This is a genomic window from Gimesia aquarii (genome assembly GCF_007748175.1).
In the GTDB taxonomy this organism is placed as follows: domain Bacteria; phylum Planctomycetota; class Planctomycetia; order Planctomycetales; family Planctomycetaceae; genus Gimesia; species Gimesia aquarii_A.
In genome coordinates this window covers 5,225,733-5,456,418 of the sequence record NZ_CP037422.1, presented here as the reverse complement: position 1 = coordinate 5,456,418, position 230,686 = coordinate 5,225,733, and the positions used below count along the sequence as shown (strand labels likewise).

The 230,686-nt window shown below is 45.0% G+C and carries 157 protein-coding genes, 1 tRNA gene and 2 pseudogenes (2 of these 160 only partly in view); 100 read left to right on the top strand and 60 right to left on the bottom strand.

Annotated elements, in window-relative coordinates; translation table 11 throughout:
• The 8 genes from V202x_RS20690 to V202x_RS20655 form a co-directional block, all read right to left on the bottom strand.
• Positions 1–114, bottom strand: the start of a protein-coding gene (locus tag V202x_RS20690) for a hypothetical protein (protein WP_145178759.1). The gene continues 468 nt to the left of window position 1, outside the view; 114 of the gene's 582 nt are visible here — the first part of the coding sequence; the start codon lies at positions 112–114; the stop codon falls past the left edge of the window.
• A 76-nt stretch (positions 115–190) separates the two neighbouring features.
• Positions 191–1,141, bottom strand: a complete 951-nt coding sequence (locus V202x_RS20685; RefSeq protein WP_145178758.1) for an N-6 DNA methylase — start codon at positions 1,139–1,141, stop codon at positions 191–193.
• A 60-nt stretch (positions 1,142–1,201) separates the two neighbouring features.
• Entirely contained in the window at positions 1,202–1,519 is a 318-nt protein-coding gene (locus V202x_RS20680; protein ID WP_145178757.1) for a type II toxin-antitoxin system RelE/ParE family toxin, read from the bottom strand.
• The gene (locus V202x_RS20675; RefSeq protein ID WP_145178756.1) at positions 1,516–1,800 is read right to left on the bottom strand and encodes a hypothetical protein; all 285 of its coding nucleotides are present in this window, start codon (positions 1,798–1,800) and stop codon (positions 1,516–1,518) included. Before V202x_RS20675 ends, V202x_RS20680 begins: the two co-directional genes overlap by 4 nt.
• Positions 1,801–1,823: 23 nt before the next feature.
• Complete coding sequence (locus V202x_RS20670) at positions 1,824–3,395, bottom strand: type IV secretory system conjugative DNA transfer family protein (RefSeq protein WP_145178755.1); 1,572 nt, start codon at positions 3,393–3,395, stop codon at positions 1,824–1,826.
• Positions 3,396–3,775: 380 nt separating this feature from the next.
• A complete protein-coding gene (locus tag V202x_RS20665) occupies positions 3,776–4,189 on the bottom strand; it encodes a hypothetical protein (RefSeq protein ID WP_145178754.1) in 414 nt (137 codons plus the stop codon).
• Between the two features lie 13 nt (positions 4,190–4,202).
• Complete coding sequence (locus tag V202x_RS20660) at positions 4,203–4,412, bottom strand: hypothetical protein (RefSeq protein ID WP_145178753.1); 210 nt, start codon at positions 4,410–4,412, stop codon at positions 4,203–4,205.
• Positions 4,413–4,491: 79 nt separating this feature from the next.
• Positions 4,492–5,376 (bottom strand): replication-relaxation family protein, encoded by an 885-nt coding sequence (locus V202x_RS20655; protein ID WP_145178752.1) that lies wholly within the window; start codon positions 5,374–5,376, stop codon positions 4,492–4,494.
• 55 nt (positions 5,377–5,431) lie between these two features.
• Here V202x_RS20655 and V202x_RS20650 point away from each other — a divergent pair, with 55 nt between their 5' ends.
• Positions 5,432–6,646, top strand: coding sequence for a toprim domain-containing protein (locus V202x_RS20650; RefSeq protein WP_145178751.1), 1,215 nt, complete (start codon positions 5,432–5,434; stop codon positions 6,644–6,646).
• 720 nt (positions 6,647–7,366) lie between these two features.
• On the opposite strand, the gene V202x_RS20640 is transcribed toward V202x_RS20650, so the two are convergent.
• The 7 genes and pseudogenes from V202x_RS20640 to V202x_RS20610 form a co-directional block, all read right to left on the bottom strand.
• Complete coding sequence (locus V202x_RS20640) at positions 7,367–7,822, bottom strand: response regulator (protein WP_145178750.1); 456 nt, start codon at positions 7,820–7,822, stop codon at positions 7,367–7,369.
• A gap of 16 nt (positions 7,823–7,838) precedes the next feature.
• A complete protein-coding gene (locus tag V202x_RS20635; protein WP_197993004.1) occupies positions 7,839–10,574 on the bottom strand; it encodes a PAS domain S-box protein in 2,736 nt (911 codons plus the stop codon).
• A gap of 312 nt (positions 10,575–10,886) precedes the next feature.
• A pseudogene (locus V202x_RS28160) lies at positions 10,887–10,961 on the bottom strand (DUF1559 domain-containing protein); the annotation flags it as partial.
• Between the two features lie 709 nt (positions 10,962–11,670).
• Positions 11,671–13,011 (bottom strand): replicative DNA helicase, encoded by a 1,341-nt coding sequence (gene dnaB, locus V202x_RS20625; protein WP_145178748.1) that lies wholly within the window; start codon positions 13,009–13,011, stop codon positions 11,671–11,673.
• A 24-nt stretch (positions 13,012–13,035) separates the two neighbouring features.
• Positions 13,036–14,454 carry a replication initiator protein A gene (locus V202x_RS20620; RefSeq protein ID WP_145178747.1) on the bottom strand — a complete coding sequence of 473 codons (1,419 nt, stop codon included), beginning with the start codon at positions 14,452–14,454 and terminating at the stop codon, positions 13,036–13,038.
• Between the two features lie 280 nt (positions 14,455–14,734).
• Positions 14,735–15,673, bottom strand: coding sequence for a hypothetical protein (locus tag V202x_RS20615; protein ID WP_145178746.1), 939 nt, complete (start codon positions 15,671–15,673; stop codon positions 14,735–14,737).
• 472 nt (positions 15,674–16,145) lie between these two features.
• Positions 16,146–16,928, bottom strand: coding sequence for a hypothetical protein (locus tag V202x_RS20610; RefSeq protein WP_232098604.1), 783 nt, complete (start codon positions 16,926–16,928; stop codon positions 16,146–16,148).
• Between the two features lie 801 nt (positions 16,929–17,729).
• On the opposite strand from V202x_RS20610, the gene V202x_RS20600 reads away from it, so the two are divergent.
• The 4 genes from V202x_RS20600 to V202x_RS20585 all read left to right on the top strand — a co-directional run bounded on the left by V202x_RS20600 (position 17,730) and on the right by V202x_RS20585 (position 26,264).
• On the top strand, positions 17,730–20,972 hold the full coding sequence (locus tag V202x_RS20600) for a chemotaxis protein CheB (protein ID WP_145178743.1): 3,243 nt from the start codon (positions 17,730–17,732) through the stop codon (positions 20,970–20,972).
• Between the two features lie 33 nt (positions 20,973–21,005).
• Entirely contained in the window at positions 21,006–23,528 is a 2,523-nt protein-coding gene (locus V202x_RS20595) for a chemotaxis protein CheB (RefSeq protein ID WP_145178742.1), read from the top strand.
• Between the two features lie 264 nt (positions 23,529–23,792).
• Positions 23,793–25,826, top strand: coding sequence for an ATP-binding protein (locus V202x_RS20590; protein WP_145178741.1), 2,034 nt, complete (start codon positions 23,793–23,795; stop codon positions 25,824–25,826).
• A 3-nt stretch (positions 25,827–25,829) separates the two neighbouring features.
• Positions 25,830–26,264, top strand: coding sequence for a response regulator (locus V202x_RS20585; RefSeq protein WP_145178740.1), 435 nt, complete (start codon positions 25,830–25,832; stop codon positions 26,262–26,264).
• 302 nt (positions 26,265–26,566) lie between these two features.
• On the opposite strand, the gene V202x_RS20580 is transcribed toward V202x_RS20585, so the two are convergent.
• Positions 26,567–27,346 (bottom strand): response regulator, encoded by a 780-nt coding sequence (locus tag V202x_RS20580; protein ID WP_145178739.1) that lies wholly within the window; start codon positions 27,344–27,346, stop codon positions 26,567–26,569.
• A 598-nt stretch (positions 27,347–27,944) separates the two neighbouring features.
• Between V202x_RS20580 and V202x_RS20575 the strand changes: the two genes are divergently transcribed.
• Complete coding sequence (locus tag V202x_RS20575) at positions 27,945–32,003, top strand: chemotaxis protein CheB (RefSeq protein ID WP_145178738.1); 4,059 nt, start codon at positions 27,945–27,947, stop codon at positions 32,001–32,003.
• A 187-nt stretch (positions 32,004–32,190) separates the two neighbouring features.
• Here V202x_RS20575 and V202x_RS20570 read toward each other — a convergent pair whose 3' ends face one another.
• The 5 genes from V202x_RS20570 to V202x_RS20550 all read right to left on the bottom strand — a co-directional run bounded on the left by V202x_RS20570 (position 32,191) and on the right by V202x_RS20550 (position 35,772).
• Entirely contained in the window at positions 32,191–32,601 is a 411-nt protein-coding gene (locus V202x_RS20570) for a response regulator (RefSeq protein WP_145178737.1), read from the bottom strand.
• Between the two features lie 90 nt (positions 32,602–32,691).
• Entirely contained in the window at positions 32,692–33,138 is a 447-nt protein-coding gene (locus tag V202x_RS20565; protein ID WP_145178736.1) for a PleD family two-component system response regulator, read from the bottom strand.
• Complete coding sequence (locus V202x_RS20560) at positions 33,135–33,572, bottom strand: response regulator transcription factor (RefSeq protein ID WP_145178735.1); 438 nt, start codon at positions 33,570–33,572, stop codon at positions 33,135–33,137. The genes V202x_RS20565 and V202x_RS20560 overlap by 4 nt, the downstream gene beginning before the upstream one ends.
• A gap of 119 nt (positions 33,573–33,691) precedes the next feature.
• Complete coding sequence (locus V202x_RS20555; protein ID WP_145178734.1) at positions 33,692–35,275, bottom strand: ATP-binding protein; 1,584 nt, start codon at positions 35,273–35,275, stop codon at positions 33,692–33,694.
• 35 nt (positions 35,276–35,310) lie between these two features.
• Positions 35,311–35,772: a two-component system response regulator gene (locus V202x_RS20550; RefSeq protein ID WP_197993003.1), complete on the bottom strand. Its 462-nt coding sequence runs from the start codon at positions 35,770–35,772 to the stop codon at positions 35,311–35,313.
• Positions 35,773–36,257: 485 nt separating this feature from the next.
• On the opposite strand from V202x_RS20550, the gene V202x_RS20545 reads away from it, so the two are divergent.
• From V202x_RS20545 to V202x_RS20520, 6 genes are all read left to right on the top strand, one after another.
• Complete coding sequence (locus V202x_RS20545; RefSeq protein WP_145178732.1) at positions 36,258–38,609, top strand: PAS domain S-box protein; 2,352 nt, start codon at positions 36,258–36,260, stop codon at positions 38,607–38,609.
• Positions 38,590–39,045 (top strand): response regulator, encoded by a 456-nt coding sequence (locus tag V202x_RS20540; RefSeq protein WP_232098602.1) that lies wholly within the window; start codon positions 38,590–38,592, stop codon positions 39,043–39,045. The genes V202x_RS20545 and V202x_RS20540 overlap by 20 nt, the downstream gene beginning before the upstream one ends.
• Before the next feature lie 332 nt (positions 39,046–39,377).
• On the top strand, positions 39,378–39,851 hold the full coding sequence (locus V202x_RS20535; protein WP_145178731.1) for a response regulator: 474 nt from the start codon (positions 39,378–39,380) through the stop codon (positions 39,849–39,851).
• Between the two features lie 500 nt (positions 39,852–40,351).
• A complete protein-coding gene (locus V202x_RS20530; protein WP_197993002.1) occupies positions 40,352–40,777 on the top strand; it encodes a response regulator in 426 nt (141 codons plus the stop codon).
• Between the two features lie 355 nt (positions 40,778–41,132).
• A complete protein-coding gene (locus V202x_RS20525) occupies positions 41,133–43,571 on the top strand; it encodes a response regulator (protein ID WP_197993001.1) in 2,439 nt (812 codons plus the stop codon).
• A 126-nt stretch (positions 43,572–43,697) separates the two neighbouring features.
• The gene (locus V202x_RS20520) at positions 43,698–45,437 is read left to right on the top strand and encodes an HDOD domain-containing protein (protein WP_145178728.1); all 1,740 of its coding nucleotides are present in this window, start codon (positions 43,698–43,700) and stop codon (positions 45,435–45,437) included.
• Positions 45,438–45,958: 521 nt separating this feature from the next.
• Here the strand turns inward: V202x_RS20520 and V202x_RS20515 are convergent.
• From V202x_RS20515 to V202x_RS20505, 3 genes are all read right to left on the bottom strand, one after another.
• A complete protein-coding gene (locus tag V202x_RS20515) occupies positions 45,959–47,329 on the bottom strand; it encodes a Gfo/Idh/MocA family protein (protein WP_145178727.1) in 1,371 nt (456 codons plus the stop codon).
• A 693-nt stretch (positions 47,330–48,022) separates the two neighbouring features.
• Entirely contained in the window at positions 48,023–48,997 is a 975-nt protein-coding gene (locus V202x_RS20510; protein WP_145178726.1) for a DUF1559 domain-containing protein, read from the bottom strand.
• Between the two features lie 64 nt (positions 48,998–49,061).
• Positions 49,062–49,472 carry a hypothetical protein gene (locus tag V202x_RS20505; protein ID WP_145178725.1) on the bottom strand — a complete coding sequence of 137 codons (411 nt, stop codon included), beginning with the start codon at positions 49,470–49,472 and terminating at the stop codon, positions 49,062–49,064.
• An 887-nt stretch (positions 49,473–50,359) separates the two neighbouring features.
• Here V202x_RS20505 and V202x_RS20500 point away from each other — a divergent pair.
• The 3 genes from V202x_RS20500 to V202x_RS20490 all read left to right on the top strand — a co-directional run bounded on the left by V202x_RS20500 (position 50,360) and on the right by V202x_RS20490 (position 67,756).
• Complete coding sequence (locus V202x_RS20500) at positions 50,360–59,995, top strand: Calx-beta domain-containing protein (RefSeq protein ID WP_145178724.1); 9,636 nt, start codon at positions 50,360–50,362, stop codon at positions 59,993–59,995.
• 172 nt (positions 59,996–60,167) lie between these two features.
• Positions 60,168–65,204 (top strand): choice-of-anchor Q domain-containing protein, encoded by a 5,037-nt coding sequence (locus V202x_RS20495; RefSeq protein ID WP_145178723.1) that lies wholly within the window; start codon positions 60,168–60,170, stop codon positions 65,202–65,204.
• Positions 65,205–65,416: 212 nt separating this feature from the next.
• On the top strand, positions 65,417–67,756 hold the full coding sequence (locus V202x_RS20490; protein WP_145178722.1) for a choice-of-anchor Q domain-containing protein: 2,340 nt from the start codon (positions 65,417–65,419) through the stop codon (positions 67,754–67,756).
• Between the two features lie 294 nt (positions 67,757–68,050).
• On the opposite strand, the gene V202x_RS20485 is transcribed toward V202x_RS20490, so the two are convergent.
• The 3 genes from V202x_RS20485 to V202x_RS20475 form a co-directional block, all read right to left on the bottom strand.
• Complete coding sequence (locus V202x_RS20485) at positions 68,051–68,461, bottom strand: hypothetical protein (protein ID WP_145178721.1); 411 nt, start codon at positions 68,459–68,461, stop codon at positions 68,051–68,053.
• A gap of 120 nt (positions 68,462–68,581) precedes the next feature.
• The gene (locus V202x_RS20480) at positions 68,582–72,493 is read right to left on the bottom strand and encodes a serine/threonine protein kinase (RefSeq protein WP_145178720.1); all 3,912 of its coding nucleotides are present in this window, start codon (positions 72,491–72,493) and stop codon (positions 68,582–68,584) included.
• 187 nt (positions 72,494–72,680) lie between these two features.
• Complete coding sequence (locus tag V202x_RS20475) at positions 72,681–73,253, bottom strand: ECF-type sigma factor (protein WP_145180697.1); 573 nt, start codon at positions 73,251–73,253, stop codon at positions 72,681–72,683.
• 1,101 nt (positions 73,254–74,354) lie between these two features.
• Here V202x_RS20475 and V202x_RS20470 point away from each other — a divergent pair.
• A complete protein-coding gene (locus tag V202x_RS20470) occupies positions 74,355–74,804 on the top strand; it encodes a hypothetical protein (RefSeq protein WP_145178719.1) in 450 nt (149 codons plus the stop codon).
• A gap of 780 nt (positions 74,805–75,584) precedes the next feature.
• Here V202x_RS20470 and V202x_RS20465 read toward each other — a convergent pair.
• Positions 75,585–76,484, bottom strand: coding sequence for an SMP-30/gluconolactonase/LRE family protein (locus tag V202x_RS20465; protein ID WP_145178718.1), 900 nt, complete (start codon positions 76,482–76,484; stop codon positions 75,585–75,587).
• A gap of 1,293 nt (positions 76,485–77,777) precedes the next feature.
• On the opposite strand from V202x_RS20465, the gene V202x_RS20460 reads away from it, so the two are divergent.
• Positions 77,778–78,785 carry a hypothetical protein gene (locus V202x_RS20460; RefSeq protein ID WP_145178717.1) on the top strand — a complete coding sequence of 336 codons (1,008 nt, stop codon included), beginning with the start codon at positions 77,778–77,780 and terminating at the stop codon, positions 78,783–78,785.
• A gap of 94 nt (positions 78,786–78,879) precedes the next feature.
• On the opposite strand, the gene V202x_RS20455 is transcribed toward V202x_RS20460, so the two are convergent.
• Positions 78,880–80,490, bottom strand: coding sequence for an arylsulfatase (locus V202x_RS20455; protein WP_145178716.1), 1,611 nt, complete (start codon positions 80,488–80,490; stop codon positions 78,880–78,882).
• Between the two features lie 241 nt (positions 80,491–80,731).
• Between V202x_RS20455 and V202x_RS20450 the strand changes: the two genes are divergently transcribed.
• Together V202x_RS20450 and V202x_RS20445 are read left to right on the top strand one after the other, a co-directional pair.
• A complete protein-coding gene (locus V202x_RS20450) occupies positions 80,732–81,829 on the top strand; it encodes a twin-arginine translocation signal domain-containing protein (RefSeq protein ID WP_145178715.1) in 1,098 nt (365 codons plus the stop codon).
• Positions 81,830–81,912: 83 nt separating this feature from the next.
• The gene (locus V202x_RS20445) at positions 81,913–83,847 is read left to right on the top strand and encodes an exo-alpha-sialidase (protein ID WP_232098597.1); all 1,935 of its coding nucleotides are present in this window, start codon (positions 81,913–81,915) and stop codon (positions 83,845–83,847) included.
• Positions 83,848–83,858: 11 nt separating this feature from the next.
• On the opposite strand, the gene V202x_RS20440 is transcribed toward V202x_RS20445, so the two are convergent.
• Positions 83,859–85,139, bottom strand: coding sequence for a PQQ-binding-like beta-propeller repeat protein (locus tag V202x_RS20440; protein WP_145178714.1), 1,281 nt, complete (start codon positions 85,137–85,139; stop codon positions 83,859–83,861).
• Positions 85,140–85,380: 241 nt separating this feature from the next.
• Here V202x_RS20440 and V202x_RS20435 point away from each other — a divergent pair, with 241 nt between their 5' ends.
• The 4 genes from V202x_RS20435 to V202x_RS20420 all read left to right on the top strand — a co-directional run bounded on the left by V202x_RS20435 (position 85,381) and on the right by V202x_RS20420 (position 90,478).
• Complete coding sequence (locus V202x_RS20435) at positions 85,381–86,646, top strand: exo-alpha-sialidase (RefSeq protein ID WP_197993000.1); 1,266 nt, start codon at positions 85,381–85,383, stop codon at positions 86,644–86,646.
• Positions 86,647–86,817: 171 nt separating this feature from the next.
• Entirely contained in the window at positions 86,818–87,930 is a 1,113-nt protein-coding gene (locus V202x_RS20430) for a hypothetical protein (RefSeq protein WP_145178713.1), read from the top strand.
• A gap of 164 nt (positions 87,931–88,094) precedes the next feature.
• Positions 88,095–89,381: a Gfo/Idh/MocA family protein gene (locus V202x_RS20425; protein ID WP_145178712.1), complete on the top strand. Its 1,287-nt coding sequence runs from the start codon at positions 88,095–88,097 to the stop codon at positions 89,379–89,381.
• 56 nt (positions 89,382–89,437) lie between these two features.
• On the top strand, positions 89,438–90,478 hold the full coding sequence (locus V202x_RS20420; RefSeq protein ID WP_145178711.1) for a Gfo/Idh/MocA family protein: 1,041 nt from the start codon (positions 89,438–89,440) through the stop codon (positions 90,476–90,478).
• Between the two features lie 21 nt (positions 90,479–90,499).
• Here the strand turns inward: V202x_RS20420 and V202x_RS20415 are convergent, their stop codons facing one another.
• The 4 genes from V202x_RS20415 to V202x_RS20400 form a co-directional block, all read right to left on the bottom strand.
• Positions 90,500–91,948: a sulfatase gene (locus tag V202x_RS20415; RefSeq protein WP_145180693.1), complete on the bottom strand. Its 1,449-nt coding sequence runs from the start codon at positions 91,946–91,948 to the stop codon at positions 90,500–90,502.
• Between the two features lie 219 nt (positions 91,949–92,167).
• Positions 92,168–93,457, bottom strand: coding sequence for a hypothetical protein (locus tag V202x_RS20410; RefSeq protein WP_145178710.1), 1,290 nt, complete (start codon positions 93,455–93,457; stop codon positions 92,168–92,170).
• Positions 93,444–94,007, bottom strand: coding sequence for a sigma-70 family RNA polymerase sigma factor (locus tag V202x_RS20405; protein ID WP_145178709.1), 564 nt, complete (start codon positions 94,005–94,007; stop codon positions 93,444–93,446). The genes V202x_RS20410 and V202x_RS20405 overlap by 14 nt, the downstream gene beginning before the upstream one ends.
• 532 nt (positions 94,008–94,539) lie before the next feature.
• Complete coding sequence (locus V202x_RS20400) at positions 94,540–94,818, bottom strand: hypothetical protein (RefSeq protein WP_145178708.1); 279 nt, start codon at positions 94,816–94,818, stop codon at positions 94,540–94,542.
• A gap of 427 nt (positions 94,819–95,245) precedes the next feature.
• Here V202x_RS20400 and V202x_RS20395 point away from each other — a divergent pair, with 427 nt between their 5' ends.
• The 17 genes from V202x_RS20395 to V202x_RS20315 all read left to right on the top strand — a co-directional run bounded on the left by V202x_RS20395 (position 95,246) and on the right by V202x_RS20315 (position 118,237).
• Positions 95,246–96,658 carry a DUF1501 domain-containing protein gene (locus tag V202x_RS20395; protein ID WP_145178707.1) on the top strand — a complete coding sequence of 471 codons (1,413 nt, stop codon included), beginning with the start codon at positions 95,246–95,248 and terminating at the stop codon, positions 96,656–96,658.
• A 173-nt stretch (positions 96,659–96,831) separates the two neighbouring features.
• Positions 96,832–97,524, top strand: a complete 693-nt coding sequence (locus V202x_RS20390) for a DUF1080 domain-containing protein (RefSeq protein WP_409996686.1) — start codon at positions 96,832–96,834, stop codon at positions 97,522–97,524.
• Positions 97,525–97,815: 291 nt separating this feature from the next.
• Complete coding sequence (locus V202x_RS20385) at positions 97,816–98,877, top strand: DUF1559 domain-containing protein (protein WP_145178705.1); 1,062 nt, start codon at positions 97,816–97,818, stop codon at positions 98,875–98,877.
• A gap of 204 nt (positions 98,878–99,081) precedes the next feature.
• Positions 99,082–99,915 (top strand): DUF6795 domain-containing protein, encoded by an 834-nt coding sequence (locus V202x_RS20380; RefSeq protein WP_145178704.1) that lies wholly within the window; start codon positions 99,082–99,084, stop codon positions 99,913–99,915.
• Between the two features lie 246 nt (positions 99,916–100,161).
• Positions 100,162–102,471 carry a DUF1592 domain-containing protein gene (locus V202x_RS20375; RefSeq protein WP_145178703.1) on the top strand — a complete coding sequence of 770 codons (2,310 nt, stop codon included), beginning with the start codon at positions 100,162–100,164 and terminating at the stop codon, positions 102,469–102,471.
• 14 nt (positions 102,472–102,485) lie between these two features.
• Positions 102,486–103,805 (top strand): DUF1552 domain-containing protein, encoded by a 1,320-nt coding sequence (locus tag V202x_RS20370; protein WP_145178702.1) that lies wholly within the window; start codon positions 102,486–102,488, stop codon positions 103,803–103,805.
• 129 nt (positions 103,806–103,934) lie between these two features.
• The gene (locus tag V202x_RS20365) at positions 103,935–104,306 is read left to right on the top strand and encodes a cupin domain-containing protein (protein ID WP_144985622.1); all 372 of its coding nucleotides are present in this window, start codon (positions 103,935–103,937) and stop codon (positions 104,304–104,306) included.
• 364 nt (positions 104,307–104,670) lie between these two features.
• Complete coding sequence (locus tag V202x_RS20360; protein WP_145178701.1) at positions 104,671–106,800, top strand: LamG-like jellyroll fold domain-containing protein; 2,130 nt, start codon at positions 104,671–104,673, stop codon at positions 106,798–106,800.
• 311 nt (positions 106,801–107,111) lie between these two features.
• A complete protein-coding gene (locus tag V202x_RS20355; protein ID WP_197992998.1) occupies positions 107,112–107,639 on the top strand; it encodes a sigma-70 family RNA polymerase sigma factor in 528 nt (175 codons plus the stop codon).
• Between the two features lie 6 nt (positions 107,640–107,645).
• Positions 107,646–109,016 carry a FecR domain-containing protein gene (locus V202x_RS20350; RefSeq protein ID WP_145178700.1) on the top strand — a complete coding sequence of 457 codons (1,371 nt, stop codon included), beginning with the start codon at positions 107,646–107,648 and terminating at the stop codon, positions 109,014–109,016.
• 58 nt (positions 109,017–109,074) lie between these two features.
• Positions 109,075–110,064, top strand: coding sequence for a DUF1559 domain-containing protein (locus V202x_RS20345; RefSeq protein ID WP_145178699.1), 990 nt, complete (start codon positions 109,075–109,077; stop codon positions 110,062–110,064).
• A 97-nt stretch (positions 110,065–110,161) separates the two neighbouring features.
• The gene (locus V202x_RS20340) at positions 110,162–110,611 is read left to right on the top strand and encodes a carboxypeptidase-like regulatory domain-containing protein (RefSeq protein ID WP_145178698.1); all 450 of its coding nucleotides are present in this window, start codon (positions 110,162–110,164) and stop codon (positions 110,609–110,611) included.
• A gap of 67 nt (positions 110,612–110,678) precedes the next feature.
• Positions 110,679–112,022 carry an arylsulfatase gene (locus V202x_RS20335; RefSeq protein ID WP_145178697.1) on the top strand — a complete coding sequence of 448 codons (1,344 nt, stop codon included), beginning with the start codon at positions 110,679–110,681 and terminating at the stop codon, positions 112,020–112,022.
• A gap of 41 nt (positions 112,023–112,063) precedes the next feature.
• A complete protein-coding gene (locus V202x_RS20330; protein ID WP_145178696.1) occupies positions 112,064–113,515 on the top strand; it encodes a sulfatase in 1,452 nt (483 codons plus the stop codon).
• 361 nt (positions 113,516–113,876) lie between these two features.
• Entirely contained in the window at positions 113,877–116,018 is a 2,142-nt protein-coding gene (locus V202x_RS20325; protein ID WP_145178695.1) for a tetratricopeptide repeat protein, read from the top strand.
• Positions 116,015–117,190 carry a multiheme c-type cytochrome gene (locus V202x_RS20320; protein ID WP_145178694.1) on the top strand — a complete coding sequence of 392 codons (1,176 nt, stop codon included), beginning with the start codon at positions 116,015–116,017 and terminating at the stop codon, positions 117,188–117,190. Before V202x_RS20325 ends, V202x_RS20320 begins: the two co-directional genes overlap by 4 nt.
• A gap of 255 nt (positions 117,191–117,445) precedes the next feature.
• Complete coding sequence (locus tag V202x_RS20315; RefSeq protein WP_145178693.1) at positions 117,446–118,237, top strand: hypothetical protein; 792 nt, start codon at positions 117,446–117,448, stop codon at positions 118,235–118,237.
• A gap of 459 nt (positions 118,238–118,696) precedes the next feature.
• Here the strand turns inward: V202x_RS20315 and V202x_RS20310 are convergent, their stop codons facing one another.
• On the bottom strand, positions 118,697–118,885 hold the full coding sequence (locus tag V202x_RS20310; RefSeq protein ID WP_145178692.1) for a hypothetical protein: 189 nt from the start codon (positions 118,883–118,885) through the stop codon (positions 118,697–118,699).
• Positions 118,886–118,901: 16 nt separating this feature from the next.
• Here V202x_RS20310 and V202x_RS20305 point away from each other — a divergent pair, with 16 nt between their 5' ends.
• The 5 genes from V202x_RS20305 to V202x_RS20285 are packed head-to-tail and all read left to right on the top strand — an operon-like array spanning position 118,902 to position 124,099.
• Positions 118,902–120,071 (top strand): ABC transporter permease, encoded by a 1,170-nt coding sequence (locus V202x_RS20305; protein WP_145178691.1) that lies wholly within the window; start codon positions 118,902–118,904, stop codon positions 120,069–120,071.
• Between the two features lie 54 nt (positions 120,072–120,125).
• Complete coding sequence (locus V202x_RS20300) at positions 120,126–120,671, top strand: hypothetical protein (RefSeq protein WP_145178690.1); 546 nt, start codon at positions 120,126–120,128, stop codon at positions 120,669–120,671.
• 3 nt (positions 120,672–120,674) lie between these two features.
• Positions 120,675–122,228, top strand: a complete 1,554-nt coding sequence (locus V202x_RS20295; protein WP_145178689.1) for an HlyD family secretion protein — start codon at positions 120,675–120,677, stop codon at positions 122,226–122,228.
• Positions 122,229–122,230: 2 nt separating this feature from the next.
• Positions 122,231–122,956, top strand: a complete 726-nt coding sequence (locus V202x_RS20290; RefSeq protein ID WP_145178688.1) for an ABC transporter ATP-binding protein — start codon at positions 122,231–122,233, stop codon at positions 122,954–122,956.
• A gap of 3 nt (positions 122,957–122,959) precedes the next feature.
• Positions 122,960–124,099, top strand: a complete 1,140-nt coding sequence (locus V202x_RS20285) for an ABC transporter permease (RefSeq protein ID WP_145178687.1) — start codon at positions 122,960–122,962, stop codon at positions 124,097–124,099.
• A gap of 6 nt (positions 124,100–124,105) precedes the next feature.
• On the opposite strand, the gene V202x_RS20280 is transcribed toward V202x_RS20285, so the two are convergent.
• Positions 124,106–125,551 (bottom strand): DUF1501 domain-containing protein, encoded by a 1,446-nt coding sequence (locus tag V202x_RS20280; protein WP_145178686.1) that lies wholly within the window; start codon positions 125,549–125,551, stop codon positions 124,106–124,108.
• 474 nt (positions 125,552–126,025) lie between these two features.
• Between V202x_RS20280 and V202x_RS20275 the strand changes: the two genes are divergently transcribed.
• From V202x_RS20275 to V202x_RS20245, 7 genes are all read left to right on the top strand, one after another.
• A complete protein-coding gene (locus V202x_RS20275) occupies positions 126,026–126,313 on the top strand; it encodes a hypothetical protein (protein WP_197992997.1) in 288 nt (95 codons plus the stop codon).
• A gap of 170 nt (positions 126,314–126,483) precedes the next feature.
• Positions 126,484–127,830 (top strand): DUF1501 domain-containing protein, encoded by a 1,347-nt coding sequence (locus V202x_RS20270; RefSeq protein ID WP_145178684.1) that lies wholly within the window; start codon positions 126,484–126,486, stop codon positions 127,828–127,830.
• 332 nt (positions 127,831–128,162) lie between these two features.
• On the top strand, positions 128,163–129,845 hold the full coding sequence (locus V202x_RS20265) for an ATP-binding protein (protein WP_145178683.1): 1,683 nt from the start codon (positions 128,163–128,165) through the stop codon (positions 129,843–129,845).
• Entirely contained in the window at positions 129,842–130,639 is a 798-nt protein-coding gene (locus tag V202x_RS20260; protein WP_145178682.1) for a response regulator, read from the top strand. The genes V202x_RS20265 and V202x_RS20260 overlap by 4 nt, the downstream gene beginning before the upstream one ends.
• Entirely contained in the window at positions 130,636–131,862 is a 1,227-nt protein-coding gene (locus tag V202x_RS20255; RefSeq protein WP_197992996.1) for an HDOD domain-containing protein, read from the top strand. Before V202x_RS20260 ends, V202x_RS20255 begins: the two co-directional genes overlap by 4 nt.
• Positions 131,859–133,331: an HD domain-containing phosphohydrolase gene (locus V202x_RS20250; protein ID WP_145178680.1), complete on the top strand. Its 1,473-nt coding sequence runs from the start codon at positions 131,859–131,861 to the stop codon at positions 133,329–133,331. The genes V202x_RS20255 and V202x_RS20250 overlap by 4 nt, the downstream gene beginning before the upstream one ends.
• Positions 133,332–133,397: 66 nt before the next feature.
• On the top strand, positions 133,398–133,868 hold the full coding sequence (locus V202x_RS20245) for a response regulator (RefSeq protein ID WP_145178679.1): 471 nt from the start codon (positions 133,398–133,400) through the stop codon (positions 133,866–133,868).
• A 7-nt stretch (positions 133,869–133,875) separates the two neighbouring features.
• Here V202x_RS20245 and V202x_RS20240 read toward each other — a convergent pair whose 3' ends face one another.
• The gene (locus V202x_RS20240) at positions 133,876–135,117 is read right to left on the bottom strand and encodes a pentapeptide repeat-containing protein (RefSeq protein ID WP_145178678.1); all 1,242 of its coding nucleotides are present in this window, start codon (positions 135,115–135,117) and stop codon (positions 133,876–133,878) included.
• Between the two features lie 732 nt (positions 135,118–135,849).
• Here V202x_RS20240 and V202x_RS20235 point away from each other — a divergent pair.
• Positions 135,850–137,181, top strand: a complete 1,332-nt coding sequence (locus V202x_RS20235; protein ID WP_145178677.1) for a PQQ-binding-like beta-propeller repeat protein — start codon at positions 135,850–135,852, stop codon at positions 137,179–137,181.
• Positions 137,182–137,307: 126 nt separating this feature from the next.
• Here V202x_RS20235 and V202x_RS20230 read toward each other — a convergent pair whose 3' ends face one another.
• The 10 genes from V202x_RS20230 to V202x_RS20185 form a co-directional block, all read right to left on the bottom strand.
• The gene (locus tag V202x_RS20230; protein ID WP_145178676.1) at positions 137,308–138,480 is read right to left on the bottom strand and encodes a DUF3179 domain-containing protein; all 1,173 of its coding nucleotides are present in this window, start codon (positions 138,478–138,480) and stop codon (positions 137,308–137,310) included.
• Between the two features lie 210 nt (positions 138,481–138,690).
• The gene (locus V202x_RS20225) at positions 138,691–139,755 is read right to left on the bottom strand and encodes a sialidase family protein (RefSeq protein ID WP_145178675.1); all 1,065 of its coding nucleotides are present in this window, start codon (positions 139,753–139,755) and stop codon (positions 138,691–138,693) included.
• Between the two features lie 219 nt (positions 139,756–139,974).
• Positions 139,975–143,154: an efflux RND transporter permease subunit gene (locus V202x_RS20220; RefSeq protein WP_145178674.1), complete on the bottom strand. Its 3,180-nt coding sequence runs from the start codon at positions 143,152–143,154 to the stop codon at positions 139,975–139,977.
• Between the two features lie 104 nt (positions 143,155–143,258).
• The gene (locus V202x_RS20215; RefSeq protein WP_197992995.1) at positions 143,259–144,614 is read right to left on the bottom strand and encodes an efflux RND transporter periplasmic adaptor subunit; all 1,356 of its coding nucleotides are present in this window, start codon (positions 144,612–144,614) and stop codon (positions 143,259–143,261) included.
• On the bottom strand, positions 144,589–145,317 hold the full coding sequence (locus V202x_RS20210; protein WP_145178672.1) for a TetR/AcrR family transcriptional regulator: 729 nt from the start codon (positions 145,315–145,317) through the stop codon (positions 144,589–144,591). The genes V202x_RS20215 and V202x_RS20210 overlap by 26 nt, the downstream gene beginning before the upstream one ends.
• A 664-nt stretch (positions 145,318–145,981) precedes the next feature.
• Positions 145,982–147,415 (bottom strand): sigma-54-dependent transcriptional regulator, encoded by a 1,434-nt coding sequence (locus tag V202x_RS20205; RefSeq protein WP_145178671.1) that lies wholly within the window; start codon positions 147,413–147,415, stop codon positions 145,982–145,984.
• A 156-nt stretch (positions 147,416–147,571) separates the two neighbouring features.
• Complete coding sequence (locus tag V202x_RS20200; protein WP_144985586.1) at positions 147,572–148,288, bottom strand: sensor histidine kinase; 717 nt, start codon at positions 148,286–148,288, stop codon at positions 147,572–147,574.
• A gap of 179 nt (positions 148,289–148,467) precedes the next feature.
• The gene (pnp, locus tag V202x_RS20195; RefSeq protein WP_145178670.1) at positions 148,468–150,600 is read right to left on the bottom strand and encodes a polyribonucleotide nucleotidyltransferase; all 2,133 of its coding nucleotides are present in this window, start codon (positions 150,598–150,600) and stop codon (positions 148,468–148,470) included.
• A gap of 55 nt (positions 150,601–150,655) precedes the next feature.
• Positions 150,656–150,925 carry a 30S ribosomal protein S15 gene (gene rpsO, locus V202x_RS20190; protein ID WP_144985584.1) on the bottom strand — a complete coding sequence of 90 codons (270 nt, stop codon included), beginning with the start codon at positions 150,923–150,925 and terminating at the stop codon, positions 150,656–150,658.
• Between the two features lie 330 nt (positions 150,926–151,255).
• Positions 151,256–153,550 carry an NfeD family protein gene (locus V202x_RS20185; RefSeq protein WP_145178669.1) on the bottom strand — a complete coding sequence of 765 codons (2,295 nt, stop codon included), beginning with the start codon at positions 153,548–153,550 and terminating at the stop codon, positions 151,256–151,258.
• Between the two features lie 476 nt (positions 153,551–154,026).
• Here V202x_RS20185 and V202x_RS20180 point away from each other — a divergent pair, with 476 nt between their 5' ends.
• The 12 genes from V202x_RS20180 to csrA all read left to right on the top strand — a co-directional run bounded on the left by V202x_RS20180 (position 154,027) and on the right by csrA (position 175,681).
• Complete coding sequence (locus V202x_RS20180; RefSeq protein ID WP_145178668.1) at positions 154,027–158,625, top strand: DEAD/DEAH box helicase; 4,599 nt, start codon at positions 154,027–154,029, stop codon at positions 158,623–158,625.
• Between the two features lie 55 nt (positions 158,626–158,680).
• A complete protein-coding gene (locus V202x_RS20175; RefSeq protein ID WP_145178667.1) occupies positions 158,681–161,641 on the top strand; it encodes a tetratricopeptide repeat protein in 2,961 nt (986 codons plus the stop codon).
• A 176-nt stretch (positions 161,642–161,817) separates the two neighbouring features.
• Complete coding sequence (locus V202x_RS20170) at positions 161,818–162,084, top strand: MazG nucleotide pyrophosphohydrolase domain-containing protein (protein WP_144990871.1); 267 nt, start codon at positions 161,818–161,820, stop codon at positions 162,082–162,084.
• A 145-nt stretch (positions 162,085–162,229) separates the two neighbouring features.
• On the top strand, positions 162,230–164,011 hold the full coding sequence (locus V202x_RS20165) for a HEAT repeat domain-containing protein (protein ID WP_232098592.1): 1,782 nt from the start codon (positions 162,230–162,232) through the stop codon (positions 164,009–164,011).
• An 82-nt stretch (positions 164,012–164,093) separates the two neighbouring features.
• Positions 164,094–164,948 (top strand): hypothetical protein, encoded by an 855-nt coding sequence (locus tag V202x_RS20160; protein ID WP_232098590.1) that lies wholly within the window; start codon positions 164,094–164,096, stop codon positions 164,946–164,948.
• 20 nt (positions 164,949–164,968) lie between these two features.
• Positions 164,969–165,625 carry a MotA/TolQ/ExbB proton channel family protein gene (locus V202x_RS20155; protein WP_144985578.1) on the top strand — a complete coding sequence of 219 codons (657 nt, stop codon included), beginning with the start codon at positions 164,969–164,971 and terminating at the stop codon, positions 165,623–165,625.
• Positions 165,626–165,644: 19 nt separating this feature from the next.
• Positions 165,645–166,124, top strand: a complete 480-nt coding sequence (locus tag V202x_RS20150; RefSeq protein WP_197992994.1) for an ExbD/TolR family protein — start codon at positions 165,645–165,647, stop codon at positions 166,122–166,124.
• Between the two features lie 70 nt (positions 166,125–166,194).
• Positions 166,195–167,211 (top strand): ExbD/TolR family protein, encoded by a 1,017-nt coding sequence (locus tag V202x_RS20145; RefSeq protein WP_145178663.1) that lies wholly within the window; start codon positions 166,195–166,197, stop codon positions 167,209–167,211.
• Positions 167,212–167,279: 68 nt separating this feature from the next.
• On the top strand, positions 167,280–170,957 hold the full coding sequence (locus tag V202x_RS20140; RefSeq protein WP_145178662.1) for a PQQ-binding-like beta-propeller repeat protein: 3,678 nt from the start codon (positions 167,280–167,282) through the stop codon (positions 170,955–170,957).
• The gene (locus V202x_RS20135) at positions 170,954–173,488 is read left to right on the top strand and encodes an ABC transporter substrate-binding protein (RefSeq protein ID WP_145178661.1); all 2,535 of its coding nucleotides are present in this window, start codon (positions 170,954–170,956) and stop codon (positions 173,486–173,488) included. The genes V202x_RS20140 and V202x_RS20135 overlap by 4 nt, the downstream gene beginning before the upstream one ends.
• A 41-nt stretch (positions 173,489–173,529) precedes the next feature.
• Entirely contained in the window at positions 173,530–175,128 is a 1,599-nt protein-coding gene (locus tag V202x_RS20130) for a hypothetical protein (protein ID WP_145178660.1), read from the top strand.
• A gap of 355 nt (positions 175,129–175,483) precedes the next feature.
• Entirely contained in the window at positions 175,484–175,681 is a 198-nt protein-coding gene (gene csrA, locus V202x_RS20125) for a carbon storage regulator CsrA (RefSeq protein WP_144985572.1), read from the top strand.
• A gap of 48 nt (positions 175,682–175,729) precedes the next feature.
• Here csrA and V202x_RS20120 read toward each other — a convergent pair whose 3' ends face one another.
• On the bottom strand, positions 175,730–176,623 hold the full coding sequence (locus V202x_RS20120; protein WP_145178659.1) for a TIM barrel protein: 894 nt from the start codon (positions 176,621–176,623) through the stop codon (positions 175,730–175,732).
• Positions 176,624–177,020: 397 nt separating this feature from the next.
• Between V202x_RS20120 and htpG the strand changes: the two genes are divergently transcribed.
• A complete protein-coding gene (gene htpG / locus V202x_RS20115) occupies positions 177,021–178,928 on the top strand; it encodes a molecular chaperone HtpG (protein ID WP_145178658.1) in 1,908 nt (635 codons plus the stop codon).
• Positions 178,929–178,955: 27 nt separating this feature from the next.
• Here the strand turns inward: htpG and V202x_RS20110 are convergent, their stop codons facing one another.
• Entirely contained in the window at positions 178,956–180,452 is a 1,497-nt protein-coding gene (locus V202x_RS20110) for an NAD(P)/FAD-dependent oxidoreductase (protein ID WP_232099030.1), read from the bottom strand.
• A gap of 96 nt (positions 180,453–180,548) precedes the next feature.
• Here V202x_RS20110 and V202x_RS20105 point away from each other — a divergent pair, with 96 nt between their 5' ends.
• On the top strand, positions 180,549–182,132 hold the full coding sequence (locus V202x_RS20105; protein WP_145178656.1) for an aldehyde dehydrogenase (NADP(+)): 1,584 nt from the start codon (positions 180,549–180,551) through the stop codon (positions 182,130–182,132).
• 283 nt (positions 182,133–182,415) lie between these two features.
• Positions 182,416–182,488, top strand: a tRNA-Lys gene (locus V202x_RS20100).
• Positions 182,489–182,630: 142 nt separating this feature from the next.
• Here V202x_RS20100 and V202x_RS27595 read toward each other — a convergent pair.
• Positions 182,631–182,807: a hypothetical protein gene (locus V202x_RS27595; RefSeq protein ID WP_197992993.1), complete on the bottom strand. Its 177-nt coding sequence runs from the start codon at positions 182,805–182,807 to the stop codon at positions 182,631–182,633.
• A 458-nt stretch (positions 182,808–183,265) separates the two neighbouring features.
• On the opposite strand from V202x_RS27595, the pseudogene V202x_RS28155 reads away from it, so the two are divergent.
• The 29 genes and pseudogenes from V202x_RS28155 to hypE all read left to right on the top strand — a co-directional run bounded on the left by V202x_RS28155 (position 183,266) and on the right by hypE (position 219,550).
• A pseudogene (locus tag V202x_RS28155) lies at positions 183,266–183,674 on the top strand (DUF6876 family protein).
• A gap of 1,092 nt (positions 183,675–184,766) precedes the next feature.
• Positions 184,767–185,252, top strand: coding sequence for a hypothetical protein (locus V202x_RS20095; RefSeq protein ID WP_145178655.1), 486 nt, complete (start codon positions 184,767–184,769; stop codon positions 185,250–185,252).
• 364 nt (positions 185,253–185,616) lie between these two features.
• Complete coding sequence (locus tag V202x_RS20090; protein ID WP_145178654.1) at positions 185,617–187,881, top strand: glycosyltransferase family 4 protein; 2,265 nt, start codon at positions 185,617–185,619, stop codon at positions 187,879–187,881.
• Complete coding sequence (locus V202x_RS20085) at positions 187,826–188,422, top strand: class I SAM-dependent methyltransferase (protein WP_145178653.1); 597 nt, start codon at positions 187,826–187,828, stop codon at positions 188,420–188,422. The genes V202x_RS20090 and V202x_RS20085 overlap by 56 nt, the downstream gene beginning before the upstream one ends.
• Before the next feature lie 20 nt (positions 188,423–188,442).
• Positions 188,443–193,137 carry a glycosyltransferase gene (locus V202x_RS20080; RefSeq protein WP_145178652.1) on the top strand — a complete coding sequence of 1,565 codons (4,695 nt, stop codon included), beginning with the start codon at positions 188,443–188,445 and terminating at the stop codon, positions 193,135–193,137.
• A gap of 781 nt (positions 193,138–193,918) precedes the next feature.
• Positions 193,919–194,122, top strand: coding sequence for a hypothetical protein (locus V202x_RS20075; RefSeq protein ID WP_145178651.1), 204 nt, complete (start codon positions 193,919–193,921; stop codon positions 194,120–194,122).
• 359 nt (positions 194,123–194,481) lie between these two features.
• A complete protein-coding gene (locus V202x_RS20070; protein ID WP_145178650.1) occupies positions 194,482–194,817 on the top strand; it encodes a hypothetical protein in 336 nt (111 codons plus the stop codon).
• 248 nt (positions 194,818–195,065) lie between these two features.
• Positions 195,066–195,413 carry a hypothetical protein gene (locus V202x_RS20065; RefSeq protein WP_145178649.1) on the top strand — a complete coding sequence of 116 codons (348 nt, stop codon included), beginning with the start codon at positions 195,066–195,068 and terminating at the stop codon, positions 195,411–195,413.
• A gap of 34 nt (positions 195,414–195,447) precedes the next feature.
• Positions 195,448–197,478 carry a glycosyltransferase gene (locus tag V202x_RS20060; RefSeq protein ID WP_145178648.1) on the top strand — a complete coding sequence of 677 codons (2,031 nt, stop codon included), beginning with the start codon at positions 195,448–195,450 and terminating at the stop codon, positions 197,476–197,478.
• Positions 197,479–197,542: 64 nt separating this feature from the next.
• On the top strand, positions 197,543–202,861 hold the full coding sequence (locus V202x_RS20055) for an RHS repeat-associated core domain-containing protein (protein ID WP_197992991.1): 5,319 nt from the start codon (positions 197,543–197,545) through the stop codon (positions 202,859–202,861).
• Between the two features lie 69 nt (positions 202,862–202,930).
• On the top strand, positions 202,931–203,596 hold the full coding sequence (locus tag V202x_RS20050) for a hypothetical protein (protein ID WP_145178646.1): 666 nt from the start codon (positions 202,931–202,933) through the stop codon (positions 203,594–203,596).
• Between the two features lie 529 nt (positions 203,597–204,125).
• Positions 204,126–204,470, top strand: coding sequence for a hypothetical protein (locus V202x_RS20045; protein WP_145178645.1), 345 nt, complete (start codon positions 204,126–204,128; stop codon positions 204,468–204,470).
• A gap of 89 nt (positions 204,471–204,559) precedes the next feature.
• Complete coding sequence (locus V202x_RS20040; protein WP_145178644.1) at positions 204,560–204,895, top strand: hypothetical protein; 336 nt, start codon at positions 204,560–204,562, stop codon at positions 204,893–204,895.
• A gap of 176 nt (positions 204,896–205,071) precedes the next feature.
• Entirely contained in the window at positions 205,072–205,677 is a 606-nt protein-coding gene (locus V202x_RS20035) for a hypothetical protein (RefSeq protein ID WP_145178643.1), read from the top strand.
• Between the two features lie 105 nt (positions 205,678–205,782).
• Entirely contained in the window at positions 205,783–206,442 is a 660-nt protein-coding gene (locus V202x_RS20030) for a class I SAM-dependent methyltransferase (RefSeq protein WP_197992990.1), read from the top strand.
• A 107-nt stretch (positions 206,443–206,549) separates the two neighbouring features.
• Positions 206,550–207,356 carry a hypothetical protein gene (locus V202x_RS20025; RefSeq protein WP_145178640.1) on the top strand — a complete coding sequence of 269 codons (807 nt, stop codon included), beginning with the start codon at positions 206,550–206,552 and terminating at the stop codon, positions 207,354–207,356.
• Between the two features lie 249 nt (positions 207,357–207,605).
• Positions 207,606–207,923: a hypothetical protein gene (locus V202x_RS20020; protein ID WP_145178638.1), complete on the top strand. Its 318-nt coding sequence runs from the start codon at positions 207,606–207,608 to the stop codon at positions 207,921–207,923.
• Positions 207,924–208,649: 726 nt separating this feature from the next.
• Positions 208,650–209,165 (top strand): cyclic nucleotide-binding domain-containing protein, encoded by a 516-nt coding sequence (locus V202x_RS20015; protein WP_145178636.1) that lies wholly within the window; start codon positions 208,650–208,652, stop codon positions 209,163–209,165.
• Positions 209,162–210,286, top strand: a complete 1,125-nt coding sequence (locus V202x_RS20010; RefSeq protein ID WP_145178634.1) for a 4Fe-4S dicluster domain-containing protein — start codon at positions 209,162–209,164, stop codon at positions 210,284–210,286. Before V202x_RS20015 ends, V202x_RS20010 begins: the two co-directional genes overlap by 4 nt.
• Positions 210,283–211,158, top strand: a complete 876-nt coding sequence (locus tag V202x_RS20005) for an FAD/NAD(P)-binding protein (RefSeq protein WP_145178632.1) — start codon at positions 210,283–210,285, stop codon at positions 211,156–211,158. The genes V202x_RS20010 and V202x_RS20005 overlap by 4 nt, the downstream gene beginning before the upstream one ends.
• A gap of 2 nt (positions 211,159–211,160) precedes the next feature.
• Entirely contained in the window at positions 211,161–211,949 is a 789-nt protein-coding gene (locus V202x_RS20000; RefSeq protein WP_197992989.1) for an oxidoreductase, read from the top strand.
• Positions 211,949–213,244, top strand: coding sequence for a Ni/Fe hydrogenase subunit alpha (locus tag V202x_RS19995; protein WP_145178627.1), 1,296 nt, complete (start codon positions 211,949–211,951; stop codon positions 213,242–213,244). The genes V202x_RS20000 and V202x_RS19995 overlap by 1 nt, the downstream gene beginning before the upstream one ends.
• 25 nt (positions 213,245–213,269) lie before the next feature.
• Positions 213,270–213,752 (top strand): hydrogenase maturation protease, encoded by a 483-nt coding sequence (locus V202x_RS19990; protein WP_145178625.1) that lies wholly within the window; start codon positions 213,270–213,272, stop codon positions 213,750–213,752.
• The gene (locus V202x_RS19985) at positions 213,745–214,116 is read left to right on the top strand and encodes a hydrogenase maturation nickel metallochaperone HypA (RefSeq protein WP_145178623.1); all 372 of its coding nucleotides are present in this window, start codon (positions 213,745–213,747) and stop codon (positions 214,114–214,116) included. The genes V202x_RS19990 and V202x_RS19985 overlap by 8 nt, the downstream gene beginning before the upstream one ends.
• Positions 214,113–214,802 carry a hydrogenase nickel incorporation protein HypB gene (gene hypB / locus V202x_RS19980; protein ID WP_145178621.1) on the top strand — a complete coding sequence of 230 codons (690 nt, stop codon included), beginning with the start codon at positions 214,113–214,115 and terminating at the stop codon, positions 214,800–214,802. The genes V202x_RS19985 and hypB overlap by 4 nt, the downstream gene beginning before the upstream one ends.
• Positions 214,780–217,077 carry a carbamoyltransferase HypF gene (gene hypF / locus V202x_RS19975; RefSeq protein ID WP_197992988.1) on the top strand — a complete coding sequence of 766 codons (2,298 nt, stop codon included), beginning with the start codon at positions 214,780–214,782 and terminating at the stop codon, positions 217,075–217,077. The genes hypB and hypF overlap by 23 nt, the downstream gene beginning before the upstream one ends.
• Positions 217,068–217,343, top strand: a complete 276-nt coding sequence (locus tag V202x_RS19970) for a HypC/HybG/HupF family hydrogenase formation chaperone (RefSeq protein ID WP_145178617.1) — start codon at positions 217,068–217,070, stop codon at positions 217,341–217,343. The genes hypF and V202x_RS19970 overlap by 10 nt, the downstream gene beginning before the upstream one ends.
• A complete protein-coding gene (gene hypD / locus V202x_RS19965) occupies positions 217,340–218,434 on the top strand; it encodes a hydrogenase formation protein HypD (protein WP_145178615.1) in 1,095 nt (364 codons plus the stop codon). The genes V202x_RS19970 and hypD overlap by 4 nt, the downstream gene beginning before the upstream one ends.
• A 45-nt stretch (positions 218,435–218,479) precedes the next feature.
• On the top strand, positions 218,480–219,550 hold the full coding sequence (gene hypE, locus V202x_RS19960; RefSeq protein WP_145178613.1) for a hydrogenase expression/formation protein HypE: 1,071 nt from the start codon (positions 218,480–218,482) through the stop codon (positions 219,548–219,550).
• Positions 219,551–219,593: 43 nt separating this feature from the next.
• On the opposite strand, the gene V202x_RS19955 is transcribed toward hypE, so the two are convergent.
• The 10 genes from V202x_RS19955 to atpD form a co-directional block, all read right to left on the bottom strand.
• Positions 219,594–220,100 carry a CBS domain-containing protein gene (locus V202x_RS19955; RefSeq protein ID WP_145178611.1) on the bottom strand — a complete coding sequence of 169 codons (507 nt, stop codon included), beginning with the start codon at positions 220,098–220,100 and terminating at the stop codon, positions 219,594–219,596.
• A 78-nt stretch (positions 220,101–220,178) separates the two neighbouring features.
• Positions 220,179–221,063 carry a F0F1 ATP synthase subunit gamma gene (locus tag V202x_RS19950; RefSeq protein WP_145178609.1) on the bottom strand — a complete coding sequence of 295 codons (885 nt, stop codon included), beginning with the start codon at positions 221,061–221,063 and terminating at the stop codon, positions 220,179–220,181.
• Between the two features lie 23 nt (positions 221,064–221,086).
• Entirely contained in the window at positions 221,087–222,613 is a 1,527-nt protein-coding gene (locus tag V202x_RS19945; protein WP_145178607.1) for an alternate F1F0 ATPase, F1 subunit alpha, read from the bottom strand.
• A 52-nt stretch (positions 222,614–222,665) separates the two neighbouring features.
• Complete coding sequence (locus V202x_RS19940) at positions 222,666–223,463, bottom strand: F0F1 ATP synthase subunit delta (protein ID WP_145178606.1); 798 nt, start codon at positions 223,461–223,463, stop codon at positions 222,666–222,668.
• Positions 223,464–223,493: 30 nt separating this feature from the next.
• On the bottom strand, positions 223,494–223,772 hold the full coding sequence (locus V202x_RS19935) for a F0F1 ATP synthase subunit C (protein WP_144985542.1): 279 nt from the start codon (positions 223,770–223,772) through the stop codon (positions 223,494–223,496).
• Positions 223,773–223,788: 16 nt separating this feature from the next.
• Positions 223,789–224,517: a F0F1 ATP synthase subunit A gene (locus tag V202x_RS19930; RefSeq protein WP_145178604.1), complete on the bottom strand. Its 729-nt coding sequence runs from the start codon at positions 224,515–224,517 to the stop codon at positions 223,789–223,791.
• Entirely contained in the window at positions 224,514–224,834 is a 321-nt protein-coding gene (locus V202x_RS19925; RefSeq protein ID WP_145178602.1) for an ATP synthase subunit I, read from the bottom strand. Before V202x_RS19925 ends, V202x_RS19930 begins: the two co-directional genes overlap by 4 nt.
• The gene (locus V202x_RS19920) at positions 224,834–225,187 is read right to left on the bottom strand and encodes an AtpZ/AtpI family protein (protein WP_197992987.1); all 354 of its coding nucleotides are present in this window, start codon (positions 225,185–225,187) and stop codon (positions 224,834–224,836) included. The genes V202x_RS19925 and V202x_RS19920 overlap by 1 nt, the downstream gene beginning before the upstream one ends.
• Complete coding sequence (locus V202x_RS19915; RefSeq protein ID WP_145178600.1) at positions 225,180–225,575, bottom strand: F0F1 ATP synthase subunit epsilon; 396 nt, start codon at positions 225,573–225,575, stop codon at positions 225,180–225,182. The genes V202x_RS19920 and V202x_RS19915 overlap by 8 nt, the downstream gene beginning before the upstream one ends.
• Complete coding sequence (gene atpD, locus V202x_RS19910) at positions 225,575–226,981, bottom strand: F0F1 ATP synthase subunit beta (protein ID WP_145178598.1); 1,407 nt, start codon at positions 226,979–226,981, stop codon at positions 225,575–225,577. The genes V202x_RS19915 and atpD overlap by 1 nt, the downstream gene beginning before the upstream one ends.
• 435 nt (positions 226,982–227,416) lie before the next feature.
• Between atpD and ppsA the strand changes: the two genes are divergently transcribed.
• The 3 genes from ppsA to V202x_RS19895 all read left to right on the top strand — a co-directional run.
• Complete coding sequence (gene ppsA / locus V202x_RS19905) at positions 227,417–229,861, top strand: phosphoenolpyruvate synthase (RefSeq protein ID WP_145178596.1); 2,445 nt, start codon at positions 227,417–227,419, stop codon at positions 229,859–229,861.
• A gap of 36 nt (positions 229,862–229,897) precedes the next feature.
• Positions 229,898–230,347 (top strand): hemerythrin domain-containing protein, encoded by a 450-nt coding sequence (locus V202x_RS19900; RefSeq protein ID WP_145178594.1) that lies wholly within the window; start codon positions 229,898–229,900, stop codon positions 230,345–230,347.
• Between the two features lie 279 nt (positions 230,348–230,626).
• A protein-coding gene (locus tag V202x_RS19895) for a serine hydrolase domain-containing protein (protein ID WP_145178592.1) crosses the window boundary here: on the top strand, positions 230,627–230,686 show its 5' end (the start). Its footprint extends 1,191 nt past the window's final position; the window shows 60 of its 1,251 coding nt (coding positions 1–60); the start codon lies at positions 230,627–230,629; the stop codon falls past the right edge of the window.

Below are 230,686 nucleotides of genomic sequence, written 5' to 3'. Positions count from 1 at the left end.
GCCAATCCAAGACTGAACCGTAGTGGAAAAGTAGCTGATTCCCCATAGGGTAGTAAAACCGGGAACGAGATAAGCAATTAGAAATCCAAAGTTGTTGATGGAAACCGTCTGCATTTCGCAATCAGTTTAGCATGCCCTCGTAGAGATGGAAATTAATATCTGAATACTGAAATTTTTCCTTAAAAACCACTTAAAACAATTTCTTCTGCGTTTTAACTCTGTCGTTATCAGGTACTGATTTAGTGTTTGTCGATTCTTCTTTCTCAACTTGAATTGACTGATCTGAATCATTCCCAGACTCCACATTGTCCATTCGCTGTTCCAGACGGAATAACCACTGCGGAACCTCCATGATCGTTTGGGAGATTTTCTGTGCTTGATCTGGTTCGTGTGAATCAGCTTCCTGCTGAGCAAACAAACCCTGTGTTGCTGTTCGTGTTGTGTCAGTGACAAAGGGCACCGGAGTCTGTTCCAATGGAATTTCCCGAATCACGCCGCGACGTCTGCCATTCGGTAATTCGTGGTAGAAGCTGCCAACCCGGTAGGCAAATTTTGATTCCAGTGTCAGTGAATTGCCACAAACAACATAGCCATATTTGCCTCGCAAGCTGAGATTCAAAGCCGTCATTCGAACACAGCGCGCATCAATATCTTGGCCACATAATTCTGCCTGCGGATTGATCTCCCCCGCTTTCAGGAGCATTCGCCCGGTTCCGCAACAGGGGTCGTTGATGACCTGTGTTTTCTTTTCAGCTGTTTTTTCTGCGGCATCGATGGTCAAATTTGCCATAAGTTCTGAAACGGATTCCGGTGTCAAAAACTGCCCCTTCTCGCCATACGAAATACTCCCCTCAAACAGATCTCCCAACAAATCTTGATCCTGCTCTGACATGCTCTCGATCAACTGCGCCAGAAACTTCGGAAACAGATCCACGCCCCGTTTTCCTGGAGAGCCCTCTGTGTGCGCTTGGATCGCCTCAAAATAAGCGGGTTCCATCGTTTCCGCGGCGAGAGCGGCGACACACGCTTGCAGCAGATCTTCAAAGGCCTTACCGCGGCTGACTCCGGACCTCTGGGAAATATTTTCTAAGGTAGTAAATAGCTGCCGCGTTTGGGAATAAAAAAACTGCTCTTTGGCCATGGCCGCGTAGCCTGCCTCAGAATCCAACGTGAGGCAAGGGATTTCGCAACAAAGAAACAGCTAGTTGATTTTATCTAATTCATCATGCGACATAGAAAGTCGGGCCGCATGGCGCACGGTGAGTACAAACACGATTTCCTCCCGAATCGTAAACACAATCCGAAACGAACCGTACAGGGCCTGACGGATTTCCGCTTTGACAAACTCATTTTCGGGAGCCAAACCGCAGGCTTCGGGAAAGGTTTCAAGACCAGTCAGTTTTTGCTCGAGACCGGCCTTCCAAGCTTTGGGATCTGCTGGTCCCTGTTTGCGGATATAAGCATAGGCACGTTTAATATCCGCTTCGGCCCGCTGTGAGAGTTCTACCCGAAATGTCATGCGTCGTCGAGTTCGGCCAGAACATCACGGAAGGGACGGGTGCGGCCCGCATCCACGTCAGCCAGACCTGCTTCTAATGCTTTGAGAGAAGCCGTCAGTTCTTCGTCCGTACCGACTCCCAGCATGTCGCGATAGATTTCAATTGACATGAGAATGTACTTGCGCCCTTCCTCATCCACTTCGATCAGTCCGTGGTGTTGGTCCAGGGCATTCCGCTGTTCTTCGGTGAGGCGTGGTTTTAACATGGGGCTATTATAGACGATGAGGGGCGCAGTTGTCACTCAGAAAACCTGGTAATGGGGGATCAGCAAAATCCCAGACCATGATATCCCATCGGAAATAAGTTGGGATCAACGTAATCGGGCAGCATCATCCAGGCCGAGGAAAATGCCTTTTGAATCCGTGTCTGCACGGTTTCGAGGGGTTGCGCGTATTGACGCCGTGATTGCGCGCGTACAATCGCGGCCCGATGCAAATCGGTAATTTCTGTGGGTTTGATGGTTTCCATGGTAAACGCGGGGCGGGACATGCCGTCAATCATGAGGCGGATACAGGCACGGTATTTGGGAAGTGCGATTAAATCGGCGGCCGTGACGTGGCCTGTCAGTTGGTCTGCCAGGATCTCCGCATCATTGGGCCCCACCGCAAACACCAGCAGGCTGCCAACATTGCCGAAGACTGCCTGCAGGGTCTCTGGATCGACTTGATCGAGGAACTGGGTCGCCAGACAGAGACCGAGTTTGTACTTACGGGCTTCGGACAGGAACGTCGCAAAACTGGAAGTCGCCACATTCTGAAACTCATCGACGTAAAGATAAAACGGCCTGCGTCCCTGCTCCGGGATGGTGGCCCTAGTCATCGTAGCCAGCTGCAGTTGGGTCACGAACAGGGAACCCAGAAATGAAGACGTTCGTTCCCCCAGCTTTCCCTTGGAGAGATTGAGAATGAGAATCTTGCCACTGTCCATTGCCGCCCGGAAGTCAATTCTGCTCTGTGGTTGCGAGACCATGTTGCGGATCACGGAATTGGTGAGTAGCTGACGCAGTTTGTTTTCCACCGAGGCAAATGGATCTTCTCCTTTCAGCGAACGCAGTTTCGGAAAGGTCGCCATCCACCAGTTGCGTACCACGGGATCAGTCACCCGCGCCAGAATCTGTCTGCGTAAACGGTCATCGACATCAAACATCCGCAGCATATCCAGAATCGTCGCATCCCCTGCCAGCATTAGTGCCAGGACGGTATTCCACAAAATGTCTTCCAGGCGAGGTGTGTGCGTCCCGGTTCCGAACACCTTGCGAAAGGTACTGACCACGCCATCGCAGGCGACATCAGCCATGGCAGCATTCACATCGAGTGGATTGAAGCCAACCGGATAGTGGAGATCACTCGGATCAATCAGAATCACATCATTGGTACGCTGACTGGGGACAGACGCCAGCACGGCTTCGGCCAGATCTCCGTGCGGATCAACGACCGCCAAGCCCTCCCCTGCCCGCATGTCTGACAAAATCGCATTTTGCAGCACCGTTGATTTGCCGTTTCCGGTTTTGCCCACAATGAACAGGTGCCGAAACCGGTCTGCAGTCCGCAGTCCGAAACGCTCGTTCTGGTCCTGAAAGGAAACTCGTCCCAGCTCGCAAATTCTGGAACCCAAAATTTCCCTTTTTTTGAGGGGTAACTCTACCGGCGGTTCCAACCGCCGGGAATGTGTTACCTGATGGGAAACATCCCGCACCGAACTGGTCGGCAGATGCCAGAGCGTGGCCAGTTCCTCATCAGAAAGGAGAAAACCACAACGATGTGGGGGCCTCTTGTTCCGGGAAACGCCTGAAGACTGAAACAGGCCCAACCGTGGTTCCGTAAACTTATTGAGCACCGCAGCCATCTCCTGTAATTTGCTGATCGCAGCCTGCCTTTGGCCAGCGGGTGCATAGACCGTCAAACGCAGCTGCGCTTCAAACAGATGTTGTCCCAGTTTGACCGAAGCCGCTTGCAAGTCTTTTTCGTTGTCGTGCATCCGGGAAGCGGTTTTGTTGAGCTCCTCGTCCGCGCTAAATCGCGCTTCATGTTGTCGAGCAAACAAGATCGAAAACAAGGGCGCCCACATTCGCTGCCAGCGCTTCGGGCTGCTGGCCGCCAGCGCATATTTGCGGGCCAGACTCCGGTGTTTGCGAAAGAAAGGACGGGCCAAGCGTTCCACCGCGGCTTGTGCCTGCTGACAACGGCGGGGGCTGGCAGGATTTACCGTCAATTCAATCATCGCCTGAATGTCACTGTTGTCCGGAGCCATCGCCTGCAGCATGCCCCCATCGGATCATCGACTTCATCATGAATCACCTCTTCAAATTGTTGGTATCGCAAAATCGGAAACAGATCGGGTCGCAGATGCAACGTGATCGTCCAGGTTTCAAAGTCTGCAGAACAATCGAGTGCATCCTCTTCCAGTAATTCAATCGTACAATCGGGATACTTGGCGTGAAACTGCCCTCGAACCAATCCATGCAGCAGACCGGGAAACCGACAATACAAGCCGACCTGTCGTGCATGGCGTCCGATGAGGAACGAAATCGGTAATGTTTTCGATGAAGCATGGTGAATCGCTGCCAGAATCGACCGCATGTGGCGCGGTCCTCGTTCGTTGGTCGGTGTGTCGCTGACGGAAACTAACATGTGAGGCGACAGCCTACAGCAGCAGAGCCGAATTGTCAGTGTTAAGCAAAGCTGACTCTTCGACAGTCATCAGTTCTTGAACGTTCAGAACCAAGACGCCATGCGTCACCAAGAACCCGCGTCTGAAGTTGCCTGTTTCATCGGCGGGTTCTTTTTCTTTTGTCCCGTTGTGGCTTACAATCTGCTCGGGAGTGACTGACCAGTCCAGGGGGACGTAGTCCATAGGAGTGGCGAGGATGATTTTGAAAAACGACCCTCTGCACCGTCGGAGCAACGAGCCTGCCAACAGGAGCCGCACCCTATCACACGAAAGCCGGTCTGGCCAGCAAAGCAGAGCGAACTTGAAACTGTCGTGCCTGGGAACGCAACAGAGAAATGTTTTTGTTCTGTGGTGCATGAAAACAGGGACGGAAGAACGCATCGGGGTGGGCGAGATAGTCATCCAGCAACACCACATAAAACGGGGAAAACGAGCGTCCGTCCGTCAAGTTTCTGGCGAGATCGACGATATGTTGTAATCGATCTGCTGAACCGGTGACGGGAAACAGCACACGGTAGGACTGAGGTGCGGCCACCAGATCAATGAGATAGCGTTGCATTTTACTCAGGATGCTGTCGGTACTCTTGTGCGAGAGTACGGATTCGGTGCTGTTATCGAGTTCTACGCAATATGAAAACTGGCTCTCATTCGGCAACATCAGCGTAAACCGCGCGTCAGGCCACAGCGGTCGTTCTCCGCAATCAATGCGGAACGTGTTTTCGGGATGAAAATCAGTGACCTTGATTCCACGAACATGAGCGGCCAGATAGGTCTGTACGATGAATTGTGATAAGGCCCGCTGATGCCGATGTCGGCCCGGACTGATTTCGTGAAAGAAACGTTTGGTAGGCGGTTTGATCTGATCGTCCTGCATTACCGTGCGATAACCGGTCAGTGTCAGCTTGTAGTACAGCCGGGCACCCCCCTGACCTGTCGTGGCATACCGCCACGCCTGCAACTGGCCTGCGGCGCTTAAATCTTGCATTCGCTCCTGGACTCGCCGCAAACTGGTAAAGGGTTGCGACCAGGTCTGGCTCAGTTTGAACATTTCTTCTGCCGTCAACGGGCACCGCGTCAAAGCCGCCAGGATTTCATCATCGCGGGACGTCTTTTGCCAACGTGTTTTTATGAGGGATCGTGTTGCCATACGTTGGCAAGGAACGTAGCATGTCTTCCCTGATTTTGCTCATACTCTCACTTGCATGCTCCAGAAAAAACGTGGCTACATTGACGTTGATACCCTGCAACGCGAACTGGTTGCTGCCGGTGATGTCGTGGAACGCATCGCCAGTTTCTACAACGTCCCACTACCGGAACTACACAAAACGCAAAATGAAACCCGCATGGCATGTATTTTTGCCTGTGGCAAAGACCAGGAAACCGGCGACCGGACGATCTCCCTCAAAACCAAACAGGACGGTGCCGTATTTCGCTGTTTTCAGTATGGCTGCACGGTGCGGGGCAATTTGCTGAATCTGATGTTCCTGATGAAACATGACCGCGAACCGGTTGGTGGAAAACTAAAGGGAGCCGAGTTCAAAGAAATTGCCACTGATCTGAAAGCGATAGTTGAAGGACACTCACGGGAACCAGCAGCGGAGGAACCATCAACGGACGAGTTACCGCAATCAATATCTGATGAATCCCCTCTCGAAAATATTCCAATCAAAGACTCCGAGAACGAACGGGCTCGTGAGCTGGTTCATCTCGACGAGCGTTTCGTGACCGATGTAGCGGAAATGTCCCCGAAAGCCGCTGCTTATGTGCGACAACGTCCTTACATGATTCCGGAGGTCATGCAACAATTTCGTTGTGGTTATCTGCCCCATGATGCGGGGAGTCTGTTGCGTGGTCATTTTGTCTATGGCTATCCCGATGCAGAAGAAAACATTCTGACTTGGTTTGGTCGTAATCTTAACTATGAAGCGCAATATAAAAAATGGCAACGTTCCGGTGACAGTTCCAAAGAACCGCACAAATTCAAATTTGTGAAAGGCTTCCATCGCGGACAAGAACTCTTTGGCGAACCACAGTTTCATGAACTCGCTACCCGCGAACAAATGCAACAAACCGGTATCATCCTCGTTGAAGGGCCCAATGATGTCATTAATCTTCACACCCTTGGTATTCCCGCTTTGGCAGTCTGCAGTAACACCATCACTGAAACCCAGGCAGACAAGTTGGCAACGCTGGCAAATCAAATTCCCGGCGGTCATGTCTCGGTGATGTTTGATCTTGATCAGGAGGGCGAGAATGGCGCGAAACAAACGGTGCTGGAATTGGCAAAGCGCTGTTGTGTGCGTCTTGCCTGGACGGCAAATCATGCAAAGGGAAATTTCAAAGGCAGACAACCGGAGTCTGTGACCTCCGAAGATTGGAATACGGCGATTCTTCCGGCCCTGATGCATGTGTCGTAAACAACCGATCGCACGGCAATCCCGTATTTTGATTTCGTTGATGGCAATTTAGGAGTCACTTCAAACATTTTAGTGTCGATGTCTTCTGAACCAAGGCTTTCCGCGAAAACCAATGTATTTCAGGACAGTTGGACGCGGCACTATCGGCGATTGAGGGGCACGCTTCCGGTATGGAAACGCCGTCCGATCTCGGTCTGATAACGTCCGAGCTAACCCGGCGGGAATGGCGCCGAGCAACATAAATCTCGTCATAGAGCCCGACCGCCATTCCGCTCGGGTTCAGCGTTTGGTTAGGCCCTGCCTCCGTTGAGTCAAATCAAAATCCTTCCGGAATTTCCAGCCCAACTGATTTGGCACGATGCCGGAGCCAGATTGATTTTAGTACAATTTTGGCGGCTGTTTCAGTGTCACCAACCGTCTAAAGGGTCACGTAACTCGCTGCTACCACAGATCGCTCAATCCTTAAAGAATGATTGCGTGAACTGTGTTGTCGGCGTGGAAACCCTCTTACTCGTGTGGGGCCAGAACACGAACAACTTGCACAGCCTTAACGAACGCTTTGCCCTCGAAGCCTTCCGCCAGGAAACATTAGCCAGTGCCCTGCTCTGGCATGAACTGGCGGGTGTTACTGTTTAAAGTGATGACTGCCATGAACTCGATTCGTCTGAATTTTCATAGACCATGATGACAGGATCGTCTCTGTATTCACAGTTACCAAACCTACCGATTGTCGTCAGTTGGGGGCAGGGTGACTATACAGAACCAATACTTGCTGAGTCCAGTCAATACATCACGGAATTGAACTAAATCGATCGGTTTCGTCACATAGCTATTAGCCTTGTATTTATAGCTGGCCAGTATATCTTGTTCATCGTCAGAACTGGTAAAGATAACAATGGGAATCGTGTCCATCGACTCGTCTTCACGACATTGCCTCAACACTTCACGGCCATCCATCCGCGGCATGTTTAGATCCAGCAAAATCAGATCTGGTCGAATCGCATCAGTAAACTCTCCCTGTTTTCGCAAGTATTCCATCGCCATGATGCCATCGCTCACGTGTGTGAAAGTATTCACAATACGGTCGCGTTTAAGAGATCTCTTAATCAATTCAACGTCGTCTTCATCATCCTCAATGAGCAAGATGTTTATTGGTCGAGCATGTTCTGGTACCATTTTAAGATTCTCGTACTTAGTCATTATTAATTGTAAAGTAGAATGTAGTTCCTTTACCGATTTCAGATTCCATCCAAATATCACCGCCAAATCGTTCAATGATTCGTTTGCAGATCGCCAGCCCAATTCCTGTTCCTCCTCCACATGCATATCGGCCATGCAGACGTTGGAAGATCTCAAATATTTTTTTAGAGTATTGAGGCTCAATTCCAATTCCATTATCTTGAACATAAAATTTGTGAACTGAATTGATACTGTGAACACCAATATGGATTTTTACTTTTTCATCAGATCGATATTTTATAGCGTTACTGACGAGGTTTTGAAATAGCATTGTTAACTGATTTGCATCAACAAGCACAACTGGTAACTCGTCGGAGGTGATTTGGGCATCATTTTCTTGAATTGCAAATTCTAAATTATTAAGAGCATAATCCAGACATTTCTTTGCATTCACGGGAGCAAATTCTTTACCTCGACTTGAGATTCTGGAGAACGTCAGCAAATCGCTCACTAACTGTTTTAATCTCTTAGCGCTCTCAATCACGGTTTCCAGATATTTTTGACTCTCTTCAGCTAATTGCTCACCAGATTCTTCTTTGACAAGTTCAGAAAACGCCATAATTTTGCGGAGAGGCTCTTGAAGATCATGCGAAGCAACGTATGCAAATTCCTGAAGGTCTTTGTTACTAACTGCAAGCGCCTCTTTTTCTCTCTCAAGTGCCAGTTGAGCCTCTCTCTGGTCATGGATATCAATACTGAATCCTGTAAAACCATTAAAATACCCTTTACGGTCACGACTTACTGATCCTCGCGCTCTAAACACTCGATAGTGACCATCGTAGCGACGCAAGCGATATTCCAACTCAAAATTCTGTTGGTTCTGAACCGCTTCCAAATAGATTGTCTTAGTCTGATCAACATCATCAGGATGCACAGCATCTAACCATCCAAATCCTAATTGTTCCTCTAAGGTTTGCCCGGTGTAATCGATCCATTGCTGGTTTAACCATGTGCAGTTAGAATCAATTTCTGTGATCCAACAAGGTGTGTTGAGGTTCGCCAATTGCTTGAAGCGCTCTTCACTTTCTTCGATGGCTTCTCGTGATTTTTTCGCCTCGGTAATATCATTGGTCGATCCAACAAGTCGGACTGGGTTTCCCGCAGAATCGAAACGGGGCATTCCACGGGCTCGCACCCAGATATAGCTCTTGTCTTTTGTCCTGAGGCGAAACTCGTGTTCGAACGGCTTGATAATGGAAGTGATTTTACTTTGATGATGTTCTTGGCTTTCTTTATGCTTTTCAGCCAGTTTTTTATCATTAACCTCCTGTGAGACACCGGTTATGGAATCAAAGCTTTCCTGTACTGTAGCCCAGACTCCTTTTATATCATCAGGATGAATTCGGGAATCAAATGCCTCTAACGTATTCGGTATGCCCTTGATGTCGTCTCCGGCATATCCAAGCATCTTCCGCCAACCAGGTGCATACCAGACTTCTCCCGTATCAACCTTCCAGTCCCAAACACCATCGGTAACAGAAAGTAGTTCAATCATAGTTTGATTCAGTTCATGCAACTCTTTCAGTTTCAGATGTGCCTGATTGATTTCCGTAAGATCTCGCACAAAGGAACAGGCAAATTTCTCCTCACTGAATTCGATTAGATGAGTTGTCATTTCAGCAGGAAAAGTACTACCGTCTTTTCTTTGAAAAGTGAATTGAAAAACCATTCCTTTTTGGGCTTCGAGACTCGGCCATATTTCACTCTTAAACAGCTCAGCAGATTCAATATCGGGAGTGATATCAGCAACATTCATCTCCAGGATTTCATCTCGTGTATAATCCAAGCGGTTATGAGCGATGTCATTGACGTAGATAATTTTACCGTCCGTTTGTAACCAAAGAATCACATCAGTAGCTGTATCGAGTGCTGCTTGCGTTTTCTGAAGAGCCATTTGAGTGTATTTTGCGTCGGTAATGTCGCGTGCGGTGCCAACAATAAATTCTTCGTCATAGTACTCATAAAAATGGACTTCCATTGACGCAAATCGAAACTCACCACTTGCGGTACGATGTTTTGTTTCCAAGCTCATAAACCGCTTTTGCTTCATGTTCGACCAGTGTTTTTTCCAAACATCCATCGGATATTTGGGGTCGATGTCAACAACCCCCATACTCAGTAACTGCTCCCGAGAATACCCCAGCATCTTACAAGCAGAGTTATTGACGTAAAAAAAACTGCTATCCTCGCGGACCCAATAGACTGCGTCTGTCGTGTTGTCAGTTGCAAACTTGTAACGCTCTAACTCATAGATAGAATGTTTATGTTCTGATGTATCCAGAATGGTCAACTCTAAACACTCTTGACCCATAAATTGGGTAAGCTGAATTTGGATTTCAACGTTAGATTGAGTCCCATCTCTTCGCTGCAGTAAGGCCTCAATCACAATTTTAGGAATCAGCTTATCGACCAATGGGGAAACTAGCAGACGAAACTGCTCATCGTTCATTTGAGGTAAGATGTGTATTGGAGTTAACAGACTGGCTTCTTCGATTGAGTAACCAGACTTCGTGATTGCCCTTTTATTTAGACAGACAAAGTTCAGGTCAATTGTATCAATGACATAGACTTCATTTAGTGAGTTAGCAAAGTTATCTCCTACCTCCCCACTATGAGTATGAAGTATCGAATGACTGGATTTATTCTCAGATTTTTCCTGCTCTTTTTTTGGTTGTTGTCTGGATTTCATCTTCAGTTCATTTTCCATTGAATTATGAAGCTCTTGTCAGCACCTTTGCTTAGAATCGTAAAGGGTCTTGAGAATAATCGATCCCTTTTATATCAGGCGGTTTATGAATTAAAAAGTGTCTTAAAATATTTTAGCAAAGTGAAGTCGCGTAACTTACCTAAACGATGAATTCACGTGAGTGATTTACCTCACTTCTAGTTTTATAGAGTTCAGTAACTCTCATAGCTGTAAGGCGCTGGTCTTAGACTTCAACAGCCCATATATGAGTGCCGCCAAAACGGCGATTGAGCAATTGTTCGGCGCGGCTCCCATGTCATGATAATTATGTAGAGTTAATCCCAGTTGTTTCAGTTTGTTTTTGCACGTACTTCATCGAGCCGCTTCCCTCAGTGTTTTCGATACAGACATTCCGATCACTCTGAACATGTATGGGGCGCCGATTATCGACATCTCGGGACGTGTGGTTGGCATCGCTATTGCGTGCCGCACTCGCGGACAAACGTTCGTCATACCTGCCAGATTCTTAGAGAATTTGTTGAACGGTATATCATCAAAAAAACCAGCCGACAAATCGAAGGAGCCAAAGTAGTGTCTGGCTCAATGTTCAAGTAGCTTGAAGCGAAGGGAGGGAGTCAATCGCAAGACTCATCTGTTATGAAAGTGAGTTTACAGACGCCAGCATTGTTCTTGATGCGTGTTTGTTGCCCAAAGCTGTTTCGTTAATTTATCAGACTTCTAGTCTTTTAATTTTCTGAAAAATTTTTTGCTTGCGCGTGTTGTGTCTGAAGCCGATAGGCTTTGTGGTTTATCCCGCTTCGCGGCCGTTCCCTGCCCAGGGAGTCGTGCGTGACCTACGAGGGGCAACCGAAGGGAGACGCGAGGCCGAGGATGGAGCCATTGCGTCCCTGGAATGTGTCGGAAGTCTCGGCCTCGCGGGTTCCCGCCCGCGAGTGGTGTCACCTCATAGGAGATGTTTCTTCGCTTCGCCAAGCCCCCTTTGGTCGATTTTCAATCGCCAAAGGAAGGGTTTAGCTCCCGCACCTCCCCGCGGGGTTAAACGCGGGGGAAAGTGCGGCCTTCAATGAGGGCGGAACGACTACCGATGTGTCTGATTGAAACTCATTTTTTCTTTGTCAAAGATGAGTTCGATATGACCGGTGGGACCGTGGCGATTTTTGCGGATGTAGAGGTCGGTCAATTGGGGGTGTTCGGTCGCTTCGTTGTAGTAGCCTTCACGGTAGAGCATTAACACCCGGTCGGCATCCTGCTCGATGGAACCGGAGTCGCGCAAGTCTGAAAGCTGCGGGCGTTTGTCAGGACGACGTTCGCATTCGCGGGAGAGTTGCGACAAAGCCAGCACGGGACAGTGCAGTTCACGGGCCAGTTGTTTCAGGTTTTCAGAAATGTGACTCATTTCCCGCGTCCGGTTCTCTCGGGCAAAACGGTCCGTGATCTGGATCAGTTGCATGTAGTCGATAATCAAGAGATCAAGCCCGTGTTCCATTTGCAATCGGCGGGCTTTGCTGCGGATGTTGAGCAATGTGCGATCCGGATCATCGTCCACGTAGATTTGATGATCGGTTAATTGGTCCAGCACCGGTCCCATTTGCATGAATTCGTCATCAGAAAGATGCCCTTTTGTCAGTTTCCAGGGTGAAATGCTGGAGAGGCTTCCGAACATCCGATCAAAGATTTCTTCCTTTGTCATTTCGAGGGAGAAGATACCAACCGACTTCTGTTGTTGCAGGCCGACGTTCCGGGCGATATCGAGCGCAAGTGCTGTCTTTCCCATACTGGGGCGGGCCGCCAACACAATGAAGTGTCCAGGGGCCATCGCCGTTAAGAGATGATCAATATCACTGAACCCAGTCCGTATCCCGAAATGTTCGGCGGGGTCATCCGCTTCATGCAGCATGGTGTAACGGTCGTAACGTTCCGTTCGCATCTCTGACAATGAAACCGGTTTGTGCAGGGTTGTCTGATGCGAAAGCTGCAAAAACTCCTGTTCCGCCTGTTCGAGTAATTCTGAGGCGGACTGCGTTTTTTCATGGGCCAGACTGGTGATTTTGGTCCCCAGCCTGGCAAGCTGCCTGCGTCTGCTCTGTTCCAGCACAATGTCCGCATACTTTTCAATATGGGAAGCTGTCGGCACCTTGCTGGACAGATCTGCCAGAAAAGCAGAGCCCCCCAGCTGCTGAATTTTGCTGTGATCTTTCAGCTTGTCTGCCACAGTCACAAAATCGATCCCACTCCCCTCTTCAGTCAATTGCATGATCGCTTGATAGATACTTCCCAACACCGGATCATGGAAATCATGTCCACATAAGCGAGAAAGAATTTTGAAAATCGCATCCGAATCAAGTAGTAACGCTCCAATCACCGTTCGTTCCGCTTCCAGATTGCTGGGTTCTGTGTTGATAAGAGAGGGTGAAGGCATATCAGGAGATGAAAAGTCAAAAAATCAGGCTGAATCCCCTGCCGGAGTATTTTGTTTGGTTACCAACAGAGCCAGAACTTCCGTCGCAGGATGCTGATCAGCTTTACCTCGTACCAGCCTTGCCCGCACAGCGGCACTGGTTGCCTGCTGAATCGCCTCTTCATAAAGTTTTGATTTTTGGGCCTCCGTCAGTTCATCCCAGATCGCCAGGCGCTTGCCACGGAGTTGACGTTTCTGTTCCTGCTCCTCATGGAATGCAGCCTGCTTTTGAGTGTCTGCCTGCACATCCACCTCTGTTCGCTCTATCTTTTGCTGTCTGGCAGAAAATGACTGCAGTGCCTCGTCAAAATATTTTCGCGCGCCCCCAAAACTTTTGGCATTCGGGAACTCTGTTTTCATGGTAGAAACCACGTTGGGTAACACTTGACGAATTGTCGTTTCTGGATGTAAATCAAGAAGTTCACGCGCATGGGCTAATTCCCCATCGAAGATCCGTGGAGGGACTTCACCCGCCCATAACTTGTAAAACTGCTGTACCAGTGCAACCGGTGCAGGCACAACCGGTGATACGGCCTGAAAATCAAAGCGCACACGCCAGACACCGGGTCGTACCTTGATGTACTGCACGGAATCGGGAGAAAGATAGTTCACGTCGATCAGTTCCTGCACGGAACGATGAAAATTACGTTTCAAGTCCTTGCAGTCCTGCATTCCCAGATGACCGCAGGCGAGTTCTTTCAAGTCACGCTCATACGTGGCATACTTTCGTGTTCCATAGCGACGTTTATTGAGATGCCGATGGAGTTGACGGCTTCCCGGCAGTTTCAACGAAAAGTGCAGATCCAGGTCAATTGTTGCCAGATTTCCTTGCTTCATGCTCTGAAACAGGCTGTCCACCCATTGAAAATAACTCTCCGGCCGGCTCCCCTGCTGTGGACGTCCCCGACGAAAAACTAGCTTGGTTTCCGCCAGTACTCCGGTGAAAAACGCGGGAGCCACTGCCTGTGTTTTTCGGTCATACCAGATATCGGTGTATGTCACAGAAACCTTGACCAATCGCTCAAAAGAATCTTTCAAACGTTGCCGGTAATGGTTATTGGCAGGGCAATTCATGATTTTGAGCAGTTCATTCGGCTCAAAATGAATCACATCTGCATTAAAACCCTCCCGGTAGGTCAAATATTCCAAAGCCAGCAATAGATCGTCATCCGCGGCCGTTGGCAGACCCACACTGGAAGGGGCTTCCCGTATTACCTGCTGGCAGGTTCCATCACTCCGCGAAATGACGGTCGTGTGTCGATCCACTTTTTTTCCCTCATCCGTCACCGGTTGCTGATAGGTGGCCACACCGATCTTCCAGTCCGCCAGATTCAGTTCATCTTTGCCAAATCGTCGTGTTGAATTTTCAACATTGCCGTTGATGGCCGGAGAGATCAAATTCATGCTGCAAAAGAAAAGACACACATCAAACTATCACTGGGAGTGTGGGATAAAATTCTGTTTACACATTCCCCTTGTTTAAGGGAATTTTCGTATTGCTTGGAAAAGGGCTGGTTGCAGCGAAAAGCGAGTGTGGCAGAGAAACCGTTTTTCGCCCCACCTGTCCGATTTCCTTTCGCCTCACCTGTCCAGAAAAAAAGGGACAGCCGATGCGAAAACCGGGAGTCAAAAAGGGACACCTTGGGCGAAGTTTTGAGTCCGTTGGGGAATGGTACGTATGGGATCATGAGGAGCGGGAGAGGAGTCGTTTCAGCGTGGGAGTTTCATACCACTTGGGCTGCCTGGCTTGGGATTTGGCAGATCGTTTTGATTTCGGAGTGACGGAACGTTTTGATTTGGTGGCTGTGGTTGATTTCTGAGGAGTACGTTTCTTGGTCCCCTGTTTTGCAGAAGTTTTCTGCTTTGGTTCTTTCACCACGACTGCGTCGACAGTGGATCGGTTTCCGAGATCAGTAGATTCTTTCTGTTTCGGGTGTGGTTCACCACTTTTGGTCTGATCATGGGAGGCTCCTTGCTGAGAACTGAGTAAATTGACGTCCGCCAGTTTTCCCATCACCTGATGCACCTCTTTCAAAAGAACCTTCGTATCGGTATGATCTTCCTTCAATGTATCGAACATGTCTTTAAGCATTTTGAGCTGTTCTATAAATGCTTCCTTATCCTGTTGATGTTCCTGGGAGCGTCGATCATTCTCCAACTCCAGTCGGCTGATCTGCGCTTTCAAAGTGGAGACCAGTTCGTTGTCTGTCGCGTTAGAGTTCGGCCTCTCTTCTGGCGTTGATTTGTCTTGCTGCTCAGATTGTTTTTTCTGTTTTTTAGCAGACTCTGTTCCGTAATATTCCTGGACCCATTCACGCCGGGCATACCAGGTCGGTGAGAGCCCCTGATTGGAGAGTTGCTGAATCTGTTCCAGCGTCACTGTGGTCCCCTCAAACTCCTTACCATCTTCGGTCCTGAGTTTGAGGTTCCGGAGAATCTTCGAGTCCCCTACCCTGACTGCCTGACTGAAGTCGCGGGTCAACGAACGATGGGAGCGCTGGAACGCTTCTTCGATCTCTTTTTTGGTGAGATAATCGGCGAGGGGCGAGGCTGACATGGTGCTGACGGGATGACAAAATAAGGCTGCTTCAGGATAGCGCGAAAGCTGACAGGATGCCAACATTTTCTGTCACCCTGCTTTTCAGGGTGTCAGACTCCCTGTCAGCTGTCAGAGGGGGGTGACACTCCATAGATTTCGCTGGCTCAAGCGAAAAAGCAAAATATTCAATTTCCGTGTCATACCGTCATTTTGGTGTTGTCAGCCCCCCGTCAGGCTGTCAGTCATGGTGTCAGACGGGGAGTCGTGTCAGCCCGTCATTCACCTCTGAAACAGGATGACGACCGGGGTGACAATAGTAGGGGAGTCGGTCTGCCCTCGTTTTGTGAGCAATAAAAAAAGCCCCGCTCAACGAGGCTTCTTTATATGAAAATTACTTGACATGGCAGTGACAATCGGCCCAGGGAAGATGGCAACCCGGGCAGTTGCCTGCCTGAGTATTGGCTTGAGTCACCACCGCGTCAACGGCCTCTTGTAGGAGGGGATTGTGGTCCATAGAAAACGAGGGAAAAAGATAATAAAAAAGTAACACGAAATACTATTTCTGCTGCTTTACAATCAGGCAGATATCGTGCAGACCGGGGATAAATGTCGATTTGTATGTTTTGCTGGATGAGGAGTTGCCATGTTGGAATCGCACAATGTCTGTGCAATCCTGAATCAAACCGGCGTTAAAACAGAGTCGCTTGGTGTGATAGGTCAAGGGGACAAAGCCGATTTCCCGGTCATGATAATCTCCCATCAATATGGCGAGATGGCCCCCCGGAGCAAGAACATGTTTGCAGTTCACAATCACTCTGGAGAGTTTTCTCAGAAACTCGGGCAAGTCGCGGGCAGCAGAAAGGTCGCGCGGATCGTTACTATAGACCTTCATCCGCCAATAGGGGGGATGAATCCAGACAAAATCGAATTCACCGACCATGTCACAATTCTTTGGATGGGAACAATCAAAGCCACTGTGCAAATCAGCGGAGACAACTTCAATACCCAACTCCTGGCAAACATCCCGGCAGGTTCCGGAGCCGCTCATCGGATCAAAGACCCGCTTCGGCTTGAAATATTGGAGTAAGTCACGAATGAGGTAACCACCGCAGTTACCAGGATATCGAGCATTGCCATAATGGCCACGCGGGGCGACAGCATGGATACTTGTGAGGTGAGAAACGGGAGACGCATTCCGTGGTGCCACGGGAAGTGGAACGGTTTTCATCATAAAAAAGGGGAAAGAAAATAAAACAGATTGATAAGAGATAAAAATACCGACATCTGCTCGCCGGTACTTCCTGCTGCTTCCCGAAGTCCAGGTGGAGTTGCGCAGCAAACAACCTTGACGAGGGAGTACAATGCAAAGACCGCGAGCAGAGACGTTTCGTAAAATGATTCCTGATCGCTGTGCCGTCTGTTTAAGAATGTGAGCAAAAAGAAAAACCCGCCAATTGAAACCAGCGGGGGATTATGGATTTCAGTCAGCTTGGAAAACCGACAGATAATGCGTATATTGAATCGTTCAACGGATGAGTTCGCCAGGAAGTTTAAACCAGTATTAGCTTTTAGCATGATAAATTCTCAAGAACAAGATGACCAGTGGCGGATGTGGACTACAACCAAAACCGTCCATACAGCTCACTGGGAAATCAAACCCCAGTGGAGTTTGCGAAAAAATCATCCTCGGCGCGCCGAGGATGATTTACCTTGGATTTCTAACATTCCAACTGGCTAAAGGTTGGTGGCAAGGTCAGATCAAATAACATATTTGTAGAAAGTATCAGAAACTCGAACCATAAAACATCCACTAGAGATCCTTATTTCCTTGCTTTAGCAAGTAAGCTTGCCTTTCTCTTAGTTAATTATTTCCTAAGGAACATTCTTGTGGTTGTAATACTTGATTCATTCTAAAGGGAAATAATAAAAACGAGCTTTTAGGAGGGATATTGCCTACAAGATGATCGGTTTACTTTAAACTATTAAACCTTCGATGACACAATTCTTTTAAATTCATATTTCTAGCATTGCTGTCAGTAGTTTTAATGCTAATTTAACTGTTTACTATTCAGCTTTATTCTTCATTTTCTTACTCAAGAGATTTTGGATTACTTTAAATATCTTTCAAGGAGGTTGCTTCGTGTCGGACACACAGTTTGAAAACCCTTTGGACGATACTTTTCAAAAAACAGACCATTCAACTCCTACATTTATCGTAGGAATAGGTGCATCAGCAGGTGGTCTGGATGCTATTGAACGATTCTTCGACAACATGCCGAAGAATACAGGTATGGCATTTGTTGTCGTACAGCATTTGTCTCCCGACTATAAAAGTTTGATGGATGAATTACTAGCACGGCACACAAAAATGCTAATTCATCCGGTAGAAGATGGAGTCAAAGTAGAATCTAACAACATTTATTTATTGCCCCCCCGCAAAAATATGGTTTTGTCTGGAGGTTGTCTAAATCTCATAGAGCAGAATCCTAATCGTGGTGTGAATCTTCCTATCGACATTTTCTTAGAATCGCTAGCCACAGATTTTGGAAATAAAGCGATAGGTGTAATATTATCAGGGACTGGCAGTGATGGATCTCGCGGGATACCTTTTATCAATGAAGTAGGAGGACTCGTTGTCGTACAAGACCTGGGTACAGCAAGTTTTGATGGTATGCCTCGGAGCGCAACAGCAACCGGACTCGCTGATATTGTCTGTTGTCCCGAGCGAATGCCAGAATTGATTTGCCAATTCACAAAATCCCCTGATACTTTCGAACGCGGTCAAGTTGAACCCGGACCTCCCATTGCTGAGTTAAGTGGTCAACAACGGTTGTTCCACCTGTTTCGTCAGAAATATGGTGTCGACTTCTCTATGTATAAACCCACAACAATCAATCGAAGACTTCAAAGACGAATTGAACTTTCGCAAACTTCAAATCTCAAAGATTATCTTGAACTTGTTGAAAAAGACAGTCAGGAATTTGACTTACTCTATCATGACTTATTAGTTGAGGTCACCGAGTTCTTTCGAGATCCTGAGGCATTTGAATACCTGCAAGATGAAGTCATTTCTAAACTCATTGAAAATGCAAGCCCGGACGAAGAAATTCGAGTCTGGGTACCTGGCTGTGCTACCGGAGAAGAAGCATTTTCAATTGCGATGGTATTCCGAGATTGCGCCGAACAAACAGGAAGAAATCCTCGTGTTAAAATTTTTGCCAGCGATGTCCACCAAGCCTCTCTGGAGTCCGCTAGTGAAGCGATATTCTCTCGCCAGGATCTTACCAAGTTACCAGAAAACATGCGCCGCTTTTTCACTGAGATTAGTGATGAGCATTGCTCAATCGCGCAAGAAATTCGTCAAATGGTCGTCTTCGCGAGACACGACATTACTACCGATCCTCCCTTCACTCGGATTAGTTTGGTCAGTTGTCGAAATTTATTGATTTATTTAGAGCCTGAGGTTCAAAAACGTGTACTTGCCCTGTTCCACTTTGCTCTCACTTCAGACGGTGTCTTGTTTCTAGGTCCGAGTGAAACGGTTGGTGGGTTTGCAAATGAGTTTAGTGTGTTGAATCAACACTGGCGTTTTTATCGCAAGCTTCGTGACGTACGCCTGCCAGAAATGGCACAGGTCACAATGAGCCCCCCCACTATGAACATCGTCAGTAATAAAACTCTTTCCAATAACAGAGAAGACGATGGTTGGTTGCGGCAATTGGCTTATGAAGACTTACTTGGAAAGTATGTTCCGCCAAGCCTCTTGATTAATGAATTTGATGAAATCGTTCATTCTTTTGGTGAAGCACGTAAGCTGTTGGTTCAACCAGAAGGACCACCAACTTTAAATGTGATCAACTTACTTGAGGGTGATTTACGTAGTGCTGTCAACGCTGCATTGCACCGTGCAAAGCGCGAAAAGAAAAATATTGCATTTACCGATATAAAGTCTGGAGATTACTCATACAACATTGTGGTAGAGCCATGGACTCGAGGCTCACGCGCTTTATTGATGGTCTGCTTTGAACAACTTGATCGACCGACGCATCCTGCCATTGCCGTTGATGATCAAATCACCTTTGAATCAGACGAAGGCACAGTCCAACGTATCGTCGAACTGGAACGAGAGCTAGATTACTCTCGACAATCACTTCAAGCAACAGTGGAAGAGCTTGAAACGAGCAATGAAGAACTTCAATCAACAAATGAGGAACTCATCGCCTCAAATGAAGAACTACAAAGCACAAACGAGGAGCTACATAGCGTCAACGAGGAACTCTACACTGTCAACACAGAACATCAACGAAAGATTGGTGAGTTGACTCTGGCTAACAATGACCTTAGCAACTTAATGATGAGTAGTAACATTGGCACAATCTTTCTTGATCGTGACTTACGTATTCGCCGGTTCACTCCTTCGATTTCGAGTGCATTCCATGTTCTTGAGCAAGATGTGGGACGCCCCATTGAGCATATTGCTTACAATCTTGAGACTCCGAATTTAATGGAAAGCATTCGTTCTGTACTTGAAGAAGAGATCATGGTTGAAAGTGAGGTTAAGAGTAATGAGGGGAAAACATATCTTCAACGAATTCAACCTTATCGTTCTGGAACAGGAGAAATTCAAGGAGTTGTTTTAACATATGACGATATCACAATTATCAGGCAAGCAACAAGACAACTAGAACAAGTTGAAGAAGAGCTAGCAATCAGTCAAAAAGAACTGCAAGATTTCGCTTATGCAGTCTCACACGATCTGGGCACTCCTTTGCGTCATATCAGTTCTCACTGCAGAATATTACAAGACGAATTCGAGGATCAGCTTCCTGCCACAACTCAAAAAACCCTTACCGTTGTGGAAAACGGCGCACAGCGACTGAGAGATATGATAGACGGTTTACTCACTTTTTCGAGAGTTTATTCGCGTGGTAAACCCTTTTCTAACGTCAATCTCGATCAAATCATGAATGAAGTCGTCAGTGAGCTTGAACAAGAGGTTGTCACTAATGATGCCACAATCACCTATGATGAAATGCCTGATTTAATCGGAGACTGGGATCAAATTAAGCAACTACTGTTTAATCTGATAGATAATGCAATTCGATTTAGAGCGAAATCTCCTCCTGTTATACATGTCGATGCCAAACATGAAGGTAATTTCTGGAAAATCGCAGTACATGACAACGGAATTGGTATCGAGAAACGTCATTTTGAGCGGATATTTGTCATCTTTCAGCGACTTCGATTTAAACAGGAGGTTGAAGGCCTTGGTCTTGGCCTCGCCATTGCCAGACGGATTGTCGAAAGACACAATGGCTGGATTTGGGTCGAATCAACGCATGACAAAGGAAGCACATTCTTTTTTAAACTACCAGCAAACTGATATCACGTTTTACTAAAGAAACAAGGCGATTCAATGGCTGAAAATTTGAAACTTGAAAGCGACTCGATTTCCTCTACAACGTCTCCCAGCTTCATAGTAGGAATTGGAGCTTCTGCAGGTGGTTTAGATCCTCTAACGAAATTTTTCGATAATATCCCCTCAAATTCGAGGTTGGCATTTGTGATTGTCCAGCACCTTTCTCCAGATTATGAAAGTAAAATGGATAACCTGCTGTCGCGACATACGACAATGGTAATCCACAAGGTTGAACATGGGATGGCGGTCGAAGCCAATGCAATCTATCTGATTCCCCCACGTAAGAACATGATTTTGTCTGATGGAAAGCTACTACTTACCGACCAGAAAACTGATGGTGCCCTAAACCTACCCATTGATATATTTTTTCAATCACTGGCTCAAGATGCAGGCGATCGCTCAATTGCAATTGTCATGTCAGGGACTGGTAGTGACGGTGCTTGTGGAGTCGAAGAAATCCATGAATCAGGTGGAATTGTCATCGTCCAGGATATTGATTCTGCCGGATTTGATGGTATGCCCCGCAGTGCAAGTGCAACTGGAACAGTCGATGTGGTTGCGCGTCCAGAGGCGATGCCCGAGTGGATTACCAGATACATCACGAATCCAACTGCATTTCCACGTGGAGATGGAAATCAAGACATTGTCTTTGGACGAGATGCGGAAACGACAGCCATTTTTCGTATGTTTCGCCAACAGTACGGAATTGACTTTTCTTATTACAAAGCTAGTACCATTACTCGTCGACTGGACCGAAGGGTTCAACTTACCAATACCCCTACCCTGGCTGAGTATTTAAAACGACTTCAAGAAGACCCTCATGAATTAGATGTACTTTATCGAGATCTACTCGTAGAAGTCACACAATTTTTCCGTGATCAGGAAGCTTTTGAGAAACTAAAAAAAGAAGTTATCCCAGAAATTGTCAAAGCAACGAATACACGTAGCGAAATTCGTGTCTGGGTTACTGGATGCGCAACAGGAGAAGAAGCTTATTCCCTGGCAATGTTATTTGACGACTGTATCAGAACAATTGGAAGTGACGCCGATCTCAAAGTCTTCGCAACCGACGTCCATCGAACTTCCTTGGAACTGGCCAGCACAGGAGTCTATTCAAGAGAGGCAGTTCTTGGTGTTCCGGAAGAATTTAGGGAACGATATTTCCAAAAAGTGGGTGAACTATTTCATGTCACACGCGATTTAAGAAAATTAGTCATTTTTGCTCCGCATGATATCACACGTGATCCCCCCTTTACTCGCATAGACTTGCTGTCATGCCGTAATGTTTTAATCTATTTGGATTCGGCAGTGCAAAAAAAAGTTCTCTCACTCTTTCACTTCGGCTTAAAAGTTGGAGGAACTTTATTTCTGGGTCCTAGTGAATCGATTGGTGAATTAGATAAGGAATTCGACGAAGTAGATCGTAAGTGGAAAATTTTGCGCAAGCTTAGAAATGTACGTCTTTCCCATCCAGACCCTGTAGGACTTGCAGGCCCTCCAGGTCTATCATCTGTTGTACATTCACGGCCTTCATTTGTCTCTACCGCAACACGTCCTGAAAAGAACTGGTTTGTTCCTGAAGCATATAATGAATTATTAAATCGATATGTACCGACTAGTTTACTAGTAAATGAGCACCACGAACTCGTTCACACTTTTGGGGAATCACGCCATCTATTATTACAACCTGAAGGAAAAGCGACCCTTGACATCACAAAAATGGTAGAGGGAGATTTGCGTGTCGCATTGAATGCAGGATTGCACAAAGCCGCCAATGAAGAAGGTCCGATCGTATTTACTGGTGTTCGCACGATAACTCAGAATGGTGAAATGCAATTTCGGATTACAGTCGAACTCTTCAAACGAGCTATGGAAAAGATGTTTCTGATTTGTCTTGAAGAAATGAATCTTCCTCAGATTTCAGAAAGTGATCAAGAATCTTTTGATTCCCATGGCCAAACTGTAGAACATATCAGCCTGTTGGAAAAAGAATTGAATTATACACGCGAAACCTTACAGGCAACTGTTGAGGAGTTGGAAACCAGTAACGAAGAACTGCAATCAACTAATGAAGAGCTTGTCGCATCAAACGAAGAACTGCAAAGCACCAACGAGGAACTGCATAGTGTCAACGAAGAACTGCATTCAGTGAGCGCAGAACATCAACGAAAGATCGCGGAATTGACAATGCTTGCCAAGGATATGGACACGCTCTTAAACAGCACAGAAATTGGCATCGTCTTTCTTGATGTCGATTTGAAAATTCGCCTCTTTACAAAGCCATTGAGTAAAACATTTCATATCATGGAACAGGACATTGGTAGACCGATTGAGCACATCGCACATAAATTTATAGGACTTAACTTACAAGATTTTATTTCGCAGGCAACAGATGAGAACGGGGACCAAAGACTCGAAGTCAAAACCCATGAAGGTGAAACCTATCAATTACAATACCACACGCGCGACATAAACAAACAAGACGACGGGCACGTTCTAACATTTGTTGCAGGAGGCTAAATAGCTGCTGAAGTCTCGTTTTTAAACTATACTAGGTTTCTGATTTTACAGACGCTGTTAAAATCATGTAATTATCTCATATCACATCCTGTGGCTTTCGAATTAACAAGAGATATTTGCTTTCACAAGTAAACGATCATAGACTATAAGAATAAACTGACTTAATTTTAAGCAAAGTCACTCGCCACTATAGCTGGACCATGCCTTGGGCAAAACAAGTTGACAGAATCTCAAACTGAATTCATAAATAACCGATTCATCGCTATGGCTTTAACCGGAGTGGGCTATTTCATATGTGCTGAATTCAGCCATATGCTTTCTTTTCCAGGTGAGGTTGCCACAGTCTGGCTCCCTAGTGGACTTTCACTCTCAGCATTTCTATATGTGGAACGACGTTCATGGCCACTACTTCTGCTTGCCACATTACTCGCAAATCTTTCTTCTGATGTCATGCTACATGCAAAATCTTTTCCTGTAAGCTTTGGCTTCTGGATTTCCAATACTACTGAGACTCTCTCAGCAGTTTGGCTAATTCGTCGATATATGCGGACTCCTTTTCGTTTCCATGACTGGCAAACTGTAATCATGTTTGCCTCTCTCCCTTGTTTGCTTAGCACCGCATTGGGTGGATTACTTGGTGCCACTGTTATTTCCATTACGTACGATGCTAACTTTGTCAACGCTTGGCAAGTTTGGTGGAGTGGAGACGCGATTGGAATGTTGATTCTCACTCCTTTCATGCTTACTTCCATTCCTGTTGCCATAAGTATTGTCACTTCGCTTCGCCTATCGCGGGAGCTAGCAAAAAGCCCCAAAAGTCAGCCTATAACAAACGAATTTGTCGCTTCCCAAACTGATCGATTTACAACAAGTCGTTTATCACTCAAAGAAATATTTAAATCCATCGGTGTATTTATACTCTTTATCACATTATTGGCAGTAATTACACAATATGTTTTTGGTGGGCAAGATTTGCCAATCGCTTATGTAGTATATCTTGTTCTGCTATGCTTAGCGCTTCGATATGAAGTTATGGGTAGTGCATGGGGAATATTAGTCGTAGCCATAATTGTGCTTTTAAATACATCACAAGCGCAGGGACTTTTCGCACACGGTTTAGACCTAAAAACTAGTATGTTTTTAGTGCAGTTTTACCTAGTAATTTCTTCAACAGCATTTCTTATTCTTGGAGCCACCGTACGTGAAAAAAGAGTAGCTCGCGAGCAGTCAATGCAGACTCTGGAAACATCACCTGATGGGAGGTTGATGGTTGATAATAATGGACAAATCAAAACTGTAAACACAGCACTGGCAAAGATATTTGGCTATAATTCTGATGAGCTTATTGGCCAGCATCTTGATATTCTTATTCCAGAAGAGACACGAATTTTACATAAAAAACACTTCATGCAATTTCTTGTATCACCTGACTCACGCCCCATGGGAAAGGGACGCTTAATTAAGGGAATTCATAAGAATAGACAGCTGATTCCACTCGAAGTAGGATTAAGCCCTTTAGAGATAAATAGCGAACCATATGTGCTTGCTGTTGTAGTTGATGTGACAGCCATTAAAAAACAGGAGGAGGAATTACTAAAACGAAATGAGGAACTGGCAAGAAGTAACCGTGAACTAGATGCTTTTGTTTACGCTGCATCACATGATCTAAAGTCTCCGCTGAGGGGTCTGGAATCTCTCGTCACCTGGATCGAAGAAGACATGGGAGAAACGATACCTCCAAAATCGGCACGGCATTTGGCTCAAGCAAAAAATCGCGTTCAGCGAATGGGCCATTTACTCAATGATTTACTTTTATATTCGCGAGCAGGACGACTCACCGAAAAGGAACTGATAGAGATTCAGCTTTCTGAAGTAATCCGCGATATCTTAGAATTAATTGATGTGCCAGCAGGTTTTACTGTTGTGACAGTTGGTGACACTCACGGATTTAAAACTGCCCGCGTACCACTTATGCAGTGTTTACAAAACCTGATTGTCAACGGCATCAAACATCATCACAAACAGTCTGGTCAGATTGAAGTAAGTGCTCGTGATGACGGAGATTACATCGATTTTTCAGTTACCGATGATGGCCCCGGAATTGCTCCTGAATTTCGATCACGTATATTCGAAATGTTCCAAACTTTGCAACCACGCGACACTCAAGAAGGCAGTGGGATCGGATTAGCTATTGTGAAAAAAATTGTCGAACGTTATGGTGGAACGATTAGTGTCGAATCAAACCTCGGAGCTGGAACCACTTTTCGATTTAAATGGCCTAAACAGATCACGGAATAAACCATGCCAGGTAATACCGTCACAATTTTACTTGTAGAAGATGATGAAGTTGATGCAGAAGCCATTGATCGCGCATTCAAAAAAGCGAGAATTGCGAACCCAATAATACTAGCAAAGGACGGAATTGAAGCGATTGAGATTCTGCGTGGATCAAAAAGTCAATTAAAGCTAGAAAATCCATTTTTAATCCTACTCGACCTGAATATGCCCCGTATGAATGGAATCGAATTTCTCGAAGAAATTAGATCAGACGAAAGCCTTAACAAGAGCATCGTCTTTGTTTTAACTACGTCAGAAGATGACCGAGATATTCTGACCGCTTATGACAAACATGTAGCGGGTTATATGGTCAAGAGTCGGGCTGGTGAGGATTTTCTGGAACTAATCAATATGCTGGAACACTATTGGCGTATTATCGAATTTCCTCCAGGACTCTAATCACTCCATACAGAAGTTTGTTGAAATCAACTTTTCAGCAAAATATATATGATTTGAATAAATTACAAGAAAAAAGGAAGTGAGCAACTATCATAGCTACTCACTTCCCTCAAGTCCACGGAGTAAGTCGTTTCCATGCAATTCGGCCTCATCCGTAAGGCTCTGAATTTTATTCAGACTACTTTGCACTATTTATATTATATAGATAATGCCCGACCATCCGTGTTCGAGTTAAATAATTTGTTTAAAGAGCATATTTCTTACTAAAACAGATTTATTTCATTGATAAATGAGAATCATAATTAAGCAGTGGTAATGTTAATTGAATCAGCTTGTCTTGCCTGATTCATTGTCTCTACTAACGCTTCAGGGTTTAAGGGTTTCGGGAACCAACAATCTATTCCATTTCTTCCCTGGTCTAAGTCAAATTCAGAAGGCGACGCTCCTGTGACTGCAAATATCTTGAGTTGCGGATTTTCCGGGTTAAGCCGCACGCGTCGCACAGTCTCAGCCCCACTACATTTCGGCATACGCAAATCAAGTACAAGAAAATCGGGCCATTGGTTCATAGAGAGCCAATTTAAAGCATCTTCTCCATCAATGGCAGTTGCGACATCGCAACCACGCATCGATAAGAAACCGGCAAGCAATTCTCTTTGCCGCGGGTCATCTTCGACGAGTAAAATTCGAAAAAGCGACTCTTTTTTTCTTTCATCCTGAGAATTAGAGTCAACTTCTGCATTACGATCCATTTTCTCTAGATCATCAAGAACTTTGAGAAATGTAAGGTTAGCAGCATCGACTAACCCTGCATTGCATTGCTCACGATACAAATGCAACCCAAGGTTAACTACATTTAATTGATTCCGAATTGCGTGTAGTTTCTGGTTTGCATCTGGATCAAATGCCCTTGAACTAAAGACCTCTTCTTTTCCTTCGATTTCTTTTCTTAAGATTCGAATTTCTGGTGGTGCTTCAATTCCGATCTTAGCAAGACCACCTTTAATACGCAGTATTTTGACAGTGATCCCCACATTGGGGAATACAATGTTTTCGTCATTACGACGAGAAAGAACTAACATGATGGACTCCTTTCCCTTTGTTGATAAATGATTAATAAGCCAACCATTTATATAATGAATTAAACGTCAACTGCCTGCATTTCACGTCTCTCAGTCGACCACGAAGGGTGAGCAACATCTCATGTCAGTCTATAACAGCATCCTTTCTAGTTATGATATTTCATTTCAAAACTGACTGAGTTGTTTAAGTTTGAAAATTGGCTATTTGAATGTCAATGTGAATACATATACTTTTTACACTTTGCAGTAGTACACCTCAATAAGCCATATTTAGTAGTACCAGGGGTTGTGATATCAATTTTTAATCATAGAGTATGACCTTAAGTTTACACTTCGAATAAATTACCTCTTCACTGTCAAACTTAAATTAGAAAATAACTTTTCATTGAGATGTGATGTGTTTCATATTTAAGAACAAATTGCATCCTAACTTTAAGTGCTTAAGTAAGATCTACGTCAGACACTTCAAGGTAACCTAATCTATCGTCCGAAAATCAACCATAGTTCATTGCATTTTTATTGATGTTTAAGATGTAGATGTCATGGAAATATCTAATTGATTTTTAGAACGAAACATCCTGCACAGGAAACAAATCAAATGAGTGATGAAAAGGACTTCTTAATCGTTGCCATCGGGGCTTCTGCAGGTGGATTAGAAGCGTTGGAGGAACTATTTTATAACATGCCCCTTGATAGTGGTCTGGCATATGTGATTATCCAGCATCTATCACCTGACTTCAAAAGTGTGATGGATCAACTGCTGGAACGTAAAACAAAGATTCCAATATGTGTCATCAAAGATGGCATGGAGATCAAACCAAATACGATTTATCTACTACCACCGAAAAAGGAAGTCATTGTTTCAAACAGTAAACTTCTGTTGACTGACCGCTCAGTTTCACGTCAACTTTCATTTCCCATTGATGAGTTTTTTCGTTCCCTCGCTCAAGATGTTGGACATCGTGCTGTTGGAATTGTTTTATCAGGAACAGGGACAGATGGCTCCCGTGGAATTTTAGATATTCATTCAGCTGGTGGACTTGTCATTGCTCAAACAGAATCATCGGCGGCTTTTGATGGAATGCCTCGAAGTGCATGTGACTCCGGAATTGTAGACATAGTACTCTCTCCAAAAGCAATTCCGCCTGCACTGATTCGTTACAAGAACAACCCTACAGAGGTCTCTAAAAGAGGAAACCATCCAGAAGAACTTTCAGACGCACTCGATTATATGGATACGGAAATGCGTTCGATTCTGAATCAGCTGAATCGAACATATGGACTTGATTTCTCACAATACAAGGCACCAACAATTGCCCGTCGTGTTGAACGAAGGCTCGCCTTGTCTGGCACATTACAACTAGAAGAATATGCTGCGCGTATTGAAAACGATGCTGAAGAATTAGAACAACTCTATCGTGACATGCTAATTGGTGTTACTGGATTCTTTCGAGATCATACCGTATTTGAGAGACTGGAATTGGATATTATTCCTGAGCTCGTCAAAAACGTTACAGAAGATGGCGAATTTCGTGCTTGGGTCGCTGGTACAGCTACCGGAGAAGAAGCTTATTCTCTTGCCATTTTGCTCGTCGAAGCATTTGAAGCGGCAGGTAAATACTGTCGGGCAAAAATTTTTGCTTCTGATGTTCATGACCAGTCATTACTCTTTGCTGGTAGAGGTGTCTATCATTCGGAACATCTAGCAGGTGTCACGCCCGAGAGACTGAAGCGATTTTTTATTTCACGACAGAATGGCTATCATGTGATTCCAGAGTTACGAAAAATGGTGGTTTTTACACCACACAACTTCCTGCGTGACGCACCATTCACACGGTTAGACCTGGTGACATGCAGAAATGTTCTCATTTATCTAACTCAACCTGCACAGCGTAAAGCACTTTCTATGTTTCATTTTGGCTTGAAGACAGGTGGTGTGCTTTGTCTGGGCGCTAGCGAATCAGTTGGAGACTTAGATGATGAGTTCGAATCAATCTACGATGTAGCGCGAATTTATCGTAAACATCGAGATACTCAACTAACAACAAACTCTCGTATTATTCCTCCTCCCAAGCTATTGAAGCGAACTGGTATCAGTGCGGACTGGACAACAAAATCTACACACTCTTCGGACGCATTAAAAAATGCAGTATCAGTTTCTTCTCTCCTTTCAGTCTATGATCAATTACTTGATGAATTCATGCCCCCCAGCATTCTGATTAATGAAGATCGCGAGCTACTCCATTCATTTGCTGGGGCCGGACGCTTCTTGCGGGTTGGTGATGGCCGACCAACAACAGATGTTTTGGATATCATTCATTCTGATTTAAAGAATGTCTTTTTGGCAGCGATTCGTCGAGTTTGCAAAAACTTTCAGCCACTGACATACCGGGGTATACGCTGCCAAATTGATGATGAACATGAATTTGTACAATTAACTGTGATCCCCTACTCTGATGAGAAAAAGGTGAACCGCCTTTTAGTTCGATTTGAAACGGACATAGAACCGGAAGAAAATACTATTGAAGAAATAGTGGCTAGTGGCTTTTCAATAGAAGAGCTGCACGCTCTTGATCGCGAATTACAATCTACCCGTAACAATCTTCAGTCTACTATTCAGGAACTGCAAATCACGAATGAAGAATCACAGGCCGCAAATGAAGAATTAACTGCAGCTAATGAAGAGTTACAAAGCACCAACGAAGAATTACATTCAGTTAACGAAGAATTGTATACTGTCAATGCCGAGCACCAACGTAAGATTGATGAATTAACTGAATTGACTGACGACATGGACAACCTGCTAACTACAACTAACGTCCATACTTTGTTTCTAGATGGAGAGTTACGATTAAGACGCTTTACTCCGAGAATTGCAGAAATATTTAACCTTATACCACAAGATATTTCACGCCGTTTTGGTAGTTTCACCTACAATCTCATTGATGACGACTTAATTGATGAAATCAAAAGTGTTCTTGAAAGCGAAGAGCCTTTTCAACGCGAGGTTTGTGATCGAAATGGTGATTGGTTTCTACTGCGAATTTTTCCATATCTCGCAAGTGGAAAGGTAGATGGTGTCGTGTTGACGTTGATCGATATTACTTCGTTAAAGAATGCAGCTGAAGCATTAAGATTGAGCGAAGAACGATTCGACCTAGCGGTTCGTGGAAGTAATGAAGGTATCTGGGACTGGCCTGACGTCACTCAGGAGGCTATGTGGTGCTCTGACCGAATGTATGACTTGATGGAAATAGATCGTAACAAAATGGAATTTAGTTATTCTTTGTGGAGAGATCTTCTACATCATGAAGATAAGGAACGTGTTTTAAAACAACTGAATATGCACCTTGATTCTAGTGAGCGCTATGACGTTGAATACCGCTTGGAGTGTGGAAATGGTGAGTATCGCTGGTTCCATACGTGTGGAGAGGCTGTTCGCGATAGTAACGGCAAAGCCATTCGAATGGCTGGTTCACTGGAAGATATTACCGAGTCGCGTAAGGACCGTGAAGAAGTACGTGAAGCAGTTAGACGCCGCGACCAGTTCCTGGCTATGCTATCGCACGAACTCCGAAACCCTCTTGGTGCAATTTTAAATTCGACAACATTGCTGGAAGGTGAAATACTCGACAGTCAACTTGCAAAGGAAGCGTGCGGAGTCATTGCCCGTCAATCACGACAGATGGCACGTTTACTCGAAGATTTATTGGATGTATCGCGAATCACACATGGCAAGATAGAACTGCACTGTAAAATCTTAGATCTTGTTGAATTAACGACCGAAGCAATCAATATCGTGCAACCACAATTTGAATCCAGTGACCAACACATTTCGGTTGAGACTCCTGATGACCCCGTCTATGTCTATGGTGACCCAACTCGCCTACAGCAAGTATTTGTAAATTTATTGACAAATGCTACAAAGTACACACCAGTCAAAGGCGATATTTCTATCATAGTCACATTCAATGATAATCAAGCAATAGTCCGAATTCGAGATACTGGATGTGGAATGTCGCCTGAAATGCTAGAGAAAGCCTTTGAGTTATTTGTCCAATCAGATGCAACGATTGATCGATCCAATGGCGGAATGGGTGTCGGACTAACACTCGTACGAGCTGTTTTAAAATTACATGGTGGCAATATTTCCGCACAAAGTGAAGGCCCGAATTCCGGTAGTGAATTTATCGTACGATTACCTTGTTCTGAAAAACCTCGCCAGGTCTCCATGCCAATTATGAAGCAAGGCATTAATGTTCATAAGGTCGTGATTGTGGAAGACATGGAAGATGCACGTTTCACACTCGAAGCAATCTTACAGAGTAAAGGCTTCGAAGTAATTAGCGCAAAGAACGGAACTGAAGGGCTTAAGTTGATCCAATCAGAGCATCCAGACCTAGCACTTGTTGATATTGGTTTACCTGAAATGGATGGATATGAAATCGCACATCATTTGAGAAAAGATCAAAAAAATGATGACATCTATCTTGTTGCTCTCACCGGTTATGGACAATCTAAAGATAGAAAGGCCGTCAAGGATGCTGGTTTTAATGAGCACCTTGTAAAGCCACTTAAAGCGGAAGAACTTGACCAAGTTTTGATGACTCATACGCAGCAACCCGAAGGTTATGAGTCGTTTACAGAAAGAAAATAAGAATTCTACAACGCATATAAAATTAATATTTTTTAATATAGAGTAACTGATCTAATATCATCATCCATTTTGATATTGTTAATTTTCTTAAAAGAAGAAGTCTGGTTCTACATGATTTCTAAATCGCTAGAATAGTCTATTGACTATGAGCTTTGTGTTCCTGCTTGTTATCAGGTTGTGCTGTATTTTACACATTACAACTCAAGATTTCACTCAAAAGTGGTTCGATACGTGGCCAGACATCTGGGCATTTGGCGACGTAATATGAGCAGGAGTCATGGCAACGTCGAATTGTCCTCTCATCAGATCGACCAGTCAAAATAATGGTGGGAATTGATGCCAATTGCACATCGGCATTCATCATTTGCCGCACGATCAATCCTCCCCCCGCATCTGGCATATCGACATCGAGGATCACGAGATCGTGCCGAATTTTATTGATCTTTCGCAGCGCAGTTGTAGCATCACTCGCAGTATCCACCTGGAGCCCTAAACTTTGGCAGCGCTTGGCCAGCAGTTCTGTCAGATCTTCATCGTCATCGGCAATTAGAATTGTATGATTGCCCACTATTCTTCCCTCAATGAAAGCTAAATTCATCTCTTTGACTCCACATTGTACCCACTCTATTGCACTGTCGTTATGATGTTTGCATTTTTCTACGAATTTAATTTTTGGTAACCTATTTTCTCAGAACAAGAACCCAAACTCTCCATTAGTTGATGATTTATTACACGCGTCTAGCATCTCAACCTCTTGTTCAGAATCTGTTTGTAAGAATCTCCGAGCAACTTCTGTGATTGTTGCTGGAGAACCAGGGCATTTGTGTATATAAAAAGCTCCAAGTTGTGTGCAACGATCAATGGTTGCCTGATCTGAGTATCCAGTATGAATAATGATGGGAATGTTGTGAAAACGCACATCACTACTCAACATTTCACAGACAGCCAGGCCATTTCCATTCGGCATATCTACATCCAAGACAATCATATCTGGTAAAATTTTCATTGCACCAATTAGCGCATGCGATGCATCAGGAGACCGCATTACAGAAAATCCGAGTGGCCTTAATCGTAAAGCAAGTGCTTGCGTTAGATCATGATCGTCATCCGCTATCATTACTGTTTTATAAGTCATACTTGTACTTCACTTTCAATGTTTTCCGTAGCAACATGCACGCACATAGCTTCGGATAGAGTTGCTGAATCATCAATCGCTGCATTTACCGCCTCGACTAATTTATGACCTTCATACGGTTTGGTAAGAAAATAACTTGCGCCTGCATCTAATGCTCTCTCTTTGTCGATCAGGCTGGCTGAAAGCATCACAATCGGAATCTGCCGTGTATTTGATTCTTTTTTCAGTTCATCCAAGATAGTTAGACCATCCTTATATGGCATTCTGACGTCCATAACAATCGCATCCGGTTGCTCTGCTATAACAGCCGCTGCTGCTTCCATACCATCGTGGGCCGTTGATGTTTCGAATCCTGCAACTGACAATCGCATCGTCGTAGCGTGTAGAATGTCAGTATCATCATCAACTAATAAAATTCTTTTCGATCCGCTCATTTTTCCTCCACAATTATTTATTACTATATCTTCTCAGAACAGTAGAAACTCTTTGATCCAACAATATTTCTTTCAACAATTCAGAGCCTCCACCATTGGTCGCTAATATGGTTCCAGTTTTAGGCATAGACCGTCTCTTTTTGCATAATTCTGTTGAATTGACGATAGATCTTTGCTGAGTCTGTTGTTACATCCCATGTCCCTTCAATATTCAATTTATAAAAGGGCAGTGGGCCAAACGGCCGGTTGCGATTTGTTTTCCCCCATTCCGTTTCGACCCTGGTCACGAAATTTGGCATTTCTAACGAGCTAATCGACAAGGCATAAACCCATTCATGAGTTCCCACTCGAAACAATAGATCATTTGCTCGTAGTAAATAATTAAAAAAAGAATCCATATCTTGAGTATCTATGTCAGATATATTGTCCTCAATCTGAGCTCGAACGAAGGCTACGACAGACGGACCGTTATTTCTTCTTTGAGCTTTCTCAAGATACCTTTTCATTATGCCTGAGGGATTATCTAATGGAATCGTAAACGAAAACGTAGTTCCTTGCCCTAACTCACTTTCAACTGACATTTCACCGAAATTCAAGTCAACTAATTCTTTGGCAATATTCAATCCCAGACCAAACCCCTTTGTACTGTTTGTGATTTGTGTTTTGAGTTGTTTAAAGCGTTTAAATATTTGAGACACTCCCTCATCATCGATACCTGGCCCATTGTCAGTAATTCCAATATTAAGTTCGCTTTGGTCATGATTTTCTTCTGCCCACAGTCGCACAATTCCTGGTTTTCCGCAGAATTTGATCGCATTTGTAACGAGATTAATAATGACTCGTCCGACCTTTTCGGAATCACAGTAAATCGACGGCAAATTTTGATCAATGTTAGTTTCAAATGTAATCTTTTTGACTGCCGCTTTTTTTGCCAAGGGGGGACAGACGGATTCCACAATCTCCGACAACTGACATGGACGTCGCCAGGCCCCTAAAAGACCAGCTCCCAACTTACTGACATCTAACATATCATCGACCATGTTGTTTAGTTCGTCGGTACGAACACCTGCAACATCAAGCATGCGGCATTGTTCTTCATTCACTTGGCCTACTACGCCTTCGCGAACTAATGAAACATAATCTTTAATGACTGTCAGTGGTGTACGAAATTCATGCGAAACATTATCAACGAAGCGATGAGCCGTTTCATTCAGCTTTCTGAGACGTCGATTTTTCTTCTTGAGTAGTTCTTTTTGTTTTGTAAGCAAAGCGTGGCTGGATTCTACCTCTGCTAATAAATGCTGGATCTCAACAACACTCTCTTGGCGTTGGATTGCATGATGGATAGCCCGCTCGAGCATTTGAGGCGAAGCTTCGTCCTTGACAAAGTAGTCCTGAGCTCCAGCTGTGAGTGCGACAAATCGTATCTCTTCGTCGTCAAGTGTCGTCAGCACGACTATCGGCACATCCTGATTGTGATCACGTATGCGTTTTATCGTTCCCAGACCGAAACTGTCAGGTAATGAAAGATCGGTTAAGACAACATCAAATTTTGTTTCCGCCAGTTGAGCTAAACCATCATCGATGAATTGAGTCCAGACCAATTCAAACGATGATCGCGATTTCGATAAATTAAGCTTGATCAGTTGATGGTCGACTGGGTCGTCTTCAATCAATAAAACTCGCATATGACGCTGATGCATTTTAACCTCTCATCGTTTAACGACTGACTATCGTTTTAGTAGTTTACTCCGTTTTTGTTCGCTGAGGCCCAGTTTAATTCTGGCAGCGAAATGAAACGTTTAATTTCTTCTAGCAGTGTCTGATAATGAACCGGTTTATGGAGAAAACTGGAAGCACCAAGATTTTTTAGTTGCCCAGGTAAATGCGAATCACGTTGTCCCGTTAGTACAATTACTGGAATACTCGCTGTATGTGTATTACACTTCACCTCTTCCAAAAGAAGTTGGCCATCCCCATCTGGCATCCGTAAATCGGTGATGATCAGGTCTGGACTCTTTTGATATACATCCCACGTACCGAGTCTCCCGCAACAATCGCAAATCACATCGACATCGTAATTAGATAAGATAGTTTTAATTGCATGAGTGATGTCTGGATCATCATCAACACAGAGAATGGTGGAACGAGAATCGCATTCTAAAAAGTCATTGGTCATTGATCGGCTTTGAGTTTTCATAACTTCTCCCTGATGTTGCTCGTAATGTTGTAATAGTGTGAGACCTTGGGAAACATAGATTACAATTCGAAAGCTCGACGGAATAATCCAACTCATTTCTTCATGTATAAAATCAGACTTCCATGTGTACTTTAATAACTCTATTAACTAGTGCGTATTAGATGTAGTCATAGTATGTGAAGCGTTCACCTCAATTTCTCTGAAATAGAAATCGCTTGAGTAATAATGAGGTATTTGACTTGATTTCTATGTGATCTGAAAAACTGATGCGATTTATTTCTATTTAGATATACACAGTGAGGGGTATACCTTATCCTCAATCTGATTCATTACAATCTATCGATCACTCTATCACTTAAGAGAATTGACGAGTATAAAGATAGTTGTCAATTTAAGAGCACAAATATGAATTGGCAGACTTGCTGGCTCCGGCAGTCAAGTGATTCAGATTTCACCAAGGCACGATTAGGAATAAAAGGTTTAATATGACATTGGACCAACGTGCGCACTCAAGAATCTGGGTTTACACGATTTCAGGCTGCATCATGTTTGCTGCTGCTGTATTGTTTCAACAGTCGACCTATCGTGGCTCCACCCAACTGCATACAATCATGGAAGTGATTGCCACGTTGCTTGCGCTGATGATCGGAATTGTTGCTCTAGTTCGGTACTACTCTCAAAAGAACAACATGTACCTGTTTGTCAGTATTGGCTTTCTTAGTACTGCGCTGCTTGATGGTTATCATTGCGTTGTTACCAGCACCTTTTTTCAAGAAATTTTTCCGTCAACACCACCCTCATTAAGTCCCTGGAGTTGGAACGCTTCACGCATCTTTCTGTCGATACTAATGTTTTTAAGTTGGTGGACATGGAAACGGGAAGAGAAACTTGGAGAAGCAGGACTATTCAGCTCTCGCAATGTACTAGTCATCACCGCCATCTTAACTTTATTGAGTTTTTGCTTCTTCGCGTTTGTCTCACTACCACGCGCCTATTATCCCGAGTTTTTTTTTGGACGGCCACAGGAATTCGTCGCCGGTATGTTTTTTCTGGCTGCTTTTATTGGCTATTATCGGAAGGGCGACTGGCAAGACGATGCGTTCGAATTCTGGCTGCTCATGTCTCTACTTGTCGGTATCATCTGTCAAGTAGCGGTCATATCGCGTTCGTTTGTACTCTTTGACGCAATGTTTGATATGGCACATATAATGAAGTTACTCAGTTACGCTTTTGTGCTGAGTGGCTTGCTGGTTGGGATCTTTAGTCTCTACAGTCAGACTGCAAAGATGCAGCAAGAATCTGATCTCGCCAAAAAACAATTCGAACTCGTAATAGAAGAGTCCCCACTGGCGATGTTGATGATCACTCAGAACCGAGAAATCATCTTAGCTAATTCAACAGCATCAGTTTTATTTGGTTATTCAAAAAAGGAGTTGCTGGGTGATCAGATTGAGAAACTTTTCCCCAAACGTTACCAAAAATTACACCCACAGTATATCGCAAACTTTTTTAGCGATGGTCAATCGCGCCAACTGAGTGTAGGACGTGACTTGCTCGGTCTCCACAAAGATGGACACGAGTTTTCTATCGAAATCTTTATGAACTACATTCAGACACCTCAAAATGGACCTGCCGCGATTTATTCGATTGTAGATATCTCTGAGCGACGACTAGCAAAAAAACAATTCGAACTCGTGATCGAGGAATCTCCACTGGCAATGCTGATGATTAATCAAAGCCGAGTGATCACCTTAGCCAACTCTGCCACAACGAAGTATTTTGGTTATTTAAAAGAAGAGTTACTGGGCAAATATATTGAAATGCTCCTCCCACAGCGTTACCGAGAACTGCATCCACAACAAGTCGAGAGCTTCTTTACTGACGGTCATTCTCGACAACTTGATACTGGGCGAGACTTACTTGGCTTGCATAAAGAGGGTCACGAATTTCCCGTCGAAATATTTATCAATTATGTCCAAACTCCACAGGATGGTCCTGCTGCAATTTGCTCGGTGATAGATATTTCAGAACGTAGAAAAGCACAAGAAGCGATAGCACGACAGTCTGAGGAACTATTGAATTCGGTACAGGCTCTTGCCAGAGTCAATACTGAATTAGAGCAGTTTGCTTATGTCGCCTCGCATGACCTACAGGAACCGCTTCGTAAAGTCGCTTCTTGCTGCCAGATGCTGGCAGAAGATTATGCCGACAAACTTGATGATGATGGTCGCCAATGGATCAATTTCGCCATCGATGGAGCGGCACGTATGCGGTTGCTGGTGAGTGATCTTTTAGAATATGCCCGAGTTGGAGCGCTTAAACTTGATTCTGAGCCAACTGAAGCACATCAGGCTTTTGAGGCTGCGTGTTATAACTTGAGTGAAACCATCGAAACGAATAATATTCAAATTATTTGTCATTCGCTACCAGTGGTCTTGGCAGATAAGAGACTTCTGACTCAATTATTTCAAAACCTGATTGGAAACAGTATTAAGTATGGTAGTGAAGAGCAAACAGTCATTGAAATTGGAGCAGAGCGCGATGGTCATCATTGGCAGTTCTACATCAAAGACAACGGCATCGGAATTGCCCCTGAATATCATGAACGAATATTCCATGTTTTTCAACGACTACACCTCAAAGAAGAATACACTGGCACAGGGATTGGTCTCGCAACCTGCAAGAAAGTCGTAGATAGATTTGGAGGCAGATTGTGGGTGGATTCTCAACTTGGACAAGGAAGTACGTTCTATTTTACAATACCAGAAAATGCAACTACTGACCAAGAACCTCATCAAGAGATCGGAGCGAAAAGCCTTGACACCTTTCACAAATAATCCATTGACACGACCTGTAGAAATCTTAATTGTTGAAGATGACCTTACCGATATCAAATTGACTCAAAGGTCACTTGAGCGAAATCGCGTTTTGAACAATCTCCACATCACACGTGACGGCATCGAAGCGATGCAATTCCTGCGTCAGGAAGGGGACTTTTCCGATGTACCACGTCCCGACATCGTCTTATTGGATCTCAATATGCCACGCAAAGATGGTCGTGAAACATTGCGAGATATTAAGAATGATCCTAATCTGAAAGCGATTCCAGTTATCATCATGACGACGTCAAAGCAAGAAACAGATATTGAGGGCAGTTACCTTGAGCATGCAAATAGCTACGTCACCAAACCAGTTGATATGGAGCAGTTTCAAAAAGTTGTTGAGACAATCAATGCTTACTGGTTCACGGTTGTAAAACTGCCTTCGGACTAATAGAAAACCATTTCGATTTCATCAATATTAATCAGATTCTGAAGCCCACTGTAGTCTAATAAAAAATGAGCAAAAACGCTCAGGTTATCCAAACATATCGCTAGTATATTCTCACATGACTGACAGTGTATTTGATGATTCGCTGAATGATTACTATTTTTTTAAATTTATAAAGTAGAGATTTCTAGATCTTAGATGATTTAGAGACTAATACCGCTACCAATCTGACAAACATGCAGTCTATAGTCTTAATATCTCAGTCCCCTACTCATGTCTGAACAAATTGAATCTTTTCTCTGTGCTCAATACGAAATGCTTCAATCTTGAGTCAGATGAAAGGTCAATTTTTTATGAACCACAAAGACAGATCGAATGATCAAAATTCTTTACTCAATTGTCGAGTATTGATTGCAGAAGATTCGATTGATAATCAACGAATCATCTCACATTACCTGGAAAAAGAATCAGCTGCGGTAATTACTGCTGACAATGGAGAAATCGCAGTCGAGCTTGCACTAAAAGCGCGTGAGAACAATATTCCTTTCCATGTTATCCTTATGGATATAGAGATGCCGGTCTTAGATGGCTATAAGGCGACAAAAAAATTACGTCAAGCAGACTACACTGGTCGAATCATCGCACATACTGCTCATACTGATACCCACTCTCGTAAGAAATGCCTTGATGCAGGCTGCGATGATTATATTTCCAAACCAATAAACCAACAGTCACTTGTCAGTAAGATTGCCCGCTATGCGATGCAGGAAAAGCAAAACGAGTTGTTTGACCAAATCTTCAAAGATTAAATTCAAAACTGATAGAACGCCTTGATTGTTCTATTAGTTTTCATTGTTATGAACAATTAAGTGTCAATATAACCCTTTGGATTAAGTAAGCAGAAAGCTCTTTTGGTAGTGTTGTAATAATAAAACACAATGTCACGAGTTTGCATGCATTCAAACTATTTTAAATTCAACATAATTGAAGATAATCCGATTATACTTAGAATTTAGACAACCTTATCCACATCAATCAATTCCTAGCTGAAAAGTGTAATACTCAAAGACTTAAACAAGAGATGAAGGGAATCCCCCAACACAATTTGGACAGGGTATGTCCTTACGTTTCCTAAAAACCAGATTAATACCTCCACGCACACGACTAAATGATACCTTATAGTATCTGTATCTCAGTTCCCAAAAATTATCTGAACAGATTGATGCATTACGCTGTAGAGTTCTATACACAGCAATGCTATTCTGAATCAGAAGAAAGGCTAAAACAGATTATGAGCTATCTGGACAAGATGTCTAACCTTGAATGTCGTGTACTATTGGCAGAGGATATGCCCGATAACCAAAGATTGGTTTCATTCTATTTGAAACAAGCAGGCGCTGAAGTTTTCTTTGCAGACAATGGGCAAATTGCACTCGATATTGCCCTCGAAGCAAGTAATCATGGATTTCCTTTCGATGTGATCCTGATGGATATACAGATGCCAGTCTTAAATGGTAATGAAGCCACCAAAAAATTGCGTGAATCAGGTTACACTGGGGCAATTATTGCCATTACCGCTCACACTAGTAGTCACGATAGGCAGACATGTCTTGATGCTGGCTGTGATGATTACACGACCAAACCGGTAAATCCAAATCGACTCATCGATTTGGTGGCTCACTATGCGTCGAAAAGAAAGCGAAAAGAACTGACTGAAGACACAGTCATTGTTTAGTTAAACAGGTGCAGCATTAGTCGATGTCTGAGTAAGATCAGTTACTCGGACATTTTTCATTGAAATGGTTCCTCTGACTAGTCTCAAATTTGATTAGCTAACTTGTTGGATCAAGCGATTTTGGAAGCGAGTTATTATCCAACCACCATTACACAGCACCAAATAGAACTTACGATAAATCATCGAGTTCCTGGGAATTCGATTGTGCATTTTGTAATGATTCATGCTCGCTCATTTATGATTCCAATTAAAAAACGAACTTAATTCCAGTGCTTTGCCTCCACGCGCGTTGCCTAGATGCAACCTATGCTATTGAAGTAGGGAAATGTGTTCGTATAAGTTTTGGACAGAGACCATGGAAAACGGCATAAAACAGACAAGTTGGTTTAGACGAGATCGCTTTACACCCTCTGTCTCTACCGGACAGACCTTGCCAATAGGATACATCTCGTGTGGTCTTGTTTTGTTATGCTCGATTTTTATCGTCGATCTGATATTACCTCAAGGAATGTCTTACGGTGTACTCTACGTGGTTTTGCTCACTAGCACACTATGGTCGCCTCGGTGGGAGCTCACTTTGGGAGCAGCGATTGCTTCTACGATTCTCACACTGATCGGATTTGTACTGGTAGCTGCTGAACCGACTATTCGAATGGCCTTCATGAATCGAGTATTGATTATACTTGCCATTTGGGTAACAGCATTTATCTGTTTAAGACAAAAAAAAACCGAGATAGCAAGAACGCAGGAACTACATCTCGCCCATAAAAAAAGCAAAGCCAACGAGCGTAAATCTGAACGATCAAGTCAGGCTAAAAGTGAGTTTCTTGCTAACATGAGCCATGAACTCCGCACTCCTCTGAATGGTGTCATAGGAATGTCAGAATTACTAGCGGAAACATCGCTTAGTCCAAAGCAAAGGGAATTCGTCGATGCCTGTCGGAATAGTGGTGAGTTGCTACTCAAACTGATCAATGACATTCTTGACTTCTCAAAAATTGAAGCAGGCAAGATGGAGCTCGACTTTCACGACTTTGATTTAGAGAAGCTCATGATGGATACTGCCAGTACAATGGTCTGGAGGACATCGGAAAAACATCTGGAGTTGCCGTGTTATGTCGATCCCGCATCACGATTAATACTACAAGGCGACAGTCACCGCCTGAGACAGATTCTAGTGAATCTGATCGGTAACGCGATTAAGTTCACTGATCAAGGTGAGGTCGCTGTTCGTGCACAAACAGCTTCAAGAGAGAATGATCAGATTGTGATTCGCTTTTTGGTATCTGACACAGGGATCGGCATTTCTGATGACAAACTCAACCGGCTATTTAAGTCGTTCTCGCAAGTCGATGCTTCTACGACACGACACTACGGTGGTACCGGATTAGGCCTGGTCATTTCTCAGAGCCTTGTCCAACTAATGGGAGGTACTATTGGAATCGAAAGTGAAGTGGGAGTTGGCTCGATGTTCTGGTTTGAACTTCCTTTTAAGGTTGTCGCAGAATCATCGGCAAACCTACCCATCATTAACTCGCTCGCAGGAAAACGATGTCTAATTGTTGGAGACAATGAAAACAATCAAACCATTCAGAAAAAACATCTAGCTGAATGGGGAATCGACTCGATTATCGTTGCTTCTGTTGATGAATCTTTGACCGCAATAAAATTAGCGAAAGAAAATCAGTCGCCTTTCGATCTCGTCTTGACTGATTTCATCATGCCAGAACGAAACGGCTTGGACCTAGCACACGCCTTGAAAGATCATCAGCTAAAAATAGTGATTCTAACTGACTCAACATGTATTGAATTAAATCCTATTGAACTGCAAGAAAACCATGTTAATGCCACCCTCAGCAAGCCAGTTCAGAGGTACAAGTTATACGACACAATTTGCGAATTATTAACAAGTGATACGGCCAAAGAGACAGTGATTAATAATGAGAATAATCAATCCAACACAGTTATCAGGAGAGCGTCGACCACCCAAGTTCTATTAGCAGAAGATAACAATATTAATCAACTATATATTAGAGAGTTGATGAATCAAATTGGTTTTACTTGTGACATCGCAAACAACGGGTATGAAGTGATCGAATACATCCGAAAGAAAAAATACGATCTGGTATTGATGGATTGTCAGATGCCGGAATTGGATGGTTTGCAGGCTACACAACATATCAGAGAGCTAGAATTAAAAGGAATACTTAAAGGACATCTTCCCATCGTCGCACTCACTGCCAATGCAATCAAAGGCGATCGCGAACAGTGCCTTAAAGCAGGTATGGACGAATACCTCAGCAAGCCTGTTCAGAAAGATCAGGTCATTCGTATTCTCGAACAATTTTTGTGTGACAACCATATAGGCTTGAATGAAAATAATACAACTGAGGCTAAGAGTAAAAATGATTTTGATTCAACACTTTCAGCACCAATCAACACTGAGTCACTATTAGAACGCTGCTTTGGAAGCTTGGAACTGGCAGGCTCTCTATTAGATGAATTGGAATCGACGGGCCAGGAGCGTATTCAAGAAATACGCCAAAAAACCAAAGAACAGAATGCTAGTGCCATGGCGCTGGCGGCTCATTCACTCAAGGGTGCAGCTGGGATTCTATGTGCGACATCTCTGCAAAACTTGTCAGCAGAGATCGAACACGCTGGCAATGTAGAAAACCTTGAAGGGGTCGAACTCTTGATTCATGAAATCTCCATTGAAATGAAACGCTGTCTCGATGATCTGCCACAATTACGAGAAGAGATGCGATTGATAAAAGAGAATAACGAGTGTTGAATATTTTTGTAGTTGACATTACCGATAAGATCATATCAATAAAAAAATGATTTTTAAGTAGAATATCCACCAAGACAAAAAACAATTTCACATTGTAGAAATATTAGGCATTGATAGGATTTAATCATGTTTTCTCAAACCGGAAAAATAGACTTTCATGCGTTAATTGCTGACGACGATAAGATCGTAACTCGTATGATTTCGTATGCACTTACTCAGGAAGGTTTTGTTTGTAAGACAGCAACAGACGGGTTTCATGCATCGGCTCTGATGAATCATAAAGAGTATGATCTGGTTGTGACAGACTTACGAATGCCACACAAGAACGGGCACTCTCTTGCTTTGGACATGCTTGAAATTGAATCACGACCAGTGATCATGGTTCATACTGCGGTCGAAGACCCGGCCCTCACGAAGGATTTGGTTTTTCGTGGAATCGACGACATCTCTTACAAGCCAACGAACTATGAAATACTAGCATCCAAAGCACGCGGTCTAGTAGAGCGACGACACGAGAGAATCGTGGCGAAAAATAGCAACCGAAATCAAGGTACATCTTTCAGTGGACAACTAGAAAGCGATGAGGCTAAGTCTACAAGCGACAGTCTGACAAATGGAATACGAATAACACCAGCGAATGTCTTTAAACAATTGTCTAAACTTGACACACTGTTATCACTATCGCACACTCCATTTGACGTATATTCAATGGCATCACGAAAGAATGCCAACACGTTTGAATTGGCAACACTCATCGAACAAGACCAATCACTTGTAGGCGAAATTATCAATGTAGCCAACATGGTTCATAATAATCTTGAAGGCGAAGAGATCGACAGCGTGGAAAAAGCAATATCACAAATGGGATCTCGCAGCATCGGAGAGCTAGCCATCATGCATGGTGGGCGACAGGCACTTTTAAAGAGTAACATCCCGTGGATTAATCATGACCTACTCTGGAAACGAAGTCTTGCTGCGAGCAAAACGGTTCGTATAATTGAGCGGGCACAGTATGCCGAATTTGACAGTTCGGCTTTTCTGTGCGCCTTGTTACACCCAATCGGCCGCATCGTCCTGGCAACACTCTTCCCCGATGAACATCAAGAGTTAACTGAATACTGCCAGAAAACTGGTCAGTCACTCGATTTAGCTGAAAAGGCAGCTTTCGGACTTTCGCACGGTGAGGTAAGTGCGAGGTTCTTTTCAGCATGGCGAATTCCAGTAACAACCCAACTACCTCTAGAACAAATTACACACACATTCGACGAATTGGCTTCATTACCAGATCATGCTCGTCAACGTACCGAGATCATCAAACTGGCCCTCTTTCTTTCACGCACTGCAATGGGTATCTGGGAGCCTTGCGATTCTGTTGACGTGCCTCATAAGGGTGTACTAAACAGATTGAACATGCCGTCCATTAAGAGAATATTCTTCTTAATTCGTGAAGCTTGTGAATTTGAAGTAACAAATCGACAAGTCCAATCTCCAGAAGGAGCAAATCAACAAAAACAGCCGATGACACCAATGATTAGATATAGCTCAGCTGCCGAAAGTTCATCAGACCTGTTAGCTCCTTTTCTGAAATCAATCGGTCTACATTTGCACGATCAACCCCAAGAATCGTCTAATCTTGACTTGATTGATGGCGTATCACTCAGTGGCAATCAACTTCGACAATTTCTTAATACCCAGAACTCGCAAAATCTTTTTGGAATTATTCGCAATTCTAAAGATAAATCTTTGTTTAAACCTAGCTCCTCAATCTGCATTCCTACAACTGTCCAGAAACTAATTACATTCTTTAATAATCAAGAAAGTCCCCAAAGTCCAAACAAGTCTCCAATTCAAGCTGTCAGTGAGTAATCACATAACTTCATAACTTGTCAAGCCGACGTTTCTTATCACAGATTTAGAGGGTGACCATTCTTTTTTAACATATGGCAAAGGAATATAATCGACAACACTTTTAGGGAATTGTTTAATGTGTTAACTGAAGCCATTTCACTTTTCGTATGATTCTAGAACTTATTAAAACGATCAATCTACCGCGGACAAATCGCGGACAGAATTGAGAATTTCAATGCAATGTGACTATAATTGCTTTACAGCGTGAAATTCACACAACATATTACTATCAAAGCAATTTCAGTGTGATTGAAACATCCTTAAAAGGTCACATCTTTAGATTCAAAATCCAGTGGGGGTAAACCCGGTGTGGGTTCGAGTCCCACCTCCGGTATTATACTAAAAAGACCTTACATCGATTTGATGTAAGGTCTTATTTCTAGTTTTAAAGCAAACTTCTATGTTATTTGCCCCCCTCTCTTGATCACCTGATAAGCGACGTAGAATCATCGAGTTGATCCGCGAATTCCTCTCACATGTTACATATTGATTTCATAACCCTTACGATTTTCGCGTGAGAGAAATGAATTAGCCTGATCATCGCCGATGATCTCGCGTTTGTCGGGATCCCATTTGAGTTCGCGATCGAGACGCATGGCAATGTTAGAGAGGTGACAGATCTCAAGCATACGATTATGCGACCAGACGTCAGAAATAGGTTGTTTGCGGGAATTCATACCCTCAATGAAGTTAGCGGTATGATTCGCGCTGACTTTGCCGCCGTAAACCTCTTCGATGGCTCCTTCCGGCAACGGATTATCTTTGAGCGCTTCAACAGGCTTCCCAACGATCTTGCCTCGATTCACAAAGAACCGACCTTTCGTGCCCTCGAACAAAATACCGTTATCACCTTCGCTGGTGATAATCATTTCTACATTGTCAGGCATATCCACTCCAATTTTGAAATTGGTGGCAGCATTGTACTGGTCGTGAACCACTGGGTGTCCGTCCTTATATTCCACCGGCAATGTAAATTCGAGCGGCGTCACTTTGCTTGGTCCCGTGTCGCTGACTCCAAGCGCCCAGCAGGCTATATCCACATGATGCGCGCCCCAGTCAGTCAGTTTTCCACCGGAGTACTCGTGCCAGTTTCGGAAGGCGTAGTGACAATTGCTGTAAAGCGGGACGCCACCACCGTAACCCCTACGCATTTTAGGTAAAGCTCGGTAATCAACTTTTGGTGCCGGTCCCAGCCAGAAGTCCCAGTCAAGTTCCTTGGGAACTGGAGCAACTGGTATCGTGGGTGAAGCTGACATACTGTTGATCCCACATGTCACTTTTTTAACCGTACCAATGCGTCCATCTTTCACCAGGGCAATGGCCTGTAGAAACCGCTGTGCCGATTCAGATCGCTGCATCGTGCCAACCTGGAAAACACGGCCTGTTTCCTTAACGACCTTTTCAATCAACTTGCCTTCGTCAATCGTCAGAGTCAACGGTTTTTCACAGTACACATCTTTCCCTGCATACATCGCTTCAACCGCAATCTTGGTATGCCAATGGTCAGGGGTAGCGATCATCACGGCATCTATGTCTTTTCGATCAAGGACTTTCCGATAGTCTTGATAGGCATCTGGTTTCTTACCTTGTTTCTTTTCTGTTTTTTTTACGTTGGTCTCAAGGACATTCGCGTCGACATCGGCGAGTGCGGCAAAATCAGCAAAGCGAAACGACTTCGAAGTAATCGCCCAGCCCTGGTTTCTTAGGCCAATGGTCGCAAAGACCGGACGGTCATTAGGTGACTGATAACCGAAAGCCCGATTTGCCGACGGGCAAAAAATAGTAGCAGCCCCTGCAAAGGCGGCTCCTTGAAGAAAGTTACGGCGGGTTATTGGTCGAGATGTTGGCATCGATTTAAATCCTCTTGGTGGAAAAATGAAGAAGTTTTAGATTCAAAAGCGCGCTGGAATCGTTTAGCGCATTTGGTGGGTCTTAGGAACAATACTCGATATTAAGATAGATTATACACGTAATCGAGGGGTGAGTACACCGTTAATAACACTTTGGGGAGAATGAAATCATTCACGACACCTGTAAGGGACGATTGCTTCCGATTCCGCTGGACTGATACGCCACCGCAGTCAGCACCTGACCTATCATTCCATACCAACAAGAACGGTCTGGACTGAATGATTTTTCTCGACTGAAAACCTAAAACTTTCAATGAAATTCCTTTTGTACTAACAGATCCACACGGAAACACAACGCCAGCATTCTCTAATTCAGCTGTTAATTGGGGGGGGGTACTGGGGCTTCCCTGCCAGCAGAGAAAAGGTCATCTCGATGATTGTGCGTGTGCACTAGACAGATCACCTGGCGGAAGATCATAAACTTTTCAACAGAATACACTTCGCCGACTAGATCCGCCTCGCCGACGTACAGGAAAGTGAGTTCGCTTTTCAACTACGCGGCCAGCAAATCCGTTTCCTCACAGCAAAGCCAAAACGCCAAGACAAAATCACAAACATCGAACTCATCAAAGGCAACGACAACACCGCCCCCATTGTGATGGCAGTTACTGTCGAAAGAAAACGCTTCATCAATCAAAAATCGCCGATGGTATTGCCATCCTGAATTGCCATAAGATACTCTAAAGTCGAGTTCACGGCTCCGTTGGTATTGTGATCGATGTTTTCGCTGATGAATCGAACGGCACCGTCACCCATCAAGAAATGAACTCCCCCTTCATGGGCACTCAGGAAACCGCGACGGCATTCGTTATTTTCAGGGCAGTTGAGTTTTCGCTTTCCACATCCCATGACTGAAGCAACACCACCGTTATGAGCTTGCCGCGTGCCAGCAGCGCCAAAAACGTTTCCGGCATAAGGATTATTGGTCGTGACTGTCGCTACCTTCTTCCAGATTCGCTCACCGATCAATAGCTGGTTACTAGTCCCATCGGTCAGATCTCTGATCTTCACTTTACTGTTCTCATAAAAAGGTCCTCCTTGTATTCCACCAGCCCCACGCTGGGTTTCATGACTGCGGTTGACAGCAACGTAATTCGAAATTGCAGTATGACGCACTGAGCCATTCTGATCTCTCAGCTTGCGATCATTATTGCCGCTACTGTTGGTATCAGGCCCGACATCAGAAGGACAGCGAAACGAAACCACAGGTTGTTGCATCAAGCGGAGCAACCTTGATCCAGAGTCTCCGTGTACAGGATCAGTCGGATCGATCGCATTATCCATCTGGACATTACCTGGATTTAGACTGTTATAAAGCGGTGCCTGATCGATAAACGGAAGCAGGTAGGTTCCCCATGACCAGTTTGCAAAATTATTCGAGTTACTGCCACGTTGTCTGATGTAGCCTGGCGGGAGAACACCATGAGTCTCAGCATAGCTATGAATTGCTAACCCAAACTGTTTCAAATTATTCTTGCATTGTGAACGACGGGCAGCTTCACGTGCCTGCTGCACAGCAGGCAAAAGTAAAGCGATGAGAATCGCAATGATCGCAATCACGACCAGTAGTTCGATTAGTGTGAATCCTCGTTTGAATTGACTCCTCATGACATTGCCCTTTTACAAATATTAAGAAATAAACAGTTCATTATGGAAAATCAGTAAATAGAAGTTATTGAGACGTCAAATCGATGCTCAACGCATCTGTACCACTTTTAGGTACCGTGATTGAGATCTCAGGGTTTTCCTCATTCCGAAACTTCGCTGGAATAGGATTAATGCCAGGTACTTCGTTACTCTCATCGTCTATAGTTGAGGGCACCTCATAACTAATGACAACGCTATATTCCCCCGGTTCCAGTCCGCTCGTTCCCGCACTTGTGTTGACTGTGAACGTGCCATCCGAATTGATCACTGCGAATGCACTATTCCCTTCATTAGCAGGATAAAAATTTAATGTGCCTGATGTGAGAGGCTTCCCATCCAACTTGATCGTACCAGAGGCTGTGGAACTTGCTTGCTTTGTGTTACTTCCACAACCTGCAACTCCTAAACACATCACAATCAAAAACAAAATGCGCATACAAAAACCTTCTTGAAAATCAAAATGACGAAAAGCTATCGCAACAACCTGTAACCGATGATTTCAGGGACGATTTCGTTCGAGAAAAATGTGTCTTATGCCGTGTCGACGTGAATAGGCTTGTGAATTGATTTAAAAATGTTTTTCGAATTGACCAGAACGGAGGCAATTTCCACATAAGTTCATTAATATACAATTGATTAATAACTGTTTATAAGGGGGCTCAGAAATATGTCAATCAAATTCTATCTGGAATTCGAACAAAATGTGTATTTTAGTTCATTAAAAAACAAAACAAATTAAGCTCCAGATACTGCGCCATGTAATTCCCTGTAACTATATTATTTTGAAAATGGTTTGATAATTTTATATGACTTTCAATATCAAAAATTATCAGTCTAAATAGGATGCGCATTTCTTAAACTCCCAGAATCATTGAGCGGATTGTTTTTTCTATGTGCGTTGTCTTGCTAAAAATAAATCGTGACGTTGCTGGTAAATTTTTCTGGTTTCAGTCCAGCTATTAAAACGCAAAAAATTGATCATGCGAGTCCTATTAGCATCTCATTTACTTTTAAAGACCCTGTATTGGATTCAGTTAGTACCATATTAACTAAACATTTACTCACATAACAACGATTCAATGCCCACCTCGGTTATGGCAGGTTGAGCTAGAAAAACCTCAAACCGTAGATAATTCCAAACAAAAGTGCTGGAATGATAACAAGTGCATTGGTACGCTTTTACATAATGAAAATCTATTATATGCACTAGAAGGCACAAATCTCGCTTAATCATCCTATTCCACTTAACCTAACATTCTAGTAATACACATGAACAGAAACCTCATTACTAGAAATTAGACACTCCAGAAAGATTCTGTATCCATGTTGTTGACGAACTGGTTAAGGTCAATTGCCTCGAAATGTCAATCATCGCGCCCTCGCGTAATACACAATCAACGGTCCCGCTCGACGAGTCGACATCAGTCGGTACAAAGCTATCGTGCTCATGCTATTGAACCACTCGAAGATCGCACACTCTTAACATCACTGTTGAGTATCGATGATGTGTCAGTTTCCGAGGGTGATACTGGCACTACAAATGTCGTACTCACGGTTAGTCGAACTGGTGGAACTGCAGGAGATCTCAATAGTATTGCATCTGTTGAATTCACAACTGCAGATGGTACGGCAACAACAGTAGATGCCGATTATCAATCACAAGGAAACATACTTAACTTTTCGGCAGATCCATCGGGTACTTTACAAACGCAAACAATTACAATTCAGGTTAATGGTGATGTCGTAAGTGAAGAAGACGAAACATTCGAGGTCCATTTGCTCAATAACAGTTTGGGGACAACTCTCGATAATAGTCAGGCAACAGTCACAATTCTTAATGACGACCAATCTACTCTCTCGATCAATGACATTACCGTGAATGAAGCCGATGGAACGGCATCTGTTGTTGTTTCTCTCGATAACCCTATTGATGCCGAAGTCAGTTTTGATTTTTCGATCTTTGATGAAACCGCAAATAATAACGATGACTATCTTGCTTCATCTGGCTCCATGAGCTTTGCTCCAGGTGAACTATCAAAAACGATTTCCGTTCCTATCGTCGATTCGAATTTAGTGGAAAGTACAGAAACATTTTTAGTCAATCTTTCTAATATCCAAACCACGAGTACCAACCTGATTGTTTCAGATACTCTGGCGAAAGTCAGAATCCTGGATGACGACCAAGCCAGTGTTTCGATTGATGACATTTCCGTGAATGAAAATGACGGCACGGCAATGCTTACTGTTTCACTGAATCATCCAGTCGATACCGCTATCAGTGTGGATTTTGCCACTGCCGAACAGTCAGCCCTTGCTACTAATGACTATACTACACAGACAGGTACTCTGATCTTCAACCCGGGAGTACAATCACAAACCATCATCGTCCCCCTCAGTGATGACAATCTCGTGGAAGGTGACGAAACATTTCTGGTTAACCTGACGAATCTTCAAAATAATGATGCTGATGTGATTATGGGAGACGATCAGGCAACTGTGACGATTCTCAATGATGATCAAGCCCAAATTTCAATCAGTGATATTACTGTGGATGAAAATGCGGGAACAGCCATACTCACGGTCTCACTAGATCACCCCGTTGACACTAATGTCAGTGTTGACTTTGCCACCAGCGATAATTCGGCAGAAGATATTACTGACTATCTTGCGACTTCTGGTACACTGACATTTACACCGGGAGTACAATCCATCGAGATCCCAGTTTCTATTGTCGATTCAGAACTGGTCGAACTCGATGAATCGTTTCTTGTTAACCTGACCAATATTCAGGCCAGTGGTCGCGATGTGGTTTTTGACAACACTCAGGCGGAAGTCACAATTCAAGATGATCAGCAGGCTCATATAACAATCGACGATGTCACTGTGTCCGAAGATGAAATCAGTGGGATGGCTATATTGACAGTCTCACTTGATAGACCTGTAGACACGGCTATCAGTGTAGAGTACACGACGAACGATTTGTCCGCATTGAATACTTCCGACTACACGATGATATCTGGCACTCTGAATTTCTCTAAAGGACAGCTGTCGGCAACCATCATGGTTCCCCTTATCGATGATACAGATCTGGTGGAAGGTGATGAAACGTTTGCCGTCGACCTAATGAACCTGCAAGACAATGGAGCTGATGTGACCATTGTAAAAAGCCAGGGAATCATCGTCATTGAGGATAATGAAGAAGCCACAATCTCGATCAACGATGTCACTGTAAACGAAGGAGATGGGATGGCAACTCTCGCAGTTAGTTTAGACATCCCAGTCGAAACTGACGTGAGCTTTGATTTTACAACTGAAGATCAGACAGCAGTCAATCCTAATGACTATTCTTTTCTAACAGATACCCTGACATTTTCTACGGGACAGGAATTGTTAGAGATTGACATCCCCATCACCAATGATGATCTTGTTGAAGACGCTGAAACACTTCTGGTGAACCTTACAACCATTCTTGCTAATGGCGCAAATATCACGTTTGCTGATCCACAGGGTGAGATCACGATTCAGGATGACGATCAGTCCAATTTCTCGATAGATGATGTCTCCGTGAATGAAGACTTGGGAACAGCAACCATCACGGTCTCTCTGAATAAACTGGTCGACAGAATTGTCAGTATTGACTACTCCACCACTGCTGATTCTGCTATCGATCCAAGCGACTACGCCTCAACATCCGGCACTCTGACTTTCGCCGCAGAAGAGGCTTCAAAAACTATCGATATCCCCATTATGGTTGATGACCTTGTGGAAAACGATGAATCATTTTTCGTCAACCTGACAAACCTTCAAGCGAATGGTGCTGACGTGGTGATAAGTGATTCCCAGGGAATAGTTACCATTCTAAATGACGATCAGGCGAGCCTCTCAATCAATGACATATCTATTGATGAAGATATGGGGACTGCGACCCTCACCGTATCTCTGGATAAAGAAATCTCTGCAGCCATCAGCGTGGATTATTCCACAGCCGATCTTACAGCACTTAATGGGTTCGACTATTCGATGGTGTCTGGCACTTTGACTTTCACTCCAGGAACTCCAGACAGCCAAGCACAATCCATCACTATTCCAATTATAAATGATGTAGACATTGTAGAAGGCGATGAATCGTTTACCGTCAACCTGACCAATCTTCAAGCCAATGGTCTCGATGTGATTATTGGAATTAATCAGGGAACTGTCACCATCCTTGATGATGAAGAAGCAACGTTTTCCATTAATGACAGAATCGTGAATGAAGATGATGGAACAGTTACATTTACAGTTCTTCTAGATAAAGAAGTCGCAACAAATGTGAGTGTGGATTATGCCACAAACGATCTCGTTGAAACTATTCCTCCAGACCTTTTGACTGCATACAGTTCCTCAGACTATGTATCAACATCTGGTACATTGAACTTCGCACCTAATCAAAGAACAAACACAATCATTGTCCCGCTCATTGATGATACGGATCTGGTCGAATATCCTGAATTCTTTTCTGTCATCCTTTCCAATATACAAGCAAATGGAGCTAATATAACGTTTGCAGATGACACAGGCAGAGCCAGGATCTGGGACAATGATCAAGCCAGTTTTTCTATCGATGATGTGTCCGTAGATGAAGCCGCGGGAGTAGCAACGCTCACGATCTCTCTGGACAAGAGGGTTGTTAACGTCATCAGTATAGGCTATGTAACAGCAGATCAATCGGCTGAAGCATCCCATGACTATGAGTCTTTATCACGGCTCCTGACTTTTGATCCAGAGGAACAATCAAAGACATTTACTATCCCTCTCACCGATGACAATCTCGTGGAAAATGACGAAACTTTTCTCGTAAACTTGCGTAATCTTTCTGCAAATTTACTCGACATTATAATTGGAGATGATCAGGCAATAGTCACGATTGAAGATAATGACCAAGCCAATCTCTCAATCGATGATCTTTCAGTAGATGAAGATAATGGCACAGCCACTCTTACAGTTTCGTTAGATCAACCAGTCGACACAACTGTCACTGTCGACTTTTCCACGTCTGATTTATCAGCAATTGCCTCTACTGATTACACGACCCATATAGGTACCCTGACTTTTGATCCTGAGGTACAAGAACAAACCATCGTCGTCCCCCTGATCGATAACGATCTTGTGGAGGGGGACAGAACATTTCAGGTGAACTTGAGTAACTTGCAAACAAATGGTTTTGATGCATTCATGGGGAATCCTCAAGCCACCGTCACTATTCTGGACGATGACCAAGCCACTTTCTCCATCAATGACATCTCCATTAATGAAGATGGTGTAACAGCACTAATTGATGTCTCTCTGGATAAACCAGTCGAAACTACCGTGACTGTGGAGTACGCCACGGCAGATCAGACCGCATTTGACACATCTGACTATGCCTCAAACACTGGCACTCTGACCTTCCTTCCAGGCGAACAATCACAACAGATCATAGTTTCCATTATCGACAATATGATTGTGGAAGGGGACGAGACATTTCTCATAAACCTATTCAACATCCAATCCAATGGAACAAATGTTATTTTCGCAGATGATCAGGCAGAAGTTACTATTCTGGATAATGAACAGGCCAGCTTCTCAATTGATAATATGTCAGTAGATGAAGATGTTGGAACCGCTACCCTGACCGTTTCCCTCAATCTGGAAGTCGACACTGACATCAGCGTGGACTTTACCACGTTCAGCCTAACTGCAGTCAGTCCTAATGATTTTACCACTCAAACTGGTACTCTGGACTTCGCCTCAGGTGATTTGATGAAAACCATAATTATTGACATCACAGATGATAATCTTGTCGAAGATGATGAATCATTACTTGTTAGCCTGAGCAATATTCAAAATGCTGTGAATGTCAATTTTTCAGATAGCCAGGGAACTATTCTGATTCGAGATAACGATCAAGCCAGTGTCTCGATTCAAGATACTATTGTGAATGAAGATGCGGGAACCGTTTCCGTTACCGTTTCTTTGGATAATCCGGTCGACACCATGGTGAGCGTTGACTATTTCACCACACCTGGTTCGGCCCTCGATCCTGACGACTATACTTCTCAAACAGGTACCCTGACCTTCAACCCAGAAGTACTATCACAAACCATTATCATTCCGCTTAACAATGACCTAGATATTGTTGAAGCTGATGAAACGTTTCTGGTGAATCTGTTAAACCTTCAGCCCAATGGAGCTGCTGTAACCATCGGAGATGATCAGGCTACGATCACGATTGTCGATGATGAAACCGCCACGATCTCCATTGATGATATGACAGTGGATGAAAATGTCGCGGGTGGAACAGTCACACTCACGGTCTCCCTGGATCAACCCGTCGCCACCACTGTCACCGTCGACTTTACCACTGCCGATGGTTCAGCAGAAAGTACCACTGATTACGTCGCCCAAAATGACACCTTGACTTTCGCCCCGGGAGCGCAGGAACTCACCATCACGCTCGACATCACCGATGATCTGGACATCGTCGAAGGTATTGAATCCTTTTTTGTCGACCTCGCCAACATTCAAGCGAATGGCGCGAACATCACCTTTGCCGACGACCAGGGTGAAGTCACCATTCTCGATGATGAAACCGCCACGATCTCCATTGATGATATGACTGTGGATGAAAATGTCGCAGGTGGAACAGTCACACTCACGGTCTCCCTGGATCAACCCGTCGCCACCACCGTTACCGTCGACTTTACCACTGCCGATGGTTCAGCAGAAAGTACCACTGATTACGTCGCCCAAAATGACACCTTGACTTTCGCCCCGGGAGCGCAGGAACTCACCATCACGCTCGACATCACCGATGATCTGGACATCGTCGAAGGTATTGAATCCTTTTTTGTCGACCTCGCCAACATTCAAGCGAATGGCGCCAACATCACCTTTGCCGACGATCAGGGCGAAGTCACCATTCTCGATGATGAAACCGCCACGATCTCCATTGATGACATGACGGTAGATGAAGATGTCGCTAGCGGGACTGTGACACTCACGGTCACCCTGGATCAACCAGTGGCCACCACTGTCACTGTCGATTTTGCCACGGCAGATCAACTCGCCATCGATCCCGACGACTATACCACCCAATCAAACACCCTCACCTTCAATCCGGGAGAGCAATCCCATTCCATCATCGTCGATATCATTGATGATCTGGACATTGTGGAAGGCATCGAAACGTTCCTCGTCAACCTCACCAATATCCAGGCTAATGGCGCCAATATTACCTTTGCCGACGATCAGGCAGAAGTCACCATTCTCGATGACGAAACAGCCACCATCGCCATCGACGATGTCACCGTTAACGAAACTGACGGCACCGCCACCCTGACTGTCTCACTCGATCAACCGGTCGCCACGACCGTCACCGTCGACTTTGCCACCGCAGATCAATTGGCCCTCGATCCCGACGACTATACCGCGCAGACCGGCACCCTGACCTTCAATCCGGGAGAACAATCACTCACCATTATCGTAGACATCATTGATGACATCGATATCGTGGAAGGCGTTGAAACGTTCCTCGTCAACCTCACCAACATCCAGGCCAATGGTGCCAACATCACCTTTGTCGACGATCAGGGTGAAGTCACCATTCTCGATGACGAAGCGACCACTATCTCCATCGACGATGTTACCGTTAATGAAAATGACGGTACGGCCAACCTGACTGTCTCATTAGATCAACCAGTCCAGACGACGGTCACTGTGGACTTTGACACCGCAGATCAATTGGCCCTTGATCCCGATGACTACATTGCTCAAACGGGAACTCTCACTTTCAATCCGGGTGTGCAATCCCAGACCATCGTTGTGGACATCATTGACAATAATATTGTTGAGGGTATTGAAACGTTCCTCGTCAATCTCACCAATATTCAGACCAGTGGCGCCAACATCACCTTTGCCGATGATCAAGGCGAAGTCACCATTCTCGATGACGAACAAGCCACCATCGCCATCGATGATGTCACCGTTAACGAATTTGACGGTACTGCCACGCTCACGGTCACCCTGGATCAACCCGTCGCCACGACCGTCACCGTCGACTTTGCCACCGCAGATCAACTCGCCGTCGATCCCGATGACTATACCGCCCAGTCAGGGACGCTCACCTTCAATCCGGGAGAGCAGTCACAAGAGATCGTTATTGATATCATTGACACTGCTCTTGTGGAATTCACAGAAACATTTCTTGTCGACCTGACTAATATTCAAGCTAATGGGGCCAATATCATCTTTGCCGATGATCAGGGTGAAGTCGCTATTCTCGATGACGATCAGTCAAATTTAACAATTAATGACATCTCGATTGACGAAATGGATGGAACAGCAGTTCTCACCGTCTCTTTAGACAATCCTGTTAACACAACAATTAACATCGATTTTATTACTGAAGATCAGTCAGCATTAAATTCAATTGATTATCTATTCCAATCAGACAGTTTAACATTTAATCCGGGAGAGCAATCGAAAACCATAACCATCACGATCCTGGACAATGCAGCAGTCGAATTTGATGAAACATTTTTTGTGACTCTCAGTAATTTACAAACCAGTAGTTCCGATGTCATTCTTGCAGACGATCAGGCCGAAGTCACTATCGTTGATGATGACCAGTCTACATTTTCGATTACTGATATTACCGTCAATGAAGACGCGGGAACTGCAACCGTACTTGTGTCGTTGGACCAACCAGTGGACACGACCGTCACCGTCGATTTTGCCACCGTTGATAATTCAGCAACAAATCCTACAGATTATCTCCACCACACAGGTACTTTAATTTTCACTCTGGGAGAACAACCACAAACAATTACCGTTCCCATTATTGATACTGATGCTGTGGAGTTGGAAGAATCATTTCAAATCAATCTCTCGAATATTCAAGCTAACGGACTTGCTGTCACTTTTGCCGACGATCAGTCAGAGGTTACCATCATAGATGATGATCAGACTACCATGTCTATCAATGACGTTTTTGTAAATGAAGAAACAGGTACAGTCGACTTGATTGTCTCATTGGATCAACCAGTTGAAGCAATCATTACAGTCGATTTTGACACGGTTGACCTGACAGCCACAGGTACTGAAGACTATATTGCTCAATCAGATACCTTGACCTTCACTCCGGGAGAGCAATCCAAAACGATCACAATTCCCATTGTAAATACTGACTTGGTAGAACTGAGTGAAGTCTTTTTCGTCAATTTAAGCAATCTTCAAACAAATGGCACCGATGTCACACTCATAGACGACCAGGCCGAAGTCACGATCTTTGATGATGATCAATCCCGATTATCAATTGACGACATCTCTGTCGACGAAGATGCGGGTTTCGCAACGTTGACTGTATCTCTGGACTCGCCAGTTGATACAACTGTCAGCGTTGATTTTGCTACGACAGATCAAACTGCTATTGACCTGGAAGACTATGTGGCTATGTCTGGCACGATCAGCTTCTCTCCAGGAGAACAATCGAAAACGATTATGATTTCGATCATCGATTCCTTTCTGTTTGAAACTGATGAATCGTTTCTTGTTAATTTAACGAATCTTCAAACCAATGGCCGCAACGTTTCATTTGCAGATAATCAGGCAGAAGTCACAATTGTCGATAATATTATTGCCTCAGCAAATATTGATTTGCGTGTTGTCGACTCACCTACGAATACACAAGCAAACGGAGAAGTCAATTTACTTCCAGACAATCAGGATTCCATTACCGAATGGTCTTCTTACTGGGTCGAAATTTGGATCAATGCCAGCAGTCCAACCAATCAGGGAATTTTCTCTGTAGGACTAGATCTCTATTATCTTACAGAATTTACATCAGCAACTGATATCGAATTTGGTGCAGGTTTCTCTCAAAATCAGGCAGGAACAATTAACGATGCTTTGGGAACAGTAGAAGGTCTGTTCGCCGAAACAAATGCATCTGACCTAGGAATTGCAGGCCATCTTCTGTTTGCTCGTATCAAATTTGAACCCCTTGCTGGAGACCAAGTCGAACTCGATCTTCCCGGAAGAAGCATCGGTCCTTATGACCTCGGTTTCAATATCAATTCGCAGCAAGTCCATTTGGATGGCAATATTCCAGTCACCACGAACTTAGTAGATTTTGATGGTGCCAATATCTGGGCAAACCCCTTTGATCTCGACGATGATGACGCAATCAATTTTAAAGATCTGATGCTGTTCGCCAGTGTTTATCAGACCATCCCCAGCGAGTCTGCTTCAGACCTTTCCTGGTTTGCCGACTATAATCAAAATAATAGCGTCGATTTTAAAGACCTCAGTTTGTTTGCGAGCAACTACAACAAAAGTAAGCTTGGTCAAACGGCGATTGCCTATCCCCAGAATTTCCCTGAAGCCTGGAACAATCCATTGATTGCCGATACGTCTCAGGCTGAACCGCAAACCTCACCAGTTCCTCTTTCACAGTCTGCTGCCAACTCAGTATTAGACGGTGTTGTTGAATATGTGAGTCCTCAGCTTACTCCAAGCCAAAACGAAACACTGGAAAATATCAACATTGAAATCGTTGACCTTACGGGGAACACATTAGGTCGCGCCGTTACCGGTACAATTTATATCGATGTTAATGCCGCCGGATATGGCTGGTTTATTGATGACACACCTGGTGATCATGGTGAGTTCGATCAATCAAGCCAGTTATCACTCATTGCCCTGCCCGACAGTGATGCCGCTGGACGAGTGGATCTCTGGTCCGTCATCTTGCATGAACTCGGCCATCTTTTGGGCTATGATCATGAATCTGAAGGAGTGATGCAAGAGACCCTGGCTCCCGGTATTCGCAACCTACCATCCTGGGAATTGCATATCGACCTCGATGAGCATTCCACGCCTGAAGAAGCGGATTCATTCTTTTTGACTATACAAAATGAAACAGAATTAGTGCCGTTTTAAAGAGGTATGATTACAATAAGGTCAGATACCTACTTCTTAGTTAATGCTCTCTATTCATGAGCATTCTTAATGAAACATTCATTGTATTTGTTTCCTCTTATGCTAGTATACACAAGCATAACCTGACCCAATTTAAATGTCGCCTACCTAATCCCCATCCGGATTTTTTCATATGTTTCGATTCCATTGGCTTTCCTCATTGAAGGATAAGCTCCGCGTCCATCACTCCAAAAACTGCAATACACGTCGAAGACAAAACGGCAGTAGCCAAGCCCTGTTCGCACAGGCTTCTATTTCCAGGTTCGTTACAGAATCATTGGAAGATCGTACGCTATTAACAGCATTCACAGTTGTGAATACGAACGATTCCGGAACGGGCAGTCTCAGAGAAGCAATCGAGCTGGCCAATGCCAACGCAGGCGCGGACACCATTACCTTCGATGCCAACCTCGCTGGTCAGTCCATTGTTCTCACGGATGAACTTAAAATTACAGACGACTTGACCATCACAGGTCTCGGTGAAGATCAACTTACCATTGACGGTAATGGCAATAGTCGGATTTTTCATATCAGGGATGCTAGCTTTACCACATATATCTCGGTCGAAATCAAAAATCTCACATTAACAAATGGAAACTCAATTGGTGATCCTGGTGTCTTTTCAAACGATAATGGTGGCGCCATTCTGAGTTATGAAAAATTAATTGTCGAGAATACCATCTTGACAGGCAACATGGCTAAATTTGGTGGAGGAATCTATCAATATAATGGAAATCTGGATCATGCAACTCTGACTATAATCCAGTCAGAATTCATAGGAAATGAGGCATCATCTTCTGGTGGCGGTATCTATTCCGACGCGGTATCCAGCCTTTTGGTTGCGAACTCGGCTTTTGAGTCAAACAAAGCCAAGAAAGCTGGAGCGATCTATAATCAAAGTGGTCCAATGACCATTCTCGAAAGCAGTTTTTCCAACAATCAAGCTTTAAATTCTTTAGGAGGGGCTATCTATCACCAAAAATCTCTTTCATTTCATGTAGAAAATGAAGACGTTTTAATTGAAAACAGCCAGTTCACAGACAATTACTCCAGACTTTCAGGAGCTGCTGTTTACATACGGGATGGTAATATGACTGTCAATAGTAGTTCCTTTTCCGATAATAAGGCAGAAGTAGGCGGAGGTGGAATTAATAATAGTTCAGGAAACTTAACTATTCATGATAGTACATTTGTTCGAAATAAATCGGATTTCGTTGGTGGTGCGATCGCTAGCGGAGGGACTCTGTCTATTTACGATTCTGCATTTACCCAAAACACTGCTAGCAGCGATGGTGGAGCGGTCACTCACGGTGGTGGAACTCTATCAATTTTCGATTCTACATTTGCAAAGAATGCTTCCAGAGACGGTGGGGCGATCCATAGTGGAGGGACTCTGTATATTTCCGACTCTACATTTGCCCATAATTCTGCTAGCAGCGATGGTGGGGCGATAAATAACAAAGGCACTCTGTTCATTTCCAGCTCTACATTTACACAAAACTCTGCTAGCAATGATGGTGGAGCAATCAATAGCGATCGGTCTAATACTGTATCGATCAATAACAGCACTATTTCTGGCAATATAAGTTCGAGAGAAGGAGCAGGGATATGGGCAGACATTAGTTCTCCATTCTCAGTAATAAATAGTACAATAGTTGGAAATGAGTCAGAAAAAGGATGGGGGGGGATCCATGCGTTAGTTCTCAACCCCATGTTAATGATCGAGAACAGTATTATCTCAGGCAATACGACCATATCAGGGAATCAAATCGAAAATGGTTTTACAGGCAATTCAAACATCATCCAGAACAGCATAGAAGGCTTAATCGACCCCGTCTTAAAAGATAATGGCGGCCCCACAAAAACGCATGCCCTGTTAGCTGGCAGTGCCGCCATCAATGCTGGTAACAATTTAGCATCTACAAATGCGGGGCTTACAACAGACCAACGTGGAAGCGGTTATCCAAGAGTCGTTGATGGCATCGTTGACATTGGAGCATTTGAATACTTAGAAGATGGCTCATTGCACTTTATTGTTGATATCAATTCTGATCTCGACGATGGTGACTATTCAGTCGGACAATTGTCACTGCGTGAAGCAATCAAACTGGCAAATACATCTTCAATGCCTGGAATAATTACCTTTGCTACTTCGCTTATTGACCAGACAATTCTTCTTGATAGTGAGCTAGTAATTTCCGATGACCTGACCATTATCGGTCTCGGCGCAGACCAACTCACAATTAGTGGAAACAATAATAGCCGCATCTTCAAAGTGGATGATGGAAACACGGACACAACTATTCATGTCGAAATCAGCGGCCTTGCGCTGAAGAATGGTTATGATCAAAATGGTGGAGCGATTTTTAGCAAAGAAAGTCTTTCTATTATCGATAATATGATCACGGATAATACAGCCATGAACTTAAGTGGCGGTGGTATTTATAGTCTCAATACACTTACCATCGACAACACGACTTTCCTTCGAAATTTTGCACAATCTTTTGGCGGAGCGATTTTTAATAACAGTACAACACTAACAGTTACAAATAGTCTATTTTCTGAGAATGAAGCAAAAAACTCTGATGGAGGTGGTATTTTTGATCTCAAAAGTACCTTGTCAATTTTCAATAGTACGTTTTCACAAAACAAAGCGATTGGCGGTGCCGGAATTAGTCACCGTGCTGGAGTGTTAAACATTGAAGGTTCGAAGTTTACAAAAAACGAAGCTGATTTCGGTGGGGGAATTCAGCATAGAACAGGACCACTAACTATCACAGATAGTTTTTTTCTCGAGAATAAAGTTTCATCGTCAGGTGGTGGCATACATACCTTTGACAGCAAATTCACTGTAAATAATACTAAGTTCTCAGAAAACACAGCTTCAAGAGGGGCAGGAGTCTATAATTCTCTTTATCCTTCTCTTCCTCCAGATGAATCCACAACCGACTTAAGCATGACTATCTCTGACAGCACTTTTTCAAATAATAGAGCATCTCACGGTGGAGGAATCTACTATAGAACATCTAATTTTGGAGACAGTGGCACAGCGTCTGTGATGAATAGCACTTTTTCAGAAAATAGAGTCACCGGAGAAGGAGGAGGGATTTATTTTGAATACGGACAGGCGTTGGTAATTAACAGCATATTCGAAGCTAATTCAGCAGGCAGAACTGGTGGAGGAATTTCAAACTTCCGAACTACGCTTACGGTCAAAAACAGTTCGCTCACTCATAATTTTGCAACAATTTCTGGTGGTGGAATTAGCAACGGTAGATCTGGAAGCACAGAGGGTGGAGTTCTTTTAATCATCAATAGCACACTTTCCGAAAATAGTGCAATCGATGAAAGCGATGACATATTCAGTTATGGATTTGGCGGTGGCATATACAACAATTATGGATCTGTCAGCATTAGAAATAGTACACTTTCTGGTAACATCGCAACAAAAAATGGTGGTGCGATCTTCTCGCAATATGGATCACCTTTAAATATCATAAGTAGCACTTTAACAGGAAACACAGCTAAGTTTGCAGCAGGAATTCATAGCCTGTCTTCTCCTGGTGATAATATCAGTAATAGCATCGTTGCTGGAAATTTGACAAATAATGCTAGCTCGAATAACTTTGGCAGTTTCATCAATACAAACAGTATTATCCAGGACAGCATCGAGGGTTTACTCGATCCCATATTAAAAGATAACGGCGGAGTAACAAAAACACACGCTTTGTTGCCTGGTAGCGCTGCAATTAATGCTGGTACTAATGATTCTGCTACTGATGCTGGTTTAACCAATGATCAACGGGGAACAGGTTTTAATCGTATTATTGGTGACACAATCGATATCGGTGCATATGAAGTTCAATCACCTTTCACCCAGGTCGATTTGCGAATCGTCAATTCAAAAACATCCACACAGGGTAATGGAGAGTCGAGTTCGCTTCCTGACAACCTGGCCTGGATAGATGAATGGAGTGGGTACTGGTTAGAAATCTGGATTAGTACGCCTTCTACAACCGATTTAGGAATTCTATCAACTGCACTCAATTTGAGTTACAACACCGCGATTACCACAGCCACGAGCATTGAATATGGTTCTTCATTCACATTGAATCAAACAGGAACAATCAATGACGTGACTGGAACGATTGAAAACCTGTCAGCGGCGACCAGCCTGACTGATGTGGGTGATGATCAACATGTGCTCTTTGCCCGCATCAGGTTTGAATCCACCTCTGACGATGCAGTCGACCTGGACCTAGAAGGTCAGAGCCTGAATCCGCAAAGTCCAGATTTTTTGATCAGCCAGCCAGAGATCATTTTTGTAGGAGGTCCTCCCAGCGAAGAGGTTCATGGCTCCTTACCCAATACAAAAATCTACGCAAACCCCTATGATTTAAACGATGACGACCCAATCAATTTCCGAGATCTAATGTTATTCGCCAGTGTCTATAATACGATACCCAGCGAATCGAATTCAGATTATTCCTGGTTTGCTGACTTGAATCAAAGTGATCGAGTCAACTTTAAAGATTTGATCTTGTTTGCCAGTAACTATGGCAAGCGGAAATCCAATCAATCTACGATCGTGTATCCTCAGAATTTTCCTGATGTCTGGAACAATCTACTGATTGCCGATACGTCTCAGGCTGAACCACAGACCTCACCAGTTTCTCTTTCACAGTCTGCTGCCGACTCAGTATTGGACGGTGTTGTTGAATATGTGAGTCCTCAGCTTACCACCAGCCAAAACGAGACACTCGAAGACATCGACATTCAGGTCATTGACTTGGAAGGCGATACTTTGGGCCGTGCCGTTTCCGGTACAATTTATATCGACGTCAACGCCGCTGGATACGGCTGGTTTGTTGATGCTACTCCAACTGACCATGGTGAGTTCGTTCAATCAAGCCAGTTATCACTCATCGCCCTGCCCGACAGTGATGCCGCTGGACGAGTGGATCTTTGGTCCGTCATCATGCACGAACTCGGTCATCTGTTGGGATACGAACATGAAGACGAAGGAGTGATGCAAGAGACCCTGGCTCCCGGTATTCGTAATCTACCATCCCGGGAATTGTATATCGACCTCGATGAGCATTCCACGCCTGATGAAGCTGATTCGTTCTTTTTGACTATAAAGGATGAAACAACGTTAGTCCCGTTTTAGGGTGATCATAACGTCACAAGAGTTCCAACTATTACCTACAGGAGTTTCTACTAAGTAACATTATTCTCTCCCTGAAATCACTTCTTTTATTCTCTTATTATCAATGATATTCTTTGAATCAGTGTTGTTAATAGTTCGTTCCTATTCAATATTAACACCCGTAGATTAATTCAAATATTCACCTACCTGACATACAACTGGATATTCCTACGATGCTTCAATTCAACTGGCTTACTTCTTTAACAAATAAGCTAAGGGCCAATTCTACCAGACGCATTCAAGCAAGGAGAAAATGTTCTCGACATCATAGTTTCCGCGTCTCACATGCTTCGCTTTCTAATTATATCGCAGAATCATTAGAAGACCGTACTTTGCTCACAACATTTACAGTTGTGAATACCAACGATTCAGGAGAAGGTAGTCTCAGAGAAGCGATCGAACAAGCCAATGCCAACGCGGGCGCAGACATTATTAAATTCGATTTCCCAAGCCTCGTCGGCCAGACAATTGTTCTCACGGATGAACTGTTGATTTCTGATGACCTGACAATTATCGGACTCGATGCAGATCAACTCACCATTGATGGGAATTATAATAGTCGGATCTTTAATATCGATGATGGCAGCATGTATTCGACCATTTCTGTTGAGATCAGTGGACTCACACTGACTCATGGATACGCAGACAATGGTGGCGCAATTTTCAACAATGAAATCCTTTCCATTTCAAATAGTATGATCGCAGAAAATGAAGCCACTCAAAACGGTGGAGGGATCTATCATTCGAGCCATGGCCATTACGTACAGAATATGACCATCTCTAGCACGACGTTTTTCAGAAATGTCGCTGCGGGGAATGGAGGAGGTGTGTATGGTACGCTCGGTCACACAGGCTTGTATCATACAGTTGTAACACCAATTCAGGATCTTGCCGACCCCTCAAAAACTGTCTATCGCTATTCCAGTGAACCCACTTACAACTTTACTAGTATTTCAAACAGTCACTTCATCGAAAACTCCGCTCACTCTGGTGGTGGAATTTTCAAGGCTTATTCTTTACAGTTTCACGACTGGTGTGGTACGCCAGTAGTTTCTTCATCAGCCACAATTGTAACTCGACTAAATGTGATTGAAACACCACCAAAGACGGGATTCTCAATCATCGAGAGTACTTTTTCAGGAAACACTGCGGAAAACGGAGGAGGAATATTCAATAGTGATGGCCTCATGGAAATAAGAGGTAATTCAATCCAGAATAACTCAGCAACTGATGTAGGGGGAGGAATCTTTAATCTCGGTGATCTCATAATTGAGGAGAGTACAATTTTAGAAAATACTGCTGCTGAAGGAGGAGGAATCAGGACATCCTCTGGCAACATTACAATCATGAATAGTACCCTTACAAATAACACAGCAACATATTATGGAGGAGGAGTCAGCAGTCAAGGTCATCTTTCACTTATTAATAGCACAGTCTCAGGAAATCGCTCTGGTATTAAAGGCGGTGGTATTTTCCAATACAGTGGTGGGTATTTATTACACTCCTATGTGATATCACTCATCAACGGGGCAATAGACACGAACAGAGACACGAACATAGAACCGACGTTTCATTCTTTAAAACCCAGCAACTTGCGTGGTAACACAAATTATTCATTCAGAACTGCTGCTTCTGCAATTGACACATCAGCAACCCATTTGACATCTATTTTGGACAGACCAAGTTCATTGATTATCACAAACAGTACTATCACTGGAAATATAGCAGCACAATCTGGTGGTGGGATCGCTTCTCCTCCTGACTGGAATGAATTCACCATATCCACCATCACCAATAGTATTGTGGCAGGAAATACGGCTGCATCGTTCTTCCAGATTATCGGTAATTTCACAAGCAACACCAGTATCATTCAGGATAGCGTAGAAGGGTTACTCGACCCCGTTCTTAGAGACAACGGGGGACCAACCAAAACCCATGCATTAGTCACCGGTAGTGCTGCCATCAATGCCGGTAATAATGAGGCTGCTCTTTCTGCAGAACTAACCAATGATCAACGTGGGACTGGTTATGAACGGATCTTTGGTGAAACTGTCGATATTGGTGCGTTCGAATTTCAAACCCTAATTCCTCTGGTTGATTTTAAATTCGTCACCGGCATAAATAAAGAAATTGAAAACCTTGATATTCAAGCCGTCGATTCCGAAGCAGACACTTTACCTGGTCCGATTAATATTGATGTGATTCCAACTCGAACTATTTGGAATAGTGATATAACTCCAATAATTAATAATGAGTTTAATCATCCAGGCCAATTATCACTCATCGAGTTATTTGAGGACAATCAAGAAACCAACCAGTCGGATCTCTGGTCTTTCATTGATTACGAACTCGGTCAGAAAGACGAAGGAACTATGAAAGAGTTGTTAGCTTCTGAAATTCGTGAGCTCACACTCAGTGAAAAGGAATACCAAGAACAAGACTCGCTTTCAGATTCTGAAACAGACGAGTTCTTCACATCCCTCAAAGAGAGTTCGAACCTCATCGCATTCTAATCGCTTTTATACAGCACCATAAACATATCACAACGATTTTCAATTCGAGTATTTTTCTCCGAACCATTTTAAATGAGCTGTGTCACAGAGACTAAGGAATGTCTCATAATCCTTTAGATAAGTGGAAAGGGGGTATGTAATGCCGCATCAAAATTTTGTAAATGATCTTCCCTCTCTTCGAGACCGTGAGCCTGTGAAGTAAGAGGTACGCCTCTGATCGGTTCAGATCGCAGAAGATCATTTTATTGACAAATGATGTGTGAACCCGCCTCGGTAATTCCTGGCGGGTTCGTTTTAGTTTGAGATCAAATCTTTCATGACGTCGACCTCAAACGAAGGTGGTATCGTTACCAACAAAGTATTACAACCACTGTCTACAAATTTGATGGAATGCAAAGGTATACCACCGTCTGCTTCTCTCGTAAATATGACGTTCTTATCACGAATCTTGAAAAAATGCTCCTTGAATTTTTCATTCTCGAACGTTGAAAACTTTAAAATCCCGTGTTCCAGTTTCACAGACTGAACTCTATTAAACACGATTGATTTGTTATCAGGAGGCTGTGAATTTTGATAACTCGCGTTCTGATTCGAAACCTCTTCCTTATATTGTTGATCTGTTTCAATCTCTTCACTTACAAACAAAAGTGACAAACAAAACAGAATCACAATCATCGAAGATATCGTTGTAAGCAGGTCTCGCATGATCAACATTCCCTACTTCTAGTGTTCCTATCAGGCATTATTTTCGACCGACATGACACTTAATGTGAGACTAAAAAAACTTTCTGTAGAGCGATTGAATCTATTTATATATCAGCGTTTTTATTTCGGTTCTCTTAACCGATAAGTATTCTTTTCCTTACCAGGCACAATCAAGATTCCCCAGGCGGGATGTTCTCCCTTGTCGAATAACTCTTTCAGTGATTTGTATGTTTCCTTTTTTAAATCTTCGTTTACTGTTTCCAATATTATTTTTTCATTAACGTCTGGTTTGCCTTCGGCAAAAGCGCTGAATAATTGTTGAACCACCTTTGCCTGCGGTCTTGAAAGTCGATAGTTTTTTGGAGGACCTGATACAGAAGGTATGGGCCAATCAGACTTGACCTGAAGCGGCCAGCCAAACTCAAACACATCACTCTGCGTCCAGTCAGGATGATTCTCCGCCAGCTTCTGATAATCCCGCGAGATCGCAACAATATCAAGCACTCCTGGCTTCACCTTGATGTTTGAATGAAGGTATTTTGAGGCACTATCATCAGCTACCCAGCCAGCATCATCACTTGTGACTTCAATGAGGTACATTCCCGCAGGAACTTTGAATGCCATATCTAAATCAGGGAAATAAATTCCATAATCGGTTTTCCGAGTCAAACTCGAATCAGTAGTTGATAAGAGACTGACACGCAAACCTGTATCTTGAATCTTGAGCAAAATTGTTCCGTTATTCGGTTTATTGTCTCGTGTATTCTTCAACTCTGACTCTGGTGTGATTAACTGCCAGGTATTCTCTCCCTCACCAGACACAATTAATTTTTTCCAGGCAGGATGTTTCCCGTTATTAAACAGGTTCTTCATCGACGCATAACTTTTCGTTATGATATGTTTGTTCGCAGTCTCCATTAATTCTAATTCATGTACACTAGGCTTTCCTGCAACAAACGCAGCTAACAACTCCTGCACGACCTCCGCTTGCGGTAGTGTCAGCGTATAAACCATAAAATATGCTCCCATCCCGGGAACAGGCCAATGAAACTTAAACAGTCCTCCCTTTGACCAGTCCGGGTGACTCTCCACCAATTTCGTGAAATCACGTTGAATTGTTACTGGAACAATGGTCCCCGGCTTCACCTCGATCTCAGTCAGATCATACTTTGGCGTTCCGTCATCAATTTCCCAACCAGCATAATTACTGGAAACCCGTATGAAGTACTTCCCGGCAGGGACCTCATGCGTTAATGACTCAAAAGTAAAAAACCGGTCAGCAAAACCAAACACACCGTCTTCAGGTTTGGCCTGGAATGGATTAACGGGAAATATCCCTGCGCGTAAGCTAGGCTCCTGCCCACTAAGTAAAATCGCTCCCAGATTTTTTTTCCGTTCTGCTGACACAGCTTTTGAGTCATCGGAAAACATGGATCCATCCATATCAGCCTCCCCTGCCTCATCCATATCCACCGAAGCTCGCTGATTTACATTGGCATCATACAATCGTTTAATCTCTGTGCTCAGGTCGATCTTCAGTTGTTTACCGGCTTCTTTCTTTATCTTTTTTGTAAATCGGTGTATCAAGTTATTAGCGTTATATGAAATTTGTAAGACATGACTTCCCGGCGTCAACTTCAGAGTAAACGGTTTGGAATACACATCATATGCCTTGCCTGTTTCGGTCATAATTTTGGTAATGGGATAATCAGGATCGTAGTTAATCACGACTTCATTACTGCCGGGCGTTCTCGCTAACATTGGCACGAGCAATGAAACTGCAAACAGGCTGGGAATCAATAACATGGCAGACAGAACCAGCCAGCCAATCAATTTCCACGGATTACTCAAAGCATCCAAAACGCCTTTCCGTTTAATGTAGTACATTGCTCCAAACATCCCGCAGACAACAACTGTCATCAGCCCCCAGTTCACGACCCAGGATTTCTCAGTGGGATTCATATGTCTGAATGCAAGAGCAAACAAAAACAGTAAAGGAATTGTGATGACACCTAAGATCACTCCTACAATAATTCGTTTGTTGGAGCGTTTATGCTCTGCAGTAATCGGATCTTGATGGGGGCTAACCGGCTTAGGTTCGGAATTTTCTTGTTCCCGCGCGTCGCGTCGCTTGATGTAGCGTGCAATGTAAAGCAGGATCCCCAACGGACCCAAACAGAAACACGCCAACAAAAATAATCCATCCAAAATTTTCGCAGTAGTTGAATTTGGCCGAACGATATTTTGTGCACCACAAACCAGGACTAACAATCCCACAGGACCAAAGAACAACAGCGACACCAATATCATTTCTGGAACGTTTCCGGCAAAATGTCGTCCTGTAGCGATTCCAAACAACCCGATGAAGATCGGGGTCAGTAACATCAACCCACCTGCCCAGACTGCCAGACGATCTACCCATTGGCCTTGTCGCTGGTTCGAATTCGAATGAAAGTCTCGATCCGCATGCCCTTGCTGTTTACTGAGAATCCAGACAAAATACAAAGGGATCCCCAACAGAAACAGGAGATAAAGAAGTGGTCTGGGAATGCTGGGAAGAAATTCGAGATAAAACAGCATTTGCATCAAGAGCGTACCACCTGCAAAGGCAATCGGCATTGAGAGTGCATCAGACATGCGTAATGCAGCAAATGGTTGCGCGTGACGGCGTTCTGCCTCGTAGACGACTAATGCAATCAACAGCCCCAGAAAGACTCCACACCCCGCACTGATTGGAAACGAAAGTGGTGCATGTGCTTCCGAAAATGCAACCATCCCCCCCAGGAACATCACCGCGTGGGCAACAGGATAGAAAGCACGCGGGTCACTTTCTTTGATCGACTCAGTTTCAGTGTGTCGTGCTTCAGTGCCTTGCCTGTGAGCTTCCCGCGGTCTCTCATCGATCGCCGGTACTTTTCCAGGCTGCTGTACAATCGCTAAATGCGTTCCCAATAATTCAGCGACTTCTTGCGCTGTTTGAAATCGATCTTCCGGTCGTTTTTCCAGCAGACAATCAATGATCTCAATCAACCAGGGTGGAATCTCTTCGTTGACTTCCTGAATGGGACGTGGCGTATCATCACAAACCCGTCGCACCACAGCAGCCAGATTGCTGGCGCGAAACGGCGAACGCCCCGTGCACATCGCATACATCACCGCGCCCAGGCTGAACAGATCACTGCGTTGGTCAACGCGTTCTCCGGTTGTCTGCTCGGGAGACATATACTGGGGAGTGCCTGAGACTTCGCCGGTCTTCGTGATCGTCACATCATCGACGGCTCGCGCCAAACCGAAGTCGGTGATCTTAACCCGCTCGACACCATTTTCCAGCAATATATTCGCCGGCTTGATATCGCGGTGAATCAATCCCTGTTTATGAGCGGCGGCAAGTCCCTCGGCGATCTGATTTCCAATCCGCAGAATTTCTGTCACTTTCAGAGAACCGACTTTATCAAGTTTTTCCTGCAACGACTGGCCAACGACATACTCCATCACGAGATAAGGCAACTTGTCTTCGTCAACGGCATGAATCGTGACAATATGCGGATGACTGACGGCAGCCGCCGCCTGGGCTTCCCGTAAAAATCGTTTTCGCGCATTGGGGTTAATCGCCAAAAGTGGCGACATCACCTTAATGGCAACAATGCGATTTAATTTGGGATCGAGCGCACGGAAGACAATCCCCATCCCCCCCTGCCCGATCACTTCATAGATATCGTACTCTCCCAACGTTCCCAATAATTCTGGATTGTCTGAAGGTGTTAGAAACTCGAGAGAAACTGGCTGTGGTTCACTCGATCCAATGGGTGATTTTTCCAGAAAGCTACCCGCATCGTCATATGCCAATAACAGTGCCTCAACACGACGGCGTTGTTCCATATTATCGCCGCACATTTCCTCCAGAAATTGTGTGCGTTCCGCCGGAGTTTTCTTTTCCAATGCCTGCAGAAACAGACCCTCTACAGATTGAGGATTCACGTTCTCACGTGTTGGTTCCGGCTCAGGATTTTCTGTTTTTTCAGGGTCGGACATGATTTTGTTTTCTTCAGGATGGATCATACCACCAGGTAAATATTTTACATCGGAACAGTCATTGTTCCCTCACTATTTAACCATGCGATTTTGTCATCAGGCGCGCCTCATAGTTTCTTCCATAAAACAAAATTTTTCGAAGATTGGTTTTCGTCATGTTCTCCTTATTATCTGTAAGTCCTTATGTTTATTTGGTTTGATTTAAATCGGAATTAATCTGGCTAAATAACCAGGCACGAGAATAAGCCCAGTGACGAGCGGCCGTCGCACGGGAAATTCCCAATACCTCCGCGGCTTCCTGTTCACTTAATCCAGCGAAGTATCTCAGCTTCACCAACTCCGCTTTCTCTGGACTTTCCTTGGCGAATTGAGTCAAAGCGTCATCCAGTGCTAACAGGTCATCGAACTGTTTCTGAGCGGGCACCGCAATCTCAGGAAGCTCGACACGATCCAGTTCGCCACCATGTTTCAGTCTTTTTTTGCGCCGTGCGTTTTCGATGAGGATCCGTCGCATCGATTCCGCAGCCGCCGCGAAGAAATGCCCCCGATGATCCCACTGCGGCTCCTCTTCCTTCCCCACCAACCGTAAATAGGCCTCATGCACCAGCGCTGTTGCCGTCAGGGTTTGCCCCGGTGCTTCCTGAGAGATTTTATTCCCCGCCAGTTTCCTCAACTCCGCATACACAATCGGCAGCAGTTGATCGGTGGCAGCCACATCACCCGCTTCCAATGCTTTCAATATTTGTGTGACTTCCTGCATGTTAAAAAATCTCATAGCTGAGTTTGATGATTCACGTGCAATTCAACTCTGATTTGATATCACACTTCAGTCTAACCAGACTCTGAAGCGTTTGAAATCTTATTATTATCATTGTCTTCTGAAGAACCTGATTCATAAACTGTGTCCAAAAGTCTCCCATTCAAAAAGTCTCGACAATTTCAGTAACCTTCGAACAACCATTTTCACTTTGAATTTAGGTGTATTTTTTGAACTTGACACCGTCATACCATTTTTGAAACTAGCTGATCTGCGTCGCGCGCGCGAGGAGAATTTTTCCAGTAGGTGCTCATCGCGAACACTGAGGATTTCCACACCACAAAAACGCCTGTTTTTTCCAAATCTTCACCTGCAAATTGAGAACACGTTCGCAATGACCCGTATTGAATCGCTCCCTTTGAGCATGCTTTCCGGCAACATAGGCGAGACAAAAAATCAATTTTATACCACATCTGAGACAAAACTGCGCAAAAGTTTCTCTTGTCCATCTCCCGCCGTCCTGCATAATTTAACATAATCAATAATGGAACACTGAATAGAAACCAGAGAGACGGAAGCATAACAAAACCTCTCAACCTAAAAGGGCATCACAGCCATGATTGATGGAGAATTCACGACTACTTACCAAAGAATGTAAAACAATCTGTCTAAAGAAATCTGAAGAAATGATATGAAATAGCGCCCGGCAACTCGAACTGAAAATGTAACAGTGCTGACAATTCGAAAGTTGATTGTTATCGGGCAATCAGTTTAGACTGTGCGAAGATTTTCTCTTATGGCCTGCCTTTGATGCTTTTCATTCTTAATCCCGCTCAATCTCATCGGATCAAAATGACTCACCAGCAAAAACGGTAGTTTTAAAAATTCTTTTTCATAAATAGGGAACCTAACGGCTTCTGCTCTGGTGTTAGCTCAATTGGCTAGAGAATCGGTCTTCGGAACTGGCGGGAAGGTCATAATCTTGGACTCAAAAAAACTCAATCACACCACTATACAAAACAATACAAACACTTGAATATTTGCCGCCTAATGATTCTAATTTCGATATGCACTGATTTATATGAGTGTAAAGAGTAAGCATACATGTATTCAATTCTAGCGAATGACTCTATAGAGATCGAAAAAATGAATCAACGTATGACAATTCCACAAATTTGTGATCTAATTTTCTCTGCGACTGCACATACTTCATCGTTCTGGAAGTTCTATTGCACGGTTTCTCTTGCGACTGTCGGATATGTGTTCGCAGCAAAAATCCCCCTGGATCTAGATCGGGTGCATATTGGATTGATTGTTGTATTTACCGTGTTTGCAATATCAAACTGTGCGGCGATCTATCGATCGCAATCCCAAACCATCGCTGTGTTCCAACTTTGTACTGAACAAGCTGCTAAAGAATTGGGAAAAGATCACAATTTCATAAAAGCATTGAATCAAACTAAGCCTACAGCGAAGTGGCGCGTCTTAACATATCATGTAACACTTGATTTTGGTGTTATATGTTTAATCGCTTTTGCTAAAAATTTTCGATAAATCAAACCACAGGAGCGCTGAATGACTGAAGGAAATGATGTTCCGTTCATTGTCTTGTGAATGCCTGACTGATTTTGTTTCCTAGACATTTCTATTTCTCTAGACCTCTTTCGTTTTAATATCAACAGGCAAAATGAGTTTGGCAAATTTTGATTTTAGGATTCTTTGCATCAACCTAAATTAGTCCAGAATTCTGATCAGTATATCAAATTCTGGATTCAGTTAAGGGAGGCAGGCCAGTACGATGTGGGAGCTATCGAATTCACTGGCAAGAAGCTTGTCGTTGTAATGTCCGCTAATGCTGTTGAGAAACTTAAATGAGCATTTGATTTGCGCACAAGTTTTGGCAAGTTTACTAAATTACCCTACCGATTGCATAGCTTCTCTTGCTGAGCTGAGACATACCAAAATTGACCGTTTAATGAGGTACGCTACTGTGCTTAACATGCATTAGCTACGATCATCACGAGGTATCAATTTAGACAACATGGCCACTTTGATCTTACCGCTCCTACGATGTAGTGGCGAGCGCGGAGGTCGAAAACTGCGTTTAACTACATCTAGTCTTTTCATCGACATATATAATAGTATCCCGTTAGCGGTCTACTTCGGCGCTGATTTGTCCGCGAGATGCAAACCGTCGATGTAATCATCCAATCGTGTGAAAAATGAATATTGATGAATTGAAAGTAATGTTCCACCATAATCACCGTTATAGCTTCAGGAATTCTTCGTTGGAAATCTGAAGTCCAAAATTCGCGTAATCTACACATAGGTCGGTTACTTCGGGTCACAACCAGGGAATACATGGCCTTGGACTCCATCCAATTGAATGGCAAAAAGTCCTGAACGAGGTAATTGATATGCGGTGGCAAACAGCGTATCTAGGTTCTTGCTGCCAAAAGTCACATTAGAAACGTGCCTCACCTTGGCCGTACTGGGTAGACTGATGAAATGTAGTGATTTCCCTTTAGTAGAAAACACCTCGACCCCCTTCCGAGTGGCAATATAAACATTTCCTTTTCTATCAACGGTTAAACCATCTCCACCTTCATTGTCTTGTTTACCATCGTAAAGTGTACAAAATTTCTTTCTCTGTCCTAGTTTTCCTGGAGCGAGGATTTCATATTTGTAGACATCTGGCAGACCATTCTGAACAACGTATAGATTTGACTCATCGGGTGAAAGCATAACACCATTCGGAAGATGAATTTCAGGTTCTAACAACAACTGCTTAACCCTACCTCTGGGGGACAAATAGTAAACGCCTCTTTTTGCTTTTGACGGCCATGGCCATGGCATGTTGATGGGCCCAATTCCCGGACACGAAAAGTATACTCCACCTGTTTTGTCCATTATAAGGTCATTTGGATCATCAAGGCGGTTGCCCTTATATTCACACGCTCGCTCCTTAACGGCGCCTGAAATCAAATCGATAGTTACAATTTGACCTTGCTTCATGTCACAACCCCACAGTGTTCCTCCAGTAGTCATAAATAGTCCATTTACTTTCGCCTTTTGTTTGAGCTTACACTTTTTTGTTGCTTTCTTGCCGTTGTATTGCCATATCTCTCCATACGGATAGTTCGAGAAATAAAGCGGGCCCTTTGCTCCATAAGCTGGGCCTTCGAAAAATGATAATCTTCGATCATAAACCTTCGTCAGCGTCATCTTTGCCATAGTTCTATACTTTCAATTTTTCAAGAATTAGTTTTGCTTTGCGTTCCAGCAAGTGTGCAATTCGGCCACCCATTTTATGTCGCCCGTTAAATGCTCTAAAAAGTCGTATGTGAAAATATTGCCTAAACTCTGGCACAGAAAATGTGAATTTATATCAGGGCTTTTGGGAAACGGTTTCAGTCCTTCGTAAAGTTGGGTGTAAATCGCACTATGAATCTGTGCAAACCGTCACCCCAATAGTATGTCACATCGCCCAGTCCGCGAAACATTAGGTCTTGACGTGAATGTTAGAATTCTTTTGGTAGATGCTGGGGTCCTCACCTGCGACGTAATTGTTTTGTCACTCAGCCTCTTTACATGTTCCTGCTTTGTGATTTCGTCAATCCACTCTTCAGCTTTAAAGTGCAATTGATCGTCACGTATAGGAGCCGAACTAGTTAGTTGATGACCATATTGCATATAAATCAGAACAAATGTCTTTGGCACATTTTGTGAATGAAGATTTGGCAAAAACTTATCGTATTTGGTATAGGGCCTTTCAAATTTATCTTCTATACGAATTCCGTGAACAAAGATTAAGACATTCGTCGTTTCACACATAATTTATCTTAAATTTACGGATGTGCATTGTAATACATATGTTTAAACTCTTCATTATACAATGCCCAATTGTTAGAACAAGCTTATAATGAGGCGCAAACCGAATAAGTAACATTGAAGCTACACCAGTAAAATCTGCAGGGTAGATCACTGCAAGCTACCTTTTGCTCGTCTTATCACCTAAGGGCTGATAATAATAGTGTTTTTCGATCACACCTTGAGCCGAGTTCAGGCTTGTAGAAACAATAACTTCTTGAGACGTTTATAATATCCGCTTTATTATTGCTTTGATCGGGCACTCCAGAAGCCATTCTGACCTGATTTTTCCGGTTCGCGAAGAATCCGCGAATACGTATGAAGCCCGCACACAAGTATGGTGTCCGCGAATCGGGTGGTTTTACGGTGTGTCCGTGAAATGACGAGTTTCGCAGACTAAAACTGCGCGTGGCCTGTCTTGGATCAGTTTTGAAGCTGATTGAGCTCGACCACACCTGAACCCACTGACTCAAACGAAGACGTCCGTTTTTTTTCGCTCCTGTCCACAAATGAGTGATCCGTGACTAGTTTTGCCCCGTTACTAACAGAGGTGGAAGTGTGATGTGGTTTTTCAACCATGAATGTAGAATTCCTGTTTAAGTGCGCTCTTCGTCGGAGTAGCAGAGGCCCGGTTATTAAAAGCGTGAAGAATCCAACATGAACCATCCGTCCGATGCTGACTGGATTCGACTTGTCCGTAAGACCCGCAAGCGACCGTTGATGTTTGATCCCAAGGCCGTGCAGATGGCAGAAGGCACGAAGGTCCGCCCCAAACTGGAGCGTCTGGCGTTTATTATTGGTTGTGGTGTTTTTTTTGCGGGGCTTCTGTTTTTTATGACGGAATCCAAGGCGGCGACCCTCCTGCCCGGCGGGTTGGTTCTTTGGGCAGTGATTCACCAACTGTGCTTTCCCCGCAGCGTATTGATACCGACGGAAGCGGATGAGGTGATCGTTCGATATGGCTTCTTTCTGTTGCCGACGCGTCTTGTGCTGAACCGCCAAAGTGTTGTCGTCGATTACCAGGTGGGGGCCAAGACCAAGCTACATCGCACTTGGGGTGGATTTAAAATTGTTTTGTTGCGTCATGTTGAAACACAGGAGGTCGCCCATCTTGGCTACACTTTGAAAAGCGAGGACGCACTGCCGGTCTTTGATGCCTTGTCACGAATCCTGGCCGAGGGCAGCCACAACTACACTCAAGCCGTCATCACCCTGGCAGACGGCTCGCTGCTGCGAGTCGATCGCCTGGCGACGTGGGAAGTCGGCCCTAAGCGACGATACAAAAGCCGATTGTCTGTCATCGCCGAAAATGCAGTTGAAATCAAACGAAAGGCATTCAGCCGTGACCGTTCGATTGTTGACCGCGCTGCCGATGTCTATCCCGTTCGCATCGAAACAAATAATGAAGCGATCCGTATTATCTATTCAAATCACGACGAGAAATCCATTCCGTATGATGATTGCGTTGCTCTTCAGTTATGCAAAGAGGAGATCCCCGAACGCGCTACGCGTTATGAGATCAACCTGATCGAGGATTCCTTCATGGGAAATCGCATCAATCTCATGAGCTTCGATGTCCGGGCTCACGAACCCCCGGACCAACCACGACACGCTGCTGAGCAATTAGGCGAACTTCTGGATCTTGAAGTCGTGGACCATCTTTGATTTACTGAGCGTGTCAAAAATGGTTGATTTTATCGGGTCCGCCGATTGGTCTTCGGTCAGCCGTCTTCAGGTCGAGCCTGATTCCGATAAAAGGTCACTTTTTCTTCTTCCGGTCTGCTTTGAGCTTCGACCGCAACTCTACCTTGTCTGCCCATGCAAACCAGTCTTTGGTCATCTGTTTAACACGTTCAGGATGCTGCGCGGCGAGGTTATTGATCTCGCACCGATCGGCACTGATATCATACAGTTCCCACTCTTTGACCTGCGAATCCCAAACCAGTTTCCACGGTCCTTGTCGCAGTGCACGATTACCTGACCAGTACCAGGCTAGAGAATCGTGCAGTGATTTCTCTTCACCTTTTAAGAGTGCCAGCATGCTGGTGCCTTCGACGGGCAGAATGTCGTGTCCCTGGTAGGTTTTCGGATACTCGGTCTCGGCCATTTCCAGAAAGGTCGGCATCAGGTCAATAATGTGAGCCGGACTGCGATTGATACTCGCGGCAGGAATTTTGCCGGGCCACCAGGCGATGCAAGGCGTCGAGATGCCCCCTTCATGTACCCACGATTTATACCGCCGGAAAGGAGAATTCTGCGCCCAGCCCCAGGAAGGACCGACGGCCACATAGTCGTCTTTGGGACCAGGGTTTCGCTTGTTCGGATCACGTCCACCCGGCTCTTCACTGCAGCCTCCATTGTCGGAGAGAAACAAAACCAGGGTATTATCGAGTTGATTCGTTGCTTTCAAAGTGGCCATAATCCGACCAATATTTTGATCCATACTGTCAATCATCGCAGCATAAACGGCCATTCGCAGGTCTTCAAACTCATGATTTGCCGTCTCCCATGCGTAACTACGGCTGTCTCCTTCCGACAAAGACCAGTTCTCATCCGCCAAACCCATCTTTTGAATGCGTCTCCAGCGGTCTTTCCGCATCTGATTCCACCCCATTTTGAACTTTCCGACATACTTTGCGATGTCTTTGGGCTTCGCATGCAGCGGATAATGCGGGGCCGTGTAACAAAGATGGATGAAAAACGGTTTCTCATCTTTGCTGTAACGCTGAATCATATCGAGTGTGTGGTCGGTAAAGGCATCCGTTGTGTAGTAATCGTCTTTAAATTGGGTTACCGCTTTGTCGTCATGCCCAAAGCTCCGAATACCCGCTCGTTTGTAGGGAGGATCGGATATGGTCGGATCAAAGAAATTACAACAACCATCCAGCACACCGTAATACGAATCGAAGCCGCGAAAGAATGGATGTGTTGTTTTATCGTAACGATCAATCCAGCCACCGGGATACTTGCTCTTGGCGTAACCCTTTGTGCGCATTAAATGCCACTTGCCGCTGAGTCCCGTATGATAACCGGCGACCTTCATCGCTTCGCCGAGCGTCACCATATTTTGTCGCATATGGCCCCCCTTACCGAAACGAGGATAGAGGCCGGTCAGAATAGAAGCCCGCGTGGTCGTACATTTCGCGTTGTTATAAAACTGAGTGAACCTCATCCCTTCCCGCGCCAGTCGATTCAGATGGGGAGTCTCGACTTCGCCTCCGTAACAGCCGATATCGGAATAGCCCATATCATCACACATAATGAGAATAATATTCGGCTTTTCAGCGGCACTCAGATGCGTTCCAAACGAAAACAGAAAACAGAACGTACAAAAGAAAATCACAAATCTGGGGAGACGCGAGTTTGTCATGATGCTGCTTTACTAATGGGAGAGATCAGGAGATTCGATGAAGACATGGACTCTATTGTAAGCAGACATGAGACAGGACTCAACAAGTGAAAATCACTGTCAGGCCGGTTCTGAAGAAATGCAGGAAGATTCGAGTTACGAATTGATCTGGCTTTCCGCACTGGTTACAGTTTAAGGAACTCTATTTTAATTTCGTTACTAAATTCGCTTATCTCAATAAAGCCGCTCAGGGAGATCGATCATGAGTCAACCGCAACCGTCACAATCGCGTCGTGAATTTTTAAAAACGACAGCAGCCGGAACCACGGCCGCCTTATTCGGTGCTCCCGCCATTCATGCGGGCACAAAAACCGACTCGCGTATTGTGCTCGGTTCTGGCGACTATCAATATGAGGTTACCCACAACTGGGCGAAACTCCCTTCCCAATTAACCTGGCAGACCACGCACAATGTCGCCGTTGACAAAGACGGGTTTGTGTATGTCATCCATGAAGGCCGCGCCAATCAGAAAGAGCATCCGTCTATCTTTGTATTCGATCCGAAAGGAAACTATGTCCGCTCATTTGGCAAACAGTTTCAAGGCGGCGGCCACGGCCTCGAAGTTCGGCAGGAAGGCAATGACCAGTTTGTTTACGTTACCGGTTATAAACATCTAAGAACCATCGCTAAGCTTGATTTCAAAGGTGAGACCGTCTGGCAAAAGCACACTCCAATGGAATCAAAACTGTATGCGGAGATTACAGATCCAAATAAGTTCTGGAGCCGCACTTCATTCTTACCAACCAACTTTGCCTTTCACCGTGATGGTGGGTTTTATCTGGCCGACGGTTATGGAACTTACCATATCCACCGTTATGACAAAGACGGAAAATGGCTTTCTGCCTTCGGGGGACAAGGCAAAGAAGACGGTAAATTCAACCTGCCGCATGGCCTGTGGATTGATGACCGTGAAGGACGTGAGCCATCAGTGGTTGTAGCAGATCGGGCCAATGGCCGCCTGCAATGGTTCACGTTAGAGGGAAAGCATCTCAAAACGATGAACGATTTCATTCTGCCCGCGAATGTGGATGCCCACCAGGAACTCTTACTGGTCCCCGACTTAGCTTCGCGTATCACTCTGCTGGATGCTGACAATAAAGTTGTCGCTCATTTAGGACAGGACGCGGATTGGGCCAAAGCGATGAAAACCGCCAAGCCCCGCATGCGGGAAACACCACAGAAGTGGCAAGCCGGTCGGTTTGTGCATCCGCATGATGCCTGTTTTGATCAGGACGGAAATATTTTTGTCGCCGAATGGGTGGCTACGGGACGGATCACAAAACTGAAACGGCTTAGTTAAAACGGAATGCCAACGACAGCAGACACAGCTGCCGTCTTCTTAAATCCACCACACACTGAATCACACCTTTTGATAGAAACAGCATGATGAAATCACTCTCCTGGTTCACGATGGTTACTTTGGCTTTGACTTTATTCTGCCAATCAGTATTGGTGGCTGGTAACGATACGAAGTCACCTCAGATCAAATTGAGTCCCCAAACCAGGGCGCGGTGCCTGGAAGTATTGCGAGAGGCCATTCGCAGTGATGAGTTCTGGCCTTCCATGCATGCGGCGGAAGCGCTCACTCTGGCCGGTGAAGGGGCAGAAGTTCGTGAGTTGCTGGAACCCAAATTGAAGACAGAGAAAGATGACCAGCACCGTTGCGGGCTGGCACGAGAACTCGTACGTGCCGGCGATCGTTCCAAAGCTGCAATCATGTTTCAGATTCTCGCTGGCAAAGATCCTCACGGACACGTGCATGCCTGCGAATCGTTATACAAAGTCAATGAGCTGGGCGATGGAACCCTCATTCGTGAAGCGTTGAAGTCCGAAAACCCTCGTAAAGCGATGATGGCTGCCGCCCTGCTCTCGCGTTGGGGTAACCAGGATGCACTGCGTTTAGTACGAAAATTCCTGAATGATCCGGATATCAGCATCGCCAGCGTGGCCGCCTGGATTATTGCTCGCGTGGGAGACCAGCAGGATATCCCCGCACTCAAAGCAAACCTGAAACGGACCGATGATCCGTTTGTACGTGCTTATTTCGAAACGGCATTGGCCATGCATGGAGATCCGGAAGGGTTACAGGCCATTGAAAAGAATCTAGACAGCGAAAACCCCGCTGTCAAAACCTATTCCGCCATCTTTGCCGGTGAAGCGGGCGCCAGTCATTTGAAAGCAAAACTGATCAAACAGTTAAACGATGACAATCTGGACGCCAGAGTGCGGGCTGCCCAGGCGTTAATTGTCCTTGCGAAAACAGCTCCCCATCCGCGAGGAGAAGTTGTCGTCAATGAACTCTTCCCGTCATCGAAAAAGTATCCCCGTTACAGTGAAGGTTCGATATTGCCTTTGAATGACGGCAGTTTATTATACGCGACTACACAATTCATCGACAGTGGCTCTGACTTCGCCTCCGCGAGAATTATCAGCAAAATATCAACTGATGGAGGCAGAACCTGGAGCGAACCCCGCGTCTTGCAGGAAAACACGGGTAAGAAAAATGTCATGTCGGCCACACTACGTTACTTGAAGGGCCCCATGCATGAAAAACGCCCTATCGGACTGTTCTATCTCAAGAAAAATACATACTCTGATCTGAAAGCCTATTTAAAGATTTCTGAAGACAACGGAAAAACATTTGGGGAAGCAATCGAAATCACGGGACCTCCCGGTTATCACGTGATGAATAATGATCGTATCACAATCCTGTCTTCAGGCCGTTGGCTCGCTCCGGTCGCATCCACAGTTGATGTGCGTAATGTGAACCACTTCGTATGCACCTGCTTCATCTCTGATGATCAGGGAAAGACCTGGCGGCAATCGCAGGGAAACGTCGATTACGCAAAACGAGGCGCGATGGAACCAGAAGTTTGTGAATTAAAAAATGGTAACGTTCTGATGATTTTCCGTACGCAATCCGGTCACATCGGATCAAGTGTTTCCGAAGATGGAGGAGAGATCTGGGACAAGCCAGGTTCGTGGGGTGTACGGGCTCCCGAAGCACCAGCCACGCTACGTCGCATTCCCTCCACCGGTGATCTGATGCTGATCTGGAACGATCATTTTAAAGCAGGAGCAGGACACGGCGGCAAACGCACTCCCTTAACCGTCGCCATTAGCTCTGATGAAGGCAAAACCTGGAAATTCAAAAAGAACCTGGAGAACAACCCAGATCACGAATATTCGTATATCAGCCTCATGTTCCATCAGGGACGAGCCATCATGGGTTATTACGTCAGCTATGAAAAGAATGTGATTTCGTCGCGCTTCCGTTCCGTACCACTGGCCTGGTTTTATCAACCAGCGGATGACTGATTCAGAACCAATCAGCGCTTTCCGATGCAGTACAAAAACTCCTGACGTTTACCGTCGACCTCTTCAGAAACACGCATATAAATGCGACTGTCACAAAATGTGGGAGTCGCAAAGACTTCCGTTCCTAATTTATTCTCTCCCAATAATTCGAATTCTTTCGGATCGGCTTTGAAAATATACGTCTCACCCGCTTCATTGGTCACATAAATCCGATCTCCGACCAAAACGGGAGACGAACTGAAAGTTCCGCCTAATCGCGCCTTCCAGATTTGTTTACCTGTCTTAATGTCCCAGCAGATGGCAACGCCATTATCGGTGACAGAGTAAATGATGTCACCCTGCACCAACATGGAAGGCACATACATGCGATTGTTGTTCTCCCAGACGACGGTACCAGAACCATCGGCTTTGACGGCGGACATATGATTTTTGGGATAACCACCACTGGTCAAAATAAGATCGCCATTCGTCACGGTGGAAGTCACACATTCCGTTGTCGCCCCTTCGATCTCCCAGAGTTTTTTTCCCGTGAGTGGTTCAATGCCCGTTACCAAATCACAGCCCGTCATCAATACTTGATCTTTCCCCGCCACGTTCAGAATGATGGGCGAAGGATAGTTCGGCGTCTTGGGACGATCAATTTTCCAAACTACCGAACCATCTTTTCGTTTCAAAGCCGCTATCGCGCCGCCCCCTTTGTTATCTGCAGATACAATCACCAGTGAATCATAGATTGCGGGTGAGGAGCCGTATCCCTGATGAATGATATAGTCCGTGATTTTGGTCTGCCAGAGTAGCCTGCCATCCAGTGTCAGGGCCGTGGTATAAGCGGAGCCATCATTAACGAAATTAATGAAAAGCCGTTTGCCGTCACAGGCGACAGTCGAAGAAGCGTGTGTTGATTTTTTATTCCCTTTGGTACTGAAGCCCCCTTTGTGAATGACGGTTTGCCAGAGTTGTTTCCCTGTCGCACGGTCATAGCACAAGACAGACTGTGTTTCCTGCTTTTTATCTGCAGTCGCAAGATAAATTCGATTTCCGACGACCGTCGGAGAACTATAGCCGCGCCCGGGAATGGGTGACTTCCAGACGATGTTCTCTGTCTCACTCCATTTGAGTGGAGGATTCTGGTTCGCATAGGCAATGCCATTTCGCTGTGGGCCTCGCCACCAGGGCCAATCGGTTGCTTTAACATTAATCGGCTCGACAGAATCCTCTTTTTCTTCGCCCGCAGTGATGCAGATGGGATGGGAAATCAAAAACAACAGACTGAGACTGAGGAGTCGCTTCATCGGTGGGCTTTCTAACGGGTTGGCACTGTGTGGGGCATATGGGATCGCAAATCAGTAATCAATGAGCATTGCATTTTATTGTAAGCAGTTCGTGAGCAACCGCAAGCGCATTGGCAAATAGACTCTGCTCAATTCTGCAAAGCAGCAAATGATTGCCGGTCTGGGCTACTGCGGGTATGATGAATCTGCGATCACCTCTGAATTCAGTGGCACAACTTAAATAATAGATCGAGAACAAACCATGCCCTTACAAAAATCGTTTCTATTGATGCTGTCGATACCCTGGCTATTCACACACAATAATTTGCATGCTGCAGATCAAAAACCGCAGCAGTTGGATTTTCGCATTCAGTTAAGTACCGCCATCAAAGGCTATGATGGAAAAACCTGCTGGGTACATGCGCGAGCCGGAGCAATTCCCGTCGGAGCACCGGGCAACTCATCCTCTGATCCAATTGTGGTGATGACGATGCAAAAATTACTATTATCGGGCAGCGATATTTTTTATGCATTGAACTCAATGCGAACTGACAACCTGGGAAAAACCTGGCAGGGTCCCGTCGAGCAGAAAAACCTCAGCCGCCATAACCTCCCCGACGGTGGTGAAGTTGTTGTCTCTGATTTCTGGCCGCAATGGCACGCGAAATCGAAAACACTTCTGGGCATTGGTCATACCGTCCGCTACTACAACAATCGCATCGACCACAAGAAAAATATTCGTGTGACATCGTATGCCACTTACGATCCCAAAACGAATGTCTGGTCGAACTGGAAATCGCTCAAACTGCCAGACGGCCCCGAGTTTGCCAGTAGCGGCGCTGGCTCGGTGCAACGTTATGATTTACCCAATGGTGACATTCTGCTGCCGGTCTATTTCACGAAGCCTGGTAAAAAAGTCTCGGATGTGATGGTGATCCGTTGTCGCTTCGACGGTGAAACGTTGAAGTATGTCGAACACGGTAATGAATTATCGATCGATTTCGGACGGGGATTTGCCGAGCCATCAATCACAAAATTTGGTGACTGGTTTTACCTGACGTTGCGAAATGATAAATTTGCATACGTTACCTGCAGCATGGATGGGCTGCATTTCGCACCGCCGCAAAAGTGGACGTTCGAAGATGGTCAGGATCTGGGTAGTTATAATACACAGGCCCACTGGGTCACTCACGCAAACGGTTTATTTCTGGTCTATACCCGCAGAGGAGCAAAAAATGACCATGTCTTTCGAAACCGTGCTCCTCTTTTCATTGGCCAAGTGAATCCAGAAAAGATGGCCATCATCCGGAATTCGGAACGCATTTTGGTTCCTGAACGCGGAGCCCGTCTGGGCAACTTCGGAGTCGTTGATGTCAATGCGAATGAAACCTGGGTCATTGTCAGTGAGTGGATGCAAACCCATGGCCCTAATTACATCATGCCCGTTGATAACAAATACGGGGCAGACAACAGCGTGTATGTTTCGAAAATCTTGTGGAATCAGCCTCAGCCTGTGAAAGAAGAATGATCATCAACTTTGGTTAAAAATGCATGGGTGGCTTTTAAATTTCCTTGATCATCATTTTCAGATTGGTACCTTAGTAGTTGTTGAGGTTACCTCTCTGAATTTGCATTCCAAAATTTGATATTCCAGTTGGGACATCCATTCCCTGTATCCAACTGGTAGAACGGAAGCCCGATGATCATGATCCTCTACGTTGCTCTCGGCGTTATTTTAGGCTTTGTGATTTTAATTCTGCTCATCTGGTTTTGGATTAAATTCAAGCTCAGAAAATTTTCTTCGCATTTAGCAGAAGCACTCTCAAATATGGGAGGCGTGGGCGTTCCACCACTTCGTATTGAGTTGGAAAAAAATGATCAGCTCGAATGGACTGATTCAGCGAAGAAAAAATCAACGACGGAAGCACTGGAAAGCTTAGGGTATTGGGTTGCAGGATCATTCGACTCATATGCTCCTGTGCATGTCAAAATGCTGGGATTCAAAAACCCTGATTTACCGGGCTTCGCTTTAATCTATGAAGTCGATCAGGCAAACGCATTTTATCTGGATCTGGTTTGTGAAATGTCAGACGGAACACAGATCACGGTCAGTACGGCCCCCGATGATGGAATGGACCACCCTGAATTCAGCAAAATGATCAGAATGGATCATCTGAATCTCTCTGATGAAAGTCATGTCAATCAATTGCACAATCGGATGCTAGAAGAAATCGCCGGAAAAACCGTCGTCGACCATACGGATAAAAGCTTTGAAGAAGTATTCAAGAAATCCTGGGCGCGTACTATGGATTGGCGCATCGAGCGAGGAGGGATCACAACAGAAGAAGTCATGCGGGTTTCCGCCAAGGAAGGCCGCACAGACCTTTCAGACGAAGAGATTGAAATGGTGAAACAGCCCTGGAAACAAGAAATCAGTTACTTTATCGATGAACAGATTCGTAAGACTTATCTAAAAGAAACCAACATGTCAGGTGATGAATGGGAGGAGATGGTCGACCGGATCTTTATTGTACATGAACGGTCTGATGTTGAATCGATTATCTCTGAGCTAGCAGATACCATCTCCTACAGTGATGATTTCGATGAAGATGATGATCTTTATGAACGAACAGAGACTCAACTGAAATCGCTCTTCAATTCAGCGGACTCAATCATGGACGGATTCCATAGGGCATTAGATTTATTACCTGCAGATAAAAAATACTCACTACATGGTTCAACAAACCACCCCTGGAAAGGCGAGATTTATCTATCGCCCCCCTACGATGAAGACGAGGACGAAGACTACTAGCATGAAAGGTTCTTTTTAGTTCCGAGAACTTTCGAGTACTAAGAACCCTCTTGATAACGAAAGACCCCAAAGCATCAATAGCCCTTGATGTATCATTCTGTGTTGTTTAGGATCATTTATAGCAGTTTACACATTAGCAATGTCAACATGCGAGGAGATCCGCTATGAGTGATGTGAGCCGTCGGGGATTTTTGGGAGCGTCTCTTGTTTGGGCTGGAATGTCAGCGGTCGGACATACAGCCGTCTCTGCGAATGAAAAAGTCAACGTCGCACTCGTCGGTTGTGGCGGTCGCGGACGCGGGTTGGCTAAGTGGTTCTCCAGTTTGCCAGAAAGTCAACTTGTCGCCTTATGTGATCCGGATGAAAACCGATCTGGCCAGATGGCAGATCAGGTTGAAAAGTCTTCAGGCAAACGTCCCCGGCTCGTCGAAGATTTTCGTACTCTACTCGATGGAAACACCATTGATGCGATTGTGATCGCGACCCCCGATCATTGGCATACGCCGGCGGCGATCATGGCCTGTCAGGCGGGCAAAGATGTATATGTGGAAAAGCCCTGTTCGCATAATATTCATGAAGGTCGCCAATTGGTCAATGCAGCCCGCAAATATAAACGCGTTGTCCAGCATGGTACCAATTTACGAGCCACTCCCGTTTATGAAAAAGCGTGGAAGCAAATTCAGGATGGTGCCATCGGCAAAGTCATGATGGTCAAGGCCATCAATAACCAACGGCGCGCGCTCTATGCCCACCGCCCCGATGAGCCTGTTCCCCAAGGAGTGAACTACGACCTCTGGTTAGGTCCTGCGAAAAAACGCCCCTTTAATAGAAATCGCTTTCATACCTCATGGCATTGGACCTGGGACTTTGGCACCGGTGATATTGGAAATGACGGCGTACACCAGATTGATATTGGCCGCTGGGCTCTGAATTTAAAAGCACCGAATGCCGTCTCCTGCAGTGGTGCCAAGCTCGGCTCCAAAGGAGATGCACAGGAAACCCCCGACACCATGGTCGTCACCTGGGAATACGACGATCTGCTCTATGTCTACGAACAGCGTGATTTCACGCCGTACCGCATGCAGGCACATCGCCATGATAACGATAACATTTTCTACGGCGATAAAGGCTTTATGATGGTCGATCGATCCGGCTATCGAATCTTTTATAAGCATAAGCGCGGTCCCGCCTATGAGCAGAAATGGCAGGATACACCAACCCACTATCAAAACTTTATTGACTGTGTCAAAAGTCGTAAATCCGAAAACCTGTTAGCAGAAATTGAGGAAGGCCATTATTCTTCCATGCTCAGCCACCTCGGAAATATTTCGTATCGCACGGGGCGTCGGCTCGTATTTGATCCGAAAACGGAAACGTTCCCTGAAGACAAGGAAGCCAACCGCTATCTGATCCGTGATTATCGAGACGGTTTTGAGCTACCCCGAATTTGAACCTTTGAGTCAATAATGACAGCTAATCCCATTTCGTTTTAAGAGAAAGCAGTTTCATGGCAGACAAGGCAATCGTCGCCCTTCTCATCAATGACACATCCGCACATTTGGGCGCCTACTATCCGGCACTCGCTTCCTGCGAGGACGTCAGCGAAGTCATTCTCTGTGATCCCAGCCAGAAACATGTCGCAACGGCACGCAACAAACTGGGCGATAAATTAACCCGGGTTTATGACGATCCCCAAAAATTGTTTAAAAAAGAAAAGCCCGACATGGCTTTGATCACCATGGAAGCCATCCAGTCACCGGCGGCCATTGATCTCGCGCTAGAACATGGCTGTCCTGTGTTTGCTGAAAAGCCATCCTGCACGAACATCGAACAATTTGAAGCGTTGGTGCAAAAAGCAGACGGAAAACATCTCAATCTGATGCTGGCTTTAGCAAATCGTAATAATCCGGAAGTCAAAGCCGCGCGTCGTATGATCCGCAAAGGAACCTTCGGTAAGATTTATGGCATTGAACTCAACTTCATTGCCGATCAGACGAGATTGACAAGCAAAAGTTATCAGGCTGGCTGGTTTGCTCAAAAAAAGCGTGCTGGCGGCGGTCACCTCATCTGGCTGGGAATTCACTGGCTCGATCTGGGAATGTACATCACGGATTCAAAAATCACGGATGTGTGCGGTTTCATCACCAATGTCGGTGGACAGCCCATTGACGTCGAAGATTCCGCAGCACTCAGCCTGAAATTCGATAAAGGATTTTTAGGCACGATCACTTCCGGTTATTACACTAAACGGGGCAAGCAGTCGTTAATTAAAATCTGGGGTTCCAAAGGCTGGCTGGAAATGGATTATTCGACTGGCAAACATTTACAATGGTCTCTGAATGATGACAAACCCGGAACCATTCACAAGTTTGAAGGTCCCATTCAACCTCGGGGCTATACTCCCTGTGTGCATGCCGCAGTCAGGTCTGTACTGGAAAAGGAACCGCCCACGCTTACCAGCCACGACAGCTTACAGGTTCTCAGAACGATCTACGCCGCTTACAAAGCAGCCGAGACAGGACAAACGCAAAGCATTCCCGTCAATTGATTTTGTCCTCTTATGTACATCTTATTTTTTCGTGTAGGTATGCCCCAGATCATTCGTGCGGATTGCTTTCAGCTTTTTCGCAAGTCGTTTCTTAAATTCAGCGACTTTGGACTGATGCTCGGGTTTTTCTGCTAGATTTGTGAATTGCTGCGGATCATGTTGCATGTCGTATAATTCCACACCCTCGGAAGCATCTTCTTTATATTGAATGAAGGCCCAGCGGTCATCGCGAAGGAGGAAACCTCGATTCCCTTTATTTCGCGGATCCACACTAAAGGCAGCATCTCTCACACTCACACTAGGATCGTCCAGCATGCCAGAAAGATCTTGACCTTGAATTCCGTTTGGAATTTTTAAGCCGCACAAGCTTGTGATCGTCGGATACAAATCAAGCAACTCGGTGAGAGAATGACAGACGGCCGGTTTCTTGCCAGGCACACTGATAATCAACGGAACCGCCGCCGACTCTTCATGCAAGCTGACCTTGGCCCAGAAATCATGTTCGCCCAGGTGATAGCCATGATCGCTGGTAAAGATCACAATCGTCTTGTCCTCAATCCCCGCACGTTTTAAAGCATCCAGCAATTTTCCGACCTGTGCGTCCATGTAAGCCACCGAAGCCAGATAACCACCAACCGCTTTTTTCTGCCGGCGGAGATCCATCTTCATGTTCACACTGGTTTTGTAATTAATGCCGAACTTTGGAATATCATCCCAGTCCCCTTTCACCTTTTTGGGAAGAATATGCTTTCCATAAGGCAGGAACGGAGGATAGTAAGATTTAGGAGCGACAAACGGCACGTGCGGTCTGACAAAACCTACGCCCAGAAAAAACGGTTTCTCTTTGTGTGTCTCTATCAGCTCCACCGCTTTTTGTGCTGTCTTGCCGTCGGAGTGCACAAGATCATCCCCGTCCGCTTCCACAACGACAAATGTATTTCCCCCAACGGCAGGTTTCTTTCCATCGGGATTGTTTTCCAAAGTCTCGCCGTTTCCAGGCGCTTTCCATTCCGGTCCCTGGCTATTAAAGCGTTCGGTCCACGACGCAGGATCATCAGTGCCATTGCTTCCTTTTTCAATATCTCCGGGTACTCCCATATGATAAATCTTGCTCACCCGCGCGGTGTAATACCCATTGTTCTTGAAGTGTTGTGACCAGGTAGGCCGGTCACCAATATAGGAACGCGGACTCACATAACCAAAGGCCAATGAAGCATGTGGATAATAGCCCGACATAAACGAAGCCCGGGAGGGTCCGCAGTAGGTGGCCTGACAATAAGCGCGAGTAAAACGTGTTCCTTTCGCAGCAATTTTATCAATGTTGGGAGTGTGACAGACTTTGTTGCCATAACAGGAAAGCGCGGTCGCTGTCAGGTCATCGGAAATGATAAACAACACATTATATTGATTTTCCGCCGCGTTTCCTTTCTCTGAGAACTGAGGTAAACCCAGGAACAACGATATCAGCATCATTACACAAGAAAGTCTCATCTGATTCCCGATCAAAAGCAAAAAGTGAACAGCTGAAGTTCAGCCTGTGGATTCTCCATTCCATTCTATGGAGCAACAACACCTTCAGCAACTCAATCTTTAAAAGCTTTGAAATCAACTCTCCCTGAAGCTTCAAAATAGAATCGGAGGCAAACAAGAAAAGAGAAAACAAATGAAATCTACACCTGTGTCATAGATTCAATTTTCATCAGGGGATGGAATCACATCGACAAAAGAGACTCCTACGCGCAGTTCATCGAAGTCAGTTGAGTATTGACTGACTATTTTGACACGCTCGATTCTCAGATCCGGCGTCATTAATCGCAAGTCCACATCTCCCAGATCAGGAATTTGGTTGAGAGGAGGATTCAACCACATGGCAACTTCTTCAGCACCGGGACGAAAGAGAATCCGGGCCACAATCAGGACAACCTGCCCTGAAAGCACGTCACTCGAAGTCGTATTATATTCGGTTCCATTGACTTGTCCCGCGGCAGCCCAGTTTCCTCTGGGAGCCGAAGCCAACTTTCCGATTCGCAGGCTCGATTCTTCGTTTCCAAAATCGATATAAGCGTAGCGCCCCTCACCTGCATTATCATAGGATTGCGCCATGAAACTGAGCCAGACCGTTTCTCCGTCGGCTCCAAAACCCTTTTCGTCGGATAATGCATAAGGGACCTGTTGCAGATCAATGTGACGTACCGTCACAGATTCTGCAGGCCCCCCCGAACGAAATTGGCCACCTTCTGTTAAGAGCATATTCCCATATTGATCAGAAAATCCGAGAGAACCAAACAACCGCATATCATTACCACCCGAAGTCTGTCGTTTCGGGTCATGAATAATGGCAGCGTACTTGGGCCCCTTGTCGATCCAGGGTCCGGACCATCCCTGCCCTCCATTCAAACCGGTGGCACCTTTGGATTCCTTTTCATCCAGAAGTGCTTCTGAATAATCAAATCCTTCATATAAAAAAGGTTGAGCCGCGATGCGCGCCATCAGAAACGTTTTTTTAGCATAATCAGACTGCTGAAAAAGCGTTTCAAACGCTTTGTCTTCGTCATAGGGAAGTTGAAAATCTTTGATAAACAAAACAGCCAGGTTAATAGTGGAAACGATTCCTATTCCGATCATCAGGAACCAACGCCAAGTCAGAAGTGTATCTCGTTTTCTCCTTCGTGTTTGCTTTTGTGGTGTCGTCTGACGGGATTTGACTTCGATTTCAGATTCAGAAGGTAGAACCAATGGTTCTTTTTGCTGAGACTGCATCTCTTTGATTTGGGCTTCACCAATGGATCGGACCTGGAACCGCTGTCTAAGATAAGAATGCAGAAACACACGACGAAAGGCCTGATCGGCGTTGTCGCTGTCTGACTTAATCCACTGCTCTAACTTTTGCGCTTCTTCCAGCGAAAGATCTTCACCGTCCAGATATGCGTCAATATTTTCGAGAGCTGTGACTTCTTTAAGTTCGTTAGTTTCCGACATTCGCTTCACCGGCGGCTCGTTTTTGAACGCAATCCATTAAGCTGGTACGAATACGGGAGAGAGTCACCCGTACTGAGCCAGTTGATGTTCCTAACTCACTGGCAATTTCTTTAGGCTTCAAATCATCTGTATAACGCAGCCCTAACAAACGCCGGGATCGATCAGTCAATTGATCAAGACAGTATTCCAAGAGATCCCGTTCTTCTGACATCAAGCGTTGGACACGAGAGCAGGCATCAGCGAGTGCATCCATGGCCTCACCCATGAACAATACTCGATCGCGGCGTTTCCCTCGGTAGTAGTCGGCAATTTTGAGCTTTGCAATCCACAAAGCCCAAGGCAAAAAAGGGCGAGAACTGTCATACTCATCATAACGTAATGCGACTTCTGCTGCGACCTCTTGCAGTAAGTCCTCTGCATCATTGAACTGTGGAGTTGATGCCACCACAAATGCCATCAATGAAGGTTGAACTTTGACCCAGTTGCGTGCCAAATCTGCTCGGCTGCGTGCAGAATCGACTTGAAGTGTTGTTGTTTGTGTCGCATTCATCGGACTAGTGCGTCTCTTCTATTTGCTGATTATTGAATGAGTTCCGAAGTTTCGTTATGACATAACTAAACGAATAGCTAATAAAAATCATGTCTGATTTAATTTGCAAACTTTAATACATCGCGTCAGTAATCTCAATATTTTATATTCTAGTAGAATCTGTTAAGAGTTGATGAAGATCACTAAGAAGTTTTATTCATTAACGCAAAAAGATGGCAATACGCAGGAATTTCGTTTTTTTTGAAAATAGTTGTTAACGTTTTGGGCATTTCTGCGATATACAGTTAAGCGCAAGAGTCCGACTTTTCAAAACAGCTGAAATCGGCCACTTATCGACAAAAATGAGGCTCTGTTTTTGAATTATGAATTTCTCGTGAATACAAAAGAAAAATTGTTCACGTTGTCATGATTAACATCCCGCTTTAGCCATCCTTAACATGGCCAAAGACGTCTCTCTAGTTCTTCTGCTTTGCCTTCTACTTCTCTCCAATTTAGAAAGAACTTCATAGAAATCGCGCGCAGAGAGTTTCATTCAAGCTGCATCGTTATAAAAAAATTGCTGGCAACTCAAACAGAATAGTTCCCAGCGATAGTCGTGTTGATTTCGCACGCCCGCTACTTCTACGAATACAAGACGTTTCTTCGAAGCCTTTTGAGTTTCCGTTTTCCGACTTGAATCGACGGATTTTGGTTTCACACTCACACTGCTTTTTTTCTCTTCCGGCGGTTCAGCAAATAGAACAAAAGCAAAACAGAACATGCCAGCCAAAGTCATCGCCGAACAAAAAGCCGTTGGTAGAGTGAAACGCATTGGATTGCTCCTGAAGTTCTCATACTTAAAACCCACCTTGAGCATTAAGCTTGCTGACCATTAAAAAATCTAACCATAAACCTGATTTCATCAGGCTTTACCTATCTGGAAAGGCAACGGAAATACCTCCCACTTCTCGTATGAAAAACCATCCTAATAGCTCAGACACACCGAAACCTGACAACATCATCCTGTTTTATGTTATTGAGATGATCTGCATCCAAATTGATGGAAAGCCCGATATATCACTGCATAATTTGCTGTTCGCTAATTAAAAGACTCGCGGAGATTTCTGTTAATTGCGGAATCACGCTTGAGCCGATTGAGTCTCTTTTGTTATAAACAAACGTTGATACGTATTTCGACCTTCTCAAAAGGCGATTCCAAATCGGCTTAGTGCTGTCGTGTCTGACAAGAAAGGGAAGCGATGCTGTCATTCAAAAGCTCAAACATACAGCGACATCAGGCCTGCTCTCGTCGTACCTTTCTTCAAGCAGGAGTGCTGGGACTCACGGGATTCACACTGGCAGACTTGTTGCGGGCTGAAGAACAGGCAGGAGTTCGCGCCTCTTCCAAGGCCATCATCAATGTCCATCTGGATGGTGGCCCTCCGCATATGGATATGATCGATTTGAAACCGGAGGCCCCTGCGGAGATTCGTGGGGAATTCCAACCGATTGCTACGAATGTGTCGGGGCTGAAGCTCTGTGAGATGTTGCCGCGGATAGCAGCGAATGCAAATCAGTTTGCCTTCATTCGATCCCTGGTAGGATCTGCTGGTGTGCACGATGCCTTTCAGTGCCAGTCCGGCTTTCGTAAAAAAGACATGCTCTCGGTGGGGGGTCGCCCTGCACTGGGTTCCGTGATTTCCAAACTCAAAGGCTCACCTCAAGATCGCGCCCCTTCCTTTGTTGATATCATGCAGGGTCGAGGTTTAGTCCGAAATAGTGCGCGTCCCGGTTTTTTAGGCCCCGCACATCAGCCCTTTCGCCCCGATATCTCAGAGTTATTCAAACGTGAGCTGGAAAAAGGGATGCAAGGTGAACTCAAACGACTGGGGACAGACCATCAAGTCAGTTTGAAACTGAATCCTTCGCTCAGCATCCAACGTCTGGAAAACCGTACAACGTTACTTTCCGAATTAGATTCCATTCGGCGTCAGGTTGATGCAAGCGGCATGATGGATGCGATGGATCGTTTTTCTCAACAAGCGGTGAGCATTCTGACATCGGGTCGAATGGCTGACGCGATGGACTTTTCCAAAGAAGATCCCGCCAGCTTAGCGCGCTATACTCCCCTGTCTCGCAAAGCTGATCCCCGTTTTTATACAACGGAAGGACCAGACGCGGTGAAAAAATTTCTATTAGCCCGCCGGCTCATTGAAGCGGGTGTTCGTTGCGTGAGTATTTCCATCAGTGATTTTGATACTCATAGCAGCAACTTTGATCGCCTGCGACAAATATTGCCGATTGTCGATCATGGTCTCACGACTCTGGTAACAGACCTCGAAGAACGCGGGATGCTGGATGATGTCACAATCGTTGCCTGGGGAGAATTTGGGCGGACACCTCGCATCAATTCCAAAAAGGGAGGCCGCGATCATTGGCCACGTGTTGGCCCTGCTATTCTCGCCGGTGGAGGCATGCAGACAGGACAGGTCATCGGCAAAACAGACCGCACCGCCAGTGCAGTGATTCAACGCCCCGTCGATTATAAAGATGTCTTCGCCACGCTGTACCATAACCTGGGAATTGATCCACATGCCGTCACCCTCATCGATCCACGTGGCCGACCGCAATACCTGCTCGATGAAGGTCAGCGTCTGATGGAACTTGCGTGAGATGTGAATTACACATCCACTGCAGCAAACAACTTGTTTCACGCTTTTACTGCCGGTATGATCGCTATCTGTGTTTGAAACTAACGAACTGCACTTAAACCACATCCCAACGGCTTCCCAACAGGAGAGACTCTACCGTGAAACATAGCATCACTACCTTGTTCTGCTTTTCTCTGACTCTGCTTTGCATTCCAAATGCCGGCCATTCAGAAGACCTCCCACATTACAAGCCTCTCTTCAATGGCAAAGATCTCACCGGCTGGGTGAATGTTAACACCGACAAAGATACCTGGTTCGTTCGCGATGGCATATTGATCTGCACTGGACACCCCATCGGTGTGATGCGAACTGAGAAACAGTACGAAAACTTTCTGCTCCATGTGGAATGGCGCCATATGGAAGCGGGTGGAAATTCAGGCGTGTTTGCCTGGAGTGAAGGCACCGTCCCCGAAGGCAAACGCTTGCCCAAAGGTATGGAAATTCAAATGCTGGAACTGGAGTGGGTCAATCTCCACAAGAAAAAAGATGGAACCCTCCCTCCGATTGCCTATGTTCACGGAGAACTCTTTGGAGCCAATGGTTTGACGACAATCCCCGATAACCCACGTGGCACGCGCAGTAAGTCCATCGAAAATCGCTGCAAAGGAAAAGGGCAATGGAACGTTTATGATGTCGTCTGTGTCGACGGTGTTGTGAAACTTTCTGTCAATGGGAAATTTGTGAATGGCGTCCGAAATGCTTCTGTTAAGAAAGGATACCTCTGTCTGGAATCTGAAGGGGCAGAAATCCAGTTCCGCAGTATCCAGATCATGGAACTGCCGCCCGGCGTCACAAGCAAAGCACAAACAGCGCCACTTCTGAAATAGTTCGTTTCTACAAATACTGGAAATACAAACGGCCGTATTGAAGTAAGATACTTTTGTCTACAAACAGCTAAATACAGATAATTTTCTTGAGTCTCAATTCGAATCCTGATACCCTTTAAATAAGAGAAATTAACTTAAAAGTTAAACAAACTAAAACTATTAACCGTATCTTCATCATAAATAAATCTCTTCATGTTTGCTCACTTGAGCAATGGAGTGGGGAGTATTGATAAGAGCTTATATATCGAAAGGTTTAATCTATAGACTAATATCAAATTCAGGAGAACGACCATGCGTAGAAACCGAATGCGTCTCGCTCGAGGCTTTACGTTGATTGAGTTGTTGGTAGTCATTGCAATCATTGCGATTCTTATTGCCCTCCTTTTACCAGCAGTTCAACAGGCACGTGAAGCAGCTCGCCGTTCCACATGTCAAAACAATTTAAAGCAAATTGCTTTGGCACTTCATAATTATCATGACTTACATGGTACTTTTCCTCCTGGAGAATTAACGTCCTCTTTTGATGGTGGACTCGGTGCTAATGATCGCACCTATGCGTTTGCTACTGAAGGAACGCTCATTAATGGATCAGGGCGCCATGGAACAAGCTGGATGTTCCATATCCTACCTCAGATCGAGCAGGCACAGATTTACGACTTATGGAATTTCCAACGTAATGTCTATGGGAACGGAGTCCTGTTACTACCGACAGATACCTTCACTCCGCTTTTCACTCCAACTCAGACAAATATCCCTGCATATTACTGCCCCTCTCGACGCAGTGATATGAATTTAACCCAGTTTAGTAATCTGCAAAGGGTGAATGTTAATTTCACCAAAGGCGGAAATGACTATGTCGGTTGTATCGGCTCAGGTCTTGCTTTCAACAATTTGTCTTTAGGTATCCCTGGAGCAACCTGGGCTGTCACACCAGCTCAAAATCTTAATGAACCCATTCAGCCAACGGCTCTCGGCCCTCCCGGTATCATGAGAACGCCGCATCCATTTGACATTGGAGTTTTCTCTGTGAATAGCAGTACCAGAATGGGTGACATTAAAGATGGTACATCCAATGTAATCATTGTCGGTGAAGCACAACGTCTGACAATTCCTGGCACATTGGATAACTTGAGAAGCCGCGATGGTTGGGCCTGGGGAGGAGCCGCTACGCTCTTCAGTACACGAGAAGGGCCTAATAAAGCACTCAGTATCGCAGGTCCCGGAAGTGATCATGATGGGATTGCACAATTTGCGTTTGCCGATGGTGGAGTTCGTGCGATCTCAGAAAATATCGATGGTTTCATATTTGCTAACTTGGGCAACATGTCGAATGGAATTCCCGTAGGGGAATAATTTGCTGGACGTTGTTTGGAAATGAATCTTTGAGAAACCGAAGCGTCTCTCATTTTCATTCCGTTTCGAAGATGATGCAAAGTAAGACTTTAGCGCTAGAATTTTCTCACATGCGAATCAATCAAGCGACTTTTAGCTTGTGCTGAATAAGGAATGTTATCTGACAGGAAGTTTTTTACTCTAACATAACCAGTGGGCCAAAAAATGGTGATTCGATTTTTATGCAAATGTGGTAAAAACTTGAAAGCGCCCGATGAGTACATAGGCAAAAAAGTCTCCTGCTCAAAATGTGGCCATATTTCAAGAGTTCCTGACAAAGAAAAAGTGCTTGCAGCGAAAGAAAAAAGCAAACTCTCTTCAGCAAGCTATGTTCAGCTTCCCCCGCTCTCGGAAGTACACAAACCTGAGGAACATGATTCTGAGGATACTTCTCCTAAAAAACCGGAAGCGCCTGCGTCTAGTAATATTGCAAATCAATTACTGCGTCATACGAATTCGTCCAAAGCGGACAAAACAGATTCTTTTGACTCAGGAAAACCCAAACCTGAAGAATCAAAACAAAAGAAAAAAACGGGAATCAAAAAATGGTTGGATGAGAATCAATATGCAAAAGAAGTCGGCAAACATTATGCAAAAATGATTCTTCCCGGCGCGGCAGTAGTGATTTTGGTCTGTTATGGATTATATTCTTTAATGTCTGCGATGGTCAAAACCGTTGATCATCCACCTCTGGAGATTGTGAGCGGGACTGTTACCCTTGATGGTCAACCACTTCCACGTGCCGAGGTTACTTTTGTTCCCCAGGACACATGGAAAGAAGATAAAAAACCAGCACAATCAGTAGGCATCACAGATGAACAAGGAAAATTCTCGCTCAATTATTTAAAAGATCTCAAGGGAGCGGCAGTCGGAAATCATATCGTTCGAATCGTCTCTTATGAAAAACAAGTCCCAGCGATTTACAATGTAAAGTCTGTGCTCACATATGAAGTAAAAGATAAAAATAAAGACGTAGAGTTTAAACTGATCTCCAAATAACAGGCATCTACTCATTCCTTGAACGGCAAAAATAACAAGTGTGCCTCGTTTTCAGGTATGCGAAGTGGGCCTTTTATTAACTAAACTCTTAAATTCAAAAGGGTTTACGAGAAATAGACTTGCTTGACCCTGCTATTTGTAACTCATAAAATAGCCTTAGTGTAAAGAAAAGGCTCTCCTATCATCACCCACCTAATAGGAAAGCCATCAGAGTGCCCTCCAACATACCCTGCCTGAGACTGTGTGATGAGAAATAGGATTGTTCGAAAGAATCGACGCTGCTTTCAGTTCAGAGTTCGTACGTTTTGCCTTTTCTCAACTCTTTGCTTTTTGAGTTTCCACAGTACTGCTGAGTTAATTGAAGCGAAACCTCTTACGGGTGAGCAGATCTATCGCAAGATGTGTATTCAATGCCACGCCGCCAATGGCCAAGGCGTTGACGATAAGGCAAACCCCTTGCAAGGTCATAAAAGTCTGGCTGAGTTGAGCATGCTCATTCATGAAACGATGCCGGAAGAAGATCCGGAGACCTGCCAGGGTGAAGAGGCAAAACGCGTGGCAGAGTATGTGTTCAAGCGGTTTTATACAAAAGATTCTCAGTCAGCCAAGCAAAGCGCGCGCGTTCAACTTTCGCGTTTGACCGTGCGACAGTACCTGTATACCACTGCCGACTTAATTGCGAATTTTCTGGGTCACGCCAGAACGACAAATCAAAAGCGCGGTTTAAATGCAGAATACTATGACAGTCGCAGCTTACGTCGCGACAAACGGATTCTCCAACGAATTGATCCCGTCGTGGACTTTCAGTTTGAGAATAAAAAGCCCGTTGAAAAAGTCACAAACGCCGAAGAGTTCTCTATCAAGTGGGAGGGTTCGGTCCTCGCAGAAGAAACCGGCGACTATGAGTTCATTCTGAAAACTGAAAATGGAGCCCGCTTATGGGTGAATCAGGCAGAGCCCATTATTGATGAATGGGTCAGTTCTCGGGGACGGGCCAAAGAGCATAAAGCCACCATCCGTTTGTTGGCAGGCAAGCCTTACACGCTCCGATTGCATCTGTTCAAATATAAAGACAAATCGGCATCGGTTGTGCTCGAATGGAAACCTCCTCGCAAAGCACAGGAAGTGATTCCGCAACGGAACCTGGTTCCTCAGCAAGTACCGGGAACGTTTATCAGTTCGACCGTCTTTCCGCCAGATGACAGCGTGTCCGGGTACGAACGAGGTATCGCGGTTTCCAAATCCTGGGACGAAGCAACAACCACGGCAGCCGTCGAGATCATGACCAAGGTCATCAAACATCTCGACCGGATGGCACGCACAAAACAGAATGACAAAAATCGTAAAGAAAAAGTCAGGCAGTTTTGCCATCGCTTCGCAGAGCTAGCATTTCGTCGTCCTTTAACTGACGACCAAAAAACATTTTTTGTCGATCAACACTTCAAACAGCAAACTGCGATCGAAACATCAGTCAAACGCGCTATCCTGTTGATCTTGAAATCACCACGATTCCTTTATACAGACCGCGAGTTTGAATCGGTAGACAATTTTGCAGTCGCGTCCCGGCTCTCATATGGTTTGTGGGATTCAATGCCAGACACACAACTCTATAAGGCCGCCAAAGCGGGAAAATTGAAGACCTCGGCTCAAGTCGCCCAACAGGCAGAACGGATGCTCAAAGATCCGCGTGCACAGTCCAAGCTCCGTTATTTCTTTCATCACTGGTTACAGTTAGATGAAAAGGAAGAACTATCAAAAGACAAAGCACTCTTTCCGGAATTTGATGCGCTGACGGTCTCCGATCTCCGGACCTCACTCGATCTGTTCCTCGATGATGTGGTCTGGAAAGGCTCTTCTGATTATCGGCAATTGCTCCTGTCTGACTATGTCTATCTTAATGACCGATTGGCCAAAGTTTATAATGTGAAACTTCCGGAAGGAAAAGATTTTCAAAAAGTTTCGCTGGATAAAGACAAGCGGGCCGGTGTGGTCACACACCCTTATCTCATGGCTAACTTTGCTTATCACAATTTAAGCTCGCCCATCCACCGTGGCGTTTTTGTGACACGTCATCTGTTGGGAAGAACATTAAAACCACCACCACAGGCCACGGAATTCAAAGATGCAGATTTCAAGCCGGGTATGACCACACGCGAAAAAGTAGCGTTGATCACCAAGCCTGCGGCCTGTATGTCGTGCCATAGCATCATCAACCCGCTTGGTTTTAGCTTGGAGCACTTTGATGCCATTGGCCGATATAGAGAAAAGGAATCTCAAAAATCGATTGATGCCAAATCGGAATTAATTTCCGTCACTGGTGAAACGATTCAATTTAATGGAGCCCGAGATCTCGCTGAACATATTGCCAAAGACCGACACGCCCACGCAGCATTTGTCGATCAGTTATTTCATCAGGCTGTGAAACAGCCCATTAATGCCTATGGCGAAAAGATTCGTGAAAAATTAACCACGCAATTTGAAAAGTCTGACTATAATATTCAACAACTGCTGATCGAAATTATGAAGGTTGCCGCCTTACATCAACCTCAGTCCTGAGAAAGAGAGATTCGATGACATTCCAATCCCGCCGCGCATTTTTAAAAGAACTCGGACTTTCCACGGCTGTGCTACCGCTGGTAACCCATTTACCGAGTCTCGGCTTTGCCGCTGATGCGAGCATTCGCAAGCAGCGATTGATCGTGATGTTCAGCCCCAATGGAATCGTCCCCAAAACCTATTGGCCCGATGAAGTGGGAGAAAAATTTGAACTCAAAGAGATCATGCAGCCGCTCAAGGCATATCAGAATCAAATGCTGGTCATTAAAGGTGTGGCCGACCGTGTCAGAGGAGACGGCGACAGTCATATGCGCGGCATGAGCTGCCTCTTGACGGGAATTGAATTATTACCCGGTAATATTCAAGGCGGTTCACACACTCCCGCTGGTTGGGCCAGTGGGCATTCAATTGATCAGGAAATCAAACGCTTTCTGCAGAGCCAACCGGAAACACGCACCCGATTCGGTTCATTGGAATTCGGTGTCAATGTTCCTGATCGCGCTGATCCCTGGACTCGGATGGTCTACGCAGGTTCTAATAAACCGATCGCCCCCATTGACGATCCCTATCAGATGTTTGAAAAAATCTATGGTCAGATGAAAGACCGCAAAAGTCTGGCAAGCATTCTGGATGATGTGCGCGAAGACTTGAAAAAAGTCCGAACAAAATTAAGTCGCGAGGATCGTGAGCTCCTGGAAGAACATGAATCTTATGTTCGTCAAATGGAACAGGAACTGAAAGCCAATAAAAACCAGAAACTGGCAGTTGAAGTTCCTGTGCAAGAAGTCGGAATCAAAAATGACAACGACAACATGCCCATCACCAGTAAGATGCAGATCGATCTGATGGTCAACAGTCTGGCAAACGACATGGCGCGCGTTGCGACACTGCAATATACCAATTCAGTCGGTCAGGCGCGAATGAAGTGGCTCGGTATTGATGATGGACATCACTCATTATCTCACAAGCCTGATAAAGACCAGGAATCACAGGACAAACTCACGAAAATCAATAAGTGGTTCTGTGAACAACTCGCTTATCTGGTCGAAAAACTGGATAAAACTCCCGAACCAAATGGCGAAGGATCTTTGCTGGACAACACGCTGGTGGTCTGGACGAATGAGTTAGGCAAAGGCAACTCGCATACCTTGAATGACGTTCCCCTTGTACTCGTTGGTAAAGGTCTGGACTTCAAAATGGGACGCTCACTCCAATTCAAAAACGTTCCCCACAATCGACTGCTAATGTCCTTCGCCCACGGCATGGGACACCGTATCAAAACATTCGGTAATTCGAACTTCTGCGGCGATGGAATTTTGTCCGAACTGACTTAACTTTCATGCTTCCATTGAGAACACCGAATCAAAATTTTGTAAATTTCATTTTGGTTCGGTGGCATTCATTGCCTTTGATCCATACGATAACAAGTCCAAATCACTTCAAATGACCAAAGGACTAGTAACATGGATCACATCACACGCCCCCAGGAAGCTGACGAATACTATTTCGAAGAAGGTTGCTACATCCTGGAAATGTCGCACCCCGACGTTGATCCGGAAGTTTCGATTGCACGGGCACGTGTCGAACCAGGAAGAAAGACCCGTTTCCATCGACTCAAAGGCACGTTTGAACGTTACATTATGCTCTCCGGAACCGGGTTAGTCGAAGTCGGCGACTACGAACCGACCGAAGTTCATCCGGGAGACGTCGTACGCATTCCGCCAGATACAGACCAGCGGATCACCAACATCGGAGAGGACGATCTGGTCTTCATCGTAGTCTGCAACCCCCACTTCCTGAAGTCGATCTACATCGATTCCGAAGATTTACGATAGCGGATGAATTCTTAAATCTATTAACCACGAAATACACGAAAAAACACGAACATCTTTCGTTTCCAAGAAGCTCATTCAAATCGCACTGATCGTGCCACGCTCAATAATAATTAGCCACTTGAATTCTCAATTTTTTGTGAGTTTCGTGTATTTCGTGGTAGAACTGATTCCTATTTATTAACCACAAACCAGGAAAGTACGAGTGGCCAATCCCCTCTGAAATTGGCTCTTATTTAACCCCATCTTTTTAATTAATAACTCTAATTATTTCGGTATCTTTCTTCCCAGAGAGCGGCTATATTCAAGATATAGTGAAATTTTTCCAACCTCAAAGTTAGCTGATATTCAACAAGGATCTCCTCACATGAAACCGGCTTTCGCGACCCTCCTGCTCTCCTGCCTGATGTTTTTACTTCCCTCTCAATTAGAGGCAGAACTCAAAGTCGGTGCCACGATTATTGACGTGACACCCACCAAATTCCCTGTACTGGTTAATGGCAGCATGGTTAGTCGGAGTGTGAAAAAAGTCAAAACCAAAGTCAACGCCCGGGCGATTGTTGTCGCCGATGGCGAGGATCGGCTGGCGATTGTCGTCGTCGATAGCTGTATGCTGCCCCGCCCTTTACTGGATGAAGTCAAAACGCTGGCAGCGCAACGAACCAAAATCCGAGCCGACCATATGCTGATCTCAGCTACGCATACGCATACGGCTCCTTCCAGTCTGGCGTGTCTGGGAACCAGCGCGGATCCCGACTATGTCCCCTACCTCAGAGGGAAACTTGTTGATGCGATTGCCAAAGCTGAAGCCAATCTGGAACCGGCACAAGTTGGTTGGGGCTTAGGTAAAGCGCCAGAGTACACTGCATTACGTCGTTGGATCAAACGCCCTGATCGAATCAGCAACGACCCGTTTGGAAACCCCACAGTCCGGGCGAACATGCATGCTGGCAGGAAATGGGAAGATGTTACCGGTGAATCAGGGCCCGAAGATCCCGACCTTTCTATCATTTCTTTTCAGGCCAGAGATGGTCGACCGATTGCATTACTCGCCAATTTCTCAATGCATTATTTTGGTGACCGGGATTTGAGTGCTGACTATTTCGGTCTGTACTGTAATGGTTTACAAACTCAACTTGGAAAAGATGTTGGTGAAGATGCTCCTCCTTTTGTTGCTATTATGTCACACGGTTGTAGTGGTGATATTTATCGCCGTGACTACACGAAACCGACAGAGCAATGGGCCGTAACCGATGATATCAATGAGTATGCAGCAGGACTGATTAAAATCACGACCGATGTTTACAAGAAGATTCAGTATCGAAAAGACGCTGATGTTGAGATGGCAGAGCAACGGATGCAACTGAATTATCGCGTTCCCAATCAACAGCTTCTGGAATGGGCACAAAAAGTGGTCAAGAAGACTGGTGATCGTCTCCCCAAAACCACAGAAGAAGTTTACGCCAGGGAGCAAATCATTCTGCACGAACGGCAGTCGACAGAAGTCGTCACGCAGGCACTACGGATTGGCGACATTGCCATTACCACCACTCCCAATGAAACCTATGCACTCACTGGTTTAAAATTGAAATTGCAAAGCCCCTTGGCTAATACAATGGTCATTGAACTGGCCAATGGCGGTGATGGCTATATTCCTCCTCCGGAACAACACCTGTTGGGGGGGTATAATACCTGGGCCGCGCGTTCCGCTGGTCTGGAAGTCTTAGCCGAACCGAAAATCGTCGAATCCGATCTGCAACTCTTGGAAAAAGTGTGTAATCAACGCCGACGGTTCTATCGGCAAAGCCAGGGCTCCGCGGTCAAAGCAATCTTAGCTGCAAAACCAGTTGCTTACTGGCGACTCGATGAATTCAATGGTCCCCGTGCAAGAGACACGTCCGGCAATCAACGTGACGCGTTCTATGAACCGGCGATCGCCTACTTTTTGGAAGGCCCCCATTCGAAATCCTTCTGTGGAGGAGATGAAACAAATCGCGCTGTCCATTTTGCCGGTAATCGATTACAGGCGCGGATCAACGATTTAAAGGACCACTATACCATATCACTTTGGATCTGGAACGGGATGCCCCTCGATGCACGCGAAATCAGCGGATGGATGTTCTCACAAGGTCCCAATCATGGACTTGCCGCTTATGGAGATTTTTTAGGAGTGGGAGGCACACAACACCCGGGTAAGCTGCTTTATATGAATGGAGCAGATCGTAAACTGCATGCAGGTAAAACCGCGATTGAACGCTGGACCTGGAATCATGTGGCTTTGGTGCGCGATGGAAAAATGGTACGAGTTTATCTCAATGGAAATGGCAAACCGGAAATAGAAATGGAATCTGCCCCTGGAACAGAAGGAGTTGTCCTGGAGCAGCTCTTCTTTGGCGGTCGAACCGACAATCAATCCAACTGGGAAGGACGTCTGGACGAAATCGCTGTTTTTGATCGTGTATTGACGGCTGAAGAATTGAAGTCTCTCTCAAAATAAAGATCATTTCGTAATTCATCATTAGAGAAATCCTCTGAGCCCGACAGCATGATCTGTCGGGCTTTTTTATTGTTTGTGAGCTAAACGCGCTCAGAATCGTCACGTAATGTTACAGAATCAAACACGAGAATAATTCCCCATCAGCAAAATCGATCACACTTTGTCATAGACTTGTTTTTTAATAAACAGCATGCATTCATAGGATTAACTCCTGTTAATTTCTATTTTTTTGAGATTTATCAAAAAAGCCCATCATGACATGCTGCAATTGGGAATTATTAATAATGGCTTAAGCGGCATGGCAATTTATCGTGAGTAGAGTCTTGACTCCTGAAGAAACCGAAAAATTCGTAACGCTCTTAACATCTTCGCAGGATGTGCTGTATCGGTACGTACTTACGTTGATGTCGGGACAGCACAATCGTGCGAAAGACGTACTACAGGAGGCAAATTTGGTTCTGTGGCGTAAGTCATCGACTTTCAAGTTCGGTACAGATTTTGAAGCCTGGGCGAAACGGATCGCCCATTTTTGCGTCCTTTCCGAAATTCGGGACCGAAACCGAAAACCGGTACTTTTTGGTGGGGAACTGATCGAAAAACTAGTCTCAGAATATGACGCTGAGACCGCTTGTGTAGATGAAAGAAATGAACGCTTGAAAGAGTGCATTAAAAAACTACCAGCCAATCATCGAACGATGGTTCGTAAGCGCTACTACGAAGACCTGTCCGTGTCTTCGATCGCAAAGTTGAATGGACGGTCGGCAGAAACAATATCCTCATTACTTTATCGAATTCGTCTGGCACTGATGGACTGTGTACGTCGCACAGCAAATAGTTAGTTTTATATGTCAAATCCTCAAGAAGATTTCGAACTGGATTTTCTGTTTCAGGCAATGCTTGACCAGACTCTCTCCTCGGAACAGGCAAAGCGTCTCGAAGAGATTCTCCTGGTCGATGAGCGTGCGCGATCTGACTATATTGCCCTGATCGAAATAGATTCGTTACTCCAACGGGTACACCATCAAGATGAGACAGTAGAAGTTTCACTCCCTGCAACTTCAAATCCAAAGCGTCAAGCCACAGGGTATTGGGTGGTAATTGCCATTTGTGTCTTCGCGATGGTAGGAATCGTAACTCTGATGACTCCCGAGAAAGCACCGGTACCTCTGGCTGATGTGCCACCGGTTGTTCCAGATATTCCCATTGCGACCGTTGATGCCGTTGGTTATGGCGCTTCAAGAATCGATCTTCCATTTCAAGTAGGTGAGACGTTAGTCAATAATGAAGTGATCGACCTTGATTCCGGAACAATGCGGCTGAAGTTTTTGAATGGTGTGATGGTGGCATTGCGCGGTCCTGCAATTCTTGAGCTGGTCGAACCGAATCGCTGTATTCTCAGTGCTGGTCAGCTCGTTGCGAAAGTTCCTGAAGAAGCAATTGGGTTTACCGTTGAAACTCCCGCTGGTCGAGTCGTTGATCTCGGCACAGAATTTGGTGTCGAGATTGGTAACGAGGGAGCGACTCAAACTCATGTGATCAAAGGACGCGTCTCCGCCGCTGTGGTCAAGCAGAATTGGGAGTCTGAGCCTCAAGTGGTTGAGCAAAATTCAGCAGTCGCGTTCGACATGTCAAACACAAGCATTCGTAAAACTCCGTTTGCACCTGATAAATTCGCTGACGCATTATCAATGTTTAAGGGAATCAAAAGCTTAAGTCCCACAACCGCTTATTTGCACAATCCTCCCCCGAGTGTCGATCGGGGAGCGTTGACAGACACACAACGCGTGTTTCTCATCCCTGAAGGTCGCGAAGTCCCCGTTGATGAGGAATTACGGAAAGTAATCACCGATCTCAGTGAACAAAGTTTGCTGGATCTGGAAAGCCTGTCAAATCCAGACAGTGTGGAGGAGAAAATCGATAGTTTTTTAGTCCACGGAGACTCCGGTCCCAAAAAAGAGCGTACTGTGTCGGGTTTCATTGAATTCGAAGAGCCGATTATTGCGGTGATTGTAGAAGATGATGGGCTCAAAGCGACTGACAACCTGCTCGGAATTCCCGATATGAAATACACGAATCCGAATGCAACAAAATACAGAAAAACAGAACTCGAGAGTGATGACGAAATCATCATCTCCGGTGATCGCCGCCGGCTTGAATATAAACTGAAACTGAGGCTCGCAAGAGATCAATTTCGAGTGCTGATTCAAAGCAAATAATAGTTGGGAATCGAATTCCCTTGTTTTATTCTAATTTTCTTATTTGGGGGGGAATCAAATGAAGAGAAATCGAATTCGCGGATTTACACTCATCGAATTGCTGGTGGTCATCGCGATCATTGCAATTCTCATCGCTTTGTTGTTGCCTGCAGTTCAGCAAGCCAGAGAAGCCGCACGTCGTTCTCAGTGCAAAAACAATCTCAAACAATTGGGGCTGGCTTTGCACAATTACCATGATGTCTTCGGCACGTTTCCACCTGGATGTGTCAATCAGGGCAACAGGGATAGAGGAGGCGCATGGGGGTGGTCTGCTATGGTGATGCCCTATATCGACTTGGCCAACAATTATAATACGCTCGGCGTTGGCAGTCAGCCCATGATCAATGCACTGGAACCAGGAGCAACTTACGATCTCATGCAACAACCGGTTCCTACATTCCGCTGTCCCAGTGATATCGCTCCGGACCTGAACAACAGACGTAATGGAATCCGAAATGCGAGTAACACAAATAATAGACGTATTGCAACATCGAATTATGTGGGAGCAAATTCCGGAACATGGGCTCGTAAGGTGGATGCTGCTGAAAGAGTTGACGGTTTCGCTGGATTTGATGGGATTTTCGCTCCCGCAAGCAAAGTGAGAATCCGTGACATCACCGATGGTACCAGTAACACAATTATGCTGAGTGAACGCTGCTGGAAATTGAATCCAACACGATTTTGCAACTCGGCACTCGTCTATGGTTCGCAAGGACGTCAGGGAATTGGGGGCAGCCCTTACCCCAATCTTTACAAAGGACAGAGGTTTTCTGATGTGATGTTCAATATGCGAAATAATCAAGGAATCAATAGCCTCGTCTCTTGTACTACTTCGATCAGTAGTCTCCATGTCGGTGGCGTTCAAGTCACTATGGCCGATGGTTCGGTTCGATTTATTTCTGAAAACATCGATTTCAAAGGAGATACTGCCAAATCTCAGCATAATCGAAATAGTCTCCTGGAAAACCTGATGGGTCGCGACGATGGAAATATCATCGGTGACTTCTAGATAATGCGATCATTTCGAGAGTCGCCTCGGCCTTTCGAGGCGACTGCTTTTTATATTACTTTCATTAGTTCTATAAATGGATGAGGAGAAGCGAGCCATGCGTCTTTGTTGCGTACTTCCAATCACAATGTGTGTGCTTTTGTTTTTTTCCGGCTGTAGTGATAGCGGTCCGAAAGTTGCAAGGGTAACAGGTACTGTCATGATGGATGGTAGCCCGTTGGCTGATGCAATCGTCTCGTTTGAACCGACGGGTCCCGGCCGTCCTTCAATTGGAAATACAGATGCGAATGGATATTACCGACTCCAGTACACAACGGACCTGGATGGCGCACTACTGGGCACTCACACGGTTCGTATCTCAACAAAGCAATTTGTCTATAACGAAGATGTCGGAGATGACCGCCCCAGACCGGAACGTGTTCCACCGAAATACAATATTGAATCTTCTCTGAATGCCATTGTCGAATCAGGCGGTAGTGAGATCGATTTCGATTTAAATTCAGATGGTTTTAAGCCCAAAAATATAGATTTTGAAGACTTTGATTAGCAACTACATCTCTTTTGCCATTGAATCGTAACTCGATTCTTTCATCCATTTTTTCTTGAGTGATCTAATGAAACACACTTTCTACGTTTACTTCCTGATTGCATTTTGTACCTGTAATCTCACATCAGCAACTGAATCCGATCCCCCAAACATCATACTTGTCATGTCGGATGATCAGGGTTGGGGCGACCTTGGCTGCTATGGTTCCAGGTTAATTCAAACTCCTCATCTGGATCGTATGGCTGCTGAAGGCACGCGGTTCACAAACTGCTATAGTGGCTCTGCCGTTTGCGCACCCACACGTTGTGTACTCATGACAGGGCTGCACTCTGGCCATTGCACCAGACGTGATAATCGTCCCTCAGTGGGAAAAGGCCCCTACTACAAACGTCCGCTTGTACCGCTCAAACCAGAAGATATCACCGTGGCGACAGTTCTAAAAAAGGCCGGTTACGTGACGGGAGGCTTTGGAAAGTGGGGACTCGGAGATTTCGACACCACGGGAGCACCAGCGAAACACGGATTTGATGAATTTTATGGCTATCTCGACCAGGTGCATGCCCATAACTATTACACAGACCATTTATGGGATACAGATCAATATGTGGCACTTCCAGAGAACAAAGGCAAATCGAAAGCGGTCTGGAGCCACGATCTCATCATGGAGCGAGCACTTCATTTCGTTGAAAAGAATCAAAATCAACGTTTCTTCCTCTACCTTCCCGTCACGCTTCCCCACGGGAAATATGAAATGCCCTCACTCGCACCCTATGAAGATCGAGCATGGACAAAGAACGAAAAAACTCACGCAGCGATGGTCACTCGACTGGATACAGACATGGGGAAACTTTTTGCGCTTCTGAAAAAACTGAATCTTGACAAAAACACGATTGTATTCTTTACAGGAGATAACGGCCCCAACAAACCACTTCTCGCGCGGATGAAATCAGCCGGACCGTTTAAGGGAACGAAACGCAGTCTGAACGAAGGGGGAATTCGCTGCCCCATGATCGTCCGCTGGCCGGGTCAAGTACCTGCTGGACGTGTGAGTGAATTTGCCTGGTCACATACCGACATTTTGGCAACCATCAGTGATTTGGCTGTTGTTCAGGATATCCCTGATACCGATGGAATCAGCGTCGTACCAACATTGATGGGCAAAAAACAAAAACCTCTGGAATATATTTACTGGGAATTTCACAATCCGTTTCATCAGGCCATCCGCAAGGATCATTGGAAGGGAATTCGCTTCGGTCTCAAAGAACCGGTAAAGCTCTACGATCTTTCAAGTGATCCCGAAGAAACCAAGGATCTCGCCGCACAGTATCCCGAGCTGGCTCGAAAGCTCGCAGACTTGCTCGATGGTGCCAGAACAGTCAGCCCGCACTGGCCTGGTCAAGACACACAATAAGTGGGTTTGTTTCACACATTTTCCTTACGAAGCGATTTACCATGATTCGATTCCTGTCTCTGATTCTGCTTTTTACTTTTTTCTCTCCGGTATCAGCATCCGCCGCTGATCGGCCCAATATTCTATTTATTTTTTTAGACGATTTTGGCTGGCGAGACACCAGTTATATGGGTTCGGATTTCTACGAAACGCCAAATCTGGATCGTCTGGCTTCGGAAGGAATGGTTTTCAGTGATGCGTATTCCTGCGCTGCCAACTGTGCTCCCGCTAGAGCCTGCCTGTTGTCTGGTCAGTACACTCCCCGTCACAAAATCTACAATGTTGGAACGTCCCCGCGTGGAAACGCAAAACATCGAAAGCTGGAACACATTGCCGGTAAAGACGTACTTGACCCTAAGATTATCACATGGGCTCATCAGTTACAAAAAGCAGGCTACACCACAGCCAGCATGGGAAAATGGCACTTAAGTGACGACCCGATTCCCTACGGATTCGACATCAACATTGGGGGAACCCATTCTGGAAGCCCCCCCAAGGGGTACTATCCACCTCACAAGAATGTACCAGGTCTCAAGGAGGCCCCCCAAGGTGAATATTTAACAGATCGCCTGAGTGATGAAGCCGTTAAGTTCATTCAGAAGCACAAAGACAAACGGTGGGCGCTGTACCTGACACACTTTGCAGTGCATACCCCTTTGAACGCCAAGAAAGAACTGGTTGCGAAATACAAAGCTAAGAAGACTGGTAAACTTCATAGCCATGTCGCGATGGCCACAATGATTCAATCTGTTGATGATGGTGTTGGAAAGATTCAAGCCACTCTGGAAACACTGGGACTTGTTGACAACACAGTCGTCGTCTTCTTTTCAGACAATGGAGGTTATAGACGAGCGACAGACATGAAGCCATTGAGGGGTTACAAAGGGACATATTACGAAGGCGGGATTCGTGTCCCCTTCTTTGTAAAGTGGCCGGGAGTCGTTAAGTCCGGCACGCATTCGGCTGAGCCCGTTATTGGAGTCGACATTTACCCAACCCTTTGTGAGATCGGTGGTACTTCCATGCCCTCCAGTCAACCGGCGGATGGAGTGAGTTTGGTACCACTGCTGAATGGGTCAAAGAAATCTTTTGACAAGCGCCCCTTGTACTGGCATTTCCCAGCATACCTGCAGTCTTCCACAGGCTCCAAAGAACAGCGAGACCCGTTATTTCGTACTCGCCCCTGCAGCATAATTCGTTCTGGCCCCTGGAAGTTGCATCAATATTTTGAAGACAACCAACTCGAACTATACAACCTTGAAGAAGACATTGGTGAAACGCAAGACCTGAGTTCTTCAAAACCAGAAGTGACCAGACAATTACTCGCAACACTTCAGCAATGGCAAAAAACTTTGGGTGCTCCCATCCCTACCAGACCCAATCACAAGTACGATGCAGAAGCCGAAGCAAGAGCCATCAAGGCGCGGTCTAACACTGGCAATACAAAACGGTAATTTTAAATACCCTTGTTGAAAACCTGAATGTATCACTTCAAAGGGTTAGAGACGGATTCGTTCGCATATAAAACGACGTCTTCTGCTCATTCCCAAAACTCACTCTAAGTGAGTCATCCCCAATTACTGATCGGTTTGTTCACAATATTCATCTTTTAGGGTACTGTGAATCTATGAGAGAGCCTTATAGGAGAGCGATCTTATCGATTTTAAGTTCACATCTTGAAAATTCTCATCAGGCAAGTCAAAACCACCATATTCAACCCTGCATCTCCTCTTTATAATTGACTTGACACTACTCAGCTATTTCGTCCGTCACTCTCTATTCTTCTTATTTTTAACACCCATAATCCAGCGCTGCATGACTGAACATGACTTATCAACGATTGACTGGCGACTGCGCAGATTTTTGCTGTTGATTATGACGGTCAGTTTTGTTCTGACTCCCCTCTCCGCTCCAGAAATCTGGTGGCAACTGAGTCGCGGAAGAGTCGTCATTTCTGATTTGTCACCCCCAGGCCCCATTTTAACTGCCGGAAACAATCCTGCTGAAGCAGACTGGTTAGGAGGGCTCCCCTTTTATCTCGCCTATCAGGGAGCAGGCTTTTCGGGATTGATGATTCTAAAAATTGCCGCTGTGGGACTGCTGCTCTATTCATTATTGAATCATTATGAGACAAAGCTCAACTGGCGTGCTTTTTTCGTCGTGATCCTAACCTTAATGGCAGCCAATCCAGCCTGGCAACCAACGCCGCGACTCTTGGATTGCTGGTTTTTATTTTTGACCTGGATCATGACCGAACGCTGGTGTCAGGAGCCGCATTGGAAAAAAAAGCTTCCTGTTTTGGTCTTACTCATCCTTTGGGCCAATATTTCACCGCTCAGTTTACTGGGAATTCCGGTGGTGCTCTTCGTTCCCTGGTTAAAAGGAGTTCGAACAGAGAGTACCTCAATTCGGAGACAGACTTGCCTCATGCTTCTTGCAACATGTCTAGCATTAATGATCACTCCACGCGGATGGTTCACCCCCTTTGATTCTTTTGTGCAACTGTTTCCCGGCCTGTTTTATGATAGGGTATTACTCTCGCTTACGATTTGGCAACCCACGTTTCAGCAAGGCGCCACGATTGAAGTTCTGGCATTTGGAATGTTGACGGCGTGGATGGCTCTCTTATTAATATTGTATTCGGCTAGCTGGCTTGAAACGATTGCGTTTCTTGCTTTCGCAATACCAGGTTGGACCAACTATGATTGCCTGCCTCCGTGCGTGATTGGTGTCTCGCTACTGGCTTGTCAATGTATGCTCACCGACGATGTACCAAGCCAGGTTCAGAAATGGAAACTACTTATTTCTCCGGCGATGGGGAGATTAGTACTCATCATTGGTGTGTTCCTGATAGGCTGGAAGTCCGCTTCGGGTACTATACCAGGACAATCACAAAGATTAGGTTGGGGAATTGATCCTGAACTGGATATTACATTATTAAATCAAACGATTGGCCCTATCGACTACCGTGGCACGGGCCACGGTATGGGAATCGCTTCCACAGGCATGCTCTGCTGGATTAAATCTGATCGAAAAATTCAACCAGTCAGAACATTGAGGCAAGCGCTGCTGCAAGGGTTATTGTTTGAAGAGATTTCATTAAATCAGGAATTATCGAACGGCTGGGTATTTCAACATCCCCGATCTGATAATAGCTGGGGAGGCTGGTGGGTTCGACTGAAAAAAAGAAACTGCCAGTTGTTACTGGTACCCAATGGCGACGCGAAAACCATTCGCGCTCTGATTGACAGTCGTTGGCAACCGATGTCCGTTGATGCCTCTGTGATTCCGTTTGGCTGGTCTGGCGAATTGTTGAGTAGTCCCAAGATCGTGGAGTTGCTACCTGCCAAAGAGTTTCTCAATCGGCAAGCCTGGACTTATTCACTACCAGAGGCCTCCGGAACGCCTGATTGCTTTGACCTCTGGGGAGCATTCACTGGTTTACCCAACCCGCGACCTTCCTTGTTACAGGCAAAAACATTCCGTGCAATGAAACTCTATACGGCTGCATTGCGGGTACTGCAACCGTTATTACAACACTACCATACTCCAGCAGTGATCCAGGAATTTCAGCTTTGTCAAAAAGAACTGGGATATCAAGAGAAATTAGAAACCGGTTCAGCCAGCCATTTAAGATCACTCGCTTACAACATCACAAAACGAGAAGCTGACCTCCCATTAAATGAATCAGGGCTGAGAACCATAAAACCAAATAAACCTCAGAAGGTATCAGACAGATTCCAGAACGCGATTCAGGACTATGCACGGGGAGACTGGGAGGCAGCCATCAAGAAACTTTCAACCGATGATAGCGAGACGTTATATGCAAAAGCCCAGATCCTGCTCGAATCGGGTGATCCTCAAAGTGCGGCACTCTTGTTACAAAAGTTGATACAACAGCATCCCGACAACCGACTGGCCGTACCCAGTCAGATCATGTTGAAATCGATTCAATGAACGGTAAATTTCCATTTTTGACACCATTGTTGATACTGCTCCTGGCATGCGCGTCGGGCACAGCCTGGTACTTGTACGGCTCTCAGGAACACACGCCCTTTGTTCGTAAACTCCTTTCAGCCGAACAACCCGTAAAAATGAAACAGTGTTGTGAGTGTCACGAAAAAGTCTGTCATCAATTTGCAGGAGCACCGCACCTTAGAACGCTGAGGAAAGCGACCGATGCTGACGTTTTAGACAAATTTGCCGGCAAAAAAGTCACATTGAAAGAAAATGGGTACACATACCGTTTTTACGAAAAGGAAGGCGTTCTGTGGGTTGACTGTAACGTTTATCCCAATCCGGTTCGTATCGAATGGGTCTTTGGTTCCGGACTCCACGCCCTGACTCCGGTTTCACTTTTCAAAAATGATTCAGGAAAATCGGAACTGTTACAACACATCGTTTCCTGGTATCCCTCCGGTAAATTAGGAGTCACACTCGGACTTCAGGAATTAGCAGAAAACACCGCTGGCATCCAATCGTTAGGAGAAGTGCTTTCTCATGAAAAAACCATGGGTTGTTTTGGCTGCCATACATCATATCTGGGAAATGAACCAGGTGTGATCGAGACATCCCAAATGATTGCGGGAGTCTCTTGCATACGCTGTCATTTAAATGGGGAGGCGCATATCAAAGCGGTCGAAAAAGGAGAGAAAAATTTAAAACTCACAAAATGGAATCAACTAACTCCCCTGGAGTCAATCAATCGCTGTGGGGAATGTCATCGGCGTTCTGATCAACTGGAGCCAGATGAAATTCATCCCAGCAATGAATTGCTGATTCGTTTTGCTCCGATCGGAATGTCTCAAAGTCCTTGTTTTATCAAACAGGGAGAACTCAAATTGCCTCCCGGAAAATCCTCACGGTTTGATTGCACGACGTGCCATGATCCGCATGAGCAGGCTAGCAGAGATCCCGAATACTATCGAGAGATCTGTCTCAATTGCCACAGCCAACTTGAAGGCCACGCTCCCGTCTGTTCAAAGGAAAATATGAAGAGTCAGTGCTTGAAATGTCATATGCCTGCAGTCAACGTACATGACAATCTCTCATTTACGGACCACTGGATTCGAATTCGCGAATTCGATCAGCAGCGATTCCATGATTTGAAATTTAAGAAACCTCAATAGCGGTTTACATGAAATTTCTACTTGATTTAAGCGCAGTTCACCACATGAATAACTTAAGTGATTCATTTCTGGTTTGAACTCTTTCCAATCATTTTAGTCAGTTGCAAGTAATAGACTTAGTTATTTCATCGATAGCAAGAGCACTAGAATTCCATGAAAAAATATTGACAAGTCAATCACCTTACGTATACTACATGCCATGAGAAAAATGTTCATATTTACACATTCACATATGTTTCAACAAGGAATACAAACATGAAAATTCTCAAAAGTATCTGTTTGTTGATTGTGTTAGGGCTCCTTTCATCATTAACTACGGTTCATGCTCAGACTCCGGTTTATTCTTTCGAACGAAACATGACACATAGCTATCTTAGGGCTTATCATGATTTTCAATTATATGTGACGGACCAAAATTCAAACTCTGATTCCGATGTCGGATTTAATTCAACTGGAGACCTTTATAGCAGCACAATCGCGGCATTAAACAGTAGCGGTGCGGCATTTACCGGCCAAGCGGGAATAGATGATTATACAAGTAACCAAATTAGTTATAATCCAGATAATTTACAAATCGTAGACATTGCAGCGATAAACCAAAGACATGGTCTCGCTACTGCGAATGATCCAGCAAATTCTTATTTAGATTCTTCTTATGGTGTGTCTGGGGTAGGAGCTCATGGCGTTTTTTTGTTTAAGAGTGACCCACCGGGAGCACCTGCCGTTCCAGTAAAAATCCGAATCTATGGGTCGTGGACTCATAATAACGGAATGGTATCTGAATACAGTTATTCAGTATATACAGGTCCTTCTCCGACAGGACCTTGGACATTACAATTCAGCGACCAACGTGGTTTTCCATATGATTTTCAAGACGGATCAGGAGATACCTTCACAGTAAAAACAATTGCTCCTGGTACCTATTTTCGCGTGCTGGGAGGTACGACATCTCTTTTCGGAATCACTTGTAACAATGATCCAAATTGTAGTTCCAAAGCAGCTTTAGTCCAATCAACCGGGAATGCAACGCTTCAAGTCGGATTTTAATGTTGTTTTTTCAGAACGGACTGATTGTCATTGAATAAAGAAACGACAAGCGACACATTAAAAAAAATGTGTCGCTTTTTTGTGTCTGAGGAAAAATAGTAAAATGATATTGTTATCTCATACAAGACAAACTAGTATGGATTTTAGCCTGTTTCACTAAGGTTTATTATGACTGGCAAAGTGCTCTCCCTTTTATTGTCGACGTTGATTCTTGCTTGCCCCTTTAATTGCATGCAGGAAAACGTAGAGAGTGCAGAATCAGCAACTAGTCCATGCTGCAGTCATTGCAGTACAGAGACAAATAACAATCCTCTGATCCCCCAACCTACATCTTCTGACTGCTGTCAGTGTCTCTGTACTGGCGCCATTTTTGAAAACACCAACATCATTGACCTGGCCCTGCTGAGTCTTTCATGGGGAGAACCCTCATTCCAGGACGCAAATTTTCAGCTCATCAGCTTAAGCCAACATTCTGACGAAGTTCCGATTGAACCTGGCAGACTTTCCGGGCGCGAGATCCGTTGTCTGCAGATGACGTTTCAGTGCTGATTCATTTCTGAGTTTTCGACGCTCTACCTTTTGTTCGTTCACAGCTTCGTTGCGGCCTGCGCGTGATTTCGCGTAATCAGCCGCCGATAGACGGCTCACTCAGAATGAAGTTTTTATGTTTCGTTTCTCATTAATTCCCTGGGAATATGGCGTTCGCAATTTATTTCGGCGACCAATGCGTACCCTGTTAACACTGACTGGTTTAACCACTGTCGTTGTGCTGGTCTTTATCGTGATCGGTTTCATTCGTGGTTTGGAACACTCGTTGACTGTCAGTGGTGATTCTGATGTTGCATTACTGTTTTCGCTCGGGATGGGAGAAAACCTGGAGTACTCTTCGATTCCCATGCGTACCAACGAACTGGTCTCTGCCAGTGTGGAAGGCATTAAAACGTTTCACGATCGCAAATATGTCTCGCCGGAACTCTATCTTGGTACTCAGATTGAGATCCCCCGACAACAGGAATCAGAAATGGGCCTGGTACGCGGCGTGACTCAGTCGGCACTATTGGTTCGCAGACAAGTGGAACTGGAAACAGGAACCTGGCCGGGACCGGGAGAGATTCTGGTCGGGCAATTGGTGGCCACCAAATTGAATGTTCCTGAAGATCAGCTCTCCGTTGGCAAAGAATTGGTTTTGGAAGGTCGGACCTGGAAAATCAGTGGTATTTTTTCCGCCGCCGGTTCGGCATTCGAATCAGAAATCTGGTGCCGTCTGGATGAATTACAGCAGGCAATGAAACGTCAGGATTTAAGTGTCGTTGCAGTCACTTTGAATTCGCCAACGGATTATCCGGATTTGAATCTCTTTTGTAAAGAACGTCTCGATCTTGAGCTCCAGTCGATTCAAGAAGTGAATTATTATCAAGGCCTCAAAAAAGATTATGGCCCCATTCGCATGCTGGCATGGTTGGTGGTTTTTCTGGTATCAGGTGCCGGTGTGTTTGCGGGTTTGAATACGCTTTACGGGGCCATTGTCGGACGAACCAGAGAACTATCGACACTGCAGACAATTGGCTTTATGCGACGCGCGATTGTGATGAGTTTAATTCAGGAAGGCGTTCTCCTGGCAGTCACAGCCAGTCTGATCGCCGCTCTGATCGCCATATTTTTGATCAATGGTATCTCTGTTCGTTTTACTATGGGTGCGTTCACACTCCAAATCGACAGTATCTCGCTACTCATCGGCTGTAGTGTGGGTGTGCTACTGGGGCTTCTGGGAGCAATCCCCCCTGCACTGCGTGCGCTCAGGTTACCGATTGTCGATGGATTAAAATCAGTTTAATTACCGCCCGAATCATGTTTTCGGGCATAACAAAAATGAAAAAGGATTGAAAGAATGAAAAGTTTAATGTGTCAAATGACGTTGTTATCAGTTGCTATCATCTTAGTTACCGGATGCGGTAACTCAACTCCCGCACCTGAAAACAAGAGTACGACTGAACTGGCTCCCAGCAAGCCAACTGCAACCACAGAAATCTTACTGACCAGTGAACCAGCGGGTGCGGAAGAAGTAATCAAAACCCGTGAATCAGCTCAAAATGATGAAGAGGTCGTGATCGTAGGCCGCATTGGTGGCAGTGAAGATCCCTGGGTCGACGGCCGCGCTGTGTTTTCAATTGTTGATAATTCACTTAAGGCCTGTAGTGATATTCCCGGGGATGGTTGTGAAAAGCCTTGGGATTACTGTTGTGAAACCGGCAAGCTGCCAACCTCAATGGCATTAATCAAAGTTGTTGACGAAGACGGTACGCTCATTAAAGAAGATGCACGAAAGCTGCTGAATCTGAAAGAACTGCAAACAGTGGTCGTCAAAGGCAAAGCAAAACGCGATGACACTGGTAATCTCACCGTATTTGCCAACGGGATCTTTATTAGGAAATAAGTGATGTCTCAAATCGACTTATCACAGTTAGCCATCGATCGCAGTGAGTCCTCGCAGATACGGGGACACACTCGCTTTCGATTCATCACACGTTATTTGCTACCAGGTACGCTACTGGCTGGCTTTCTGGCATTGATGTGCTGGGTTTCTCGAGATCTTGTGTTTCCACCCAAGCCAGTCACAGTCATGCCTGTGATTGTGACGCAGTCTTCCATCCGTAATGCAGGCACGCCGCTCTTCCAGGCTGCAGGCTGGGTCGAACCACGGCCCACTCCCATTCGCGTGGCCGCATTAGAACCTGGGATTATAGAACAACTGTTGGTCGTCGAAGATCAAAGTGTCAAAAAAGATCAACCCATTGCGTTAATGGTAAGAAGAGATGCGGAGCTGACCTACAATCACGCCGTCGCCGATCTGAAATTGCGCAAAGCAGAACTGCAACAGATGAAAGCCATCTTAAAAGCAGCGCAAATTCGACTCGACCAGCCGGTGCATCGCGAATCAGTGTTAAGAGCAGCAGAAGCAGAACTGGCTAAGAAAAACACGGAATTGAAAAACTTGCCTTTCATGCTCCGTAGTGCGAAGGCAAAAATGAACTTTGCGAAAAATGACTATGAACGCAGACTTTCCGCCAAAGCAGCGGTTTCTCAGCGCACCGTTGACGAAGCTCTGACCGAATTGGAATCTGCCAAAGCGATATATGAAGAACTGGATAACCGCAAAGAATCTCTCGTAGCCGAGCAGAAAGCTTTACAGGCACGCAAAGACGCGCTGCAAAAAGAGCTGGAACTATTGACGGAAGAAACACAGGAACGCGATGAAACCCTTGCTAAAGTTGAGGCAGCAGGCGCGCAACTGGAGCATGCCCAGGTCACAGCAGATGAAGCCAAACTGGCCTTAGATCGCATGACGATCCGCGCCCCCGTCGATGGTCGCATCTACCGACTCATTGGGCATCCAGGCTCCAGCATCGGAAATATGCTGACGAAGATGGAAGGATTTGATGGCAGTACCGTCGTTACCATGTACCGCCCTGAAATGTTACAGATCAGGGTCGATGTCCGTTTTGAAGACATTCCCAAAGTCAGCTTAAACCAGCCCGTGCAAATCAACAATCCCGCATTGAGTCAACCTGTGACGGGAAAAGTACTATATATCAGCTCTGAAGCAGACATTCAGAAAAACACATTACAAGTCAAAGTCGAAATTGATGCCGCCTCTCCGCTTTTAAAGCCGGAAATGTTGGTGGATGTAACGTTCCTGGCCCCTGCACTTCCGGAAGAGACATCAAAGGCAAATGAAGAGACTCGCATTTATATACCCAGGAAAATGATTGAATCCAATGAAGCGGGACAAAGTTTTGCCTGGATCGTTGACCAATCTAAAAACATTGCCCGACACCAATTAATTGAAGTCGATTCGAAAACAGTCGGAACCCTGGTTGAAGTCTTACAAGGCTTAAATCTGACCAGCCACCTGATCTCCACTCCCAAAGAGGGACTTATTCCGGGCGAGCGAATTCAGATCATAGGTGAAACCGATCAGGAAGGAAATTAACTATGTCACTCGTTGTCATCAATCACGTCACGAAACGGTATCATAAGGGAGGCGAGACCATCACGCCTCTGGATGAAGTTTCGTTGGAGATCGAACAGGGAGAATTCCTCTCATTAATGGGCGCTAGTGGAACGGGAAAATCGACACTGCTGAATTTAATCGCCAGTATTGATCACCCCGACTCTGGTTCGATTATTGTGGATGGAACTGAAATCACCGCGCTCTCCCGATCACAACTCGCACGATGGCGGGCTGCCAACCTGGGTTATGTATTCCAAACACATAATCTCGTCCCGGTACTGACGGCATATGAGAATGTGGAGCTTCCCTTATTACTATTACCCATGTCCCGCTCCGAACGCAAAAAACGCATTCAAGTGGCTTTACAGGCTGTCGATTTACTCGATCGGGCCGACCATTATCCACGCCAAATGTCAGGCGGGCAGGAACAGCGTGTCGGCATTGCACGCGCGATTGTCAAGCACCCCAAAATCGTCGTTGCCGATGAACCGACGGGCGATTTGGATTCAGAGACGTCCGAACAAATTCTGAATCTGTTAAAACGTCTAAACCGCGAGTTGGACATTACACTGCTTATGGTAACGCATGATGCCGAAGCGGCACAAATTGCGGATCGACAATTCTACCTCGATCATGGCAAGCTCGTTCAAATGCAACATTGTGATACAGAATCATTAACAACCACGGCAACTGTTAATGGGAATTAAACGATGCAACTTATTCCTTACATCCTGAAAACACTTTGGGGGCACCGAGCCCGGACGATCTTAACAGTCGCAGGTTCAGCAGTGGCTCTGTTTGTGTTTTGTTTTATCCAATCGATCCAGGAAGGCATGAACGATCTTAAAGAGCGCCAGGAGGCCCGTGGCTCCTTAATCGTATTTCAGGCAAACAAATTCTGCCCCGCTACCAGCCATCTTCCCCAGGACTATGATCAGCAAATCGCAAAGTTCGCAGGGGTCAAAGACGTTATCCCCATACAAGTCTTTACGAATAATTGTCGTGCGAGTCTGGATGTCGTCGTGTTTTATGGAGTGCCTCCGCAAAGACTGCGTACCGCGCGGGATTTTCAGTTTATCTCCGGCAATTGGACTGACTTTGAATCACATCAGGACGCTGCCATTATCGGGCGCGCTGTCGCCATGCGACGCGGCATCAAAGTCGGTGACAAATTTTCAATTGGTGATCTCTCGGTTAATGTGGCTGGTATCTATCAAAGTGATAATCCGGCCGAAGAGAATTATATTTACAGTCATCTCGAATTTTTACAGAGACGCCATGGTGTCAATGATGTCGGCACAGTCACACAATTAGAAGTGATCTTAAAGCCGGGGACAGATCCAGTCGCCACGAGTATCGCCATCGATGAGCGATTTCGTGGTGGTCCCGTCGAAACCAATACGCGAGCTAAGGGAGTCTTCCAGGCAAAAAGTCTGGGAGATTTATCACAGTTAATTAAAATGGCACATTATCTGGGCCTGGCTTGTGTAGGCCTGGTTCTTGCACTGGTCGCAACCACCACGTTGATGTCGGTCGAAGATCGTATTCAGGAACACGCGGTCCTGCGAACTTTGGGTTTTTCGGGTTTCAAAGTTTTTGGATTGGTTCTGGCAGAGAGCACGGTATTAAGTATTGCAGGAGGCCTGTTCGGTGTCGGGGCTGCATTGATCACTCTCAAAATCAGCAGTCTGTCGGTCGGAGCCGAAGCGGTCACTGTCGCCTTTATTCCTTCGCTGCATCTTGCCTGGGTGGGTATGTTGCTGGCGCTGGTTACCGGTTTGTGTGCTGGGTTCGTCCCTGCCTGTTATGCATCACGCACCGAAATTGTACCCGCTTTAAGAAACATGTAAGCGGGTCTAAGTCAGTCCAGGAATCGGCTCGCCATCGTAGATGAAGTGCGGGCGATCGATATCATCATGCCAATAGGTTGTTTTGGGTAAACCTAAAGCGCGATAGATGGTTGCTGCAAAGTTCTCAGGTTTCTGAGGTCGATCAATGGGGAATCCACCGACTTTGTCAGTCGTACCAATGACACGTCCCCCTTTGATCCCCCCTCCGGCCAGGAAGATCGATTGGACGGCTCCCCAATGATCGCGGCCCGGACGGGCATACACTTTTGCCAGTTGTGATATTTTAGGAGTCCGCCCAAATTCACTGCACATCACAATCAAAGTGTCTTTCAACTCACCACTTTCAGACAAGTCATCCAGTAAGGCAGAAACCGCGCGGTCCGTCGGTGGGAATAACTTGTCTTTCAGATGGGGGAACAAATTGCCGTGCGTGTCCCACGATTCATTATTCCCCAGATTGACTTGTACCAGATTCACTCCCGTCTGAACTAAGCGACGAGCCATCAGTAGTGACCAGCCAAAAGAGTTCTTTCCGTAGCGTTCCTGCGTTTTCTCATCCGCATGTGTGACATCCATCGCGTAGTGGACTTTATCGTCATTTAAGAGAGAAATCGCAGCACTACGATAACGATCAAAGCTTTCAACCTGACCCGCGATATCGAGTACCTGGCGTTGTTTTCCCAACTCTTCAAGCAAACTGATTCGATTACTCATCCGTCCTTGTGTCATGCCTTGAGAAAGTTTGAGATGCGGTGTTTGAAAAATACGATTGTCCTCACCGCCGCGTTGCTGATGATCGAACGCGTACTCGGGAAACGCACCATATGACTGAACATGAAACGGCGAGGCTTCGATGATCCAGGGATCACGATTCGAACCCATTCTACCCGCGAATTGTCCCGGAATAACGCGACCTGTGCGATGCACAATTTTATCAGGTAGTGCAATAGCAGGTGGTAAGTTAGTACGGGGTTGAATGACATCTCCAGTGATGGCGGCAATCGAAGGGTGATCTGTCGACATGGGGCGACTGGGATTAAATCCCACAGGAATATCCGACCGTCCGGTTAACATGATATGATGGCCCATCGAATGCTCATTCGACCCATGCGTCAAGGAACGGCACAATGACCAGAGATGGCTGCGTTGCGCCAACATGGGAAGATGTTCGGAAATCTTCAAACCGGGAGTCTTCGTCGAGATCGGATCGAATTCGCCGCGAACTTCAGCACTCGCTTCCGGTTTCATATCGAAACTTTCGTGCTGCGACAATCCACCCGATAGAAAAATGAAGATGCAGGACTTCGCGGTCTTATGTTTCGGTGGTGCCGCCGCTTCAGCTCGCAAAGCATCCAGATGATTGATTCCAAATCCGAGTAGGCCAATGGAGCCAACTTCAATTGCCGTCCGGCGGGAAATTTGTGGATGGCTGGGGGGACTGTTTGCAGGCATCTCAACTCTCCTGAACTCAAGAGATTAATACTAAAGCGTAAACAGTTATCTTAATAAGCTTTATAACGCATCAATATAATCTAATGCGATGTACAGTAAAAGTCCAATCGAAAGAAAGAATTTGATCATTTTCATATTCTCTTATTTCGAACTGATCAGCGGATCGACTCAAGTAAGATGCCAAATGCTACTGAATTTAGCCATGCTCTCGCAAAGTGACGATAAATCTTCAGAACGCAACTCAATTTTTTGATTGACGAAAGACGATACTGTATATATGCTTTGTTCTCGCTGATTCCCTCCCCGTTCACCTGGTGGTGGCCGCGTGTGGCTCGCTGAAGGTAGTCACTTAAAAATAATCATTGCGTTTTTTCTTGTTATGGCCTGTATTGGAATCCGGGCCTGATTCTCATGGATGATTGTGAGTGCCCCAATGCGCTCATCAAACGCGCCCGATGCGCACTGGAGAAATCAATGAACCAGTATTTGACTGACCAGCAACAGCAAATTCTCGACTATATTACACATGAAATTGACAACACAGGACTCGCGCCTACTTTGCATCAGATCGTTTACGTACTTGAAATCCGATCGACCAACCTGGTTATGAATCAATTGAACGTGCTTGAACAAAAAGGCTGGATTATGTTTGACCCGTTTCAATCGCGTGGTATCAGACTGACAGAAAATATCCCCAGTTACCGGCTCACGATTTGTGGCAGTGTTGAAGAGGGGCGCATTGCTTTTGACAGAGCTGTTTAATCGTTTCTGTTTTGCATGTCACACGGAATCACTAATTTCTCAAATTTTTGATTGATACGATCAATTGTGCTATCAAAACAGAACGCATTGGCATATGCTTATATGATTAAAGGGATCATTGCAGATCCAGTGCTCGTAAGCTGATTGTTTTTCGCCGAGGGTAAGTATTGATGCTTAGACTTGAAGATCAAGCAGTTCGTTTGTGCGACAAAGTGCCTAGACGTTCCTTTATGCAAATTGGTGGTCTGGCGATGGGAGGGCTCTCCCTACCTCAAATTTTGAAAGCACAGGCAAAAAGCGGAAAACCATCATCTCACAAAGCTGTGATCATGATCTTTCTGGCGGGTGGGCCTCCGCATCAGGATATGTTCGACTTGAAACCTGATGCGCCCGCTGAGGTACGGGGCGAGTTCAAACCGATCAATACGAACGTACCCGGCATTCAAATCAGCGAACTCATGCCACGTGTGGCTGGTATGATGGATAAGTTTTCAATCATCCGCTCTCTCGTCGGCGCGGAAGGCCGCCATGATTCATTTGAGTGTTGCACAGGTCACCACTTCCGCAGCGCACAACCTCAAGGTGGCTGGCCTGCATTGGGTTCAGCGCTCTCCAAAGTGGAAGGACCAGTAAATCCGACAGTTCCTCCCTACATCGATTTATCACACACGATGGCTCATCACCCCTGGAATATAAAAAGTTCTGGGTTCCTGGGATTAGAACATGCTCCGTTTCGACCGGACGGACGTGTGATGGAAAACATGACGCTCAATTCCATCTCCCCTGCCCGCTTGAATGAACGTGCCCACTTGTTAAAGGGACTCGATCGTTTTCGCAAAGTCGCTGAAACGCGGCTGACCGACGGAACCTACGATGGACACACGAAACAGGCTTTGGAAGTTCTCTCCTCATCCCGGTTAGTAGAAGCTCTTGATCTGGAAAAAGAAGATCCCAAGGTTCGTGCCCGATACGGTAAAGACAGCCCCAAGGTTTTGAACTATTCGCTCGACAAAGGCTATCAAGCTATCATGTCCCACTTTTTGCTGGCACGCCGTGCAGTTGAAGCAGGAGCGCGCTGTGTAACCTGTAGCTTTGCGCATTTCGATTGGCATGGCAAAAACTTTACGTATGCCAGAAAGGTTGTCCCTTTACTCGATCAGGGTGTGGCGGCACTGGTCGAAGACCTCCATGAACGCGGCATGGATCAAGATGTCACCGTGATCGTCTGGGGCGAATTTGGCCGAACCCCGAAAATCAATCCCAGAGCGGGCCGCGACCATTGGCCGCGCGTGCATGCCGCATTAATGGCAGGCGGCGGAATGCAAAACGGGCAAGTCATCGGTTCTACAAACCGACTGGCAGAAGAAGCCGTTGACCGCCCCGTCCATATGCAGGAAGTCTTTGCAACACTTTATCACAACCTGGGAATCGACGTCGCTTCGACCACTATCGAAGACAACACCGGCCGGCCGCAATATTTAATCGACCAGCAGACACCGATTCGCGAATTGGTCTGAAATGACCGTTCCATTTAAATCCCAGCGAATTATTGATTTTACTGATTTTTCTTCAGTAACAGTATGATTAACACATCGTCTATGTTGCATTTCTTCAACATAACGCCCCCCTCTGAGGGATTGCACTCATTTCAAAATTATTTGATTCTTGAAGAAATATCGTAACCTACATTTTTCACAAAGGCACTGACTTTTGTGAGATGGGTTCCATACAAAACAATGGCACATCAAAACCAACAACCAGACAAACGTTATCAACTGCAAGACCTTTGATCAATTCCCCCCTTGTTGAACTCAGGTTGTTGTAAAGTTCAACTTCAGAGGGGAAATTAATGACTCAGGACGTCTTAACACAAACAGTTAACGATACAGTTTCATCACAATTTGACAAACTCAAAAACCATGATGCGGTGACGAGTCTTGGTGGAACAATTCTCATCATCGAAGACAGTAATACGCAGGCACGTATTATCAAAGAGTCCCTTAACGACTTGCCTCTGCATATTGAATGCGTCACAACCGGTCGTGACGCGTTAGATTGGCTTACAGAGAACAAGGCAAAGCTGCTGCTACTCGACTACGAACTGCCTGACATGAAGGGCATCGATGTTATCGATGAATTGGGTAAGCGAGGACAGCATTTTGAATTTCTGGTGATGACTGCCCGAGGCAGCGAGACCGTCGCCGTTCAAATGATGAAACGTGGCGCTGTCGATTACCTCATCAAAGACGATTCTTTTACCAGTCTGCTTCCCACGATAGTTGGACGCGCGTTAGATAAAATCAAATCTGAGCAAATTTTAGAAATCGCACAAAATGCTCTGAAGCAGGCAGAAAAAAGAACACGTCTGATCATCGATTCCGCAGCAGACGGTTTTGTCTCCATGTGGGATGATGGAACGATTCTCGATTGGAATACAGCCGCAGAACGCCTCTTTGGGTGGAGCTACAAAGAAGCCATCGAAAAAAACCTGATCGATTTAATGATGCCGAAAAAGCACCGCGATTCATTCAGAGAAAAATTGTCTGAATTACGTGCAAATGCAATTCCACACTCTCAGAATGAATTGATTGAAGCAACCGCTCTCAATAAAGCAGGTCAGGAATTTCCGATTGAAATTTCTGCTTCGATTGCTTCCGTAGGAGAGCCCTGCGTGTTGAATGCATTTGTTCGAGACATTTCTAATCGTCACATGCTGGAATCCCAGTTAATCCAGTCCGAGAAGCTGGCATCTTTAGGTCAGTTGGCGGCAGGTGTAGCCCATGAAATTAACAACCCCGTTGGATTTGTTAAAAGTAATGTCGGCACATTAAGTGAATATGTAGAAATTTTCACGCGACTGCTAAATGCCTATGAAGAATTAGCAGAAACGATACGCTCTGAAGACAAAGCACAACAAAAAGTGCTGTTAGATAAAATTCAATCAATTCGTGAAGAAGAAGACCTTTCCGATATCCAAGACGATGTCGTTGAACTGCTGACGGAGTCCTCAGAAGGATTAGTTCGTGTCACGGAAATCGTACAAAACCTGAAAAGCTTTGCACGACTCGACGAGGCGAGCGTCAAAGAGGCAAATATCAATGAAAGTATCAAGGCCACACTCAAAGTCGTTTGGAATGAATTGAAATATAAAAGCGAGATTCAAACTGAATTAGGTGATATTCCAGACATACGCTGCTCTCCAGGTCAGTTAAACCAGGTATTTATGAACCTGCTGGTAAACGCAGCACAAGCGATTCCCGAGCGCGGCACGATCACGATTAAAACGGAAGCAAACGCGTCGGAAATCATCATTCGTATTTCTGATACAGGCACTGGGATTCCCGAAGATCAGCTTTCACAGATTTTCACCCCTTTTTACACAACCAAACCCGTTGGTCAAGGAACGGGGTTAGGCCTGTCTATCATTTATGGAATCATCCAGAAGCATAATGGAAACATTGCTGTCGAAAGTGAAGTCGGAGTGGGAACGACCTTTATTATTCGGTTGCCACTGGAAGGGATGAGTGCATGAATCAGAAAACCATCTTATGTGTCGATGACGAAATCAATGTGCTCCGATCTCTCAAACGATTATTGAGAAACGAAGACTATCAGCTAATCACTGCCAATAGTGGTACTGAAGGACTCGCTGTACTTGCAGAGCAACAGGTCAGTGTTGTGATTTCCGATCAACGCATGCCCGAAATGACGGGAACCGAATTTCTCTCGCAAGTCAAAGAAAAATATCCAGAATGCGTACGCGTTGTTCTTTCCGGATATGCTGATGCAGCGACCATCCTTGATTCCATCAACAAAGGTGCCATTTACCGTTTTTTAACGAAGCCCTGGAATGATGAAGAAATTCGAATCACAATCAGACAGTGCTTAAGACAACATGAGCTGCTGGAAGAAAATCGCAATCTGACCCAAGAGATTAAACTTCAAAATGCGGAGCTCAGCAAACTCAACCAGCGATTAGAAGACCTGGTTGGTAAAAGTACTCAGTCTTTGCATTTTTCTCAGGAAGTTCTGGCTAGTATTCCCATCCCCGTGATTGGAATTAGCGCAGAGGGCATCATTGTGCTGGTGAATGAAGCCGTCGATCAAATGTTTCCAGAACTGCGCGACATTCATCTTGGCTCTGATATCAAAGATGCCTTCTCGAATGAAATCTACGTAACAGTTTCCGATTGCTTGTCTGGTACGAAACCAGTTGAGACAGATTCGCTGGACGTCTTTGGGAGACAGGTGCTCGCACATTGTAAAAGATTAACAAACGGAGAAGAACTACGCGGATGTGTTCTGGCACTGGAGGAAAAGCCATGAATGAAAAGAAACTCAATGAAATTTTCAAAATCGTGCGTAAGGTCCCCCCCCTGCCGGAAGTCGCTCAGGAGTTGAGTCGATTGGCCGGAGATCCAAAGGCGACTGCACAGGATATGGCGAGTGTTGCCGAGACGGATTCAGGTCTCGCTGCTCAAATTTTACGAGTTGTAAACTCTTCGTTTTTTGGTTTTTCCAGACAAATCAACACAATCCCTCAGGCAATTGTGGTCCTGGGCACGCACGGAGTTCGCAATATTGCACTGGGATTAGCAGTAACAGCCCTGAGGCCGAATTTAAGTAAGGATGCCCCCCTATTTAAAGTCGATGACTTTTGGCGGCATTCTCTGTCAGTCGCAATTGGAGCAAGACAGCTCGCGAAACATCTTGCTATTTGTGACCCGGAAGAAGCCTTTCTGGCAGGCCTCCTGCATGATATTGGAAAACTACTCTTAATTGAAGCCTATTCAGATCAGTACATCGCGTTAATCACAACAGCTCATTCTCATCAACTAGCTCTCCACACCCTGGAAAATGCAAAACTGGGATTAAATCATGCCGAAGTTGGTTTTGCGTTGTGCGAACGATGGAAAATCCCTCAGTCTGTAGCTCATACCGTACAAAATCATCACTTCAGAAACAGTGATTTGTCTATTTCATCAGAACCAGATCAATTACTGTTCCTTGTCAATGCAGCAAATAATCTGGCGAAAGTATCAGGCATTGGATTCAGCGGAAATACATGTGCCACTCCATTTGGACAGCACTTTTCCTTTACGGGTGGATCGCTTTCTGAAGCAGTTCAAAAGACCCTGCTGACACTTCCGACTGAAGTAGCGCATACCGAGCGTCTGTTCAACATTACTTCTCAGCAACACTATCCAACTGTTTCAAATTCAGCAGAAAACTGTGTGGGAATCGTGATTCAGGACCCACACCTCTTTCAAACCATCAGCTTGTTGTTACTGAGCCAGGGTATTGAAACCATTACAGTGAATGAGCAAATACCTTCCGGAGCATCGATGATCGCGGTCCTGACTGATGAAGACACCGCTCCTGAAACCTTACCAGATGAATGGTCTGATAACACGATCGCTTATCATCATGCTGGCATTGTCAATCATGATTTAACTCATGACGACAGCCAACTGGAAATCGATATCGAACAACTTCGTGTCTGGCTCAATGACCATCTGACAAATTCAGCAATGCAGGAGACAGTATGATGAATCCCAAAATTTTATTCATCGACGACGAACCCCACATTTTGAAAGCATTTGCAAGATTGTTCCGAAAAGATAGTTTCGACATCATCACAACCAGCTCTCCGACAGAAGTTTGCGAACTTGTACAAAATGATGAATTTGCGCTGATCGTATCAGATCAGCGCATGCCAAAATTAGAAGGTACAAAGTTGTTAGAACAGGTCAGAGAACTCTCCCCTGATACCATTCGGATTATTCTGACAGGGTATGCTGACAAAGAGGCTGCGATTGAAGCAATTAATCAAGGTTCCGTCTATCGGTTTTTAACCAAACCCTGGGATGATCATGAATTACGCAATGAAATCAAGCGCGCCATTGATGAGCATCGTTTAAGGCAAGAAAACAAACGTCTGCAGGAATTGACCCTTTCGCAAAATGAAGAACTTCGTGATTTAAATCAAAACCTGGAAACAAAAGTCAGGGAACGCACTGAAAAAGTGACTCTCCTGAACCAACAGTTGAAGCAGGGGTTTATTGGTTCGATCCGCGCAATGGCCCAACTTGGTGAAATGCATAGTTCTGATCTGGGAGAACACGCCAAACGGGTCACTGTGACAACAGGACAGATCGGTAAACAACTCGGACTTTCTATGGATGATTTATTTCAAATCAACTCAGCTGCCTTACTGCACGACCTTGGTAAAATTGAATTACCAGAGAATTTATTGGCCAAACCATATAACAAGCTGATTCCCGTTGAACAAAGACAGGTGCAAAACCATGTCATTCTCGGTGAAAAGATTGCCCAAATGGTACCCAGTCTCGAAAAAGCAGCAGTCTTAATTCGCCATCATCATGAACACTTCAATGGAAGTGGGTATCCAGATGGATTGAAAGGTGAAGAAATTCCTCTAGGATCAAGAGTTATATTCGTTGCTGACTATTATGATCATCTCGCCAATAATAAATCGGGGGCACAACCAAAGTCACCTGAAGCAATTCTGGATTCAATGAAAGAACATTCCGGGACATGGTTTGACCCTCAGGTTCTCTCTGCACTTCACAAATACCTGTTGCCAGAGGAACATGAAAGTGCCCTCTTAGATTATCTTAACAAACAATCTGTGAACGATACCCCCGAGGTCAAACAGACAAATAAGAAAGAAACCGTTCAATCGATTCATTCTCAAAACTCCGAGGTTGAATCTGTAACAGAAGCGGAAATGGATGTCACCGTTGAACAGGATCTTCGCCTGCGACCATACGAACTCGAACTGGGAATGACGCTCTCGCGCGATCTGTTTTCAAATAATGGTGGCCTCTTACTCCCCCGAGGCACAGTACTTGGCCAACGACAGCTTGAAAACCTCAGATCCCTCTCGCTGGCAAACCCCATTAGTGATCGTATTTTTGTTAATCCCCAACCAGTAGAAGAAAAAAAGAACACTACCTCTAAAGAAACTCCCCAGAAGACTCCTCTCCAGGTTTAAATCGAAAGAATTCCTTTTTTGCTCATCCATTGAGACTTGATTCAATTAATTAGAAACGGAGATTTTATGGGACAATCCATTTTGCTTGTCGATGACGAACCTAGCATTCTGAAATGTGTTCGTAGAGTGTTACGGCCACTAGAGAAAAAAGACATCGTCATCTTGACCAGCACTTCAGCCGAAAAAGCAATTGAACTCATTGAAATGCACGAAATCGATGTGGTTGTGACTGATGAAAATATGATTGGCATGTCGGGAACGGAATTATTGTCGTGGATTACTGAGCACTCACCTGAGACTAAAAGAATTGTTTTAACCGGTGATAATTCCATCTCGACCGCAAAGCGTGCCATTAATGAGGGAGGCATTAACGCATTTCTGACGAAGCCCTTTAGAAATGCAGAATTAATTGAGACAGTTCTTTCTGTGATACAAGCGAAAGACCAGGAAACCCGGGTTCAGGCAATTCAGAAAACGACGATACTTGAACTTTCAGAAAAAGTAGAAGAGCTCATTTTTCCCAATCTTGAGTCTTGAGATTCTTTTATTCTACTGAGGTAAAGCTGACACTCAATCTAGTGATCAACGAACCAAGTAGGATATAACCGATTAGCACTTCTAACATCACGAGTGCTTGTCCTGTAACGCTGAGCGGATTCGCATGAATATCACCAAAGCCCAGTGTAGTCATTGTGACACAGGAAAAATACAAGCATGAATAAATTCGCATAAAGATGCTGGCACTAACCAATTTGTCTGGTAGCTCCACAAACGGGAGTTCGCTTGTAATAATGTAGTCATCCAGCACAATCGAACTACTATAAATCATCGCAAATAGTAGAGCGAAACCAACGATGCAAGCCAGAATCCGTTGCGTCGAATTACCATAATCTGAAGACCACCAGAAAGCCTGCACCGCCCATTTCTTCATTGTTGGCATTTCCTGATATTTGGTTTCCCACATATGACGACGCATGTTCCACTCAAGGTAACTTAAGTCGGTGATGGGATTAAATCGCGCAGTTCGTAAAGCGGTCCCAGTTGCATCAGATTTTTTGTTATATTTACACCCACTAAAATAGGTTCTGGAATCGACAATCACATTCGTTAGTTCAGTAGATTCTAAATTCGTTCCTTGCAGAAGCGCCAAAGAAAGGTCAGCCGCATTTAAGATTGCCCCAGTCAAATCAGTTTCATTTAATTTTGAACCACTCATCTTGCACCAACTCAAGTCGGCATTACTCAAATCTGCAGTATTTAAATCAGCCTTGCTTAAATCAGCACCACTTAAATCACACCAGCTCAAGTCAGCTTTGCTCATGTTTGCCTGACTCATGTTCGCATCTCTCAAAATCGCCATTTTAAAAATCGCCATTTTCAGATTTGCTTGTTTCAAATTGACATTGATACAATTAGCATCATTAAAGTCGGCGTTGAACATACTGGCTTTACTTAAGTCGGCACTCAGTAAATTGGCTTGACTCAAATTCGCATCATGCAAGTTGGCTTCATTCAGATTTGCATATCGTAAATTGGATTCACTAAGATCAGCATGAAATAAATTAGCATTGCTTAAATCAGCTTTACTGAGATTTGCTTTCTTCAAATTTGTATGAAATAAATTGGCTTCGCTTAAATTTGCCTCGTGTAAATTCGCTTCACACAATTCTGCGCCACCTAAATTAGCACCACTCAAGTCTAATATGACGTCTTGGTTCTCGGATTGCCACTGCGTTAATGCTTCTGTACCCTGCCTGACAATTTTCACATGCTCAGGATTTGACATTGACCACTCTCCATAGACTATAAATTCGTATTCAGGAGGGCGTATTATGGAAATCTAACCGGATGCGAGCAATAGAATTTCAGAAAACAAGGCAGTGACATGTATGAAACGAGATTTCCAAAATGCAAAATGAGTGAAATCACTCAATCGCACCATGCAATAGAAGCAACTTTGATGCATAGGACATAAAGCAAACGGCTAGTGCATATCCAAAATCGCAGTCAAGAGTACAAATCATGGCGCATTTATTGCGTATAAAATTTTAAATACCAGATAATCGGTTTATTCAGGGAACAAAGTTTTTTGAGATTTCGACAATTCACAATCTTGAGTTCTTTATCAATTGGAGAATCAATCTTCTCATCCAGAAACCAATCAGAATCAGCTTCTAAATTCGAAGCAGTATCCCTTGGCCATCGAGGCCGCAGTGATCAACAGTAAAGCCGCAATAAAAGTATCAAGAGCGTTGTCAGAATGAGTTCGCTGTATATCGTGAATGAAACTCACCTGCTTCCATACAATTTCAAAGTGTCCATCAAATTTTCGCGTCGGAATCTACTATAATCATTGCATCGTTCCTAATTCAGGAGGTGTGATTTTTTTGCATAGGATATAATCTGAAGATTGAATATTTCATCGTCACTTTCTAGATTGAATGATTCAAATAGACTCGCAACTCTTTATAGTTAAAAATATGCGAAACACTTGCCGCCAGCGCAAAGGAAATTTCAAATGCCGATTCGTATTCTGCTTTCTATTCTGCTTTCTATTATGCTGTTACCATTTTGCACCTCGTTTGCGACAGCCGAAGATTGGCCGCAATGGCTGGGCCCTGATCGCGCAAGTATCTGGACTGCTTCCAACATTGTGGAATCTTTTCCGGAATCAGGCTTGGAAGTAAAATGGAGAACCCCTGTTGGACTGGGATACAGTGGCCCTGCTGTGGTGGGTGACAAAGTCTATGTGATGGACTATCTCAAGCAAGCCGGTGAGATTGTCAATAACCCGGGCGGCACGAATAAACTCGAAGGAGAAGAACGTGTTTTATGCCTGTCAGCTGACACCGGTAAGTTGCTCTGGAAGCATTCCTATAACTGCCCCTACGACATTTCTTACGCGGCCGGCCCCCGCTGCACACCCACTGTCGCTGATGGCAAGGTCTATACACTGGGTGCAGAAGGCAATCTTTATTGCCTGGACGCAGAACGTGGCAATGTCATTTGGAGTAAAAACTTCAAAACAGACTATGACTCCAAAACCCCAATCTGGGGACACGCCGCCAGTCCATTAGTGGATGGTGACACTTTATACTGTCTGGTGGGAGGCAAGGGAGCCATCGCTGTGGCGTTTGATAAAAATACAGGCAAGGAACTTTGGCGCTCATTAGAGAACCCTGAAACCGGTTACTGTCCGCCCACCATGATTACTCATAATGGATCAAAACAGCTATTGATCTGGCATCCATCTGCACTCAATTCACTCAACCCAAAATCAGGTAAAGTCAACTGGAGTATTCCACTGAAACCCGGTTATGGAATGTCGGTGACCGTTCCCCGTCAGAAAGATGATTTTCTCTTTGTCACTGCAATCGGTGATGAAGCGGCTCTGATTCAACTGGGCAAGGGAGAAATCCCTTCAGCCAAAATCGTCTGGAAAGGAAAACCCCGCTCCGCACTCTATTGTTGCAACAGTACTCCATTTATCGATGGGAATACAATCTACGGTAGTGATATCAATTCAGGGGAGTTCGTCGCAGCCAATCTGAAAGATGGTAAACGCATCTGGTCTACGAAAAAAATCACCAATGCAGGCCGACGCGACCGCCATGCCACAGCGTTTATTGTGAAGCACAACGACAAATACTTCCTCTTTACTGAAAAGGGAGATCTGATTCTGGCCGATCTGTCACCAACAGGTTACAAAGAAATCGATCGTTTTCATGTACTTGAACCAACCAATGAAGCATTCGGCCGTTCGGTGGTCTGGAGTCATCCCGCATTCGCAAGCAAGTCACTGTTTGCACGAAACGATAAAGAATTGGTACGCGTGAACCTTGAAAAGTAAAACTTTCAATGCATAAGTAATTTTGAATCATCCACTAGAATCACCCCCGATCAATGAAATCATCAATGACCGGGGGTGATTTCACGGATGATACGCCCGCACTTGATAATAAATCGTATTGATAATCTACTGTTTCTTTTTTGTTTCCAGCGTAGTTTCTGGTTGCTTCGTTTCCACTGCGTTTTTGTTTTCTGCGGTTGCAGACGCGTACAACTCTGCTTCTGGATAAAAAGCATACCAGGCAAACCAGAAGGAATACATCCAACGCACATCTTGATCAGCGTTCACAACGCGTAGCGTTTTACCGTTTGGATTATAAACCAGTGTGAAATTTTTTCCCGCCAGTTCCTGTTCGATTTTAGTGACCTCCGTGAGATGCGCAAATGTGGCCACAGGGTAAGCGCGTTTCTGGTCACCCGCCCAGATTCCCAACAGTGGCGTTTTATTCGGTAAACGATCGTCATGCTTGTTGACATCGAACATTAAAGCGTCATTGGAAAAGTAACCGGCATAAGCACGGTTTTGATAATCGCGTGGATGACCGGTATCCGTTGAGAGAACTTGCGTTTGCGGATAACGTTGTTTCCAGTCTTCCCAGGTCGTCAGTTCAACCGGCAGCGTAATCAGCTTCTCTTTCACACGAGGTCCCGCGACGGATTGTGACATCAGTTGTGACCATAGTCCATCTGTTTTTCCTGATCCTGTTCGGTCATAGAGCAACACATTACTATTGTATAAAAAACCTGAGATCCCAAACTCGATCTCTCCACCTGTTCCCTTACGATCGTAAACGGCCAATGAATCACATAGCGGACAATAGGTAACAACAAACGAGGTTTCGCCAATTTTATCGTTAACGGCTTCGTGCATATCCATAATTTTCAGAGGATAGGCCCGCGCCTGCCCTTCGAATACAACTCCTGCTAACCGGTCGGCTGGCTTCATAAAGGTTGCTTCTGCCACAGTCATGAACTTAGGATTCGTAAGTGCAGGAATTCCATCTTTCGGAACGCCACCACTACGAACCTGATCGTTCGGCAGTGTGAGCCCCTTAATATTGAACCCGGCATCCTCCGGACTGGATCCCGTTCCTCTCGCCTGGGCTACTGACTGGTTCAGACAAACCGCAACGATCTCGGCTCGGTGATTCCACCCATACCAGCCCGCAAAGGAAATCCCCAGAACCGCGAAAAGTAAGAGCGGTTTTTGTGGCCGAGAACGTTGGGTCGTAGGTTCGTCAGTTAGTGGCTCAGGCACTTCCGGATTTGAGTTTGAATCGTGCTGGGGAGAAGATTCCATATGGCTCTCTTGTTCAATAGAGGTCGGTATTTGAAATAGACCAAGCAAACCTTGCTCTATCAGAAACGATTCCCCATCAGGAGTATGTATAGCAGTTCACAAATCGACGTGAAAAAAGAAAATCATACGAAATTCGACAAATGGTAGACGAGTGTCTTTTAATTCCCATCTTCCAGGTTGTTCTGAATCAGCAAACGAATTCTACATTCATCAATTCTGGCCAATCATAGGTGCTTTCCATACAGTCACCCCGAGATGATAGCCAGAGTATAAAGGAGAATTGTTCGAATACCAGGCTGTGACGATACTGCCGTTTGCTCTCTGAACACTCGAAGGATAACCACAGTCGCCACCGTCGGCTGTGTCTGCCAAGCGTAATGGCTGGCTCCAGGTGCGTCCTTCATTACTGCTGAGTTTCGCACAAACTCCACGCTGTCCATCAACACGCACACCGTAACTGAGCAGCAAACGACCATCTGTAAGACGGGTCAAATGTCCGTTAATCTCATTACGTTTCGTAACGGCTACCGGCTTCTGCCAGGTGATGCCATTGTCATTGCTACGGATCAGTTCCACCTTGTCAATGCGCGCTGCGGCCAGCCAGTCTTTTCCCCCCAGTGGAAAAAGATCGGTTTCATTATGCCGCGATCCGATTACGGATACCACCTTCCAGGTTCGGCCATCGTCATTGCTTCGTAGATGCGAAGAGCGCCAACCTTTGGTCTTTGTCGACTGGGAAGCATCGCGGAATTCGCCCTGGTAACACGACACATGCAACGCGCCATCAGCTCCTGCCCAGATATCGCCAAAGGGAATGTATTCCGACCAACCCGATTGTACTGTGGGAAAAGCATCCCGCTTTTCCAAGGTACGTCCACCGTCTGACGAACGCATGACCCAACTGCGCAAAATTGCGTCGCGAAATGCAGGCTGTTTGGGACGCGAAGGCTGCTTTATGTTACTCCAACCAGAACATAACACGACAAGATCACCATTCTTTGCTAATCCTGCAGCATGATTCATCCGCACCGTATTGGGCTGATGCCGGGTGACAGTGCTGCGTTTTTCCCACTTCACTCCATCAGCGCTGGCCCAGCAATCAATATCACCTTCCTGTTGGCCGTGACTCGCTTTGTTATGGAAAATCACAATGATGGTACCATCTGGCATCAATGTCAAATTCGGCCAGGCACACACATTCTCGACAGCAACAACCTGATGCAGTATCTTCGATTCCTCTGCTGATATCATATTTGATGTTAGTACAGACAGCATGACAGCAACAAAGATCCGAAGCGAAACAGGTATGAGAACACCTTTTCAAAATACACTGTAAACTCAGATACAATGAAGACGCGAGCTACGGGGATACCTATGATTAAAAGCACAACAGGTATTACAGTGGACTGGCGGTGATTTGATAGTCTTATCTTATCCAACTTGCACTGAAAATACAGTAAAATGTATTCGTAGAGCAAATCAATTCGGCCTCACTTACCTCAGAACAGGCAGGCGTTCTTTCAGTTTTGCTAGAATTGTTGCCTGTTGAGCCTCACTTTTTTCTTTGACAATTGATTCTTCGGTTGTCGCTTTCAGAGGACAATTGCGGCACATGACAAGAATATAAGCCGATGGAATAAAGTACAGAGCCAACAAGGTCGCACCACCCACACCACCGGCAATCGTAATTGCTAAAGGCGGCCAGAATCCACCGCCGGCCAGCACGAGAGGTAAAAAGCCAGCGACTGTCGTCAGCGAAGTTGCCACAACGTGCCGTGTGGAGCGTAAAACAACATCGCGAACAACAACACGATTTCCGATTCGCGCCTCGGGATTTGCGCGTAACTCAGCTAAAACAACAATTGCATCGTTAATTGCCACACCCGCCAGTCCCATGGAACCCACAATCGCCATAAAACCAAAAGGAAATCCGAACAACCATAACATCCCCAGTCCCAGACCAATAGACAAGAACCCCACACTCCCGACGAGTCCCGCAACGCGAAAGGAAGAAAAAGAAAGTACTAACGTTGCCACCATCAAAACCATCAACACACCGACATTGACAAGCAGGTTACCCACAGCATCATCACGCTTGGATGCTTCCCCTCCCCACTCAAAGCGGTACCCCGCAGGAAGTTGAAATCCAGCATCCTTTAAGTTCGACTTGAATTCGGTGAGTACTTCGGCGGGAAGGACACCTGCTTTAATATAAGCCTGCACCTCATTCATCCGTTCGCCGTTAAAGTGAGAAATCGCAGCGACCTCAGACGACATCTCTACCTTTGCAATAGCGGTTAAAGGTACATACTGTGCTTGCCCGTCGGCTGTTTTCTTACGGGAGATGAGTTGCAATGAAGCAATGTCAGCAATCGCTCCACGCTGATCATGTGGTACACGAATCCGAACGGGAAGTTCTTCGGTTTCTTCCAAGATACTCCCCCCCAGTGCCCCTTCTAATGAAGCATTCAACTGCCTGGAAATTTCCGCATGGTCCAGTCCCGCCAATCGTGCCTGTTCTTCATCGATTTTCAATGTGAGTTTGGGTAGCGGGTCTGCCAACTCCGCTTTATGGTGAAGGACATTCGTTGTTTTACTCAATATCGTTCTCAACTCATCTCCAAGCAAACTCAGTTGCTGGAGGTCTGGTCCGAACAATCGCACTTCAATCGGTGCATCGAAGGGAGGCCCCTGCTCCAGTTGTCGGACCAGCACACGTGAATGAGGAACTTTGAGGTCGAGTTGTTTTTGCAACTCATGTATTAGTTCTTCCCCACCAGAGGAAGATTCTAATTGCACAAGGGCTTGTGCATAATTCGAGGAATTTTCACGTTTCGCAGTGATGTTGTAATAAAACTGAGGTGCACTCTCACCTAAAAACCACTCGATCCCTTTCACTTTAGGATTCTCTAAAACAACACGGCGGATGGTTTCAATTGTCTCGCGTGTTTCTGCCATCGAAGCATGCGCGTTTAACTCCAATTCGATATTCACCTGATCGCGGTCGGCTGGAGGAAAGAACTGCTCCGGTAATTCACTGGCTACTAGAAAGCCACTCACAGGCAGAACACAGCCCAAAGCAATGCCGAGGAGTGGGCGCGCAAACAGAAAATCCAAAGATTTCTGATAAAAGGCGCGCATTCCGGCATGACTGAAGCCAACCTGCCACCAGTGGGCTTTAAGTGGATCCTCGTTTTGATTTGCAAACAGGGCAGCAATCGCCGGAATGACGGTCATGGCCAGGAAAAAGGAACTGCTGATCGCCAGAATCACACTAATTGCAATGGAACCAACAAATTCCCCCGCGGGTCCAGGCATCAAGGCTATCGGAGCAAACGCCAGTGCAGTCGTTAAGGTGGAACCAAGCAAAGGTACCGCCAAATGCCTAACAGTTGAGATTACGGCCTCTTCAGGTGTTTTACCGGCATGCAACTTCGATCGCACTTCATCGACGACCACAATCGCGTTATCAATCAATAAACCTAACGCGATAATCAAGCCGGTTACAGACATCTGATGAATGGGAATGTCCAGGAGACGCAGGCCTGCAAGCACCATGAACGCCGACAATGGTAACGCAGCTCCAATCACCAGAGCATTCCGCCATCCCATCATGAAGACAATCACGCCAATCACGGCCAGACCGCCAAACAACAGATTCCGAATCAAACCATTGAGCCGTGCTTCAACATACCGATTCTGATCAAATAGTGTTTGGACCATCACGTCGTCGGCCAGCGATTCCTCAAATTCCTGAATGGCAGCTTTCGCCGCTTGACTCCAATGATCGATACGCACACTGTCGCGCACGAAAACTCCCAACGTGACCGCAGGTTGTCCGTCAGCAATGACCAGGCTACTCAAGGGTACAGCGACTCCCTTTTTAATTGTAGCGATGTCACCCAATTGCACAGAATGCCCTTCGGCCCCGAATTGGACCGGAGTATTGGCAATTCTTGAAAGCGAATCCAACTCCGAATCGACGTCGATTAACAGATCGCTTGTTTCGCCTCGCAAAAGCCCTGCAGTCAGCTTGGCATCAGATGATTCCACCTGACGTGCAATTTCTTCGACACTGAGCCCCAAAGACGCTACCTTGTCAGATTGGATCTCAGCGATGATCTCTTCATCGGGATCTCCAAACGTGTCGATTTCTTCTGTTCCGGAAATCGCTCGTAAACGATCTTCCAACTGCTTGGCAGTACGTCGAAGAACTGCGTAATTCACTTCATTCGGATTATTCCAGACCAAAGCGAGAATAATCGCATACGCTTTTACTTCTAATTCTTCAAAATCCGGCTCCCCTGCACCTGTGGGGAACTCAAGGCGTGCATCATCAATTTTATCTCTGATCCGCGACCAGACTTCATCAACTTCATACACATCATCACGCAACTCAATCGTCATGTTAGACATGCCGGCACGGGAGATCGAACGCAACTCTTTAATTTCATCGAATTCTCTGAGTTCTTCTTCAATTTTTTCTGAAACCAGAGATTCGACACGTGTCGCATCAGCACCAGGAAAAGGGGTATTAACGCGTGCGACGCGTTGTGTGAGCACCGGATCTTCCATCCGTGGCAGCACATAGAAACTGGAAAGGCCAGCAACTGCAATGAGCGCAATCAACAGAATCAATAATCGACGATTCCGATAAAACAATCCTTCCAGCATGATTGTAGTTCCCGTTGATTTCCTGAAAGGTTTCCCTTTGATTGATGAGCGCTGATAATTTATTCTTTAGTCTCAAATGGCAGTTTGACAAGTGACAGATTTAATCAGCGAACCGACTTAATTACCACTCTTTGATTACTTGCTAATTTGTGAGTTCCATTGATAACAATCTGGTCTCCCGTTTTCAGTGTACCTCGTACCAATACTCGATCTCCTTCCGTATGCAAGATTTCAATCTTTCGTTTTTCCAATATCAATTCACTGTCTGCTTCTCCGTTAATAACGGCGTACGCTGACCAGAGCCCTCGTTCGCCTCGCGCCAAAGCACTGAGTGGTAACCAGAACCCCTGCATTTCAACCGGTTCTTCGATTTCAATGCGAATGACCTGACCTGGTACAAGGTGTTGAGCTGCTTTTGCATTAAGTGACAGAACGACTTCCTGAGTACGCGTTACCGGATCGAGTTCCGGTAAAATGGCTTTGAGCGTCGATTCATACGACTTGCCGTTGAGTTGCACTTGCTTTTGCATGCCATGCTCCAGGCTTTTGGCCATTTCCACGGGTACCCCGATCCGCGCTTCGAGCTTCTGATCTTCGACGATCTTGAATAGAGGCATATCGGGCGAGATGACTGTTCCTTCGTCAGCATATCTCTTGGAAATTCGCCCGCTAAAAGGAGCGGTTAAGACAGTATCATCGAGATCTACCTGATTATCTGCCAGTGATGCATCCAGATTAGCCACCACCGCTTTTTGAGCAGCAATCTGCTCTTTACGAGTTCCTTCTTTCAATTCCGACAGTCGGCTGATTGCAGCATCTAACTGTGCTTTTTGTTGTTGTAAATCAGATTCTGAAGCTTCGAAAACAGATTTAGAAATCGCGTTACGCTTTAGTAGTTTCTGATTCCGAATATGATCGGCATCCAAATTTTTGTGTTTCGCTTTCAGTTGCCTGACTTCTGCCTCGGCGACTTCAATTTCCTGACGACGTGGACCTGCCAGGAATTCCTCAAGCTTTGCCTGTGCCGCTGCGCGCTCTGCCTGAAGCTTTAGTCGCATCACATCTAAATGCCTTGTACTTAAATTCGCTAACGGCATTCCCACCTCAACGTGATCACCTTCATCAACGGAGATTTTGATGAGCTTTCCACTACGTTCGAACGCCAGCTCACTGGTGCGAGCCGCAGTCACCTTACCCGTATAGTTTCGCTTCCTGGTAAACGACTTAACAGGTTTGAGTTCAATCACATTAACGGGAATTCCCTGCTGTGCTTCATCTGAGGAAGTGATTTCTGTTGAATAAGCAACCTCAGAAAAAGCCCATAACAGAGCAGCCAGAACAACGATCGAAAATGCGATCAATACAAAGTAAAAGCGTTTCAAATAATCTGCCACGATTTGACGAATCGTCATTTTCTGCTCAAAAAAAAGGGAGTCAGACAGTGATTTGCTGGAGTTCATTTCCAAACACCTCCTCACAGACGCGCTCAAAGACCGCATCGTAGTCAACTTCAGAACTGAGCGACTTCCACTGAATACCATCCAGAAAACGATTATAATTTCGACGCAAGGTTTCGAAGGGATTGGAGATTCCTAAATCTGCCAACGAATTGCTCGTCGCAATAATCGAATATCCACCAAATGAAAGTGACCAAAGGCCAAACACAATGTCTTCAGGTGTTGTAGACTCATTCAATTTTAAATCGCCACTGGCAATCCCATCACGAACGATTCCACCAACAACACCAATACAACGATGCTCACAATTTGACATTACTTGCCGACGTTCTTCTGACGTTTTATCCCAAATGGAATCAAGTCGAATCGTTTGTTCGACACGGAAATGATCAGGATAAAGTTTCACAAACAACTCGGCAGCCGTCCCAATTGCTGCGATCCGTTCGCGCGAGGTCCCTTGAAACAACGCCGCCTTTTCAAACATCGTCAATCGTTTTTCTAATGTCTGAATGGCAAGCGTAATAATGATTTCTTCTTTGCAGGAGAAGTGGTTATAAATGGTCCCCTTCGAGTAATCCAACATACTCGTGAGACGATCCATATTAAGCCCGTTATATCCCCCCTCAATAAACATAGGCCGCGCGCATTCCAATATCTTGGCTTCGCGTTCCTGTATTTCACGTTGTTTACGATCTTTTGTATTCATGACACCACTATTTTGACGGATCGTCAATTTTTGTCAACATATTTATTATATTTATAAGAAATTTCACCTATTTCTTATTTAGCCTCGGTTTACAAAACAATCGAATACAAACATAAGGTGTTACAGTAATACCACTTGAGGCAACCATACCCAAACATACTGCAAACAAGAACACCAACCCTATGAATTAAAACCTAAACGGTTAAATTTTGATAACTTAATGGCCACTGCGTCATTTACTCTATTTTGTTAGATTCCAATATCAATAATTTTCTATCGAAAGAAATTGGTACTACCACGAAATACACGAAACTCACGAAAAAAATTTTGCTAAGCCAAAAGGTAGGCGTGAATTCAATTGAATTTACTAGAACTAATTCAATGCAATCATTTGTAATTCAGATCATTTTTGAAAATCACCACAAACCTGCATACTGAGAGAATCATCCTACAAAATGTTTATTTCGGTCAATTCGACCTTTCAGAATTTCTCTTGAAGAAAGAAATTTTCGTGTCTTTAGTGTATTTCGTGGTAGAAAATTGTTTTTACGCTTAGACACATAAAATACGTTGGTATATTTCTTTCAACCCGCAACCACACTTGATGATCAGAGCCAATATGATTCTCATTCAACTCATTTCTTAACTTCAAAACACCGAAAACTTAGCTATTTTGTTCTTCTTTTTGCTTCTGATATTCTTTGAGTTTTCGGTAGAGTGTTCGTTCGCCAATGCCCAGCATTTTGGCTGCCTCTTCGCGTTTGCCATCTGCCAGATCGAGGGCTCTTTCAATGTAATAGCGTTCTACTTCAGAAAATGGTCGTCCAATTAAAAAATCAGCCCCGGATCGATCGGAAGTATAACTACTATCCCCTTCGGGTACTCCCAAAGGAACAATTTCTTCAGGTAGATCATCCAAATCCAGCATACCATCGGTATCAAGGACCAGCATTCGTTCCGAAGCATTTCTCAACTGGCGAATATTGCCAGGCCAATCATAAGTCATCAATGCACGACGGGCTGCACGAGATACACCTTCGTATGGTTTGTCGTATTGCGAAGAAAGTTCTTTCAGAAAATGATCGGTCAGCAAGGGGATATCCCCGCGTCGTTCTCTCAAGGGAGGTAACTCTATTTTTACGACGGATAAACGATAATACAAATCCTGGCGAAAAGTTCCCTGCTTGACCATCTCCAACAGATCGGCATTTGTTGCGGCGACCAGACGCACATTCAAACTGATTTCCTCGTTGGTTCCCAGTCTGGCGATTTTTCTGTCTTCTAATACTCTTAATAATTTGATTTGTGTCTGCATCGGCATTTCACCGACTTCGTCCAGAAATAACGTTCCACCGTTGGCATGCTCAAATTTCCCAATACGCTTCCCAACCGCACCGGTAAAAGCCCCCTGCTCATGACCGAAGAGTTCACTTTCCAGAATACTGTCTGGCAATGCAGAAATATTGAGCGGAACAAAGGGTTTACTTTTTCGCTCACTGTTCTGATGAATCGCCCGTGCCACCAGTTCTTTACCAGTTCCACTTTCTCCTGCAATCAAAACAGTACTGTTGGTGGAGGCGACATTTTTTAGTTTTTCGATGATTTTATGCATCGAGGGAGAATTTCCAATAACTCCTTCGAAACCAAATTTTTCATCGAGCCGACGATGCAGTTCCGCATTATGGCGCATCAGACGTACGCGCGTCGAAGCTTTCTCAACAGCATTCCTGAGTTCATTGATATCAAGCGGTTTTGTCAGATACGTGTACGCGCCCAACTGCATCGCCGTGACCGCGGAATTGATCGAACCATGTCCCGTCAATACGATCACTTCGGCATCAGGTAGTTCATCTTTCGCGGTCCTTAGAATGGACAAGCCATCGACTCCATCCATCCGTAAATCGGTAATCACAATATCAGCGGTTTCGCTTTCGATCAGCTTGGCGCCTTGCTCCCCTGAAGTCGCAATTTTACATTCACAGCCCACGCGCTCCAGACTTTCCGCTACAGCCTGAGCATGTGCTTCATCATCATCGATAATCAAAACACGAATTACGATTGATGAGAGATCTTTTTCAGTAGCATCTTTCGCGCTCATCGAGCAAACTCTTAGCCTTTCCTGGCATCATTAAAAAAGTGAAATTCAATATTAAGCAGCCGTTCGGAATATTATCTCAAATTTTATGAGAAGGAGTCATCTCGATAGATTCGAATCTTACTCAAAAAATAATAAAAACCTGTCAATAATGATGATTCAGCATACCGGGAACGCAATTGTAAAGCGAGTTCCCCGACCTGGTTCACTTTCGCATTCAATCGTTCCCTGGTGTGTATCAATAATTTTTTTCACAGTTGGTAAACCTAACCCACTGCCTCCCGATTTTGTAGAAAAGAACGCATCAAACATCCGCGCTTTGACGTTCTCGTCGATTCCTTTCCCATTGTCAATCATGTCGAGGTAAACCATCCCGTCTTTATGATAGGTCTGTAATTCAATGAGACCACCATCGGGCATTGCTTGAACTACATTCAAAGCCAGATTCATCAACACTTGCCTTAAGAGTGATTTATCGACTTGAATTGTCGGTAAATCGGCATCGAAGTGTGGACTGATTTCAATATTTGCTTCTCGGGCCTGTGGTCTGAAAAAATCAATAAAGTCACTGACCAGATCATTGAGATTCGCTTTACTTAATGCCAACTTCCCAACACGCGCAAACTGTAAAAACGCATCGAGAATTTCCTGCAGGTGTTTACATTCCTGTTGAACACTTTCCACTTTTTTCAACATACGGTGTTTAGCAGGAACATCGAGTGAATCCAGGTCCTCTGTAAGCAACTCTAAGTTCAAACTCATTGTCGAAAGTGGGTTTTTAATTTCATGTGCCAAGCCCCCAGCGAGTGTCGCAATTTCTGAATACTGCGCCTCAAATTTTTCGCGTTCACGAGTGCTTAACGGACTCTCTTTCATAGCAGATGATCTCGGCTTTCAATTCTCAAACCATTTGCATTAAACGGTGTTCTTGTTCACAATCCAGCTGATATCAATTATTCCAGACTCTCAAATATAAAAATAAAACGATGAAGTCATCTCACATCGAGCTCCTTCATCGCTTTTTAGTTTTCTCAGTCTCAGATCAAAGAGAACTGTTATTCGTTTTCTTCCGAATCAAGATCTCCATTGCTTTCTCCAGCCTGCTCAGCCAGAACGGCTTTGCGGGAAAGCTTGACACGGTTTTGATCATCGACGGCGATCACCTTCACCTGCAAACGGTCTCCCATTTTACAGATATCATTGACCGATTTGACAAATCCATCAGAGAGTTCACTGATGTGGCACAGTCCGTCTTTACCCGGAGCAATCTCGATGAAAGCACCAAATTCTTTGATTGAGCTGACCACACCATCATAAATACGACCCACCCGAATTTCTTCGGTGAGAGCTTCGATGTGAGCCATTGCTTTTTCAACCACTGAGGCATTGCTTCCAGAGACAGTTACAGTACCATCGTCCTGAATATCAATGGTACCGCCTGTTTCTTCCTGGATGGCACGAATGGTTTTTCCTCCAGGACCGATCAGCAAACCGATTTTTTCAGGATTGATCTTGGTTTGATGCAACCGAGGTGCAAAACTTGAGATCTCTGCTCGCGGCCGTCGAATGGCAGTTAACATTGTTCTCAATAACTCTAAGCGAGCCTGTTTTGCCTGCTCTAAAGTCGCACGAATGATTTCTTCACTGATTCCATCATTTTTGAGATCCAGTTGAATTCCTGTGATCCCTTTTTGAGTTCCAGCGACTTTAAAGTCCATATCACAGAAATGATCTTCATCACCAATAATGTCAGTCAGAATCTGGAATTTGTCACCTTCTGTTGCCAGACCGATTGAGATTCCGGCGACAGGTTGTCGTAAAGGTACTCCGGCATCCATGAGTGACAGGGTCGCCGAACAGACAGACGCCATGGAACTACTTCCATTTGATTCCAGAATATCTGAAATCACACGAATGGTATAAGGAAAATCTTCTTCGCTAGGTAAGACAGGTGCCACAGAACGTTCTGCCAGACAACCATGACCAATTTCACGACGCCCCGGTCCTCTGATCGGTCGGCATTCACCGACTGAAAAGGGCGGGAAGTAGTAATGCAACATGAATCGTTGCAACTCTTCTTCGAACAACCCATCGACACGTTGCTTGTCACGAGAGGTTCCCAATGTGACCGTTGCCAACGATTGTGTTTCACCACGTGTAAACAGGGCAGAACCATGCACACGTGGTAAACTTCCCGTTTCGCAAGAAACAGCACGCAGCTCATTGGGAGCACGACCATCCAGTCGTCGTCCCGACATGGCAAGTTCACGTACGGCTTTGGCTTCCAGATCGTGAAACGCTTCTTCAAATTGACCGCGAGTCGCACCATCTTCTGTTTCTTCAGCCTCTTCAGGAAAAAACTGATTTACCAACTCTTCGTGTACCGTTTGAATTCCTTCACGCCGCTCAGCTTTGACTGTGCTTTGCATGGCAGTACTGAGTCGTTGGTAGATGGCGTCATCCAGTTTGGATATGAAAGGATTTTCCGGAGGTGCTTCATATTCGAATGGCTCAATACCGGCCTTCTCTCGCAGTTCCAATTGTAATTGGCAAATCTTCTGTAGTTCCTGGTGTGCGAACATGATGGCAGTTGCCATTTCTTCTTCAGGAATCTGTTCGCCAAAACCTTCAATCATCAAAACAGACTCGACTGTACCAGCGACAATCAAATCTAAATCACTTTCAGCAATCTGCTCACGTGTGGGAAACGAGATCAGTTCGCCACCGATCCTCCCCACTCGCACGGCTCCGATTGGTCCCTGAAAGGGAACGGGAGACAAGCAGAGGGCCGCACTTGCAGCGTTAATGGAAAGCACATCGGGGTCATTAACGCCATCACAGGCCATGACATTGGACATGATTTGAAGTTCGTCATGAAACCCTTTGGGAAACAGGGGACGAATGGGACGGTCCGTTAAACGTGCCGTCAAAATCTCTTTTGTTGTGGGCCGCCCTTCGCGTTTTAAAAACCCACCGGGAAATTTGCCTGAGGCGGCGATTCTTTCCCGATAATCAACCGTAAGTGGGAAGAAATCAATTCCCGGCCTGCCAGGCCCTGTTGCAGCAGCAACAAATACAACGGTTTCACCATATTGAATCAGAACAGACCCTGCGGCCTGCTTCGCTAACTGACCAGTTGTAAGACTCAGTTTCTGTCCGCCAACCTCACATTCAACAACTACTTTCACAATAAATTCCTAATTTCATTTCCGACAAACCGACACAGATCAGCGAACACCCAAGTTATTTTCGAATGTTTAACCGATCCAGAATTTCCCTATAGCTTTCTGCATTCTTCTTGTGCAAATAATCAAGCAGGCTCCGTCTACGGCTCACCATTTGTAGTAAACCTCTGCGACTGGCATGATCCTTGGAGTTTGCTCTGAGATGCTCTGTTAAATTGACAATCCGTTCTGTAAGTACAGCAATCTGCACTTCAGCAGATCCAGTATCCCCTTCTTTAGACTGATACTCTTTAATCAATTCTGCTCTTCGTTCCTGCGTGACTGACATTCTTCTAACCTAAACCTTTAAACTAAACACATGACAAACAGAGAAGATCGGGGATACCCCAATGCAAAGACAGCCATTACATTCCGTGTTTTGACTTTATCTGACGGGATAATGGCGAGAGAAAACAAAGCTATTACGCTAGCTTTCAGGGCTTAAAGGTACTTAATGTAGCAATTTGAAGAAATTATTCAATGGATACGCTACTTCGATTACGAAAACCTCTCTGATTTGAACCAGTTAGGTAAAATGCTTTCAAAAACTAAGAGTAATGCACATTCAGATACACATCCTGAGATTTCAACCCAATCTGGGAGAAATCAGCGGATCTGCTCAAACCACTTCACGTACGATCACTTCATTGCCATTGATTTTTGAAACTATGACTTCGGTTCCCGGCTGAATAAAAGGCCCTTCGCTAATGACATCAACCCAAACTCCATCAATTTCGACACGCCCCGCAGGTCTCAACACGGATGAGGTGACCCCTTTCATGCCGACAGCTAATTCGAGCCCATTTAGGCTTAAAGTACCGGAATTCTCGAGTAATTCAGGATCTAACCGGATTTCATCTGTCCCGGGACTTTCACCGGGAGGCGCCAGAGTAATCGAATGCATCAACCGAGATTCGGGTAAAAATCGGTTCAAGGCAATCGCCAAAACGATCACTGTGAGTATCGAAGCACTCATCGTTCCAATGGTTTTTGTCATATTCGCAAAATCAGAACCTGGACGTAGCGTGTTGTAATCACCAAAGGTCTGACTTGCCAGAACGATGGAACAAAGCACCAGCAGTCCACCAGAAATGCCGAAGATGCCAAAACCAGGGATCACAAAAATTTCGAGTAAAATACAAATCAAGCCTAAGGAAAATAGAACAATTTCCAAATAGCCGGCGGTCCCGCCTAACACATGACTCCAGAAGAAGAGTCCAAAACAAACGGCCGACATGATGCCGAACAGTCCCGTTAAAGTATAAAATTCCAGGTAGATAAACATGATGCCCATGGCGATGACTAAGCCGGTAAAAAACGACGAGTTCAGCACGTAAACAAGCGTATCAACCCAGGTTCGCCCCACTGCCTTTAGTGTGACATCAGCGGGAATTCCCAGGCGCTGTTTTAATTCGTCCATATCCCGAACAGGTGGCTCAGCGATTTTCAACTCATGTGCGCGGACTCCGTTGGCCGTCAACAAGTTGGCTTTTCGTGACTCAGGAACCATTTGACCTTTGATCCATTCTCCATTGGATTGGTGAATTTCATCCTCTGTCATATACCAGAGTTGCCCTGTTTTATTATTCGTGACTTCAAAGATTTCCAGATCTTTATCGGACATGGCTTCACAAACCGCTGCAGGCCTGCCTTTTTTCTCAGCCAAATCTTTCAATGTCACTCTCAGAGGACTCAGTACTTTTTCTGGAGCATGTTCAAACTGTCCATCTTTATTCATGGAGATCGGCCCTGCGTCTCCAATCTGTGCGTCGGGTTTCAGAAAGATTTCATCGCAACCCAAAGCGATAATCGCGGCACTGCTCATCGCATAATCGGGAACATAGGCTACTGTTCTGACATTAATGGCTTCCAGATCAGCGATCTTATTTGCGAGATTCGTACCTGACAACAGGTAACCTCCACCTGATTCGATCTCAAAAATGAGCATATTTGCCCCAGAATTAACAGCGCGGTTAATCTGGCGTTCAATGAAGGTCTCTAAAATGGGCTCAATCATTCCATCGACTTTAATCAGCATCGCCTGCGGTGCTTCACCCGCTGTAGGATCATCACGCAATTTTTCACGCGGAATTCCATACAGCTCTGCAAGATCGCCACGTGAATTTGCCAATTGTTGAACCAGCACATCCAGAGCGCGTGCTTTACTTCCAGAAAACACTCCCAGCGAACCCACTTCCTTAATGGTTTCGACATCAACAATGACTGCCATATTATCTTGCAAGCGTTTGAGCTCTTCGGGAGTCACAATGCGTGACTCGACCTGTTTTTTGTCCCCTTCTCCCTGCTGGATTTTAATTTTCAGAACCGCCTGTTGGGGGTCCATCATCCCTAAAGCGAGCGCTCGGCTCAGCTTGACATTATGTCGTTTCTCAACAATTGAAAGGACAAACTCCCGCTCATCTCGATCCACAGCCTTACCATATCCGATATCTCCCAACTCTGCATCGGGATGCATCACAATTTCGTCACAAGCCAACGCCAGAACCACATTATTCCCGATCACGGTTTCAGGCACCCAGGCAATGGTCTTCAAGCTAGACAACTTCGATGAAGCCAGGAACTTTGCCAGCCCCTGCACTTGATGAAACGGGCTGGAACCGGGGGAAATTTGTAAGATCAGATACCCTGTCTGGTTATTTTGCGAGGCTTCATTTTGTAAAGACAGGGCAGCATTGGTGACACGCCCATACGTGACCTCACCCACCGGGCTTTCAATTGTCATAAATAAAGCTGGTTTGGACGAGTTCTCGTCTTGCTCCTGCTTTTCTGTTTGTTTGGTTTTCTGTTTCTCACCAGCATTTTGTTTATCAGGTTCTGCCTGGAGATCAGAATGACCATTGAGCACTAAAAGTCCCAGAAAAAAAGCCAGTAACATTTGATTGACATTTTTCATTATGTGACTTTCACCCTTGCCAATAATAGTAATGTAAAGCTCGAACACGCTCTGAATGACGACTCTCAATTAGAAGTAGAAGAATTCATCGCCTCACAATCAAATATAACAGACACAAAACCATCTGATGTCTCTATATTAACGCATTCTGATACCAGAGAGATCAATCCATTTTACAATATTATTATAGGCGATTTCTAGCGGGGAAACAGAGATTTGTTTTCATCAGTTTGTTATACATTAGAAATCTTCATAATTCCGCTTTTTCTGCTTAAAAGACAATTCCATCAGCTTAGATGTTCAAAAACCAAGCATTCTATTTGAAACCAAATTTTCAGAGAAAATCAACGACTTGTCATCGATTCCAGGATTCTCTCTTGCCTGTAGGCAAATAAATCAAAGAAAACCGGTTAATTTTTACTTTTAAAGTTCTTACAATAAAAGGATAAACCAAACAAACTGACTAAAGGGAAGTCATGTCATTTTACGGGTATCACCCCATTATTGAAAAATGGTTTCGAAAACGCTTTCAAGATCCCACTGATCCTCAACAACAGGGATGGCCATGCATTAATCGTGGAGAGCACACCCTCATTTCTGCTCCCACCGGCAGTGGAAAGACTTTAACCGCATTTTTGTCTGTCATCGATCGCCTGGTTAAACGTTCTTTAGACGGTGATTTAGAGAATGAAATTTCCGTTGTCTATGTCTCGCCGTTACGTGCACTATCGAACGATATGCATCGTAACTTGACCGAGCCTCTAGAAGAAATCTCACAGCTTCTGGAAGAAGAAGGTTATACATTCACTCCCATTCGTGTCGGGTTGAGAACCGGCGATACTCCTGCTTCCAAACGAGCTGCACTCGTCAAACGGCCTCCCCACATTCTGGTCACGACTCCCGAGTCGTTGTATTTAATGTTAACGGCTTCGAAAAGTCGGGAAACCCTGAAAAACGTCGAAATGGTCATCGTCGATGAAATCCATGCATTATTACGGGACAAGCGTGGGTCACACTGGTCACTCACCCTCGAACGCCTGGAAGCGTTAATCGATCACCCCCTGCAGCGGATTGGTTTATCTGCCACACAAAAACCATTGGAACGGGTCGCACAATATCTGGTCGGAAACCGCCCCGAGATTGAAATCACATTTAATCTTCCCCAAGTGACTTCAACTGAAGATCCAGAACGTGTCTGCCGCATTGTGAATATTGGTCATTCACGGACGTTGGATGTGGCCATCCAGGTTCCTCCGTCAGAATTGAGCGCAATTTGCTCTCACGAACAGTGGGCTGAAGTGCTGGAACAAATTGTCGAATTGATTGAGTCACATCACAGTACGCTGATTTTCGTTAATACTCGTCGTCTGGCAGAACGCATTACCCATCAATTAACCGAGCGATTGGGTGAAGATGTTGTTGGCAGCCATCATGGTTCACTGTCGGCAAAAATTCGTCATCGCACCGAACAGAAACTGAAAAGCGGTGAACTCAAAGCTGTCATCGCGACGGCGTCTCTCGAGTTGGGAATCGACGTCGGCTATATCGATCTTGTCATTCAAATCGGTTCACCACGTGGCATCGCCACATTCCTGCAGCGTATCGGTCGTTCAGGACATTCATTGGGTCTGGTTCCTAAAGGACGAATTTTTGCTCTCTCCCGTGATGAATTGTTCGAAAGCATGGCGCTGGTTCGCTCAATCAAAAAAGGTATTCTGGATACGGTCCGAATGCCAGAATCCCCGATTGATATTCTCGCTCAACAAATCACAGCGGAAGTCTCCTCGCAAGAATGGAATTCGGATGAGTTATTTGAACTCATCACCCGCGCATATTCGTTTCAAAACCTCAAGCGAAAAGATTACGAAAGCACGATTCAATTTCTGAGTGAAGGCATCAGCAGCACTTCCGGACGCAGTCGCGTCTATCTACACCATGATCAGGTTCAAAAACGCGTTCGCAGCAGAAAAAATGCGAGGCTGACGGCAACCATGAACGGAGGCGCGATACCGGAAATTGCCTCCTATCGAGTGGTGACTGAAGACGATCAAACCGTGGTGGGCTCGGTCGATGAAGACTTCGCCGTGGAAAGTATGGCGGGAGATATATTTCTGCTCGGCAATACGTCCTGGAAAATTCGTTATGTTCGTGGCGGCGATGTGACAGTCGTTGATGCCAATGGTGCTCCCCCTTCAATTCCCTTCTGGTTCGGAGAAGCACCGGGACGCTCACTCGAACTTTCTACTGAAATCTCGGATCTCCGCGAAGAGCTGGAACAACAAATCGAAAATCCGGAGCAAGCCATCAATTGGCTGGTTCGTGAAACCCACACCGATGAGTGGGGCAGCAAACAAATAGTCGATTATGTTCAGGCTCAAAAAGCAGCTTTGGGAGTAGTACCAACTCAAAAACGGATCGTCTTTGAACGCTTTTTTGATGAATCGGGGGGAATGCAGCTGATAATTCATGCCCCCTTTGGTGGTGATATTAACCGCGCCTGGGGTTACACGATGCGCAAGCGTTTCTGCCGTTCTTATAATTTTGAATTGCAAGCAACTGCTGACGATAACGGCATCATTCTCTCACTGGGTCCGCAACACAGCTTCCCGCTGGAGAGCTTGTTTACCATGCTGAATACCAGCAACGTTCAGCAACTCTCCGAACAAGCGATTCTGGATCATCCCATGTTTCATGTACGGTGGCGCTGGAATGTCACTCGCGCGCTATTGGTTTCCCGTATGCAGAATGGAAAAAAGGTCTCCCCTCCTCTGCAACGATTTCGTGCAGAAGACTTGTTGACCGCCGTCTTTCCACGTTTGACAGGTTGTCCTGAAAATGAGATCGGTGAAATTGTGCGTCCTGATCATATTCTGGTTGACCAGACTTTGTACGATTGCCTGAACGAACAACTTGACATCGAAGGTTTCAAAAATGTTCTGCTGCAACTCGAACAAGGATCGATCAAACTGATCCCCCGCGATACACGCGAACCTTCACCGTTTTGTTATGAGCTATTAAATTCCAGCCCTTACACCTTTCTGGATGGAGGCGAAGCGCAAGAACGTCGTGCCCGTGCGGTTGCGACGCGGCAAACTATTTCTGTGGAAAGTGTCGAAGATCTGGGACGACTTTCCCCGGAAGCGATTGCGCAAGTATGTCAGGAAGCACAACCACTGGTTCGTAATGCAGACGAGCTACATGATCTCCTGCTGGGACGGATTCATCTACCGATTAATGAGCAATCTGATTGGGTTGAATGGTATCAGGAACTGGAATCAACGGGACGTGCCACCACCTTACAGAGATCTGAAGCTGATATAGAAAACAGCTCTCCGCAAAGTTGGGTTGCCACGGAACGCCTACCGGCGGCATTAGCAGCTTTTCCCGAAAGTCAGTACCAGCCTCTTGTGACGGTCCCAGCCGGTGTCCGTCAGGAATGGGAATCGGCTGAAGCCCGCACCGCCATCATTCGCGGGCTGCTGGATACCTGTGGTCCCTTGACAGTCTCCGAAATAGCAAATTTCGCGTGTTTGACCGATTCTCAAACGGAAGCAGCGTTAATGGCGCTCGAAGGGGAAGGGATCGCCATGCAGGGTTATTTTCGCATCAAAGATCCTAACTGGGATCAAAGCCAGGAGGGTGAACCTGACGCTGAAAACGCAACACTATCTTCTGAAACACCATCCAAAGAATGGTGCCACCGCCGTCTTCTGGCACGCATTCATCGACTGACATTGCAGGGACTACGTGCACAGGTACAGCCTGTTGGCACCAATGTGTTTATTCAATTCCTGTCGCACCTTCATGGACTGACTGGTGATGAAAAACGCTCTGGAACGAATGGCCTCTTTGAAGTGCTCTCGATGTTGCAAGGCGTTGATATCCCGGCAATCTGCTGGGAACGAGATATCCTCCCCTCACGAATCACAAACTATAAAACCAATGATCTGGATGAACTCTGTTTCACGGGTGAAATTGGCTGGGGACGTTTATATCCTCCCAAACGGGCCGCCGACCAGGGCAAACCGATGACCGGCATTACACGAAACGCCCCTGTCTCTTTCTTTTTGAGAGAAGACACTCCCTGGCTGACTTATTTTAATCCTATTCCTTCGTTTCAAAAGATCACAGAAGAGCAAAATCACCTCAGCAGTCCGGCAATGGAAATCCTGGAACTGCTGACTCAGCAAGGCGCACTCTTTGCCACCGACATGATGACAACAACCGAGTCGATGCCTTCACAAATTGCGGATTCATTGGGTGAACTGATTTCACGAGGACTCGTGACCTCTGACAGCTTCTCCGGTATGCGGCAATTTACCGCAGATCGCTCCTCTAACAATCGACGTGCTTCTCGCAAAAAACGGATCGGCCTGGTTCGAAAGCGGACCACACCGAACAATACCGGACGATGGTCTATCTGGCGACGTAATACTAAAAATGAGATTGAAGAACAAAGCCTTCAATACTATGAGTATGTCGAACAATGGGCGTGGCAATTAATCAGGCGCTGGGGTGTTGTCTTTCGCGATTTATTACTGAAAGAAACCGGTGCACCACGCTGGTTTGAGCTTCTTCAGGTTTACCGGCGGCTGGAAGCCCGCGGCGAAATTCGAGGCGGACGCTTTGTAGCTGGTGTTGCCGGCGAACAATTTGCGATGTCGAGTACAATTCAGGAATTACGAAAATTACGTGACAATGCAACGTCCGATGAATTAATCATCCTCTCCGCCTCTGACCCGTTGAATCTAGTCGGGATCCTTACAAAACAGGCGCGCATTCCCAGTACCGCCAATAATCGGCTCGCCTATTGGAATGGGAACTTGATTGCTTACGCAAAGAGTGAAGAACTCTTCCTCGTATCCAAAGTCAACGAAAAATTAAAACGAGAACTGATCCTGGGATTCGGGCTTCCCATTAAAGGTACGATCATCAATGAAGAATTCTCAAGTGACAGTGATCCACACTCACAAGAACCACCACTTTCAGCTAACGAAGAAGATGGCGTTCTGGTTTCAACGGGGAATCACCCTGACACAGATGAAAAAAAATCTCCGCGTCCTTCCTTTCTCTGACTATAATAACACTAGCGTGAATGCGACTCTTTTGAACTAATGTGGAATCCAAAGTATGCCAGCCCCTATTTCTAAAAATTCCCTACTCAGCTTTTGCATCATCACCTTGCTGTTAATTCTGCCATCTGTCACGTGCGATTTAAGTGCAACTGAAAGAAAATCGTCAAAGACAATTGATCAATTAATTAAATCCGCTTATGAACATAAACAGCATGGTCGTTATGCGGAAGCAATCGAAGTTTATGATGCAGCCGAGAAGCAACTCTCGGACACTTCTCCCAAATTGAAAGATTTGAAATGGCAGATTCTCCTTGGTCGTATTGACATTGCTACGTTAACAGGCGAAACAGCACAAGCATTGAAACGCATTCATTCCGCTTTAGAGCAAATACCTGACCAAGCCAAACTGCATGCCATAGCTGGAAAGCTGTATTATGAAACGGGAGAATACGAAAAAGCAGACACACACGTAACACGTGCGCTTTCACTCAACTCGGATGACCCATTGGCACATTTGATTCAAGCACATCTTTTAACAGACTCTGGTAAAATTGAAGAAGCCAATGAGGCTTACCGCTGGTTCGTGCGTTATTATAACCGAACTCAGCCTGAAGATTCTGAAACTCTGATGTTGATCGCCGAAGGGGCCACACAATACGCGCGCTGGAACAGTGTTTCTCAAATTTTCAACTTTGTGATTAACACCCTTTGCCCCGATGCTTTGAAAGCAGATCCCCTTGCCTGGGAATCTTCTTATCTAAGCGGCTCCATCCTGCAGGAAAAGTATAATCGTCCTCAGGCCGCGAAAGAATTTAGCTCGGCACTCAAAATCAACTCTCAAGCTGCAATTGTTTATGTTGCTTTAGCGCGATCTGCGATTGAGGCACATGAATTTGACAAAAGTATTAAACTGATTGAGAAGGCTTTAAAAATCAACCCAAAATTGATTGAAGCACTTCTCCTGCAGTGCGATCTGCACTTGATTAACGGCCACTATGATAAAGCTTTAAAAACTGCCGAAATCGCTTTTACTATCAATGCGCGAAATCAGTCTGTGTTAGCGAGAATTGCCGCCTGTTACTCGCTTCTGGACGGTGTACCTGACCGAGCAAAACTAGCGTTACTATTCGAAGACCCTGAAGATGCTGGCAATACAAAAAAAGCCAATCCAGATGCAACCCGTTTCACAACTCTCATCACAAAGCTCTTAAAACAAAATCCGAAACCCGGATACTTTCTTTACGAATTGGGGCAGTTATTGGAAATGAAACGCCAGTTTTCATTTGCCGAGTATGCCTATCTGAAGACAAAAGAGATGATGCCTCAGCTTTCAGGTCCGAAGACCTCTTTGGGAATGCTTTACATGCAAATGGGGAAAACGGATCTGGCACTGCAAACACTGAACGAAGCGTTTAAAGCTGATCCCTATCATGTGCGCGTCAGTAATATGCGAAAAGTGTTAGGTGTACTTGAATCTTATGGATTAATCGCCACAGAGCATTTTATCATTCGTTACGACTCCAAAGCCGATTTCATTCTGGGACAATATATGGCTGAGTACCTGGAACAAATTTATCCTGAAATGGTAAAACAATTTGGATATGAACCTCCCGGAAAAACCCAGTTTGAAATCTATCACAATGCAAAGGGCTTGGGAGCCCATCAATGGTTCAGCGCCCGGATGATCGGCCTGCCCTGGATTCAGACAATTGGTGCTTCAACGGGAGCTGTCGTTGCCTTGACTTCTCCTACGACAATGAATGAACCATTCAACTGGGCCGCGGTCCTCAAACACGAACTTGTGCATGTCTTCACACTTCAGCAAACCAAATATAAAATTCCACATTGGTTTACTGAAGCACTTGCTGTCAGAAGCGAAGGTAGTGCGCGGCCACAAAAATTTAATCAGCTGTTAGCAGAACGTGTTCCCAAGAACGAAATTTATTCACTGGATGAATTAGATGGCGTTTTCGTGCGTCCCAAATCTTCAAATAACTGGAACTTTGCCTATTGTCAAAGCCTGCTCTGTGCGGAGTTTATGGTCGAGGAATTCGGCGAGGATTCGTTAAAAAATTTGCTGTCCGCTTACCAGAAACAATTATCAACACCAGATGCGATCAGGCAGTGTTTTCAGATCGATCAGCAGGAGTTTGAAAAACGCTACCATCGCTATTTACAAAAAATTGCCAACTCACTGAAAGGTTATGAAACAAAATCCACCATCAGCTTTAGTGATTTACGGAAGCAATATGAACAGGATCAAAACAACCTGGACATCGCAGGACAATATGCTTACCAACTACTTCGACTCCGTAAGAAACAAAAAGCGCGTGAAATTGCACTCGATGTATTGAGCAAAAACCCCAAGCAACCTCAGGCAGCGCTCACCATTGCCCGTCTTGAACTTCTCTCAGAAGACATGAAATCGGCAACCGAAGTTCTTCAACCAGCCTTAAATTCAAAATCGCCTGATCCTGAGCTTCTGGAATTAGTCGGCAAATTACTACTGAAACAGAACAAGTTTCAAGAAGCACTCAAACTTTATCAAATGGGTCACTCAAAATATCCTTATCAAACCAAATGGCTGGAAGGTCTCGCGCAAATTTATCACAGCATGGATGATTCAGCAAATTTAGAATCGACATTAATCAAATACGTACATCTGGATCCTGCCAACAACAAGAGTATGAAAATCTTAATGCAGCTTTTTCTTGATCAGCAAAAATATGAGAATGCGTTGTATTGGGGACAACAAAGTTTGTACGTCGATGTACTCGACCCGGAAATACACCAACAAATAGCCGAAACCGCATTGAAACTAAACCAAACGGATTTAGCAATCCGAGAGTTAAAAATGCTCTTGCACCTCGATGTAGAGAATGAAGCGATGCGATTCCTCTTAGCCAAAACGTTATTCGACTCTGGAAATAAAAAGGAGGCTGTTGTTGAACTGGATCGTTTGCTACAGCAAAATCCGAATCATGTAAAAGCTATCGAATTAAAGAAAAAACAATAGATTCTGAAGTCCAACTCCCGTCTAATAAATTCACACTGAATTAACTGATAATTCATTTCCTATAAGGATTCCCTGTGACGACTCCCCCTTTCGATGCTTCCTCTTCTAAATCAGAACAGGATCTGCATAACACAAACGAAATTTCGATTTCCCAGTTCCAATCAGTGATTCGTACGATGTTTTACGAGAAAGATCAGGCTCGTGGAATTGAAGGAACGTTCATGTGGTTTATGGAAGAAGTAGGGGAATTATCATCTGCTCTCAGGGAAAATAATGATTCAGAAAATCTGGCTGAAGAATTTGCTGATGTTCTGGCCTGGTTAGCCACAATGGCGAATGTGGCTGGTATCGATCTGGAGCAGGCGATAGCCCAAAAGTATGTCCAAGGCTGCCCAAGGTGCCATCAACCTATCTGTACCTGTGATCTCTCTCGAAAGCCCTGATACGTAAATGTGATTCCTGACAAGATTTGCAGCATAGTGATTGACACTGCTTCACTTCTGAAATTAGACTGGATAGTGCGTCCAAGTCATGACATCTATGTCCATTCAGCAATATTCTCTCATCTCAGATTGCTATCGCATCAAAATGAAAAATCATTGCGCTGTTCAAACTCGATTTTCTACTTTCAAACACGCTCGTGTCTATTTCAGAACGTGTTTATGTGGAATCATTCTTTCCATTGCTTTCCAGAATACAGCCTCTGCACAACCCCCCAAAGCACAAATTGACGCAGCCATCAAACGTGGTATTGCTTTCTTGAAACAGACGGATGATTATCGTACGACTGGTATGAATGCTTTTGTTGCTTACACGTTGCTTAAAGCAGGAGAATCACCAGAGTCGCCCTATATTCAGACCTGTTTGAAAAATATCCTTTTTGATCACAATCGAATGAATAAAGACGGTGAACTTGAATATAGACCTGGCAGCGACTTCAATTATTGCGCTGGCGTGCAATTAATGGTACTCGAAGCGATTAACCCTGAGAAATATCAGGATGAAATTCGCGCCACTGCTGATTTCTTAATTAGAACTCAACATAAAAGTGGTAGTTGGTATTACCCACAAGACATTGACCATAATGGTGATACCAGTATTACTCAATACGCGATTTTAGGACTTTGGGCTGCAGAACGGGCCGGAGTCATCGTACCGACTTCTGTCTGGGATAAAGCAGCACGCTGGCATCTCTCGACTCAGTACCCCGATGGGGCTTTTGGTTATCACCCTGCATCAGCCTCTGAAAGAGCCCCATTGCATACGATGGGTGTTGCAGGAACCGGTAGCATGTATGTGATATCAATGCAACTTTATCCCGATGGCCAATTACGCAGTGGTCCTGTTAAAAAAGCGAATCAGGAAAAGAAAAAAAAATTCGGTTTTCTAGAAAAAGTCGACTTAACTCAAAAAGAAAAAACCAAGGAAGATGAAAACAAGCTCACCAAACCAACAATCAGTTTTAACGCGCTCGAAGCAGGAAAATCAAAAGGTCTTGGCTGGATTGTTAAAAATTATAATGTTCGCAATCTCAATCGATGGCCTAATTATTATTTATATGGAATTGAACGCATTGCCGCGATTGCGGACACACAAAATCTGGGACCTTATGACTGGTACGCAGACGGAGCCCGTCAACTTCTATTGACTCAACAGGATGATGGCAGTTGGAAAGGGACTCACAATATAAAAGCTTCCACCTGCTTAGCAATCATTTTTCTTTCCAAAGCAACAGTTAAAACACTAGGTCGTAAATACAAACCTGAACCAGTTGGTTCCGGTTTATTAGCAGGAGGTAGAGGTCTTCCTAAAAATCTGGCGGAAGTCCAGATGCGAAATGGAAAGGTCGAAAACAAAAAACTCTCTGGCGATTTGAGTGAGTTATTAGCCCAATTGGAAGATCCAGCGAACGCCGACCTTGAAGCAGCTCAGGAAACACTCGTCGAAACAATCACACTCGGTGATCGAGAAGAACTCATTAATCAAAAAGATCGAGTTTTAAAACTAGTCGATGCGAGATCTCCTGATGTCCGCCGAACCGCAGTCTGGGCACTTTCGCGCACCAATGATTTTCGCGTCTCCCCTTACTTAATCCGTGCTTTAAAAGATCCCGATCTGAGTGTCAGAATCGAAGCACGAAATGGGTTATGTACGCTCAGCCGAAAAATTCGCGGTCTGGGAATGCCAGAAGATCCTTTGGCAGACGTTGCTGAAAACCTGGACGAAAAAGAACGGATTAAGATTGTCGACAAGTGGTCTGATGAAGCCATAAAACGTTGGCAAAAGTGGTATAACAGTGTGAAACCCTTCGATGAAAAATTTGATCTCTTCGAAGTACTGAATGAATTCCCCCAATCCAAAACAAAATAATTCAGATATTTAAACCGAACTAGAATTGTCATACACGATGTCGCAGGCAACATCTCAGAATGATCACAGGAAATCACCGGTCATGCGTGTTACGCAATATGACCAGGTCAGTTCCTCGTTGATCGCTGTTGTGCTGGCATTGATCATTGCCGTATTCTGGCTTTCCATAGTCTGGTTTACCAATCGTCTTCCTCAAACAGAAAATGACGTTGCACTGGAAATGATCGATTTAGCAGGCGGCGCTGAAGATGGATCGCCTGATGAATCCCTGCTTGTTGAATCACCCGAAGATCCTATTGATGATCCTTCTCAAATCGACACACCAGAAGAAGAAAATCAGGTAGAGGAAATGCTCGACAGCGTGGTCGAATTATCAGACAAAGCCACCCAACAAGTCCAGCAGCAAATGCAAACAGATCTGACCAACTCCGGCAAAGTCGGTAGTGCCGCTGGAACCGGAAAGCGCGCATTGGGATTTGGTCCTGGCAAAAAAGGACTCCCACGTGAACAACGCTGGTTTATCAAGTTTTCTGATCGAGGTTCTCTACGCGATTATGCCAAGCAACTGGATTTTTTCAAAATTGAACTTGGGGCATTACTCAAAAACGGAAAGATGATTTACTTATCGAAAGTCTCGTCCGATAAACCCGTCTCCAGAACGGTATCTTCGGGCGCAAACGAAAAACGACTTTATATGACGTGGCAAGGAGGGGAGCGCAGAACCAGCGATCTCAGCTTGTTTAAAAAGGCAGGCTTTGATGTAACCGGTGCCATCCTGTTTCATTTTTATCCAAAACAAACAGAAAACATGCTCCTTTCACAAGAAAAGCGATATCGAAACAAAAAGTTCGATGAGATCCGTCGTACTTATTTTACGGTCCGCGGCGATCGTACGGGATACAACTTCGAGGTCACACGACAAACTTATTTCCGCTAACAACACATGAGCAGGCATCTATGAATTACTCGCTGACTCCTATCTTGAATGTGGCTGGTTATGCCATCTATATTGCATTGGGATTGACCGCTTTGTATGGCGTTTTTTGTGTCATCCTGCTAATCAGACAAATCGCACAAAAACGATTCTTAACACAAAATGCAGCAAGCGAATTTCTCGACCAGATTCATGAAGATATCGAAAAAAAGGACTATGAATCTGTAATCAATCTCTGTGATTCGCCTCCCTATTGGAGTAAAGCAGTTCCGCAATTAATTTTAGTCGCGATGGCCAATATGGAACGTCCCGCGAAAAAATTAAGACAGATGCTCGCTGAAAAATTTGAACGGGATATTCTGGCTGACCTTGAATATCGCATGTCCTGGATCAGTACTATTGTGAAAAGTGCTCCCATGCTGGGTTTATTGGGAACCGTGATCGGAATGATCAACGCTTTTGATAAAATCGGCAACATGCAGGAGTCTGGAGGCGATCCCAGCCAACTGGCGGGCGAGATCAGCTTCGCGTTATTTACAACAGCTGCCGGCCTAGCAGTTGCCATTCCTTTGGTCATGGCTGGTGCCTTGATTCATGTTCGCATCGGAAAACTGCAAGACTCTGTTCAAGAACATACGGGTGAGTTTCTGGAAATTCTTGACTCATCACGTCAGTCATGACCTCCAGGACCTATTGAACATGGCGAGAAAAAAAACAATATTTGATACTGATGAAGACAGTTGGAAAAAAAAATCTATGTCACGTGGAACCGGTGATGACTTGGATATCACCCCTATGATTGATGTCACGTTTCTCCTACTGATCTTCTTTATGGTCACTTCGACAATGCAGGCAACCCAGGACTCAGATGTCCCGGTTGCCCGACATGGAGTTGGTGTTGATACCCGACTTTCTACAACCATTTTAGTTCATAATGATGGAAACGGAATAAACGGACAGAGTGTTGTTGAATTTAAAGAATCAGGAGGCGCAACCGAAGTTTCACTCGAAGAGTTAACTGCTAAAGTACGCGAGCGCGTTCAAAATGGTGTGAGCGATGTCATCATCAAAGCAGACCGGGGCGTACCACATGGCTTTGTCCAGGAAGTGACTCGGGCGGTAACAGAAGTGGATGGAGTGAAATTTTATATTGGAATTGAAGAGAAAAAGAATAATTGATTTTGATCGTCACTCAATCTCGATCTTGAATTAATCTAATCCGAAAAGAATACAACTTATTGAATTAAATATGCCTATCAAGTTCTACTGTCAAAAATGTGGTCAAAAGCTAAGTGTCGCTAGCAAGAAGGCAGGAAAATCGGTTTCCTGCCCTGCCTGTCAGCGTCAAATTACGATCCCATTAAAAAGTGAAGACCGTCGAACAGAAGTAGCAGAAAAGACTCCTAAAGCCCCCCCCAATACAGAAAAAACACCTCAGACCACTTCAGTCAATCAGGAAGAAAACCAATTACTTGACGATCTGGATGACTTAGGCCCGCTCGGTGAAAGCTGGGATGAAATTCTGGAAGGAGATTGGGAACAAGCCGCAGCCGCAGAAGAGACTGCGCAGCCCGTTATCGAAAAGCAGGTTGAAGAAAAAGAGAAGTCTCCCCCAAGCTCTGAAGAGAAACAGGAAACGAAATCACAGCCCGAACCAGTTCCTGAACTCGACACCAGCGAATCTGAAGAACGTACTCCTCAGTCAGAACCGGAAATGGCATCCCAAAAAATAGAGGCTAAAACACCATCGAAAGAAACTGCGACAGTTCCTCCCACAAAACCCAGAAATGACGTAGAAGAAGATGAAGACGATGATGAAGCGTTTTCCATTCGGAGTGCGGAGTCGGAATTTGAAGAAATGGACCTGACACCGATGGTGGATGTCACCTTTCTCTTACTTATTTTCTTTATGATTACCGCATCATTCAGTCTGCAAAAGAGTATTCAGGTACCTCCTCCGAATCCAGATGAAGATGGTGTTTCCCAGTCGTTACAAACTCTGGATGATTTTCGTGAAGAGTCGATCATTGTCGAAATTGATAACAATAATGGGATTTATGTTGATGATATCAAACTCTCAAACCCATCCGAAATTGTTCAAGCAATTTTGGACCGTCGTGATCAGGGTGGAAAACCGAAGTCGGAATTAGTGCTTAGTGCACACAACGCTGCCAGACATGAAACAGTAGTCGCAGTTGTCGATGCGGCTAATGAAGTTGGTATGCAAAAAATCAGACTCGCTTCTTACCGTGGTCCTGAAGACTGACTCAGAAGAAGTACAATGATGCAAAGCATGACCTACTTCCTACAATTCTGCAAAGATAAGTGATTGAGATGGCCAGTTTAGAAATTTCACTATTATCCGGGAAAACTCAAAAGATTGAGTTATCCAAAAAACAGCCAATATCCATTGGGAGTCATACTTCGAATGATTTGCAGATTGAAGGTGTTGCATCAATGCAATGCCGTATTAGCTGGAATAAAAAGGGATATGAAATTCTTGCGGCAACCAGCGATGGAATTGACGTCAACGGAACAATGTCCGGAAGGACGCTATTAAATGATGGCGATTTAATCCGGATCGGAGAAGCGGATATTCTGTTTCTAGACGAAGTCGATCTACTGGATCTGGCTTCTCCATTACCCGATACTTCCGACAATCAAAACGAATCATCAATGTACGATTTACAGCCGATCAGCAAGGACGAGCTTGAAGCGGAATTGCGTTCCCCTCCAAAGCCACAGGAAAAAAACAGTCCATCCCGTTCCAAATCTACCAAAGAATCTTCGAGGAAACAAGAAGCGAAATCTGCAAAAAACAAAGTCTCGAAGTCCAAAAAAGAAAAAAAGGTATCCAAAAAAATAGAACCACTTCCAGTCGAAGAACTGCCAGCCGATGATGATCTCGACCTGGAGTCTGCTGCAGAACTACTTGAAGCTGGAAGTTCTATAGAAACTCCGCAAGCTCCTGAACGCACTTTTTTGTCTCGCACCAGTGATCATGCTTCCGATGAAATAGAAGGTACAAGTGAAACAGCAGAGACTGAAAACAAAAGTACGCTTTCATTAAAAGATCGCATTCGCAAGCGATCTTCCAAAAATGCCGTTCGCCCGGGGGAACGGCAAATCACGCGATCTCCGCTGGTCCTCTCACTTACCGGCGGCGGTATTCTTTTAGCGCTCACAGCCCTGACCTTCTGGTTCATTATTGGGCGTGATACTGCCAAACGACACTTTGACGCAGCAGTCCAGGAAATGGAAGCGGGAAAATATTCCCAGGCGATACAGCTCTTCGAAAAATTCCAGGAAAATTATAGCAAAAGCGATTATGTCGATGAAGCACGCATCCTCCTCAGCAAGTCATTAGTAGAGAAGGAAATTTCGGGATCAACACCGGCCTGGAAATCAGGATTGGAGGCGACCGATCAATTTATCAAAAAACATAGAGATGACTCTGACTTCAAAAGTCAGCACCCAATCATAGCCGATTATGGACAGCGAATTGCACTCGGATCTGTAGAAACAGCCAGCCGAACGAAAGATCGCGATTTGTTAGTGGTATCAAAGAATGCCGAGAAGATACTGACTCGATATAGCCCTCAAGATGTACCTCCAACTGAAACTTTAGCGAAAATCAAAGCCGGTTATGAAAAAGCAGAGGCCGAAATTCTGAGGAAAGAGGTATTTGATGTCGCAGTCTTGGAAATTGAAGAAGCCATCAAACAAAAAAAGACATTAAAAGCATTGAAACGCAGACGGCATCTACTGGATCGCTATCCGTATTATAACAATGATCGCAAGATGTCGACCGTACTTGATCAAATTCTCGAAGTCGAAAAAGGTCTCATCAAAATAAATAACGAACCTGTTGCCGCTTCGAATGAAGAATACCCTGAAACATTTCCGCAAGTCGTTACGTTGGCACTGCATACTCGCTCTCGCTCCAATGCGATTTCGGATGGACGAAACGTATTCGCATTGGCCAATGGTAGTTGCTTTGGGATTGATTCCATTACAGGAGATCCTATCTGGCAACGTCCGATTGGCCTTGATGCTCCCTTCACTCCGTTGACTGTCACAGGAGCCGAACCTGCATTACTCCTCTATGATTCGAGGCATCAGGAACTGATTTGTGTCTCACAAAAGAATGGAAAATTGATCTGGCGTCAGGCAATGCCCTCTCGACCGACGGGGCACCCATTGATTCATCAAGGGCTCATTGTCGTTTCATGTGACTCGGGTGATTTGCTCAGTCTCGATTTACTCAGTGGTAATCTCGTTTCGCAAATTAAGTTCGCACAGCCATTAATCGGTGCACCCGGGCTGGTCTACGGAGAACAAGCCGTCGCTGTCGCGGGACATGAAGCAGTCGTTTATCTTGTTTCATTGCGTCCTTTTGAATGTAAACGCGTCACGGCACTCGGTCATCGACCGGGCACGATACAGATCCCTATTATTCCTATGGGAAAACTACTGCTGGTATGTGAGAATGACCGTGCAGACTCGGCACTACTGCATGTGCTGGATGGGAATGGTGAGAATGCTTCACTCAACGAACTGGAGCAATACCGAATTAAAGGTCATGTGCAAAGCCCACCTGTGCTGCGTGGCAAACAGTTATTTTTCCCCACTGTTCCAGAACGCATTACGGCTTTCACTGTGACCGATGAGGAAGGTAAAAGAAAACTGACTGAAATTGCCTCCTATCAGTTACAAGATCCACTTTCATGCCAAATCTATCTGTCGGCCGGTTCCGGTGGACAACTTTGGATGAGCAGTTCTGCATTACGCAAGTTTACGCTTCTGAATTCCGGTATCAAATTAGACAAGAAAAAAATTGCCGATGGCCTGGGAGCACAGCCGATGCAGTTGATTGGCAATAATCTGTATCTTGCCCGGCGACTGCTTTCCTCAAACTCGGTCATTTTTACGATCGCAAATCGGGATGAAATGAGTAGTTCCTGGAAATCAATTCTGGGCACAGACATTCTGGCAACGTACTCCGCTGGAGATAGCGGGCTCGTTTGCGTCACTTCTGATGGAGATATTTTTCGAATCCGCGATAAAGATTTTGAACCGAGTGCCTCGAAATTCAAAGAGAGAACCATCACCCAGCTCAAACTCCCCGAAGGGCTGACTGAACCACTGAAAACGACCCAACTGTCTGATGGTAAAATTGCTGTCTACTGCGGCTCCCCGGAACCAACGCTCTGGATTCTCAATTCATTTGGACAACTGGAACAAACAATACCATTAAAAGCACCTTTAGATACCCTGCCGATTCTAATCGGTGATGGAATTGCACTTCCATTCCATAAAAAAATCTCGGTATACCGCAAAGGACGAGGTTTAAACACCGTACAAGATTTTGTTCTGCCAGATGATGTTGATGCAAAAATCAATTGGAAACAACTCATTCCCATTTCGAAAGATCAATGTATCGCGTTAACATCCAGCGGCCAGATTTTCACATTACAATATCGCACAACTCCGGCACGTCACCTCGCTGTTGTATCAATGACAGACAACAAACAACCCATCGATTTTAATGCAGGAATAAGTAATAATTTCATAGCCATATCAGATGCGTCTGGACAGCTACAGTTACTCGATGCCAAGACTGGTCAACCAAAAGAAAAACTCCAATTAGCATCACCGGCTGCCAATGATCTCTGGATTACGAAAGATCTCTTGTTTGTAGAGTCGAAGCAAAATTTAAGCTGCTTTGACATTAGTAACGGTCTGCAAAAACGGTGGGACTTAAAATTGTCGGATTCATCCCTCACAGGTCAACCTTCCATGTATGCGGATCAAATCTTACTAACGCTGCGCAACGGCACATTAATCACAGTCGAAGCCAAAACTGGAAAAATTCAAACAGAATTTAACACCCCACTCCCCACGAGTGGAGCCACTGTGAATCTGGATCAGATAATGCTGGTACCAACTGTGGATGGAAGCCTTTATCGGATCGACCAGGTCCTGCAGCAGAAAGGACAGGCTTCGCTATGAGTAATCTAACAAACAGAAGTCTCTGTTTTAGTATTCTGGTATTGGTTCTCGTTTTGTCGGGATCAACTTCAGTTTTGGCCCAAAAAGAGAATCAGTCAGACAAACCGACAAAGTCTGATCCTACTAAAACAGATTCAACACAAACCGAAGAAGAGGAAGTTACACTTTTACCTAAAATAGAAGAAATGCAAGTTCCTTCTATGAATGATCTGTTGAAAAAACCACCTGTAGACTGGGTCGTCTTGGAAAACGATCGTGTTCTCATCGTAGAACCGATCTACCCGCGTCCTAATACTCTGCAACAACTCGATTTAGCACTCAAAGAAAGCTATAGCTGGCCCAAACCCAAAAGCAAAGCAGAAATTGATGAGCAACGAAAAATGCGAGCCGCATTCAATTTCATCCAATTGACACTGGTTGATGAGAAAGAAAACCCTGAGTATCAAATCCAGAGAAAAAGTGTTAAACAGGTCGTTCATCATGAAGATCAAATCTTAATGCGAATTGATGAATTACTAAAATCCAACCAATTACGTCTGGCATTTGAATTACTTTTAGTTCTGGACCGAAAACATCGCGACTGGCCTGGGTTTAACCAACGACAACAAAGACTACTTTTCCTGGAAGCAAAAGATAAGCAAAAACTAAAACAATTTGAAATCGCAATCGCGTTTATTGAAGATCTGCATCGTCGGTCACCTGAATACCCCGGCTTAAGTCAGCTCGCCGGTGAAGTGATTGACGTTTTGATCAAGCAATCGGTAAAGGAAGAGCATTTCCGGAAAGCCCACTTTTTTTTGAAACGACTGGGAAGCATGTTTCCCCGGCAAAAAGTTATTGCGACCTGGGAGGAATCCTTACTGGCCCGCTCGAATACAATTCTGAACAATGCGGATCAGCAAGCAAAACAGAACGATTATCAAAGTGCGATTCAATCGGCGATGGATGCTTCCATTGTCTGGCCAATCAATCCTCGCTTGCGTGAATCGCTATTACGTTACCATAACCGTTATCCCGTCATCAATGTCGGCGTTCTCGAGACAGCTTTCGATAAAACGCCGTTCTTTCTGGAACGAAACTCGACGCGCCGACATCGGAAGTTAACACAAATCCCCTTATTTGAAGTCGCTCGTATCAATCAAACTCCACAATATCAAAGTCGATTCTTTGAACAGTGGGATCCGACAGATCTGGGGCGCCGTGCGGACTTTATTTTGAGACAATCGTATGCATCCTGGGAATCGCATCCCACCATGATGGCTGCTGATATCACTGAGTTCCTCCGAAAGAAAATCACCCCGGGAAACAGTCAATATGACGAACGATTCGACAGCTATGTTCAATCAATCACAGCGACCAGTCCCTTTACCTTTAGTATCTTTTTTGATCGAGTCCCTTTACGGACAGAAAGGTTATTAACGCTTCCCATAGAAGCCAAACCACTCTGGGAGACAGTATCAACCGATATCAATTCAGAAAATGCACGCAACCCCAAGCAACCTGAGATCTTTGTTTCTAATCGTTTTATCGTAGATGAACAAACACCGAACCAGGTACGTTATGTTCGTGCTGTTCCTGAGCCAACCGGATTACGCGATTATAATGTGGCTCAGATCAATGAAATTCGCTATCCTAATTTTGAAAAGTCATTTCAGGCGTTATTACTGGGAGAAGTGTCTGTACTCCCGTTTCTTCCAGCTAAACTGGTCTCTTATTTTCAAGAACAGGAAGAATTTAACGTCGTCCAGAGTGCAATCCCTTTATCACATGTTTTGCAATTCAACCCGGAAAGTAAGCCACTCAAAATCATTGAGCTACGCAGAGCACTCGCCTATGCAATCAATCGCAGGAAAATTTTGACGGACACCCTGTTGCATCAATCTCAACTCTTGAACGGTCGCTTGATCACCGCTCCTTATTACACAGGGCTACAAGCTTATAACCAGCAAGTTCCTCAACGTGAGTATAATTTTCCTTTAGCAGTTGCGTTGGCTGTCGCATCCCAAAAGAAACTGGGAGGAAATATCCCAACACTGCATATGCTCTGTGATCCGAATCCGGAAGCGCAGGAAGCAGCGAAGGAATTAATCAACGCCTGGTCACAAATTGGTGTGAGAGTCACACTCATTCCCAATACACCAGTTGAAGCTGAGAAGAAAAGTTTGAATTGGGACATCGCCTATCGAACTGTCACCATGACAGAACCAGTTATGGAGCTCTGGCCATTTCTCACCGTAGGAAAGGGAGCCCAAATTGACTCTCTCGAAATTTTTCCTGACTGGCTGAGATTAAAATTGATCGAACTGGATGAAGCAACCGACTGGGAAACGGCCACGGCACTCATCAAAAGGTTGCAGCTGCAATTATATTCAATGGCTCATATTGTCCCATTATGGGAAATCGACCAGTTTCATGTATTTCGGACGAACATAAAGGGTTATGCAGATCGTCCTCTTAATTTTTACGACAATGTAGAACAGTGGGTTGTAACCCCTGTTTTTCCAAATGTAGATGCATTCACACAAAAATAGTTTTGACTTAGATTAAAAATCGATTTCGTTTTGGTAAACTCATGTTTTCATCTGATCGTGCAAAATTGATTCAGTGTATATTTTTCTGTTGGGGATTCGCTCTCTTCCCGAACTGGAATACTTTTGCACAAATAGAAAAGGCATCACCCCAATCAATTGAGCCCCAGCATATCAGCCTCAGACCATATCGAGTCAGAATTGATATTTCCTATGAACCAAAAGCAAACCTGACGTCTTCTGATCGCCTGCGAATCCAAAGCCAATTAGCACAGATCATAGAACGATCGGTGGGTGAAAAGTGGAAACTCAATAATAATGCTACAGATCAAACGAATTCAAAAACTGCAATTGGAATCTATCAAAATAACTGGCTGGCACTTTCTTCAAGTGAAGGCCTGCAACGCTTAGAACCAGTTGCCATTTTGAATCGTTATCCTGATTTTCCCTTTGATAAGTTGTTTCTGATTGCGATTGAACCAAAGGGAATTGGCTATCAGATTTCCGGAAGAGAGTTTGATTCTCTCTCGCAAAGACTAGGGCCTGTCTCAATTGAGAACACATTTGAAAAATCTTTTCTCAGTGATACGATTTTTCATTCGCTACTCAACGTATTCTCACCTGTTGTCTCAATTGAATCTGTCATCGAAAATCAGGTCACAGTGAGCGAACAAGCGAGTCAATACTTGACGCCAGACCCCATATTAGGAATGTCAGAGAAAGACGTCTATTTCACACCTTTCTTTCGATATTTAAATCGAAATCGAGAAGTCAAAAACATTCAGTTTATTCCCTGGACTTATCTCATTTTGGAAGAAATGAATCGCAAGTACGCAACCTGCTCCCTTTCTTCAGGACTGCGCGGAATTCTCAGTGGAAGTCGGCGAAGAGTCGAAACGCTTGCCATACGAGTGAAGCCAGAATATCCACAAACGAATCTCGCTTTGATTCCCCGTGGTAAATCCACACAATCTTACGCAGGCATGAGGGTACAACTCTCTCCTTTGAATCCTCAGGAGGTGAGACAGCGGCAAATCGCAGCCAAAAAACAAAAAGAACAAACGAAAAAGCCAGTTACAAAACCTTTGGATTATATAACCGAACAATATTTAACAAATCGCAGTGGAAAAATCACACTCCAAACGGATCCAAAACAACCATTGGTCTGGCTTTACGTTCGTAGCGGCAAAGCACTTGTTGCCAATGTACCTTATATTCCCGGCATCGACCGCGATGTTTCGATCCAAGTTCCCGATGACAGGATTCGATTAAACGTGGAAGGAGAGTTGGCAGTTTTGAATGGCGAACTGATAGAGGCGGTTGCCTCTCTTTCTATGAAAATGGCGCGCATTCGCAAGTGGGCCAGAAATAATGAATGGACTAAAGTCGATACAGGCATCAGAAAACTGGAAAGCGAAATCTCACCCAAACAAATTTTCCAGGAAAAGCTGAATGTTGTTCGAGTGTCTGCCATAGAAGCGGCTCAGAAACAGAACAACAGAGCCGCACAATCCCGAATTGCCAGCTTATGCAGAGACACAGCTTCTCGAATTGACCGATTTCTGGATCCAACCGGAATCATCGATTTTAAAACAGAGATCCAGGATTTAAGACAGCTTCAAGAGCGAGCTCCCAATCGCTAAGACCTTCGAAATCATTAAGCGTGTGTCAAATAGCGCCCTCTGTCTCATTAATAATAACTCGAGACAAGTTCTAATCGGCTGATTCACCAAACACTCTGGCTTGAGAGGTAGAAGAACTCATGTGCAGACTTGCCGAAAAAGATACGATCATAATTCATACAATCGTTACAACTACTTCTTTTTAAGCATTGGTTAGCCGAATCCTATCCATTTTTTTCAGATCAGAGCAGAAACGCCAAAACAATACGCTAAGTTTTAAGTGTAACTCTTTCAACGGATAGCGATTTCGCGTCCTGTTCACAGAAAGAGACTGTAACAAAATGTTCCCCCATTTATTAGTTCGCAAGGAATAGCGATGCTTGTACTCAGCCGAAAAAAAGATGAAAAAATCATCATTGGAGATTCGATCACACTGATGGTGATCGAAATTAAAAACGACAAAGTTCGTCTTGGAATTGAAGCCCCCAAAGATGTTACCGTACACCGGGAAGAAGTGTATGCTGCGATCAAAGAACAAAGTCTGAATAAAAACTCAAACTTTCAATCTCCGTGATCATCACTTCACATCGTCGTAATTCATCCAAGTCTCATCAGACAGTGATTAGCTGTCTTGCGCCTGAGCCCACATCTGATCGAACAGTTTTCGCTGTTCTGCCAAGGCAGCAACAGTCTCTTTCTTAGGTTGTTTGCCTTCTTCAAGCATCAACCAGCCTGTGTAGTTTACACCAGCCATCAACTCAAAAAATTGCTTGTGTGGATAGTCGGAATGAATCAGATCGTGAATATGCGTTGTCGCTCCCAGACGGTCTTTGACTAGCGCAAAGTTTTCCTCCAGCCCCTTGCCTTCCAGATCCTGCTTATTACAATTCCAGCAAATCGCCACATTAGGATGGTCGGCAATGTCTAATATCTTCCGAATTGTCGGAAGATGTGCACATTTACCATGTACTTCCAGACGAATCTGTTGCCCCCAGTCAGCTCCATATTTTCCAACCTGGTTTAAAGAACGTCCAATCTGCTCAATGGTCTTTTCCTTTGAGACACCTTTATGAAATGAATCCGGTTTCACTTTTACACCGGTGCCTCCCACATCGTGACTCAGTTTGATGAAGTCTTTCGTGTCTGCAATTGCTTTCTTGAGGACACCTGGATTGGGATTGTCATATCGCTCATTACTTCCAATGCCTACTAATGTAACCGGACTGTCGGCAAACTGTTGAACCACTTCCTTTCTTTGTTGTTTGTTCAGCGTGCGCTCGACACCGTGTGCATGTGTCGTTCTTAGTTCTACCCCCAATACATTGGCTGTTTTACAGTTTTTGAGCAGAGTCGGCAGATCCCAATCTTTTGCCCATTGATAAGTGACCAGACCATATTGTGCCTGGCGAGCCGGCTTTTTGCCTGCAAATACAGAACCAGACATACCTGCCCCCAGTGCCAAAGTCCCCCCTAATGCGGTAGTTTTCAAAAAGTCACGACGAGAGAAGAATTCCATGATCGCTATCTCCAGATTATCTATTTAGATTGAATGCTTCATTAAAAAAGACTTTACTCTGAACACCCGGCAAGTCTGAACCTGCCACCGTTACATCTTATTATTACAGCGACCTCTTACAGATTACAATTGTCTTTTAGAGGGTTTTCAGACCAGAGCCGCCATACGAAGATGCTGTGCCACTTTACAATAAATCCTCTACTTTTTATAAACAAGACAATAGAGGCTCAATCAGTGGATTTACTTCTTTTGCCGGAGAAAATTCCAGTTTACATCAAAATTCTATAACGCATCCAATTTGACCGTAACGGCTTCAAAGCTATGATACGAGATCCAAATTGCCCTGAAGGCACTATAATAAATCTGGACACAGGCTTGATTAATTGAGAGAAAGACCATGGACCAAAAAACACCCGAAAAATTTACGTTTCAAGCAGAAATCAAAAAACTATTAGATCTGCTCTCTCACTCACTTTACCAAAACCGTGAAATCGCCATCCGAGAGCTCATATCCAACGCCTCTGATGCATTGGATAAATTCCGATTCCTCTCTTTGACAGAGGAAACCGCAAAAGAAGAGCAACACCTGGAAATTCGTCTCGAACCGGATGAAGAAAACAAAGTTCTGGCAATCTCCGACAATGGCGTCGGTATGACACATGCAGAATTAATCGAGAACATTGGCACCATTGCCCATAGTGGTTCGCTTGATTTTTTGAAAAATGCAGCCGGTGATGAGAAAGAAGAAGTTTCTCTCATTGGAAAATTTGGAGTCGGATTTTATTCTGCCTTCATGCTCGCCGATAAAGTTGAAGTTTTGACGCGCAGCTACCAGGAAGAATCTGGCTGGAAATGGGAATCAGATGGCACAGGTGCATTCACAATTGAAGCACAAGAGGGACTGGAACGTGGTACATCGATACGATTGCACTTACGCAAAGACCTCGACGAATATACAAGCGACACACGCCTCAAATTTATCCTGAAAAAGTATTCCACTTTCGTTCCCTATCCTATCAAACTCGGCGATGAACTTGTCAACGATCAGCCTCCCATCTGGCTGGAACCGAAAACACAGCTCACACAAGAACAATATGACGGGTTTTATCAGTATTTGGCGCATAACGGAGAAGAACAGGCACGCTGGCATCTGCACCTGAGCAGTGACTCTCCCTTTCAATTTCACAGCATCTTATATTGTCCACAAACCAATCTCGAATTGATGGGCTTTGGTCGTACCGAACATGGCATCAGCCTCTGTGCAAAACGCATCCTGGTTCAAAATGACAACAGAGATTTATTGCCTGAATATCTACGATTCATTTATGGGATTGTCGATTCGGCAGACCTGCCACTGAACATCTCGCGTGAATCGCTGCAGGATAACACCATCTTCCGCAAGATTCAAAAAGTGTTAACGAAACGAGTACTCTCACATCTGGCCTCCATTGCCAAAGACGATGAAGAAAAGTATTTGGAATTCTATCGTCAATTCGGCAGCAGTCTTCGAGAAGGAATTGGTACTGACTTTGAAAACCGTGATGCCATTGCCAAACTTCTGCGTTTCCCATCCTCTAAAGGAGCTTCTGAAAATGAACTCGTTTCACTAGAAACATATCTTGGGCGAGCTGAAGAAAACCAAAAACAAATTTATTATCTCGGCGGGCATGATTTCAATACGATTGCCAAGAACCCGAATCTTGAAATCTTCCGCAAGAAAGGAATCGAAGTTTTCTATCTGGCAGATCCAATGGATGAGATCGTACTCTCAAACCTGGCGAAATTTGAAGATCACGATATTATTTCCATCGATTCTTCAGAGGTAAAACTTCCTGGTGAAAGTGAAGAGAAAGTAGAATCAGAAGAGGCATCGGAAAAGAAAGAAGAGCATAAGGAGCCGGTCTCTCCTGAATTCGAGAAAGTCCTTTCGTTATTCGAAGAAGAACTCAAAGACGATGTCGAATCGATCACAAAATCAGATCGTTTGACAGACAGCCCCTGTTGTCTTGTCATGCCGGAAGGCGCTATCAGTTCTCAGCTACAAAAAGTGTTGAGTATGAACAATAAAGATTTTCCGACGACAAAACGGATTCTGGAAATTAATCCGGATGCAGAATTGATAAAGCGTCTCTGCACGCTCTCTTCCAACACAGATCAACACGCCTTTATCAAGCAATGTGGCCGTCAACTCTTCTGGAACGCTTCCTTGATGACGGGAATCGCAACAAGTCCTGATGAGATTACGAGCAACATTCAGAGCATGATGGAAGAACTGGCTCAGAAGCGTTCGCCCATAATTACCTAAGGCCAATAGATTGCTTTCTCACTCTACTCACTGCGGCTCTGTTTTGGGAGCCGCAGTGTAGTAATACATGTTCGGGACATCGGGGTGAAACAAACCCACTCGGTTCCAGGGTTTTAACATTGTTTCCGCGTTTAGAATCGCGCGTTTGATTTCATCGGGTTCAGACACATTTTTGTCATTTATCTTAGAGACCTCACTTAGCCAACCGCTGATGATGTTACTCAAGCCAACATCATCAGCGCATAGAAACAGTGGTCTCTTTTGCTCGTTACATCGTTGGTGTTCAAAGCTAGTCGCAGCAGCAAAATAAAACAACGTGCTCGTCGTAAATAGATCAAAATGTTTCAAAGTCCGATAACAACCGGCGACCAACGCATCAATTAATTTCAACTCCGCTTGAATCGACTGTGAATAGTGCGATAAGGCAACAGACAATTCATCACTATTTCGCCAGCACTGTTCCAGAATCATAACGAGACGCTCGATCCCACACAAAGTATGGGCAATCCCGGTACTATGTAACGGGTCAACAAAACCTGCCGTATTCGGTAACAGAGCCCATTTGGGACCTGCACACTCCTTCCAACCACGCTGAAACCTGCCTGTTGAACAGAGACCGAAGTTCGGTGAAACGATCGATGCCTCCTCGAATTGCGATTGAATTGACGGATAGCGGCTCAAAAGATTCTGCCACAGTTCATTGGCTGAACGAGCATTCCTAGCTGAATCTAAAACAAAACCGGCACTCGTAATATCATTATTAAAACGTAATTGCCACATCCACCCTTCACTCAATACGTGATGTAGTGCCGCCTGATCGCAGTCAAAAGGATATTCCGATCGATCAAATTCATATTGATCTAATATTTCTGACCAGGGAATCACGTTTTCAAAATGCCCATAGACCGCTGTCGAACAGGATTCAAACTCTGTTTGACGTTCCACTCCTAAAAATTCAGGCACCACGCCCATCGCCCCCGTCGCATCGATGAGAAATTGAGCTCGAAAATCGAAGCGTTCCCCTCTTCTCTCTACCTGGATTGTCCAATCATCGGATTGAGCCAGAACCACTTCAGTCTGATCCAGATAAACGACACTCGACTTTTGAACTTCTTCCGCGAAAAAATGATCAACATCGGCCCGAAACCAGTGTGTGTCTGCTGATGCTTCATCCAGGTTTGCTGTCACCAGCAACTCGCTACTGTGGTTCGATTTTTGTCGAAAGAACTGCTCTGGCTCGTGAGCAAAATAACTGAATCCACGTTTGATTCCACAGGCCAATTGAGGATATCGTTCCTGCCAGGTCCCATACTTGCAAAATGGCTGAAATTGTGGAAGATCATAGTTCTCGGAGAGCGATTCCAGCAGATAGTCGGCTATGGGAGTGGAAGATTCACCAATGGAAAAACGGGGGTGCGTTCCCCGGTCAATCAAAGCCACGTTGAGACCGATCTGATTCAGCAGCAATGCTGTCAGACTTCCCCCAAAGCCAGCTCCCAAAATAACAACATCAAATTGCTGCATCACTGTTAATCTTCTCTAAACAGACTATGATAAATCTTACCCAAATACACATTTTAACCAATTGCCAACTTATTGGCAGGCTCACAAGGATACGTCATGGCAACACAACAAATTCTTATCAATGGTCAATGGATTTCTTCAACGGGATCAAATACATTTCAGGCGACCAATCCGGCAACGGCGGAAACTTTGGAACCACTCTATCCCGTCAGCCCCTGGAATGAAATCGAAGCAGCGATTCAGGCCGCTTCTGATGCGTCAAAACAAATGCGAGGTTGGTCTGGAGAACGTTTTGCTGCCTTTCTCGATTCCTACGCGGAGGAAATTGAAAAACGGACTGAAGCGTTAGTCGAAACAGCGCATCTGGAAACCGGCTACCCTGAATCTCCCCGCTTGAGAGATGGCGAACTCCCCCGCACGACCAATCAATTGAGACAGGCCGCCACTCATGCCCGTGAAGGCTCGTGGGCAATGCCAACCATTGATACCGCAACCGGTATCAGCTCCCTGTTTGGCCCCATTGGTCCAGTCACCGTCTTTGGTCCCAATAATTTCCCTTTCGCTTTTAACAGTATCGCAGGAGGTGACTTCGCTGCGGCGGTCGCTGCAGGAAACCCGGTCATTGCCAAAGGACATTCTTCTCACCCTGGTACCACGCAGATCTTTGCGGAAGCTGCTGACACAGCCGCAAAAGCGACCAATATGCCGACAGGGTTCGTTCAACTCATCTATCGCACCAGTCATGAAGATGGTTGTCGACTCGTATCACATCCTCTCATGGGAGCCATCGGCTATACCGGCGGTCGTAGTGCCGGATTGACGATTAAAGCAGCAGCCGATAAAGCAGGCAAACCCGTCTATCTGGAATTGTCGAGTATTAACCCTGTGTTTGTGCTGCCTGAAGCCTTAAATGAACGAAGCGCTGACATCGCCGAAGAATTTAAAGGCAGCTGCCTGATGGGAACCGGACAGTTCTGTACCAATCCGGGGCTGGTGATTTTAAAAGCAGGCGCTTCCGCAGACACATTTATTCAACAGGTGACCCAGAAATTTGAAGAAGCTCCCGCAGGAATATTACTCAGCAAAGGAGGGCAAACAGGTCTTGAAGCGGGGATAGCGGCAATCGAGGCGGCAGGTGCCACCCTGATTACCGGCGGCACCGCATCGGATGGTCCTGGTTTCTCCTATGCGAATACGCTGTTAAAAGTCAGCGGCAACCAATTTCTTGCCAACCCATCCTCATTACAGGAAGAAGCATTTGGAAACAGCGCCTTATTCGTCATCGCTGAATCTGACGAGGAGTTAGCAGAAATCGCAGAATACCTTGAGGGAAATCTCACCGGCTGCATTTATAGCCATACCGACGGAAATGATGACACACTTTACGACCAAATTGCTCCGGTCTTACGGCAAAAAGTCGGTCGACTGTTAAACGATAAAATGCCAACGGGAGTCGCCGTTAGTCCCGCGATGAATCATGGCGGACCGTTCCCCTCAACGGGGCATCCGGTATTTACGTCGGTCGGGATTCCCGCCGCGATCCACCGTTTTTCGATGCTCCAATGCTATGACAACGTTCGCCCTCATCGATTACCGGAAGCACTGAAGCCACAAAATCCTAACTCAAAACTATGGCGATACATCGATGGAATGTACACAACGGACGACTATTCTTCATAATTAGACTCTCACGCTCCTGGAATCCTGGCATGCCCAAATCACTAAGAAATAGAGACTTTTTCGGGACATGACTGTTGAATGAATTCATTTAGGCGCAAAGTCATTGGAATTTGACTAAGGGTAGAGAAAATATGAATTTACAATGATTTTTTTTGCTCGGAATGTTGTGATTTTATTGGGCTTGTTGCTATTATCCTAACTCAGCGATCAAACGGTCCTGTTGAAATACAAAGTGGTTCCGAACACTTGTCATCCAGGCCTGTCCAGATACAAAAAGAACAATGAGGGCGTAGCTCAGTTGGTAGAGCAACGGACTTTTAATCCGTAGGTCCAGGGTTCAAGTCCCTGCGCCCTCATTCACAAAGCCATGACTCATAACGAGTTGTGGCTTTTTTGTTTGTGGGATTTTTTTATTTTTCCTATAGTTTAGTGTCGCTCATTGCCCGTTTATGCGCAAGAAAAAAAGCGGGCAACAAATTATTGGGCGATCTTTTTTCCTCACGCGATTAAATCATTTGGATCGTATTCTTTTCCATTGCCCCGTACCTCTTCACTGCCGATACGAAGCAACTCCACGACATTTGGTGGGGAGTATTTTTCGAGGTGTTTGCCAAAAGCATATCCCAATTTGATTTCTATCAGAATTTTTGCGAAGCTACAGCCAAAAAATCCCATGCCAAGAAGCCTTGCTGCAAACACATTTGCTTCTATTTAGGTGCGTATCTTACAATGCGTTGTTCTTTTAAAATGCCCTACTTCAAAATGACTGATTTGATGTGCCAAAGACAACATACTCTTTTTGCCGTTAATTGATGAATACAAGGTGTACTTTAATCCATCAGATCTACAGCCGCATTCATTCTCCTTAATCGCATAGGGTGTCACTATGACTCGGATTGCATACTCATCTTGGGCGAGACGTTCAAGGTCTTCTACGATTGCGGGATGATAGTTCTTTCTTAATCGAAGACCTTCTTGCTTAATTTGTTTAAATATCATACCACTTTTGAAATAAATTGCTGTCTAACAGATTGCTCACTTCGTTCACTTGGTATGTGACCCTTACTTCATTGCATTTCGTTACGATTCTCAACCATCGCTCTATCGTATGGCTTTCGCACTTTTATTGGTAGTTGTATAAGCCACAATCGAGTAGGCAGTGTAAGGGTGTAAAAGGAATATTCGATAAAATATTATTAGAGGAATTGCAGCACTTTACGGGAACTGAAACATACTATAAACATTTTACAGATTACTTCGCATACACGGATGGTGCTAAGCATCTTGCTGATTGTGCTCAGGCATGTTGGCTAATTGACTTCATTGCTTCATACCAGGAACAAGACGACATTGCAACAATTCCTTTTCAAGTGTGGAAACTTAAAAGATCAAAAAAGGGAGCAACGGCAATTGTTTAGCATGAAAGAAGATACTAATGAGCCGCTGAAAGTGAAACAAGAAATCTCGTTTACTGATTTTCCGCTTGAGAACTTTATTCTATGGCTTATTGATGGAAACTTATTGCTACCATCTGAATATTGATTGAGGGCATTTTGCCCTCTTTCTTTTTCATATTTAATTGATTGTAAGGATGTATTAATAAAATTTCGTGTGGTTGGTTATGGTTTCGTTTTACTACTAATAAACTAGCCTCATCTAACCGAAATGATGTGTACGCGAAAACGACGAGATTTGCGAACAAAATTTGATTAATATCTTGTGTTCTTTGTTTTGGATTCGAATCATTCCAATCCAACTCAATTGTATTTGACTGAAATAACGTGTCAGCGAAAACGATCGTTTTAATATTTGGTTTTAGAAATAGGGCGTCTGACGTTTTTGCTACGATGTTAGCTCAACTGGATAGAGCACCAGTCTTCGGAATCGGGGAGTGTCAAGCACCTTATGTTTAGAATTGATTTTTCTGCTTCTACCGAAAACATTTTTTGTCTAAAGTCTTCAGTTGGATAATTAAAATAACTGATTGATTTGGAGAAATAATCTTCTATCTGGTGGAGAGTTTTTGTGTTAATTTCACATCTTCCTGAATCCATTGTTCCGGCTCACTTAATTGCTAGCAAAATAGAGTGTTTGAGTTGTTATACGTAAAATCATGAGTTTCATGAACAGAATTAAGTTGGCGGACTGACATGGATTAATTTCAGATCAGTACGAAGTGACGTGAAACCGTTTGACGGTTATTTAAGTGATTGTACGCGAAATAACAACTTTCATTGACCGAAGTCGCACTTTCCCGTATTCGAGGAATTTGTGGGTCTATTATGCCGATAGCTACCACATCCTCTGTAAGAAAATGATGCAGGAAATACTCTACGATGCAGCAGCACTGATGTTTTCTCCTTACTAGGTCCAGAACCCTGATCAGTATATCAAGTTCTGGGCTCGGTTAAGGGGGCAACGTCAGTTCTCCGTCCCAGTGATTTTGCAACTGACCTTGTCCACATCGCTCTCTTTGTTCTTTAGAAAAACTCAAAAGCACCAGCAAGTTTCACTCCAACAACGAGTGATTACTCATTCATATGATGAGTATATTAATTTTTAAACTGCACTTGATTCCACACAGCACATACATAATATAAAAAAACTCTTAGCCTCGAATTTGAAAGGAAACAAATGCCTAATTCAAATCCAGCTTGTACCCTTCCTCAAACGTACCATTGTGACTGTGAATCAGGAGGGACATCCTATCCTCTCCCAAATACACTCCAGGTAGACTATGATTTAACTGATGGTGTTAACACCAGCACTGGAACTGTAACTTTAAAAAACTACTACCAAACTCCATGTATTTGGGAAGGACAAATATCATTTGTCTGCGAAACAGTGAATGGAGTAAAAACAAAGATATTTGGGTTTAATGTAATATATGACATAGAATCCGCATTTCCATTATGTGGATGGCACCTTGACGCGTACGATTTTGAAGAGGATACTCCAAATGCAACTCCAGGTCCTTGTGATACAACAGGTCTTTTTCCACTACTTTCAGAGGCTGCATTGGGTTCGAATGACATAACTAGCTGTCAATGCAGCCCATTTCAAGTTGGATATTATTATCAATACAATGAAGAGATATCGTTTACTCTACAGATAACTTAATAATTATATTGGTAAGGTAAGCTAGTGGTCGGAATTCAAAATCATGTGTTGTTCACTCCCATCGCTCTTATTTTCTCCATGGTCCGAGAAAATACTCCAGCAAAACCCACCCACAAACAAGTGATTATTTATTCACGTAATGCGTAGGTAAATTTTCAAATCAGACTTGATTCTACGAATCACAAACGTAACATAATATCACACTATATGTGGGAACAGTTTCTTAGTTTTATAAACTTCCCCCACAAAGCCAGATCCGTGTTCAGTATCAACAAATTGACGGATTGTTCTCAACAGTCGCCTGATTTTGAAATCGGTTACCCAACGACTTTGTTGAAACGCGTTTTGTATTGGCAGAAAGTAAATGAGAACTTCTCACCCTTGTATTGGTATTGGACCTGTTTATCCCGGCATTGGATCTTGGGAGTGGATCGGCGAAGAGATGGCCGAAGAGCTCTCACAATTCTATGACATCGAATTCTTTTCAGACTCCATCCCCGCCTGTGATCTGGCCCTCATCGTCAAATATGATTTCTCAAAGTTAATGAGTTCCAGGTCGCCAGACATCCCAGTCATCTTTTGCCCGGTTGACTGTTATGGATCGGCCCGAGACATTGATCGCGATGGGAAATGGCTGTTTCAATGTCGGCAGATTCTGATTCACTGCGAGTCTCTTAGAAAATATTTTTGTGCGTATGCGCCTGTAGAATACATTGATCACCATCTGCGTTTTATTTCGAAAACCCTGACCCCCAAACCAGCCGAGGGACCAATTTTGTGGACTGGCCTTCACTCCAATCTGCATCCTTTAATTGAATGGGTGAACCAGCATTCCTTGCCACAAGAACTGTGGATTTTGACCAACCTTGAACCGGAAATAGACTCGATTCCTCAAGAGAACTTGGGATTCGCTAGCAAGCATTCCATTCGTATTGAACACTGGACACCCCCCAAACACGTTGCCTGGGCCGAACTTGCCAGCAGCGCGATTGACGTTAAAGGAACCGACTTTCGAGCCAGACATAAACCTCCCGCCAAAGCCATTGATCATTTGGCCTCGGGTTTACCGTTGGCCATGAACCGGGATAGCTCCAGTGTCAAGCATCTGGCCAGATTAGGATTTGAAGTCGCCGCAGTAGAGGATCAGGACTATTGGTTCTCTGAGGAATATCGAACCAAAACGATTGAGTTTGCATCAGACTTACGGGAAACACTCTCACGTGAAAACATCGGGAAACGTTTGAAAACCATCATCGACACCACCCTGAATACGACAGAATCCCAGAGAGAAAAACGGCAAAGTACGCCTCGTGAAACAAAAGCAGCTTCACCCCAAAGAAATTATTCTTTTCATTCTAACCTTGAAACCAATTCTGTTGAAAACACCAAAATTGGCATTGTCAGTTTTCTATATAACTGGCCTTCCACGGGTGGCGGTAATATTCACACCACAGAATTAGTCCAATTTTTAGGCCGGGCTGGATACGATGTTCAACATATCTGTGTCCGCTATGATCCTTGGCAAATTGGCCAAATCGAGTCCGATGCCCCCATTCCAAGCCAAGTTTTGAATTTTACTCCCTCTGAATGGAATGCAAATCATATTCGTAAACGAGTAAAAGACGCTGTTTACGATTTTGATCCGGATTTTGTGATCATTACAGACAGTTGGAATTTCAAGCCGCATTTGGCGGAAGCCGTGAGTGACTATCCTTACTTCTTGCGAATGCAGGCGCAAGAATGCCTGTGCCCTTTGAATAACCTGCAAATGCTCCCGGGACCAGAGGGATTAACTCCTTGCCCCCAGAATCAATTTTTCAATTCCGAAGACTGCTTTCACTGCCTGATCAAAAATCGCTCTGGCGAACTTCATCAACTGGAACGACAGTTGAGTGGTGTCGGGTCTTCTGAATATCATGATCTTTTACAGCAGTCCTTTCATAAAGCGGAAGCGGTGCTGGTCCTGAATCCGATGATTGCCAAACAATATAAACCGTTTTGCAATCACGTGGAAGTGGTCACCTGGGGCATGGATGAATCGCGTTTCCCCTGGCCTTTTCCTTCTGACGAACAATGCCCTCCTGAAATCAGCAAAGACAAGATATCTGTTATCTTTGCAGGCCTGGTTCATGAACCGATTAAAGGGTTTCCTGTTTTGCTGGCAGCGTGTGAGCAGTTATGGGAAACACGCCAGGACTTTGAATTGATAGTAACTTCGGACTCTCCTCAGCAACAACAGGAGTTCACGAAATATGTGGGCTGGAAATCACAGTTAGAACTTCCCCTTTGGTATCGACACTGTGATCTCTGCGCCGTTCCGACCATTGTTCCTGATGGACTCAGTCGTACCTCGGTGGAAGCGATGGCCTGTGGCTTACCGGTAATAGCCAGCCACATTGGAGGACTACCCTGTAGCGTTTCCGATCAGGAAACTGGGCTGCTCTGTAACCCGGGGGACGTCGCAGATTGGGTTTCGAAGTTAAACCAACTACTAGATCGACCAGAGCGAATGAAAACATTGGGAGAGGCAGGGAGGGCTGTCTTCGAGGAACGTTTTCGATGGGGCGATGTGATTGAACGAGATTACAAACGACTCTTCAATCAAAGTAGGTGTGTCGTATCAAACTAAGGGATGGGAAGGGAATGCCGTGGCTCATCGCGAACAACAAGAGTTTTGTCAAACTGTGAAACATCGCTTTCCTGACTGCTTCCAGAACAAACGGGTCCTGGAAGTAGGATCTCGTGACGTGAATGGTTCCGTTCGTGATCAGTTTGCAGACTGTGATTATATGGGCATTGATGCAGAAACCGGTAACGGCGTTGATCAGGTCTGCTTGGGACATGAATTTGAGGCTAATCCTGAATCCTTTGATGTAGTTTGCTCTCTAGAGACATTTGAGCATGACCCCTATGCCGACAAAACGGTTGCTCACATGTTATCACTCTTACGTCCCGGTGGACTCTTTTTTATGACCTGCGCAGGGGAGGGACGCAAGGAGCATGGAACATCACGAACAGGGGAACTGTTTGGTCCCAATCCAGACTATTATCAAAATGTGAGCCTGAGGATGTTCTTGGATTGGATAAGAGAAACCTCCTTTGAAGAGCTTTATCTCAATCATAACACGGCAGCCAATGATTTGTACTGCTTTGCCATTAAAGCCCGATAATTACAGCATAGAGAGATCACATGACGATTAAACGCATCGCCCTCATTTTTGATAATCAGGCTCGGCCTGAAACAACAGGTTTTTATTGCCGACGCGCCTTAGGAAGCCTTGTTGAAGTCGAACATTTCATCCCGGAAGAGATCTCAGAGATCCCCACAGGAAAATTCGACTTGTTTCTCAATATCGACGATGGGTTCCAATATCACTTACCGGATCACCTCAGGCCTGCCGCGTGCTGGGTAATTGATACGCATATGAATTTCGAATGGTGCCTCGAAAAAACGGCGCGTTATGACTTTGTGTTTGCCGCTCAGAATGACGGGGCAGAGAGACTGCAGCATGAGGGTATTGTATCGGCACTCTGGCTACCTTTGGCCTGTGATCCGGAAATTCACCGGCCTTATTCAGAACCGAAACAGTATGATTTTTCGTTTGTCGGGAATCTGGTGGGACAGGAACGCTGTGCACTGCTCGAATCTCTTAATGAGAAGTATCCCGACTGTTTTATCGGTCAAACCTACTTTGAAGAGATGGCCCGTACCTATGCGGCCTCGCATGTGATCTTTAATCGCAGTGTCAAAAATGACGTTAACATGCGTGTGTTTGAAGCCTTGGGCTGTGGCGGTCTGCTACTCACCAATGATCTTTCCGAGAATGGACAAGCAGAGTTGTTTACAGACGGTAAGCACTTGGTAACTTACCAGTGCCTTGAAGAGCTCTGTGACAAAATGGATTATTATTTGAAGCGAGAAACAGAACGCAACAAAATTGCCCGGCAGGGGCATAAACTTGCTGTCTCCCAACACACATATCAACATCGTATGCAATCACTACTGGCTTCAATCGAAACTCATCCAGCGAAAACTAGTGTTTCGATGCCTCCCACCAATTCTGTGTTTGTCCCCTCGTCCGATCTAGAAATCAGGCAACCAAACTATCAAATTCACTTGCCTGACCAATCGGTATCGGCGTGCCTGCTCTCCTGGAAACGTCCTCAAAATATCGCGCAGATTGTCACAGACTTACGACGCTACCCGTTTATCGACGATATCTTGGTCTGGAATAATAATCCGGAAATCCATCTCGACATCGAAGTAGAGGGCGTACATGTCATCCAGTCCGAGCAAAACCAGGTCACCTACGGACGCTTTTTGTGCGCACAGCGTGCCAAACACCCCATTATCTATACTCAGGACGACGACTGCCTCGTGCATAACATCCCTGAACTGTATGAATCGTTTCTGGCATCTCCAGATCGAATTACACATGGACTGAAACATCCGCACTTGTTTGAAAATGCCACGAATTGTTTTGGTCAAGCACAAATGGCCCTCGTGGGCTGGGGCGCTTTTTTTCAAAAAGAGTGGGTCAGTGTTTTGGAAGCGTATCGTGAAGAATTTGGAGAAGACGAGCTGCTAATCCGAAAAGCAGATCGTTTTTTTTCCTTGCTTTTAAACCAACGTCATCAATCACTGTTAGCCCAAGTAACGGATCTTGAAGGCGCGAGTGGAACTGAAGCCCTTTCGGTTCGCGATGACCATTTAGAGCTAAGCGACCAGGCCGTTGAGCGTGCGCTCACACTTCTTCAACAGACTCCCTGCTCTAAACCTGCCAATAAGACCAGTACTCATGCTCCCCAAGCCAGTGATTCCAAGTCGCCCCCCCAACAGGACCGTAGTTATTTCGAATTCCCACGTCCTGAAGTAGTGACGCTGGTTCCTTCCACAGCACACAACATACTCGATTTGGGCTGTGGATCGGGACGCTTAGGGGAATCCCTCAAACAACGGCAATCCGCAACTGTGACCGGAGTCGAACTGGATCGCTTTGCCGCCGAAACTGCTCAACAACGGCTTGACCGGGTGATTCAAAACAATATCGAAGCCCTCTCTGAGGAATTTCAAGAGGCGGAGTTTGATTGTGTCGTTTGTGCAGACGTGCTTGAACACTTAAAGGCACCCGAACAAGTCCTCAACAAAATCGCGAACTGGCTGACTCCGGAAGGCACAATTGTGGCCAGTATTCCCAATGTCAGAAATCAAAGCGTGCTGACTGGGCTGATGGAAGGCAACTGGACTTACGAATGCGCAGGATTACTCGATCAAACCCACTATCGCTTCTTTACCCGACGCGAAATTGAAAAGCTCTTCTTTCGTGCGGGATATCAAATCGACAAACTCCAAATTGTGCCGGGACCTGGCTACCAGGAATGGCAAACACAGGGTTACCCTGGGAAAATCCAAATCGGTAACTTACACATTGACGGGCTCCCTCCTGAAGAAGTGGAAGAATTCTATGCTTATCAATATTTAGTCACAGCTACAAAGCGGCCACAACCCGATTATGGTTTAACCTCTATCATCATTGTGACCCATAATCAATTGCCATACACCCAACAGTGCATTGATAGTTTGAGGATGCGAACCGATGAACCTTACGAATTGATTTTCGTTGACAACGGGTCAACAGACGGAACGCCCGCTTATTTAAACACACTTGCTGACGCAAAATTCATTCTCAACTCCGAAAATCGTGGTTTTCCGGCTGCCGTGAATCAAGGCATAGAAATCGCTTCCGGCAACAATATCTTGCTCCTGAATAATGATACTCTCCTGACAACCGGTTGGCTAAATCGTTTGTTGACACAACTTCATTCCTCAGCAGAGATCGGAATTGTCGGCCCCGTTTCCAATAACGTGAGTGGCCCACAACAAATTCCAATTTCTTATACCGATTTGTCGAGTCTCGATGGATTTGCCTGGGACTGGGGCAAACGCCATGATCAGCAATCCCTTGATGAAGAACGACTCGTGGGGTTTTGTATGCTCATGAAGCGGGAAGTCGTCAATCAAATTGGAACATTGGATGAACAATTTGGGATTGGCTGCTTTGAGGATGATGATTTTTGTCGAAGGGCCATCACAGCCGGTTATCGAACTGTCATCGCAGTCGGCGCATTCGTGCATCATTTTGGGAGTCGCTCCTTCATTGGATCAGGGGCTGACTTTGCCGGCATCATGCAGGAAAACGAGCGAAAGTACCGTAAGAAATGGCAGTCAGATTTGAGACCAAAGGAAGAATCGGTGGAAACATCGGTGACTGACGACACTGACTATCCACACACACTCTCACTCTGCATGATTGTCCGCGATAATGAAGACACCATCGGCCCTTGTCTGGAAAGTATTCAGCCTTGGGTGGATGAAATGATTGTCGTTGATACTGGTTCTGTTGATCGGACTCCTGAGATCTGCCGTGAGTATGGTGCCCGCATGTTTGAATTTCCCTGGTGTGACGACTTTTCAGCTGCCCGTAATGAATCCATTAAATACGCACAGGGGAAATGGATTTTTTGGATGGACTCCGATGATACGATCACTGCCGAGTGTGGCAAAAAACTGAAAGCACTAGCTGCACAGTCTCACCCTGATCGTACTCTGGGATATATTATGCAGGTTCACTGTCCGGGCCCTGAATGGGATGTCAGTATGACAGCCGTAGATCATGTGAAGCTCTTCCGCAATCATCCTGAGTTACAGTTTGAACATAGGATTCACGAACAAATTATCCCTGCTATTAGAAGGTTGGGAGGAGAGGTGGCCTGGACCGATTTGTACGTCGTGCATTCAGGCTCAGACCATAGTGTAGAAGGTCGTAAACGCAAGTTGGAACGCGACTACCGGCTGCTTAAATTAGATAACAGAGAACGTCCCAATCATCCTTTTGTGTTGTTCAATTTGGGCATGACGTACGCAGATGATGAAAAATACCCTGAAGCGATCAAATATTTAAAACAGTGCCTGGGAGTCTCTGATCCAGGTGAATCGCAAGTCCGCAAGGCCTACGCGTTACTGGTCAATGCCCTGTCTCAAAATGAGCAACACCAGGACGCCTGGGACTATTGCAGTCAAGGTCTGAGCCATTTTCCTAGTGATAAAGAACTTCTGTTTCGACAGGCAATGTTGCAGCATCACTTCGGCCGGTTGCTTGATGCCGAAAAAACCTACCTGCGTGTCATCAATGAACAGACCGACCGCCACTTTACTAGTATTGATGTGGGACTCTGTGGTTATAAGACGCGACACAACCTGGCCATTGTCTACGATGAAATGGGAAAGCTCGAAGAAGCAGAAGCACAATGGCGCCTGATCATCAAAGAAATTCCGACTTATACCACTGCCTGGAAATGTCTGGGAGAAACGCTCCTCAAAGCCGATAAGCTGGAACAAGTCGAGCAGTTAGCCATGAGAATGCGTGGTCAGGAGGAAACTCACATTGATGGTTTCATTCTTTCAGCACGACTTCTGGAACGACAAGGAAAGCCGGATCAGGCTATCGTACAACTTCAGAAGAAGCTCGACCAAAAACCACAGGCCATCGAGTTGCTCCGCGAACTGTGTCGTCTCAATTTTGAACGGTCATCTCCTGAAAAGTCATTGTCGGTATTACAAACTCTGGCTGAAAAAGATCCAAACGATGCGTCCGCGTTTCATAACCTGGGTACCACGTTTTTACAGCTCAATCAGTGTGAGAAAGCCATCGCCAACTACAAAAAATCGTTAGAACTTAGACCAGAATCCGCAGCAACCTGGCACCTGCTTGGTCATGCATACCAGAACGAAGGAGATTGCCTCTGTGCTAAAAGTGCCTGGCATGAGACATTGCGACTGTGTCCCGGTCATAACGAAGCCGCACAGTTATTGCATTCGGTCTGAAATATTTTCTACATGAGTAAACTGAATCAATTTTAGGAAAAGACACATAAAATTCCATTTCTAAACTTAGAAATGGAAAAGGAAACACAATGCCGAATTCAAATCCTACTTGTAACCCACCAAGTGATATTACTTATGATCCAGATAAACTAGCGAGCTTAGCCTCGACTTCGAAAGGAAACAATGATGCCGAATTCAAACCCCGTTTGTAGTTCTCCTCAAACATACCATTGTGACTGTGAATCAGGAGGGACGTCATATCCTGTCCCCAATACACTCCAGCTAGACTATTATATAACAAATGGTACTGACACCACTACTGGAACAGTAACTCTAAAAAACGACTACGAGACTCCGTGTGATTGGTTTGAGCAAATCGTTTTTGTTTGCGGTGAATATCCTGGAATCAAAACTCATATTTTTGGGTTTGACCTTGCATACAATTCCGCATTATCAGATCCATACTGTGGTTGGAGCGTTCAAATTAACTATCAGAGCTATAACACTCCAAATGCAACTCCAGGTCCGTGTGACATGGGTCTTTTAGCATCATATTCACCAATTAGCTATTGGAATGGTCCCAATAGTTGTCAATGCAGCCCAGTTCAACTTGAGTTTTATGAACAATTCGATGAAACCACTTATTTTCGTATTACAATAAGCGAGTAACAACAACTGACAGCAATATCAGTAACTGCACAGTGATCTCACTTTAACCAATCGACCTAAGAATTGGTACAGTTTTTAAGTCAGGTTACCTTGATCTCGAAAGGAACCATTTATGCCTAATTCCAATTCGGCTTGTCAGCCCCCTTATTCTGCTTGCGAAGAATGTTTCGGTCCTGCTGCAGACCTTCCGCGGTTTCTCTATCTGGTAGGGCCTCCCCCCATTAATCAAGTCCTTGAAGGTGGTGGTCTCGGTTATGCCTGGACGACCTCAAGTGGCGCTGGCTGGCCTCACGCTTTTGATTGCCTGACTACCTGACTAATTGTGTCGTGCAACTCACGGATGGAGTCACATATCAACTAAAAGATTGTTCCGACAGTTCCTGCAGTCCAATTCAATACGACTTTACCCTGGACACCGCCCTCACCTTAACAGTTCTCAAGGAATCCTATACTGAATATACCTGCATACATAATTCCAGTATTTTCGAAAAAACTGATTGACATTTTGGTGTCCCTATTTATCATGAAACACAGTCGAACTTTTTAATTTGTATAGTAGTATTATCTATATTAATAATTGTTAATATTATAATATGATTATAGTTATTAAATTAGACAATAATATCTATTTAAATATACATTTAAATGTAAATTCATACAGACAAAGGAGATGAGATGCCCAGCTCGAATCCTGCCTGCAATCCACCAAGTGATACTTCATGTGATCCAGCGACACTTCAAGAATTAGTAGAACAGTTTCCACACCTCTGTCTTGATACGAGTCAGTTTGAACCGAATGATCCTGAGACTACGTTATTGGGTGCTGGGACAGGCTGGCAAGGACTTTCAGGTACATACAATTATCATTTAAATTGCTCAAACGATGATAGCTGGCTACTTGGGTGGGATAGTATTTTTCTTCCACCAGTAAGTGGATCTGAGAAAGCAACAGGAGGCTCTTTACCTAACCTAATCTTTCCTAATTTTTCAACAACAGATGGATTTTGTTGAAATTCTTGGAATTCAAGAAAGCGAAGATATGACAGGTGGAACATTTCAAAATCTTACTTTTGATGGTGGATTCAACTCTATAGGTGGGCCAGCTTATAAAGGAAATACAGTATTAAGTCACAACGGCTGCCTCTATCCCAATAAAAAGGAGTTTAATAATTAACGTTTCATTGAAAGAGGAAATCCTGAGACAACTTGATCCAAAAGGACTCAAGTCCAGGAACTTTGGTTGCTGTACTGGGACAAGCATGCCTTCAAGGCGTCTGACCGCCACACTCATTGATATCGGATCAGGAGGTTGTGAAGGTCTGGATGGTGTTTCTTTTTGCTTGAAATTTACAGGGCACAGTAGCTGGTACGGGGAATATGATTTGGACGTTTGTGGAAATCACAAAATTGCCGCTGGCTTAATTTGTTTAAGAGATCAGTCAGGCTTTCATTGGCGGGGTGGTGTGATCTGCGGCGGAGGCTATTTTGTTGCTGAGGAAGGCCCTGATTCCTGTGATCCCTTTTTACTCGAATTTCCCGCTCTGTCCTTAGAAAACTCAAAGTGCTGCGATGAGAGACAACAGCTTATACTGACGGTGACCGCTTAATGCCTATGGAAGACAAAAAATAGAAGAGCAAAATATGTCAACGGAATGCGAATGTAGTCAATCAGGATGGTGTCAACGGCATAATTGCCATAAGCCAAAACACTTTTTTCATTTGTGTCAGACACGATCTGACTATTTTAAAATGTGGGAAAAGGGAATAGGACCTGGCCAGTTAAGTCCCTCAGAGAAAAAATCCCGCCGCTATCGCAGACGACTCAAAGATTTCTCTGTTGCCGTCGTCATTATCTCGCATAATTATGGAGCCTTTTTGCGTGAGGCGATTGATAGTGTCTTGGCCCAGACTTACAAACCTCGCGAAATTCTTGTGGTCGATGATCGCTCCACGGATGATACCAAAGAGATCGCTCAATCCTATCAACGGCAAGGCGTGAAATATTTGTCTGTGGATGTGGGTAATGTGCATGCAGCCCGTGGAGCCGGCTTTGAAGCAACGAATTCTGAAATTACATGCTTCCTCGATGCCGATGACAGGCTTTCCGAAGACTATCTTGAAAAAGGATTAGAACAGTTCGATCATTACCAGGTGGCCGTTGTCTATTCTGATACTCAGTTTTTTGGTAAACGACAAGGTTGCTCCAACTATCCCGAAACCTACTCTGCCGACCAACTCCAGTTCGACAATTTTATTCATGCTGGCAGTTTGGCGTTAAGTGAAGCGATTGAGTTGAGTCGTGTCTTTGAAAAACAAATTGACCCCCTGCTCACACAAGGAGATTGGTTTCTCTGGCGGGAAGTATTGGGCAGAACCTGGACCGCCAGAAAACAAAAGGCCCTCTATCACTACCGCATCCACAAAACCAACTGGACTCAGCAAATGCAAACGGCCGAACAGCGTAGCTATTTTGAATACGCAGGTCTGGCTCATCAGAAAATCATGCTGTTCATTCCTCTTTCTGGCCGAGTGGAACATTGGCCACTGACAGCTGGTGTCCTGGAGCGACAAACCTGGCCTCACGATCAGATTTCCCTGGTGTTGATGGATACCAGCCAATGTGAGGAATTTTCGCAAACCGTCAGAGACTGGATCGAAGATTGTGATTATCGTGATGTGCGTTATTTAAAATTTGATGCTGGTCTTTCTGGATTGGCCGATGAAAATCGGCGTCTACCTGATATTCGTGATCAGGTTCGATTCGCCATGGCCCGCATCTACAATCGTATGTTGCGGATGGTGGATTCGGAATTTGTCTGGATTCTGGAAGATGACATCGTCCCCCCTGACGACGTCTGCCAGCAGCTACTTTCCTGCTTCGATCCAAAAACGGTCTCGGTCGCGGCCCCCTACCCCTCTCGGTTTCATAAGGGTTTTGTGGTCTGGAATCAGGCGGGTGCTTCTTATGAGAAGCTGGGTTATCAAGAAGAAGTTGTCGGGGGTAATGGATTTGGCTGCACGATTCTACGGGCTTCCACCATTAGGGATAATGTATTCACTGCCTTACACAATATGCCCGATTTTGATATTGCATTTTACGCGCGTCTGAAGACAACAGGCTTTCAGGCCAAAGTCAACTGGTCCTGTTTTTCACAGCACAGTGGTGCGTTGGAGTCCGAAATCATGAAACCGAAACAATCATCCAAGACAGACTGTGAATGTGCCGAGCCAGGTTGGTGTGAACGGCACCAATGCAAAAAGCATCCTCACTTTCATAAGCTCTGCCAAACCCGGACCGATTATTTTGAGCTTTGGGAAAAAGGCGCCGGCCCCGGTCAAAATTTGCAGGCGGTATCAGAAAATTCTGTTGAGTCATCAGAACCCGGCATGATGCGAAAAGCCTTTAATTTTACCAAAGCAGTCGCCCGACATGTCACCAACGGAAGTAAACACGTCGATGAAGCAACCTACAACACACGACTCTCAACATGTCAAGCATGTGAAATGTGTGATACCAGTCGCATGGTTTGTAAACACAAAAGTTGTGGCTGCACGTTGAGAGTCAAAGCCCTCTGGGATTCCGAACGTTGCCCACTCAATAAGTGGACTGTGAATCCAGAAAATGCTGTTGAGAAACAAACAAGCAATGTCCTGATTGAAGAAAAAATTTAACTAGCACTTAATTGAATACACGTTAGCTTTTACGCGAACAAATTTTGGCAAAAGGAAGATAATTATGCCAGACAATTGCTGTACCCAGCCAACAGTAACTACTGTGAACCCAGACTTGATCTGTTGTTGCACCACTTGTGGAGAGCCATCTTGCGATTCAAGTGGTACTAATACAAAAGGAGAAGCTGCCGGGGATCCAGGTGATTGCGGTTGTGGCGCAACTCAGAAAGATCCGATTCAGGATTCGACAATTAGTGGATGCAATACAATATTAACAAATGATTGCAAGAAGGTCTGTCAACCAACGAAGTGTGGTGGACCTCCTGGTGGACCTCCTGGTGGACCTCCTGGTGGACCTCCTGGTGGACCTCCTGGTGGACCTCCTGGTGGTACTGGTATCGGGTGGTTGAGGAGTGATAATAACAAAGGAAGTGGTAGTGGTAGTTGTGGGTGTAACAGCGACAGTTGCGGATGTAACGGAGGCGTTCAGCCAGCTAACGACCCACTCAAAAATGCAGCAAGTATGGTCAATCTGGTCCAATCGCAAGCGAATCCCAATGTCCCCAATCCAGGTCCTGGAACAATCAATCTTGGCACCGGTAATGTCAATTTCAGTATTACCCCACCTCAAACAGGTGTGTTTTCTCCAAGTTTGAACCTCAACTATAACTCATCAGCCGCAGCCGGTACGATTCAATTTGGAAATGGCTGGGCTGATTTATATAACCCCACGGTCTCTGCCATTGACAGTGACTCAGCGCTCGTCGTGACCGGTAATGGATCCGGGTTTCAATACGACAATCAAGACGGAAACGGCGTCTATGCCGCACCTCCCGGTACTAATAATTCTCTCAAGAAAAATTCCAACGGAACCTGGACCGAGACACAACCGAGCGGCATGCGGTTCGAATACGACTCATCAGGCATGTTGACTAAGAAAGTTTCTCCCGTTGGAGAAATATGGACGGTCGTACGTGATGGGGATTTACTATCGGCCATCATTGACCCTAAAACCAGCCGTACGACTTACAGCTATGACACCAATAATAAACTCAAAAGTATTACCGACTCCAGCAATCGCATCACAAGTTACACAATCGATTCCAATGGGAACTTGATTCGTACCCAAAACCCAGCAGGCAACATTACAACCTTTGCCTACGACAGCAGCCATCGTGTCAAGGCGTATCAGAACTCAGAAGGAAACACGATATCCTACACCTACGATTCCAGTAACCGTGTCAAGACTGTGGAAGAAGCCTCCGGCGCCATCACCAGTTACACTTATTCGCTCTTTGAAAACACAATCACCGATCCCCTCGGCAATGTCACCACTTATCTTTATGATGCCGGCTATACCCCAGCTGGGGTCATCAATTCATTGGGCAACCGTACAACCTACCTTTGGAACAATGGTGTCTTGGATGCGATTGTTAATGCTCAGGGAAACCGCACTTCCGTCACACATGTCACAGTCGGGAACCGCACGCGCCGTGTCAAAAACATTACTCAACCCGATGGTGGAATCTATACTTATCTGTATGACACAGATGGCTATACGCGTGCCACTATCGATCAACGAGGCAATCGGACGTCGCTCATCTGGAACTCCGATCACAAACGCATCGCCGTTGTCAATGCACTGGGAAATCGATTTTCGACTGTCTATACCACTGACGGACAAGTTCTGGCCAGTATCGACCCATTGGGAAATCGCAGTACCAATGTTTATGATACATCCGGAAACAAAATCGCCTCCATTGATCCACTCGGCAATCGAACCAGCTTTAGTTTTAATGCACAAAACCAATACGTGGCCATCACGAATCCACTCAATGAAATCACCACTTATATAAGAAATCCGTCTAATCAGATTTCGGCGATGATCAATGCAGCTGGGAATCGCACTACGTACATATACAATTCTTTGGGACAACAAGTTGCCACAGTCAATCCGTTGGGTGATCGGACTTCAGCGGTTTACGATGTGGAAGGCAAAGTGCTGGCCCAAATCGATGCTCTGGGCAACCGCACTTCTTATGCCTATAACTCGCGTGGCAACCAAATTCATACCGAAAACGCTCTAGGCTTCATCACCACGGATGTCTATGACTCCGCCAGCCGACTGATCGCCAATGTGACACCACTCGGCAACCGCACTACATATAGCTATGACGCAGATGGCAATCAGATCGCGGATACCGACCCGCTCGATAGCATCTCAACTATCGTGTATGACAGCCTGAACCGCGTGGCAGCAACTGTTGACCCTCTTGGTAATCGTACTTCGTTCAATTACGATCTTACCGGAAACCTAATTGCCACCGAAAACGCTCTAGGTTTTCGCAATACAAGTCTATTTGATGCGCTTAATCAAAATGTTGCCACCATTGATCCTCTGAATAACAGAGCAACGACGATATATAACTCTGCCAGTCAGGCTATTACTATAATCAATCCAATTGATTATCGCACTACAATTCTTTACGATTCCGCTGGCCGTACTGTAGCAATTATAGATGCGCTTGGTAATCGGAACACCGCAGTCTACGACTCCGCCAACCAGCTTGTTGCCGAGATCAATCCACTCGGCTTCCGCAGCAGCTACAGTTACGACAGCAGGGGCAATCAAGTTGCTACGACCAATGCACTAGGCGACATCTACACAACAGTTTACGATGTTGACGACCGCGATATCGCCAATGTCGATCCGCTGCTCAACCGCAGCACGGTAGTATATAATGCGAATAACCAGATAATTGGGAGTATCGACCCATTAAATAACCGATCCACAACTACATATGATGAGGTCGGCCAATCAGTCGCTTTCCAAAACGCTTTAGGTTTTATAAGCACGACTCTGTATGATGCTGATGGAAACACAATAGCTAGAATTAATCCACTTGGTTATCGTAATACTTCGGTTTATGACGCAGCAGATCAAAATGTAGCGAGAGTGAACCCACTTGGCTATCGTAGCACTTCAATCTTTGATGCTGCTGGTCAAGTGATTGCCTACATTGATGCAGATAATAATCGTTCCTCGACAGTCTACGATGTAGTTGGTCAAGTCATCGAAACGATTGATCCATTAGAGAATATTTCCACGACCATCTATAACGCCAACGGCCAGACAACCGATACCATTGATCCAATTGGCAACCGCATTACATATAGTTATGATGCAGCAGGTCAGAAAGTAGCAGTCAAAGATGCGAATAATAATATCCAAACGATGGTTTATGATGCAATAGGCCAATTGATTGTAAGCATCAATGCTCTTGGGAATCGCGTAACAACGATTTATGACGCGGATGGAAAGCAGCTTTCTTTGATTGACTCGAATGGAAATCTCACCAGCTTTACATATGATGCAGCGGGAAGGGAAATACGGGTCATTAACCCGTTACTTCGGTGCATAACTTCTGCTTATGATGCGGGCGGTCGTAAAATCCTACGAATTGACGCTCGTGGCTACCGAACAACATATTCACACGATGCAGCCAATCAGGTAATAGGCCGACAGTACCCTGATAGCACAAGGGTGACATTCGCTTATGACGCTGTCGGCAATCGAACTATCATGGCAAGTGTGACTGGTAGATACACGACCTCTTATAATACGCTGAACCAAAAAAAGTCAGTGATCGATCCTGATGGCAAGGCAATCACTTACTCCTATGATGCGAACGAGCAACGTATTCGTATGGCTGATCCTGACGGAGGTGTATTTACATATGTATTTAACTCTACTGGGCAAATCACAAATCTCGAAAACCCGCAAAATCAAGTAACCAGTTACAGCTATGATGCAGCGAACCGCAGAACAGTGAAGAAACTTGCGAACGGCACACGGACATCTTTCAATTATGATGATGCTAACAATGTCAAAACGGTGGCCAATCTGAATTCTATCAGCAGCTACATCTCGAGGTTTGATTATCAGTACGACAATGTTGGTAATCGTACTTCCGTATTGGAACTGAGCGGTGATCGTGTCACTTGGGGTTATGATAACTCATACCAACTCCTGAGTGAACACCGTAGCGGCCCAAATACATACTCCAACACGTTTACCTATGATCCGGCAGGAAATCGATTAGTTAAAATTACTAACGGTTTTCGTACCACATACAGCTATGATGTTGCTAATCAGCTGAATACATCTATCGATTCCAGCGGAATTACAACGTACATATTCGACAATGATGGTAACCAGCAGCTCGTTCAGGAACCAAACGGTGATTTGACTACATCAATGTGGGACTATGAGAATCAGCCTACACAGTATGAATTACCTATTGGCGATATTATCACCATGTCTTACAATGCCGAAAAGTTGCGTATTGAAAAACAGAGTAATTCAGGCACAACAAAGTTTATCTGGGATGAACAGAACTATCTTTTGGAAACAGATGCCTCTGGCAATACCACTTGCATCTACACTAACGAACCACATTTATACGGCAATCTGATTTCACAACGGCGAGCAGGAGAAACCAATTATTGTCATTATGATGTACTAGGAAGTACACGCGAAATAACTAACGAAAGTGAGACAATAACTGACACTTGGATTTACGATGCCTGGGGTAATATTATCAGCCGTAGTGGTACCACGCTAGTCTTCATGGGTTTCATCGGTGAGTTGGGCTATTATCTTGATGTTGAAACAGGAAACAACCATATCCGCAACCGGATATATGATCCTGGTATTGCAAGATGGTCGAGCGTTGACCCTATAGGTTTTCTGGATGGAATGAATTTATTTACTTATGTAAATAACAATCCATTGTTACGAAGTGACCCTTCCGGGATGTATCAACAAAAAAAGAAAGGGACATTTCCACGCATTCCGCTTCCACCAATTTTTAAACGAAAAAAGAAAAGGACATGTAAATCCATATGCAAAGATGTAAAGAAAATTAATAAAGCAAACCCCCAGAGATTTAGTAATCCTGCCGGTGGGGCTATATTTTGTGAGTGTGGAGTGAGGTGTATATGTCTGTTTCCAATTCATCAAAGGCCTAGTCCTTTCGCTCCAGGCCTTGATTATGAACCAGGCGAATGCCCTACAATAGACAAATTCATAGAAAGCCATGAACGTTTACACTTCCCCGAAGTTAACGAATGTAACAAAAATGACTGCTCAATAGTTCGTCCTCCGTTCAAGCCGGAGATAGACCCTAACAAATCAGAATGTCGTGCTCGCTCACGTGATGCCCAGAGGTTCTACGTGTTAATGACAGACCCAGAAGAACTAAAAAAATTCCCAATGAGTCAAAAGTGTCAGCAGAAACTTGTTCAACACTTTACTTTTCAAAGGCATTTTGTATTAAGAAATTGTGGATATGATCCGTTAAAAATACCTTTCATTCCCTAGTAGAGTTTTTATTAAATTTCATGTTGTCCATGTAATTATAATAATTCTCTTAACTGGAGGTAGTTCGGAATGTATGCCCGTTACATCATAACACTTATCTCGATATTATTTTGTACTTGTCTTTCCAGTTGTCACCGTGGAATATCGACCAGCGCTTCCCGTCCGGCTGAGGAACGATCACAATTCTCAGGTGAGTTTGATCTTTCATCTGATATGCCAGCTTATTTATTCAATAAGCCCATGATCGCCGTTTTTCAAACTCGATTTGCACCATATCCTAACGATCTGTTTCAGCCCGAAATTACCTTTGCAGTCTGGGATAACGGAACGTTTTTACTCAAGGAAAATCGAAACTATGTAACGGGAGCGCTGTCTGTTCAATCTTTGTCAGATGTAAATAACATCATGAACGATAAAAAATATGATTCCTATTTAACTGAGCCGCTTCCTGCTTTTCCGCATTCCGATTTCTACTACTCAATCTTATCTACAGAAAACAAAGATTATTCGGCCAAATCCTCTTTCAGGCTGACCGGTGCAGACGATCTCAATGACATGAGCGGTGTTCAAATACGGGACAATAGTAGTATTGTATATATCCGTAAAACTAACGACACCATCTATGAGCACTTGAAGAATAGTACAACCTCTGGGGGGTTCTCTCTGTCTGAAGGAAATGTAATGCAGATTGTCTCAAAATGGGGTTACGGACCACCGTATCTCACCAACGAATAACAGCAGCAATACAGATTAGAACTTGACTGTAGTGGTACAGTGGCTCCTTTGAGGGCATCAGGCAAAAGACTCTTCCTGAACTTCTCAAAATAACTGAGTACGATGCATCAGGACAAGTCGGAATCCGTCAGTCGCAATCGGTACAGATTGGTCAGTACCAGATGAAGAGAGAAACGGAATTAAAACCGGCTAAATTAAAGGAGACAGGTCTCTTATTTCCAACTACTGATACTCAAACAAAAAAATACTGATTAAATAAATCAGATGAATCAGTTTTTTCATAATATATCATGATCCACATATTCGTGAGTTATTCTGCAATGAAAACGTTTTTTGGAATTAGGTTCATTATTAGATAGTAGCAGAGTAAAGCGATGATACTGTCAGGTGACTATTGAATGATCCAGCATTCGCATACCACTCGCATTGATAATGTCTGGTTAATGCCAACCATTTAAAAGGGACTAATTTTTGCTCTGATTCAATTCATCCAAAATACACTCCCACTAGCATTACAACGGAGAAAACAATGCCCAATTCAAATCCCGCTTGCAATCCACCAAGTGATGTCACCTGTGATCCAGCTAAACTAAATGAATTAGTAGAGAGGTTTCCCGATCTATGTTTAGATGCTAGCAAATTTGAACCTAATGATCCTGAAACTACGCTATTGGGCGTTGGGGGTGCTGGAACTAGCTGGCAAGGTCTTTCTGGGCGTTATAATTATGGCTTAGTTTGCTCAGGCGAGGATACTTGGAAAGTTGGATGGGATGAAATTTTCCCTCCTTGGAGTTCAGGATCAGAAAATGCAACAGGAGGTTCTTTCCCTAATCTTATCTTTCCTAATTTCTCTACAACAGGGGGATTTTGCTGAAGTTACCCAAGAATAATGAGAGCTCTAAAAATGTGCAATCTATTCTTGCGTAACCTCTTACAAACATTAAAACCATAACGGAGAAAAAGATGCCCAATGCGAATCCCGCTTGTAATCCCCCAAATGATATTTCTTGCGATCCAGCTAAACTCCAAGAATTAGTATATAATTTTCCTTATCTCTGTCTCGACACTAGCCAATTTGACCCAGGCGATCCTGAAAACACATTAATTGGCGCTGGAACAAGCTGGACAGGGCTCACTACTAACTATAGCTATGTCTTAAATTGTGAAGACGACAATAGCTGGGTTCTCTCATGGGGTAGTATCTCCCTCCCTCCAATTTATGGATCTGAGAAAGCAACGGGAGGCTCTTTCCCTGGCCTGACTTTTCCCAGTTTCTCGACAAGAAACGGAAGTTGCTGAGAATCATTTTTGTATGAAGATAATTTCTTAGAACCAGTGTTTAGCAATCAATGATTACAAGAGTGAGTACCTCAGATTTGAATTTGAAAATGTGGAAAGTCGAAGTGATTTGGCTTAATCTCATAATATTGGCATGTTGATTTTTGTCATGATTCAATAAGAGTTTTTGAAATCAAATGGCTTATTTACTTCCTCATACTCTGATTCTACATATTCCCAAGACAGGCTCAGATTGGGTTCGCACCGCTTGCTATGAAGCAGTCGAAGGGCCGATTACTGAAATTGGTGATTGGCATTGTGACTTGCAGACGGCCAAGCAGATCATATTAGAAAAAGGAATCGAAATCCCTCTCACCATTACCTTCGTCCGGCATCCTCTTGACTGGTATAGGTCTGCCTGGATGTATTGGAAAGAAACTAATCGCTTTCCACGCCTGGAAGAGGAACCCAAAGTAGAAACAGACGACTTTGAGCAGTTTGTTCGCAATTGTATGGCAGTTGAACCTCAAGGCTATCTCTCTGCACTTTATGAACGGTTTACAGGAATCAATCCTGGGGAAATTTCTATGATTGGTAAGCAGGAAAACCTTGTGAATGACCTCGTCCGTATTTTAAGACTGGCAGGAGAAACTTTTGATGAGGTCAAACTGAGAGCAGTCAAATCGAAAAATGTGGGAGGTACTAAAACAGGCGTCAAATTCACAGGGTATTCTTTTGCATTGGCTAGAGATGTAGTTCAACATGAACGCCGCGTACTGGAACGATATGGATACACATATTAAAAAGTAAATAGACCTTTAGTCCTCATCCAGCGATAGAAAATAAATTTTTTGTAGAGCAAGCTTTTCTACCTTGAAATCACTTCCCTAAAATATCAGGAGTAACTGGTGAAGATTGATAATGAGAAATTGAAATCACTTTTTTCAAAACTGGGGATCTCTCAAAAATACGGAGCAACACAATGGGCTCTTAACTTGTGGGACGAGTTCGGTGCCTTGGAATCGGGGGACACTGTTGTCGATCTTGGATGTGGGGAACGGTTTGCCCCAGCGATGTCGCTTGACCCAACGATTCATTATATCGGGTTTGATGTTAACAGAGATTCGGTTGAAAAAGGCTCACTAAACTATCCCCAATATCGCTGGAAACACTCAAACGTTAGAAATGAAATGTATAACCCAACTGGGGTAATTGATCCGAAGACGTTTCAGATCCCTATCGAAGAGAATGTTGCAGACTTAGTCATTTGCGCATCATTATTCTCGCACCTCGAAACATTTGAAGTTGCGAAAAACTACATTCATGAAATTCAAAGGATCATCAAACCAGATGGTCACATATGGATTAGCTGGTTTCGTTCACCACCAAACGAGGTTTGCTCGGATGCCAAGCGAACTGTTTTTACCGAAGCCGAGATTATAAATATGATAGGTGGCTGGTTGGACCTTAAGCTAACGATAGGTGGAATGACTGAAGACTACCATAATCAATGGATTATGCTGGGACAGGTCAAAAGTACCAATGAATTCTTGGCCAAGGCATCTTAATATAACCAGGAGAACATTGAAAAAGTTGTTTCGCTTTTCTGTTGTACTGGAACTCCATTACCAACAACTATTCTGAATCCAGAGCCGGCCGAATATTGGATGTTTGAATGACTGACAAAGATGATATTGCTCTCAAACCACATAAATTCAATGACAATGTGAAACGAAACTTGATGTTTCACATTTGGCCCAAAGAATCTGCTCGACCAGTTTGGATGAAATTCATCAATAATCTGAAACGTGATATAGAAATTTTCAATCACAAGCGCATTGTAGGAATTGCTCATGGAACTGATACAGCAGATCCTCAAGAAGTAAAGGATCTGTTAAAAGAGTACATTGAAGAATTTATCGTTCACGAAAACCAAAAAGAACTAGGAGAAGTCCAGACCTTTCCTGAAATGTTGGAATATGTGATGAATGAGAATCCTGACGAAGTTACTTTTTATGGTCACGCAAAAGGAGTTAATCATAACCCTGGAACCATAGCCCACGCCTGGGCCGATCTAATGTATGAAGCGAACGTTCATTACCACAAAAAAGTTGAGTTTCTTTTACAACGTGGTTTTGGATTAGTAGGACCATTCAAACACAATAGCAACCGTGGGCATAGCGATGCTTGGGGAGGCCATGGTTGGCATTATTCTGGAACTATGTTTTGGTTTAGGAATAGCGAAATATGGGCTAGTAACTGGCGTGACATACTACCAATCTATCATGGAGTCGAAGCCTGGCCGGGCAGACAATTACGCTCGGAATATGCAGCGTGTTTGTTTTACGAACCCAGAGATTCTATGTACAACTCAAATCAATTTCGTAATTTGATTTTGCCTGCCTGGGAGAAATGGAAAATTGAAAATGCTTCCTATCATTATACCCGTAATCAGTCCTTAGAGTTTCTCCCAGATCATTAAGAACATTTAAACAATTTTACGGTAATTGAATGGAAATTACCCCTGAACTGCATATGCGTTAGTTACCAAAGTAAATGGAGGCCTTTATTATCCTGAGTACAGAAGCCAGATGGAAATTTTTTATGCTCCTGTGATTATTATGGCAACTACCAATTCATGGCTAAGATCGTTACTCATGAAATACATTGATTTCTGGAAAAAAATTTTTTAACACTTTCTTAGTGTTTTGAACCCACGAGTGTAATTCCCATGTCTGAAAATAAACGCTCAATGCTCCTTCGATTTGCATATTATGCGATCCCATTTTTGCTAGTGATTTATGTTTTGAGCATTGGCCCTGTTGAAGCGATATTTTTACACTTATTTTATGTTCACACTCAAGAGCCTGGATCAAATGTTACTCTTGGATCAATTTATGTTGAAGCGGGTTCTTTTTATTTCCCCTTGACATGGGCTGCAAACAAAAATCAATTCATTAATGAAATGCTTAAACGCTATATTAATTTATGTCATAGATTGATATTTCCAGACACACACGATTACTGTAGCTTTGGTGGCTTTTTCTAGCTTGTATTATGATCTGCTTTTGTCACGCTTAGATTTCTATTACATGGAACTAGTTCATATGACTGAAAAGAAAGAATCCATTTTCATTCGATTTGCATGTTTTGCTGTCCCTATATTATTAGTGGTTTATATTATGTGCACTGGTCCTGTTTTTGCTTTGATGTATGACTCGAATGGAGATTTGGAACATCTGGAATAGCTAAACTTTATAGTCTGGTTCTATGCTCCATTGGCGTGGTGCTCAGAACGAAATGAATTCCTATCGAAATTCTTTGGTGCTTATATTAATATTTGTAATGATTCAAATATCGACTTCAAATAATCATGGCCATGGTATTAGTGCTTATGCCTGAGTGAAGTATCAAAATTCTCCCGCCTGACACTTCACCAGACCGGAGAAATCAAGACTATTTACAGCTTGAAACAGTTGTTGGCATCACCGTTCTCTTGTGTGCTTCCAAACTATGATATTTGAAAAGATCAACTGCACTTTTCTACTACGTTTAAAACAGATCTTACATAAGACAATCTCCCAAGCCAAGCCTGGGGAAATTCCCCATCCGTGGTCATTACTGTTTCTGATTCGAAGAGCAAAGCATGAAGTTTCTATTATTATTTTTCACATATCATCTCTCAATCTTGAGTCTATAGACGGTAGGATCAGTGAAAGTTAGAATCGATTAGGAGCAGTCCTATCAGCTACTAACAACCAGAAAAGAGGCCTCTATGGAGACGCAACAGCTTCAACAAATCTTGATGGAACTACGATTTACCGCTGGACTGTCAGAGGGAGAGCAACAGAAGCTGGCTCGTATTTCGCGTGCGCGAGACTTTCCCAAAGGTACGACTATTTTTACAGAGGGTAGCGCGCACAAAGATATCTATGTAATACGAACTGGTCGCGTCGAAATCTGCATGAGCATACCGGCCCGTGGATGTTTACCTGTTTTAACGCTCGAATCAGGCGATCTGGTTGGCTGGTCATCTATTTTAAAACTGGGAGAAATGACGGCCACAGTCGTAGCCTTGGAAGACACACAAACAATTGCCATTGATGCAGCAAGTTTAAGAACACTTTGTGACGAGGATCATGATATTGGCTATCAAATCATGCATCGAATTGCCACTGCACTTTCCCAGCGACTTGTAGCCTCTCGCTTACAGGTGCTCGATATGTTTGGTCTCGAGTTATTTGATGATGTCGATTCTTACGAAAATAGCTCGAGAGGGACAGCAGAATGAATGAAGCCATACAGACTGCAAGTCCCCGATCTTGTTTTCTTTCAATCGATCAGTTTGCGAATTTATTCGAAGTGCTGCATGCTTTAGATTACGAAGTCATCGGCCCTACTTTAGATCAGGAAGCGATTGTGTATGATCGGGTGACATCGATTGAGGATCTGCCCCGCGGATGGACGGACATTCAAGAGCCTGGCAAGTATCGATTAGAGCAACGTGATGACGATGCCTTATTTGGCTATGTGGTCGGTCCCCATTCATGGAAACAAAATTTATTTCCGCCTGTCAGCACATTATCCAGTGCTGATCGAACAGACGAGGGTTGGCAGTTTACTGAAGTAGAACAGGAGCTACCCAAATTTGCGTTTCTCGGAGTACGCGCATGTGAATTGGCGGCTCTCAAAATTCAGGATCGTGTCTTTATGGAAGGCCCGTATGTTGATCCGAATTATCAGGGACGTCGTAATCAAGCATTAGTCATCGCTGTGAACTGCACACAGGCGGCATCGACTTGCTTTTGCACCTCCATGAATACCGGCCCCCGTTGTACAAGTGGCTATGACCTGGCCCTCACGGAACTACCAGATGGCTTCGTTGTCGAAGTGGCCACTTCACTTGGTGAAACAATCATTGATGCTCTGGAAACTCAGATTGCCTCAGACGAAAATCAACGACAGGCTGAAGCCGCGCGGCAACAAGCGGTCGATCAGATCTCACGAGAATTCGATACAACAGATATTCGAGACTTATTACTGTCTAATTTAGAACATCCACAATGGAATGATGTCGCGGAACGGTGCCTTTCCTGTACCAACTGTACGATGGTCTGTCCGACCTGCTTTTGCAGTTCCGTGGAAGAAGTCAGTGACCTGACTGGCGATCATGTCGAAAGACAACGTCAATGGGATTCGTGCTTTAACGTTGATTTCAGTTATATGAACGGTGGCTTGGTACGGAATAGTATTCGAAACCGGTATCGCCAGTGGATGACTCATAAACTGGCAACCTGGATCGACCAATTCGGAACGTCTGGTTGTGTTGGCTGCGGTCGTTGTATTACTTGGTGCCCTGTCGGCATTGATCTGACACAGGAAGTTGCCGCCATTCGAGAAAGCCAGACATGAATTCCGCTTGTTCAACAACAGGAGAAGACAGCATTACGCAAGCCAATTCCTGGGTACCGCATACGGCGGTGATTCGTAAAGTCACACATGAAGTCAACGAAGTCAGTACCTATCATTTGGCGCTATCTGATCCTGCGCTTGCCAAAGCATACCGTTTCGAGCCCGGACAATTCAATATGTTGTACGTGCCAGGCGCGGGTGAGTCGGCGATTTCAATGAGTGGCGATCCTGATTCACCGGAAACTCTGGCACATACGATTCGGTTTGCGGGAAATGTGACACGCAGTATCGCAACTATGGAAGTAGGTGATACCTTGGGACTCAGAGGCCCCTTTGGTACGAGTTGGCCTTTGGAAAAGTGTGTCGGCAAAGATGTCATTCTGGTAGCAGGAGGCATTGGATTACCACCGCTTCGTCCGCTCATTCATCGTCTGCTGGTTGAGCGACAGCGATTCGGACAACTGCATTTACTCTACGGTGCACGATCTCCCGATATGCGACTTTACACCAAAGAATATCGTGACTGGTCTGAGAAAGGTCTGTTGATTAAAGAAACAGTAGATCGAAAAAATCTCGGTTGGCAGGGGAATGTCGGAGTGGTGTCCATGCTATTGGAACGCTTAGAACCATTCGACCCTGCTCATTCGATACTCATGATTTGTGGACCGGAGCTGATGATGCGATTTACCGCCAGAGCAGCAATGCAACGCGGAATGACGCCCGAACAAATCTGGGTTTCCACGGAACGAAACATGCAATGTGCGATCGGCCTGTGTGGACATTGCCAACTGGGTCCGGAATTTATTTGCAAGGATGGCCCCATTTTTCGCTACGATCAGATTTCGCCTTATTTAATCGTGGAGGGACTCTAATCGTGGGAAAACCAAAACTTGGTGTTTTTAAATTTGCCTCCTGCGATGGTTGCCAATTATCACTGCTGGATGCTGAAGATCAGTTGCTTGCTGTTGCGGAAGCAGTCGACATTGTCCATTTCCCTGAAGCAAGCAGCCGACTGGAATCGGGTCCCTATGATATTGCACTGATCGAAGGTTCCATCACAACCCCACACGATGTAGAACGAATTCAGCAAATCCGCGGCGACTCGAAGTTTTTGATGACAATCGGCGCCTGTGCGACTGCAGGTGGAATCCAGGCACTACGCAATGGCGCTGATACGAGTGAATTCATGCAAGCCGTCTATGCGACCCCTGAATACATTCAGGTTTTAGACCAATCAACGCCGATTGCCGAACATGTGAAGGTCGATTTTGAGTTACGGGGTTGCCCCATCAATCAATATCAATTAATCGAAGTCATTCAGTCATTATTGGCAGGCCGAACTCCACGTACCCCCAAACATAGCGTTTGTCTCGATTGTAAACGCCGTGGAACGGTTTGCGTGACCGTCGCTCAGGGAATCGCCTGCCTGGGACCTGTCACGCAGTCCGGCTGTGATGCGATTTGCCCCAGTTATCACCGGGGTTGTTATGGCTGTTATGGTCCCGCTGCTCAGCCAAATCTGGTAAGCTTGAGCACACAGACACTCAAAACAGGCGTTTCTCCAGCAGAAGCTGCTCACAGACTGCAAAACTTCAACGTCTCTGCACCTGCCTTTCATAAAGAGAGCCAGCGGTTAACGGATCAGGCCAGGGAGCAGAACTGATGGGTAACCGTACAATCAAAGTTGAAACATTGACGCGGGTCGAAGGCGAAGGCGGTCTCTATATTCGTTTGAATGGAGAGGCCGTTGACGAAGTGCGATTAGAAATTTATGAACCGCCGCGCCTGTTCGAAGCTCTATTACGCGGCCGACCTCTGGAAGATGTTCCCGATATTACGGCGCGGATCTGTGGAATTTGCCCGGTCGCCTATCAGATGAGTAGCGTGCATGCATTAGAAGCTGCTTTGGAAGTGACAGTTTCACCAGAGATCCGCCGTCTGCGACGATTGCTCTATTGTGGTGAATGGATTGAAAGTCACGGTTTACACATGCACTTATTGCATGCGCCAGACTTCCTGGGATTCGACAGTGGACTGGAAATGGCGAAACAGTTCCCGGACGAAGTCAATCGAGGGCTGCGTTTGAAAAAACATGGCAATCAACTCGTCGATATGCTGGGAGGGCGAGCCATTCATCCCATCAATGTTTGTGTTGGCGGTTTTTATCGTCTGCCAACACGAAAAGAAGTCCATAAATTGATTCCTGATTTTGAATGGGGGTTGAATGCAGCCATCGAAACAACACGCTGGGTTGCCGGTTTTGATTTCCCTGACTTCGAATCCCCTGATTGTGAATACATCTCACTTTCGCATCCCGATGAATATCCGATGAATGCAGGAGTCATGAAAACCAGTCGTGGTGACACGATCGATGTGGCTAATTATGAAGCAGAATTTGAAGAACAACAGGTTCCGCATTCCACGGCCTTACATGCGATTCGAAAGTCAACGGGACGCCCTTATTTACTGGGGCCGTTAGCGCGCATCAATCTGAATCGGGACAAACTCTCTCCCTCCGCACAAAAACTGGCAGACGAAATCAAGCTGGAGCCTTTATGCTGCAATCCGCATAAAGGGATTATTGCGCGGGGACTGGAGATCATCCACGCTTACGAAGAAGCGTTAATGATCCTGCGAGATCAAACACTAAAAGGGAAATCGCGTGCGTCATACGAGTATCAAGCCGGCGAGGGATTGTCTGCAACCGAAGCACCGCGCGGAACCCTCTTTCATCGGTATATTGTCGATAAAGATGGTAAGATTGTTGAAGCATCGATTGTTCCACCGACTTCACAAAACCAGGCTCAAATTGAAACAGATTTAAAACAATGGATCTCGCATGTCATCAGTAATGATGAACGAGAAACAGCCCGCAAATGTGAAAACCTGGTCCGTGCGTATGATCCCTGCATCAGTTGTTCCACTCATTTTCTGAATGTCAAAATAGAACGCACTTAGTTCAAGATACGAAAGTCTGACTGTGATGAAGCATCAATCCCGGATTTTGGTCATAGGCATCGGCAGCCCCCACGGCGATGATCAAGTCGGTTGGGAGATTGCAAAGCAGATTCAAGATAGGGGCAGCGAGTTCGTTGATGTCCGTCTGGCGCGAACGCCCGATGATTTAATCGACTGGCTGGAGGGAATAAAACAATTGGTGATTTGCGATGCTTGCCAGGGTGCGGGAGATGTAGGTACTCACCACCACTGGGAATGGCCCTCTGACCAACTGGAAACAATGACATGGTCGGGAACACACCATGTTTCGTTACCCACTGTCCTCGCATTGGCCGAACAACTGGGCCGACTTCCCACTTTGGTTCAAATTTGGGGTGTCGAAATTGAACAGACACAGCCTGGTGACTCAATGTCTGATCCAGTGAAGGCAGGAGCAATTCTGGTCGCAGAGACAATCTGTCAAGAACTATCGATACCCATAAAAAAGTCTGAGATCCAACATGCATGAACGGTCTCTGATCCGGAGTTTATTACGGCAAGTGGAGCAAATCGTCGCAGTAGAAGGCGGCGGGAAGGTCACCGAAATTCGTGTGCAGGTGGGTGATTTGTCCGGTGTGGAACCACTTTTGTTTCAGACAGCGTTTGATGACATGGTTCCTAGTGTGTTTTCTTCCGACTGTCGATTGGCACTCGAAATCGTGCCAGTCACGGCGGTTTGTAGCGAATGTGAACATCAGTTTGAAATCGTTGATTTTCAGTTTCGTTGTCCTGAATGCCAGACGAAGTCGGTGCAGGTCATTCAGGGAGACGAAGTAACATTAATCAGCGTTTCCATTAATTCGAACAATTCAATCGAAGGAGTCGCATCATGAACCAGCGCACAATTGTTGTACAACGCGATGTGCAAGCTGATCAGAAAGCGGATGCTGCTACAGAACGAGAGAGACTGGGACGCCGAGGGACGCTGGTTGTCAATCTACTCTCCTCGCCAGGCGCGGGAAAAACGACCTTACTGGAAGCAACAGCGCGGCATTTTGCTGGCCGCCGCAGTATGGCTGTGCTGGTAGGTGATCTTGAAACAGATCGCGATGCAAAACGTTTGTCGCCTCTCGTGCCAGTAGCACAGTTAACCACAGGGGGAGCCTGTCATCTGGAATTATCACTCGTGCAACGAGGACTGAAGGCGCTGGGCGATCCTGAAGTCGATTTTCTATTTATTGAAAATGTGGGCAATCTGGTTTGCCCGGCCTCACACGATCTGGCAGAACACTTGCGTGTCGTACTCATTAGTACGACGGAGGGAGACGATAAGCCAGGCAAATATCCGAAAATGTTCCGTACCAGTCAGGCAATGGTGATTACAAAACTGGATTTACTGCCACACGTTCCCTTTTCAGTAAAAGCGGTGACAGAAGATGCCCATCGTATTCAGCCTCATTTGAAAGTCTTAGCAAATTGTGCTTTGGATGGTTCCGGCATTGCAAGCTGGTGTGATTTTCTGGAAGAACAACATCAACAGCAATTGGCGACATATCATGAACCAGCAGGTAATCGCTAATCAACAGAAATCAAAAGTGGCCGTGCAGTTGACTTTAACAGGACACGTCCAGGGAGTCGGATTGCGTCCCACAATAGCTCGTTGGGCACAGAAATTAAATTTAGCCGGCCAGATTTGCAATACCACACAAGGTGTCAAACTGATTGTTGAAGGCCCCGCAGATATTGTACAACGTTTTGAAAATGAATTAGACACACATTTGCCGAGCGGAGCTTACCTTGAAAAAAGTGCACGTGCAAATCTAAAGCCAAGTGCATTAATCAAATTTGAGATTATCGAGAGCGAAACAGAAGGCCCTCTTTCTACACAAGTTCCCCCCGATATCGCCGTTTGCGAGGAGTGTCTCTCTGAGATCACAAAACCAGAAGACCGTCGTTTTCATTACCCGATCACAAGCTGCACAAACTGTGGTCCCCGCTATTCAATCATCAAATCAATGCCTTATGAGCGAACACAAACCAGTATGTCAGAGTTTGCTCTGTGCCAGTGTTGCGAAACGGAGTACCAGTCTCCTGATGACCGACGGTTTCATGCACAAACCAACGCCTGCCCGGAATGTGGTCCCCATATCTGGTGCACCGATGCGAAGGGACGACAAATTGCCTGTCAGAATGAGGCAGTCAAAGCTGCGGCAACGGCATTGAAGCAGGGACAGATTGTGGCAATGCGTGGATTGGGCGGCTACCAATTTCTCATAGATGCGACATCAGAACGCGCCGTTAAAAAACTAAGGCAGCGAAAACATCGTTATGGGAAACCGCTGGCCGTGATGGTGAGTTCTATTGCAGAAGCTAAAACGCTGGTCTATCTGAATGAAGCCGAACGGTCTGCACTCACTAGCCCCGCCGCCCCGATTGTCCTGGTACAATCACGCTGTATTTCCAACCTGGCAAGCAGTATCAATCCCGGCTTGAATACATTGGGAGTCATGCTACCAACAACTCCTCTTCATTGGCTGTTGCTACAACAGTGCTCCTTCCCGTTAGTCGTCACCAGCGCAAATCGGGAGGGAGAACCGTTAGCTTATCAGAGGGAAAATATCAGTACAGAACTAAAATCGATAGCCGATCTTTGGCTGGAGCATGATCGTCCCATTACCCGTCCGATTGATGATAGCGTGGTGAGATGCATCGCGGGACGAAGCGTAGCAATCCGTATAGCTCGTGGCTTAGCACCCTTGCCCCTCGAACTGAAAAGCAGTGTCTCTCAAATCGCATTAGGCGGACATCAAAAAACAGCATTCGCGCTTTGCAACGGTCGTCAAAGCATGCTCGGTCCTCATATCGGTGATTTGGACAGTCTGGCGTCCTGCGAACGGTATCAAGAACAACTTCAGTCATTGAAACAACTATACGGCGTCTCACAAAGTTCATTGGTCTGTGATACTCATTCGAATTATTTCACTTCACAATGGGCGGCTCGCGAATCGGTTCCACTGGAAACGGTGCAGCATCATCATGCCCATATTGTTGCAGGCATGCTGGAACAGGGTTGGTTAGATCGCCAGGTATTGGGTGTCGCCTTTGATGGCACTGGCTGGGGCGATGATAGCACCATCTGGGGAGGAGAATTTTTGTTATCGACCGCTACCAACTATACCAGAGTGGCACACTTGAGACCGTTTCGTCTGCCAGGTGGAGAACGTGCCATGCGTGAACCGTGGCGCGTCGCCGTCTCGTTGGTCACACAGGTTGCTGGTATAGACGTTGCTTCCCGTTTGAAACTAAACAGAGAACAGATAAAACCGCTGCTGAAAATCATCAAGTCAAAGCGACTTTCACCTCCGACGACCAGTGCCGGTCGTCTGTTTGATGGTGTTGCTGCCCTCGTGCTGGGAATAGAACAGTGTGATTTTGAAGGACAGGCGGCAATGTCACTGGAAGCGGTCTGCGATCAATCTGAACCAGGATGTTATGAGATTCCCTTGCAAGGAAGCAAACCCATTCAACTTGACTGGCGGCCGTTGATCTCACAGATTTTAAAAGACCGTGATGCAAGCGTACCCCCGGCAGTGATGGCGATGCGATTTCATCGTGGGTTGGCGCGAGCGGTCGCTCAGCTCTGTTATCAGTTTGCCCCCCTGCCCGTTGTTCTGGGAGGGGGCGTCTTTCAGAATCGATGCCTGGTTGAGTTGTTGTTAGAAGAATTCGAAGAAAACAGACAGCCACTCGGATTGCCAGGCAAAATTCCTCCCAATGATGGCGGGTTGGCGGCAGGTCAACTCGCTGTAGCCATTTCTCGCGGAAATCTGAAAGGGGCAGACCAATGTGCTTAGGAATTCCCGGTAAGGTCGTTCGCTGGATTGAACGAGAGGGGGCGTTTGCACAAGCGGAAGTGGAATTTGAAGGAATTCGACGACTTGTCCATATGGCATGTGTCACTGAAGCGGAACTGGGGGATTATGTTGTTGTGCATGCCGGAATTGCCATCAGCCGCATCAATCCGATTGAGGCTGAGCGTATCTTTGAAACACTTTCCCAATGGGGTGAAGACGAAGGCTGGCACACGGGATTGTCGCAAGATACAGAGGCATCACCATGAAATATCTTGACGAATACCGCGATCCCAAAACAGCGCAATTATTGTTAGATGAAATTCGCAGAATCACAACTCGTCATTGGACTTTGATGGAAGTCTGCGGCGGTCAGACACATAGTCTGCTCAGGCACGGTATTGCTGTAGAGCTGGAAGGAACCGTGGAACTGATTCATGGACCGGGTTGTCCCGTCTGTGTGACAGATCAGGCAGCCATCGATTTTGCCTGTCAACTGGCACAGCGTGAGGAGATCGTTCTGGCCAGTTTTGGTGACATGTTGCGTGTGCCTGGTAGTCATGGATCACTACTGGATGCTCAGGCGACGGGAGCTCATATCCAAATTGTCTATTCTCCCTCGGATGCGGTGGAATTGGCACGGAAGCAGCCTGAAACACAGTTTGTGTTCTTTGCCGTGGGATTTGAAACAACAGCGCCTGCCACCGCTCTGGCAATCAAACAGGCGGCCCGTTATCGATTAGAGAATTTTAGTATGATTGTTTCACATGTGCGCGTGCAACCTGCGATGGAATCACTGGTGCAAGCACCTGAAAATCGCGTACAAGCATTTCTGGCAGCAGGACATGTCTGTACCGTCATGGGATATGAATCATATGAATCATTTGTGAATCGATACCAACTGCCTGTCGTGGTAACTGGTTTCGAACCACTGGATTTACTGGATGGAATTCTGGCTTGTGTCAAACAACTTGAAGCAAACGAGGCAATGCTTGAGAATCGCTATGCGCGTACGGTTCAAGCAGCTGGAAATCGGTCAGCGCAAGATCTGGTGCAGGAAATCTATCAAGTTTGTGATCGGGCATGGCGCGGTTTTGGTACCATACCTAAAGGAGGTTTAGAACTGCGTCCCGAGTGGCAACAGTTTGATGCTCTATTGCGATTTAATAAACCAGCAATACCCGTCTTCAAACGGGATGAGTGCCAGAGTTTCGAAGTCATGACGGGCCAAATCAAGCCCCCCGAGTGTCCTCATTTTGGAACGCGCTGTACGCCTGAGTCACCTTTGGGAGCCCCTATGGTCTCGTCTGAAGGAGCGTGTGCCGCCTATTACCGTTATGGTGTCACAACTACTCCCTAACCGAACTATAGATGGATTCATCATGCAGGAAAGTTTGTAATTAGCATGTCAAGTAATAACAATCCTGCCTCCTGGCAGTTGAACTGTCCCGTTTCTATACCAGCGAACGCTGAATATGTGACTTTGGCTCATGGTGAAGGAGGACGGCTCTCACGAAAACTGATTCAAGAGCATATTTTAGCTTCTCTGAATAATGAATATCTCATCGCCCTCAATGATGCGGCTCAGCTCCCCAAAATCGAAGGACCATTGGCGTTAACGACAGACAGTTTTGTCGTCTCACCTCTATTTTTTCCAGGAGGTGATATCGGCTCACTGGCGATTTTCGGAACAGTCAATGATCTGGCTGTCAGTGGCGCGAAACCTCTCTGGCTGACACTTTCCTTGATCCTGGAAGAGGGATTTCCGCTCGCGATCCTAGATCGTATTCTGGAAAGTATTGCTCGGGCTGCACGGGAAACGTGCATCAAGATTGTTGCCGGTGATACGAAGGTCGTTCCCCGCGGCGTCGCAGACGGACTATTTATTAATACGGCCGGGGTGGGAGAACTCATCACACCAATCCCACCCGGTCCGGCGACTTTACAGGTAGATGACGAATTAATCATCAGCGGTCCCATTGGTCGACATGGAATTGCGGTATTGGCAACACGCGAAGAACTCGGGTTGGAACCGCTGCCTCTCAGTGATTGCGGTTCATTACTACAGTCTGTTGAACTCTTACGAAGTGGAATCGGTAATCAAGTACGTTGTCTGCGCGATGCAACCAGAGGTGGAGTCGCCGCAGTTCTACATGAATGGGCGGAAGCCAGCGAATTGACTCTGAGTATCGAAGAACGCAATGTTCCCGTTTCACCGGAAGTTCGGGGAGTCTGTGAATTGCTGGGGCTTGACCCACTCCATATGGCTAATGAAGGAACCATGGTCATCGCCGTCAAACCAGGGGCAGGCACAGCTGCCGTTGAAATACTAAAATCAATTCCAGAAACCGCTACGGCACAACAGATTGGTATTGTGAAATCCCGAGGTATCGTCCCAGTCACAATTCGTCGCACGCTGGATTCGGAACAACCCTTGGATGATCCATTGGGAAGCCCACTCCCAAGGATCTGTTAATGTCAATTCAGGATAGTCGCTAGTGATATTCAAGTCGGAGACATCAACTCCGATCAATTGTAAACCTAAGGTTCATGATCTGCGAAGTATCACGTAACTCTCGTTCATGGTCACTCTTGTGAACTAGTTGCGAGTAATACTTTTCCATTGCTTCCAGAATATCACATCGACTGACGATGCCGAGCAGCTCCCCTTCCTGCACAACTGGTAAATGGCGCAGATGATGACTTGTAAAAATAGAAACAATCGCAAAGAGTTCTGTATCGGGAGCAATACAGATGGGATGTGACGTCATAATAGTTTTGGCAGACTGTGGAGGGCTGGGATTTCCAAAATAGATTTCTTTGGAAAGTGCAGACAAACAGTCTTTTTCGGAGACGAAACCCACTAAATATTTTTTTTCGTTACGCATTTCTACTACAGGTGCATTTGAAACATGGTGTTTGAGTAAAAATCGAACCACTTGAGTAAGCGGCATCTCCGGAGTGACAACTTCAACATGACTCGTCATAAAATCCTTGGCATGTGGTGATGATTTTAGTTCATTCATTGATTGAAACTCCTGTAATGATTTTCTTGTTCAGGAAATGATACAATACTTAATGTTTCCTTTTCATTATGAATTGCGTTACGAATCTTTCAGTGCTTCAAACCCGGTGACGACATCGAGCAATTCTTCTGTGATGGAGGTCTGTCTTTGTTGGTTGTATTCAGATTGCAGGTTCACGAGTCGCTCTTTGATATTGCGTTCTGCGGCCTGCATGGAAGCGATCCGACTGGCGTTTTCTCCTGCCAGTGATTCAGCACACGCGCGAAATAATGAAACAAACAGATACTGTCGAATGAGCCGTGATAATAATACACTGCGATTCATCGTAAACATGGGGAGTGTTTGCGAAGACCATTTTCTCTTTTTATGGTGAAAAATACATGCTGGATCGATAGGCAACAGTTGCAACATATGCGGCTTATATGTTGACGCAGATACCCGCCGATTATAAGAAATATAAATACGATCCAAGCTTTTCTCTCTCCGCCAATGATCAATACTCGCCAGAATATCAATTACCAATGGTGCAATGCCTGTAGCAGACCCCGGTAGTGAAAAAGTAAAATCGATATTCGCTCCCAAATCCAATAATTTATTCGAAATCCGCGAGCCTATGGTCATCCAGGCTAAGTACTTGCCTTTGTCACTGTCGTTTGAAAAATGCTCCCATGCATGGGAACCGATCTGCTCATTGAATTGTCCGCACATACCCTGGTCAGACCCAAAAATAATGATACCTGTTGCACCATCGGCTTTCAGCCCTCGCAAACGCGACTCCAATGGACTATCCCAGAGCACCATTTTGAGCCCCAGCTCAACTGTTTCTGAAAAGTCTGTCAGTGAATCTACAGCCTGTTCGTATTGACGTATACTGACAGCGGCAAGTGTCTTCATCGTGCGAACTACTGATTCGAGATCTCTAGTACTATCAATACTTCGTTTTAATGATTCAAAGTCTTGCATCTTATTTTACTGGTTCAGTATGTTTATTGGTTAAGAGACTGAATAATTTCACGCGCTGATTGAATCGTCTCTCTTTGATCCTCTTCAGAAAATTTTTGCCCCGCCAGTATCGCCTCACTCACATCGGGAAATTCATCGACAAGTATGTTTTGTACCCTCTGCTCTGCACTCCGAATCAGAGGTATCCCTGTTGTATCAAAGACTCCTGCCGCCATTGACAGTAAAATAGAAATTTGCTGAGGAACGGAAAGTGGTTGATATTGTGACTGCTTGAATATTTCCCGAACACGTCGACCACGTTCGAGCGTCGTAAGGGTTTCTTCATCTAAGCGACTGCTGAAACGAGAAAATGCTTCCAGTTCTTCAAACTGGGCATAAGACAACCGCAAGTCACCGGCGACCGCTCGATAAGCGGGTAATTGTGTTTTGCCTCCCACACGCGAGACTGACCGCCCGACATCGACTGCCGGGAGGATTCCTTTTTGAAATAACTGCGGAGAAAGATAAATTTGACCGTCGGTAATCGAAATCAGGTTCGTTGGAATGTAGGCAGACAGATTTTGGGCTTCGGTTTCGGCAATCGGCAAGGCCGTCAAAGAACCTCCCCCCATTGAGTCGCGCAAATGTGTTGATCGTTCCAGCAAACGGGAATGCAAATAGAAAATATCGCCTGGAAATGCTTCCCTTCCGGGAGGGCGTCTTAATAAAAGCGATAATTCGCGATACGCGCGCGCGTGCGAAGTCAGGTCATCATAAACGACAAGTACATCTTGCCCCTGATCCATAAAGTATTCACCGAGCGTAGTAGCGGCATAAGGTGCGACAAATTGTAGTCCCGGTGCCGCATCACTTTCGGCTACAACAACAGCCGTATATTCGAGTGCATCATATTTTCGTAAATCGTCAATCACCTTAGCAACAGCTGTATTACGTTGGCCGATGGCACAGTAAATACATACAACGTTTTTGTTTCGCTGGTTGATAATCGTATCGATTGCAATGGCTGTTTTTCCGGTTTGTCGATCACCAAGAATCAGTTCGCGTTGTCCCCGTCCAATCGGAATCAAAGCGTCAATCACTTTGAAACCTGTTTGCAATGGAACGGTGACCGGTGCACGGTTGATAATCGATGCTGGTTCCCGTTCGTAAGGTCGGCGATCTGCCGCCGAAATAGGACCGTGCCCATCAAGGGGTCGCCCCACCGGATCAATGACGCGACCGATTAATGATTCTCCGACGGGGATATCGAGTAAACGGTGTGTCCGCCTCACTTCATCGCCGGCAGTAAGTTGATCACTATGATCTAGTAATACGACACCTACATCATCCATATCCAGGTTTAATGCCAGACCGAGTACATGATTGGGAAACTGTAAGAGTTCTTCCGATTGCACGTTGGGTAAACCGATAACACGCGCATTACCCCGACCTACATATGTGACTTCACCAATTTCAATGAGTCGTGGTTTGAAATTATGTTGAGTGAGCGTGTCATCAAATGTATTAAATGTCTCATCGAGAAGTGCTCGGACACTCAGATCAATATCCATTTACATACTTTCAATCATGATTGACCAGACTAAATAATATGAATGTAGAAATTCATGCCGTGGTTGGCACATCAGTTTCTGTTTCCAATGTCATTTCTTCATTCAGCGATATTTCAAACTCCTCTTCTAATTCTTCGAGTGATTCCTGAATGCTCCAAGCGACTTTGTATCCAGCTACATGCAATTCCATTCCACAAATTAATTCAGAATTCTCTCGAAAATCGATCGCGACATCTTCCCCCAGGAATTGATGCAAGAATGTCCTGACTTTTTCCAGGTCCGTTTCACTAAGTGCAAAGGCACTTTCTACCAATACGCGATGTTTTGTTGTATCAAGCAATGAGATAATTCTCTGCTTTTGCTGTATGTCAATCTTCTTGATCTCTTTTAGAAAGATCTCAATCGTCTGCTGTTGAATATCGACATCCGCCAATTCCGTTAAAATTCGATGGCTCATCTTTTGAATGTGGTTTGAGATCAGCAGGCGCGCCTCACGAATAAAAGAGTGCCTTTCTCTGCTAAGCGTCCGATACCACTCTGTCTTTGCTTGATCCACTTCTGCCCGAGCCTGGTTAAGATGTTCTTCTTTCCAATGCTGAATCTCTTTCCCTGCATCGGCCAGTAAATCGCCCTTAGCATGTGCAAGTTCTTCTGTTTTCAGTTGATAATTCTCTGCCTCAGATTCCGCCTGCTGTTGCGCTGTAAGAGTTTTTTCGTGTTCCGTTGCCATCTGTTTTTCCCGTTCGCTCATCGCATTGATGATTGGCGTATACAGGAAATGGGTTAACAACCAGACAAGAACAAGAAAGTTTAAGATTTGCGCAATAAATGTAAACCAATCAATGGACATTGTTGAATCCTACGTTGTCATTCAAGTTGATTAACCACCATTCGACTGCAGAAAGAAATTCCAGAACGGATTCGCAAAAATCAGAATCATTGAAATTACAAAACAGTAAATTGCCGTTGATTCCACCATAGCCAACCCTACAAAGAGCGTGCGGGTGATTGTACTTGCTTCATCTGGTTGTTGAGCAATGGCACTCAATGCCTGTGCCAGAGCTCGTCCTTCTCCTAAAGCAGGGCCTATTGAACCAATCGCGATCGTAATACCTGCAGTAAAGATTGACACCGCTGCAATCATCGTGTTTGAGTCCATAAAGAACTTCCTCTCTTTAGTTTTCATCATTGCGAGATTGTTCCGAATTGATTTCAGGAACTTTGTTATTTCGAATTGAGTCATCACTCACTTGTGTCGCCGACGCGATATAAACCATGGCGAGAACTGAAAAGATATAAGCTTGAATGACACCCGTCAGTAGTCCAAACGCCTGCATTAAAATCGGGACAAACAACGGCACAAATCCCAACAGGATCGCTGCAATCACTGCGCCACTCATCATATTACCGTAAAGGCGAACTGCTAATGCCAGCGTTCGAGAGAGTTCACCAATAATATTAAAAGGCAACATTAAGACGGAAGGACTGATATATTGCTTGAGGTATCCTTTAACTCCTTGATTTGCAATTCCATAAATGGGTACCGCAATAAAGACACAAGTTGCCAGAGCCGCTGTCGTGGAGAGTGAACTGGTAGGGGCATAATAACCGGGAACAATCGCCAATATATTAGAAACGACAATAAACAAAAAAAGTGTGCCTATGAATGGCAGGTAAGAACCAGGATCCTGTTGACTGACCTCTCGAATCTGGTTTCGTAGTCCTGTGACAAGCACTTCCAATAAGTTCTGCCCGCGCGAAATTTTCGTACTGGAAGACAAATTACGCGTGACGAGCCATGAGATGCATACCAGGATGCTCATGACGACCCATGTATAAATAATCGTCCGATTCAGAATGATAAATTCCCATTGCCAGATTGGTTCGTCAGGAAACATGGTCATTGATGAGATTCCCGCGATAGAGATGTATTAGCCAGATTCACATAACGTGTGAAAAAAAAACGCATCATCATAAAACCTAACAAACAAATCACAATCCGCTGCCATTGATGGTTTGGTGACAACGATATTCCGATAAACCAGAATCCACAGAGTGTTATTACCGTTCTGCTTAAGCCACTCAGTAAAAACAATAACCAGGGTTGACTTACTTTGGTGAGTTTTTTAATAGTGAGCCAAAGTCCGCCGAAGAATAATGCCCCCAATAGTAACCCGGTTCCCAGGCTAACAAGAAGCTGTAAAACCAAAATGAGGTCCATCAATCGATTCCTCCTTCTTTATGCAACCATTTCCAGGCATTAAAACAACCCAAGGCAATTCCACCGATCAGCAACATCAGACTCCATGAGTATGGGGTCGGCCAGCGTGAGTCAATCCACATGCCAATGGTGGCTCCCAAGACAGCGGGAATTGCGACCGACCAGCCAATGAGTCCAAACATACCAAGCCCAAACCAGATGGTGTGATGTTTTTCATTTTTTGCTTTCAGCTTACGCAGTTCCTGGGAAGCAATTCGTTTTTGAATCTCCCTCTGATTCTGCATTTGCAAATGATCTGGTTGTAAATCTCTGTTGGGAGTTTCGTCGTCTTCTGCAGGTGTTTGATCATCCATCGGCACTCACTCCCTGTTTCACAAAGTGCCTCAGAATATCTGCTTCCAGTCTGGCAATGGCGGAACGAGCCAATCGCTCGCGTTCATTCATGATTTCAAATTGCTCGATCACTTTTTGACGAAGCGTCCCCAAATCTTCTCCCTGCACAGCATAAATTGTTGAGACACGCACTTCAGAACCCGTTTTCGTTAAAATTCCACCACCAACACCGAGAAAGTATTCACATTGCCGTTCATCAACATAAGTCAAAATTCCCGGGAGCAAAGCAGAAACGAAGTCAACGTGTTTTGGCAGGAGACAGAAGGAACCATTTTCCGCCTCCGCAATGATTTTAGTGACAGGTTGTTTAATAAAGATTTCAGTGGGCAATAGGACTTTTAAATTCATCAAACCGCCACTTTCTCCGCTTCTTCAATCACCCCAATCATATAGAGAGCACGTTCCGGCACATCATAAAACTCATCATTTAAAATACGTTCACAACCGTGTAAGGTATCTTCCAGGGATACGAATTTTCCTTGATAATTAGTGAATTGCTCAGTACTAAAAAAGGGTTGTGTCAAAAAACGTTCCAGTCGGCGGGCTCGATTCACAATTCGTTGATCCTCTCGCGAAAGTTCTTCCAGCCCCAACATGGCAATGATATCTTTAAGTTCTTCATAGTTTGCCAAAGTCTCACGTACGGACTGTGCAACCTGATAATGTCGTTCCCCGACTATGGGAGGCATTAACATTTTTGAACTGGAATTTAACAAATCAATCGCGGGGTATAAACCTGCAGAAGCCCGCTTACGAGACAGCACCACTGAGGTCGAAAGATGAGCAAATGTGTGAACCGCGGAAGGATCGGTGAAATCATCTGCGGGCACGTAAACAGCCTGGACTGAGGTGATCGATCCATTTGTCGTTGTACAGATCCGTTCTTCCAGTTCCGCTAAATCCGATGCAAGCGTGGGCTGGTACCCGACGCGCGAAGGGAGTTCACCCATGAGTCCTGAAACTTCGGTTCCAGCCTGAATAAATCGAAAGATATTATCAATCAACAACAGAACATCTTGTCGTTGATCATCGCGAAAATATTCTGCCATCGTCAACGCCGCATGCCCTACACGGTAACGAGCTCCAGGTGGTTCATTCATTTGACCGAAGACCATCACCGTGTTTTCCAGCACACCCGCTTGTTTCATCTCCCGATATAATTCTTCGGCTTCACGAGAACGTTCTCCAATTCCACAGAACAAGCTCACACCTTTATGCGCTCCGACAACATTATGAATTAACTCCGTGATCAATACCGTTTTTCCAACCCCCGCCCCACCAAACAGACCTGCTTTGCCCCCACGTTCGAGGGGAGAAAGAAGATCAATGGCTTTGATACCAGTTTTAAAGATCTCGGACCGCGGAGGACGTTCTACTAAAGCCGGTGATTCATGGTGGATTGATCGCCAATTGGCACTCTCAATTGATTCTCCCGAATCGATCGTCTGACCAAAGACGTTCAACATACGTCCTAATAGCTTTCGTCCCACAGGAACTCTGAGTGGATGCCCTGTGTTATGGATTGGAGCACCGCGCGACAGGCCACGTGTCGAGGTTAAAGCAATTCCGCGAATGGTATGGCTGTCTAGTTGCGTGAGTACTTCAATAATAATTTCATGAGATTCCCCTGCGCGCAACTCACTTTGAACTCCTGGTAATTGATGTGGAAAGCAGGCATCGATCACACTTCCTCGAACTGACAGAATAGTTCCCAGGCTGAATTCATTTGACTGGACCTTCTGTTGTGTTGTCACTGGTACTCCTCTCCCGTCAATCCACCCTCTGAATCCTTAATTTTATGCTAACAAATAGGAAATCACCAGGCTACTTGCCTTCCATTTTGCTGACGATCTTTTTTTCACCAAAACTCAATTGCTATAAGATTCTTTTTTACATTTCTTTGCATGCTAAAGAGGCAAACCTGCTTACTAATGGTTTTCCCCATAGCAGAACCGGGAATTACCTCTAGTAAGTTCCAGGAACTTCTTGGTACTTAATTTAACATAGAATCATGAAAATAGTCAGAGAAATAGAAATTTGTAAACCACTGATAATGGATTATAATCTCGTTCAATTGTTTACATCTGGTCGTGTCTCTTCAACATACGACAACGGCTGTTCTGTGATTTAATTGATTGTGAAAATGATCCGCAGCACATTGAAATATTGAATTCAAGGAGGAGATCACAATGACCAGAGAACCACTGATACTTTGGTTTGATCAGATTGATATAAGCGATGTCCCCTCAGTAGGAGGCAAGAATGCTTCACTGGGAGAAATGTATCATCACCTGAAATCAGAAGGGATTTCCGTCCCTAATGGTTTTGCAACTACGGCCACCGCATATCGTCGCTTTTTGTCTGAAACGGACCTCGACCAACATATTCGAGAGATCCTCTGTGATCTGGATACCTCGGATATTATCAATCTTCAACAACATGGCCTTGAAGTCAGGCATGCCATTCTCTCTGCCGAGATTCCTCAATCGATTCAAGAGGAAATTCAAGAAGCATACGAAAAGCTGAGCGACAATCTTCCAGGAGGTATCGATGTCGCCGTGCGTAGCAGTGCCACAGCAGAAGATTTACCTGATGCGAGTTTTGCTGGGCAGCAGGAATCTTATTTGAATGTGCGAGGACCAAGTATATTACTCGATACTTGCCGTCGCTGCTTCGCTTCGTTGTTTACAGACCGAGCGATTTCTTATCGCACTGGAAAAGGGTTTGACCATTTTGAGATTGCTCTCTCCATCGGCATACAACGTATGGTGCGTTCAGACCTTTCGGCTTCCGGAGTGATGTTCACAATCGATACCGAGACCGGATTCAAGGATGCCATTTTGATTAATGCCGCATATGGACTGGGTGAAAACATCGTACAAGGCAGCGTAAATCCTGATGAATACTATGTATTCAAGCCGACCCTCAAAAAAGGATACCAGCCTATTCTGAATAAATCACTGGGATCGAAAGAGTTTAAGCTGGTGTATGATACTGGTGGGGAGAAAATGACCCGAAATATTCCAGTTTCACACAAAGATCGGAAACAGTTCGCCTTAAATGATGACGATATTCTTACACTGGCCCGCTGGGGATGCCTCATCGAAGATCATTACTCAAAAGTCCGGGGACACCCCTGCCCTATGGATATTGAATGGGCAAAAGATGGAATCACACAAGAACTATTTATTGTACAGGCTCGGCCAGAAACAGTTCACTCACAGAATAAAACTCAACTTTTAAAGACCTACCATTTGAATCAACGCGGAAGAATTCTTGCTCGTGGTCGGAGTGTGGGTGAACGAATCGGTCATGGAATCGCCCGTGTCGTTCATAGTGCGGATAATCTGGATGAAGTCCAACCTGGTGATGTACTGATTACCGAGAAGACTGATCCAGACTGGGAACCCATTATGAAAAAGGCAGCTGCGATTGTGACGAATCGAGGAGGTCGCACCTGCCATGCAGCAATTGTGAGCCGTGAGCTCGGATTGCCGGCAATTGTTGGAGCGGAACAAGCAACCATTTCTATTCCTTCAGGATCGATGGTCACAGTCGCTTGTGTAGAGGGAGATACCGGCAATGTATACGAAGGCCAACTCGATTACGAGGTTGAAAAGGTCGATCTCTCTCAAATTCCTCGCCCTCAAACAAAGGTGATGATGATTGTTGGAAATCCAAACGAAGCATTTCGCCTCTCTATGTTACCCAGTGATGGAGTTGGTCTGGCACGGATGGAGTTCATTATCAACTCGTTCATACGCATTCATCCGATGGCTCTGTTAGAGTATGAAAAACTCAAGGATCCCATCTTAAAATCTGAAATAGATCGTCGAACCTCTTCTTATGATGATAAACCGTCTTTCTTCGTGGATACTCTGGCTCAGGGTGTGGCCATGATTGCGGCCGCCTTTTATCCACATGATGTCATTGTCCGAATGAGTGACTTCAAAACAAATGAGTACGCGAACTTAATTGGCGGAAATCGCTATGAACCCAAAGAAGAAAACCCCATGATCGGCTTCCGGGGCGCTTCCCGCTATTATCATCCGCACTATCGTGATGCTTTTGGTTTAGAATGTCAGGCAATGCAAAGAGTACGTGAGACAATGGGTCTAAAAAACATGAAGCTAATGATTCCGTTTTGTCGTACGGTAGATGAAGGAAAAAAAGTGCTGGCAGAAATGGCGAAACATGGCCTGCGTCGCGGAGAAGAAGGACTGGAAATCTACATCATGTGTGAGCTTCCCAGTAATGTGATTCAAGCAGAGGCCTTTGCTGATATTTTTGACGGTTTTTCAATTGGTTCGAATGACCTGACACAATTAACTCTGGGTGTTGATCGAGATTCAGAAATTGTGGCTCACCTCTTTGATGAACGTGATCCTGCTGTCATGGAGTCATTAGCGGCAGCCATTAAACAGGTCAAATCAGCGGGTAAAAAAATCGGCATCTGCGGACAGGCTCCCAGCGATTACCCTGAAATTGCCGAGTTTCTTGTTAAACAGGGAATTGACAGTATTTCGCTGAATCCTGATTCCATACTGAAAACCGTTTCACGTATCGCAGAAGTTGAAGCGGAATTGGAATCACCTGTTTCCAGTCCAGAAATGAAAGGGAATTTGACCTTATGATGAATCATTTTAACTTAACTATAAAAGGAGTTAACTATGGACCCAAAATCGAATCCCAATGAACATATACAGTTATTGTTAGATGAGCATGAAGAAATCCTCACTCACATAAACGAACTGGCTGACTGGACAGAGCAACTGAAAGAAAAAGGGTTTCCTAAATTTGGTGAATTGGGAACACGGGTGAAATCTTTTCGTGATTTACTGGCAAAGCACTTTAAGAATGAAGAACAGGAAGGATACTTTAAACCCATTTTTGATGAGTCTCCCGGTTGTTGTATTATGGTACCAGACTTTCACAAGAAACATGCAGAAAGTTTGTGTAACATTGATAATTTCATTGCAAGACTAAAAGAATCAGAACACCCTTTCCAAAGCTGGGATGAAGCATTAAAACAATTTGATGCTTTGTTGATCGACCTGCGTGCACACGAAAACCAAGAAATTAAAATGGTTCAGGAAGCCTTTAAGCAATCACCCTCATAAAAAAAGACTAAAGCACTGCGAGGATTTTGAAGACCTGCACAGGTAAAAGTTGGCTGTTAGATTATTAGAAAACATATCACCATCCGCCCTGCCTAGAGAATCGATTTTTATAGTTTTTAACAATCTAGATCGTCTCAAGCCGTTCTAAAACAGCAGTATCTTATCCCAGGAAGCAAGACAGATCACGAGACGGAACATCTATAGCTGACAGATGTCATTTTAATTGATACACTGAATTATCTAACACGATTTCACTCCCTGATAATAAAGTATCAAACTATGAAAATGCATTTCAAACTGAAACAGCTGGTCTGGATATCAATTGCCCTTTTCGGTTTC

Coding starts and splice junctions, on each gene's coding strand:
- V202x_RS20685 (WP_145178758.1), bottom strand. CDS start 1,141: ATGGCCAAAGAGCAGTTTTTTTATTCCCAAACGCGGCAGCTATTTACT.
- V202x_RS20680 (WP_145178757.1), bottom strand. CDS start 1,519: ATGACATTTCGGGTAGAACTCTCACAGCGGGCCGAAGCGGATATTAAA.
- V202x_RS20665 (WP_145178754.1), bottom strand. CDS start 4,189: ATGTTAGTTTCCGTCAGCGACACACCGACCAACGAACGAGGACCGCGC.
- V202x_RS20660 (WP_145178753.1), bottom strand. CDS start 4,412: ATGGACTACGTCCCCCTGGACTGGTCAGTCACTCCCGAGCAGATTGTA.
- V202x_RS20655 (WP_145178752.1), bottom strand. CDS start 5,376: ATGGCAACACGATCCCTCATAAAAACACGTTGGCAAAAGACGTCCCGC.
- V202x_RS20650 (WP_145178751.1), top strand. CDS start 5,432: ATGCTCCAGAAAAAACGTGGCTACATTGACGTTGATACCCTGCAACGC.
- V202x_RS20640 (WP_145178750.1), bottom strand. CDS start 7,822: ATGGTACCAGAACATGCTCGACCAATAAACATCTTGCTCATTGAGGAT.
- V202x_RS20635 (WP_197993004.1), bottom strand. CDS start 10,574: ATGAAATCCAGACAACAACCAAAAAAAGAGCAGGAAAAATCTGAGAAT.
- dnaB (WP_145178748.1), bottom strand. CDS start 13,011: ATGCCTTCACCCTCTCTTATCAACACAGAACCCAGCAATCTGGAAGCG.
- V202x_RS20620 (WP_145178747.1), bottom strand. CDS start 14,454: ATGAATTTGATCTCTCCGGCCATCAACGGCAATGTTGAAAATTCAACA.
- V202x_RS20615 (WP_145178746.1), bottom strand. CDS start 15,673: ATGTTGGCATCCTGTCAGCTTTCGCGCTATCCTGAAGCAGCCTTATTT.
- V202x_RS20595 (WP_145178742.1), top strand. CDS start 21,006: ATGGCTGAAAATTTGAAACTTGAAAGCGACTCGATTTCCTCTACAACG.
- V202x_RS20590 (WP_145178741.1), top strand. CDS start 23,793: ATGGCTTTAACCGGAGTGGGCTATTTCATATGTGCTGAATTCAGCCAT.
- V202x_RS20585 (WP_145178740.1), top strand. CDS start 25,830: ATGCCAGGTAATACCGTCACAATTTTACTTGTAGAAGATGATGAAGTT.
- V202x_RS20580 (WP_145178739.1), bottom strand. CDS start 27,346: ATGTTAGTTCTTTCTCGTCGTAATGACGAAAACATTGTATTCCCCAAT.
- V202x_RS20575 (WP_145178738.1), top strand. CDS start 27,945: ATGAGTGATGAAAAGGACTTCTTAATCGTTGCCATCGGGGCTTCTGCA.
- V202x_RS20570 (WP_145178737.1), bottom strand. CDS start 32,601: ATGAATTTAGCTTTCATTGAGGGAAGAATAGTGGGCAATCATACAATT.
- V202x_RS20565 (WP_145178736.1), bottom strand. CDS start 33,138: ATGACTTATAAAACAGTAATGATAGCGGATGACGATCATGATCTAACG.
- V202x_RS20560 (WP_145178735.1), bottom strand. CDS start 33,572: ATGAGCGGATCGAAAAGAATTTTATTAGTTGATGATGATACTGACATT.
- V202x_RS20555 (WP_145178734.1), bottom strand. CDS start 35,275: ATGCATCAGCGTCATATGCGAGTTTTATTGATTGAAGACGACCCAGTC.
- V202x_RS20550 (WP_197993003.1), bottom strand. CDS start 35,772: ATGAAAACTCAAAGCCGATCAATGACCAATGACTTTTTAGAATGCGAT.
- V202x_RS20545 (WP_145178732.1), top strand. CDS start 36,258: ATGACATTGGACCAACGTGCGCACTCAAGAATCTGGGTTTACACGATT.
- V202x_RS20535 (WP_145178731.1), top strand. CDS start 39,378: ATGAAAGGTCAATTTTTTATGAACCACAAAGACAGATCGAATGATCAA.
- V202x_RS20530 (WP_197993002.1), top strand. CDS start 40,352: ATGTCTAACCTTGAATGTCGTGTACTATTGGCAGAGGATATGCCCGAT.
- V202x_RS20525 (WP_197993001.1), top strand. CDS start 41,133: ATGGAAAACGGCATAAAACAGACAAGTTGGTTTAGACGAGATCGCTTT.
- V202x_RS20520 (WP_145178728.1), top strand. CDS start 43,698: ATGTTTTCTCAAACCGGAAAAATAGACTTTCATGCGTTAATTGCTGAC.
- V202x_RS20515 (WP_145178727.1), bottom strand. CDS start 47,329: ATGCCAACATCTCGACCAATAACCCGCCGTAACTTTCTTCAAGGAGCC.
- V202x_RS20510 (WP_145178726.1), bottom strand. CDS start 48,997: ATGAGGAGTCAATTCAAACGAGGATTCACACTAATCGAACTACTGGTC.
- V202x_RS20505 (WP_145178725.1), bottom strand. CDS start 49,472: ATGCGCATTTTGTTTTTGATTGTGATGTGTTTAGGAGTTGCAGGTTGT.
- V202x_RS20500 (WP_145178724.1), top strand. CDS start 50,360: ATGTTGTTGACGAACTGGTTAAGGTCAATTGCCTCGAAATGTCAATCA.
- V202x_RS20495 (WP_145178723.1), top strand. CDS start 60,168: ATGTTTCGATTCCATTGGCTTTCCTCATTGAAGGATAAGCTCCGCGTC.
- V202x_RS20490 (WP_145178722.1), top strand. CDS start 65,417: ATGCTTCAATTCAACTGGCTTACTTCTTTAACAAATAAGCTAAGGGCC.
- V202x_RS20485 (WP_145178721.1), bottom strand. CDS start 68,461: ATGCGAGACCTGCTTACAACGATATCTTCGATGATTGTGATTCTGTTT.
- V202x_RS20480 (WP_145178720.1), bottom strand. CDS start 72,493: ATGTCCGACCCTGAAAAAACAGAAAATCCTGAGCCGGAACCAACACGT.
- V202x_RS20475 (WP_145180697.1), bottom strand. CDS start 73,253: ATGCAGGAAGTCACACAAATATTGAAAGCATTGGAAGCGGGTGATGTG.
- V202x_RS20470 (WP_145178719.1), top strand. CDS start 74,355: ATGTATTCAATTCTAGCGAATGACTCTATAGAGATCGAAAAAATGAAT.
- V202x_RS20465 (WP_145178718.1), bottom strand. CDS start 76,484: ATGGCAAAGATGACGCTGACGAAGGTTTATGATCGAAGATTATCATTT.
- V202x_RS20460 (WP_145178717.1), top strand. CDS start 77,778: ATGAACCATCCGTCCGATGCTGACTGGATTCGACTTGTCCGTAAGACC.
- V202x_RS20455 (WP_145178716.1), bottom strand. CDS start 80,490: ATGACAAACTCGCGTCTCCCCAGATTTGTGATTTTCTTTTGTACGTTC.
- V202x_RS20450 (WP_145178715.1), top strand. CDS start 80,732: ATGAGTCAACCGCAACCGTCACAATCGCGTCGTGAATTTTTAAAAACG.
- V202x_RS20445 (WP_232098597.1), top strand. CDS start 81,913: ATGATGAAATCACTCTCCTGGTTCACGATGGTTACTTTGGCTTTGACT.
- V202x_RS20440 (WP_145178714.1), bottom strand. CDS start 85,139: ATGAAGCGACTCCTCAGTCTCAGTCTGTTGTTTTTGATTTCCCATCCC.
- V202x_RS20435 (WP_197993000.1), top strand. CDS start 85,381: ATGCCCTTACAAAAATCGTTTCTATTGATGCTGTCGATACCCTGGCTA.
- V202x_RS20430 (WP_145178713.1), top strand. CDS start 86,818: ATGATCATGATCCTCTACGTTGCTCTCGGCGTTATTTTAGGCTTTGTG.
- V202x_RS20425 (WP_145178712.1), top strand. CDS start 88,095: ATGAGTGATGTGAGCCGTCGGGGATTTTTGGGAGCGTCTCTTGTTTGG.
- V202x_RS20420 (WP_145178711.1), top strand. CDS start 89,438: ATGGCAGACAAGGCAATCGTCGCCCTTCTCATCAATGACACATCCGCA.
- V202x_RS20415 (WP_145180693.1), bottom strand. CDS start 91,948: ATGCTGATATCGTTGTTCCTGGGTTTACCTCAGTTCTCAGAGAAAGGA.
- V202x_RS20410 (WP_145178710.1), bottom strand. CDS start 93,457: ATGTCGGAAACTAACGAACTTAAAGAAGTCACAGCTCTCGAAAATATT.
- V202x_RS20405 (WP_145178709.1), bottom strand. CDS start 94,007: ATGAATGCGACACAAACAACAACACTTCAAGTCGATTCTGCACGCAGC.
- V202x_RS20400 (WP_145178708.1), bottom strand. CDS start 94,818: ATGCGTTTCACTCTACCAACGGCTTTTTGTTCGGCGATGACTTTGGCT.
- V202x_RS20395 (WP_145178707.1), top strand. CDS start 95,246: ATGCTGTCATTCAAAAGCTCAAACATACAGCGACATCAGGCCTGCTCT.
- V202x_RS20385 (WP_145178705.1), top strand. CDS start 97,816: ATGCGTAGAAACCGAATGCGTCTCGCTCGAGGCTTTACGTTGATTGAG.
- V202x_RS20380 (WP_145178704.1), top strand. CDS start 99,082: ATGGTGATTCGATTTTTATGCAAATGTGGTAAAAACTTGAAAGCGCCC.
- V202x_RS20375 (WP_145178703.1), top strand. CDS start 100,162: ATGAGAAATAGGATTGTTCGAAAGAATCGACGCTGCTTTCAGTTCAGA.
- V202x_RS20370 (WP_145178702.1), top strand. CDS start 102,486: ATGACATTCCAATCCCGCCGCGCATTTTTAAAAGAACTCGGACTTTCC.
- V202x_RS20365 (WP_144985622.1), top strand. CDS start 103,935: ATGGATCACATCACACGCCCCCAGGAAGCTGACGAATACTATTTCGAA.
- V202x_RS20360 (WP_145178701.1), top strand. CDS start 104,671: ATGAAACCGGCTTTCGCGACCCTCCTGCTCTCCTGCCTGATGTTTTTA.
- V202x_RS20350 (WP_145178700.1), top strand. CDS start 107,646: ATGTCAAATCCTCAAGAAGATTTCGAACTGGATTTTCTGTTTCAGGCA.
- V202x_RS20345 (WP_145178699.1), top strand. CDS start 109,075: ATGAAGAGAAATCGAATTCGCGGATTTACACTCATCGAATTGCTGGTG.
- V202x_RS20340 (WP_145178698.1), top strand. CDS start 110,162: ATGCGTCTTTGTTGCGTACTTCCAATCACAATGTGTGTGCTTTTGTTT.
- V202x_RS20335 (WP_145178697.1), top strand. CDS start 110,679: ATGAAACACACTTTCTACGTTTACTTCCTGATTGCATTTTGTACCTGT.
- V202x_RS20330 (WP_145178696.1), top strand. CDS start 112,064: ATGATTCGATTCCTGTCTCTGATTCTGCTTTTTACTTTTTTCTCTCCG.
- V202x_RS20325 (WP_145178695.1), top strand. CDS start 113,877: ATGACTGAACATGACTTATCAACGATTGACTGGCGACTGCGCAGATTT.
- V202x_RS20320 (WP_145178694.1), top strand. CDS start 116,015: ATGAACGGTAAATTTCCATTTTTGACACCATTGTTGATACTGCTCCTG.
- V202x_RS20315 (WP_145178693.1), top strand. CDS start 117,446: ATGAAAATTCTCAAAAGTATCTGTTTGTTGATTGTGTTAGGGCTCCTT.
- V202x_RS20305 (WP_145178691.1), top strand. CDS start 118,902: ATGTTTCGTTTCTCATTAATTCCCTGGGAATATGGCGTTCGCAATTTA.
- V202x_RS20300 (WP_145178690.1), top strand. CDS start 120,126: ATGAAAAGTTTAATGTGTCAAATGACGTTGTTATCAGTTGCTATCATC.
- V202x_RS20295 (WP_145178689.1), top strand. CDS start 120,675: ATGTCTCAAATCGACTTATCACAGTTAGCCATCGATCGCAGTGAGTCC.
- V202x_RS20290 (WP_145178688.1), top strand. CDS start 122,231: ATGTCACTCGTTGTCATCAATCACGTCACGAAACGGTATCATAAGGGA.
- V202x_RS20285 (WP_145178687.1), top strand. CDS start 122,960: ATGCAACTTATTCCTTACATCCTGAAAACACTTTGGGGGCACCGAGCC.
- V202x_RS20280 (WP_145178686.1), bottom strand. CDS start 125,551: ATGCCTGCAAACAGTCCCCCCAGCCATCCACAAATTTCCCGCCGGACG.
- V202x_RS20275 (WP_197992997.1), top strand. CDS start 126,026: ATGAACCAGTATTTGACTGACCAGCAACAGCAAATTCTCGACTATATT.
- V202x_RS20270 (WP_145178684.1), top strand. CDS start 126,484: ATGCTTAGACTTGAAGATCAAGCAGTTCGTTTGTGCGACAAAGTGCCT.
- V202x_RS20265 (WP_145178683.1), top strand. CDS start 128,163: ATGACTCAGGACGTCTTAACACAAACAGTTAACGATACAGTTTCATCA.
- V202x_RS20260 (WP_145178682.1), top strand. CDS start 129,842: ATGAATCAGAAAACCATCTTATGTGTCGATGACGAAATCAATGTGCTC.
- V202x_RS20255 (WP_197992996.1), top strand. CDS start 130,636: ATGAATGAAAAGAAACTCAATGAAATTTTCAAAATCGTGCGTAAGGTC.
- V202x_RS20250 (WP_145178680.1), top strand. CDS start 131,859: ATGATGAATCCCAAAATTTTATTCATCGACGACGAACCCCACATTTTG.
- V202x_RS20245 (WP_145178679.1), top strand. CDS start 133,398: ATGGGACAATCCATTTTGCTTGTCGATGACGAACCTAGCATTCTGAAA.
- V202x_RS20240 (WP_145178678.1), bottom strand. CDS start 135,117: ATGTCAAATCCTGAGCATGTGAAAATTGTCAGGCAGGGTACAGAAGCA.
- V202x_RS20235 (WP_145178677.1), top strand. CDS start 135,850: ATGCCGATTCGTATTCTGCTTTCTATTCTGCTTTCTATTATGCTGTTA.
- V202x_RS20230 (WP_145178676.1), bottom strand. CDS start 138,480: ATGGAATCTTCTCCCCAGCACGATTCAAACTCAAATCCGGAAGTGCCT.
- V202x_RS20225 (WP_145178675.1), bottom strand. CDS start 139,755: ATGCTGTCTGTACTAACATCAAATATGATATCAGCAGAGGAATCGAAG.
- V202x_RS20220 (WP_145178674.1), bottom strand. CDS start 143,154: ATGCTGGAAGGATTGTTTTATCGGAATCGTCGATTATTGATTCTGTTG.
- V202x_RS20215 (WP_197992995.1), bottom strand. CDS start 144,614: ATGAACTCCAGCAAATCACTGTCTGACTCCCTTTTTTTTGAGCAGAAA.
- V202x_RS20210 (WP_145178672.1), bottom strand. CDS start 145,317: ATGAATACAAAAGATCGTAAACAACGTGAAATACAGGAACGCGAAGCC.
- V202x_RS20205 (WP_145178671.1), bottom strand. CDS start 147,415: ATGAGCGCGAAAGATGCTACTGAAAAAGATCTCTCATCAATCGTAATT.
- V202x_RS20200 (WP_144985586.1), bottom strand. CDS start 148,288: ATGAAAGAGAGTCCGTTAAGCACTCGTGAACGCGAAAAATTTGAGGCG.
- rpsO (WP_144985584.1), bottom strand. CDS start 150,925: ATGTCAGTCACGCAGGAACGAAGAGCAGAATTGATTAAAGAGTATCAG.
- V202x_RS20185 (WP_145178669.1), bottom strand. CDS start 153,550: ATGAAAAATGTCAATCAAATGTTACTGGCTTTTTTTCTGGGACTTTTA.
- V202x_RS20180 (WP_145178668.1), top strand. CDS start 154,027: ATGTCATTTTACGGGTATCACCCCATTATTGAAAAATGGTTTCGAAAA.
- V202x_RS20175 (WP_145178667.1), top strand. CDS start 158,681: ATGCCAGCCCCTATTTCTAAAAATTCCCTACTCAGCTTTTGCATCATC.
- V202x_RS20170 (WP_144990871.1), top strand. CDS start 161,818: ATGTTTTACGAGAAAGATCAGGCTCGTGGAATTGAAGGAACGTTCATG.
- V202x_RS20165 (WP_232098592.1), top strand. CDS start 162,230: ATGAAAAATCATTGCGCTGTTCAAACTCGATTTTCTACTTTCAAACAC.
- V202x_RS20160 (WP_232098590.1), top strand. CDS start 164,094: ATGCGTGTTACGCAATATGACCAGGTCAGTTCCTCGTTGATCGCTGTT.
- V202x_RS20155 (WP_144985578.1), top strand. CDS start 164,969: ATGAATTACTCGCTGACTCCTATCTTGAATGTGGCTGGTTATGCCATC.
- V202x_RS20150 (WP_197992994.1), top strand. CDS start 165,645: ATGGCGAGAAAAAAAACAATATTTGATACTGATGAAGACAGTTGGAAA.
- V202x_RS20145 (WP_145178663.1), top strand. CDS start 166,195: ATGCCTATCAAGTTCTACTGTCAAAAATGTGGTCAAAAGCTAAGTGTC.
- V202x_RS20140 (WP_145178662.1), top strand. CDS start 167,280: ATGGCCAGTTTAGAAATTTCACTATTATCCGGGAAAACTCAAAAGATT.
- V202x_RS20135 (WP_145178661.1), top strand. CDS start 170,954: ATGAGTAATCTAACAAACAGAAGTCTCTGTTTTAGTATTCTGGTATTG.
- V202x_RS20130 (WP_145178660.1), top strand. CDS start 173,530: ATGTTTTCATCTGATCGTGCAAAATTGATTCAGTGTATATTTTTCTGT.
- csrA (WP_144985572.1), top strand. CDS start 175,484: ATGCTTGTACTCAGCCGAAAAAAAGATGAAAAAATCATCATTGGAGAT.
- V202x_RS20120 (WP_145178659.1), bottom strand. CDS start 176,623: ATGGAATTCTTCTCTCGTCGTGACTTTTTGAAAACTACCGCATTAGGG.
- htpG (WP_145178658.1), top strand. CDS start 177,021: ATGGACCAAAAAACACCCGAAAAATTTACGTTTCAAGCAGAAATCAAA.
- V202x_RS20110 (WP_232099030.1), bottom strand. CDS start 180,452: ATGCAGCAATTTGATGTTGTTATTTTGGGAGCTGGCTTTGGGGGAAGT.
- V202x_RS20105 (WP_145178656.1), top strand. CDS start 180,549: ATGGCAACACAACAAATTCTTATCAATGGTCAATGGATTTCTTCAACG.
- V202x_RS27595 (WP_197992993.1), bottom strand. CDS start 182,807: ATGGGATTTTTTGGCTGTAGCTTCGCAAAAATTCTGATAGAAATCAAA.
- V202x_RS20095 (WP_145178655.1), top strand. CDS start 184,767: ATGCCTAATTCAAATCCAGCTTGTACCCTTCCTCAAACGTACCATTGT.
- V202x_RS20090 (WP_145178654.1), top strand. CDS start 185,617: ATGAGAACTTCTCACCCTTGTATTGGTATTGGACCTGTTTATCCCGGC.
- V202x_RS20080 (WP_145178652.1), top strand. CDS start 188,443: ATGACGATTAAACGCATCGCCCTCATTTTTGATAATCAGGCTCGGCCT.
- V202x_RS20075 (WP_145178651.1), top strand. CDS start 193,919: ATGCCTAATTCCAATTCGGCTTGTCAGCCCCCTTATTCTGCTTGCGAA.
- V202x_RS20070 (WP_145178650.1), top strand. CDS start 194,482: ATGCCCAGCTCGAATCCTGCCTGCAATCCACCAAGTGATACTTCATGT.
- V202x_RS20065 (WP_145178649.1), top strand. CDS start 195,066: ATGCCTTCAAGGCGTCTGACCGCCACACTCATTGATATCGGATCAGGA.
- V202x_RS20060 (WP_145178648.1), top strand. CDS start 195,448: ATGTCAACGGAATGCGAATGTAGTCAATCAGGATGGTGTCAACGGCAT.
- V202x_RS20055 (WP_197992991.1), top strand. CDS start 197,543: ATGCCAGACAATTGCTGTACCCAGCCAACAGTAACTACTGTGAACCCA.
- V202x_RS20050 (WP_145178646.1), top strand. CDS start 202,931: ATGTATGCCCGTTACATCATAACACTTATCTCGATATTATTTTGTACT.
- V202x_RS20045 (WP_145178645.1), top strand. CDS start 204,126: ATGCCCAATTCAAATCCCGCTTGCAATCCACCAAGTGATGTCACCTGT.
- V202x_RS20040 (WP_145178644.1), top strand. CDS start 204,560: ATGCCCAATGCGAATCCCGCTTGTAATCCCCCAAATGATATTTCTTGC.
- V202x_RS20035 (WP_145178643.1), top strand. CDS start 205,072: ATGGCTTATTTACTTCCTCATACTCTGATTCTACATATTCCCAAGACA.
- V202x_RS20025 (WP_145178640.1), top strand. CDS start 206,550: ATGACTGACAAAGATGATATTGCTCTCAAACCACATAAATTCAATGAC.
- V202x_RS20020 (WP_145178638.1), top strand. CDS start 207,606: ATGTCTGAAAATAAACGCTCAATGCTCCTTCGATTTGCATATTATGCG.
- V202x_RS20015 (WP_145178636.1), top strand. CDS start 208,650: ATGGAGACGCAACAGCTTCAACAAATCTTGATGGAACTACGATTTACC.
- V202x_RS20010 (WP_145178634.1), top strand. CDS start 209,162: ATGAATGAAGCCATACAGACTGCAAGTCCCCGATCTTGTTTTCTTTCA.
- V202x_RS20005 (WP_145178632.1), top strand. CDS start 210,283: ATGAATTCCGCTTGTTCAACAACAGGAGAAGACAGCATTACGCAAGCC.
- V202x_RS19995 (WP_145178627.1), top strand. CDS start 211,949: ATGGGTAACCGTACAATCAAAGTTGAAACATTGACGCGGGTCGAAGGC.
- V202x_RS19990 (WP_145178625.1), top strand. CDS start 213,270: ATGAAGCATCAATCCCGGATTTTGGTCATAGGCATCGGCAGCCCCCAC.
- V202x_RS19985 (WP_145178623.1), top strand. CDS start 213,745: ATGCATGAACGGTCTCTGATCCGGAGTTTATTACGGCAAGTGGAGCAA.
- hypB (WP_145178621.1), top strand. CDS start 214,113: ATGAACCAGCGCACAATTGTTGTACAACGCGATGTGCAAGCTGATCAG.
- hypF (WP_197992988.1), top strand. CDS start 214,780: ATGAACCAGCAGGTAATCGCTAATCAACAGAAATCAAAAGTGGCCGTG.
- V202x_RS19970 (WP_145178617.1), top strand. CDS start 217,068: ATGTGCTTAGGAATTCCCGGTAAGGTCGTTCGCTGGATTGAACGAGAG.
- hypD (WP_145178615.1), top strand. CDS start 217,340: ATGAAATATCTTGACGAATACCGCGATCCCAAAACAGCGCAATTATTG.
- hypE (WP_145178613.1), top strand. CDS start 218,480: ATGTCAAGTAATAACAATCCTGCCTCCTGGCAGTTGAACTGTCCCGTT.
- V202x_RS19955 (WP_145178611.1), bottom strand. CDS start 220,100: ATGAATGAACTAAAATCATCACCACATGCCAAGGATTTTATGACGAGT.
- V202x_RS19950 (WP_145178609.1), bottom strand. CDS start 221,063: ATGCAAGACTTTGAATCATTAAAACGAAGTATTGATAGTACTAGAGAT.
- V202x_RS19945 (WP_145178607.1), bottom strand. CDS start 222,613: ATGGATATTGATCTGAGTGTCCGAGCACTTCTCGATGAGACATTTAAT.
- V202x_RS19940 (WP_145178606.1), bottom strand. CDS start 223,463: ATGTCCATTGATTGGTTTACATTTATTGCGCAAATCTTAAACTTTCTT.
- V202x_RS19935 (WP_144985542.1), bottom strand. CDS start 223,772: ATGGACTCAAACACGATGATTGCAGCGGTGTCAATCTTTACTGCAGGT.
- V202x_RS19930 (WP_145178604.1), bottom strand. CDS start 224,517: ATGACCATGTTTCCTGACGAACCAATCTGGCAATGGGAATTTATCATT.
- V202x_RS19925 (WP_145178602.1), bottom strand. CDS start 224,834: ATGGACCTCATTTTGGTTTTACAGCTTCTTGTTAGCCTGGGAACCGGG.
- V202x_RS19920 (WP_197992987.1), bottom strand. CDS start 225,187: ATGGATGATCAAACACCTGCAGAAGACGACGAAACTCCCAACAGAGAT.
- V202x_RS19915 (WP_145178600.1), bottom strand. CDS start 225,575: ATGAATTTAAAAGTCCTATTGCCCACTGAAATCTTTATTAAACAACCT.
- ppsA (WP_145178596.1), top strand. CDS start 227,417: ATGACCAGAGAACCACTGATACTTTGGTTTGATCAGATTGATATAAGC.
- V202x_RS19900 (WP_145178594.1), top strand. CDS start 229,898: ATGGACCCAAAATCGAATCCCAATGAACATATACAGTTATTGTTAGAT.